This is a genomic window from Arthrobacter castelli DSM 16402 (assembly GCF_000430705.1).
GTDB classification, from domain to species: Bacteria; Actinomycetota; Actinomycetes; order Actinomycetales; family Micrococcaceae; genus Arthrobacter_C; species Arthrobacter_C castelli.
Genome location: NZ_AUMN01000003.1, coordinates 1 through 230,686, shown reverse-complemented (window position 1 = coordinate 230,686; position 230,686 = coordinate 1). Strand labels below are relative to the sequence as shown.

The following is a 230,686-nucleotide window of genomic DNA, read 5'->3' as shown; positions in this document are numbered from 1 at the left end:
CAGGTCGCAGGAACCCGGGGAAGTTATCGCCGGCATGCGTGATGCAGCCGATGCCTACGCCACTGCACTCTCAGCCGTCCACGGTGACCAGTGGGAGCGGCGCGGCCACCGCGACGACGGACGGATCTTCACGGTCACAACTCTCACCCAATACGGCCTGCACGAGTTGCGCCACCACCTGCACGACGTCGACGGCTGAACCCGGCGGATGATGAGGAGCATGCTAAGCGGCGTGGAATCGTCCCAACGGGTTGCCAAGTGGCGGATGTGGCTGTTGGTCGGCAGCCACCTGGTCGACGACCTCTACCAAGGTGCAGTACCAGCCATGGTCCCCTTCTTCGTGGCCGAACGTCACTACGGCTACGTCGCGGCAGCCGGCATCACGCTGGCGGCCACATTGTTCTCGTCCGTCGTCCAACCGCTGTTCGGCATCCTGACAGACAAGCGTCCGATGCCCTGGCTGGTGCCCGCCGGACTGAGCGTGGCCGGCATCGGGATCGGCCTGTCCGGCCTGGGCGATTCGTACCTGTGGACGTGGCTGGCCATCGCCTTATCCGGTATCGGTGTAGCGGCATACCACCCGGAATCGGCCCGCCTCGCCCGGTCGGCTGCGGCCGGCAGCCATGTCGGAATGAGTTGGTTTTCGCTCGGGGGCAACATCGGATTCGCCCTGGGACCGATCGTCGTCGCTCCTGTCATGGCGGCAATGGGCCTCGGCGGCAGTCCCCTGCTGATGATCCCCGCGGTACTCGTCGGACTCCTGTTGTCGGTCCTGCTGCGCCGGTTGACCCCACCGGCGGCATCCGCGGCTGCATCCGTGCGGGCCGCACTGGTTGACCGCTGGGGACAGTTCAGCCTGCTCACCACGGTGGTCATCATGCGGTCAATCACCATGTTCTCCCTGCATACATTCCTGGCGCTGTGGGTCATCGATCGCCTCGACGCCGACGGACAACTGGCAGGCCAGGCGGCCCTCGTGCTGCTCTTCGGGGCCGGCGCAGCCGGGACCTTGCTGGGTGGCATCCTGGCCGGTCGGTGGACGCGGGTGCGGCTTATTCGCGCCGCTTACCTGCTTACAATCCCCATGCTGGCCGGCGTCGCGCTGGTTCCCGGTCCTGCAGTGTTCGTATTCGTCGCAGCCACCGGGTTATGCCTGAATATCCCGTTCTCGCTGACCGTCACGCTCGGCCAGGATTACCTGCCGACCCGGGTCGGCACCGCCAGCGGGGTGACATTGGGGCTGGCGATGAGCATCGGTGGCCTGGCCGCACCTCTGGTCGGGCTGCTGGCTGAAGCGTTCGGCCTGCAGGTTGCACTCATGAGCTTGCTGGTGGCTCCAATCGTGTCCTGGCTCGCGGCGCTGCGACTGGATGAACCGGTGCAGCTAATCGCGAAGTCGCATTGACTCCGACCCATCGAATACCAGTGAATTACGAAGGAGCAAAGAAACATAAAGTTCATCTGACTTAGGTGGAGCTACGGGGATTCGAACCCCGGACCTTCTCATTGCGAACGAGACGCGCTACCAACTGCGCCATAGCCCCTCGGCTTCTCTAGGCTACAACGTCCGCCCTGCTCTACGCCAAACGACGCTACACGACATCAGTCGACACCAAACGGTACCGTTTGCGTTTCAATCGACCGTCGCCTTCCGGCAGACCTAGCGACGTTCGATGCTGAAGTTGTCGGTGAAATCTCCGCCGCTGGCAGGCAGGAACCGGCCGGTTAGCGCCTCGTCGGTCACCCGGATGTGCAGATTGCCATGCGTCGGGTTCTTGTTGGCCCCTGCGGAGGCGGCAAAATATGGCGCCTCCGGGTCACCCAGGTGCACATCCCGCAGGTCCCGGCCTCCGGTGCCGGCTGTGACAAAGACGGTGCCGCCGCCGGCAGCCAGGTTCGCATCGTCGTCGGCCACGCATGCGGGAGAGTAAGTTTCCGGACGGAGCCGGGGGCACTCCTGTGTCAGGGCCAGTTGCTTTGTCCGCTGGTACAGGTGTTCGTCGCCGTGCAACACCAAGTCAACATCCTTCTTGAGCATCAGATTGGTGATGTCCGCGCCCGGGGTGCAGCCGTATTCCCCCATCGACAGGCAGGGAGCGTGCATCCCCACCACCACCCAGGGGATGGATTCTTCACGCGCGCCGGCTATAGCCTCGGCGGTCCACTGGTAACGCTGCGAACCTGCCTGGTACGACGCCGGCCCGGAACCGAAGTCGAGGCCCGGCGAAATCATCACTAACCGCACCAGCGGATCCTCCCGGGGTACGTCCGCGTACCACTGACGGCCGTAGTTGCCTTCCAGGCCTGGCAACTGGTTCGGCAGGCAATCGGTGAATGTGTCGAGATCGCCGTCTTCGCCATTGAGTTCGTGGTCGCCGGCGATCAGCTGAAACGGGAAGGTTTGCCCGACGACGTCAGTGACCATAGAGCACCACTGCTGTTCCGTGTCGGTTTCGCCGTAGGAAAAATCTCCCAGCGCCAAATGCAGGGCGGGATCGACGGTGCCAATCTGTTCGAACACCGATTGGGCCGACTCCCCCGCCCCAAAGTCTCCCGAGGCGGTGAAGGTGATTTGACCGGGCTCCTTGGGCAGCGGCTCAATGTTGTCCCGGGTAAACGACGGTGGGATAACACTGCTCCAGAACACGGCCAGCGCCGTGGCGCCAAGAGCGAGGATCAGAGCCAAAATGAAGGAGCTACGGAGCCTGGACTTTCTCACATTCATCTCATTTTCGGTCTCCACAATAGAAGTATGGAACATCCCCGCCGCCGTAAGCTAACCGTCGCCGGAGTACTGACGACCGGAGCGCTGGCGGCTGCCTTTTTTGTCGCCGGCGCGCTGCAAAGTCCCGGCCCCGTGGATTTGGGAAAAGCGGTAACCGTTACCCCTTCCCCATCGCCGACAAAGACCTCTTCCCCGTCCCCGGAGCCCACAAAGACCGGGGACAAACCGACTCCGTCAGAAACCGGCGAAAAACCCGGCCCGTCAAAGACCGACAAGCCCAAGCCCGATCCGAAGCCGGACCCGAAACCGACCAACAGTGGACCGCCGTCGTCGCCGGTCTATGTGCCACCCCCTGCTCCGCAGCCGCAGGATGACGACAACGATGACGATGTTGGCGGCGACGTCGACGATGGCGGCGAAGATGGCGATAGCGGCGAAGGTGGCGACGGTGGCGACGACTTGGGTGATGACTGATGCTGCAGCGAATCAAAGAGCGATGGGCCCGCCCGCTCACCGTCCGGGCGCGTGTGCTGGCGGCCGTCCTGGCCCTGACCTTCCTCGGACTGGTCGTAGCGGGCGGTACTGCCTATCTGCTGCAGCGGAACCACGTGGATGAGACCATCAACGATTCCCTCGGCCGCTCCGTCGCCGAATTCCGCACCTTGGCCAAAAAGGGGCTCGATCCCACCACGGGCGAACCATTCACCACCGCCAACGGGCTGGTGTCTGTGGCCATGCAGCGGACGGTTCCGGCCCGCAATGAAGGCATGCTCGGATTCAGCGACGGGAAACTGCAGTACCTGGCCCACCCCAGTGTCCCGGTGCGGCTGGAGGACGATCAGGAACTGGTGAACTGGATCAAGTCCTACGAACAACGGGACTCGATCCGCATCCAGACAGTGGAAACTTCCACCACCGAGTACCGGATCGCCGTCATCCCGGTCCAGCTCTCAACCGACCCCAAACCGGGCCTGTTTGTACTCGCCTATGACCGCAATGCCGAACTCGCCCAGGTCAACGGCACTTTCCTGACCTATTCGCTGGTGGCCTTGGGCTCACTGCTGCTGATCGGCGTCGTGGGCTGGTTACTCGCCGGCCGCCTGCTGCAACCCATCCGGCTGGTGCGGGAAACAGCACAACGTATTGGCGAGTCCGACCTCGAAAAGCGCATCCCGGTCACCGGCAATGACGACTTGTCGGAGCTGACGCGGACGGTCAACGACATGCTGGACCGGTTGCAGAATTCCTTCGGCTCCCAGCGCCAACTGCTCGACGACGTCGGCCATGAGATGCGTACCCCCATTACCATCGTTCGTGGCCATTTGGAGCTATTGGACGTCAACGACCCCGCCGACGTCGACTCCACCCGGACGATCACCTTGGACGAATTGGACCGCATGCACCTGCTGGTCGATGACCTGGTGACCCTGGCCAATGTGGACCGTCCCGATTTTGTTCGTACTCAGGACGTCGACGCCGGCCAGCTCACCGATGAAGTGCTGGACAAGGCGAGCCAGCTGGGCGAACGCCGCTGGACGATCGACGCCCGGGCCGCTCATACGTGTCCGCTGGATCCACACCGCATCACCCAGGCCTGGCTGCAATTGGCCGCCAACGCGGTGAAGTTCTCCGACCCTGGGTCCACCATCGCCTTTGGCTCCAGGGTCGATGGTGACCGGCTGAAGTTGTGGGTGCGAGATGAGGGCGCCGGCATCGATACCGCCGACCGCGAGCGCATCTTTGAACGGTTTAACCGGGGCAGCGGGGCGGGGCGAAGTGGAGGCTCGGGCCTGGGACTGACGATCGTCAGCGCCATCGCCAAGGCCCACGGCGGCCGGGTGGACGTGGTGTCAAAGCCCGGTCGTGGATCGACATTCACTCTCGACCTTCCGGCACGAAGGGAGCAGGATGGTGACGGGGCCGAGGCAACGGTAACGAAGCCGGTTCCCGTTGCTCCTCCGGCGCCGGAAACACCGGGGACACCCGGGACGCCGGGAACACCGGATGCACCGCACTCGCCGGGGCCATCGGAGGGGCAGCAGCGACAGCATCCACCCGCCGTCGAACACCTGCCCGTTACTCCCCCACTGCCCGACCATCCACCGCATACCCCGCACGAAGAGAGGGCCAGATGAGCCAAATCCTGCTGATCGAAGATGAAGACCGCATCAATTCCTTTGTCTCCAAAGGTCTGCGCGCAGCGGGGTATACGCCCACCGTGGCCACCACCGGACGCGAGGGCTATCACCTGGCCCAAACCGGCGATTTTGAGCTGATCGTGCTCGATCTGGGACTGCCGGACCAGGATGGCTTCACCGTGCTGAGGAGACTGCGGGAGAACAAGAACTACAGCCCGGTCATTATCCTCACCGCACGGAACACCGTTGACGACACGGTCGCCGGGCTGGAAGGCGGCGCGGACGACTACATGGCCAAGCCATTCCGCTTCGAGGAACTGCTGGCCCGGATCCGGCTGCGGCTGCGGCCGGAAGGCAACGGCGGAGATACCACCACCCTGACTCATGGCAAGCTCCGACTGGACCTGCGCACGCGGCGCGCCGCCGTCGATGGCAAGGAGGTGGACCTCTCCGCCCGGGAATTCGCCCTCGCCGAAGCGTTCCTCCGCAACCCGGGCCAGGTGCTCAGCCGCGAGCAGCTGTTATCGCGGGTGTGGGGCTACGACTTCGACCCTGGTTCCAATGTGGTGGACGTATACATCCGATACCTGCGCAACAAGTTGGGGGCCGGACACTTCGTCACCGTGCGGGGCATGGGGTACCGGCTGGTCGAGGGCGAATAAGCTGCCTGGGGCCTGTCGCTTCCACCCATGGCGAACCAGGCGCCCCGAACGCTCAGATATGGGCAGCAGGCGGGCCGGCCGCTGAAGAAGCGGCCGGCCCGAGTGACGGCTGTTGCGATAGCCGTCGTGAGTCGGCACTGGGAGACCGACTGGCTGGATCAGTCAGCGCTGCTGGCCGATGGGGCGCTCTGTGCCGACTGGGCGCTGACTGGTGATGGCGCGGACGGGGCGGAAGCAGCCGATTGAGGCTCCGGAGCTTGCACCTTGGCCGGTGCCTGCTGCGGCGCTACTGCACGGGACGTCTGCGTGGCCGCTGAATCAGCCGTCTGGGCCGACGGTGCGGACGTGGCAGTGTTGGCTGTGTTAGCCGTCTGGGCAGTCTTCGCTGACTTTGCCGATGCGGCGGTATTGGCCGAAGCATTCTCCAGCGCCCTCGTATTGGATTCCTCTGCCGAAGCTGACTGCTGGCTGCTGCCGGCCTGCTGGCTGTCCTGGGTGCCGAGCACAACAGCCGGCCCGAGATCGGTGTCGTTCTGGACGGTGCCGGCCGAGGCCGCGGTGGCGCCGAGTGCGACAACACCCAGAGAGCCGGTGACAATCCAGAAATTCCGCTTGTTCATGATTCTTCCTCCCATTGCCCCTTTGTGCTGATACTTCTAGCTTGCCGGGCCAATATGAGACGTCCTTGAGCCAGGAATGAGAGAGTTCTCAGATTCACTGATCCGACTTGTCCCGGCGGCGGATGCGGCCATTCGCTCCGCGGCTTCCAGTCGGCCCCTGGCATCTGAGAACCAGTCGACGCTCCCTGTCCGCTTGGCGCCGGCGACCAGTGAGAGCGCGACGCCGGCAGCCCGGATCCTCAGGCCGACCGGGTCGACTTCGGTGTCAAAAGCAGCCAGGAAGCGCTGCAGGGCTGCCGGAACGTGGACATACCGCGCATCGACAGCGGGCAACACAGCCAGGTGGCCGATGAAGCACGCCAGCTCGTCAACCAGCAATCCCGGTCCCACCGCGTCCACGTCCAGCAGACCGGTGACGATACCGCCGTCGACCACCAGGTTTGCTTCGTAGAAATCCCCGTGACTGGGAACCACAGGACCCGGATCGGTATCCGGAAGCAGCCGGTTGATCTGCCCAGCGAGGTTCGAGATCCTGTCCTGCTCAGCAGGCAGCGCCGCACTGGCGGCCTGGGCGTAATCGTCCGCCCTCGTGGCCCATGCGGACCGCGCGGGCAGGGTCATCGCTTCGGCCGGGAACCGGCGGAGCAGGGTGATCAGTGCCGCGGGGTCAAGTTCCGCCGCCCCGTTGGCCATTAATTCGTTGGCGAGCGGCGTTCCCGGCAACCGATGCAGGGCCAGGACATCATGCACAGGCTCGCCATACGGTTCCGGAACCGGGACTGACGCGTCGGCCAGCATCCGGTGCCGGCGGTACATCGGCCCCGCATGGCCGCCGCGGACGACCTTCAGAAAGGCTTCTTCGTTGCCGCATACTGCCGAGATGACAGCGCGGCGCATCGGGCGGTAGCTGACCGTCCGCAGTCGGACGTCCGCATCGGGTTGGCCGAAGACCCCTGCCGCCACGGCCGCCGGGTCGCACGCCCAGCCCAGTCCGGGAAGCAACGGATCCTGCGGATGATGCCACACGGTCAGCGCAGCCGCATCCTGGGCCGGGGCATCGAGGCGGACCGCCGGTGTCGTCGTGTGCGGCACCGTCGCCGTCGTCGCACACAGGTGCCCACTGCCCGGCGCCCCGGCGGGATCGACGTACGTCGTCTCGTATATCCCGGTCACGCCGGCGTTGGGCCGGTGATGGGTCGCCAGCAGTTTCCAATCCGTCAGGTCCAGCCCGGACGTGTCCAGCGCGAGCTGCAAAGGAACGCCCATCTCCGCGCTTTCCAGCAGGGCAATTTCAACCTCCTCGCGGGAGCCTGCCTGCAGGTGCGCATTGTTCATGGAACCAGTTGATCATGTCCGGCTGGACGACGGATGAGGCGAAGATGAGAGTCCTCTCATTTCGAATAAATCATATAACTTGGAGCGGCTGTCCAAGACTTCTAAAGTTCTAAGGTAAGGAAGCATGCTGGTTCCAGCTCTGGTCCCGGCAACTCAAAACCACGGGCCCGTTCGCCCGCACTCGCAATGAGGATTAATGCCGATTCTGCCCAGATCTCTTTCTGCCCGCTTTTCGACGGCGGTGGCGGCGGCTGCTGCAACGGCGCTGCTGGCGTCGGGCTGCAGCCCGGCGGAACCGGAAACCAGCCAATCCCCTGTTTCCGGTGGCCATCTGGTGTATGCCACCGGCGACGCGGAGCCAACCTGCCTGGATCCACATGTGGGCGGCAACTATCCGCAAGCTTTGGTGTCCACGCAGTATCTCGAGCCGCTGGTCTCCCTCAATAAGGAAGGCGAGATCATCCCTTGGCTGGCCACCGATTGGAAGGAAAGCAAGGACGGCCTGAGCTGGACCATCACGGTGCGGGACGACGTCCACTTCACCGACGGTGTAAAGCTGAATGCCAAGGCCGTCCAGGCCAACATTGAACACCTCAAGGACCCCGCCACGGGATCGTCCACCGGATACCTGGCCTTGGAGAAAGTCACCGGAACGGAAATCGTCGACGAAGACACCATCCGGATCAACCTCAGCGAACCGGACAGCGCGCTGTTGGAGTCGCTGTCCCAACCGTGGCTGGCGATCCAGTCACCGAAGGCGCTCAAGCGGTCCAAGGAAAAGAACTGCCAGTCGCCGGTCGGCACCGGACCGTTCAAGGTCGCCGACTGGGACAAGCAGAATTCCATCACCCTGGTCCGTAACGAGGACTACAACTCCCCGCCGGCCGATGCCGCCCACCAGGGGCCCGCGTATCTGGAGAAAATCACCTGGCGTTTCATTCCGGATTCGGCTTCCCGGTACGCCGCCTTGCAGTCGGGCGAAGTGGACGTGATCGACAACGTGCAGCCGGACACCATTAACGCCGCCCGGGACAACGAGTCCATCGAGCACCTCAACGCGCCCCGGCCCGGCGCCTCGAACCGGATTGAGTTGAACTCGGGAAAGCCGCCGTTCAATGACCCGCTGGTGCGTGAGGCGTTCGTCCATTCCGCCAACGTCAACGCCGCGATATCCAGCCTCTTTTTCGACACCGCCGAACGCTCCTATTCCCCGTTATCCAGCGTCGAAGAGCTCGGTTATTCCGCTCCCGATTTGTTTACGTACAACCCCGAAAAGGCCAACAAGCTGCTGGACAAGGCCGGATGGGATCAGCGGGACGAACAGGGTTACCGGGTGAAGAACGGCAAGCGGTTGAGCCTGAAGTTCCCGGTCAGCACCAACCAGTCTATTCCGGCGGAGATCTCGCTGTTCGAGCAGATCCAGGCCACCGCGAAGAAGGTGGGTTTCGACGTCAATCTCGAACTGATGGACTTGTCCAGCTGGTACGGCGCGCTGGCAGCGAATGAATACAACCTGGTCAGCGCTCCCTACACCAAGGTCGGCCCGGATGTGCTCAGGATCCTCTACCATTCGGACGGCATCAAACCGGCGCCCAGCGGCTACTTTGCCAATCTGTCGCAACTTGACGATCCGAAGCTGGACAAGCTGCTCACCGAAGCGGGACGGGAAACCGACCCGAAGCGGCGGGCGGAGCTCTATGAGAAGGCCCAGAAGATCATTCTGAACGGCTACTACATCCTGCCGCTCTATGACCAGCAGAACCACTTCCTCCACCGTTCGAACGTGGAAGGGTTCCGGGCGCTGCCCACCGTGTCCACCCCGACGTTCTACGATACGTGGCTGAGCCAGTAGGCACCGGCGCTGAATCCGCTGTCGGGACGGCTCCCCGTCCCGACAATCCTGAACGTTCAGGCATAACGGCCAGGCTGGTGGCTGCGGCCCGTTGGTTGCTGTTCAAGGCACTCGGAGCGGTATTCGTGCTGTGGGCGGTGACAACGCTGATTTTCTTCGGCATCCGGATGATTCCCGGCGACCCGGCCGAAGCGATCCTCGGCGGTCCCGGTTCACAGGCTTCGGCCGAAGCCCTGGCGCAGGTGCGTGCCGACTACGGCCTGGATGAGCCGCTGCTGGTCCAGTACTTCATGCAACTTGGCCGGCTGCTGCAGGGGGACCTGGGCGATTCGTATTCGATGCAGGTCCCGGTGTCCTCGCTGCTGGCCGAACAGCTGCCCCCGACCCTGGTGCTGGCCTTCCTGGCACTGGTGCTGGCTTGGGTGGTGGCGCTGGCACTGGCTTCCTGGTCGATGTTGTCCGGCCGGGGTGCGGCGGTGATCTCCTCCGGCCTCGAAATCGCCGGCGCCGCCGTCCCGCACTTCTGGCTGGCCACCGTGCTGATTGTGGTGTTCAGCGTCAATCTGGGATGGCTGCCGCCGGTGAACACCGGCGGCGTGGATGGACTCGTCCTTCCGGTGGTGACGCTGGCGCTGCCACTGGCCGGATTCCTGGGCCAGGTGATGCGCGAGTCGATGCTCAACGCCGCCACATCCCCGTTCGCTTTGTCGGCCCGTTTCCGCGGCGAGACCGAACGCGGCGTGCTGTTCCGGCACTCCCTGCGCCACGCGGCCATCCCCGGTATCGCCTTGTCCGGATGGGCGTTCGGATCGCTGATCAGCGGCGCCGTCGTCGTCGAAACCATCTTTGCCCGCCCGGGCCTGGGCAGGACGCTGTTGCGCGCGGTCACCGACCGTGACATCCCGCTGGTCACAGGAGTCGCCCTGGTGGCCGCGCTGGCGTACGTAGTGGTGATGGCCCTCAGCGATATCGCTGAACGGCTCGCCGATCCGCGGGTGGCTAAACGATGACGTTGTTGGACAGCACCCGCAGCCGGATCCGGAACCGCGGCGCGCACAACGGCAACCGCAGGGTGGGCGCCGTCGAATTCATCGCCGCGGCAGTAGCGCTGTTCCTGCTCGCCGCCGCTCTCTTCCCCTCCTGGTTGGCCCCGTACCAGCCGCTGGCGATCAACCCGGCCGATGCCTTCCAGGCACCGTCGCCTGACCACTGGTTCGGCACCGACGAATCCGGCCGCGACATCTACTCCAGGGTGATTTTCGGCGCCCGGGAGTCGCTGCTGATCGGCGCGGCGGCGACCGCGATCGGCGTCGGGCTGGCCCTGGTCCTCGGCGCGCTGGCCGGTCTGGGCGGCAGGCTGCTCGACTTCGGCGTTGGACGGCTGCTGGAAGTGCTGTTTGCCCTGCCCGGGCTGCTGCTGGCGCTGGTGTTCATCGCCATAGCCGGCCCGGGAGTGGTCACCACCACCGTGGCGGTGGGACTGTCCACAGCACCCGGCTATGCCCGGATCATCCGCGGCCAGATCATCCAGGTCCGCAGCTCTGCCATGGTGGAGGCCGCCGTCGTACTGGGCCGGTCCCGCGCACAGGTGCTGCGCCGGCACCTGCTGCCCAACGCGCTGGCTCCGGTGTTTGTGATCGGCACCCTGGGGGTGGGCCAGGCGGTGGTCTGGGCAGCGTCGCTGAGCTTTCTGGGACTGGGCGAACCGCCGCCGGCCGCGGAATGGGGAGCGATGCTTTCGGCAGGGCGCACCTACCTCACCACTGCCTGGTGGATGACCTTCTTCCCCGGCCTGTTCATCGTGCTGACAGCGGCGGCCAGCACCGTGCTCGGCCGTGGCCTGCAGCGCAGGGCGGTGAGCTGATGGTCAACAACGACGACGGCGGGTTGCTGCAGGTCGATGGCCTCACCGTGGGCTTTGGCGGCGGTGAGGTGGTGCAGGACGTCTCATTCTCCATTGCCGCCGGCCAGTGCCTGGCCCTGGTGGGCGAATCCGGCTCCGGCAAGAGCGTCACGGCGCGGACTTTGATGGGGCTCGCCGGCGAGGGCGCCGGGGTCGCGGCCTCGGCCCTGCGCCTCTCTCGCACTGATCTGCTTCGCATGCGCGGCCGGCAATGGCGCAAGGTGCGCGGCTCGCAGATCGGATTCGTGCTGCAGGATGCGCTGGGCTCGCTGGACCCGCTGCGCCCGGTGGGACGGGAGATCGACGATGCCTTGCGACTGCGGACGAATCTCAGCCGGGCCGAACGGTCACAACGGGTGCTGCGATTGCTCACCGACGTCGGAATGGATGACCCTGCGCTGCGCGCCGGACAGCGTTCGGGCGAACTGTCCGGCGGCCTGAGGCAGCGGGCGCTGATCGCCTCTGCCGTCGCCCTCGACCCGCCGCTGCTGATCGCCGACGAACCGACCACCGCGCTGGACGCCACAGTGCAGGCGCAGATCCTGGCCCTGCTGGAATCGCTGCGCGACGCCGGCACCGGCATCCTGCTGATCAGCCACGACCTGGCCGTGGTCAGCACCATAGCGGACAACGTCGCCGTAATGTCCCAGGGCCGGATTGTGGAGCAGGGACCCAGCAGGCAGATCCTGGGCGACCCGCAACACGACTACACCCGCAGGCTGCTGCAGGCGGTCCCTTCGGGCCATCCCCGCCACACCCGGCTGTCCACCGGAACACTGCAGATCAGCGACAGGCTGCCGGCGATGGACAGCGGCGAAAGCACAAGCATGGACAGCGGCACCGGCCCGGACGGCGAATCGACGCGCCGGCGGGGCGGGCCGCTTCCGGCACCGTCCCGCGATGAACCGGTATTGGAGGCCTCGCGGCTGACCAAGCGCTTCCCCACCGGATCCGGCAGCTTCACCGCCGTCGACGACGCCTCCTTCAGCCTGGCGGCAGGCAGCACCTTCGGGCTGGTGGGCGAATCGGGCTCGGGAAAGACGACGACGGCGCGCCTCGCCTTGGGATTGACGGCGCCGGACTCCGGGCACGTGCGGCTGTTCGGCGAACCGTGGAGTGCAGTGCCCGAACAGCAGCGACGTCCGCGGCGGCCGCAGATCGGGGCCGTCTACCAGGATCCGATGAGTTCCTTCGATCCGAGACTGACCGTGGAGCAGATCCTCACGGACGCTGTCACGGCCGGACGCAGCCTGCGGCCGGCCCGGCACCGTGCTCAGGTCAAGCAACTGCTGGATCTGGTGGGGTTGCCGTCGTCGCTTGCCGCGCGCGGGCCGCGCAATCTCTCCGGCGGGCAACGCCAGCGGGTCGCAATCGCCCGGGCCTTGGCGCCGCGGCCCCGGATCGTGGTGTGTGACGAGCCGGCATCCTCCCTCGATGTTTCGATCCAGGCCCAGGTGCTGGACCTGCTGGATGAGCTGCAGCGCGAGTTCGGGCTGAGCTACCTGTTCATCTCCCACGACCTGGCGGTGGTGCGGCACATGAGCGATCAGGTGGTGGTGATGCAGGGTGGGCGGATCGTGGAACAGGACACCGCGGAGCGGATCTTCCAAGCCCCGGAGCATGACTACACTCGGCGGCTGCTCGATGCATCCCCGCGTTTAGCCCGTTGAATCCACCAGCCACTGCGCGAAGGTTTCGGTCCCGTACGCGCGGCCCGGCACCAGATTCCGGCCCTGCTGGAAATACCGGCCGACGGATCCGGGCAGCGGCAGCGTCAACACCCGGCCGGTCCCGCCGCGGGAGTATCCGACGGCGTGGGCCAGCTGTTCCATGGGCAGCACCTCCGGTCCACCCACGCTGATCATGCCGTCGTCGGGCAGCTGCGGGCCGACTGCAGCGTCCACCAGCGCCCGCGCCGTATCCGGCACTGAAATCGGTTGGAAGGATACCCCGCGGGCGGCCAGGTACAGACCGGCCCGGCCTGCGACCGAGACCATCATGGCCACCAGATTATGGAACTGAGCGGCGCGGACGATCACGGTTTCCAGCGACGAGCCGCGATAGACCTGCTCCTGTGCGGTCTTCACCCGGTAGTACCCCAGTCTGCTCTGGTCCACGTTCACAATGGACAACAGCACCGCCCGTCGCACGCCGGCATGGGCAGCCGCCGATGTCAGATTGTGTGCTCCGGTGGACAACGTCTGCCGTGACTTTCCCGTCTTGGCATCCAAGGCATCGACGACGACGTCGACACCGTCCATCGCCTGCTGCAAACCGGCGGTGGATACCACATCCGCGGTGACGTATTCGGCTCCAGGGACGAACGCCGGCGATTGGCGCGCAGGCTGATGGCGGCTCAACACCCGCACATCGAGTCCGCGTTCGAGCGCTTCGGCTGCCACCGCCCGTCCGGCCAGCCCCGTTCCGCCTGCCACCAGTATGCGTGTCATAACCGCAGTCTAGTCCGATGAGGAGCAAATGTGTCCGGTCGGCGATATTCAGCCGTACCCAACCCGGGAAGGCGGCCGTGGCCATGCGGTGGCCCCGACCGTGGCTATGCGCGGCGGCGCTGCAGCACGTTATCGAGGTCGTGCAGTCCGCCGGCCAGCTTGGCCTGTCCGGCCGAATCCTGCGGCGCGGCACCGTCGCCGGCATCACCGACAGTTGTTGCCGGCTGGCCCTTGTGCGCCGTCTGCTCCACAGCTTCCTGGTCAAGTTTCATCTCGACCTTCGGGGCCACGGCCCCGGCCTTGATGGAAGGCTTACCTTCGGGCTTCGGCTCGGCCGGCAGCTCCAGCGGCTCCGGCGCGGGGCGGTCAGCTTTGGCGGACTCAACGTATTTTGGCTTCGGCACGTGCACCGGCTCCCACGTCTGCGTGGACTCGCCGGCAGCGCCATTCGCGCCATTCGCGCCGTCCGCGTTGGATTCGCTGTCATCGCCCACCTGATCGGCCGGGTTGTCCGACTCGGCTGCCACAGCAAGTGCGGCCTGGCGCAGATCGTCGGCCGTCAGCTGTTGTCCCGGCGTCGTTCCTGCGGTCGCAGTTGAGGCCTGCGGCGCCTCCGGGGGCACCGATGCCGCTGCTTCGTCATCAGTGCCGTCATGTTCGGGGTTTTCGGCATCGAACAATTTCGTTTCCCGCTTCGGCCCCTGCGCACCCGGAGATCCGGGCGCGGTCGACTCCTCCGGGCCCTGCCCGGAGTCCTCGGTGCCGGCACCGGAACCGGCCGGCGCGGCGCCGGAGGTGCCGGGGTTCATTGCCTCTCGAAACGCCGCTTCGATCCGCTGCTCGGAGCGCTTGGTCCGATCCCGCACGGCCAGGGCGCGGAGCGCCGCCACGCTGCCCACAGCCACCAGCAGCGATACGACGGGAATGTAGGCGGGGATCAAGCCGGCAATGCTGATGATCGCGCACACCACGCCGACCAGCAGCGCGGCAGCGCCAAGCCCGGCGAGCGCCGTGCGACCGTACCGGATCTTGAACGGCCCGGGAGCGCGGCCGGGTCCGGCAGCGGACCGGGGCTGCTCTGCCCGGGTCCGGCTGTCCGCAGCTGCAGGCTGGGCCGCCGCTGTCGATCGGGCGCTGGACGAGGATGAGGGCGTCGATGTGTTTTCCAAGATGTTCCCCTGAGAACGTGAGTCCTCTGTTTGAGAGGGTGAGGTGACTGCGGGCAGGTTACGGGCCATGGCCAGTTGGTGCGCTGGCATCCGGTCCGGCCGGCGCAGAAAATACGGGACGACCCACACCAGCCAGAGCCCCACAATGATCACCAGGATCGCTGAGCTGTTCAGTGAGATGTCCACATCTAAAACCGTAGAAGCAAAAACATGCCTGGTGCGGCATTAGTGGTGGTGTGTCGTGATTGTGGCGGTTCAATCGGCATGTGTCGTTGGCATTTTTGCTACCCCACGGCACCGGTGGACAGCCAACGTTGCAGCAGGCCTCCGGATGGTATTTCCTCGGCCGTCAGGGCGAAACTGCGATGGTCGGCCCATTGACCATTGATGTGCAGGTAGTTCAGCCGCACCCCTTCATCCCGGAAGCCGAGCTTCTGGACCACCCGCAGGCTCGCGGTGTTCTCCGGACGGATGTTCACTTCAATCCGGTGCAGTCCGAGGGAATTGATGCAGTGGTCTGTCGCCATCGCCACTGCGGTGGGCGCCACTCCGCGTCCGGCATGCTGCTGATCGACCCAATATCCCAGCGTGGCCGACATCGCCGATCCCCACACAATGGTGGAGACGGTGAGCTGGCCGATCAGTGCCGGCTTATCCTCGGGAGGCTGCCGTTCGGTGATCACGAACGGAAGCGCAACCCCCATGCGGGCCTGCTGGCGCAGGTAGCGCACCATTTCCATGAAGCTGGGCAGGTAACCACCCGGGGCGGGATTGGACGCTTCCCACGGGCCCAGCCAGCTCGCGTTGCGGCGGCGAACCGACTCCCACTGCCTCCGGTCACGGTAGCGGACTGGCCTGAGCGACAGTGCACCCCACGTCAGCGTGACGGGCCAGCGGGTTCCGCCCACGCCACTACACTCCGGACTGGACGAAGTCCTTGAGCCACGCGCGCAGGTCAGGGCCCAGGTCGTCACGTTCGGAGGCCAGTTTCACTACCGCCTTCAGGTAGCTGAGCTTGTCACCGGTGTCGTAGCGGTTGCCGCGGAAGACGACACCGTAGACCCCGCCGCCCTCGGCATCGGAATTGGCAAGGGTCTGCAGGGCATCGGTGAGCTGGATTTCCCCGCCGCGGCCGGGACCCGTTTCCTCCAGCACATCGAACACTGCCGGATGCAGCACATAGCGGCCAATAATGGCCAGGTTCGAGGGGGCGTCCGCCGGCTGCGGCTTTTCCACCAGTTCATTGATCTTGACGTAGTCTTCGCCCTCGACCGCCTGGATATCCGCGCACCCGTAGGAGCTGACTTCCGAGGGATCGACCTCGATCAATGCGACAACGGAACCACCGGTCGCCGCCTGCACCTCGATCATCCGGCTGAGCAGTTCGTCCTGCTCGTCGATCAGGTCGTCACCGAGCAGCACCGCGAAGGGCTCGCCGCCGACATAGAGCTTGCCGCGCAGCACGGCGTGGCCCAGACCCTTGGCATCGCCCTGGCGCAGATAATGGATGTCGGCCAGTTCCGAAGCCCGGCGCACATCGGCGAGACGTTCATGGTCGCCTTTCTTCTCCAAGGTCTGCTCCAGCAGCGGCACGCCGTCGAAATGATCCTCCAGCGGCCGCTTGTTGCGGCCGGTGATCATCAGCACGTTTTCCAGCCCCGCACGCACCGCTTCTTCGACCACGTATTGGATGGCGGGTTTGTCGACCACGGGAAGCATTTCCTTGGGCATGGCCTTGGTGGCGGGAATGAACCGTGTTCCGAGTCCGGCCGCCGGTATCACGGCCTTGCGGACCGAATGCTTAGTCGCCGAGGACGCCGTGTTGGCTGATGAGTCTGTGCGCATTTGTCTAGGCTAACCCAAGGAGATTCGAACCAACTAAGCCACCTGAGAGAATGGAAAAACATGACGGTCCCAGGCAGGTCGAAGACAAGCGTACGCAGCCGCCACCGTGCGCAGCGTCGTTCCGCCTCGGTCACACAGCGCCGCACTGCTGCCGCTTCGCTGGCAGACACGGTGCTGGAATGGTTGCAACAGCAGCACGACGGCGGCCCGGTCGCCGTGGCGGCCTATCTGGGGATCGGCGCGGAGCCCGCGACGGATGTGCTGCTGGACCGGTTGCACGAATCCGGGCACCGGATATTCCTGCCGGCCTGCGAACCGCAATTCCAGCTCGGCTGGGTGCGCTGGCGTCCGGATACTCCACTGGTCGCCAGCGCGCTGGCACCGGTTATGGAGCCGGTTGGTGTTCATGAAACCGTCCAGGTGATGGAGGATGTGGACTTGGTGCTGCTGCCTGCGCTGGCCGCCGACACGGCAGGAAACCGGCTGGGCCAGGGAGGCGGCTACTACGACAGGTTCCTTGCCTCGCTGTCCCAGGTTCAGCAGCGCCCCCGCACTGCCGCCGTCGTCTACGCAGACGAGCTACTGGATGCCGGTTCCTTTGCACACACGCCGCTGGACCTTCCCGTTGATGGAGTCTTTACGCCACGGTCGTGGCATTCAACTGTCCAATGAAAGTGTAGAATTAGCACTCGGAAGCCGTGAGTGCCAAAGCGCTCCCGGCAACCTCCACTGTTTGTTCGTGCGGCCAACGACCGGACGGGCCGCGCAAAGATGAAGGAAGTACAGTGCCCACCTACGCATACGCCTGCAAGGACTGCACCCACGCGTTCGACATTCACCAGTCCTTTACCGACGATTCCCTCACGGTCTGCCCGGAGTGTGAGGGTACGCTGCGGAAGAAGTTCAACAGCGTCGGAGTCGTCTTCAAGGGATCCGGCTTTTATCGGAACGATTCCCGCGACGCCACGGCCTCGTCCGGTGCCAGGAAGGAGTCCGGATCCTCAAACGGTTCGGGCGGCTCCTCCGGTTCCACGGACGGCGGATCGGGTGACTCCTCTTCCTCGTCCAACGGATCGTCGGAGTCGTCGGGTTCGTCGGAGTCGTCCGCCGGCTCCTCCAACGGCTCCGGTTCAACAGGTTCATCGGGCGGCTCCGCCGCAACGGCGCCTGCCGGCGCAGGAAGCTCCGCCGGCAGGGCAGCCGACTGACCCGTCGCTGCGACGCCCCTGACCTGCCGCCGGTGTGACGGCGGGCTGCAACGCCGACCTCCGGGCTCCCCTGCAGCCACATCTCCGGTCTCCCTGCAGCCACGCTGGCCGCCGCTCTTCCTCCACACCAGGATCGGCCCCGCCGGCCGTCCACATAGACGGCGGCACAGCTGTCCCGGCCGCAACCGTGCTGCCTAGCGTGGTGGCATGTTCCAGCGATCCAGACAACCGCCTGCACGGACCGCCAATGTCCGCCACAACCATGCCGTGCCCCGATGGTTCTTCCGTCACCGCCGATTACTGGCTGCCCTGCTCCTTTGCTGCGCCGCCGGACTCACGGTCCACCAGCTAACGCCTGCCCAGGCGGCAACAACGAGTGTGGTGACTGCCGCGCAGGACTTACCGGCCGGCGCGGTGTTGACTGCTTCTGCCCTGTCCGTGGTCCGGATCGAGCCGGATCTGGCGCCCCGGGGTGCCTATGCCTCCGTCGGCCAGCTCGTTGGGAAGCAATTGGCGGCGCCACAGCGCCAAGGGGAATTTCTGACCGACGCGGCGCTGCTGGGACCCGGGCTGCTGATCGGCGCACCGCCGGGCACAGTTGCCGTGCCGTTGCGGATCACGGACTCCTCCACCGTCCAGCTGGTCAGAACCGGCGAACGGGTCGATGTGGTGGTCAGCTCGGGCAACGGCTACGAGCGGACCGTGGAAAGCCGTACCGCGGCGGAAGACGTGGTGGTGTTGTGGACTTCCGCCGCGGGCGCGTCCGGCTCTGTTAGCAGCGGTGGCAGCGGAGATGCCGGTTGGCTCGGATCCAGCGGCGCCGAAGGCCTGGTGGTGGTGGCAGCTGAAGCCACGCAGGCCCAGTCATTGGCCTCAGCTGCTTCGAAGGGGAAAGTGTCGTTGGTGATGGTCAGCCCCCGCCGCGGATCCGGATAGCCGGTGAGCCTTGGGACACCTAGTTCCAGTGCGGCGGCTGCTGCTCCCGCAGCCATTCGTCCCGGTCCTGCTCATCCCTGTCGCCCCAGGAGATGTCCTCATCCTCTGCCGCCTTGTTGGGCAGCAGCGGCGCACCGGTCGAAGCACCTTCGCCGGCCGGGAGTGTTTGACCGGGCGCTGCCGCCGTGCCTTCATCGTTGCTCTGCACATCGCTCCTATCGTCCAAGCCCAGATATCCGCCTACGAGGTCCGTGCACGAGACGGGGTCGGTGAAGACTTCGATGGTCCACAGCGAGACATGTCTCCAGCCCATTGCCTCCAGCATCTGCGGGCGCAGGCGGCTGCGTTCCCGCACGCTCATCCGCCGGTACTTTTCGGTCCCGTCGGACTCGACGGCCACCGGCGCAGGCAGCTCGAGTTGCTGACCGGGGGTGGCGGGGGCAGGGACTTCGAACGGATCGGCGGCGGCGACTACGTCAATCTCTCCGTCGTAGTTGCGCCACACTCGCGCCCCGCGTTCCTGCAAGCGCCCCACCAGGTCCGTGACCAGCGGATCGTCAACGATTCCGCCGTCGCTGTCCGTTCCGGCCGCGGCAAGCAGATCGCCGGAGCTAACGGTGCCGGCGGATGGTGCTGTCCCTCCCCCGAGTTCGCGATTGATCAAGTCGTAGAAATCCGAAGCGCCGTGCGTGAGCCGGGTCGGATCGAGATCATCGGGTTTGAAGCAGGTGAGCACGTGCAACGAGGAACGGGCGCGGGTCATCGCCACGACGAATTTGCCGCTACCTGCAGGCCCGGACAAGGAACCGAAACTGTGCAGCGCCCGCCCGTGCGGCGTCCGGCCAAATCCGAGCGAGAAGATCACGCTGTCCCGGACCAGGCCGGCGGCACGCTCCAGCGGTACAACCCGGAATGGTTCCGGCCCGGAGCTGAAGAATTCTGCAGCGTCCGGATAGTTAGGCAATTGCATCCCGACGGCCTCGGCCACCCTGCCGGCGTGCCGGCCGCTGGCCGTGATCACCGCCAGGGACTGGCCGGGCCGATTCCGGGCATGGTCGAAAACCAGGTCCACGACCCGGTTGACTTCGGCCACCACGCTTTCGACCGCATCCTGGCCGGATGTGGGCATCCCGGTGCCGTCCGGCAGGTATTCCACGGCGAAGGAACGCCGCGCTCCCGCAGCCGCGTGTCCTGCCGGAAGCCGGATCAGTTTGCCGTCGTAGAAGTTGGTGCTCAGGTGCTGCGCCAGGGTGGCGTCAACGCACCGGTAGACCACGGACAGGGACCGCTGGGGCAGGATGCGGGACAGCGCCGACATCGCACTGGTCAGCTGCGGGCCGTCGTCGTCCTGGGCCGAATCCGATTCTATTCCCACCGAGAACGGGCGGGCAGCGCCCAGCTGGGGATCGCCGAAAGCGATGACTTGCGCGGCACGCCCGATGGAGGGCAGCACCGACTGCAGTGAGGTTGCTTCGGCGTCGAGGATGACCACCGCATCGAACTCGTGGCCGCTGTCCAGCAGGGAGGGCACCATCAACGGGCTGGCGGTGAAGACCGGCAGCAGCGCTTGGACCAGCAGAGGCGACTCCCCGGACAGTGCGCCAAGGCCGGGCGTGCCATCCTTGATCAATTGCCGCAGTGAATGTGCCTCGGCCGCGTGGCTGGCAACCCCGTCCCGCCAACGCCGGGACAGCTCCCACCGCAGCCGCGAGGCGCCGGAGGAGATGTGCGCGTTGTCGGCCAGCCTGTAGTCGGCTTCCAACCTGCGCAGGCTCTCGCCGTCGGACATCGCCAGGTAGTCGTCGCCGCTGATCATGGCTTCAAGTGCGGACTGCCACCAGGCCAGTTCCAGTTCGGCACCGACTTCCTCGGTCCCGACTTCCCTTTCGGCAAGGTCGTCGAGCAGTTCCGAGAGGCCATGCTCGCGCATGTTCTCCAGCAGCAAGGTCCGCTCCGGCAGCGAGACAAGCGTCTGCCTGTCCTCTGCCAGCGCCTGCAAACGCTCAAGCGCCGCCTGGTGGCTGATGCCGGAGAGCCCGCCGCCGGCCTTGGCTTCGACCAGAACGGCCGACAATTTCTCCAGCTTTTGCTCCACCTGGTGGTGGAAATTATGCACGTCCGCCAGCCCGGACGGGATCGACGGGTGTCGCTGGCTGGTGGCATATTCCGACCATGCGGTGTGTTGCTGCTGTACCTCCAGCAGGGACCCGTGGAGATCCGAAATATGAACGCCCGGGCGAATGTATTCCTTCGCCACCCGGCGCAGCCGGGAGCGGGTCATCGACGTCATGTCCACCTTGTGCGCACGGCGCCAGGACGCCGGAGCCGTGGCCGAGATGAGATCGGTGACCGGACGGTCGAAGATGTCAGGGGTGAACTTGTCGAGGCTGCCGCGGATGGCAACCAGCAAGTCGAGTTGGCGGCCCCATTCGGCGACCGACTCTCCGATGGAGATCTGCGAATAGCCGGCCACCTCGTCCATCTTCTCGCGCAGTTGCGGCAGTTCGCGGGCCAGCTCCACGGCCAGGGCGTGCGCTTCCTCGGTCTCCTTACGGTTGACCAGACGCGCTCCGTACCAGGGGCTCTGCCACCGGGCCTTGCTGAAGCCCCCGAGTTCGGCGGCCCTGCGCAGGCGATGGGCCAGTTCGGCCCGATCCGTGATGTTGTCCAGCACGCTGCGCTTTAGCCGAACAGTGGTGGCCGGAGGGTGCTGCAGCGCGGTCAGCTTCGCCAGTGACTGCATCGCCTGATACGGCGAGCATCCCCACCGCTGCCGGACGTTGTGCAGCGACCGGACGTGGTCCTGCAAGGCATGGCGGTTCTCCACCAGGGTCTGGTGCAGGTGCCCCAGTTGCGGTTCGGCGGACCTCTCGTTGCGCATGATGGCCCGAACCAGTTTGTCTTTCAGCTCGGCGCTGTCGACGCCGGCGTGCAACTGCAGCACCAGGGTACCCAGCTGCAGTTCATCGAGCTGATTGACCAACTGGTTGAGGGTTGCCCGGCGTTCGGCAACCACGAGGACACGCTTGCCGGCCGCCGTCAGCGCGGCCAGCGAGTTGAGTGCCGTCTGGGTCTGTCCGGTTCCCGGCGGCGCCTCCACCGCCAGGGACGCGCCGGAACCGATGAGGTCGAGAACCTCCTGCTGCGTCGAATCAGCGTCCTTGAGCAGCAGTTCGTCCTCAGGATCCCGCTCATCGATCGGCGGGAGGTCCGCGGCGATGGCCTGGAACGGCTGCACTTGCCCGGACACCGAGTCTTCCAGCAGGGCACCGATCACCGGGTGGGCCGACGAGATGGCGCCGTCGTAAATATGCTCTTCAAGATCGGCGAAGGTGGACGCCAGCAGGTGGTGGGAGACCTGCATGCCGTTGATTCCCGCGGTGGCCGAACGCAACCTGTCCAACACCGGATGCGGATCGAACCGCGCCGTGCCGTAGGCCATGCCTTCCATGGTGGGAACGTCGAGGCCGACGTCGTATTCGGCTTTCAGGAACCGGACCAGCGACGGATTCAATCGGGCCTGGCCGGTCACCTGCAGCTCATAGTCGTCCTGCCCTGAACGCATTGACACAGTCACCGGCGTCAATAGCACGGGAGCGCTGAGCTGTTCAGCAACCCCGGCAAACGGGGAGCGCCAGGAGGCAGTGCCGGCGGCGAGATAACCGACGTCGATCCCCCGCTCGGAACTGAGCTCGTGGATCTTCGAGCGCAGCCGCCGGGCAGCGTCCATCGCCGCGGCATACTGGTCCTGGTCGCGGATCAGCGTGGATAACCGGGTGCGCCGGCCGGCAAGCAACTGCGCCAGGCCCGAGGGGTGGGCGTGGGTCAGATCGATGGTGCCGCCGGGAGCCGGCTTGAAATGCAGCAATGTATCGGGGCCGGCAAAGGAACCGAGCTCCTCCAGCCACGTATACAACGCATCCGAATCCGCCTCGGGCACCGCATCATCCGCCTCGGGCACCGCATCGTCCTCGAAGGTCACCGATGCACTCTCTTCCGCACTCGTGCGCTGCGCTTTCGACCATAATGGCATGTTCTTGAGGTTATCGGCTGCGCCGCGTGATTTGGGGCAACGCAACACGTCCAGCCCCTAAAAAGGCCACTTTGACACCGGCGCGCAACGTGCACTTCATTATTCCCATTCAATAGTGCCCGGCGGCTTGCTCGTGACGTCGAGAACCACCCGGTTGACGCCGTCGACTTCGTTGGTGATGCGGTTGGATATCCGGGCCATCAGGTCGTAGGGCAGCCGCGACCAGTCCGCGGTCATCGCATCCTCGCTGGAGACCGGCCGCAGCACGATCGGGTGGCCGTAGGTGCGCCCGTCGCCTTGCACCCCGACGCTGCGCACGTCCGCCAGCAGCACCACCGGCATTTGCCACACGGCGCCGTCGAGGCCGGCGGCCGTCAGCTCGGCGCGGGCGATGGCGTCGGCCTGCCGCAACAGGTCCAGCCGCTCGGAGGTCACCTCGCCGATGATGCGGATGCCCAGGCCGGGGCCGGGGAATGGTTGCCGGCCGACGATCTCGTGCGGCAGGCCCAGCTCGGCGCCAACCGCCCGGACTTCGTCCTTAAAGAGGGCACGCAACGGCTCGACCAATTCGAACTGCAGGTCCTCCGGCAGTCCTCCAACATTGTGATGGCTCTTGATATTTGCCGCGCCTTCACCGCCGCCGGATTCGACGACGTCAGGATAGAGGGTTCCCTGAACCAGGAATTTGATCGGCTTTCCTTCGGCTCCGGCTTCGGCGGCCAGCTTCCGCTCGGCCTCCTCGAACGCACGGATGAATTCGCGGCCGATGATTTTGCGTTTTTGCTCGGGATCGGAGACCCCTTCCAAGGCGCCGACGAACCGTTCAGTCTCATGGGCCACGTACAGCTTGACGCCGGTGGCTGCCACGAAATCGCGCTCCACCTGCTCGGCTTCGCCTTGGCGGAGCAGCCCGTGGTCGACGAAGACACACGTGAGCTGCTCGCCCACGGCTTTCTGCACCAATGCCCCGGCCACGGCGGAGTCAACGCCGCCGGACAAACCGCAGATCACCCGGGCATCGCCTACTTGTTCACGGATGACGGCGACCTGCTCGTCAATCACGTTGCCGGTATCCCAGTTGGGCTCCAGCCCGGCTCCCCGGAAGAGGAAATTTTCCAGCACCTGCTGACCGAAGTCGGAATGCTTCACCTCGGGATGCCACTGCACCCCGAACAGGCCCTTGGCCTCGTTGGCAAAAGCTGCGACGGGTGTGCTGACCGTGCTGGCGAGCACCTCGAAGCCGTCCGGGGCCTGCTGGACCGTGTCGCCGTGGCTCATCCAGACCTTCTGGTGGTCAGGCGTCCCGTCCAGAATCGAGCGGCTATTGCCGACGCTGCTGACATCGGTTGAACCGTATTCACGCAGTCCGGTCTGGGCCACGGTTCCGCCCAATGAATTGGCCATTGCCTGGAAGCCGTAGCAAATACCAAGGATGGGCACGCCGGCGTCGAACAAGTCCTGTTGCACACCCGGTGCCTCCGGTGCGTAGACGCTGGAGGGGCCGCCGGAGAGGATGATGGCCAGCGGGTTCTTCGCCAGCATCTGCTCGGTCGAGCAGGTGTGCGGAACGATCTCCGAATAGACGTTGGCTTCGCGGACTCTGCGGGCGATCAGCTGGGCGTACTGGGCGCCGTTATCGACGACGAGGACGGGCCGGTGGGCGGGAGCGAGTTCAGTCACCATACAAGCCTAATCGTCCGCGCCGGGAGCCGCACATTCGACACCTTCGGGACGCTCGAGACACTCGAGACACGGCCCGCGTGCTGCTCACGGGCGCTAATACCGTGCGGCCGCCTCCGGGTGGGCGGCGAGTTCGGCTTCAGTCTGCCGGTGGATGCGTGTTTCCACAATGAAAGACAGGAACGGAACCACGCCGCCGAGCGCTATCAGGATGAACCTGGAGAACGGCCAGCGCATCAGCGACCACAGCCGGAAATCGGCAATCAGGTAGACCACATACATCCAGCCGTGGACAATCAACACGGCGGTGGAGAGATTGAAGCCACCGGTGATGGTCTGTTCGGCGACATTGTTGAACCCGAGAATCATCGTCTCGCCGGTCGCTGCGCTGGTGCCGCCGGCGATGATGTCCGATCCGAAGCCGTATTTGGCGATCATTTCGACCACCACCAGCAGCAGCATCACGCCGGTCGCGTAAGCCAGCACCTTGTAGAAGCTCAGCGCCGAACGTATTTGCTGTGCGGTGCCGCCGAACCTGCGTTTCTGCGGTTTCTTCTGCGTCTGCCCCTGTTGGCCCTGCGGGGAGTCACTCACTGGGTTACCTCACTGTTGGATCGTTCAGTACTGTCGGTACTGTCGGTGCTATCGGTACTGTCGGTGGTCGTCATTTCATATTCGTCGTCGACGTAGTCCTCGTCGTCCTCCAGGCTGCGCCGGTAGTCGTCGGCCACCAGACGCCACCAGAGGAAGAAGGCGAACCCGGCGAACACGAACCACTCGATGGCGTAGAAGATATTGAGCCAGTTGACGGGTGTTTCCTGCGGCTGGGGCGAAACCTGGATCTCCTCCAGCGGGGTGCCCGATGCCGCTCCCACCGGGGTGCCGCCCGCCAGTGTCTGGTCGGCCACCACAAATCCGGAATAGCTGGCCACATCCCAGCGGTTGATCAGCTGCGCCACCGAGAGGCTGGAGACATACGGGTCGCCTTCCCGGTCCACGACCGGCGCTTCGGTGGGCAGCAGACGACCGGATAACTTGAGTTGACCATCCGGCGCCTGGCCGGCGGCGGACGGGTCCTCGACCCAGCCGCGGGCCACCGGGATCACCGGTTCTCCGCCTCCGCGGCCCTCCAGCGTCGGGGCGCCGTCGACCGCGAACGCGGTCACCACCCAGTATCCGGGCTGGTCATCCTGCAGCCGTCCTTCCACCAGCACTTGCTTATCCGCCAGGAAGCGACCGCTGGCTGAGACCATCTGGTCGGCGGTGCCGGCAGTCATTGGTGTGCCTGGTTTATGGACCGTGGTCAGGGGCTTGACCTCTTCGGTCGACGACGGCGGCGCAGGCGCGGGTGCGTCCTGTGCACTGGAGAACTGCCACTGACTGAGCAGCACGAACACCGTGGACAGCACCAGCGCAAGGATGAGCGCGGCAATCCAGCGGGGTTTGAGAGCGGTTTTGAGCACACCTTAACGGTACTTCGTCCGCTTGTAGAAATCCCAATACAGCCTGGTGTGAGCCACGCTACGGTAGGCTCAGGCACCATGTCGTTGGGGCGGGAATACCGGAAGCTGTGGGCCGGCAGTGCTGCCTCGAATTTCGGCGACGGCATCAGTTTCGTTGCCATACCGCTTCTTGCGACAACGCTGACGTCTGACCCATTGCTGATCGCCGGCCTGTCATTGGTCTACTCAGCGGCCAGGTTCGCCGTGGTTCTTCCCGTCGGTGCACTCGTCGACCGCTTGGACCGCAAAACGATCCTGTGGGCCGCCAATCTTGGCAGAGGCCTGCTGCTGGCGTGCCTCGCACTGTTCGTGGCCACGGGTACGGCGTCCCTCCCCGCGCTGTACGTGGTCTTCGCGCTGGTTGGCATGCTGGAAACGGCGGCTGACAACTCGGCCCTGTCGATCCTGCCTTCGATCGTTGAAAGCGGCGCCTTGGACAGGGCCAACAGCCAAATATCAGCCACACAGCTCGTCGCCGATGAATTCGTCGGTCCGCCGCTTGGCGGACTGATGTTCGCGGCGGCGATCGCCTTGCCTATTGGCATAACCGGCGGCGCGTACGCTGCCGCGGCCTTGTTCTTTTTCACGCTTGCCGGAAGCTTCCGCCCGGAACGGTCCACCCGCCATCGGCCGTCACTGCCCCGGGAGGTGGTTGAAGGCGCTTCCTGGCTGGCGCGCCACCGGCTGCTTCGCATTCTCTCAGTCGTGACTGGGCTGTCCAGCATCGCTTATATGATGCCCTTCTCCATTCTGGTCCTCTTCTCCCAGGATGTGCTGGGACTTGAGCCGGCGGGCTACGGAATATTGCTGTCCGTGTCAGCTCTTGGCGGGCTGGCCGGAACCGCCATCGCGGGACCGCTTCGCCGCAGGACCGGGTATGCCGCCACAGCTGCAGGAAGCTTGGCCCTTGGTTCTGTGACGTTGTTCGCCACATCATCCACCACAAGTCCCTGGGTGGCCGGCGTGTGTCTGGCGGCTTATATTCTCCATGCCGTGGTGTATGGAGTGTGTGTCGCTTCCATACGGCAACGGCTGGTCCCGGAAGGCTTCCGCGGTCGGGTGAACTCCGTATCGAAATTGTTCGGGCTCGCTGGTCTTGCGATAGGTGCGGGGCTGGGCGGCGTGCTCGTCGACACGTCCAGCCTTCAGATCCCGTTTTTAGCCGGCGGGACAGTCTTCGCCCTCTGCGCACTTATCGCCTGGCCGGCCCTTCGGAGCTGGGAGCAAGCAGGGCCCGCTTAAACTGCCTCATGCCGGCCGGGAAGCTCCCGGCTTACGGCCGTTTTGGGGAATATTCGTCATCGAACCTGGCCTGCAGACCCGCCAGGCAGCGTTGAGCATACTCCGGTTCCTTGACCCAGCATGTTGCCGTCTCCCAGGCGAGGCCGGCGGTTGTCAGGCCGGGGCATCGCATTGAAATCAACGTCGCCTCCGCGACGTTCAGTCAGCAGGGTCCGGGCGGAGGCGAAGCCTGGGCGCTGCGGCCACTGCCCTGTTACGCCGTGCACCTGCTCAAGTGTCTGCACCACACGGTTCCAGTCGGTACGGTCGCGGGGAGCGTTGCCCGGAATCAGCCGCTGGACCAGGACACCCTCGTCGTGACGTCGCCCATCCTCCGTCTCAAGAGTCGTCGGCACCGTCAGCCCGTGGGCGGCGAGATGCTCGAGCAGGTCCAGTTCCCACGCCAGCGATGCCTCGGAGCGGCCCGATACCCTGACGACCAGGTCGGCGCCGCGGCGGCTGGCCCTGAAGACGGGATTGCGCGCGCCACCACCCATCCGGGCCCCCAATTCGACGTCCCGCCACGCCGTCAAACGTGGCCGCCGGTCGGGGAAATTCTTCATGTCCACTTCACCCATACGCTTCCGCCGCTGCACTGACTGCAACTGTAATACTGGTGGCATGGAACCACTCCGCTACTCTGACTCCATCATCATCGATGCTTCGCCGGAGGCCGTCTACGACCTGGTCTCGGACGTCACCCGAACCGGCGAATGGAGCCCCATCTGCACGGCGTGCTGGTGGCACGACGACGGCGGCCCCACCGAAGGTGCCTGGTTCAGTGGCCGCAATGAATCCAACGGCCGGGTGTGGGAAACGAAGTCGCAAGTCGTGGTCGCGCGGCGGCCCCGCGAATTCACCTGGATGGTCGGTGGCTCGTTTGTACGGTGGAGTTACACGCTCCTGCCAGTCGAGGGCGGCACGCGGCTGACCGAATCATGGGAATTCCGCGATGAAGGCATTGCCATGTTCCACGAGAAGTACGGGGCGGAGGCGCAAGACCAGATCGATGAGCGCAGCCAGGCAGCCCGCACGGGCATCCCGGCGACGCTGCAGGCCATCAAGAGAATCGCCGAGTCCCGCTGAATATGGAGTGGCCTGGGCCACGCCGGAGCGTCCAGCCAGGGTCATCAGAACCGCCTCCGCCTCTTCGTGTGCTTCGGGCCCTCTGCCGCGGGCCCAATCAAGATCGGTGGCGACCAAACGGACGCCGCGTGGTTCGAGGTGGGTACGCAGGAAGTCGGCCAGATCGGCGCGCTCTTCCCGGGCCATGGCCATGACATCCACGCCCATGCGGAAATCCTACATGGTGGTCCACACCAGCTCTTGACATTATGCAGGCTATTACCTGCATAATTGAATATGAGTACCACTTCGAGCGCAATGGAACTGGTTTTCAAGGCGCTGGCCGATCCGACCCGACGACTGCTGCTGGACCGGCTTCGCGAGCAGAATGGCCAGACACTTCGTGAGCTGTGCGAACGGCTGGACATGGCGCGCCAGTCGGCGACACAGCACCTCGACATCCTCAAGCAAGCCAATCTCGTGTCCGTCGTCCGGCGCGGCCGGGAACGTCTCCACTACCTCAACCCGGGGCCAATCCACGAAATCGAGGAGCGCTGGATATCGGGGTTCGACATGCCCCGCCTGCAGACCATCAGTGCGATCAAACATCAAGCAGAGGAATATGCCATGAGCAATCAACAAACCGTGCCAAGCTATGTCTATGTCACCTACATCCGCGCCAGCGCCGAGCAGGTATGGCAAGCGCTGACCGACGCAGACCTGACAGCCCGCTATTGGGGGCACGCCAACATTTCGGACTGGCAACCAGGCTCGACCTGGGAACACCGGCGGGTCGACGGCTCAGGTGTCATTGATGTCACCGGGCAAGTCGTCGAGGCCGAGCCCCCGACTCGCTTGGTTATCACTTTCGACGATGCCCCCGATCCGGAATCCCCGCGGGAACCGTCTGTTGTCACATTCCTGGTCGAACCGCACCAAGACATCATCCGCCTCACCGTGACCCACGAGAACCTGCCCACCCAGGAGATGCTCAACGGCATCTCCGACGGATGGCCTGCCGTGCTGGCGAACCTGAAGTCGCTGCTGGAAACCGGCCAGGTCCTCCCCCAAGCTCCCTGGGAGATGTCACCCGCCCGGGAAGAAGAAGGCTAATGGACGCCAGCACACTCAAGCGGTCCTGCGGTCCGCCGTGGGTTGGATATTGCGGGCTGCCTGACAACCGCCACAAGGGTGCCCAATAAGTCATTGGATTTTCCCAATTACTTCCAGCGAAACCCCCAATTCGCGCCACATAAGTAATAGGATTTATCCTTGTGCGCACCTTCCCCTACCCCGACGCCGGCCCGGTCGAGCTACGCTCACCCAACCGGTATTTGCTCTGGCTGGCGCGGCTGCAAAAGCCCACGCTGGCACTGAGCACTGCCCTGGAATCGGTCTGGATGCTCTCGCAGGCGATGATCCCTTTCGCCGTCGGACGGGCCATCGATACGGGAATCGTCGCGGGCAATTTCAGCCAGCTGACCTGGTGGGTTGGCCTCCTGGTGACGCTAACCATCATCCAGGCCGCCGCATCCGTGCTCGGCCACCGGGCCCATGTCAGCAGTTGGCTCCAGGCCGCTTTCCGCTCAGCCCAGTTGGTGGGCTATAAAGTCAGTCGCACCGGCAATGCCATCCCCCGGAAATTCTCCACGGGCGAGGTGGTTTCCACCGGTGCCTCCGACTCCATCCGGCTGGGTGAGGTATATGTCGTCGCCACCCGGTTGTTCGGCGCCATCATCGGCTATTTTGCGGTTTCGATACTGATCTTCCGGATCTCGTGGCTGCTCGGGCTGCTGGTCTTGGTGGGAGTTCCGCTGGCCTGCGTGGTGTTGTTGTTCGTCATCCGGCCGCTGCAGGTCCGGCAAGCTGCCCAGCGGGAGGAAGCGGGCAGGATGACAGCGGTCGGCGCGGACACCGTGGCGGGGCTGCGGGTGCTGCGGGGGATCGGCGGCGAGCACATCTTCGTTGACCGCTATCGGGCCCGCTCGGCATCCACCCGGGACACCGGCATCCGGGTGGCCTGGTCGTTGTCCGATTTGGCGGCCGCGCAGGTCTTCATTGCCGGAGCCTTCGGGGTGCTCTTCATCTGGCTGGGCGCCAATATGGTGCTGTCCGAGACTATCGAGCCCGGCGAGCTGGTGTCGCTGTTTGGTTATTCGGTCTTCCTGATCGGGCCGATCCGCACTGCCGCCGATGGCGTGTCCCGTTTCATCCGGGCGAGGGTGGGCGCACGCCGGATCATCAAGGTGCTGGCCACCGAGCCGGACGTCGCCGACCATGAGGAGCCGCAGCCCGCCCCTGGCCCGCAGAGTCCGTTGATCGATACCCGCACCGCCATCACGATCGCACCCGGAATCATGACCGCGATCGTCTCTTCCGACCCGGCGGCATCGGCGAGCCTGGCCCACCGGCTGGGCCGGTTCGACGACGCCGTGCTGAATGAAGCGGAAGTGCGGTGGGGATCAGCTGCCCTGCACCGTGTGCCGTTGCACCAGGTACGACGGCGGATTGTGGTCAGCGGCGCGGATCCGGAGTTGTTCACCGGTCCACTGCGCGACGAACTGGATCCGCACCGACGGCATTCGGACGAGGAGATATTGTCGGCACTGCAGGCGGCCAGCGCCACGGATATTCTGGACGGGCTCGACGGCGGCCTTAGCCACGAAGTGGCCGAGAAGGGCCGCAGCTTCTCCGGCGGACAACGCCAGCGTCTCGCTCTGGCCCGGGCCTTGCTGACCGATGCGGAGACGTTGGTGCTGGTGGAGCCGACCAGTGCGGTCGATGCCCACACCGAAGCGCGGATCGCCGGGCGGCTGCACCAGGCACGCAACGGCCGGGCGGGGACAACCGACGGGCCAGCCGGCGCCGGAGAAACGGGCGGACCCGCCGGCGGAGAGCCATCCCGGACCACCGTCGTCGTCACCGCCAGTCCGCTGATGCTGGGCTGCATGGACAAAGTCATCTTCCTGGACGGCGATCGGTTCCAGGCCGAAGGCACCCATCAACAGCTGCTGGCATCGCAGTCGGCATACCGGAAGGTGGTGATCCGCAGTGAGTGAGAACCAGACCATGACCGCCCCGGCGTCGGGCGCCGTCGTCGATGGCAAGCTTCCGGTGGCCGACGGCGCGGAGGTGAAGGCCGAAACACTGCGGCTGATGCGGCAGCACCGGGGCGGACTGGGCCGCGTGATCGGACTGTACATGCTCGCCGCCATTGCCGGGCTGGCCGGGCCGTTCCTGCTCGGCCGGATGATTGACGCCGTCGTCGCGGGCACCACGTCCGCCTACATTATGTGGGTGGCGCTGATCCTGCTCGGTTTTGTCACCCTCCAGGCGCTGCTGACCCGGTCCGCCACCAAATCCGGCATGGTCCTCGGCGAGCATGTCTTCGCCCAGCTGCGCGAGGAGTTCATGGAGCGGGTGACCTCGCTGCCGCTATCCACGGTGGAAAAGGCGGGCACCGGCGACCTGGTCACCCGCACCACCAACGACATCGAATCCGTCTCCCACACCGTGCGGTTCGGTGTTCCGCAGGTGCTGGTCTCGGTGGCCCAGATCGTGTTCACGGTGCTGGCCGCCGTGATCACCTCGCCGGTGCTGGCGCTGGCACTGCTGATCGGGTTGCCGCTGTTGATCCCGGCCACTCGCTGGTACCTGAAGCGAGCGACGGCAGGCTACCTTCGCGAGCGGGAGAGTTACGCCGCCGTCAATGGCGCTGTCACTGAAACTGTCGAAGGCGCGGGCACGGTGGATGCGCTCAGCCTCGGCGCCCGGCGCCGGAAGCGGCTGGACGATTCACTCAAGGGCAGCTTCGCGGCCGAGCGGTACACGCTGCGGCTGCGCACAGTGCTGTTCCCGTTTGCCGATTTTTCCTTCTGGATCCCGGTGGCCGGTGTGCTGCTGTGGGGCGGATGGCTCGCCGGGCAGGGATTGGTGACACCGGGCGTCATCGCCACCGTGGCACTGTACGCGGTGCGGCTCATCGATCCCATCGACCTGCTGATCATGTGGGTGGATGAAATCCAGGTCGGGGCCTCCTCGTTGGCACGGATCATCGGTATCAAGGACGTGCCCGGCGACCGGATTGCCACCGAGGCGGAACCGGTCAACGAGGATATCCACGTCAACGACGTCCGCTACGCCTACCGGCCCGGGCACGACGTGCTGCACGGGGTCGACCTGCAGCTGCGCCGCGGCGAACGGCTGGCCATGGTCGGCCCCTCGGGTGCCGGGAAGTCGACGCTGGGGCGGCTGATCGCCGGCATCCATCCCCCTTCCCATGGCTCCGTCACCGTGGGCGGCGTGCCCCTGGTGGACCGGCCACTGGATGCCCTGCGCCGGGAGGTGGCTCTGGTCTCCCAGGAGCATCATGTGTTTGTGGGCTCGCTGATCGACAACGTCCGGCTGGGCAAGGACGACGCCACGGCCGGTGAAATCGAGGCGGCGCTTGACGACGTCGGCGCACTCGAGTGGGCGCGTGCTCTGCCTGATGGCCTGGAGACCGAGGTGGGATCCGGCGCCTTCAACCTGAAGCCGGCACAGGCCCAGGAGCTGGCGCTGGCCCGGTTGATCCTGGCCGATCCGCACACCCTGGTGCTGGATGAAGCGACATCGTTGATCGACCCCCAGGCGGCCCGGGACCTGGAGCGGTCGCTGAGCGCAGTACTGTCCGGGCGCACCGTCGTCGCCATTGCCCACCGCCTGCACACCGCCCACGATGCCGATCGGATCGCCGTCGTCGAGGATGGAAACATCTCCGAGCTAGGTTCCCACGACGAATTGCTGGCAGCGGGTGGTTCCTATGCCGCGCTGTGGGCGTCCTGGCGCACGGACGCGTAGCGCAACCGTCCAACCCTGCAGGCTTTAACACCACCGAACTGATTGGCCGGCGCCTCGCCGCACGGCGGTCGGCGTGTCGGCAGAATTTCCACTTGTTGGTGCTAATTCGTGCGGCCGTACCCGACCCACAAGTTGAAAACCGCGCCCGACTCAGTGGTTGAAGAACACCAGCGACGAGTTGATCAATTCGGCGATCACTTCGGCATCATTGGCCCGGCGCAGCGACTCGCGGAAGTTCTCCTTGAACAGCGAACGGGCCAGGGTGGACAGCACTTCCAGGTGGACGGAAAATGACTCCGCAGGTGTCGCGACCAGCAGCACCAGATCCGCCTTGCCGTCGATAGCGCCGAAGTCCAGGTTGTGCCCGAACTTCGTCACCCCGACGGCGATGCTGGTCTGGTTCACGTACTGGCTGCGGGCGTGCGGCATCCCCACGCCGCCTGGCAGCCCGGTGGCCATCTGGTGTTCACGGGAGTTGACCTGGGCGAGGAAACCTTCCAGCCCGAAGATCCTGCCCTGCTCGTACAGCTTAAAGGCCAGCTGGCCGGCAGCGTCCTCTTTGTCCCCGGCCACCATCCCCAGAATGACCAGTTCGGGCGTGGTCAGTCCCGCATCGGACAGCTCCAGCGATTCCTCCGACATCGGCTACCGCAGCGGAACGATGTCTTCAACACCCATCCGGGCGCTGTCTGCGGAGATGTCGTCGGGCTGTTCCTGGCTCAGCCGCTCGGCTTCCACCCGGGCGTTGTAGTGGGTGACTTCCCGCTCCATCTGCTCCTCGCTCCAGTTCAGCACCTCCCCGATCAGACGGGCGACCACGGGAGCGGCCGAAACACCACGGTCCCAGGCTTCGATCGAAATCCGGGTCCGGCGGGTCAGCACGTCATGGACGTGACGGGCGCCTTCGTGACTCGCCGCATACACCGCCTCGGCCTGCAGGTAATCGTCAGCACCGGGCAGTGGTTCGGCCAGTTCCGGGCGTTGTTCGATCAGGGCCAGCACCTCGTCGGTCATGGATCCGTAGCGCTCCAGCAAGTGCTCAATCCGGGCAACGTGCACGCCTGTCTCTTCGGCCGTGCGGGCACGGCGGTTCCAGGAGGCGCGGTACCCAACGGCGCCGGCCAGTGGGATGCTGTCCGTGCAGCTTGGCGCCACGCGGAAGTCCAGCGCCCGTCCGGCCTCGTCCACGGCATCCTTGGCCATCACCCGGTAGGTGGTGTACTTGCCGCCGGCGACCACAACCAGGCCCGGCACCGGATGCGCCACCACGTGTTCGCGGGACAGTTTGGCCGTCGAATCGTTCTCCCCGGCCAGCAGCGGCCGCAGCCCCGCGTAGACACCCTCGACGTCTTCACGGGTCAATGGCCGTTTCAATACCTGGTTGACGTGGTCGAGCACATAATCGATGTCCTTGGAGGAGGCGGCAGGATGGGCCTTGTCCAACTGCCAGTCCGTGTCGGTGGTGCCGATGATCCAATGCCGGCCCCAGGGGATGACGAACAGCACGGATTTCTCGGTGCGCAGGATCAGCCCGACAGTCGATTGGAACCGGTCCTTGGGCACGACGAGGTGGATCCCCTTCGATGCGCGGACCTTCAGCTGGCCACGTTCGGTGACCATGGCCTGGGTCTCGTCAGTCCAGACTCCGGTGGCGTTGATGACCTGCTTGGCGCGGATCTCGAACTCGCCGCCGTCCTCCTGGTTCTTCACCCGGGCGCCGACCACGCGTTCGCCCTCGCGGAGGAAGTCGACCACCCGCAGCCGGTTGGCAGCGTGGGCGCCATATTGCACGGACGTGCGGACGGCGTCGACCACCAGCCGCGCGTCGTCCACCTGCGCGTCGTAGTAGCGGATGGAGCCGACGAAGGCGTCGTCCTTCAGGCTGGGCGCGGTGCGCAATGTGCTGCGGCGGGACAGGTGCTTGTGCATCGGCACGCCGCGGCTGTTGCCCGAGGTGATACCCAGGGTGTCATAGAGCATGATGCCGGCACCGACGTACGGCCGCTCCACGAAGCGTTTTGTCAGCGGATACAGGAAGGGCACCGGCCTCACCAGGTGCGGGGCGATGTGCTGCAGCAGCAGGCCGCGCTCCTGCAGAGCCTCCTGCACCAGGGCGAAGTCGAGCATCTCCAGGTAGCGCAGCCCGCCGTGGATCAGTTTGGACGAGCGCGACGACGTGCCGGAGGCCCAGTCGCGCGCCTCCACGATTCCCACATTCAGCCCGCGGGTCACGGCATCCAGCGCCGCCCCGGCCCCGACAACGCCGCCGCCGACGATCAGCACGTCGAGTTCTTTACCGCGTTCGGCCGAAGCTTTCAGAGCTGCCAGCGATTCCTCGCGGTTTTCCGGACTCAGTGCCCCTGAAGTTTGCGATGTAGACATTAAATAGTCCTCCTAAATCCGCTGGCAAGTACTCCCACGATACTGGCTTCGCCATTGGTTAGACAGGCTGAACCGGATCAGCACGGCCGTACCGTTGGTCACAGCCGTCCCGTCAACCGCCGCATGGAGCACGCGTCGTCCCCGTTGGCCCGTTGGACGCCACCGATGCTATCCGTTGGAGCTGTAGGGCGACACGACGACTTCGATGCGTTGGAACTCCTTCAAGTCGGAGTAACCGGTCGTGGCCATGGTCCGCCGTAGCGCTCCCACGATATTGGACGTGCCGTTGGTGTGGTGCGATGGCCCGAAGAGGACTTCCGACAATGGGCCGACGGTGTCCATCCGGACCCGGTCTCCGCGGGGAAGCTGATCGTGGTGGGCCTCCTGGCCCCAGTGCCATCCTTGGCCCGGTGCTTCCTCCGCCCGCGCCAGCGCGGATCCAAGCATCACGGCGTCGGCTCCCATGGCGAAGGCTTTGACTATCTCGCCGCTGGTTCCCAGTCCGCCGTCGGCGATGACATGCACATAGCGTCCGCCTGACTCGTCCATGTAGTCCCGGCGGGCCGCCGAGACGTCGGAAATAGCGCTGGCCATCGGCGAGTGGATGCCCAGGGCACGCCGGGTGGTCGAGGACGCTCCCCCGCCGAACCCGACCAGCACGCCGGCCGCACCGGTCCGCATCAAATGCAGCGCCGGGGTGTAGCTGGCCGCCCCGCCGACGATCACCGGAACATCGAGTTCGTAGATGAACTGCTTGAGGTTCAGCGGCTCGCTTTCCTTGGATACGTGCTCTGCGGAGACGGTGGTGCCGCGGATGACGAAAATGTCCACTCCGGCGTCCACCACCGTCTGGTAGTGCTCCTGGGTGCGCTGCGGCGTGAGCGACCCGGCAACGGTGACGCCGGCGTCGCGTATCTCGGCGAGTCGCGAGGTGATCAGCTCCGGCTGGATCGGCGCCTGGTAGAGCTCCTGCATGCGTTTGGTCGCCGACGGGCTGAAGGTGTCAGCACTCAGTTCGGCGATTTCGTCCAGGACGGGGTCGGGGTCCTCGTAGCGGGTCCACAGGCCCTCGAGATTCAGCACCCCCAGTCCCCCGAGCCTGCCGAAGGCAATGGCCGTTTCCGGCGACATCACCGAGTCCATCGGTGCCGCCAGGGCTGGAACATCGAACTGGTATGCGTCGATCTGCCAGGAGACGGACACATCCTGCGGATCCCGGGTGCGGCGGGAAGGAACCACCGCCACGTCGTCCAGGGAGTAGGCTCGGTGTCCCCGCTTGCCACGGCCAATTTCAATCTCGTAAGTCACGAGGCAAGGTTACCAGCGGTCCCGGCTGCGCCCGGTCTCGGTGCGCTCGTCCCTCGCTTACTCGACCACCGCCGGTGGTCGAGTAGGGCGCCTCGCGCCGCACCGAGACCCTACCGCGTGCCGTAGTTCGGCGCCTCCACCGTCATCTGGATGTCATGCGGGTGGGATTCCTTCAGCCCGGACGCGGTGATCCTGACGAATTTTCCCTTGCTCTTCAGATCCGGGATCGTCGCGCCGCCGGTGTAGAACATGGTCTGGCGCAGGCCGCCGATCAGCTGGTGGGCCACCGCGGACAGCGGCCCGCGGTACGGAACCTGCCCCTCGATGCCCTCGGGAATCAGCTTGTCGTCGCCGCTGACGTCGGCTTGGAAGTACCGGTCCTTGGAGAAGGAGGCGTTCTTCCCGCGGGTCTGCATGGCCCCGAGCGAACCCATCCCGCGATAGGTCTTGTACTGCTTGCCGTTGACGAACACCAGTTCGCCGGGGCTTTCGTCACAACCGGCCAGCAGCGACCCGAGCATCACCGTGTCGGCCCCGGAGACCATGGCCTTGCCGATGTCGCCGGAATACTGCAGCCCGCCGTCGGCAATCAGCGGAACACCGGCCGGGATGGCTGCCTTGGCTGACTCGTAGATGGCCGTCACCTGGGGGACGCCGACGCCGGCAACCACCCGGGTGGTGCAAATGGAACCTGGCCCGACGCCGACCTTAATGCCGTCCGCGCCAGCGTCGATGAGCGCCTGCGCTCCTTCGCGGGTGGCCGCCTGGCCGCCGATGATATCCACATGGGCGGCGGATTCCTCGGCCTTGAGCTTGGCAATCATCTCCAGCACCCCGGAGCTGTGCCCGTTGGCGGTGTCGATGAACAGGGCGTCGACCCCGGCGTCGATCAGCGCCATGGCCCGCTCCCAGCCGTCACCGAAGAAACCGATGGCGGCTCCGCAGCGCAGCCGGCCCTCGTCGTCCTTGGTGGCCAGCGGATACTGCTCGGCCTTGGTGAAGTCTTTGACGGTGATCAGCCCGCGCAACACACCGTCGCCATCGACCAGGGGAAGTTTTTCGATCTTGTTGGTGGCCAGCAGGTCGCTCGCCTCCTCGCGGCTGATCCCGACCTTGCCGGTGATCAGCGGCATCTTGGTCATCACCTCGTGCACCGTGCGGGAGGGGAATTCCTCCTCGGCGACAAAGCGGATGTCGCGGTTGGTGACAATGCCCAGCAGCTTGCCGCCGTCGTCGACCACGGGCAGTCCGGAGACGCGGTAGTGGGCGCACAGCTCATCGAGTTCGGCCAGGGTGGCATCCGGGCCGATGGTGACCGGATTGGTAATCATCCCGGATTCGCTGCGCTTGACGCGGTCCACTTGCTCGACCTGGTCGGCGATGGAGAGGTTGCGGTGTATAACGCCGAGGCCGCCCTGCCGTGCCATGGCAATTGCCATCCGGGCCTCTGTCACGGTGTCCATGGCGGCCGACAGCAGCGGAGTCTGCACGCTGATGCGCTTGGAGATGCGCGAAGTGGTGTCCGCCTCGCTCGGGATGACGTCGGTGTGGCCGGGCAGCAACAACACGTCGTCATAGGTCAAACCAACCAGCGCAAACGGGTCATGTCCTTCGGTTTCGGGCTGGGAGAACTGGCTCACTGCTGCGCCTCTTTCGCGGGTCTTGCCGGTGGATTCTGATGGTCGGCCGTTGACGGCCATGCAAAGCCTCGGTGGAGTGTCTCTATCCTAAAACCATTCGGGGCCCTCGCCCTATTCCAACCGGCGGGACCAGCTCACACCCGGGAGTCGGCCAATGTATCCGCAGCCGCATCGGCGTCCGCCGGAGTTCCCTCCACCCCGGCGGTGCCGGCAGCATGACGCCGCACTGCGAGGAAGGCAGCGATCCTCCGGACCGCCTCTTCAATGTCGGTGGTTGAGGGCAAAATCACAAAGCGGAAATGGTCCGGGTCCGGCCAGTTAAAGGCCGTGCCGTGGGAGACGAGGATCTTTTGCTCCTCCAACAGGTCAAGCACGAACTTCTCGTCGCTGCTGAACGGGTACAGCTTCCTGTCCAGTTTGGGGAACAGGTAGAGGGCGCCATCGGCGCGGGTGCAGCTGACGCCGGGGATTTCGTTGAGCAGCCGGTGTGCCAGGTCGCGCTGTTCGCGGAGCCGGCCGCCGGGGCGTATCAGCTCATCGATACTTTGGTGGCCCCCCAGCGAGGTCTGGATGGCGTGCTGGGACGGGACATTCGCGCACAACCGCAGCGACGCCAGCAGCTCCAGCGTTTCCCGGTAAGCGGCGGTCGCGGCCCTGGGCCCGGTCAGTGCCACCCATCCTGCGCGATAGCCGGGCATCCGGTAGGCCTTGGACAAGCCGCTGAACGTCAGGCAGCAGATGTCCTTCGCGATGGAGGCGGTATGGATGTGCTCGACGTCGCCGTAGAGGATCTTTTCGTAGATTTCGTCGGAAAACAGCACCAGTGAGTGCTTGCGGGCCAACCGGGCGAACTGCTCCAGGATGTGGCGGGGGTAGACGGCGCCGGTGGGATTGTTCGGGTTGATGATGACGATCGCCCGGGTACGGTCCGTGATCTTCGCTTCCACGTCGGCCATATCCGGCCACCACTGGTTGTCCTCGTCGCAGAGGTAATGCACCGGCTTGCCGCCACTGAGTGTGACCGATGCTGTCCACAACGGGTAATCCGGAGCCGGAATCAGCACCTCGTCGTCGTTCTCCAGGAAGGCCTGCAGCGTCATCGAAATCAGTTCGCTGACCCCGTTGCCGACAAAAATGTCGTCGACGCCGATCTGCATCAGCCCGCGGGTCTGGTAGTACTGCGAGATAGCTGTGCGGGCCGAAGGTATGCCCTTGGAATCGCTGTATCCCTGGGCGCCGCGGATGTGGTGGATCATGTCCTTGACGATTGACTCGGGCGCCTGCAGTCCGAAGGGCGCGGTGTCGCCCAGATTCATCTTCAGGATCCGCTGGCCCTCGGCTTCCATCTTCTTGGCTGCCTGCAGGATCGGGCCGCGGAGTTCGTAGCGGACATTGTGGATTTTGCTGGAATGCTGCATCGGACGCATGGTTTATATTTTCACACTGCGGCACCAACGGCTGAAATCGGCACGCTTAAAGACAAAACTGCAGCAAATCCTTTTGACCCTTGCGGGCGGACTTGCTGCAGTTTCGCGTATTACGGCCCTGCCGGCGCGGCGCGTCATGTGGACCGCGCCGCGCCTGTGTGCCGTTGGGAGCGGGCGTCCCCTTTTACTGGGCGTCCTCGTCCTCTTCCGGCTTCTCAGTCACCAAGGTTTCGGTGGTGAGCACCAGAGCGGCGATGGAGGCTGCGTTCTGCAATGCCGAACGGGTGACCTTCACCGGGTCGATGACGCCGGCAGCAACCAGGTCCTCGTACCCGCCGGTCAGGGCGTTGAAGCCGTGGCCCGTTTCCTGGTTGCGCACCCGGTCGACGACGACGTAGCCCTCGTGGCCGGCGTTCTCGGCAATCCAGCGCAGCGGCTGGGCCAGTGCACGGTAGACGAGTCCGACGGCGGTCTTGGCGTCGCCCGTGAGGCCGAGGTCCGTACCGTCCAGGGCCTTGGCCGCGTGCACCAGTGCGGTGCCGCCACCTGCCACAATGCCTTCCTCGAGGGCAGCACGGGTGGAGGACACGGCGTCCTCGATGCGGTGCTTCTTTTCCTTCAGCTCCACCTCGGTGGCGGCGCCGACCTTGATCACTCCGATGCCGCCGGCCAGCTTGGCCAGACGTTCCTGGAGCTTCTCGCGATCCCAATCGGAATCGGTGCGATCGATTTCGGAGCGGATCTGCGAAACGCGGGCGGCGACGTCCTCTTCGGAGCCGGCGCCGTCAACGATCGTGGTCTGGTCCTTGGTGACGGTGATCCGGCGCGCGGAACCCAGCACCTCGAGGCCAACCTGGTCCAGCTTCAGGCCCAGGTCCGGGGACACAACTTCGCCGCCGGTGAGGGTGGCGATGTCCTGCAGCATGGCCTTGCGGCGGTCGCCGAAACCGGGAGCCTTGACGGCAACCACGTTCAGCGTGCCACGGATCTTGTTGACCACCAGCGTGGACAGCGCTTCGCCCTCGACGTCCTCACCGATGATGAACAGCGGCTTTCCGGCCTGGACAGCCTTCTCCAGCAGCGGCAGGAACTCCTGCATGTTGGAGATCTTTCCGCTGTTGATCAGGATCAGCGCGTCTTCGAGGACGGCTTCCTGGCGCTCGTTATCGGTGACGAAGTAGGGGCTGAGGTAGCCCTTGTCGAACTGCATGCCCTCGGTGAGCACCAGTTCGGTCTGCGTGGTGGAGGATTCCTCCACGGTGATCACGCCGTCCTTGCCGACCTTCTCGAACGCTTCGGCGAGCAACTCGCCGATGTAGCGGTCCTGGGCGGAGATAGCGGCGACGTCGGCCACCTGCTGGCCTTCAACTTCGCGTGCGTTCTGCAGCAGGCGCTCGGCAACGGCGTTAACCGCAACCTCGATACCGTGCTTCAGGCCACCGGGGGCAGCACCGGCTGCGACGTTGCGCAGACCTTCCTTCACCAGCGCCTGGGCCAGCACCGTCGCCGTCGTCGTTCCGTCGCCGGCAACGTCGTTGGTCTTGGTGGCCACTTCCTTGGCCAGCTGTGCGCCCAGGTCTTCGTAGGGGTCATCCAGCTCAACTTCGCGGGCAATGGTGACGCCGTCGTTGGTGATGGTAGGTGCGCCCCACTGCTTGTCCAGGACCACGTTGCGGCCGCGGGGGCCGAGGGTGACCTTGACGGTGTCAGCAAGCTTGTCGACTCCGGCCTCCAGCGCACTGCGGGCGGCGTCGTCGAACTGCAACTGCTTTGCCATGAATTCAGTTCCTTTCGTCGAACAACTTGAGAAAACCCCGGCCGCAGCAGCGTCCGGGGTTCAACCCAATTAGTTCTACTTAACGACGACGGCGAGGACGTCGCGGGAAGACAGCACGAGGTACTCCTCGCCGCCTGCCTTGACCTCGGTTCCGCCGTACTTGGAGTAGATGACGACATCGCCTTCGTTGACATCGATCGGGACGCGGTTGCCGTTGTCGTCGACACGGCCCGGGCCGATGGCTACGACCTTGCCCTCCTGGGGCTTCTCCTTGGCAGTATCCGGAATCACCAGGCCGGAAGCAGTTGTCTGCTCGGCTTCCAGGGTCTGGACGACAATACGATCCTCAAGAGGCTTAATAGAGACCGACACTCGGACCTCTCCTTTACATGAGATTTACAGTGAACTGTTGCTCACCTTCGACATTAGGGCCGTTCCGTGCGCTAACCGTCGTCGCGGTGCCGGTAACGCCACGTCCTGGCATTAGCACCCTCGTGTGGAGAGTGCTAAGACAGACTGTATGCGGACTATTAGCACTCGGTCAAGGCGAGTGCCAGTGAGGGTGTCGGCCCCGAAGGTCTCCCCGTGGAAGTGCCGATGGCGTTGGCCCCGCGTCGGTGACCCTGCGGGTGGCGCAGCTCGTGGGTGGCCGGGGAGTAAGTCCGCCGCTTTCAGGTACAAAGTGGCCGATTTCGGCGAAACTTACTCCCCGGCGAAACACCGCCGCCGATGAAGCGCCCCGCGAGGCTTACGGGCGCGCCGCTCCTGAGGCTTCGCGTTCCCGGTCGCCGCTCAGGCTCGGAATCGCGTTGGACGGCGTCGACTCGTCCCGCCAACGCAGCAGCGCACCGATCCCATCGGGCATCGACAGGGCGCCGCTGTCCAGGGACTGGACTGCCGCGTCGGTGCGCAAAGCCTGGAACAGCAGGTCTTCAATATCCCCCGGGGCCTGGCCGCGGGTGACCAGAAGCTCGTCGACCTGACCGCGCTGCAGTGCCTGCCGGACTTCGTCCGCCCCGGCCAGCGAATCGCCGTCCCGGGATTGTTCGGCGACAAAGCGGTCGACGGCGGCCTTCTCCCGGAAGGCGATGAAGTTGTCCACCGCTTCCTCAACGTGGACACGGAACTCGTCCCGGTCCACGCCGTCATTCCGCCCGCCACCGGGAACTTCGACCAGGCGCTGCCGGCACTCCTGCCCCACCGCCTCCTTGAGCAAGTGGGAAGCCCGAACATCGCCGGAGACCAGCACCAGATCAGGACGATATAACCGCACCAGTTTGTCCAGCCGTTGCGCCACGGCCGCCGCATTGCGCTCCCAGGAATCCTCCACCCTGGCTTCAAAATTCTGTCCGCGCCACCCTTCGCCGGTCTTGTGCAGCTCGTCATGGCCGCCCTCAACGGACGCATCCTCTCCCAAGGCTTTGGCGCTGCCGGCGACGTGGGGGTCGTCGGGTGCACGCAGGCTGATGTCCGCGCCGGAGCGGTCCACCTGGACCAGCAAATGCGACACCGCCCGGGCAGCGACCCGCATCAACGGCAACAGATGCGGGCGGTGGTTGTGCGCCACGAAGTTCTCAGGCGGCGAAGGCAGCACCCGGTTAATGAACAATTGCCCGCCGGCGGCCAGGAAGGCCCTGCCGTGCGGGCCGCCGATACCGGCGGGTTCCAGGACTGCGCGCTCAATCTGCTGCAACAGGCTCTTCGGTGCGCCTTCCGCCTCAGCTTTTTCCCTGAGGTGTTCCCACCGGTTTTCGATTTCCGCGGCAGCCGAAGGTTCGGTCCGGGTGGTATCCACATATATGGAGAGAAAGGGCGGTTCAGCTTCCAGCACATCCTTGAGCCATGGGTATCGCATCAGGCGCCTCCAGTATTCACGAGTCAGCATCAAATGATCCAGCGCCCGAATTCCGGACGCCGAGGATTCGTAGCCCTCCTAACTCTTCCACTAACCCGGTGCGGAGACAATAGCCGCAAGCGGAACCGGCGTGGCGGCGGCATCCGCTGCAATAACCTGCCGAAAATAAGCACGGATAGCTTCTTTGCCCGGTGCGTGCCTAGCATGGACCAATGTACGCACCACCAGCGGTGAAGCGACTCTAAGAGGAGGTCGGCATGGGACAGAACGTTGCGCAGAAAATCATCAGCGAGCACCTCGTCAGCGGGGAGATGACGTACGGCACCGAAGTGGGCTTACATATCGACCAGACCCTGACCCAAGATGCTACAGGCACCATGGTGATGCTGGAACTCGAGGCAATGGGACTGGACCGGATCGCCACTGACGTATCCGTACAGTACGTCGACCACAACCTGCTGCAGACCGACGAGAAGAACCCGGAAGACCACCTCTTCCTGCAGTCGGCGGCCCAAAGGTACGGTCTGTGGTTTTCCAAACCGGGCAACGGCGTCTCCCACCCGGTCCATCAGGCTCGCTTCGGCCGTCCAGGCGCGACAATGCTCGGTTCCGACTCGCACACGTGCGCGGCCGGCGCCATCGGCATGCTCGCCATCGGCGTCGGCGGCCTTGAAGTGGCCATGGCCATGGCCGGTGACCCACTCTACGTTTCCATGCCGGAGATCTGGGGTGTTGAACTGACCGGCGAGCTGCCCGACTGGGTGTCCGCCAAGGATGTGATCCTGGAAATGCTGCGGCGGCACGGAGTCAACGGCGGCGTCGGACGGATCATTGAGTACCACGGTCCCGGCCTGAAGAACCTCAGTGCCATGGACCGGCACGTGATCGCCAACATGGGTGCCGAACTCGGCGCGACCACCAGCATCTTCCCGGCCGACGAGGAGGTCCGCAGGTACATGGCCTCCAACGGCCGCGAAGACGAGTTCCGCGAGATACTTGCCGACGACGACGCCGGTTACGACGTCACCGATTCCATCGACCTGTCCTCCCTCGAGCCGCTCATCGCCAAGCCCTCCTCCCCCGCCAATGTGGTCCCCGTGCGGGAGGTCGCCGGCGAAGAAGTGTTCCAGATCGTCGTCGGTTCCTCCGCCAACCCGGGGCTGCGGGACTTTGCCATCGTCGCCGAAATCCTGGCTGGACGGCAGACCAGCGACAGGGTCTCGGCCGATGTGAACCCGACATCGCGGGAAATTTTCGAGGACATGGCCAAGGGCGGCTGGCTGTTCGATCTGATCTCCGCCGGGGCCCGCATCCACCAGTCCGGCTGCATGGGATGCATTGGCATGGGTCAGGCGCCGGCGACCGGCCGCAACAGCCTGCGCACCGTCCCGCGGAACTTCCCGGGCCGTTCGGGCACCGATGAAGACTCGGTGTGGCTGTGCTCGCCGGAGACCGCCGCAGCCGCGGCCCTGACCGGCAAAATCACCGATCCCCGGAATCTCGACATGGACTATCCCCAGCTGGCTCTGCCGGAAAAGGCCAGCGTCAATACCGCCATGCTGCTGCCACCGCTCCCCGTTGACGAGGCCCGGCAGGTGGAGTTGGTCAAGGGCTCCAACATCGAGTCGTTGCCTCAGTTCGATCCGCTGCCCGATTCGCTCGAGTTGCCAGTGTTGCTCAAGGTCGGCGACAACATTTCCACCGACGAGATTCTGCCCGCCGGCGCCCGAGTCTTGCCCTACCGGAGCAACATCCCCAAGATCTCCGAGTTCGTCTACACCCAGGTCGACGACACATACGCCACCCGCGCTGCGGAGAATCAGGGCGGCCACACCATCGTCGGCGGCGGCAACTATGGGCAGGGCTCCTCGCGCGAACACGCCGTCATCGCACCGCGCTACCTGGGACTGCGGATCGTTGTCGCCAAGTCGTTTGCCCGCATCCACTGGCAGAACCTGGCCAACTTCGGAGTGCTGGCGCTCGAATTCGATGATCCGGCCGACTACGACAAGATCCAATCCGGCGACACCCTGAAATTCGAAGACCTCCGCACCCGTTTGCCGGACACCGATGAAGTGTCCGCCCAACTCGGTGACAGCAGCATCACACTGCGCCACCGGCTATCACCGCGCCAGGCGGAGATGGTGGTCAAGGGCGGTCGCGTGGCGATGGCCGCGGAGAAGCAGGGAGAACCTGGCAAAGTGGCGGATTCGATGTCCTGAGCAGACCACCGGCCCGGCCCCGTGCCTGTTCTGCGGCCTCGGCCGGATCCCGGACCGGATACTGCTGCCATCGGGGACTTTGCTTCCGCGGCGCCCCGGATGCAAAGTCCCCGGGCGGAGCATTTCCGGAGATGGTCCGGGTGCAAGCGTGTCTGGGTCGCATCACGCTAGTCTGGGGCCATGCCGGATTCATCTGTGGACGCCATCGCGCCGCTGCTCACCGCCGAAGGTTGGGAGCTGCTGAATTCGCTCGGACCCTATCTCGATTCCGAAGCGATGAACCTGAACATAGAGCTGCGCAAGGCCGGCCACCCTCCGGAACTGGTCGCCGCGGTGCTGTCACAGGCGCGGCTGCGCATGCGCGCCCGCTCCAAGTTCGGCCCGTTCGCGGACAACATGCTCTTCACCCAGGCGGGACTGGAACAGGCAACGCGGCTCAACATTGCAGCCCGGCATGCCCAGCGCTTTGTCTCGGCCGGGTTGGAAAACATTGCCGACCTGGGCTGCGGAATCGGCGCCGACTCGATGGCGCTGGCCACGCTCGACTGCCAGGTCACCGCCGTCGAAATCGATGAGACGACGGCGGCGGTGGCCACGATGAACCTGATGCCGTGGCGGTCGGTCTCGGTGGTCAACGCGGATGCCGCCGAGGTGGATCTGGACGGGTTCGACGGCGTGTGGCTGGATCCCGCTCGGCGGACGACGACGTCGTCGGGCACCAACCGGATCTTCGATCCGGAAGGCTTCTCGCCGCCGCTGTCATTCGTCGAGCGTCTGGCCGACACCGGTAAGGCCGTCGGCGTCAAGCTGGGCCCCGGTATTCCGCATGAATCGATCCCGGCCGGCTGCGAAGCGCAATGGGTTTCCTCGAACGGTGAAGTGGCCGAAGCTGCGCTCTGGTTCAATGCCCTGGCGCGGGAGGGTGTCCGCCGTTCGGCGCTGGTGCTCTACGCGGACGGCGCGGCAGAACTGAGCAGCGGCGTGGATTACCATCCGGGGGCGGAGGACGTGGAAGTCGGCGTCGCCGGCAAGTACCTCTACGAGCCCGACGGCGCCGTGATCCGTGCCGGCCTGGTCGCGGACCTCTCCCGGCAGATCGGCGGCAGGCTGATGAACGACCAAATCGCCTATATCACCGCCGACACCCTGGAAGACACCCCCTTCGCCCGCGCCTACAAGGTCAAGGAAGTGCTGCCCTATAACGTCAAGCAACTGCGTGCCTGGGTGAAGGCGAACGACGTCGGCACCCTCGAGATCAAGAAGCGCGGCACCTCCGTTACGCCCGAAGAGCTGCGCAAACAGTTGCTGTCAGGCAAGCCGAAGTCAGCGACTTCCAGGGCCACGCTCGTGCTGACCCGTATCGGCGAAGACCGGGTGGCGATCGTGGTGGAGACCATCGCCGGCTGAGCAGCCCTCCGGGCCGAAGACGGCCTCCACCGTCGACATCGGTGGTGGCCAAAACCGTTCTCGACGCCGCACACCGTCCTCGACGCCGGCAGCCCCGACCGGAGACTGCGCAGACAGGCGCGGGGTGGGCGAAACCGGCTCAGTTGCATCCGGTCCCGGCCGGAAGGTTCCCCACCTCAACCGGCAACTGTCCCGGAGCCGGCGCATTTGAGGTGAGGAAGTCGAACAACGCGTCGAAGGCACCCGGGGTGCGGCCGTACAAGGCAATCCGGGAGGTCGAGGCCTGGGAGGCAGCCAGCGGCCACGGACCACCGAGGGAGACGACGATATCACCGCTTCCGCTCGCTCCCGGCGCCAGCAGCACCACCAGCGGGCCCGAACCGGTTGATACGTCGTGCCGTGCCGCCGCCGCCCGGAACCGTGCCCGGTCTTGGGCGGTCCCGCCGGCGACCCGCACCGAACCGCCGACGATGGCCCCTTCGCAGGGCCCTTCCAATACCGTCAGACCGGCCGCGCTGGCACCCTGGGAGACATCCTGGTGTGAACCTATGGCACCCATCCCCGGGGCCGCGTCGCCGGCCAGGGACTGCTGGTACTTCATCATCGCCACTACGCGGGTCGCCGCTTCGTCCAGCCGCTGGCTGGGGATTGACCCGTCCCGCACCCCGGCCACGATGGCCGCGTGGGCCGCCTCGACGTCCGCCGGCATCAGGATCAGGTCGGCGCCGGCCGCGAGCGCCAGCGCCGATGCCTCGCCGGGAGCATACTGGTCCTGGATGGCGCCCATGTTCATCGCATCCGTCACCGCGACCCCCTCGAAGCCGAGGCCGCGCAACGCGTCGTAGCCGTCCGGCGACACCGATGCCGGCACGCCCGGGTCCAGGGCCTCGACGGCGATGTGCCCCATCATGATCATCGGCGCTCCCTGCTCGATGGCCGCCTTAAACGGTCTCCAGTCCCGCTGTTTGAGCTTCGCCACCGATGCCTGCTGCACGGGAAGCCCGAGATGGGAGTTGGTTGTCACCGATCCATGCCCGGGAAAATGCTTGACGACCGGCAGCACCCCTGTCGTCAGTGCGCCTTCCACAGCCCCGACCGTCATCGAGGCCGCCAGCCTCGGGACGCTGCCGAAGGAACGCGACCGGATGGTCGGATCGGCCGCGCCAATAGTCACATCCGCATCCGGCGCGAAATTGACGGTGAATCCCAGCGCGGCCAGTTCCTCGTTAATGGACTGCTGCGCCCGCCGGGCCACATCCGGATCACGGGAGGCGCCGTACGTCATCGGAGTCGGCCACAGGGTCAGCGGCGCGCCCAGTCGGGCCACCAGCCCGCCCTCCTGGTCGATGGCAATCACGGCCGGCCAGTCCCGTCCCTGCCCGGCGGCTTTGGCCAGGCGTTCGGTGATTGCGGCCATGGATTCAACGTCGACGACGCCGGAGGCGGTCCGCGGCACGTTGTCGCCCATGATGATGGAACCGGCCAGATGGAGCCGACGGGAGCGCTCGACGGCGACGTCCGGGTTGGTGCCGGAGTAGAACTGGATCAACACCTGCCCGGCCTTCTCCTCAAGGCTCATGTTGGCAACTGCCGTCCTGGCGTCGTCGTACTGTTCTTCAGTGGGGCCCCAGGAAAGCGACACGGGCTCGGTGGACTGCGGCGACTTCCGCTTCGCCGACCCGGATGCTTTTGGCGCGGAGCTGGTCGTGGCGCCCGCGGATTGTCCCGGGCTCGAAGGGGACTCCTCGGGCGCGCCGAAACACGCCGTCGTCATCAGCACCAGTGAGGCGACGGCGGGCAGGAAACCCATGCGGATGGGGGCCCGGTTCCGAATCACTCTGCTGATGCTACTGGACTAGACTTTTCCCTGTAACCGCCCCGCTGGCACCGCCGCCGGGCGTCCGGCAACGACTGCGTGAGGTTCAGAACGCACAGGAGACTGCATGAAAATTGATTTCGCCCCGTCCGCCCAGTCGACCCTCGGAGTTGAATGGGAACTGGCGCTGGTGGACGGCGAATCAAGCGAGCTCATCTCCGCGGCCGACGCGGTGCTGGACGGAGTGCGCCGGCAGCATCCGGAGCTCCAGGCCGACGACGAGCACCCGTATATCAAGCAGGAACTGCTGGCCAATACCATCGAACTCGTGACCGGTGTCTGCGGCACCGTCACAGAGGCCAAGGCCGATTTGTCCCGTTCCATGGCAGCGGTCCGGGAAGTCACCGGTCCGCTCGGGGTGGAACTGTTCTGCGCCGGCACTCACCCCTTCAGCGCGGTCAAGACCCAAGCCATTACCGACAAGGAACGCTATGCCACGCTGATCGACCGGACCCAGTGGTGGGGCCGGCAGATGGTGATCTACGGAGTGCACGTGCACGTCGGGCTGGACAAGAGGTCGAAGGCCCTGCCGGTGCTCGACGGGCTGGTCAATTTCTTCCCGCACTTCCAAGCCCTCTCGGCGTCGTCCCCGTTTTGGGATGGCGAGGACACGGGGTATGCGTCGCAGCGGGCACTGATGTTCCAGCAGCTTCCGACGGCGGGGCTGCCCTTCCAGTTCTCCACCTGGACCGAGTACGAGCGGTATGTGGCTGACATGTTCACCACCGGCGTGATCGATGTGGCAAACGAAATCCGCTGGGATGTGCGGCCCGTGCCGAATCTGGGCACCATCGAAATGCGGATCTGCGACGGACTGTCCACGCTCGAGGAAATCGGAGCCATTGCGGCGTTGACCCAATGCCTGGTGGATGACTTCTCCACCCGGCTGGACCGCGGCGGCACCATTGAAACCATGCCGCCATGGCACGTGCAGGAAAACAAGTGGCGCGCCGCCAGATATGGTCTGGATGCCATCATCATCCTCGACGCGGCCGGCAATGAGCGGCTGGTCACCGAGGACCTGACCGAGGAGCTCAACCGGCTCGAACCGGTCGCCGCGAAGCTGGGCTGCACCGCCGAACTCGCCGACGTGGAGAAAATCATGAAGCACGGGGCCGGGTATCAGCGTCAACGGGAGGTCGCCCGGGCAAACGGTGGAGACTTGCGAGCCGTGGTGCGTGACCTGGTGGAGCGGATGAAATCGGATTCCATCGCCTGACCGGATGGCTCGGCTCCGCTGTTGCCATTGCAGTTGCCGTGGCCGATGAGACGTTCCCAACGTTCGGCGTTGACATTCCCGGCTGCCATGCGGTTAGGTAAGCCTAAGTGGATTTCGCAACGGAAGACTTGCGTAATTCCGCCGAGCCGGCTGAGCCGACTGAGTACAGCCTGACCGTAGAGGAGATGTCCGTGGCGCAACCGTTCTCCACCGAACTGAAGGAAGCCACGGATGCCGCCCACCGTGAGGCCGAAGGTGCAGGATTCGTCACCGACCTGCTGGCCGGCTCGTTGGACCGGACGGCGATGGCCAGCCTGCTGGCACAGCAGTTGCACATCTACCGCGCACTCGAATCCGCCCTGGCCCGCTATCGTGACCATCCGCTGCTGGCCGGGTTTGTCGACCCGGCGCTGGACCGGACCGAATCATTGAAACACGACATGGAGTACCACTTCGGCCCGCAGTGGGAGCAGGACTTGGCGACCGGGCGGATCTTCACCGCACACGCAACAACTTCCTACGCCGCGGCGATTGCGGCTGCGCCGGGCCCCGGGTTCCTGCTCGCCAACCACTATGTGCGCTACCTGGGCGACCTGTCGGGCGGACAAATCATCCACCGGATGGCCCAGCGGCACTACGGCATTCCGGACGACGGCCTGAACTTCTACGTGTTCGGCGCTATCGCCAAGCTCAAGACCTACAAGGACCAGTACCGGGCCCGGCTGGACGCGCTGGATCCGGACCCGGCCACCCGCAGGAACGTGCTGTCTCACGCCGTGGAATCCTTCGACTTCAACCGCCGGATCTTCCTGGAGATGGGCGAACGGCATCCGGTGCACCCGCTGGAACCGGCGCGCTGAGATGGAGTACATCACCAGTCTCCCGTTCGGGCTCGCGGTCAGCGCGCTCTTTGTGATCGTGATGCTGCGCGCCAACGCCACCTACTGGACGGGCCGGGGCATTGCGGCCGGAGGACGCCGGACCCGGCTGGAGCGGAAACTTGATTCACCCGGGATGCGCCGTGCCGAGGCCATCATCGCCCGCTGGGGCGCACCGGCGGTCAGCCTCTGTTTCCTCACCGTGGGCATCCAGACGGCGATCAATGCGACGGCGGGCATCGGGCGGATGCCCCTGCGCCGATATCTGCCCGCGGTCATTGTCGGTTCGGTGTTGTGGGCGGTGCTGTATGCGACCGTCGGCCTCGCGGTCTTGAATGCCTGGCTGGCCGCAGCCGCCGGGTCGCCGGCCGGGATCGCCGTCGTCGTGGTGCTGGCGGCCGCCATCGTGACGGCCGTGGTGATCTCCCGCCGCCGCCGAGGTGCTGCCCGCGGCCGGCGTGCCGTCGATAGCGACTCTGCCGGGGCCGAGCTGGCCAGGGCCGGCGGCAGCTCCCCTGGCAACGAGCACGACGCCGGCTAATCCAGCCCCGCCCGCGCGTCACAGGTGGCTGCTCGTCACCGGCATCGAGGTGTCGGGGGCAAAATCCAGGTCCGACGCGGCAGCGCCGCTGACCATCACCTGGGCGCCGAGCGCTGCCACCATGGCACCGTTGTCAGTGCACAGTGACGGCTTGGGCACCCGCAGTTCGACGCCCGCTTCTGCACACCGCTGAGCCGCCAGGGCCCTCAGCCGGGAATTGGCCGCCACTCCACCGCCGAGCAACAGCGTGGTGATCCCGTGCTCGCGGCAGGCCATCACGGTCTTGGAGGTAATCACGTCCACCACCGCTTCCTGGAACGAGGCGGCGATGTCGGCAACCGGCACGGTTTCGCCGCGGGCCTCGAATTGTTCCACGCACCGCGCCACGGCAGTCTTCAACCCGCTGAACGAGAAGTCGTAGCGGTGCCCGCCGTCGGCCTTGGACTTCATATACTTCGGCGCGCTCAGCCCGCGGGGAAATCGGAAGGCGGTCCGGTCGCCGTCGGCGGCGATGGTGTCGATTGCAGGACCGCCGGGATAGCCCAGGGACAGGATTCGGGCGACCTTGTCATAGGCCTCGCCGGCCGCGTCATCAATCGTCGCACCCAACAGTTCGACGTCGTCGGCCAGGTTCCGCACCCGCAGAATCTCGGTGTGCCCGCCCGAGACCAGCAGGGCGCCAAGATTGTCCGGCAGCTGCCCGCCGTCGAACAGCGAGGTATCCAGCAGCGCGACGCCGACGTGGGCCACCAGGTGATTGACGGCGTAGAGCGGTTTGCCGGTGGCCACCGCGAGCGCCTTGGCGGCACAGACTCCCACCATCAGCGCTCCGGCCAGTCCGGGCCCGGATGTGACGGCGATGGCGTCGACGTCGTCCAGCTCCACTCCGGCCTCCGCCAGCGCCTGCCCCAGGGTGGGAATAATGGCGTCCAGATGCGCGCGGGAGGCGATTTCGGGGATCACTCCCCCGAACCTGACGTGCTCGTCCATGGAGGAGGAGACGGTGTTGGTCAGCAGTCGGGTGCCGCGGACAATGCCAACGCCGGTCTCGTCGCAGGAGGATTCGATCCCGAGCACCAGCGGCTCCCGCGGCACCGGCGGCTCTGGCGGCTCTGGCACCGGCGGCACAGAAGCGGTTGCCCGGCTCACCATGGCGACTTCTTTCCTGCGGACAGCTGCAGCCGCATCACCAGCGCGTCGGCCCCGTCGCGATAATAGCGGGGCCGGACGTGGATCTGCTCAAAGCCGTAGCGTTCATACAGCTCCTGCGCGCGGGGATTGTCGGACCGCACCTCGAGCATCAAGTCGTCCATCTGCCGTTCCCTCGCTTCGGCGATCATCATGGTCAGCAGCTGGGAGCCGATCCCCTGTCCTTCGCGCCCGGGGACGACGGCGATGGTCTGGATATCGGCGATCGGCGCCACGGCCATTAGCCCGGCGTAGGCGATGATCGTCCCTGTTGCGTCCTCGGCGACGAAGTAATGCCGCGTGCTGCCCTGGCGCAACTCCTCATGGAACATCTGCTCCGGCCAGGCATCAGTGGGAAACAGGGCCTGCTCGAGGGCATGCACCGCAGGCACGTCAGATTCCGTCATGGGCCTGATCCGGCCAAGTTTCGGCGCCGTCATGACCTGCCAGCTCCCGTCGCACGCTTCCGTGGTCCGGGGACTTTGGCATCTGATTCGCGTAGATACAGCGGCGTGGTATCCACCGGCCGGGCCCCTGCGGCGAGCCGCAGCAGCGCCAACTCGCCCAGCGCCCCCGCTTCCGGTTGGATCATCGCGTAGCCGGGAACTGCGTCGACGACGTCGGCATACAGTCCTGCCCCGGCGCCGTAGACCGGCAGCTGAGGCAGGCCGGCGGCGGGCCCGACATGGGGGCCGTCGTGAAGTTCAGGCATTCCGTCCGCGAGGCGGTAGCGGGCCCAGTAGACTTCCTTGCGGCGGGCGTCGGTGGCCACCAGGAAGTCACTGCCGGCGTCGTCATGGACACCGTCCACCGCGACCCGCCAAGCCACGGAATCGAGGCTCATCATCCCATGCAGGGGACGATTCCAGACAAAACTCAGCGTGCGCGCCGTGACAATGCCGGACCGCAATCCGGTAAACGGTCCCGGCCCCACGCCTGCCACCACCGCGTCCAGGTCGCCCGGGCCCGTTCCGGCGTCGTCGAGCATCTGACGGATTCCGGGGGCAAGCACTTCGGCGTGGCTGCGGGTGTCCTCGGTGACGAACTCCGCCCGCACGCGCGGAAGGGCTGTGGGCGGTCCGTGATCGGTCACCAGCGCTGCGCTGGCGACGGCGGATGTTTCGATGGCGAGAATCAGCACGCCTCCAGCCTAATCGACCGGAAGCACCGGTTTCTGTCCGGCCCAGCGCGGCCCGTAGGCGGTGATCCGGATCAGCCGTGCTTCATCGTCGTCGTCCTGGTCAAAATCCGTGACCACTCCGTCCTGTCCCCCGGCATCCTGCGCTCCGTTGTGGTGGAAATCGCCATCCGGTGCCGCGGCGGCCCCTTCGGAACGGCCGAGGGCGATGTCCAGGCGGCTGTCGGTCAAATGCTCCACCCGGTCCTCGCCCCATTCGACGACGGTGACAGAACTGTCCAGGGTGTTCTCCAGGTCAATGTCATCGATTTCAGCCGCCGACCCCAGCCGGTAGGCGTCCACATGCACCAAGGCCGGACCACCCGGCCGTGGCCCGTCGGTAAGATTGGGGTGGATCCTCACCAGCACGAAGGTCGGCGAAATGATGCCTGCACGCACCCCCAGGCCCGCGCCCAGCCCCTGGGTGAAGACGGTCTTGCCCGCGCCCAGCTCACCACTGAGGACGATCAGGTCCCCCGCCCGCAGCTGTGCGCCAAGCCGGGCGGCGAATGCTTGAGTGTGGCCGACGTCGAACGTTGCCGCTTCGAGTTCCCAGACCGGGGTATCGCCGTCACTCATACGCCGTCCACGTACCGGCGCGGCACCCGCGGGCTGATCCGGGTGACGATTTCGTAATTGATGGTCCCGGCCGCAGCTGCCCATTCGTCAACCGAGGCTTCACCTTCATCGCCTGGACCAAACAGCACGGCAGGCCGCCCGAGAACGGATTCGTCCGTTGCCGCTATTCCTTCCCGTTCCAGATCGATGACCATTTGGTCCATCGCGATCCGTCCGACCACCGGATACCTGCGGCCGTCCACGGCGACCGGCCCGCCGGTGGCAATCCGCGGGATGCCGTCGCCGTACCCCAGCGGAACCAGCCCCAGTGTGGTGGCCGCCGCCGTGCGGTATTTGAACCCATACGAGACCCCGTGCGCGGCGGGCACGTCCTTGCAATGGGCAATCATGGTCCGCAGTGTCATCGCGGGCCGCAGTCCCAGGTCGGTGGAAGTCTGGTCGTCGAACGGCGACAGGCCGTACATGCTCACCCCGGCGCGCACCACGTCAAAGTGCGTGTCGGGCCGGGAGAGGATTCCCGGGCTGTTGGCCAGGTGCCGCACTTCGACGTCCACTCCGGCGTCCTCGGCCACGGCCACCGCCTCCCGGAAGCGGTCGACCTGATCGTCGGTCTCGGGACGTTCGGTCTCGTCAGCCACTGCCAGGTGGGAGAATATGCCGACCACCCGCATCAGCCCCTCCTCCTGGTAGGCGACTGCCTGCCCGATGAAGTTTTCCCACAGCTGGGGCGGGCACCCGTTGCGGCCCAGCCCGGTGTCGATTTTCAGATGCACCCGCGCCGGACGCGCCAGCTTCCGCGCCGCCTCTGCGATCTGGTCCAGCTCCCAGCCGGAGACTCCAAGGTCCAGTCCGGCGTCAACAGCGGACTCGAAATCGCTGGCCGGCGTGTGCAGCCATGCCACAACCGGCGCGTCGATACCGGCCGCACGCAGCTCCAGGCCCTCGTCGATATGGGCGACACCAAGCCACGTGGCACCGGCGTCGAGGGCGGCCCGTGCCACCGGGACAGCCCCGTGCCCATAGCCGTTCGCCTTCACCACCGCCATCACCTTGGCCGGTGCCGCCACCTGGCGGAGACGGTGGACATTGTGCCGGATCGCGGCAAGGTCGATCACGGCTTCCCGTTCTGAATTCACCCGCCTATTGTTTCATTTCCCCGGGCCTATCACATCGGATCTGCGTCTTGCACACAGGGTGTTGCCGACCGATAGCCGGCAGACAACAATGAGGACATGACAATCTTCCGGGCTGGACCCGAGCACGCCGCGATTGCAGGGCGACTGCTCTACGACTTCAACTCCGAGTTCGAAACTCCGACTCCGGAAGCCGCCGAGTTCACGACCCGCTTCACGCAACTCCTGGAACGCGACGACATCCTGGTACTTCTGTCCGGCACCGTGCAGGACCCTACGGGGTTCGCCTTCCTGACCCTGCGCCCGACCCCGTATTCCGACGGTCCGCTCGCGCAACTCGAGGAGCTCTATGTCAGACCTGAACTGCGCAACTCAGGCATCGGCACCGCCCTGTTGCAGGAGATTGACTCACGGGTGCGCTATGTCGGCTGCGAGGAGATCCACATCAACGTTGACGAGATCGACCACGACACCCGCCGTTTCTACGAGCGGCACGGCTTCGTCAATATCCAGCCGGGTGAGGACTATCGAATGCTCTGCTATCTCCGCGAGCTCTAACCGGCTTCGGCGAGAGCTATAGGCGACCGATAGCGAATCTCGGTCAGTCTTGTTCCACCCATGGTCTGCTCTTTGCTGGTGCCATCGACTGCGAGGCCCATGCGTTCGTAGAACTGCCGTCCGCGTTGGTTCGTCTCCAGCACCCACACTGTGACGGCGGTGTGGCCGGTTTCACGCAACTAAGCCAAGGCCGCCTCCCATAAACAATGCCCCAACCCTGTGCCCACACACTCCGGGTGCAAGTACAGCGCGGTGACTTCGCCAATCTCGTGATCGGCACCCTCATCGCGGGTGCTGTTTGCGTGGACAAAACCTACGAGCCGGGAATCAACGGTGGCCACATGCGGGGCAGGCACCCGCTGCTCGCTCAGCATGCGGTACCAGCTGTTTGCCCTGCGCTCGACGTCCAAGGAATCCAGCACTTCATCCGGCATCAGGCCGCGATAAGCCCATTGCCATGCTTGGACATGAATTGAGGCGAGTTCCTCAATGTCGTCTCCGGTGGCACGGTGAATTTCGACGGCGGACATAGTTCAGTAAACAATATCGTGCGTGGGCGGCGCCAGTACGTATCCGTTCGAACCACTCTCGATCGGGAACGCGGAAAGTGCCCGATTATGGATCGTCACGGGCGGCGCGCCACGTTTGGGCAAGCCACTTGCCTGTCGGTTGCCATCGCAGCGCCTAACCTTGATCCTATGAATCTTCTCTTTTGGTTCGGAGTGCCGTTCCTGACGATGTTCGCTGCCACTTGGTTCCCCCTCAGGGCATTCGTGCGACGCCAACAGCAGCAGACGGAACATGTCCGCTGAGGTATAAGCCATCGGGCGCCAGCAGCGTCAATTCCCGGGTTGCAGCGAAAGTTGCAGGAGATCGACGTCGGTGGAGCGCCCGCGCTTGAACCCCACTCGCTGGAGCCGGCCCGCCGTTTGAAAGCCCGCTGCCCGATGAAGCGCTCGCGACGCCCGGCCGTGGTCATCGGCGTCGGCCACCAGGGCTATGACCTCCCGAATCCCGCAATCACGCGCAGCATCGACGAGCCGGGCCAGCAGTTGGCGGCCGAGCCCGGCGCCGACGGCGTGCGGGTCCAGGTAGATCGAGCTCTCGGCGGTATGGGCGAAGGCGGGTTTGTCCAGCCAGGGTGCGAGCAGCGCGTAGCCCACGATAGTCCCGTCTTCGACGGCGACCAGGGCCGGGTAGCCCGTCGCGGCAAGTTGCTCCAGTCGCTGCTCCCAGTCCCGCGCGGTCGGCGGGTCGTCGGTATCGGCAGTGAGCACGGAACGCCGGACGTAGTGTTCATAGATCGCCGCGATGCCGGCTGCGTCCGTCGCACGCGCCGGTCTGATGTGCATTGTCACTTCCTCGTCCCTGCGACCGTATGGCAAGTCCGGCACTTTAGGATGGGCCGGCGTCGGACTGGTGCGCAATCGTGGCCGAGGCGCGCCGCACAGCTTCGGGCGGCACATCCCGGACGATGTCTTCGAGGAAGGCATACCGCCGCAGCCATTGCTTGCGGATCCCCGTCCGCTCGGTGTTGGCGGTGTGCCACCAGTCAGCAATGTCTCCCCAGCCCGGGGCGGCCAGCGATCCGCCGACCTGCTGGACAGACAGCGCTGCACACAGGTTCGCGAAACCCAGCCGGTCGGCCAGGTTCCACCCCGCCAGCGTGCCGGTGACGAAGGCGGCACTGAAGCAGTCGCCGGCGCCGGTGGGGTCCCAGGCCTTCACCGGCAAGGCCGGCACCCATTCTTCCTCCCCGGTGATGGAATCGACCGCCAGCGCTCCCTGCGCTCCCGCCGTGACGATGGCGATCGGGACGCGGTCGGCGAGCTCATACAACGCCGCCCACGGATCCTCGGTGCGGGTGTACCGCATCGCCTCTTCACTGTTGGGCATAAAGGCGTGGAAGTCCCCCAGCCCGTCCAGCAGTTCCTCTGACCATTGCCCGGACGGGTCCCACCCGACGTCGCCAAACAATCGCGTACCGTTCTGCTGCGCGGCGCGCGCCCATGGTTCCAGCTCAGGTTCCAGGCCGACGATGGCGGCCCGTGCCGGCGGCGGCGTTCCTATCAGATCCGACGCGGACAGCGGTGAGGGATGTCCGTGGGTGACCATGGACCGGTCCCGGTTCACGGACAGCGACACGGTGACCGGAGAGTGCCAGTTCGCGAACCGCCGCGACCGGGACAAATCGACGTGTTCCTGGTCCTGCAGGATGGACCAGTTGAAATCGCCGTAGCCATCGTCGCCAAAAGCGGCGGACATCGAGGTGTGCAGGCCCAGCCTGCTGGCGGCGATTGCCTGGTTGGCCACGCCCCCGGGGCTGGATCCCATGCCTTCTGCCCACATTTCCGTCCCCGGTGACGGCAACGCCTCCAGTCCGGTAAAGATGATGTCGAAGAAGACGCTGCCACTGAGCAACAGGTCGACCGTGCCATCTTCAGGGTCCCGGTTGCCCGCCAACGGGTCGAATCTGTGTACGCTGTCCATGTACTGCAGAATACTAGCCAGCACACGCACTATTGGAGAGCGCGCGGCGCCAGCTAGCATGGAATCATCATGCGACTGACGATTCTTGGCGGCGGAGGATTCCGCGTACCGCTTGTCCACCGCGCGTTGAGCCATGGCCGGTATGCCGGACTCATCACCGAATTGACTCTGCACGACACAGACCCGGACCGGCTGCAGGCCATTGCCAACGTGCTCAGGGCCATGGAGGCCAAGGACCCGCAGGCCGCCCACCCTCAGTTGTCCACGACCACTGACCTGGACCAGGCTCTCACCGGGGCGGATGTCGTTTTCGCCGCGATCCGCACCGACGGCGTCGAGGGCCGGGTCAAGGACGAGCGTGTTGCACTGGACCACGGTCTGATCGGCCAGGAAACCGTCGGTGCCGGCGGGGTCTCCTACGCGCTTCGCTCTATTCCTCAGATGCTGCACATCGCCAGACGGCTGAAGGAATTGAACCCGCACGCCTGGCTGATCAATTTCACCAACCCTGCCGGGATGGTCACCGAAGCGCTGCAGCAGGTCCTCGGCAGCGGGGTGATAGGTATCTGCGACTCCCCCATCGGGCTGGTCCGACGCGCGGCCCGCGCCGCCCGGATTCCCGCTTCCGCGTCACTGCGCGGTGTCGACTATGTTGGCCTCAATCATCTGGGCTGGCTGCGGGGGCTGGAGCACGACGGCGTCAACCAGCTGCCTGCCCTGCTCGCCGATGAACGTAAACTGTCCACGTTCGAAGAGGGGCGCCTCTTCGGCCCCCGGCTGCTGCGCGTGCTCGGCACCGTGCCGAATGAATACCTCTTCTACTATTACTTCCGCTCCGAAGCCACCAGGGCACTGACCGGGGCCTCCCAAACCCGGGGCGAATACATCGCCCGCCAGCAGGACGAGCTGTACAAACAGCTGGCCGCCGCCGGTGACGGATCCGGCAGCGGATCGGATTCCGACGCCTACCGGCTGTGGGACGAGGCACGGCGTTCCCGCGAGGATGGCTATCTGGCCGAGGCCCGCCCGGAGGACGAGCAGCGCGATGAATCCGATCTGGACGGCGGCGGATACGAGGAAGTCGCGCTGTCAGTGATGAATGCGGTGCTGACAGATACCCGTACCTCGCTGATCCTCAACGTCCGCAACGGCAGCACTATTGCCTGCCTGCCGACGTCGGCCGTCATTGAAGCGCCCAGCACCGTGGACGCCTCCGGCGCCGGCCCACTGCCGGTGGGCCCGCTGACGCTGCATCAACGCGGACTGATGACCCAGCTCAAGGACGTGGAAGCGTCGACCATCCGTGCCGTCACCAATGCAGACCGCGATGCGGCGCTGTACGCCTTCGCCTTCCACCCGCTGGTCGATTCCGCCAATCTGGCCGAAAAGCTGCTGTCCGCGTACGAGCAGGAGTTCCCCGAGCTGGAAGACCTCTGGCGCAGCTGAGCGCCTGCGCGTACCCGAAAGTGTGTGCAGGCCCCCGGAGCCATCCCGCACCCGGACAAGCGTGCGGCGTCAGTTCTTCAGCGCCGCCGCCCAGAGGTTGATCTCCGATTCCACCGCATATTCGTCGATGGCACGCAGCTCGTCAGCGCTGAACTCGAGGTTCTTCACCGCCGCCAGGCTGTCCTCAAGCTGGCGGACGCTGGATGCGCCGACCAGCGCCGAGGTGACCGGCGCTCCCTTGGCCTGGGTGCGCAGCACCCAGGCGATCGCCATCCGGGCAAGGGTTTGGCCGCGCGACTCGGCGATGTCGTTGAGACCGCGGACACGGCGCATGTTCTCCGCGGAGAGGAAGTCCGTCGACAGGGACTTTTGTTCCGCCGCCCGGGAGTCCGAGGGGATGCCATCGAGGTACTTGTCCGTCAGCATGCCCTGCGCCAATGGTGAAAACGCGATCGAGCCGGCGCCTTCGTCTTCGAGCACCTGCAGCAGGTTCGGGCCGCCGCTTTCCACCCAGCGGTTCAGCATGGAGTACGACGGCTGGTGGATCAGCAGCGGCGTTCCCATTTCCCGGAGGATCCGGGCCGCCTCCACCGTTTTCTCCGGCGAGTAGGACGAGATTCCGGCGTACAAGGCTCGGCCGGAGCGGACCGCCGTATCCAGCGCACCCATCGTCTCTTCCAGCGGAGTGTCCGGATCGGGGCGGTGGCTGTAGAAGATGTCGACGTAGTCGAGGCCCATCCGGTTCAGTGACTGATCCAGGCTGGACAGCAGGTACTTACGTGATCCCCAGTTCCCGTAGGGACCCGGCCACATGTCGTAGCCGGCTTTCGAGGAGATGACCAGTTCATCCCGGAAGGGCCTGAAGTCGGCCGCCATGTGGCGGCCGAAATTGGTTTCCGCGCTTCCGTACGGAGGTCCATAGTTGTTGGCCAAGTCGAAGTGCGTGACGCCGAGGTCGAACGCACGGCGCAGGGTGTCCCGCTGCGTCTCGAATGGTTTGTCGTCCCCGAAATTGTGCCACAGCCCCAATGAAACGGCCGGCAATTGCAGCCCGCTGCGGCCAAGGCGGCGGTACGGCATGGATTCATAACGGTCTTCTGCTGGTTGATACGTCATAGCTTCATCCTGCCACTTATTCACGGCCTCACGCGTCACGGTTCCTCTGCACGATGGCGGCGCTGAAGGCCGGCAGCGTGACCTCCTCGTCCGCCACCTGGGCCCCGGGGTCGGTGGTAAGCAATGTGCGCTCCGGGGGCCCGCCGGCCAACCGGACGCTCTGTTCCCGACCGGCGAAGTTCAGCACCACCCGCACACTGCCGCGGCGCATCACCAGCCAGCGGGCGCCGTCGTCGTACTCCACTGCCGGGCCGCCCACCGTGCTGCCACGCAGGTCGCCCACCTCGTGACGCAGCCCGATCAACTGCCGGTACAGGGCCAGCAGCCGGGCGGAATCGCCTGACTCGGCTTCAGCCCAATCAAGTTTCGACCGGCGGAACGTTTCAGGATCCTGCGGGTTCGGAACCACGTCGGGATCCCACCCCATCTGCTCGAACTCCCTGAGCCGGCCTTCCGCCGTCGCCTCGTCCAGTTCCGGCTCCGGATGGGAAGTGAAGAACTGCCACGGGGTGGTCGCCGCGTACTCCTCGCCCATGAACAGCATCGGTGTGAACGGCGAGGTCAGGTTCAGCACCGCGGCGAGCGCCAGCTGCCCGTGGGACAGGGTGGCCGTGAGGCGGTCTCCGGCGGCTCGGTTGCCGATCTGGTCGTGGTTCTGCGTGCAGACCACCAGCCGCCAGGCAGGGGTCGCGGGATCCAGCGGCCGCCCATGGTGCCGGCCGCGGAAGCTGGAGTAGGTCCCGTTATGGAAGAAGCCGTCGGTCAGCACCTTCGCCAGGGCGCCGAGGGAGTCGAAATCGGCATAGTAGCCGCCGGTTTCGCCCGTGAGGTTGACGTGGACGGCGTGGTGGAAGTCGTCGCTCCACTGCCCGTCCATCCCCAGCCCGTGCGCGGCGCGGGAGGTGATCATCCGCGGGTCGTTGAGGTCGGATTCGGCGATCAGGAACAGCGGTTTGCCGACGACGGCGGCGGTCGCCTCGGTGCGTGCAGCCATCTCCTCGAGGATGTGCAGCGCCCGGGTGTCCTTCAGGGCGTGCACCGCATCCACGCGCAGACCATCGACATGGTAATCGGTGAACCACATCTGCGAGTTGTCCAGGATGTACTCGCGGACCTCGTCGGAGCCCGGTCCATCCAGGTTCAGGAATTCACCCCAGGTGTTGGAGGCGCCCTCGGTGAGATAGGGGCCGAACCGCGGCAGGTAGTTGCCGCTGGGACCAAGGTGGTTGTAGACGACATCCTGGATGACGCCGATGCCGTGCCGGTGGGCTACGTCTACGAAGCGCTGGTACCCCGCCGGACCGCCGTATGCTTCGTGGATCGCGTACCAGAGGACGCCGTCGTAGCCCCAGTTGTGGGTGCCGTTGAAGGCGTTGACGGGCAGCACCTCGATGAAGTCGATCCCGAGGTCTGCCAGGTATGGAAGGCGGTCGATGGCAGCGTCAAACGTGCCGTCCGGGGTGAAGCTTCCGATGTGCAGTTCGTAGATCACCCCGTCGGCCAGCTCCCGGCCGGTCCAGCCGCGGTCGTTCCAGCGGTGGGCCTTGGCGTCGAAAGTCCGCGACAGGCCGTGGACGCCGTGTGGCTGGCGCCTCGAGCGTGGATCCGGAAGCGGCGTTGATGAGCCGTTGACCAGGTACCCGTAGTCGGATTCGGACGGGCCAGGCTCTGCGGCGGCACCCTCGGGAAGGTGCCACCACCCGCCGCTGCCTTGCTCCATGGCGTACCGGTGCCGTCCCAGCTGCAGCTCGAGCCGGGCGGCGCGCGGGGCCCACACGCTGAACGGCCGGCCGGCGTCCGGATCCCGCTCCGGCTCGGGGTAGCGGCTGAACGCAACGGGGCTGCCGTCCGTCCCGCAGTCCTGCCGGTGCTTACTCATGGGGAATCCGGCTCCGGGACAAGTAGTGCGACCGGATAATCCGCCAACAGGTCGGCCAGCAGGGTTTGTCCGGCTTCGTACCGCCGTCCGCTCAGTTCGTCGCGCATCGCAGCGGGAAGTCCGACGGCGGTGTCGCCCCATCCGCCGCGCTGCTGCAGGCCTGCGGGGAGCCGGGTGGCCAGCGTGATGGCACCGCCGCGGTCGAATCCAACGAATTGGTCGGCCGCCTCACCAGTGGCCGTGACGGCCGAGTAGCCGGTGAACAGCTCCGGGCGATCGCGCCGCAGCCTCATGGCACGGCTGGTGACCAGGAGTTTAGCCATTCCGGTTGGGTCCCGGTTTGCTGTGGCATCGGCACCGGCGGCATCTGCGGCTTCCCGGCTGCCGACACTTGCACCTGGACCTGGACCAACGTCCAGCTTCGCCAACAGCCGCCGTCGTTGTTCAAAGTCCACCGGCCGCCGGTTGTCGGGATCGACCAGCGAGCCCTCCCACAATTCGGTGCCCTGGTAAACGTCCGGAACACCGGGCATGGTCAGCTGGACCAGCTTGGCGGACAGTGAGTTGGACCGGCCCCACGGCCCGATATCGTCGACCAGCTCCGTGACGATCCGGTTCGCCTCCGGATGATCGAAAGCGGCGTCGATCAACGCATGCATCTGAGCCTCGAACTGCTCATCCGGGGCGGTCCACAGCGTCGAATTGCCTGCTTCCCGGGCGGCCTTTTCGGCGTAGGCGTGCAGCCGGTCGCGGGATGCGGGCCAGGCGCCGACGACGGCCTGCCAGAGCAGATTGGCCAGCGGGCCGTCGGACAGCGGCGCTACTTCCTGCAGCCGGCCGATGGTTTCCGCCCATCGCTCGGCGATCTCGGACAACACGCTGATCCGCGCCCGGACGTCCTCGCCGCGCTTGGTGTCGTGGGTGGACAGCGTGGTCATCGAATGCGGCAGCGACGTCAGCCGCTCGGTATTCTGCCGGTGGAATTCGTCGGCGGTGATGGAGAATTCCGACGGGTCGCCGCCGACTTCCGTCAGGGAGGTCAGCCGAGTGTACCTGTAGAAGGCGGTGTCCTCCACGCCCTTGGCCATCACCATGCCCGAGGTCTGCTGGAACCGGATTGCGAGGGTCCCGACCGGTGATCGACCAAGGCGCCCCGCGCCGCGCGGAGATCCGGTCTCCACGCGCTCGCTGGCGCTCGCTTGGTCGACCACCGAGAGCAACGGCAGCAGGGCGTCGATGGTCTCTGCCAGGTCCGGGCGGTAGTGCTTGGCCTGCCGGACGGCCTCGGCCAGGTACTGCCGGTGCTCGGGGAGGTAGCTGCGATAGACCGGGAAGCAGGCGAGCAGTTCGGCCAGCGCGTCGGCCGCATTCTCCGTTTCCAGTTCGGCGCCGGCTCCCTGCGTGGCGTCTGCGGGAACCGTTCGGGCCAGCCGCAGCACTTCGGAACGCAGGATACCGTCGGCAATCATCCGCTTGGTGCCGTGCGTCATGTCCTGCCAGGACACCGGGCCCGGGTTGGCCCGCAGTTGGCTGTCCAGGGCGTCGAGCACCCACTGGCCCTGCGGATCCACCCACAACCGGTCAACCAGGGCCAGTGCATCGTAGCCGCTAGTGCCTTCGCATTCCCACCCGCCGGGCAGCCGTTCGCCGGGCTCGAGGATCTTCTCCACCACGGTGTAGGCACCGCCGGTTCCGGTGCGCAGCTTCTCCAGATAGCCGCCGGGGTCGGCCAACCCGTCCGGGTGGTCGACCCTGAGTCCGTCGACCAGCCCCTGGCGGATCCAGCGCAGGATTTCGGCGTGGGAGCCGTCGAAGACCCAGGGAACTTCGACCCGCACCCCGGCCAGGGTGTTGACAGCGAAGAAGCGCCGGTAGTTCAGTTCGTCGTCCGCTCTGCGCCAGTCAACCAGTTCATAGTGCTGCCGCGCGTGGACCTGCTGCGCATCGGCGTTACGCTCATAGGTTCCCGGCGCCACCGGGTAGCGGTTCTCGTAGTAATGCAGTTCCGGCTCTCCAGAGCCGGATTCAGAGGCCGGTACCAGGACCAGCCGGTCCAGTTCGCCCGGCCCGCCCAGCACCGGAATCCGGATCCGGTCGCCGCCAAAGTCCCAGTCGACGTCGAACGCCTCAGCGTACATCGAGCTGCGGCCCTCCTTCAGCAGGGACCACCACCATCGGTTCTGCGGCGGTGAAGCCACGCCCATATGATTGGGCACGATGTCGGCCAGCACGCCCATCCCGACCGAATGCGCCGCGTCGGCGAGCGCCTCCAAACCTGCCGGTCCACCACGGGCGGGGTCGACGGCGGATGGGTCGGTGACATCGTAGCCGTGATCCGATCCCGCTTCGGCGGTGAGCAGCGGCGAGACATAGACCCAGTCCGCCCCGAGGTCTTTCAGGTAGTCGACCAGGGATGCCGCGTCGTGCAGGGTCATACCGGATCGGATCTGCAGTCTGTAGGTCGAAGCGGGGATATTCATGAGTTCATCGACTTCAACACCACGACTGCTTTGCCTGCAACCGGAATGGTGTCGTCGGGTTCCACCGCGGCCTGATCCGGCTCGTCGTCGTCGGCCGCGGTGTCGATCACGGTTTCCCACTCGGTGGCGTACTCCTCCGATGGAATGGTGAACGTGACGACGTCGTCATGGGCATTGAACAGCATCAGGAAGCTGTCATCGTAGATGTATTGGCCCCGTTCGTCGCGGCCGTGGATGCCATTGCCGTTCAAATAGACCGCGATGGAACGGGCAAACGCGGTGTCCCAGTCCTCCTGGCTCAAGGTCGAGCTCTCCGGTTCCAGCCAGACGATGTCCGGCAGCTTCTCCCCCTCGCCCCGGCGAACCGGGCGGCCGTCGAAGAACCGCCGCCGGCGGAAGGTCGGATGCTCCGAACGCAGATTGGTCAGTTTCGCCGTAAACTCCAGCAAGGCCTCGTCAATGTTGTCCCAGTGCATCCAGCTCAATGGCGAATCCTGGCAGTAGGCGTTGTTGTTGCCGTTCTGGCTGCGCCCGATCTCGTCGCCGTGGGCGATCATCGGCACGCCTTGGGACAGCAGCAGCGTGGTCAAGAAGTTCCGCTGCTGCCGGGACCGGAGGGCAAGCACGGATTTCTTCCTCGTGTATCCCTCGACCCCGCAGTTCCAGGAGCGGTTGTGGGACTCGCCGTCGTTGTTGCCCTCCCCATTGGCCTGATTGTGCTTCTCGTTGTAGGAGACCAGGTCCCGCATAGTGAAGCCATCATGGGCGGTGACGAAGTTGATCGAAGCAACGGGGCGTCGTCCGGAGTGTTCATACAGGTCGGCCGAGCCGGTGATCCGTGAAGCGAATTCGCCGAGCGTGGCCGGTTCACCGCGCCAGAAGTCCCGCACGGTGTCCCGGTACATCCCGTTCCATTCGGTCCACAACGACGGGAAGTTCCCCACCTGGTAACCGCCGGGACCCACGTCCCAGGGCTCGGCGATCAGCTTGCACTGGGAGACGATCGGGTCCTGCTGCACCATGTCGAAAAAGGTGGAGAGCCGGTCGACGTCGTAGAACTCCCGAGCCAGTGTGGAGGCCAGGTCGAACCGGAACCCGTCAACGTGCATTTCGGTGGCCCAGTAGCGCAGCGAATCCATCATCAGCTGCAGCGAATGCGGATTGCGCACGTTGAGCGAATTACCGGTGCCGGTGTAGTCCATGTAGTACTTCGGATCGTCTTCGACCAGCCGGTAATAGGCGGTGTTGTCGATGCCCCGGAACGAGATGGTGGGCCCCAACTGGTTGCCCTCGGCCGTGTGGTTATAGACGACATCGAGGATCACCTCGATGCCGGCACGGTGCAGCTCCTTGACCATCGCCTTGAATTCCTGGCACTGGCCGCCCAAGTCCCCCACGGAACAGTAGGTGTTCTGCGGGGCGAAGAAACCGATGGTGTTGTAGCCCCAGTAGTTGGAAAGGCCCCTGTCCTGCAGGGCGCTGTCGTTGACGAACTGGTGCACCGGCATCAGTTCAATGGCGGTGACGCCCAGTTTTTGCAGGTGCGCGACGACGGACGGGTGGGAGACGCCGGCATAGGTGCCGCGCTGCTCCTCGGGCACGTCCGGGTGGAGGGCTGTCAACCCCTTGACGTGGGCCTCGTAAATCACCGAGTCGTGATACGGCGTCTTCGGTTTCCGGTCGCCGTCCCAATCGAAAAACGGATTGACGACGACGCCAAGCATCATGTGCTGTGCGGAATCCTCGTCGTTGCGCGAGTCTTCATCGCCGAAGTTGTACGAAAACAGCGCCTGGTCCCAGTCCACTTGGCCGTGCACCGCCTTGGCGTAAGGATCCAGCAGCAGCTTGTTCGGATTGCAGCGGTGGCCTTGATCCGGCTCATAGGGCCCGTGCACGCGGTAACCGTATTTCTGGCCCGGCTGCACCTGCGGGACATAGCAGTGCCAGACAAAACCATCCAGTTCGGTGACGGTGAGGCGCTGTTCATTGCCGTCGTCGTCGAACAGGCACAGTTGCACCTTTTCGGCGGCGTCGCTGTACAGCGCAAAGTTGGTGCCGGTGCCATCGAACGTGGCTCCCAGCGGGTAGGCGGATCCGGGCCAAACGTCCATACGCTCTCCTCGTTCGGTGCGGCCGGCAGTGGTGCCGCCAGGCCGCGTGCTTATTCATCCCCATGGTGAACCGAGATGAACACCTGGCCAATAAGTTTACTGATGTCCGAGGCTGCTATCGGACCGCCGCGAGAGGCAAGCGCCGCGGCCCGCCCGTGAATGCTTGCGGCCATCGCGGCAAGCACCGCGAACCGGTCCGATCCGTCCGTCTCCAGCGACGTCCCGCCCGCCTCCAGCGGCGACGCGCCCGTCTCCAGCGGCGACGTTGCCTGCGGCGCTTCGGCGAAGGTCGCTGCCAGCGCGCCAAGGATACCGGCCAGCGTGTCGCCGCTGCCCGCCGTCGAAAGCCAGCTGGTGGACTCGCCCTGGCTGAACAGGGACCCCGACGGCGAAGACACGATCGTGGTGGCGCCCTTGAGCAGCACCGTCGCGCCGGTCAGGCCGGCGGCCAACCGGGCATGCTCTGCCGCGGAGGATTCGATGTCGGTGCGGTCGGCATCCACGCCGTGGGCGGCCAGCACGCCGGCCAGTTCGCCCGCATGCGGGGTAAGGACGACATGCGGGCCAGGATTGTCCGGCAGCAGCGGCAACGCGCTGGCATCGACCACCGTGGGCAGACCCGAGGCAATGGCGTCGCGGGCCCGCTGAAGCTGCCCGTCGTCGTCGCCGATTCCCGGGCCGACCAGCCAGGCCTGCACGTGCGACTCGGCGACGCTGTGCTGGCTGCACACCACTTCGGGAAGCCGGGCGTTGATCAGGCGGGCGACGGGTTCGGGGCCAAGGTAACGGATCATTCCGACGCCGGTGTCCTGCGCGCCTTGTGCCGTGAGCAGGGCCGCACCGGGATATTGTGCAGAACCGGCGACTACGCCCAGCACGCCGCGGGAGTATTTGTGCGCGGAGGCCGCCGGTGCCCCCCACAGTCTTGCCAGATCCGGGGACTCCAGGCGCCGCACGTCAGGTGCGGGCAGTTGGCCTTCGATGCCGATCGGCACGGTGTGGATCCGCCCTGCATGGTGCGCGCCGTCGCCAATCAAGAGACCGGACTTCGCCGCCCCGAAAGTAACGGTCAGGTCGGCTGCAAGCACAATGCCGTCAATCCGGCCGGTGTCGGCATCCATTCCGCTGGGCAGGTCGCACGCCACCACCAGCGGCGGGGAGGCCAAGGCTTCCACCAGCGATGCCGCCGGCTCCCTCAACCCGCCATATCCCCCGGTGCCCAATATGCCGTCGACGACGACGTCGGCGGCGGCGCACAGCCGGGCGGCTTCTTCGGAGGTGATGGCATTGCCGGCACGGGTGTCGCCAAGCGTCCTGACCCGTCCGCCGGCATGCTCAAAGCTGCGCAGCGCCTCCGGGTGGGCGCGGCTGGACGTGAGGACCGCCGTCGTGCCCATCCCCCGCCGGCTCAGCCGTGCGGCAGCAAAGAGTGCATCGCCGCCGTTGTTGCCACTGCCGGCCAGGACCACCAGCCGGCCACCGTAGACGGGTTTGCCAGTCCGGATCAGCTCCCGGGCGACGGCAACCGACAACCCGTGCGCCGCGCGCTGCATTAGGGCACCGCCGACGGTCTCCAGCAACGGCGCTTCCGCATCCCGGACCTGGGGGCCGGTGTAGGCGCGGATCATGTCCGCCGCCTACTTCTCTTCGCCGGCGATCACATCGCCCTTGGCGCCTTCGGCAACCACCATGGCGGTGGCAATATTGCCGTCATGGCTGATGGATAAATGCCAGCGCCTCACGCCCTTGGCATCGGCGGCGGCAAGTACCGTTCCCTTGACCTCGACCAATGGGCTTCCGGCCTCGTCCACACCGATCCAGCAGTCCTGCCAGTTCATCCCGGCGGGGGCGTCGAGGGCCTTGGCCACTGCTTCCTTCGCCGCGAACCGTGCCGCCAGCGAGCGCAACGACAAGTCGCGCTCTGCCGGGACAAACAGCCGGTCCTTCAGGCCCGGGGTGCGCTCGAGCTGACGGCCAAACCGGGGCAGGTCAACAACATCTACGCCGATACCTACGATCATGGCTCAATGGTACGTGTTGACCGCCCCGGTCGTTGGCGCGTTACAGATTAATGGATACCTTGGCGTCCTTGCGCAGGTCCTTCACCAGCGCCTGAGTTGCCTTGGCTTCCTTCTGGCTCTTGACCTGGTCGGCCAGCTGGCCCTTGACCTTTTCGAAGGACGGGAGCTTGCCTTGGCCACTGCCGCCGCCCATTTGGGCCTGCTGCGCCTTGACCTTCTTGTAGGCGTCCTTCAGCTCTTTCTCGGTGGGATCGAGGTTGCCGGTTTCCTTGCCGATGAGCTCTTCGACTTCCACCTGAGTCTCGATCTGCGAGGTGACCTGCTTCTCGCTCATGCCCTGCTTCTCGAGGGCGGCCAGCAATTTGTCGGTCGACCCAACCTGGTTCGATTTGGCCAACTCCTTGAGTTTGCCCTGGACATCCTTCTCGGACGCCTCGATACCCCGGTCTGCCGCTTCCTGGATGAGCAGCTCGGTGCCGACCATTCCGTCGGCGACCTGGTCCTTCAGCTTGTCCTGGTCGACCTTCTGCCCGGACATCTGGGACTGCATGGCCATCCGCTGGAACTGACTCTCGTACATCTTCACGAATTCCTTCTTGGGAATCTTCTCACCGTTCACGGTGGCGACGACGGAGGGTATGCCGGACAGATCAGGCTTGGGCATCTTGGGTTTACCCGACTGGCTCGACTGGCCTGACTGGCTCGACTGGCCTGACTGGCTCGATTGATTCGACTGGCCCTCTGCGCTCGGCGCCGGGACGCTCTGCGATGTCTCGGGCTTGGACTCTTCGGCTCCGGTCGATCCATTGCCGCATGCGGCCAGGACTGACACGGACGCTGCGAGCGAAACGCTCAGCAACCACTTCTTACTCAATACATGCTCCTTGCGGGTGCGATTTCGACTCACGCCCCACGGTAGTGGCCGAGTTTGATAGTTCCACCCTCAAAGACTGGGTAAACACTGGAAAGTATATCCTGCTCAGGGCCATCGACGCCGAGGTAGCGTCCGGCCCGCCAGGTAGCGGTTTGCAACGGGCTACCTCACGGCTAACACGCTACCTCGGCGCGGAAACGGCCCGAAACGGTGCGGGCCGGGGCCGGAAACCCGCGCGACCCGACGGGTACGGACCCGCCCCGCCGTCGCCGCCGTTACTCGACGGTGACGGACTTGGCCAGGTTGCGCGGCTGGTCGACGTCGTACCCCTTGGCCGAGGCCAGCTCGCACGCGAAGATCTGCAGCGGCACGGTCGAGAGCAACGGCGCCATCAGCGTCGGCGTCTGCGGAATGTAAATCACATGGTTCGCGAACTCCCGCACCGCCTCGTCGCCCTCTTCGGCAATCACAATGGTCGATGCCCCACGGGCGCGGATCTCCTGGATGTTCGACACCACTTTGGCGTGCAGCGAGTCGCGGCCGCGCGGCGACGGCACGACGACGAACACCGGCTGGCCTTCCTCGATCAGCGCGATCGGCCCATGCTTGAGTTCGCCGGCAGCGAAACCCTCGGCATGGATGTACGCCAGTTCCTTGAGCTTGAGGGCTCCTTCCATGGCCACCGGGTAGCCGACGTGGCGCCCCAGGAACAGCACGGACTTCGCCTCCGACATCGAACGGGCCAGCTCCCGCACGTCGTCGACTCCGTCCAGCACGTGCTGGACCTTGTCCGGCATCTCGCCCAGGTCGCGCATGATCTCGGAGATTTCGTCCTTGTACTTATTCCCGCGCAGCTGCGCCAGGTACAGCCCGAGCAGGTAGGTGGCGGTGATCTGGGCGAGGAATGCCTTGGTGGAGGCGACGGCGATTTCCGGCCCGGCGTGGGTGTAGAGCACGGCGTCGGATTCCCGGGGAATAGTGGAGCCATTGGTGTTGCAGATCGCCACGACTTTGGCGCCCTGCTCGCGCGCATGGCGCACGGCCATCAGCGTGTCCATGGTCTCTCCGGACTGCGAAATGGCCACCACCAGCGTCTTCTCGTTCACAATCGGGTCCCGGTAGCGGAACTCGTGTGCCAGTTCCACCTCGGTGGGAATCCGGCACCAGTGCTCGATCGCGTATTTCGCCACCGACCCGGCGTAGGCCGCCGTGCCACAGGCGATCACCACGATCTTGTCGATGGAACGCAGCACCGACTCGTCGATCCGCAGCTCATCGAGGATCAGCCGTCCGCTCTCGTCCGTGCGGCCCAGCAGGGTCTGCCCGACGGCGCCGGGCTGCTCGTTGATTTCCTTGGCCATGAAGGAGGGATAGCCATCTTTCTCGGCCGCGGCGGCGTCCCAATCGACCCAAAACTCCCGGCCCTGGCCCTCGGCGCCGAAGAAATCGGTGATGGTCACGTCTTCGGGCGTGATGGTGACAATCTGGTCCTGGTCGAGCTCAACGGCCCGGCGGGTGAAGTCGATGAAGCCGGACACGTCGGAGCCCAGGAAGTTCTCCCCTTCTCCCAGGCCAACCACCAAAGGTGAGTTACGGCGGGCGGCGACGACGACGTCGGGCTGGTCTGCGTGCACGGCCAGCAGGGTGAACGCACCCTCCAAACGCTGGCAGGCCACCTGCATGGCCTTGGTCAGGTCGGAGACCTGGTTGGCATAGATGTCGCCGAGCAGCACCGCTGCCACTTCGGTGTCCGTCTCGGAGCTGAACTGGTAGCCCTTGTCCAGCAGCTCGTGCTTCAGTACGGAGAAGTTCTCGATAATTCCGTTGTGGATCACGGCCAGCCGGTCGGAGTCGGCCAGATGCGGGTGGGCGTTCTGGTCAGTCGGTCCGCCGTGGGTGGCCCAGCGGGTATGCCCGATGCTGGTGGCCGCGCTGGGCAAGGGGGCGCTCTGCAGTTCGCTCAGAAGGTTGTTGAGTTTGCCGGACTTTTTCCTCGCCTCGACTCCGGAACCGGCGACGACGGCGACACCGGCCGAGTCATAGCCGCGGTACTCCAGGCGGCGCAGCCCCTCAAGCACTACATCCAGCCCGTCCTGGCCGGATCCGCTGGTTCCGTCAATCGCATTTGCGCCGGCCCGGCCGACGTAACCCACAATTCCACACATGGGTTCAAGAGTACCTGCGACAGGGCCACTACGCGTGCCGGCAGGCAGGCATGCTGTCATCCGGCGTTGGAGTTTGGTCCTTCAAGACGGCAGAATGCCTTAAGTGAGACCCGAGTCCAGGAACAACAGCAATGGCGGTGAGAGCAATTTCACCCCGTTTGTGGAATTGGACCGGCAGACATGGTCGCGCTTGTCGACAGAGATTGAATCGCCGCTGAACCAGGCCGACGTCGACCGGTTGCGCGGCCTGGGAGACCCTCTGGACCTCGATGAGGTGCGTGAGGTCTACCTGCCACTGTCCCGGTTGCTGAACTTGTATGTCGGCGCCGCCGGCCAACTCCATGCGGCCACCACCACGTTCCTGGGCGAACAAACCACCCGCACGCCGTTCGTCATCGCCGTGGCCGGTTCTGTCGCCGTCGGCAAGTCCACCACAGCGCGCGTGCTGCAGCAGCTGCTGCGCCGGTGGCCGGACACTCCCAACGTCGAGCTGGTCACCACCGACGGCTTCCTCTACCCCAACGCGGAGCTGAAACGCCGCGGACTGATGGAGCGCAAAGGATTTCCGGAGTCGTATGACCGCCGGCGGCTGCTCCGTTTCGTCAGCGAGGTGAAATCCGGCGCCGAAGAAGTCCGCGCGCCCTGGTACTCGCACGTCACCTACGACATCGTCCCCGGCAAGGAAGTCGTGGTCCGCCGCCCCGACGTGCTGATCGTGGAGGGGCTGAACGTGCTGGCGCCGGCCCGGATGCGCCCGGACGGGGTGTCGGGACTGGCCCTGAGCGATTTCTTCGATTTCTCGGTCTACGTGGACGCGAAGACGTCGTACATTGAGCAGTGGTATATCGAACGGTTCCAGTCGCTGCGGTACTCGTCCTTCTCATCGCCCGAGTCCTACTTTCACCGGTACGCCAATCTATCCGACACGGAAGCGGAGCAGACCGCCCGGGGGATTTGGAAATCCATCAACGAGCCGAACCTGCGGGAAAATGTGCTACCGACCCGCGGCCGCGCCCAGCTGGTGTTGACCAAGGACTCCGACCATTCCATCCGACGAATGCTGCTGCGGAAGACATGATGCGTTCGACCGGTTATTTTCTGCGGGCAGCTGCCGCTTGGACGACGACGGCGGCACTTGCCCTCTCATTGGCCGCCTGTTCCGGGCAACCGGAGGACGAGGCGTCCCCCGAAGCGACGACGGCCGCGGGAACCACCCGCCTGGCTTCCCCCACGCCAACAAGCACCGGCCCGGCTTCCGCCACCGACGCTGCTTCAGCCCAATCCGGTGCCGGTGGCGACTCAGGCCATTCCGGTGCCGGTGCTGGTCCAGGCCAGGGTCCGGATCCAGGCCGCAGCTCGAAACCCGCCCCCACCGGCTCCGCTTCTGCTTCGGGCTCCACGTCACCGCCCGGCAAGCCGGAATCAGGCTCCGCGGCCGGATCCACCGGTCCACCAGTGAGGAACGCCGAGGCGAACGCCCGGTTCGTGACGGTCAACAATCCCTCCAGCCTGTCCGTCGTCGTCAATAAGCAGCGCCCGCTGCGTCCTCTGGACTATGCGCCTTCCGCACTGGTGGTCCCGAAGGTGAGCCGGGCGGTCAGCGGCGAAGGCGCGCAGCTACGCGACGATGCGGCCAAGGCGCTCCAAAAGTTGTTTGCGGCCGCCGCTAAAGACGGCATCAACCTGACGATGCTGAGCGGATACCGTTCATACGAGACGCAGGTCGCCACCTACAACAGCTGGGTGGGGAGGCTCGGAACCGTGGCGGAAGCCGACCGGGTCTCGGCCCGTCCCGGTTATTCGGAGCACCAGACCGGGCTGGCCGTCGATATTGGCGTGGCCAGCGGCGCATGTTCGTTGCAGTACTGTTTCAACAACCTTCCGGCGGCGTCCTGGGCGGCTGACAACGCATACAAATTCGGATACATCGTTCGATACCAGCTGGGGTACCACAAGGTCACCGGGTTCTACGCAGAGCCATGGCATCTCCGCTTCATCGGCAAACAGGCCTCGAAGGCCATGCACCGGCAGGATATCCATACCCTGGAGAAGTACTTCGGGCTGCCTGCTGCGCCGTCGTACTAACCCCGGGCTGCTGCGCGGTGCGAAGGTCGGGCGAATGTGCCGTTTGCGATTAACCATCGTCGTCACGCGATGATTCAGCGAAGCCCTGCTTTGGCATGAAGTACTCTATTGCCATGATTCAGGGATTCAAAGCATTCATTATGAAAGGCAACGTCGTCGACCTTGCCGTCGCCGTGGTGATCGCCGGGGCTTTCTCACTGGTAGTGAATGCCGTGGTGGAACGCGTCATCATGCCACTCATCGCCGGGATCTTCGGCGCACCCGATTTCGATAACGTCCTGGCATTCCAGGTGGGGTCCAACCCGGAAAATATCGTCTCTATCGGCGCCGTCCTCACCGCCGTGGTGAATTTCATGCTTGTGGCCGCGGCCATTTACTTCATCATTGTGGTCCCGATGAACAAGATGATCGAACGCCGCAACGCACGCCTTGGGGTCACCAATGAGGACGAAGCAGTCGACCAGCAGGTCGCACTCCTCACGGAGATCCGCGACGAACTCCGCGCACGCCAACCGTGAGTTGAACCTGGAGAAGCGAACCACAGGCCGGACGCCACAAGCCGGACGACTTTGCTCCGGTTTGGGACATTTGACCGTGCGCGCCGGGTGCAAAATGTCCCATAGCGGAGCATTTACGATTCTGTAGGTGCCTCACCCGGGCCCAGCCGGTATGTGAGCGCCTCATGTCGCCCGCGGGGTGCCCTGCCGGCGGGGTGCCCTGCGGCGGGGTGCCCTGCCGGCGGGGTGCCGCTGTCAGGCCAGGGCCAGGTGCGTCTGCACCGCCGACGCCAAGTCGTTCGCCACGCTCTCGGCCGTGGACAGTTCCGCGGCCTCCACCATGACGCGCACCAGCGGCTCCGTCCCGGAGGGGCGCAACAGCACACGCCCGGTGGCCCCCAACTGCTCCTCGGCGGCCTGAACGACGTCGCGCAGTCCGTCGTGGGAGGAGACCCGGGTCTTGTCCACGTCGGTGACGTTGATGAGGACCTGCGGCAGCTTTGTCATCCGCTGGGCAAGCTCGGCCAGCGGCTTGCCCGTCGCCGCAACCTGGGCGGCCAACTGCAGGCCGGTCAGCACGCCGTCACCGGTGGTTGCGTACTCGTTGAAGATCAGGTGGCCGGACTGCTCGCCGCCGAGGGAATATCCGCCCTTGCGCATCGCTTCGAGCACGTAGCGGTCCCCCACCGCGGTTTCCTCCACGCGGATGCCGGCGTCGGACATCGCCAGCTTCAACCCGAGGTTGCTCATCACCGTTGCCACCAGGACTTCGTCCTTGAGGGTGCCGGCATCGTGCAGGGCGACGGCGAGGATGGCCATGATCTGGTCACCGTCCACCTCGTTGCCAAGATGGTCGACGGCCAGGCACCGGTCGGCATCGCCGTCGTGGGCAATACCGAAGTCCGCGCCGTGGCCCACGACCGCCTTCTGCAGCTGGTCCAGGTGTGTCGACCCGACCTCGTCGTTAATGTTCAGCCCGTCCGGCTCGCCGCCGATCACTAACACCTCGGCGCCGGCGTCCTTGAACACCTGCGGCGAGCAGCCACTCGCGGCGCCATGTGCGCAGTCGATGACGACCCTCAGACCGTCCAGGCGCGACGGCATGGTGGAGAGCAAGTGGACAATGTAGCGATCTTCGGCATCGGCGAACCGGGAGATGCGCCCGACGTCGCCGCCGAGCGGCCGTGGTTTCTCTTTGCTCAGCTGCGCTTCGATGGCGTCTTCGACGGCGTCGTCCAGTTTCTGCCCACCGCGGGCGAAGAATTTGATCCCGTTGTCCGGCGCCGCGTTGTGGGAGGCGGAAATCATCACGCCGAAGTCTGCCTTGAGGTCCGCGATCAGGTAGGCCGCAGCGGGAGTGGGAAGCACGCCTGCGTCGTACACATCCACACCGGCGCTGGCCAAGCCGGCGCCGACGGCCGCACCGAGGAATTCCCCGCTGGCCCGTGGGTCCCTGGCGATGACGGCTGTCGGCCGTCGTCCATCCGTCACGTTCTGGTGCCCCAGGACAGCAGCCGCAGCCTGTGCCAGTTCGAGAGCCAACTCAGCTGTGAGCAGGCCGTTGGCCAATCCTCGGACCCCATCGGTCCCAAACAATCTAGACATCGAACCCCATCATATTGGAATGCTCCGGCGGTGCATTCTCTTCGAACCTATGCCGAGCCACCTGCCGGATCCAGTCTCTTTACCGAACCGGTATCGTTCGGTCCCGCCACCGGAATGCCGGCACCACCGCACCCGGGCGGGTGCGGCCAAGGCAAAAGCCCGCCCGGAGCGGATCCAGACGGGCTTTGCAGCAGCACTTCCGCCGTATTTAGCGCTTCGAGTACTGAGGTGCCTTGCGGGCCTTCTTCAGGCCGGCCTTCTTACGCTCGATGACGCGGGCATCGCGGGACAGGAAGCCGGCCTTCTTCAGGGTCGGCCGGTTGTTCTCCCGGTCAATCTCGTTCAGTGCACGGGCGATGCCGAGCCGCATGGCTCCGGCCTGGCCGGACGGGCCGCCGCCATCGATGAGGGCGATGACGTCGTAGGCGCCTTCCAGTTCCAGCACGCGTAACGGGTCGTTGACTTCCTGCTGGTGCAGCTTGTTCGGGAAGTAATCTGACAGCTCACGGCCGTTGACCTTCCAGTTGCCGGAACCGGGAAGCAACCGCACGCGGGCAACAGCCTGCTTGCGGCGCCCGACAGCTCCACCGGGAACGGTCAGCGCGGGACGCTCAGCGGCCGGTGCCGCTTCGGCTTCCGCGGCGCTCTCGGACGTGTAGCTGGTGGGTACTTCTTCGGAAGTCGGTTCAGTCGTCTGCTCTTCAGTATTCTGAGCCACGATTCTCCTTAGTTAAAAGTTTGTGTTGGTGGCCAGGACTACTGGGCGACCTGGTTGATCTCGAACGTCTTCGGCTGCTGCGCGGCGTGCGGGTGCTCCGCGCCGGCGTAGACCTTCAGCTTGCTCAGCTGGTCTGCGGCCAGCTTGTTCTTCGGCAGCATGCCGCGGATAGCCTTCTCCACAGCGCGGACCGGGTTCCGGTCGAGCAGCTCTTCATAGTTCATGGAGGTGAGACCGCCCGGGTAGCCGGAGTGGCGGTAGGCCCGCTTCTTCTCCAGCTTGGAGCCGGTGAGGGCCACCTTCTCGGCGTTGATGATGATGACGAAGTCGCCCATGTCCATATGGGGTGCAAAGGTCGGCTTGTGCTTTCCGCGCAGCAGTGTTGCGGTCTGGCTGGCAAGACGGCCTAGGACAACGTCGGTGGCGTCAATGACGTGCCACTGGCGGTTAATGTCGCCTGGCTTCGGGGTGTACGTACGCACGGTAATTGCCTTCGTTTGGTGTTCTTCGATGGCGCAGCATACAAAATACCTATGCAGCGCCCGTTACTTATGCGCTACCGGAACTTCAGGTGAGGGCTGAAATACAACCGGCGATCCCTTGCTTGGTTCCGGCTGGTTTCCGGTGGATTCGCGGTTCTGCAACTAAACCTCCACGGAGCGCAGCGTATCGAAACAGGACACGCACAACGACAATAAATCGTAGCGCGGAGCATGGTTGAAGGGCAAACCGGCCCGCATGCAGGCGGGCCAATCGGCACGACGGCGGCCACCGCCCGTGGCGGCCGGCAGAGTCATTTTCCCGGTTCGACGAATCCTGATTCATACGCGGCGATAACCGCCTGCGTACGGTCCCGCACTCCCAGCTTGTTCAAAATGGCGCCAATGTGAGTTTTGACCGTTTCGGCTCCAAGGAACATCAACCCGGCGATCTCCTGATTATTGCAGCCCTGCGCCAGCAGCCGCAGCACCTCCGCTTCCCTGCTGCTCAATCCCGTGGTCGACAGGGCATCGGAGGTGTTGCGCCGGGCAGCCACCATTTGCCGCAGCTTGGCCGGGAACACGATGGAATCGCCGGCAGCGACCGCACGCACCGCCTGGATCAGCTCGTCGGGCTCGGCACGCTTGAGCAGGAACCCGTCCGCGCCGGCCTTCAACGCCGCGTACACGTAGTCGTCACTTTCGAACGTGGTCAGCACCAGGATCCGCGGCACCGGGTCCAGCCGGTGGGCGTTGTCCACCAGTTGCGAAGTGGTTTCGATACCGTCCATCCGCGGCATTCGCACGTCCATCATCACCAGATGGGGTCGCCGCGCCCGCACTTGTGACCACACTTCGGTGCCATCGGCCGCTTCACCCGTCACGGAGAAGTCCTCGACTCCGTCCAGGATGGCCGCCAGCCCTGAACGGACCAGCGGTTCATCATCGACCAGCAATATGCGAATCGGTTCGTTCATTCTTCCTCCTGCCGACTGTCCGTGAGCGGGAACCCGGCGCGCAGCTTCCACCCGCCATCGTCCATTCCCACCTGCGTTGTCCCGCCGGCCAGCCGCGCCCGCTCTCTCATACCTTCCAGCCCACGTCCTCCCGACGGACGGGCGGCCGCCGTGGCGTCGACCGGATTTGCCAGTTCGATCCGCAGCCAGGTTTCGTCGAGGCCGATGCTTAGCTCAGCGTCCTGCGGCCGGGCGTACTTGAGGGCATTGGTCAGGCCCTCCTGCAGCACCTTGAAAGCGGGGCCGGAGGCACCTGCCGGTACGGAAGCCAGCACAGCTTCGTCGTAGCGGCGGGTGATCTGCAGCCCTTGTTCGTCCAACCGGTCCAAAAAGCCTGGTAAGTCCTCCAAAGTTTCCGCCGGGCCAACCGGACGGCTTCCGCCGTCGTCGCCGGTTGAGCCGGTGCTACCGCCGCTGCCCTCGCCGGCCCCGCCGCCCTCGCCCTCGCTCTCGCTCTCAGAGCGCAGGATTCCAATCACATGATCCAACTCAGCCAGTGCCGCACGCCCCGTATCGGCGACCGCCTGCATCGCCCGTGCCGCGGCGTCCCGGTCCCGGTCGAGCATGTCGTGGGCGGCCGTCGCCTGCAAGGTCGTCACCGTCAGCGCGTGCCCCACTGAGTCGTGCAGTTCGCGGGCGAGTTGGTTACGCCGCGCCTCCGCCTCGGCTTGCTGTGCCGCGAGCGCGGCCCGCTCGGCCGACGTCGGCCCCAACATGATCTGCGCCCAGTGCGGCAGCGCGATACCGGCCAGGATATTGAAAATTGTCAGGCCCAACCCCAGCCCCAGCGACCACAGCACCGCCGTCGTTGTGTCCGCCGAAGGTACGACGACGGCAGTCACTTCGGTGACCGTCTCCAGATCACCGGCCAGGGTAAGCAACGCCACGGTAATGATGATCGGAATGGCGAAGGCCACCGTCACGATAGTCAGCGCGCCGGATATCAAATGCACCACGTACCAGGCCGCGCCCCGCCACCGCCTGCCGCCGGCCATACCGTTCACAGGAGCTGCCAGCTGTACGCCCAGTAACTCGGCCACCGCCGTCCGTTCCAGCGCCCGTGTCGCGGAGAGCAACGCCGGCACCACCAGCAACAGCACGAGAACGGCGAAGGCCACCACCCCGCTTGCCGGGTCGAACGCCGAGACTTGCGTGGCCCAGACGAAAACGACGATGTACGGCACGGAGAGCAACGCGCCAATCATCAGGAAGACAAAGTGCCTGAAGATCCGCGTCGCCCGCTGCGCCGGGTTTTCCCTGCGAGCCCCTCGCCGCACTGTGTTTTCCCTGCCGAACCTTCGCCGGTGAGCCATGACCTTATTGTCACCTATCGGGTGGCCGGCGTCAGCTATTGAGCCCACACCTGGCGCAGCCACCCCGCCGCTTCAGGTAATAGGCCAACGCTGCTGCCGCGAGCAGCGGACCCCACGCCGGCCACAGCAGAGCCGGGGCGAGCGTGCCCCAATTGTTCCAATCGAACGGGATGGCCCCTGTCATTCCGGCTGCTGCAGCACTCACCATTTCAGCGCCCGCCGGAACCACGATGAGCGCCACGAAACACGCGGGAATGACGGCCAGCATGACCGGGACGCTGCGGCCGCCGATGGCCGGGACCCAGCGGGGAAACACCGCTCCCCATTGCTGGTTCAGGCCGAACGTCAGCACTGTCCCCAGCGCCGCCATTGAGGCAAGTCCCAGTGCTGCGTAGTTGCCGCCGCTCTGATGCAGCGAGTCCAGGAATTTCTGCTCAATTCCCAGCGGAATCCCTGCCGCCCAGGCGAAGCGGAAGATCGCGTACAGCGCGGGGATGACCGCCGCGGCAATCGTCACCGGGGTGCCCCAGCGCCAGGCTTTGGCGGCCGAAAACCATCCGACGCCGTCGTGCCTGCGCCCGCACCTGATGCACGCTCCGGCAGCCTTCCGGACAGCGGCAGCGGCGGTCAGGACCCACAGTCCGGTCCCCAGCAGCAGCACCAGTTGATGCCCCACGACCGGCCACCCCGCTTGAAGGCCTTGCAGGGCTGCGGGATCGAAGATCGCCTTGAAGATCACAAAGGGGATGTAGCCAGCCAGCGCCAGAATCTTGCTGTCCACGATCACCAGCAGCACGAGAGCGGCATAGGCCGCTGCGAAACTAATTGCCGCAGCGGCCAGTGGACGACGTCCACGACTGGTGTGGACGGCGGCCGCCAGCACCGCTCCGACCACCGCCAACGACGGCAGCAGGTAGGTCAGGATGTCACCCCACACGCCACTGAGCGGCTCCGGGCCCGATATAACGGCCGCGCTGGTCAGCGGTATTCGCCCGCCGGTCGACGGCGGCCGCGTAGCCGAATGCCGCCAGTGCAGTAACCAGCGGAACCGAGGACATAAGGCGGTCGGTGGTGGATGATTTCATGTTCAAGGTAGTCATGGAACCAGTCTTGCCAGCGCCGGGCGGCGGCAACTCCCCCGCCAGTGCCCGCCCGCTCCCCTGTTTGGGGGAATTTGCTGGTTTTCCCGTCTGCCACGCGGCTCCGTATACGAGCACCCTGAACGCTGCTTGGGCTCCCGGGCCGGCCTGTTGGCTAACCGGACCTGCGTGCCTCGATGAGGTGGCGAGTGGAGTGGGCGACAAACGGGCCTTCGTTCTCGATGAGGTCGTGAAGGTCCCGCAGACGTTCCCGATATGCCTCAACAGAGAAGCCGGGAACCCACCACACCACTTTGCGCAGGAGAAAGACAACCGCGCCCACATCGTGGATCTCGATGCGCAGCCGTGCTTTCCTCAGGTCCACGATGTCAAGGCCGGCTTCCCCCGCTGCGGCTGCTTCGTCCTCCGGGTCCCGGCCGCGCCGCGCCTCCGGCTGCGGACCGAGGAAGTACTCGATGAGTTCGAAGGCGCTGGCAGGGCCCACATGCTGGGCAAAATAGCTGCCGCCAGGGCGTAGTACACGGCGAATCTCATCCCACCAGACGGTGGCGGGGTGACGGCTCGTCACGAGATCGAAGGCGCCGTCCGCGAAGGGCAGCGGCGGCTCATCCGGATCCGCCACCACCGCGACCCCGCGGGGGTGAAGGAGTTCAGTTGCCTTCGCAATGTTGGGCGGAAACGATTCGGTGGCCACCGCCATCCGGGGAACAACCGGGGCCCGGGCGAGGACCTCGCCTCCTCCGGTCTGAATGTCCAGGGAAGCCTCGGCTCCGGAGAGTCTTTGCCCCAATAGTCGCGCGTACCCCCAGGGCGGGCGTTCCTCAGTTGCGTGCCCCTTCAGCCAGGAGAAATCCCAGCCGGAGACATCCACTGCCTCTGCCTCGGCTATCAGCTCCTGGAAGGACGCGCTCATATACTCAGTATTCCAACGGTCCCGGCACGCCCTCTACGGAGCCACCTTATGCACCAGCTGGATGGGATGCTGGCCGCGGCAGCATCCGGTTCAGCGAGGCCGAGACCAAACTGCCCGAGCGACATTTCGATTTTCACCGGCACATGATCGCTTGTCCGGAAGGTCTCCGTGAACCCGAAGTGTGCGTAGAACTCTGCAGACCGCTCACAATCCCTGACGAAAAGAATCACCTGTGGATCGCTGAATTGCATCCTACGAGATTACTGCGGCGCTCCGGAGGGCACAACGATGACGGACCGATTGGCGCCTGCGCTTTTGAACTCGAGGCCTTGTGCGGCCGAGGCGGCAGGACAGACAATGATGTGATGCAGATCTCTAGAACGATTATTGTCCTGGACGCGGCCGAACTGGGGCCCGTGAGCTCCTTTTGGTCTCAACTGGTCGGAGGAACCGTCGAAGCCGATGACGACGACTGGCACACGGTTTTCGTCGATAGCCAGCCGTGGATGGGCGTCCAGCTCGCTCCGAACCATATCCGGCCGCAATGGCCGGACGGGACGCCGCAGCAGATTCACCTCGACCTGTACATCAAGGATCTCGCCGCCGCCCACGAAGAGACTATGGACCTTGGCGCCACACTGCTGCAGGAGGCGGACGACCCGGCAGCGGATGAGGGGTTCCAGGTCTACGCGGACCCGGCCGGACATCCCTTCTGCCTCTGCTGGTAATGGCCGGCGTCGCCCTTGGAAATCGACGACGTCGTCCATGGAAACCGGCGGGCACGGACGGTTTACCCGTGGCTGGCAGACATTCCTCCTGCTGTAATGGAACCATGATCCGCGCTGCCAATGAGGAAGACGTCGTCCTCGTCCACGAAATTGAACGGGCAGCTGGTGCCGCCTTCCGGGAGATTGGAATGGCGCCTATCGCCGATGACGAGACACCGCCGGCCCGCATCCTGCACAAGTATCAACGCGCCGGGCGGATGTGGGTTGCCACAAATGCTGTCGGACGGGTCGTCGCCTATCTTCTTGCCGACATCATTGACGGCAATGCGCACATCGAACAGGTCTCGGTACATCCGCATTTCGGCCGGCGGGGCTTCGGCCGGGCCCTCATTGAAGCCGTCGCTGCGTGGGCACGGCAGAAAGGCATGTCTGCGCTGACGTTGACGACCTTCACCCACGTGCCGTGGAATGCACCGTATTACGAACGCCTTGGCTTCAGCGTCATTCCGGGCGCCGATTTAGGCCCGGGGCTGCGGGATATCCGTGGGCGTGAAGCCACGGTCGGCCTCGATGCCTGGCCGCGGGTGGCAATGTGCCGCCCCGTGAAGTCTATCGTCGCGGTCGGGTTTCAAGGGTAGCTTGAATCATTCGCCAGCCGGGCGGCCCGCCTGTTGAGATACTTCTGCTGCTGGAGGTTGGTGGTGCGCCGTGCCGCAGCACGGTAGCTTTCCCGGGCGGCAGAGGGGTCGCCGGTCATCTCCAACAGGTGCGTGCGGACAGCGTGGAGCCGATGATCTTCGGCAATCAACGTGTCGCTGACCAGTTCCTCAAGCAGCGCAAGCCCGGCGTCCGGGCCCCGGTGCATGGCCACGGCGTGATCCAACGCCCGCAGTGCTGCCATCGTGATTCAACGGGCAAGCCCCGGCCAGGAAAATGAGCTGCGCATCGCCGCGAATAGACGCTGCATAGGTATACTTCGCCGCATCGCCGAGGGCATCCGAATGAATCGGGGCAACTGCTCGGGGCATAAGGGGCCTTTGTCTGATCGGAATTGAATTATCGACACCTCTACCGAGCGCAGGCAAGAGCTTGAGCCCTATGCCCGGCCTATTCGAGCGGGAACTCCAGATCATCGTCAACAAGCCGTTCCAGCACATCGGCCAGGTCGTCGGCGGGAGCACAGCCATCCAGCTCAATCGTGGCACTGCTGCGCAGCAGCGGCTCCACCGTATAGAAGTATTCCGTGATCTTCCGCTGCTGCTCGCCGGTCTGGCCGTATGAATTGTTGGTTCGGTTCTTCACCCTCTCGAGCGCCACCTCCAGCGGCACGCTGAGCAGCACGACGTCGTCGAACTTGTCGTAGAACCTGCCCTGGTTCTCCACTGTGCCCGAAACAAAGAGATCGGCGTGCCGCCGCAGCAGTTCATCGATACGTATTTCGTCCCAGGTTTCATCCGGAAGCTTCCACGTGCCTTCATCTGTTTCCACTACATGATGACCGCGTTGCCGGAGTGTCTCGAGCACCGTGCTCTTGCCCGTCCCGGACATTCCAGTGATGAGAACACGTGCCACTGCCGCCTCCCGCGATGATTAAAGTGAATCCTTGTAGCGTACGTTGTTGCCCATGACGATACTGACAGAACTCGACCTCCGGAGCGGAGCGAGAATCATTTTGCGTCGCGCCGAAACCGGCGACGTACCCGCCATCGTGCATCTTTTGGCAGACGATGAGCTCGGAGCCGGACGCGACGGGATTAATGACGACGACGACCTCACGCCCTACCTGTCGGCGTTCAGCGCGATCGATTCCGACCCGGCGCACTTGCTCGTGGCGGCCGACGACGGCGCAAGACTCGCCGGCACCATGCAGCTGTCGTTCCTGCCCGGCCTGTCGCGCCGGGGTGCAATGCGTACTCAGGTCGAAGCGGTCCGTGTGGCCTCCGCCTATCGGGGCACGGGCCTGGGCACCGCCATGATGACATGGGCGATAGCAGAGGCCCGACGGCGGCACTGCTCGTTCGTCCAGCTCACCTCCGATAAATCCCGGACTGATGCTCATCGGTTCTACGCGAGGTTGGGGTTCGTCGCCTCCCACGAGGGGATGAAGCTGGCGCTCTGAATGAATTACCGATGAATTTCCCCATCCGCCGCCGTCCAACATTGAGAGGCACCACAACCAGGATCAATCGCTGAACTAAAGGATCATCATCATGATTGACACCACCGCCGCCCATCCCGACGTCGTCTCCCGCGAAGAGTGGGAGGCCCGCCGCAGTGACGTGCTGGCTGCCGAGAAGGCCCAGACCAAAGCACTCGACCGGCTGAACGCCTTGCGCCGCCGGCTGCCCATGACCCCTATGGACAATTACAGGTTCGACGGCGCCAACGGTCCGGTCACTTTGTTGGATCTGTTCAACGGGCGCTCGCAATTAATCGTGCAGAACTTCATGTTCGATCCGGAATGGGATGCCGGTTGCCCCAGCTGCTCAAATCTTGCCGACAGCGCACCGCATCTGTCCCACTTTGGCCCCTACGACGTCGCCATCGCCCGGATCAGCCGGGCACCGATCGACAAAATCACCGCCTACAACGCGCGCATGGGATGGGATGCCCCGTGGGTATCCTCGCTGAACTCCACCTACAACCAGGACTGGGGATGGACGGCCGACGACGGCGAAGTCCCCGGCGTCAGCTGCTACCTGCAGCTGGATGGACAGCCCTACCTGACCTACTCAACCAGCGGCCGCGGCGTCGAACCGCTGAGCTCACAGGTGGGCTACCTCGATTCCACAGTCTATGGACGGCAGGAATCCTGGGAGGACTCCCCTGCGGGCTGGCCGCAGACTAATCCCTACCAAAAGACGCGCCGGCACGACGAGTACTGAGGCGCCACGAACACGCCATTTGTCGTTATGCTCCGTGCTGCAGGGGACGGCTTCAACCGACCACACCTTTGGTTCGTCGTGTCCTGCACGGGATATGCGGGTACACGCTCCCGGCATCCCAGTCGCAATCTGTTTCGCTCCTCCTCCACATGGCCGGTCGGGTCTGTTGTTGTCCACATAGGGTGGTTGAGCCATTGAGGGGCTGGTGAGAGGCCCGTAGTGTCGAATACATGTTCGATAAACCAGCATCCGATACGAGCGGGGAGCCCGCCCAGAGCCAGGGGCCACCCACCGCTCGGGTCACCCCTGCCGCCCCGACGGGCGGCCAGGTGGTGGAGCCGCAACGGGGCGCTGTCGGGGCGGACGCGTCCGGCTCGTGTCCGATAGCGGATTTCGCGGCACTGCTGGCGGAGCTTCCCGGCGACGTGCCGGATACGGACCTGGTGGATCGAATCCGGAAACTGGAGGACCTGAAAGCCGCCGCCGCGGCCGCTCAGGCCCGGGCCACGGCCGTCTTCGACGCCTCCCAACGCGCCGCCCAAGCCGACGCCGGGGTGGCCAAGGACAAGCTCGGCGAAGGCATCGCCTCCCAGATCGGCCTGGCCCGGCGGGACAGTCCCACCCGCGGCAGCCGCCACCTGGGCCTGGCCGGCGCCTTGGTCAAGGAAATGCCCCACACCCTGGCCGCCCTGACCACCGGGGTACTCAGCGAATGGCGCGCCACCGTGCTGGTCCGCGAAACCGCCTGCCTCGAGGCCGCGGACCGGGCCCGGGTCGACGAGGCCCTCGCCGCCGACCCCGCCAACCTGGAAGGCCTCGGCGATAAACGCCTGATCGCCGCCGCGAAAAAGGAGGCCTACCGCCTCGACCCGCACTCAGTGGTCCGCCGGGCCGCGAAAGCCGCCACCGAACGGACCGTGACCACCCGACCGGCGCCGGACACCATGACCTACGTGACCGGGCTGCTGCCCGTCGCCCACGGCATCGCCGTCCAAGCAGCCCTCGAACGAGCCGCCGACCGGCTCCGCGCCACCGGCGACGACCGCTGCCGCGGCCAAATCATGGCCGACACCCTCGTCGACCGCGTCACCAGAGCCGAACACCCCAAGGATAAGAAGCCGGGCACCACCGCCGGCGCCGACATCGAAATCCAACTCGTCATCACCGACCGCACCCTGCTGACCGGAGACCACGAACCAGCCCACCTGACCGGCTACGGCACCGTACCCGCCGGCTGGGCCCACGACCTCATCCTCGGCCCACGGACCACCGCCGAGCCGAATCCACAGCACAGCCCACAGAAAACCGCGAACGAGACGGCCCACGACCAGCATGGCCCCGGCAGCGGGAACAGCGAGCAGGCCCACCACCACACCGGCCAGACGACCGGGGCCGGGAAGACCGACCGCCACACCGGCCAAGCTCCCGGACTGCTGGACCGGCTGATCGCAGCCGGTCCGCAGCACAGCGAACCAGCCAGCGAGCCCGCCGCAGACGAGGCCCGGGTATGGATCCGCCGCCTCTACACCGCCCCCGGCACCGGCCAACTCATCGCCATGGATTCGACCGCCCGGACCTTCCCCAAAAACCTACGGAAGATGATCATCGCCCGCGACCAAACCTGCCGCACCCCCTACTGCGACGCCCCCATCCGACAGATCGACCACATCCTCTCCCACCACGCAGGCGGGAACACCAACGAAACCAACGGCGAAGGCCTCTGCGAACGATGCAACCTCGCCAAAACAGCCGTCGGATACCAAGCCACACCAATATCGGGATCGGAGCGTCGGCACACCATCGAAATCACCACCCCCACCGGACACCTCCACCACTCCACAGCACCACCACTACCCGGAACAGGCGTGCCACCACCAGCGGCCGGACCGACAACACCACCGCTGCCACCGGAACAACCACCAGGCACCGGACAGGAGGGAATCGATAACCGCGGCGCCGGTTAGCTCGAGCCTGCTTCGTCATAGGCAGGCCAGGAAGACAACGGATTACCTGGGGATAATCGGTCGCCCACTATTCACGATGTCCTGCAGGTCATCAAAGCCGGCCAGGTCCTTCAGCAGCGTATACGTAGGTCGCAGCAGCTGCAGGTTGCCGGCCGCGGCCTCGTCCAGCACTTTCCGCACCGGCCACCAATGCGAAGCGTCCGCCTCGGTGGTTTGGTGGCGCGGATTAACGGAAGGTCCGATGATCGCCAGATAGAAGTACGTATCGAAGCGTTTGGGACCGCCCGGCGGAGTCACCCAGTTGGCCCATGGGAGCAGTTCGGATGCCGTTAGTGCTGCTCCAGTCTCCTCGCGGACTTCGCGGATGGCCGCTGCAAGGAGGACTACAGATAGCTCCTGCAGCGTCTCGTCCCCATTGGCAGCAACGGCAGTCTGATGCCAGGCATCGGCATGGCGTTCGAGGACAGTTTCCTCGGGAGCCGCGGCCGCTCCGGCTACATAATCGGCGTCGTCCACCCTTCCGCCGGGGAACACTACTGCGCCGGCCGCGAAGTCCATTGTCGTTGCCCGATGTTGGATAAAGATCTCCAGCTCCGGAGCATCACGGCGAAGCATCAACACGCTGACGGCCAGCTTCGGAACGGCAGTCTCCGGATCAGGCACCGGCATGGTTGCTCCGGTGCGCTGGGTGAATGTCTTTACGAGTGGCCACAGGGCAAGAGTATCCAACCAGCGAACACTCCGCCCGGTTTACCATCTTCGAGGTGCCTTACGGATTACGCTTCCCGTAGCAGACCCGTCAAAGAGGAGGGCTCATGCCTGAACAGACGAGCACCCGCAACAATCCGCCTGGACCGGAGCAGACGTCTCTGATCAGGGCGCTGGGCCACTGGGACACGCTGGCCATCGGCTTCGGCGCGATGATCGGATTCGGCTGGGTGGTGCTGACCGGAGGTTGGCTGGAATCAGCCGGAACACTCGGCACCGTTGCCGCCTTCGCCGCTGGCGGGGTCATTATGGCCCTCGTTGGGCTTGCCTATGCCGAGTTGGTGGCGGCAATGCCACGCGCGGGCGGTGAACACAACTACGTGATGCGTGCGATGGGTCCCCGGTGGGCGTTCATCTGTTCGTGGGCGATCACTGGTGGCTACATCACCATTGTGGCCTTCGAAGCCGTCGCCCTGCCCCGGACGGCGCTCTATCTCTTCCCCGGATTGCAGCAAATCAAGCTCTGGGAAGTCGCCGGCTCGGAAGTCTTCCTGAGCTGGGCCCTGGTCGGCGCGGGAGCGGCCCTCATCCTCACCGTGCTCAATATCCTCGGTATCAAACTCGCCGGTGCTGCGCAGACATTCGCGGTGATTTTCCTGCTGGTGATTGGGTTGCTGCTGGTGACCGGTTCCCTGGTCGGTGGCGAAACCGGGAACCTGGACCCGCTCTTCACCGGAGGGGCCGCCGGGTTCATCGCTGTGCTGGTGGCGGTGCCGTTCCTATTTGTCGGCTTCGATGTGATCCCGCAATCGGCCGAAGAAGTCCGGATCCCCTCCCGCCTGGTGGGCAAGCTGGTTGTCGTCTCTGTGATTCTGGCGGCGATCTGGTACATCATGGTCGTCATCACCACCGCCTCATCCATGGGTGTACAGGAACTGGCCTCGGCCGATCTTGCGACGGCGGATGGCATGGCTGCTCTCTGGGGAACCGATTTCATGGCCAAGGTGCTGGTGGCCGGCGGCCTGGCCGGCATCCTGACCTCATGGAATTCCTTCCTCATCGGCGCTTCCCGGCTGGTCTATGCCATGGCTCGTTCCCAGATGCTGCCGCGGTGGTTCGGTACGGTGCATCCGCGGTTCCACACCCCCGTCAACGCCCTGATTTTCATTGGCGGCCTGTCGGTCCTCGCGCCGTTCTTTGGCGAAGCAATGCTGGGCTGGCTGGTCGATTCCGGCTCTCCCAGTATTGTGATTGCCTACTTCCTGGTCGCTGTTGGTTTCCTGACCCTGCGCCGCCGGGAACCGCATATGGCCCGTCCGCTGCGCGTCGGCGGTCGCGGCAATGGCGGCGTCGTGATCGGTGTGCTGACCGCACTGCTCTGCCTCGGGCTGACGGCGCTCTACCTGCCCGGGATGCCGGCTTCACTGGATCCTGCACCGTGGCTGTTGTTCGGCCTGTGGTGGGTTTTGGGGGCGGCCTTCTTCTTCCGCATACCCACCGGAATCGGTGCCGGGCACGACGCCGAGGAGAAGCTGGCCGCCGGTCTGGCACGTCGGCGGGGAGGCGCCCGGTCGTAGGTCCCCGGGCCATTGGTCCACCCCTCATCATGGGCTCACCGCGCCCGGGGCTCTGCGCTAGAGTCGATGATGTGATTCAACCACCACCATGCAGGCGGCCGCTGTGATGGCAACAGCGGGCACATCGGGAAGACGGCCGCCGACGGCGCAGGCGTTCGTCCTCGAGCAGCTGCGCCAGGCTATTGTGGCCGGCGAGCTGCTGCCCGGCCAGGCGCTGCGCCAGGATGCGCTGGCCGAACGGTTTGGCGTCAGCAGGGTTCCGCTGCGTGAAGCGTTGAAGACACTCGAGGGCGAGGGCCAGGTGGTGTACGAACCACACCGCGGCTACAAGGTCGCCCGCTTGTCGATGGACGACCTGCTGGAGGTCTATCGGATCCGGGAGTTGCTTGAAGCGGAAGCGGCCCGGATCGCGGTTAAGCGCGCGGACGACGGCGTCGTGGACGAGTTGCGGCAGACGGCGGACGAGATCAACGCAGCGAGCGATGCCGGTGATCTGCTGACCATGACCGAAGCAAATAGAAGGTTTCACTTCATCATGGTGAAGGCAGCGAATATGCCCCGGCTCGAACGACTGGTTCAGGTGCTGTGGGACGCAACTGACACCTACCGGTATGTCTATTACGGCACCCCGGCGAACCGGGCAGTGGTCCGGCGGGAGCACGATCAGATGATCGATGCGTTCGCCCGACGGGACGCGGAGGAACTGATCACGATGCTCGATCTGCACCGCAAGCACGCCATCGCATCCCTGCGGAATTTCCTCGAGGCCGGCTAGCGGCCATCCCCGGCAATTTCCACGCAGATTTTGGCCGCGCCTTCTCCCTGTGCCCGGGCCACCGCGAGCGCGTCTGCGATGTGGTCCAGCGGATATACCTCCTCGAGGCAGTAGTCCACCTCGATGTCCCCACGGCCGATGAGACCAAGGGCAGCGCGGAAAGACTCAAGTCCCGGCTCACTCTGCGTACCGCTGAACCACTCCATCGTTACTGCCTTGCGAAAGGCCCGATCCACCGGGAAGGGCGAGGACCCCGGATGCTCCGGGAAGCCGAACATCCCAATCGTGCCGCGTGAACGCACGACGTCGACTGCCTCGGCGCGGCATTCGTCCTAACCTGCGGCCTCGATGACCACGTCGACCCCGTCGTCGGAAAACGCCTCCGATACCACCTCGCGGAGCGACTCCTCGGCCCCCGGCACGGTACGGGTGGCCCCAAGCCGGGCTGCGTGCTTCAAGCGTTGGGGATTGAGGTCGGAGACAACGATGTCCGCGACGCCCATACGCCGCAGTTGCTGCACGAAGAACAGCCCCGCTGACCCGGCACCGATGATTGCCGCGGAACGCATGGTCGCCAGCCGCTCGGGAGTAATGAACTTCTTGAGCGCATAGACGGTGGTGCCCAGTTGCTGGGCCATCAGCAGCCGCAACATGTCGCCGTCGGCCGGCAAAGCGAGGAGATGCTGCTCGTTGACCCGTTGCAACTCGCCGAAACACCCGCCGGCTTCCCCGGGAGGGGTGGTCAGGACCGGAGTGCCGGCCGGGAATTGGTCCGTCCGGCTCTCGACGACGGTCCCTACTCCCTCGTGCCCCGGATAACCCGGCCGTCCCAGCAGCTCAGGGTTATGGAACCCGTCGTAGATGGTGTGCACGTCCGAGCCGCAAATGGAGGCATAGTGCATCCTGACCACGGCGTCACCCGGTCCGGGCCTGGGCTCGTCGAAGTCCCTCACTTCAACGACTCCGGAGCGAGTCAGACATGCAGCCCGCATGGTCCCTCTTTCCGACGGGCCTGAAAGCAGCGCAATTTCCCGTCTCTTCGTCTGGGCATTGATGGTGTGGGTCATCTTAGCTGCAATCCGGGAGCCTGCCGGGCGGGGCGGCACGGCCGGACTGCCTGCCGGGCGCGGGTCATTTTTGTGATGACCCTTACATCTTGGAGTGACATTGGATACAGTATCCAAATGACCTCGACTCGTGGGCCGGCCGGCGCCGTGGACAATGCCGCCGCCTCCACCCAGGCCGATAGCTCCAGCCGGGCCAGTGCCTCCACGGTGGACGGGCAGGATTGGCTGGGTCTGGCGGGTCAGCGCGTGCTGGTGGCCGGCGCCGGTGGTATCGGCAGTGCGTGCGCCACGGCCTTCGCCGACGCCGGTGCCCGCGTGGCAGCCGCGGATATTTCACCGGATCGCTTGTCCGAACTGGATGACCGGATCACTGGCCTGGCCGCCGACCTGACGACACCGGCGGGCTGCGATACCGCCGTCGACGATGCCGTCAATCAACTGGGCGGACTGGATGTGCTGGTCCACGCCGTCGGGACCAACCACCGTGTGCCGGTGCTGGAGGTCGACGACGGCGACTGGCACCGGATGGTCGATGTGAACCTGACCAGCGCTTTCCGGCTGGGCCGGGCCGCCGGCCGCCATATGGTCGACGCCGGCCATGGGCGGCAGGTGTTTTGCTCGTCGGTGTCCAGCACGCTCGCCCACCCGGACCATGCGCCGTACGCGGCCACCAAGGGCGGGCTCGACCAGTTGCTGCGGGTGATGGCCCGCGAGTGGGCTCCCAACGGGGTGACGGTGAACGCCATCGGCCCCGGCTACACGGACACGGTCCTTACCCGCGCGCACTTGGACAAGCCCGGCGTCCGCGACCATTACACCTCGCTGGTGCCGGCCGGACGGCTCGGAACGGTGAACGATCTGACCGGCGCGGTGTTGTTCCTCGCCTCGAGGCAGGCGGCTTTCATCACCGGGCAGGTGCTGTACGTGGATGGAGGCCGCACCCTTGTCTGAGCAGCGTGAGTACGCCCGGGGTGGTCGTTTCCCGCTGCTGTCCCCGGCACAGCTCGATGACCGGCAACGGGCGGTGCACGACGCCGTCGCCGGTCCCCCGCGCGCCGACGGCCCCTTCCTGATAGCCGACGACGACGGCCACCTCGCCGGTCCGTTCAACGCAATGCTGTATTCACCGGCGATTGGCCACGCGCTGCAGGCCCTCGGCTCGGCGCTGCGGTTCGGCGGATCGCTGGCGGACCGCACCCGGGAACTGGTGATCTGTGCCGTGGCGGCCGCGCTCGATTCCGATTACGAATGGTATTCGCACAGCAGGGTGGCCGCCGCAGCCGGCGTGAGTAAGGAAGAGCTGCACAGCCTGGCCCGTTCCGAATTGCCGGGCACGATTTCGCCGGCCGAGGAGGCCGCCCTACGGCTGGCGGAGGCCGTGCTGGCCGGCAACAGGGTCGACGACGATGTGCATGCGGAGGCGCTGCGCCACCACGGGCATGCGGGGATCACCGAATTGTCAGTGCTGGTGGGTTATTACCAGACCCTGGCGGGACTGCTCGCCGCGGGAGATGTGCCGGCACCATCAGACCAACGATGAAATCACAACCACCATCAAGGGAGATCACTATGTCAATGCGAATATCACGTCGAGGCCGCCGTACCCGCATGGCTGCGGCTGCGCTGGCCGTGCCGGCGCTGTTCCTCACCGCCTGTGGCGGAGGAGGCGGCGGTGGCGAAGCCGGCGGCAACGGCGGTGGCGGAGGCGGCGGGGGCAACTCGCTGTCCATTGCCACCGGCGGCACCGGCGGGGTCTATTATCCGCTCGGCGGCGGCATCGCCACCGTCATTTCCAAGAATGTGAAGGGCACCCAGGCCACGGTGCAGGAAACCAACGCCTCAGTGGACAACATGCTGCTCGTCCAAGACGGGGCGGCCGACCTGGCGCTCGGCGTCGGCGACGTTGTCGCTGCCGCAACGGCGGGCACCAATTCCTTCGAGGGGAAGCCGCTGGACATTTGCGCGGTCGGGGCGATGTACCACAACTACATGCAGCCGGTCACTGCCAAGGGCTCCGGCATCGACAGCGTCGAAGACATGAAGGGCAAGACCATCTCGGTCGGCGCGCCCGGTTCGGCGACGGAAGTCGGTGCAAAGCGGGTGCTCAAGGCCGCCGGCATCGACCCCAAGACCGATATTGACCGGCGCCAGCTCGGCGTGGCCGAAACGGTTGCCGCCTTGCGGGACGGCACCATTGACGCCGGCTTCTGGTCCGGTGGCCTGCCGACCGGTGCCTTGGTGGACCTGGCCAGCACCGGTGATATGAAGATGGTCGAAATTGGCGAGTACGCTGATGAGCTGGCTAAGGAGTACGGCAAGTACTACGTCAAGCGCGATGTCCCGGCCAACACCTATAAGGGCCAGTCCGAGCCGAAGACGGTCATCGCTTCGCCGAACATTCTGGTGGCCAACAAGTCAATGGACAAGCAACTCCAGCAGGACATCACCAAGGCGATCTTCGAGCACAAGGACGCCCTGGTCAAGGTGCACTCGGCTGCGAAGGAGCTGGACGCTTCGACGGCAGGTGACGTTCCGTTCGCCGACATCTGCCCGGGTTCGCAGGCCTACTACGAGTCGGCAGGTTAGTCCGCCATGTTCAAGCCGGCTATCGCCGTCGTCGCCCTTGCCTGCGCTGTGCTTTTCGCCGGTCTTGGATTCGCTGTTGCCAGTGGGCAGGGCGGATCCGCCGGCCGGAGCATTGTGGTGGCGGACGACGACGGCGGTGTGCTGGCCACGGTGCCGCTGGCCGGGGATTCGTTCGCGGTCAGCTACCGGAATTCGATTTACCAGACGCTGGCCGAGGAACGCTACGAAGTGCAGGCCGACGGCAGCTACCGGCTGGTGCAGATCGCCGCAGACCAGCTCGCGGTGCTGGAGGAGTACTACGGCGTTCCCGGAGCTCCCCAAGAAGCCCCGAAGGACGACCGTCGCAACTGGGTGGTGCCGCCGGATCCGGAGCATCCGGCAGTGTTCACCAAACTCTCCATCGCCGCCACCGACCTGGGCGAACGCACGCTGCATGTGCCCGGCGCCGAACCTGTCCAACTGTGGCAGCTGGTCGAGGACGGCGACCCCTACATAACGATTGAAATCAAGGAGAACCAATGAGCGATCGACGCGACGCACCGGACGGGAACCAGCACGCTCCGGCTGCGGACCGCGACGACCGGCAGGACCGCGACGGCGGACAGGGCCTCCCGGACCCGATGCGGGACGCCGAGGCGGCGGACGAGTCCGATCCGGATGAGGCCATCGACGAAGATGCGCTGGTAGCCGAATACGAGTCGGAAAAGCCGGCCCGGCAGCTCAGCGGCATCCCCCTGTTCATCACCAAGATTATCGGCGTCGGGCTCTCGGCCTTCGGGCTGTTCTGGGTCTTCAATCCGATGGCCACCCAGCTGTACCTGCCCGCGTTCCTGATGGTCGGACTGCCGCTGACCTTCCTCGTCTACCGGGGGTGGAAACGCTCTTCGAAGGCCACGAAGACTGAGCGCACCGCACGTCCCGACAACCCGCACTTGTTCGACTGGCTGCTGGCCGCCATCGCCGTCGTGCCGTTCGCCTACATCATTTCCGACTGGGATGCGTTCTTCCGGCGGGCAATCATCCCCACCGAGCTGGACATCATCATGGGCACCATCGCCATCCTGGTCACCCTGGAGGCGGCGCGGCGCACGGTGGGGATCCTGGTCCCGCTGGTGGTGATTTTCTTCCTCGCCTACGCGCATTGGGGCCCCTATTTCCCGCCGCCGTTCGGCACTGCGGCCTACGACTGGCCTCGGCTGGTGGGCCACAACGTGATGGGAACCCAGGGTCTGTTCGGCGTGCCCACCGACGTCGCCGCGACCTACATCATCCTGTTCACCATTTATGGTGCGGTGCTCAGCGCCTCGGGGGCCACCCGGTTCTTCATCGATCTGTCCTTCTCCGCCTTCGGCCAGAGCGCTTCCGGGCCGGGGCGGACCGTGACGATGGCCGGTTTCCTGCTGGGCACGGTGTCCGGTTCCGGCGTGGCGACGACGGTGACTCTCGGCGGCATCTCCTGGCCGCTGCTGCGCCGGGCCGGGTACCCGCGGGAACACGGCGGCGCGGTGCTGGCCGCTGCCGGCATCGGCGCCATCATGTCCCCGCCCACCCTGGGCGCGGCGGCGTTCATCATCGCCGCGCTGCTGGGCGTGTCCTACCTGCAGGTGCTGATCTGGGCCGTCATCCCCACGCTGCTGTACTACCTGGGCATCATCCTTGCCATCGAGATGGACGCCCGCCGGTTCAAGACCCGCAGCGTGGCGATCGACACCCAGCCGGTGGGCAAGCTGCTGCTGAGGTTCGGCTACCACTTCAGCTCGCTGGTGGCGATTGTGGTGTTCATGGTGATGGGGATGACGCCGTTCCGCGCCGTCGTCTTCGCCACCGTGCTGGCTTTCCTGCTCAGTTTCCTGGAGAAGCAGTCCTGGATGACGCCCAAGCGGATCTGGGACGCACTCGCCAATGGTGCCATGGGGGCCTTGTCGGTCATTCCGGTGATGGCCGCGGCCGGGCTGATTGTCGGCGTGATGACGCTGACCGGCCTGGGGCTGAAGCTGGCCAACATTATTGTGATGGTCGCCGGCGGCAGCCTGATCCTGACGGCGATGCTCTCTGCCGTGTCGGTGATCCTGCTGGGCCTGGCGGTTCCGGTGACGGCCAGCTTCATCATCTCCTGGGTGATCATTGGCCCGGCGCTGCAGAATGTCGGCGTCGAACCATTCGCCGCGGCCATGTTCATCTTCTACTACTCGGTGCTCAGCGAGGTCTCGCCGCCGACGGCGCTATCCCCGTTCGCGGCGTCGGCCATTACCGGCGGCAAGCCGATCAAGACGATGTGGCTGACCTGGCGTTACACCCTCTCGGCGTTCCTGGTCCCGTTCATCTTTGTGCTGTCCGACGCCGGGATCGGCCTGCTGATGTCCGGCGGCTGGCAGGCAGTACTGCTGTCGCTGGTGACCTCCGTCGTCGCCGTGGCCGCCCTCGCGGTGGCAACCGGCGCCTGGCTGATCGGTCCGGCCAAGTGGCCTGAACGGGTGCTGCTCGGCGTCGGTGCCCTGACGCTGCTGGCGATGGAGCCGATCGCGATGGCTGTTGGTGCAGGCCTGATTGTGGTTGGTTTGCTCATCCACCTTGCCGGTCACCGGCGTGACCGCGGCAGGCCCGACCCCTCGCCGGCGCTGTCCACAGATGCGTCGTGACGGGCACGCCCGCCGGTCCCTGGGCAACCGGGGATTCGGGCCCTGGCGCTGCCCGGCGAACCGGGACGGCGTCGGCGGTGCTGCAGGCCGTGCTGGTCACCACCACCGGCGTGCTGCCTGCGTTTCTGGTCGGCGCGCTGGCGGTGCAGATCCGCGACGATCTGCAGATCGGTCCGGCCGAGATCGGGATCGCCGCAGCGACGCTGTTCACGGTCAGCGGGGTGCTGGCCCGGCCGCTGGGACGGCTGGTGCAGCGGATCGGCGCCGGCACCGGGATCGCCATCTCCGCGACCTGCGCTGTGCTGGCCTTGGGCGGGATCGCCGCCACCGGATCCTTCGCCCTGCTGATCGCCGCCATGGTGGCAGGTGGACTGGCCAACGCCATGGCGCAGCCCTCGGCCAACCTGCGGATCTCGCGGGCGGTCAGCTCCTCCCGGCTGGGGCTCGCCTTCGGCATCAAGCAGTCCGCCATCCCGGCGGCCACCTTGCTGGGCGGGCTGGCCGTGCCCGGCATTGCGCTGGTGTTCGGCTGGCGGTGGGCCTTCATCATCGGGGCATCGCTGGCCGCCGTCATCGCGGTATGGTCGGCGGTGAATGGGCGCGGCCCGCGGGTGGACCGGCTGACCAGCGGCGGCAACGACGACGGCGGGCAGAAGGACCGCGGCACTCCGCTGGGCGGGCTGCTGATGGTGACAATCGGCGGCGGGCTCGCCGCGGCGGCGGCCACATCGCTGGGCGTGTTCCTGGTCGACTCGGCCGTGCAGACCGGCATCGAGCCCGGCACCGCCGGACTGCTCTTTGCCGCGGCGGCCGGCAGCGGTCTGCTGATCCGCATCGGGCTGGGCGCGGCCATGGACCGGCATCCCACTCGAAGCCCCTACGTGCTGATTGCCAACCTGCTGTTCGGCGGCACGGCCGGATTCCTGCTGCTGACCATCGGCACGCCACTGTCCGTGGCGGCCGGCGCCTGGCTGGCCTACGCCGCCGGCTGGACCTGGACCGGGCTGTTGCATTTCGCCGTCGTGCGGGACAACCGGGCGTCAGCGGCGTCGGCCACCGGCATCCTGCAGACCGGGCTGTCCTTCGGATCCGCCGCCGGACCGCTGCTGTTCGGTTTGCTGGTCGAAGCCACCTCCTACCGCACGGGGTGGTTCACCGCAGCCGGCACCGCGCTGGCCGCCGGCATTATCTTCCGGATCGGCCGGATCATGATCCGCCGTTCGCGCGGCCAGCCCACCGGATACAAAGCCAACGCCAGAGCTAAGGAGAATAGATGAACCAGCCCAGCTACGCCGTCGTCGGCGGCGGGATCCTCGGGGCGGCGACCGCCCGTCAGTTGCTGCAGCTGAAGCCCGGCGCGCGTGTGACCCTGCTGGAGAAGGAACCGGTGCTGGCCGAACATCAAACCGGCCACAACAGCGGCGTCGTCCATGCCGGCCTGTACTACACGCCGGGCTCCTTGAAGGCGAAGCTGTGCCGGCGCGGGGTGGGCCTGCTGCAGGATTTCTGCGCCGAGCATGAGCTGACCTACGACGAATGCGGCAAGGTTCTGGTGGCCCTCAATGGGACCGAAAAGGCCCGGCTGGCCGACATTGCCGGACGGGCGCGAGCCAATGGCGTCCCCGGCGTGCGGGAACTGGACCAGGCGGAACTGGCCGACATTGAGCCACACGTGACCGGGGTGGCGGGACTGCATTCGCCGCACACCGCCATCGTCGACTACGCCGCGGTGACCCGGGCGATGGCGCAGGACATCGTCGACGCCGGTGGAACCGTCCGCACATCCTTCGAAGTCACCGGGCTGCGCCAGGACGGGCAGCAAACGGTGATCCAGGGCAGCGACGGGCAGGAGGAACGCGCCGACCGGGTGGTGCTCTGCGCGGGGCTGCAGTCCGACCGGGTCGCAGCGCTGGCCGGGGATGAGGCGGATCCGCGCATTGTGCCCTTCCGCGGCGAGTACTACCTGCTCCGCCCGGAGCGCCGGGACCTGGTCCGCGGACTGATCTACCCGGTCCCCGACCCGCGGTACCCCTTCCTCGGAGTGCACATGACGCCGCGGGTCGACGGCGAGGTCATGGTCGGACCCAACGCCGTGCTGGCGCTGGCGCGTGAAGGCTACGGCTGGTCGAGGATCTCGGGTCGGGACCTGCGCGACGCCGTCGGCTGGCCCGGATTCCGCCGCTTCGCGGCCAAGCACTGGCGTACCGGGGCGACCGAAATGCTCGGGTCATTGAGCAAGCAAAGGTTCATCGGAGCGGCCCGGCGCTACGTTCCGGAATTGACGACGGCGGATGTGGTCCCCGGGCCGCGCGGAGTGCGCGCGCAGGCGCTCGACGCCGATGGGTCGCTGGTCGATGACTTCCGGATTAACCGCCGCGGCTCGGTGCTCAGCGTCCGCAACGCCCCGTCCCCCGCTGCGACGTCGTCGTTGGCCATTGCCGAACATATTGTCGATACTCTGCTGGATCGAAAGGAAGCTGCTGCATGAATACGCTCACGCCGGGATTATGGGGTGTGCTCGCCACTCCCTTCAGGTCCCCGGATTTCACCCTGGATACCGAATCGCTGCGGGCCGAGGTCCGGTTGTTCGCGCGGGTTCCCGCGACCGGGTTGGTGGCCCTCGGGGTCTTCGGAGAAGGCATGGCGCTGAATACCGAAGAACAGGCCGACGTGGTCCGCTCCGTGGTCGATGAGGCCGCAGACACCCCGGTGGTGGTGGGCTTGTCGGCGCGGACGACGGCGGTCGCCGTCGAGCAGGCGCGCACCGCGGTGGACGCGTCCGGGCCGTCCCTGGCGGCGTTGATGGTGCAGGTCAACAGCGGCAATCCGGACGTGCTGGTCCCCCACCTGACGGCCATCCATGAGGCGACCGGGGCACCGATTGTGATCCAGGATTATCCGGTGGCCTCGGGCGTGCACATCAGCGGCGCGCAGTTGCTCGCCGCGGTCGAGCAGTGCCCGTTCACCGCTGCGGTGAAGTCCGAGGCGCCGCCGACGGCACTGGCCATTGCGGAGTTGACCGGCTCCACGGACGTGCCGGTCTTCGGCGGGCTCGGCGGCGTCGGGCTGTTGGACGAGCTGGCCGCCGGTGCCGCCGGAGCGATGACCGGCTTCTCCCACCCCGAAGGTTTGCGGGCGGCCCTCGATGCCTGGGCCGATGGCGGCTATCCGGCCGCCCGCGATGCCTTCGCTCCGTGGCTGCCGATGGCGAACTTCGAGGCGCAGCCAGGGGTCGGGCTGGCGCTGCGCAAGGAGGTATTGCGCCGCCGCGGGGTGATCGCCGAGTCGATTGTCCGGCCGCCGGCGAAGGTCCTTCCTCAGCGGCTGGCCGCCCTGATCGACGCACACCTGTCAGCGATACCAGTGGAGGTTAAGTAGTGGATACGGGATTAGAGGGAAAGAATGTGCTGGTGCCCGGCTCCAGCTCGGGAATCGGGCTGGCCATTGCCACCGCGCTGGCCGCCGAGGGCGCCAATGTGGTGCTCGCCGCTCGCCGCGGCGAGCTGGTCGCCGCCGAAGCGGCGAAGCTGCCGTCGGCCGTCGGGGTTGAAATCGACATGAGCGACGACGGCGCCCCGGCCACCTTGGTGGCCGAGGCTCAGAAGGCGTTCGGTCCGGTCGACGTACTTGTCCTCAACAGCGGCGGCCCGCCGCCGGGCACCGCCGCCGGCGTCGACGACGAACAGGTGATGGCGGCCGTGCACCAGTTGCTGGTCCAGCACCAGCGGCTGACCTCGCTGGTGTTGCCCGGCATGCGGGAGCGCGGCTGGGGCCGGATTGTCGCGGTGGGGTCCAGCGGGATTCAGTCGCCGCTGCCCAACCTGGCGCTGTCCAACATCGGCCGCGCCGGACTGGCCGGCTACCTCAAGACCCTCGCGGCGGAAGTCGCGGCCGACGGCGTCACGGTCAACATGGTGCTGCCCGGCCGGATCGACACCGACCGGGTGGGAACGATCGACGCCAACGCGGCCAAACGGACCGGGCGCAGCGCCGAAGAGGTCCGCGCCGAGTCCATGGCCTCCATTCCCGCCGGCCGGTACGGCAGCCCGGACGAGTTTGCCGCCGCCGTCACCTTCCTGGCCAGCGCGCCGGCGTCGTACATCACCGGCGAGCAGCTGCGCTGCGATGGCGGAATGGTCCGCGCCTACTAAGGCCAAAGCCACGGTTATACGAAAGGACATCAGATGCAGCTTGCCTCCATCCGCGAGTCTCCTAACAGCACCGCCGGCGCGGGCGCCGCCGTCATCGTCGATCCACAACGCGGGGCCGCGCTGGCGGCCGACCTGCTGCCCGGCTTCACCGGTGACGCGCTCGAGGTGCTGGCCGCCGGACGGTGGAACGAACTCGAAACAGCCGCCGCGGCTGCCGGTGACGACCTGTTCCGCCGGGACGTCACCTTCACCGCTCCATACCGGCATCCGCGGATGATCTGGGGCATCGGGCTGAACTACGCCGAGCACGCTTCCGACCTGACCGAAGGTGTCCCGGAGGAACCGGCGTCGTTCATTAAGGCCGACCACACCGTGATCGGGCCCGGCGAGGAGATTCCGCTTCCGGAGCAGAGCGAGCGCACCACCACCGAGGCCGAGCTGGGGCTGGTGATCGGCCGCTACTGCCGGAACGTGGAACCGGAGGACGCGGTGTCGTACCTGGCCGGGGTGGTGCCGGTGCTGGACCAGACCGCCGAGGACATCCTGCAGCGCAATCCGCGCTTTTTGACCCGGTCCAAGAACTTCCCCGGGTTCTTTTCTTTTGGGCCGCGGATTGTGCCGGTCGATGAGGTGATGCAGGACGGTTCGCTGGCCGATATCGAGGTCTCAACCGTGGTCAACGGCGAAGTGCACCGGCACAATACAGTGTCCAACATGCGCTACGACCCGGCCTACCTGATCAGCTTCCACAGCAAGGTGATGCCGCTGTATCCGGGCGACATCATCTCCAGCGGCACCCCCGGCGCCGTCCACATCCGACCAGGCGACGTAGCCGAATGCCGGATCCCCGGCATCGGCGTACTGACCAACCCGGTGACCGGCCCGGCCTCGGTTGGCCTTGGCACCAGACCGGCGTCGGACCGCAGCGGGACACAAGACGAGGAGGCACGATGACGGGCGCACTGGATGGACTGAAGGTGGCCGATTTCTCCCGGGTGCTTGCCGGGCCCTTCGCCACCATGATGCTGGCGGACTTCGGCGCCGACGTGATCAAGGTCGAACGGCCCTCCGGCGACGACACCCGCAGCTGGGTCCCGCCGGTGGATGATTACGGCGTGGGCACCTACTTCTCCAGCGTGAACCGGAACAAGCGCTCCATCACCTGCGACCTGGGCACCGACGACGGCCTGGCTGAAGCCACCGCCGTCGCCATGGAAGCCGACGTGATTATCGAAAACTTCCGCCCCGGGGTGATGGAACGTTACGGGCTGGACTACGAAACCCTGCACGCCAAGCGCCCGGAGACGATCTACTGTTCCATCACCGGGTTCGGCAGCACCGGCGGAGCCAACCTCCCGGGCTACGACCTGCTGGTCCAGGCCGTCGGCGGGCTGATGAGCGTCACCGGCTCGCCCGATTCGGAGCCGAGCAAAGTCGGAGTGGCGCTGGTCGACGTCGTCACCGGACAGAACGCCGTCGTCGGCATCCTCACCGCGCTGCGTGCCCTCGACCAAACCGGCGCCGGGCAGCGGGTGGAGGTCAACCTGCTCTCCTCGCTGCTGTCCGGGCTCGTGAACCAGGCCTCCAGCACCCTGGCCACCGGGCAGGCGCCGCAGCGGATGGGCAACGCGCATCCTTCCATCGCCCCCTACGAGACACTGCAGACCTCCGACGGCCCGCTGGCTGTCGCCGTCGGCACCGACAAGCAGTTCCAGGCGCTGACCCGGATGCTGTCCGTGCCCGAGCTGGGCACGGATCCGCGGTTCGCGGACAACTCGTGCCGGGTGGCCAACCGTGATGAATTAAAGTCGCTGTTGGAGGAGCAGTTGCGGAACAACTCCGCCGCGAATTGGGCTTCGGTGCTGACCGACGAAGGCGTGCCAGCCGGGAAAGTGAACTCCATCGTCGAAGCGCTGGGACTGGCCGAAACACTGGGCTTGGCCCCGGTGGTCGAAATCGACGCCGGAGACGGCTCCCGGGCCAGCCAGCAGGTGGCCAACCCGATCCGCCTCTCCGGCACGCCCGCCGAGTACCGGAAAGTACCGCCGCTGCTCGGCGAACACACCGGTGCATCGTTCTCCGGCCCCGGCTGACTGTCTCGTCCTCCCCTGCCCCGCAACTCCCACGACCGCTCCCCTGACCCGAAAGAATCACCATGACTGAACCCGCAGACCTGACCGGCATCGACACCCTGCTCACCGACGACGAAAAGGCAGTCCGCAGCCGGGTCCGCTCCTTCGTGGACACCGCCATCCGGCCCAACATCGCCGACTGGTATGAGAACGCCGTCTTCCCGCTGGACATCGTGCCGCAAATGGGCGAACTCGGGCTGCTCGGCATGCACCTGAACGGGTACGGCTGCCCGGGACGCACCGCCGTCGAATACGGGCTGGCCGCGATGGAACTGGAGGCCGGCGATTCCGGGCTGCGGACCTTCGTCAGTGTGCAAGGGTCGCTGGCGATGAGCGCGATCCACAAACACGGCTCCGAAGAGCAGAAGAACGACTGGCTGCCGAAAATGGCGTCCGGCGAGGCGATCGGCTGCTTTGGACTGACGGAGCCGACGGCGGGGTCCGACCCGGGGAGCATGGAAACCTTCGCCGCCCGCGACGGCGCCGGCGATGACGCCGACTGGGTGATTAACGGCCGCAAGCGGTGGATCGGTTTGGCCTCCGTGGCGCAGGTGGCGGTGATCTGGGCGATGACCGACGACGGCGTCCGCGGCTTTGTGGTGCCAACGGATACCCCGGGGTTCAAAGCCACCGCTATTGAGCAGAAGCTCTCCATGCGCGCCTCCGTCCAATGCGACATCGAACTGACCGATGTGCGGCTCCCGGCGAGCGCGATGCTGCCCAAGGCCAAGGGGCTGCGCGGGCCGTTCGAGTGCCTGAACGAGGCCCGGTACGGAATCATCTGGGGTGCCATGGGTGCCGCACGGGACAGCTACCTGAGCGCGCTCGACTACTCCAGGCAACGGTTGCAGTTCGACAAGCCGCTGTCCGGATACCAGCTGACCCAGGAAAAGCTGGTGAACATGGCCCTGGAGATCAACAAGGGGTCGCTGCTGGCAGTGCAGCTCGGCCGGCTCAAGGACGCCGGGCAGCTGCAGCCCCACCAGATTTCCGTCGGCAAGCTGAACAACTGCCGCGAAGCCATCGGGATCTGCCGCGAAGCCCGCGCCATGCTCGGCGGCAACGGGGTCACCCTGGATTATCCGCCGCTGCGCCACGCCAACAACCTGGAGAGCGTACGCACCTACGAAGGCACCGACGAGGTGCACACCCTGATCCTGGGCAACCACATCACCGGCACCCCCGCCTTCCGGTAAGCCGGTGATATTTATCCGCCAGATCGTCGACGGACTTCCCTATTTCGCGGATCCATCGAATGCATAATTATTCGCCCGGGCGCCGTCTCCCTGGGAAGTGCAAATAGCCTCGGCATCACTCCCACTGCCATACCTACTTCCAGCTGGCAACGTGTGTCACTTGAGGATCCCTCTGCGGGCCGTGAGGTACGTCGCAGAAGTAGACTGGCAGATTCAGCTCGATGGTGAGCTCCGGTTGCTCAGCCAACCACCTGCCTCGATCCCATGTCAGGGAAGCCGTTGCTCGGCCTGCAGCTCGCGGAAGCTTGACGTTAGGGCCGCCCGAACAACGTCAGCCTTGATGCCGTCAGTTCGCCTCTTGACGGACGTCCGTGCCGTGCTCGGCGAACGCCTTAAAGTCCTGCATCTGCTGTCGCGACTGCTTGCGGAAGGAGCCGGGCATCAGAAGCCCCACCAGCCGCATCAGCAACCCGTCGAACCGAAACTCGCTCTCGCTCTCCCACAACGTAGTGTCCGGACCGGCTTCGATTAGCCGGTCGCGCTGGGCCTGCCACATGCTCTCGGCGGCAATCTCGCGTTCGTAGTGCACGACGACCGAGCTGTGTACTCCGTGCAGGTCCGCGGGCTCCAGGCGCGTGATGGTCTCGGTGGCCTCCATCCGCTGCTTGCCCATCTGAAACACGACGCGCGAGGTGGTGCCGACCTGGCCGTGTGCCCCGTTCACCGGCTCGTGCAGCACTAGGCCCCGCAGCCACTTCGGCATCAGCGAGGGGTCGGCGATCAGCTGGAGCACCTCGTCGCGAGGCAGCGCGATCTCGATCGAGGTGGTGTACTTCATCGCGCGTCCCCGGTGGGCAGGTAGAACGCGGTAGTGGCCTCAATCGCGGCCGCGACGTGGTCCGGTTCGCCGCCGCCGGCCAGGTGGGCCTCGCCCCAGGCGGCGGCGCTGCGCCGACTGAACTCGTGTCCGGCGGGCGATGCCCGGAACTCCTCGTGGTCGAGAACCTCGCCGTCGCCCAGGAACTTGGCGAGGGTGAGAAGGTGCAGGTCCCAGCCAACGCCGCCGGCACCGGGGCCGTAGGTGGGAAACATGGGCTCTCCGACGGCCGCGGCGTGGACGAGCTCGAACTCGGTGTCCCCGGCCGAGCCAGGAGACAGGCGCACCTCGACCTCGCTCGTGCCTGGCCACTCGTCTGCCCCGGGCCCGAACATCCAGGACACCCGCAGCAGGCGCGGTGGCTCGCAACGGAGTATCTCGCCGTGCTCGCCGCCTTCAAGCTCGAATGTCCCGCCGAGGCGGAGGTCGCCGGTGACCGGCTTCATCCAACGGCTCAGTCGCTCGGGGCTGGTGATGGCGTCCCATACGTCGTTGACGTGCGCGTCGTAGCGACGCCTCAGCTCCATGGTGTACGCGTCGCCGGCAGGCAGGCTCGCCTTGCCCATCTTCCGGCGCGCAGCGGCCAGTTCGTCCAGTACGTCCTTCATGTCATGCTCCTTTCGCTGGCGAATCGGCCTCGCCAACACTTGGGGTGCGGGATGCACGCCTGCCGCGGGCCAGCTCAGTCCCCAGGGCATCGAGCCGCTGATCCCAGAACCCGCGAAACCGGTCCAACCACTCGTCAACCTCACTCAGCGATGTGGGGTCGACGGCGTAGAACCGGCGAGCCCCCTCAGCCCGGACCGAGGCGAACCCGTTCTCACGCAGAACGCGCAGATGCTGCGAGACAGCCGGCTGAGACAGTGTGAACTCGACCCGGATCACGTCCGTGACCGCGCCAGAGGTCTGCTCACCGTCGGCGAGCAGTTCCAGAATGCGTCGGCGCACCGGGTCGCCGAGGATGTCGAACGCGTGCACGAGGCAAAATATACCGGTCTTAACTTATATAAGCAAGTACTGGTATTTCGCCCTTGCCCCTCGGCGTCGACGCCCGTTGACACCCGGCATGCCCAGTCAATGCTGGTGTCGGACGAGACCTGCATCCGGTGCCAGGTGAAGCCGACATAGCTAAGCGAGGAAATAGCGGCCGAGTACTTCGACGCATTCAAGCCTCCGACCGCAGAAGGCACGCTGTACGTCATCCGTTAGTAGGGAGGGTCCCGTAAGACCAACCTCCACCGGACACACCCGACCCTGACCAGCACCGTTGAAGTGTCGCGACCGAGACCGTCCCAGTTACCCCGTCCGGTGATCTGTCCGGTGACGGGGCCTTATGTGACACACATGTTGGGACCCCACGAGATGTCGGTTTCGCCCACCTCGCCGTGCCGGGCCAGTCCTGTCGACAACCGAACACCCATGCGTTAACCAACGGATGTCTAATCAACATGCCGCATATTTATACAAATTCAATCGCACCATCAGAGGCCGCCCTGCTGAGGTGAAATCCGGAAATTGGCGGGGGTTTACAAAATACGCCCGCACCGGAAAGATGTGCGACGCCTGACTGACAGTGCATCCAGTTTCCGCCGGTACAGTCGTGGCCATGGGACCACGTGAAGGCGGTGACACCGGCAATCGGCGACTGCCCCGGCGGATCACGCCAATGGGGCGGTTCCTGCTCAGGTCCGCCGGAAGGCTGGCCGAATGGATCGGCCCGCGGTGGACGGTGCTGCTCATCCTCGCGGTCGGCGCCACCGTCGTCACCATGATGACGGCGGCCTCGGCCGAAATCTACGACGCCGTGTCGGAGTCCGACGACATCGCGTCCCTCGACCGGCCGGTGCTGCACGCTGCGGTCGAAATGAGGACGCCGTGGCTCAACGACGCGGTGACCGCCTTCACCAATCTGGGCGGGAAAATCATCATGCCCGTGCTGGCCGCGATCGCCACCGGCATTCTGGTCTACCTGCGCCAGTCCGTCGCCCCGCTGATCCTGATGGTGGCCGCCGCGGCAGGATCCTTGTTGATGACGATCGTGGGAAAAGACGCCATCGGCCGGATGCGCCCGCCGCTGGAGGCGGCCGTTCCACCGTTCTCCACCTCGCCCTCGTTCCCCAGCGGCCACACCTTGAACGCCACGGTGATTGCCGGCGTCGTCGCCTACATTCTGGTGCTGCACCTGCGCACCAACCGTTCCCGGATCCTCGCCATCGTGCTCGCCGGCCTGTTCGCTGTCGCCATGGGGCTCAGCCGTGTCTACCTCGGGCACCACTGGCTGACCGACGTCGCCGTCGCCTGGACGCTTGGCCTGGCGTGGCTGGCCGTGTTGATTACCGCCCACCGCCTGCTGTTCACGTTGAAAAAGCGGCGGAAGCACAGGGCCTGAACGCCTCCGACGCTGCGGGATCCGCCGTCAACCTCTGGCCCATGTGTGCGGGGCCGGTCGCCTGGTGCTGGGCAGCGAATTGTCCAGCCGCCACTGGTGGATCCATTCGGGGAGCACCAGATCCGCCGGGGGCTGGCCGAGTTCGGCGAAGATCTGCTCATTCGTCACTGGCCCGTCCGGCGAAACCAGGCGCGTGGCGATGTAGGCACGAGCGTAGATCTCGCCGTTGGCCACCATCCGTTGCTCGAAATAAATGGCACGTTCGTCGAAGCCAATGATCTTCGTCCCGATGGAGTACCGCTGGCCCAAGGTGAGGGACTTGCGAAAACTGATCGTCTCCCCCGCCACCACCGGGCTCCACCCTTGGCGCCGCATGCCGTCCCAGATTCCGCTGCGCACCATCAGGTCGAACCGGCCCAGATCCATCAACGACAGGTACATGCCGTTGTTGATGTGCATCGCGATGTCGATATCGGTCGGCAGCACCCGCAGCGGCATGGCCGAGGCATCCCAGATGCTCAATTTCGGCCGGCGCCGGGCGAGGAACAGTTGCAGCAGCGTGCGGAGGAGTAAATGCATACCCTCAATGTTACTGAACGGTAACTTAGTGTGCGAGCCGGGTGCCAGGCGGAATAGAGAAGCCTGTTCTTCGGTTGCACGCGGCGTACCCGAAGACAACAGGAAGGTCTCACCGTGGCCACCAGCACCGGCATTCAACTCACCTCCCGACCCAACGGCTGGCCGGATCCGTCCGATTTCCGAACGGTGCGCACCGAGCTGCCGGCGCTTCAAGCCGGTGAAGTACGGGTGGCCAACGAGTTCATCTCCGTCGACCCTTATATGCGGGGCCGGATGAACGACGCGAAATCCTACGTGCCGCCATTCGAACTGGGCGAGACCATGGAAGGCGGGGCAGTTGGCCGCGTCACGGAATCGACCAGCGACGAGCTCTCCGCGGGGGACCTGGTGCTGCACAGCTTCGGCTGGCGTGATGTTGCGCAGGGACCGGCCGGCAAGTTCCGGAAAGTCGAGCCGGTGGAGGGCCTTCCGTCGTCGGTCTATCTGTCGGCTTTGGGCATGACCGGGCTGACGGCCTACGCGGGGCTGACGCGCATCGCCGGCATGCAGGAGAACGACGTCGTTTTCGTCTCGGGTGCCGCAGGAGCCGTGGGAAGCACGGCCGGCCAGATGGCACGGCTACTGGGGGCCAAACAGGTGATCGGGTCGGCCGGTTCGGCTGAGAAGGTCTCATTGCTCACCGGCAAGTACGGCTTCACCGACGCGTTCAACTACAAGGACGCCCCGGTCCGCGAGCAGTTGCCGGCGGCTGCGCCGGATGGCATCGACGTCTACTTCGACAACGTCGGCGGCGACCACCTCGAAGCCGCGATCGACGTCTTCAACACCCACGGCCGTGCCGCATTGTGCGGTGCGATCTCGCAGTACAACGAAACTGAGAAGTCGCCGGGGCCGGACAATATGTTCCAGCTGGTCGGCAAGAACCTGACGCTGCGGGGCTTTATCGTGCGCTGGCACGAGGACCTGCAGCCGGAATTCGTCGAGCGCATGTCCGGCTGGCTCCGCTCCGGCGACGTGGTTTTCGAAGAGACCGTGGTGGACGGTATCGATAATTCCGTGCAGGCCTTCCTGGACATGATGGCCGGCGCCAACACCGGCAAGATGGTGGTTAAGATCTAGGGAATTCGGGATGGCCAGAATGTGCGTATGCCCAATCCCGCCTCCCCAAACGTGTGCACGACCGTATTGTGAGGCCGGGCCCATAACGGGATAGTGGTTCATGATGACTCCAACCACCCCACAGACAACGACTGCCGAATTGCTGGAGCAACTCCAGAACGTGGAACTGCCGACCCTTGGGCATTTCCTCGAGGAAGGCTTCTGCCCACCTGAAATCAAAACGGTGGTCCCTGGAACCCGGATGACCGGGGTGGCTTGGTGCGGTGACCACCGCCGCGGCGCGTTCCAGGAATTGCGCCGGGGTGCTGGTCGATGGTCCGGTGACGGACGTGCCGGAGCTTGCGGCCGGAGAACTGCCGGTATTCTCCCGGGAAAGCACCAGTCTCACGACCAAGCGCCACGCTTCCGGGCAGGCAGAATTCGGGGTTCCTGTGACCATTGGCGGCGTGCGCGTCCGGCCCGACGATATCGTGCTGGGCGATGACAATGGTGTGCTCGTGCTGGATCCCGATGTGGATCCGGGGATCATCCGCCAGGCACACGCGTCCGACGAGGCGGAACCGGAGATCCTGTACCTGGGATAAGCGCCCGCCCATCCGCGGATTTTCGAAAAGGAGCAAACGTGACAACTGCCCAGCACAGAGACCGGATCCTTGCCGCCGTCGACGCCGCCTTTGACCAGCAGATTGCCTTCACCCGGGAGCTGATTTCCTGTCCGTCGACCCGGGCCCGTGAGGCTGGCATCCAAGACCTGATGTACCGGGCGCTGGAAAGCCGCGGGCTTGAGATGGACCGGTGGGAACTCGACTCAGCCGAACTCCGAAATCACCCCGGATATGGCCCGTCCACCGTGACCTACGACGGCATGGACAACGTCGTCGGCACTTATCGTCCCGCGGCGGACCGGGGACGGTCGCTGATCCTGAACGGCCATGTCGACGTCGTTCCCACCGGACCCGAGGAAACCTGGAGCCGCGGACCGTGGGACGCCGCGGTCATCGATGGCTGGCTGTACGGGCGTGGCAGCGGTGACATGAAGGCAGGGGTGGCCGCCAACCTGTTCGCCCTGGACGCGATCCGCGCGGCCGGACTGGACCCCACCGCACCTATCCATGTGCAGTCCGTGCCGGAAGAGGAATGCACCGGAAACGGCTCATTGGCTGCCCTCCTGCGTGGCTATAGCGCCGATGCCGTGGTCATTCCCGAGCCCGAGGAAAACATGCTCGTGAGGGCCAACGTAGGTGTGCTCTGGTTCAAGGTCCGCGTTTCCGGCCGGCCCACCCATCCCCGGGAAATGGGCGAAGGCTTCAACGCCATCGACGCCGCATACACCGTGATGGGCGAGCTTCGGCAGCTGGAGGACCGCTGGAACTCGGAGAAGTCCTCACACCCATATTTCGGGGACCTGGACCATCCGATCAACTTCAATTTCGGGGGTATCCGCGGCGGCGACTGGCCGTCCAGCGTTCCCGCCTGGTGCGACATCGACGTCCGCGCCGCGATCTATCCCGGGGTCTCCGCTGACGAGGCCTGGGAGCAGGTCCAGGAATGCCTGCACGCCACCCGGCTGCCGCTGACTGCCGAGAGGACCGGCTTCTATGCAGAAGGCTATGTCCTCGAGGAAGGCTCCGACGCCGAGGAGACGTTGGCGGCAGCGCACCGTCACAGCTTCGGCTCGGATTTGCAGAGCTTCACGACGCCGGGATACCTGGACGGGCGTGTGTTTACGCTCTACGGAGGCATTCCAAGTCTGGTGTACGGTCCGGTCTCAGAAGCCATCCATGGTTTCGACGAGCGGGTGGAGCTGGAGTCGGTCCGCAAAGTCACCAAGACGATTGCCCTCTTCATTGCCGATTGGTGCGGCGTCGAGGACAGGTAGCGCCGCCGGGTCTCTCTACAGGTGTGGCAGCACCAGAGTCCGGTAACGGTCGGCGACCGTCTGCACCACCTCGGCCGGGGAACTGTCCCAAATCTGCTGGTTGAAAATTTCCACTTCGACCGGCCCGGAGTAGCCCGTCTGCGATATCCAGTTGCTGATAGTGGCGAAGTCGATGTACCCGTCGCCCATGTACCCACGTGAAAGCAGCGCGTCGGAGGCGATGGGCAGGTTCCAGTCGCAGACCTGGTACGAGGCGAGCCGGCCCTGCTCCCCTGCCGCGCGGATCTGCTGCTCCAGCTGCGGGTCCCACCAGACGTGGAACGTGTCGACGACGACGCCAACCGTCCGGCTTGGGAAGGGAGCGGCAAGGTCCAGGGCTTGTCCCAGGGTGGACAGTACCGCCCGGTCGGCCGCATACATCGGATGCAGCGCCTCAAGCACCAGCCGCACGCCGTGCTCTTGGGCCACCGGCGCCAACTCGGCGAGACGATCGGCCACCCGCCCGCGGGCGGCGGCGATATCCCGCTCGCCATCGGCCAGGCCTCCAACCACCATGATCAGTTCGCTGGTGCCCAGGGTGGCAGCCTCGATGATGGCCTGCACGTTGTCCTCGTAGGCACGCCGCTGCCCGCCGTCGTCGGCCGCCGTCAGGAAACCGCCCCGGCAGAGACTGGAAACCTGCAACCCCGCATCGGCCACCAGCTTGGCCGATTTTTCCAGCCCGGCCTCGGCGACACGGTCCCGCCACAGGCCGATATGCCCCAGCCCTGCCGCAGCAGACAGCTCGACTGCCTCGGCCAGGGTGGACTTCTTGATGGTGGCTGTATTCAGCGACAGCCTCTCAAATGCGTTCATCGAACCACTCCATGGGTAGTCAGCAGTGCGTTAAACCGGTGCGCTGCCAGTTCAGGATCTTCAATCAGCCCGGCTGCGTCCGCCAGTTCCAACGTCCGTCCGAGGTGGACAATAGACCGGCCGGAGTGCAGCCCGCCGGCCATCTGGAATCCGGGCTGCTTGCCATTGATCCAGGACAGAAACGCGATACCGGTCTTGTAATAGAACGTCGGTGCGCTGAAGATATGCAGACCGAGCTCGCGGGTGGTATCGAAGATTTCCCGGCCGCGCGACGGCTGTCCGGCGTCGTATTCCTGCAGCGCGGCGGAAGCCGCAGGATAAATTGCCGCGAAGATGCCCAGCAGCGCGTCCGAGTAATGCTCGCCGTCGCCATGGATGAGTTCAGGGTAGTTGAAGTCGTCCCCGGTATAGAGCCGCACTCCTGATGGCAGCACGGCGCGGAGCGAAACCTCGTGCGCGGCGTCCAGCAGGGACACCTTGACGCCGTCGACCTTTCCGGCGTGTGCCTCAATGACGGCACGGAAAGATTTGGTGGCGACATCGATGTCGGCACTCCCCCAGTAGCCTTCCAAAGCCGGATCGAACATCGGCCCAAGCCAGTGCAGAATCACCGGATGGTCCGCCTCGGCCAGCAAGGTCCCGTAGACGTACTGGTAGTCCTCCGGGCCTTCGGCCACTGCGGCGAGCGCGCGGGAGGCCATCAGGATGACCTTCGCCCCGGCGGTGCTGACTACTTCAATCTGCTCGCGGTACGCGTCCACGACGGCGTCGAGACCGGCCTTGCCGGATGGCAGCGAATCCAGGTCCAGATGATCTGTGCCTGCCCCGCACGCGAGCAGGTCCCGCACGGATTTACCGGCGGTGGCCGGAGCCTGGGAGGCGACGACGGCGGCCGCTTCCTTTCCGGATTGGCGGATCAGCTCATGGGTCGCGGCCCAGTCGAGCCCCATCCCCCGCTGGGCGGTGTCCATCGCATCGGCTACCCCGAGACCGTAGGACCACAACTCATGCCGATAGCCCAGCGTGGCGTCCCAGTCGAGAACCGCCGGTGCCCCGGGAACGTTATTGGCCGTCACTTCCGGCACCACGTGTGAAGCGGCATAGGTGAAGCGCGATGTCAGCGGCGCGGTTGGTTTTTCCCACCGGCCGGCGTTCTTCAGCTCATACGTCTTGAATCCGCCGTCGTCCGTTGGCAGCTGCAGCCGGCTCACAGCGTGATCCCCGGGATGTCGACGGTGCGGCGCTCGGCCGAAGACTGCAGACCAAGTTCGGCCAATTGCACGCCCCGTGCGGCGGAAAGAAGCCCGAAGCGGTGCGGACGCTCGTTGATGACGTCGTGCAGGAATTCCTCCCATTGCAGCTTGAACCCGTTGTCCAGCTCCGCATTGGCGGGCACCTCCAACCACTGGTCGCGGAACGACTCGGTCACCGGCAAGTCAGGATTCCACACGGGCTTGGGCGTATGGGCGCGTTGCTGCGCTACACACTTCTGCAGACCGGCCACGGCCGAGCCGTGTGTGCCGTCGACCTGGAACTCCACCAGTTCATCCCGGAAGACGCGCACCGCCCACGACGAATTGATCTGCCCGACAACCTCATCCCCTTCCGGGGTTTCCAAGTCGAAAATTCCGTAGGATGCATCGTCTGCGGTGGCTTCGTAGCGGTCGCCGCGCTCATCCCAACGTTCGGGGATATGGGTCACGGCGCGGGCATTTACGCTCTTGACGGAGCCGACGATGCCCTCCAGGACATAATTCCAGTGGCAGAACATGTCGGTCGTCATACCGCCGCCGTCTTCCTTGCGGTAATTCCAGGAAGGACGCTGCGCGGCTTGATGCTCCCCTTCGAACACCCAGTATCCGAATTCGCCACGGAGGGACAGGATGCGGCCGAAGAACCCTTCGTCAACCAGGCGCCGCAGCTTCACTAACCCGGGCAGGTACAGCTTGTCGTGTACGACGCCGGCCGTGATGCCAGCTTCGTCGGCCAGCTTCGCCAGCTCCACAGCCTCCGGCAGCGTCTCGGCCGTCGGCTTCTCGGTGAAGATACTCTTGCCCGCGGCTATTGCCTGTTTGAGCGTCGCAGGACGCAGTGACGTCATCGATGCGTCAAAGACAATGTCCACTGTGGGATCTGCAATAGTGCCCTCCAGATCCGTAGTCCAACTGTCCACCTTGTGCTTCTCAGCCAGGTCCCTGAGTTTCGCTTCATTCCGGCCAATCAGGATCGGCTCCACCTGAACCTTCTGCCCGTCGGGCAAGGTCAATCCACCGGCATCCCGGATGGGCAGGATGGATCTAAGCAGGTGCTGCCTGTATCCCATGCGGCCGGTAATACCGTTCATCGCAATGCGAAGGGTCTGTTCGTGAGTCATTAGTTCTCCTACTCGAAGGGAAAGCGCTTTCCAGTTTACGGTCACAACGTTTAAGGATCAACCCAGAATCGGCGGCGTTACGGCACACGCTGCCAAGTCTGCAGACGTCCGCACATACCGAACAGCCGTGACCCAGGCCGTTGCTCTGTCCTGGCCACTTCCCCGCCCGCAAGATGGTGATAGTTGCCGTCGGCCAGGGCCTTCAGCTGATGACGGGTCCGTTCGGTTTCAGCGGCAACGGTGTCATGCCATATCTCGTGCCAACGGGCAATCCGCGGTTGAACCAGCGCGGCGGCGAGTTGGTGGAATTCGCCCAGGGCAGCGACACCGTCCTGTTCCACGGCGGCCAGAAGTTGCTCGTAGCCGTCCATAGCGAGATCGCGGCGCGCCCTGGCGGCATCCGCCCGCTCATGATCCGCAGCCTCATTGGGGAGTGCGGCCGCCTTCGCGTAGGCATCAGGATCCCGGAGAGTTTCTATCGGAAAGGTCATCACTGCGTCTCCAGCTTCAGGCAGTCCGGCGTTTTGCATCACGACGACTATTTCCAGGCCGCCGGTGTTGACAAGACGATGAATGGTGCCCGGACTGAACCAGAGCACGCTGCCGGCGTTGAGCGCCTCGACTTGGAAACCGCCCGAACTGATCGTATGGGCTTCCCCGCTGCCGGCGACAACAACGTATGCCTCGGTGGAAACACAGTGCATGTGCGGGGAACCACCGTGCAGCCCGTCAGGAGCCTCCCAATCGTACACCTGCAGATTGCTGACGGCCGTACCGCCTGGAAATAGTGGTTGATTCATGGCGTAAACTCCATTGCAAGTCGAGTCAGGTCGCTGTCGTCGCAGTAACTGTCAATAAACACGTAACGGTGACGCAACTGCAGCGTGTCGTGATGGGACAGCACGACCTCTTCATCAAATGAGGGTGAGGGGCTGATGGCGGCAAATGGTTCATTCCGCACGAACCATTTGATCGGCGCCTGCGCGCTCGAACTACCAGCGTAGACCAGCACTGTTCCGCCGCCGTCGAAGTCGTCATGCTCGCCTGAGAGAGCAAGCCAGTCGGCCTTGGAACCCATAAACCCTCCATCCGCGGGAGATGCCGACGAACGCACACGGCCGCCCGTCCACGCCCTGGGTCCGCGCCAGAAGAACCCGGCATATCCGGCAGCCTCCCGTCCATGGGTCGTGGGGCTGCCTAGCTCGATCTCTTTCCCACTCACATTCTGAAGCGTTGAGGAGAAGTCGAGCGCCCAGATTCCCCGTCCAGAATCGACACTATTGAACGAATGTGTTCTGGTCTCGTCCATCCATTGGTCTCCCGATGGACTCACCCATTGCAGCCGCTCGGCGAAGGAAACCTCCGGTCCGGTGTCAGTGACGGAAGTGAACGTTTCGTGCCTGATGCTGCCCAGATTGTCGCGCCATTGGTAACCACCGTCTCGGGAGTAGGTAGGCCCGCCCCAGAAGTTAGCGTCGGAAACGTGGGACCACGTCATCTGCAGACCCTTGTGCCAGCGGTGATCCCACGGTCGATGCACGCTCAATGGAGCGCCCCGCAATGTTCTCAAGGGATGAAGGAAGGGTTTCGGCGCCTCCGCCGTTGGCGCCGTGGGCTCGAAGACATACCGCGCTATGTCCACACCGGCGGTCTTGACTATTAATGAATCATCAGTTCGACGCAGGCTAAGGGACTCAGGCATGTAGCGCTCCTTCCACGCTTGCGTACTCAAAAGGTGCATCGGGTGTCATCGTGCCGCCTTTCATCGAACGGTAGAAGGGATCGATGCGGTTTATATCGGTGCGCTTGACTGTCCGGCGGGTGATGGCGGACTTGTACATCCCGGCGATCAACTCCAGCACCCGGCGTCCGTCCCGGCCACTTGCCAGAGGGCGTTCGCCACGTTCCATAGAATCCAACAGCGAGCTCAGTTGCGCCCGATGGGAGCTGGCCAAATCTTGCTCCGGTTGCCAGGCAGGGGACTGGTCTGGATCGAGACGGTGCGGTGCGGCCGTCCATTTCCAGCAGGAGTTATCGTAGCCATAGAGATGCTCGAGTTCGACAGTTGCATCGTCAAAGTCGAACCGAAGGTAGCTTGTCTCCCGGGGTGAGAGCAGGCTGTTGGTAACAGAGACCACGGCGCCCGATTCAAACCGGACAATCGCGCATGACACATCCTCGGTTTCCACGTCCCGCGCCGCCGTCGACATCTCCGCTGTAACCTCGCGCCAATCACCGAGCACAGACACCAGCAGATCCATCTGATGGATCCCATGCCCCATAGTCGGGCCGCCGCCTTCGGTGTCCCAACGCCCACGCCACGGGACCTCAAAATATTTCCCGTCGCGATACCAGAGGGTGTTGCAAATACCTATCAACGGCCGACCAAGAGTTCCCTCGGTCACATGCCTGCGTAGCCGTTGCGCCCCGGAGCCAAAACGTTGCTGGAACACATAACAGGCATATGGCCCGTCCGCCCGCTCGTGGGAGGACATCTCATCGTATTCCGCTAACGACAGTGCCGGGGGCTTCTCGCACCAGACCCAGGCCCCGGCATCCAGGCTGGCGACTACCGCGTCCCTGTGGGCTACCGGCGGAGTACACACCACTACCATATCCGGGGCCTCAGCTTGGAGCATCTGATACAGATCCGTATAGCGACCCGGAACGCCGAACTGCTCGGCCGCCGCTGAAAGCAACTCTGTGTTGATATCGACAAGCGCCACAACTTCGACCCGATCGCCCTCGGCTCTCAGCGCCGGCAGATGGTTTCCACGGGCTATGCCACCCGCGCCCACAACGGCGGCGCGAAATGGTTGTTTGACTTCGGACATGCATTCTCCTTTGGCGTAACTGACTAACAGACATGGATTACATTCGCCCAACCAAACAAAAACGCACTGTTTTTGCTTAGACTTCAGGGACTCTATAGCTTCATACCTGTCGTCGAGACGCCCTTGACAAGGTATTTTTGGAAAAATAGGAAGATTACTATTACCGGGATAATGGACAGAATCGACATCGCAAACAGCGCGCCCCACTGGCTATTCCCGGCATTACTGAGGAACAGGTTCAACCCGGTAGAAACTGTGAATTTACTCGGATCACTGAGATATACCAGTTGACTAAAGAAGTCATCCCAGGTCCAGTAAAACGCAAATATCGAAATCGTAATCAAGGCAGGCTTAGATAACGGGAGTATGACCCGCCAAAACACTTGAAATGTTGAACAACCATCAATAATGGCGGCTTCATCAAGCTCCTTTGGAAGCCCGCGAATGAACTGAACCATGAGGAAAATGAAGAAGGGCGTAATACTGACGCCCAAAAAGCTTGGCACGATCAATGGTAGGAACGTGTTGACCCACCCAAGTTCGTGGAAAATTATGTACTGTGGGATCAATGTTACTTGAATCGGCAACATAATTGACATCAGCATCAGGGCAAACATAATTTTCCTGAGTTTGAACTTTAAACGCGCGAAAGCGAATCCTGTAAGGCTGGCTATGAAAATGCTTCCAACCACAACAGCACCGGCTATGAGGAACGAGTTCAGAAAAAAAGTTCCAAACCCTACCCCGCCAGCGCCTTGCCAACCTACGACATAGTTCTGCAAGGTCCAGTTCTCGGGGATAAGCCCCGGCGAGGAAAATATCTCCGATGTTGGCTTAAAGGAGGAGAACAACATCCACAATACCGGATAAATCATTATTACGCTCAGTATAATGAGTACCGCGTGGGTACCCAGCAGCCGTACGTGGCGCTTCTTCGTACGCATAATCTAATTGTCCTCCGTGTCTTCGTAATGGACCCAGTACTTGGAGGTCAGGAATATGAAACCGGCAACGACAGCTACAACGATAAGAAAAACTACAGCCATAGCAGCGGCATACCCCATATGGAAATACTGGAACCCCTGGCGATACAGATACAGAACATAAAACAACGTTGAATTGATCGGCCCGCCATGCGTGATGATATAGCCTTGGGTAAACACCATAAACGCATTGATCGTTCCCATAACCAAGTTAAAAAAGATGACTGGCGATAACATCGGCAAAGTTATATGGAAAAACTGGCCAACCTTCGAGGCGCCGTCGATTGCCGCCGCCTCATAAAGTGGGTCTGGAATCTGCTTCAGGCCGGCGAGGAATATAACCATTTCAGAACCAAACTGCCATATGCTCAGGAGGACAATCACGTAAATCGCATACTGTGGCGAGGAAACCCATGCTGGTGGATCGTCAACCCCAATATTCATCAACACCATGTTAATGAGTCCCCGGTCACTGAATATGTTCTGCCACATGATTGCGACGCCAACACTTGTCCCAATCAGCGATGGTATGTAGAGCAATGTCCGGTAGATACCGATACCCTTGATATCTTGGCTGAGAAGCACCGCAAACAGAAGCGAAACGACTAGCCGAACCGGAACGGCGACCACGACGTACAACAGCGTGACCATCAAGGATGTGATGAACAGGTCGTCCGTGAGCATGGTGGCGTAATTATCGAGGCCCACCCATTCAGGTGGCGACAACAGATCATACTCAGTAAAGGACAGGTAGACTGATAACAGGAATGAACCGAGGGTCAGAGTAAGGAGCCCGATCAACCACGGCGTCAAGAACCCATAAGCGGTCAGGCTTCTTCTGATACCGTCATTCGGTCTACGTGCTGGGCGCGACGCGCGTGGGCGTCCAGCCTCCGAGGGACCAGCCTCGGACTCGTGAACTACTTCCGTAGATTTCGTTGTTGACACTGCGAGTCGCCTCTCCGGAATTTAGCTGGTGCTGAGAATCGAGCTTGCCTGATCCACAAACTTCGCTGCAGCCTCATCAGGTGTCAACTTCTTAAACTGAACCTGTTGCGCGATCTTAGTGAACAAGTCGATGATGCGACTCGTCGATGTCGGATCGACTGGCGGCGCTTCGCCCGCAACACTGGAGACCTTGCTAACGAAGTCGATCACTTTCTCATCCATTTTTGTTGCCCTGGACTTGACTTGAGCCCGGATGTCCTCGTTAATCGGCACGCCGCGTTCTGTCCCGAGAAGTTTGCTTGCTTCCGCGCTGTTGATCAAATAGTCCACGAGCTTTGTGGCATCACTCTTCTGAGAAGTTTCCTTTGAAATCGACCAATACATGCTGGGCTTGAGAAAGTATGGATGGTTACCACTGTCAAGATGTGGAAACATCGTCATGCCCAGCGGGCGGTTCATCAGTCCCTTCAAGGCCGTGTACTGACTGCTCCATGCGAAGCCGAACGCGGCCTGCTGCTTCACCAGCGGGTAGTCTTGGATCTCGCCGTGCCCGACGGATGCACTCACCTGAGCGGGTGGTGTAACTCCCTGTTCTTGAAGTTTTAACCAGTAGCGAAACCAATCTGCCACGGTTTCGGTCGATACGGCCATGGACTTCATGTCCTCGCTATAGAGCTGTTCACCCTTGTCGCGCGCGTAATACTTGAGATAAGATAGCTCGTCCATGATGTTTTGCGCACCGTACGTATCTGGAAGCTCTTTTGACACTTTCTTTGCTATATCAGCAAACTTGCTCCAGGTCAGTCGCTGAGTCGGATCGAACTTTATACCTGCCTCTTTTAAGATTGCCGGGTCGTAGAACATAGCTATTGCATTTACACCTGTCGGTATTGCATACAACTCATCATTGACTTCCCCTGTGGCCAGGCTTTCTTCATCAAGCTTGCTCAAGTCGAGATTTGTCTCATCAAAATTCATCAATGCGCCGCGTTCAGCATAGCTACGCAGATACTTTCTATCCATTTGGAGGACGTCAGGGGCGGAACCCCCAGCAAACTGGGTGGACATCTTCGCCCAGTACCCATCCCATCCAGTGAATTGCGGCGTCACTTTGATCTTGGAATTTTTCTTCTCAAACTGCTTCAACAAGTCGACTGTGTAATTGTTTCTGTCCTGAGATCCCCACCAAGCTACCGATAGTGCACCAGCGTCTTTAGAGCTCGTATCGCTACCACCTGAGCACGCAGTAATGGACAGGAGCGCTGTCGATACTACCGCTGCGATTATCGGCTTTGTATACTTCGTCATCATTAATCCTCTCCTCGTGATTTTGTCTCGACGCCAGTGTGGTCTCGTATTTTGCTTCATTTATTACGTCGCTATCGGGCCATTGGCCAAGTCCGGGACGTTTGGTTTACACACGTGGATGTAGTGGAAACCGAGTAGTGACTTGGATATGCCTTATTTATCAGTGCGTGGATGTGAAATTGTCTATTTGCTGGTCATTACAACCGTGAGACGCGTCTGGTGATCTCAATGACTAAGCTGAGAAGCTTATTCTGTTGTTTCCAGCTTCTCCTTCGGCACTTATACTCTCGTCCGGGAATGCGCTTTCCCTATATAGTTGCATGGCGGCTGGGTGATGTCAATCACGAATTTTGGGCGCCACCATGCCGAGGCCGACCCACTGTTTGCCGCATGACGCGATGCGGGCGGCAGATACGTTGCTGCGCAGGCTCCATGCGGAACATCCGGCGCGGTATACCGCCGCCTGGCACCACGGTGGACATATCTTCGATAGCAAGTTCCTGACCGAGGCGATCGCCTTTCTCACAGGGGCCACGATGCCGGAAAGCGCTTTCTACGGTAAGGTGTGCTGATCACAGGTGAAAAACACGTGCGCCGAGTCAACAATACTTCCGAGGACAAGAGGCATGACGCTCAATTCCGCAGACCAGCAGCATCGACAGACGTCCGCTTCCGGCGCAAGCGCGGCATCATCCACGCCGCTGCCCCGGATCGCCCTGGTGGGGGTCCATGGCTATGGAAGCCAGCACCTGGTCAATCTGCGCCGCTTGCAGCAGCAGGGACGGCTGGAGTTAGTGGCCGCAGCCGACCCGCATGCACCGGAACACCTGGACTTCCCCGCCCCGGTGGCGATCTTTGCTTCGTTGGAAGAACTGCTGGGGGCCACCCCGGCGGTCGACGTTGTCATCATCGCTACTCCCATCCAAACGCACGCTCCCTTGGCGCTGACCGCAATGGCGGCCGAAGCGGATGTTTACCTGGAGAAGCCGCCGGTGACTTCGCTGGAACAGTATGAACAGTTGCTCCAGGCAGCCGCCCACAACAGCAGCTCCGTCCAGATCGGGTTCCAGAGCCTGGGTTCCCACGCCCTTACAGCGATTGCCGACCTTATTGCCAGCGGCCGCATTGGAGAGGTCCGCAGCATCTCAGCCACCGGGCAGTGGGTGCGGACACGTGCTTACTACCAGCGCTCCCCCTGGGCCGGAAAACGGCGGATCCAAGGCACCGACGTCGTCGACGGCGTGGCCACCAATCCATTAGCACATGCCGTCGCCACCGCTCTGCATATCGCGGGCGCCCGCGAGACAAGTGACATCGCCGGCGTCGACACAGACCTGTACCACGCACACGACATCGAAAGCGATGACACATCCGTCATCCGGATACGCACCACCAACGGCCCAACGGTCACTTGCGCGCTCACGTTGTGCGCCGCCGAATCCGAAGAACCCTATGTCACCATCGATGGCACGGCAGGACAGGCAGTCTTCTATTACACTGCGGACCTCTGCAGGTAAACACCGCCGACGGCCAGTTCCAGGAAACTTTCCGCCGATCCAACCTGTTGGAGAACCTCCTGGAGCATCGGACCGGCCATGCCTCCTTGCTCATGCCGCTGGAACACGGCGGCGCGTTCATGCGCGTGCTGGACCAAGTCCGCACTGCCGCGCCGCCGGAATCGGTGGATCCCGCTTACGTACGCTGGGAGGGCGAGGACGAGGAGGCGCATCCGGTGTTAGCCGGCCTCACAGAGATGATCCACCGCGCCACTGAAGCGGAAGCAACCTTCGCCGATCTCGGCGCGCCATGGGCGCAACAACTCCCGGCCGGGGCAACCGCCCGGATTGCGGGACGAGCTGTCGCCCATTATCAGACCGGGGAACACATCAGGACGTCTTCGTCGCCGCGGCCATATCTGCATCCCGTCGCCACGCTGGGCGGCACGGTGGTATCCGATCATATGCCGCTGGACCATGTCTGGCATCTTGGTGCCGGCGTTGCCATCCAGGACGTCAACGACATTAATTTCTGGGGTGGGCGAAGCTACCGCCGTGCGGCGGGGCGGTACATTTGGCGTCGGGACCACGGCCACATCCGTCAGGCGGATGGTCTTGAACAAGCGCCGGACCGGATGTCCGAGGCCCTGGAATGGGTTGGCCCCAATGGCGCCATAGTATTGAACGAACGCCGCAACTGGTCGTTCAGCCAACTCGACGACGATGCGTGGCAGCTCGGCCTTGAATTCACCCTTTCCCCGGCTGCAGCCGAACCAGTGAGCCTGGGCAGCCCGGGATCCCATGGACGCGAGCAGGGCGGTTACGGGGGGTTCTTCTGGAGGCTTCCGCCTTGCACCGCCGTTAACGTGCGGACCGCCAGCGCCACTGGCGAAGATGAGGTGCATGGTGCTGTGGCTCCTTGGATGGCCTGGACAGCGGAGTTCGAGGGCCGGCCTGCAACGCTCATCTTCCTGGCCGGACCGGAGGCATCTGATCCCTGGTTCGTGCGGGTCAGCGGCTATCCCGGGGTCGGGCTGTCCCTTGCCTGGGATGCGCCCGTTGAGGCGACACGCGAGAACCCGCTGGTCCGCTCGGTCTCAGTGATTGTGGCTGATGGGTCGCTGAGTGATCCGGAGGTGGAGGCTGCCATCGACAAGGCGGGGAACCAAAGATGAACAACGCGGCCGACGCCATCGGCAAAATGGACGTTCAGTCGACCACTGCCGGGCCCGCCAGTACCGACAGGGACATCAAGCGCAGGCGGGTGCTGGATATCCTCGACGTCAGCGGGCGGGATTCCCTGCTGCTGACGTCCCAAACCGCGTTGTCCTGGTATTTGGAGGGCAGCCGGATCCATGTCGGTTGGGCCGCCGATCCGGTTGCCGCTATGTTGGTGGACCGCGAAGGGGACCATCTCATCACTTTCTCCAATGAAGCAGAGCGGTTACGCCATGAGGAAGTCCCGGACGACGTCGCAGTTCACGAGGTGCCATGGTTTGGCAGTCCCCGGGACGCTGCCGCCCGGATGGGCTCCGGCACGAGTCCGCTGGAGGAAAGAGACGTCGCCCGGCAGTTGCGCGATGCCCGGCAGCCGCTGCTCGCCGGGGAAGCTGAACGCTATGCCCGCCTCAACGCGGATGCCGCCGCAGCCCTGACTGACGTATTGACCGGCGTGGCCCCGGAGACGACCGAATTTGAAGTGGCTGGGCGGCTGGCCGGACGAATAGTGGACGCCGGTGCGGAGCCGATGGTCTTGTTGTGCAATGGCGCTTCCCGCGCCCAATACCGCCATCCACTTCCGACCTCCGCTCCGCTGGGGCGACGTGCTATGGCGGTTGTCTGCGCGCGGCGTCACGGCATGGTGGCGAACATGAGCCGTTGGGTCCGTTTCGACGACGGATCGCCGCGTGAGCTTGATGCCGAGACCCGCATCGCAGCAGTCGAGGCGGATATCTTTGCCGCCACGGTACCTGGCGCCCGGCTGAATGACATTCTCCGCCAGGCCGCCGCGGCGTACGAGCGGCACGGATTCGGGCCGGATGAGTGGCGACTGCATCACCAAGGGGGTCCGGCCGGCTACGCCGGACGCGATCCACGTGCCACTGAGATGACCGACGAGGAGGTTTTCCTTAACGGTGCTTTCACGTGGAATCCGTCGGGTCCGGGCGTCAAAATCGAGGATACAGTGATGCTGACCGAGACGGGCATCCGTGTTCTCAGCGTTGATGGGCGCTGGCCGGTGGCCGACGTCGGCGGGCTGTCCCGGCCAATCACGCTGCAGCTTTGAAGATGAAGCCCAATCCGGGCGCACCAGTGGACCGCAGGTGACTGCCTTCGATCGTCACCGGTGATTCGTCGGTGAGCACCCCGAGCTGACCGAATGAGGCGTCCTCGAGGTCCTCCACCCAGGCGGGATCAGCCAGCGTTAAGGCCAGTTGGCCGGACAGTTCCGGCAACAGGTGCGGGGCAACCCGGATGCTATGCATCCGCGCCAGCTCGGCGATGCGGCGGAATGGCGTAATCCCACCGACCCGGACGATGTTCGGCTGGATAATATCAACCGCCTCCGCAGCGATGAAGTCGCGGAACCGGTAGGTGGTATGGACGTTCTCCCCCAGCGCAATCGGCACGGGTAAGTGCCGGCCTAACTGACTGTAGGCCCACAGGTCGTCCGCGCGGATCGGCTCTTCGAGCCATTCGAGCCCGTATGGGGCAAGGAGATCCAGCGCCCGCCGCGTGGTGGGCAGGTCCCACCGTTGGTTGGCATCGATCATGAGCTTGCGGCCCGGGCCGATCACCTCGCGCACGGCCGCCACACGCTCCACGTCTTCTGCTATGTCGGGCTTGCCGACCTTGATCTTCACCGCACGTTTTCCGGCTGAAACCCAGCGTTCAGCCTGTGCCACGAGCTCGGCCAGCGAATAGTGCAGATTCACCCCCGAACCGTAAACCTCCACCGAGTCCTGCCGTGATCCGAGCAGCTTCGCCACGGATTGGCCGGCCCTGCGGGCTTTGGCGTCCCACAGCGCCAGATCCAGTCCGGCCATTGCAATTGTTGTCACCCCGGCGCCGCCCGCTTCATGCAGGTGGGCCCAGAGCTGGTCCCACAGCACTTCCGGCTCCGCGGAACGTCCCACCGCGAACTGGCTGATGTCATGGTCCAGCAGGGCCTGGACCGCCTGGGCTCCAATAGTGGGAGTCCACGCGAATCCGTACCCCTCGCCGCCGTCGTCGGTGTAAACCGTGGTGGCAATAATGTGGTTTTCCGGCACTCCCGCTCCCCACGGCCGCCGCAGCGGCACCGTGAGGAGGCGGGTCTGGAGCCCGGTCACGGAAGCTGTCATTTACCCGAAACCAACTCTTCGCCGCCAGCGAGAATATTCTTCAGCTGTGCCAATTGCTCCTCGGTTGGGTCCGTCAGCGGCGGGCGCACCGGGCCCACCGGCAATCCCGACAACCGAAGACCGGCCTTCACCAAGGAGACCCCGAAGCCCGGGGTCTGGTCCCTCAGCCGCACCAACGGGATGTAGAAGCTGTCGAGCAGCGCTTGCCGCCGTCGTTCATCTGAGGCGATGTATGCGTCATAGTAGGCGGTGGCAATCGCCGGCGCCATGGCGAATGCAGCCGAAGAGTACAAGGGCATGCCAATACCCCGGTAGGCCCCCTGGGTCAGCTCGGCGGTCAGCAATCCGTTGAAGAACTGGAAGTCGTCCCTTCCGGTGTTCCGCACGGCGGACACTATTTCCTGAGCAGTGCCGACGTCGCCAACGCCGTCTTTGAAGCCAATCACCTTCGGATTCGCGGCCAACCTCTCCATGGCCGGCGCCGTGAACCGTGCGTTGGCGCGGTGGTACACAATAACCGGCAGGCTGCTGGCAGCGGCGATGGCCTCCACGTAGGCAATCGTCCCCTCCAGCGGCGCGTTAACCAGATAAGGCGGCAGTACCAGCAGCGCATCTGCTCCCGCTGCCTCGGCCGAACGGGCCGCCGCCCGAGCATGCCCCAACGGTCCGCCGGCTCCGGCGATCACCGGGGCGGCTCCCGACGCAGCTTCCACCGCGGACGAGACCACCGTGTGCAGCTCATCGGCACCCAATGCGTGGAATTCTCCCGTGCCGCATGCGGCGAAAACCCCGCCGGGATTATAGGGGAGCCTCGAGGTGATGTGCTCTTTCAATAGACCGACGTCCACTTCATCAGCACTGGTGAACGGCGTCACCGGAAAGAATAGTAATCCATCAAACTTCATTGGGCTTCCTCCTGATTGGACCCGGCAGGAGCGAACCCGCCGGACGTTTGGGCAACACTGCCGGCAGCGGCGACGCCATCGTCGGATTCTGGACTGAGTTCGGTGCGCCAGCTTCGCTTCGGATGCCATCCGAGCATCTGCCTGGCCTTATCGATTGAGAAAGCCGGGCTGTCCCCGGTCAACGGCGCTGCAAGCCGGGCCGAACCTGGCACAAACTGCGGGATCAATTCCGCCAACGGTTCCCGCGCCAGCGCATCAGCTGCTCCGACGAAGAATGTCTGCGCATTGGGAATGCTGTCCATCTTCTCCAGCAGCAGGATCAGGAATTCCGCCGCGTCCCGGGCATCCACGTAGTTGAACAGGGCCGGGGCTGACAATCGTGGATCGTCCAGCCGCTCGCGCACCGTATGCCCTTGCTGGGTCGGCGCTCCCCTCCACTCTTCCGGCGAAACCACGAAACAGGGGCGGAATGCGGCGTACTGGACATGGTTCCCGTTGGCCGCAGCGAGCATGTGCATAGTCTCTTCCGCGACCATTTTTGACAGCCCATAGGCGTTCCACGGACGCCGTGCGCATCCTTCGTCGATGGGGAAACGGCCCGGCAGCCACCCTTGAGGGTTGCCATAACCCATCACGGTAGGGCTGCTGGCCGTAATGACACGGGAGACACCGGCACCGGAAGCTGCGCTCATCACTGCGTAGGCGAGCCGGGTATTGGTGGACAATATGACGTCTTCAGGCGCGCTGAACGGCACAGCGATGGCCGCCAAGTGGATGACAGCGTCGGGGACGTGTTTGGACATTACCCGCTCGGCCTCGCCGGGTGCCAGCAGATCGATGACCTCCTGGACGATGTCGCCACGCAGTTCACCGGCCGGCACCGATTCGCGGTCCAAGGAGACGACGTCGTAGCCAGTTTCCGCGAGGCTGGCCACAACACTGCGGCCCAGCCGCCCGGAGCCGCCAGTCACAAGTACTCTAGTCATTGCTTTCTTCCTCCGGTTGAAGATCGACCCCCAGGTCCAAATCCCTGATGCGGACCGGAAGCGAACTCTGCAGGGACTCATTTCCGGCGATGCCCACAGCGACCGAACGGATGCCGTCCAGATATCCGGACGGTCGCCCGAGCGGATCGTCACCCGGACCGTGGAAGAGGTCCGATAGCAACAGCGCATCTCCGCCGCCATGGCTGCCTGCACCGTTGACAATAGGAACCTCGTATGCCGGCTCCCAGTGGCGCTGGACCACCAGATGCTCGCCGTTGCGCCGGACCGCGTCCTCTTCATCGGTTGGAGTGGCGCTGGGGTCAACCACCGGCTTCTTGTCGTTGCTGGTATGGACCGCCGCACGCTCGACCACCTCCAGTTCGGCCCTTCCTTCCGTGCCGTTGACGGTCACCCGGTACCCTTCCCACGGGCTGTGTGCATTCAGCGAGTAACTCAAGGTGGCGCCACCGTGGTATTCGACAACGAGGGCCAGATTGTCTTCAATGGTGATCCCGGAACCGAATACGTCCTGATCGCGCCGGTAGCCGTCGAAGTGCTCATTGTCGTAATACAGCGCTCGCAGCTTTTCATCGTCGCGAAGATCCAAGGCGAATGGATCCTTCACACTGGCATCGGAGGTTCCACGATCAGGGCGCGGACCCAAGCCCCTGGAGGCTGCGTTGGCTTCCCCGTAGAACCGCAGCCCGCCGGAGGCGAATACCCTCTCGGGCACATCGCCGATCCACCAATTGACCAAGTCGAAATGGTGTGACGCCTTGTGGACCAGCAGGCCGCCGGAATTCTTCTTCTCCCGATGCCATCGGCGAAAATAGTCCGCCCCATGGACAGTGTCGAGCACCCAGCTGAAGTCGATGGACGTGACCGCGCCTATCGCGCCGTCCTGAATCACTTCCTTGAGCGCGCTGTTCCGGGGCGAATACCGGTAATTGAAGGTCACCACTACGTTCCGGCCGGTTTCGGCCACCGCCTGGTTAATCCGGCGGCATCCTGCTGCATCTATGGTCAAGGGCTTTTCAACTACGACGTCGGCACCGGCCCGCAACGCCTCGACAATGTAGCCGGCGTGCGTGTAGTCCGGAGTTGTAATGATGACCCGGTGCACGTTGTTTGTGGTGACGAATGCGGTAAGTTCGGCCGGTTCGAATGCCTTTGGTTCCGGGGTGGCCCCCGCGGCCAACCCGCTCGCAAGATCCCGGTAGTACTGCGTACGCCCGGGATTCACATCCCCGATACCAACGAGTGTGGCGCTATCGGCATGGTCGCCGAGAATAGCGCGAATATACATCTCGGAACGGGAACCGGCGCCAATTAGGGCAATCCGCCGCCGACCTGTATCAAATGCGGACGAGGGCTGAGCCTGGGTGGGATCAGTAGTGACGTGATCAGCAATTTCCATGGTGGTGGGATAACCCCTCAAGTCGAAACATGAACAGCGAGCCGGTTCAAATGGACTAAACTACAGTGAGAAAACGCTTTCCCAAATCGTTGTATGATTTGTATCAAGACCCAGTCGGTCCCGTCAACGCGCAGCGGGACCACGCACCTTCAACCGCTTCCACCAGGCGGCGAAGAAGACAGGAGGACTGCGCAGGGAATGGAGTCCATGAACAGGAAAGAGGCCGGGCGGATCGGAATTGCCGACGTCGCTGCCAAAGCGGGTGTCTCGCACGCCACAGTCTCACGCGTGATGAACGGAAATTTCACCGTTGATCAGAAGATTGCTGCGCGGGTCCGGTCGGCGGCCGACGAGCTCAGGTATCACCCAAGCCCGGTAGGCCGCAGCCTCGCACGGGGCAAGACCGAAACCATCGGCATTCTGGTTCCAGATCTGGCCAACCCCTCGTTTCAGGCACTATTGAAGTCCGTCAGCAATACTGCTGCCAGGGATGGCTACCGCGTGCTGATCGCAGACTCTTCCGAGACCCCGAGCGAGGAATCGATCCTGGCCGGCGAAGCGCGCCGGCGCGGTGACGGCGTCGTACTCTGCGCGCCACGGATGGGCCGGGGCGAACTCGAGGAGCTTGCCCCCTCCCTGCAACCGATGGTGCTGATCAACCGGACCACCGCCGACGGCGCCCCCAGCCTTTCAATCGATTACCGCCAAGGTATCCAGGAACTGGCGGAGCATCTGTATGGGCTGGGGCACCGCAAAATCGCTTTCCTCGCCGGGCCGGATAGCAGCGCCTCCAACGCTCACCGGGTTCGCGGGCTGGAAGAATTCTGCTCTCGCCATCCGGATGTCCAGCTCACGACGGTGCCCGGCGGATCCAGTTTTGACGCCGGCCACCGGGCGGCCGGCGATGTACTGGGGCTGGACATTACGGCTGTTCTGGCCTTTAACGATCTCGTCGCCATGGGACTCCTCAGCAGCATCCACGAACACGGTGCCCAGGTGCCGGGCGAGCTATCGGTCGCGGGCTTCGACGACATTCCCTTTGCTGCCTATACAACACCATCGTTGACGACAGCCGCGGTGCCGATCCACGAAGTCGGCGAACAGGCCTGGCTCTGGCTCCGTGACCTCATACAGGGCGTCCCGGCGGAAAGGCGACAGCCTTCCAAAGCCATATTCAAACCGCAGCTGCAGATACGGGGCAGCACCGGTCCTGCACCCCACCGCCCCACGGATGCGCCCGTGGCAGCCACTGGAACCAACTCCCCCGAATAACAACAGTTAGGAGCACTAATGAGCGTCGCTGCACCCTCAGCAGTCTTGGGGAAATCGATCATTGCCGGCCTCCGCACGGATGGCGGCGACGGAACCGTCATGGCCGTCAACCCTGCCACAGGCACGCAACTTGACCCGTCGTTCGGTCTGGTCAGCATGGGGCAGTTGGAGACGGCGACCAAGGCCGCGGAGGCGGCTTTCGACACGTTCCGCTCCACGTCGCCCGAAGCGCGGGCCGCCTTCCTGGAGCGCGTCGCGGATAACATCGATACCCTGGGCGGCGAACTGACCGAACGGGCTGTGGCGGAAACGGGCTTGCCCGCAGCCCGCATTGAAGGCGAGCGCGGCCGCACCGTGGGGCAATTGCGCTTGTTCGCCTCGGTCGTCCGCCAGGGCGACCATGTGCAGGCCCGGGTCGATCCGGCCCAGCCGGACCGGGCTCCGGCGCCGCGGCTGGACATCAGGCAACGGCACATTGGCCTCGGCCCGGTCGCCGTCTTTGGGGCCAGCAATTTCCCGCTGGCATTTTCGACGGCGGGTGGAGACACTGCGTCGGCGCTGGCCGCTGGCTGCCCGGTCATTGTCAAGGCCCATAATGCCCATCCAGGCACGGCCGAATTGGTCGGACAAGCCATTACCCGGGCGCTCGATGAATCCGGCTTGCCCGCAGGAGTGTTCTCGCTCTTGTTCGGCACTGGGCGGAAAATCGGCCAAGCGCTGGTGGCTGACCCGCGGGTCAAGGCCGTGGGGTTCACCGGGTCCCGCACCGGCGGGCTGGCGCTGATGAAGGCCGCGTCCGAGCGAGATGAACCAATTCCGGTCTACGCCGAAATGTCCTCCATCAATCCTGTTTTCGTCCTCCCCGGGATTCTGGAAGGCGACCAGAGCCAACTGACCGATGGCTTCATCGGATCGATGACCATGGGGTCGGGCCAGTTCTGCACCAATCCCGGACTCGTCTTTGTACCCGAAGGCACGGATGGAGACCGGTTTGTGGACTCGGCTGCTGCGGCATTGTCCGAAACCGCCGGCACCACCATGCTCACCTCCGGAATTTCCGAAGCGTGCGCCGCCGGAATCGAGGGCATGGAACAGGCGCCGGGCGTTTCCCGGGTCGCAACGGGCAAGCCGGGCGGAACGGAGAATGCCCCGGCCCCGGCACTATTCAGCACATCGGCGGCCAAATTCGCCGATGCACCGGCCCTGCAGGACGAGGTGTTTGGCGCCGCCGGACTGATCGTCCGCTATCGCAGCACAGCAGAGATGGTGGAAGTCGCCGCGAAGCTGCAGGGCCAGCTCACCGCCACCGTGCACTGCACCCACGACGACGGGAGCGATGTCCAGGTGCTGCTGCCGGTGCTGGAGCGGAAAGTGGGCCGCATCCTGTTCAACAGCTGGCCCACAGGTGTCGAAGTCGGTCACGCCATGGTTCACGGCGGCCCATTCCCCGCCACCTCTGATCCCCGTTCGACGTCGGTGGGATCGCTGGCCATCCATCGATTCCAGCGGCCCGTCAGCTACCAGAACATTCCGGACGAGTTCCTGCCGTCCCCGATCCAGGATTCCAATCCCTGGAAGCTGAACCGTCGCGTGGACGGAGCAGTCGAGCCCGCCTAGCTAGGTTCATCGGGCTATGTCAGACAGGCCCCCGCCGGCTCGGCCGGCGGGGCCACCAACAGCACGAAAGGATCAGCCACAAGGCTGCAGCGGAATGAAGAAGCTCAGCAGTGTAAGTGTTCTCGGCTACGGCGCGGCAGATACCGCCAACAGCATGACGATCAGCACTGCGAATCTGTTCCTGCTGTTGTATTACACCGACGTCGCGGGCATCGGCGCCGCTGCGGCGGGTACGCTCCTGCTGGTGGTACGGATTTTCCACGCCTTCGCGGACATCGCCGCCGGTCGGATCGTCGACCACAGTTTCAGCCGCAGGTGGGGCAAATTCCGGCCCTTCCTGCTCTTCGGCTTTGTTCCGCTGGTACTCATGGCAGCAGCATTCAACGTTCCGGATATCGGCGAAACCAGCAAACTGATCTACGCCTACGTCACCTATGCAGCATTCTCCATGGGCTACAGCCTGGTGAACATTCCCTACGGGTGCCTGATCGGGGCAATGACCCAGAACCCGCGGGACCGTGCGAGGCTGGCCGGAGCTCGCACTATCGGAGGCTTGCTGTGCTCCTCCGCGCTGGGCATATTCGTCGCACCGCTGATGGTGCCCGGCAACGACTTGCAGAGAATCTTCACCGTCCTGACGGTAATCTTCGTCGTCGCAGGATCAGGCCTGTATTTCTTCACCGCCGCCGTCACCCGCGAACGGGTCCAGCGTGACGTGGTAAAAATTTCGCTCGCACAGAGTATGACGGCGTTGCGGGGCAACAAACCGCTGCTGGTGCTGTGCACCAGCTCGGTGCTGTTCAACACCGGAGCTGTCGCCCTTAATACCTCGCAGATCTTCTACCTGCGCGACGTATTGGACCTGTTGTATCTGTACCCGGCGGTCGCAGCCGGGCATGTGGCCATGACCCTGACCTTGGCCGTGGCGGCTCCGCGGCTGGTGCACCGCTGGGGCAAAAGGAACATGTACTTCTCGGGCGGGATCCTTGGTATTGCCGGAGGCCTCGCCGTCTTCCTGGCTCCAACCGCGGCTCCCATCGTTGGCGTCATCGGAATATTCGTCTGCCTCATCGGCTCCGCCCTGGTGAACATTCTGGTTTGGGCGCTGGTGGCGGATACCGTCGAATTTGGCCAGTGGAACACCGGTGTACGCGCTGAGGGCGTCAACTATTCGGTGCTGTCGTCGACCAGGAAACTGGGGATGGGCCTCGGCGGCGCCCTTGCAGCTTTCGCCCTGGCGGCGGGCAGCTACGCTCCCGACGCCGTCGAACAGTCCCAATCTGCGATGCTCGGCATCAGGGCTGCCGCAGGGCTATTTCCCGCCGTCCTGATCCTGGCCGCTGTCGCCGTCATGTTCTGGTACCGGCTGACGGACAAGCGGCATGCGGAGCTCATCGTGGAAATTGAGCGGAGCAGGTCCCTGGATTAGGAGGCTGCCGAATAATTCGGCGGGCCTGCATGACCAGCAATGAAGGCAAACCCGAAGGGCCCGAGATGGACTTTGTCCACTGCTTCGCCGGCCAGCAGGTCGGTGCCGGACATGTCGATCGCAGCGGGCACATCGTCATGATTGATGACCGTCAGTACATTTCCCCGTTGGATCGCTTCAACGGATTCGGGAAGGTTACTCAACACGGGCTTCACCCCGGCCGCGTCGAGAACCTGACCGATGAGCAGTCCGAGACCGCTGGAGTCCGGCACCGTAGCCAGGTACCAAGCTTGCCCGGCGCCGGCATGATTGCGCGTGAGGGCAGGCGCCCCCTCGTTGTATCCGCTGGTGAACCTCGCCAACACCTCCGCCCCTGCTGTCTGTATTTGTTCCGCAAAGTAGGTGCCGTTGAAGGCCTCCTCCTCGAATCGCACCCGGGCACTCTTCCGGCCGGGTCCCGAACTGCCAGGAGGGACCAGTGCCCCAAAATCCTCCAATGCCACACCGAGCACGGAACCAAGTTGAGTCAGGTAGCCGCCAGGACGAAACTGGTCGTTCTCGTCCACCACGTCGCTGAAGGCAGTGACCAGAAGATGCCCGCCGTCGTCGACGAAGCCAGCCAGGTTTGCCGCGTCCGCGCTGCGGAGCAGGTATAGATGTGGTGCCACCACAAGTTGGTAATGATCCAGCGCAGCTGAGGGGTGGACGAAGTCGACTTGAATGTTCTGCCGGTGGAACACGCCATACCACCGCTGCACTTGTGCCAAATAGTCGAACTCGACGGGGTGGTCGGGGTTTTCGACGGCCCACCAGTTTTCCCAATCGACGACTATCGCCACCCTGGCGTCCATCGCGCCAGCCGGTAATTGCGGCAAGGAGCCAAGATCAGCACCCAGCTGCACCACTTCGGACCACGTTCTTGTTCCTGTGCCGGCATGGGGAAGCATCGCCGAATGGAACTTTTCCGCCCCGGCTCGTGATTGGCGCCATTGGAAGAACATGACGCCGTCTGCACCGCGGGCCACCGCCTGTATGCTCAAAGCGGCCATCTGACCGGGTGCTTTTGGCGCGTTACTGGGTCGCCAATTCAAGGCACTGGTCGATTGTTCCATCAGGACCCACGGGGTGTCCGGCTTGAGCGAACGCATCAGATCGCGGGCAAACGCGCTGGTCCGGAAGCTTTCGGGATCGTTGGGATCGGGATAGCAGTCGTCGGAAATCACATCCAGTTCAGATGCCCATTGCCAGTAGTTCGCCGGCTTGAACGGTCCCATGAAATTCGTCGTCACCGGCTGGGTGGCTCCGGCCGCCCGGATGATTGACTTCTCCATCCGGAAGCAATCCAGCATGGCGTCGGAGGTGAAGCGCCTGAAGTCCAGCAGCTGACAGGGGTTGTGGCTGTAGGGCGCGCGCCGGGGAGGATAGATTTCCTCGAAAGACGTATACCGCTGGGACCAAAACCATGTGCCCCACGCCTCGTTCAAGGCATCAACGCTCTCATACCGTTCCCGCAGCCATTTCCTGAAGGCGTCCCGTGCGGAATCGGAGAAATCCTGCGGCAGATGGCATCCATATTCGTTATTCACGTGCCACATCACGACGGCGGGATGCTTCGCATAGCGTTCGACGAGCCGGGTGACGAGCCGGGAAGCCAGACGCCTGTAGGCGGGTGAGGATGGCGAGTAATGCTGCCGGCTTCCAGGCCAGTACGCCGCTCCGTTTTCGTCGGCCGGGAGAATCTCCGGGTACTTCGCAGTTGCCCAAGGTGGCGGGGAAGCAGTGGCGGTGGCCAGGTCAACTGCTATGCCGGCGTCGTGCAACAGTTCAATAATGCGGTCCAACCACTCAAAATCAAAGGTGTCTTCATCGGGCTGGATCCGCGACCATGCGAACACTCCGAGGGTCACCATGTTCACCCCGGCCTCGCGCATCCGGACAATATCCTCCGGCCACACGCTCTCCGGCCATTGTTCGGGGTTGTAATCGGCACCGTAATACATCGATTCTCCTTACCAGCAGCGCAGTGAAGACCACAAATGCCATTCCGGAAGACAAGGGCCGATAAGTCCACTGGAAGGCGCCGTCCGTCGTTGAATCGTATCAAAGTATGCGATGTAATGTGATTCAACATACAACCAGCTTCATTTCAATATTGGAAAGTACGACATGCCTCGATTCGATCTCCCTCTTCATGAGCTCCGGAACTACCTGCCACAGCGCGACGAACCAATGGACTTTGACGACTTTTGGAAGACCACACTGGCCGGCGCCTCCAGCTATCCATTGGATGCCACCTTCGACGAGGTGGATGCCGGCTATTCGCAGCTGGTGACTGAGGACGTGACGTTCGCCGGGCACGGTGGTGACCCCGTGCGAGGCTGGATGCTGCGGCCGCGGCACGTAAAGGGACCAATGCCGGTAGTGGTGACGTTTATTGGCTACGGCGGCGGCAGGAGCCTGCCGGGAGAGTGGACGGCCATCCCGTCCGCCGGCGTCGCCCACTTTGTGATGGATCTGCGCGGACAAGGAGCCGGACACCGCCCAGGCGATACACCCGATGGAGCAGTAGGCGGACCGCACGTGGGCGGACACCTCACGCAGGGAATCGAGTCCGAGGAAAACTACTACTATCGCCGACTCTTCACCGACAGCGTCCGCGCAGTCCAGGCCGCTCAATCCCACCCGGCGGTGGACCCAGAACAGGTCCTGCTGTCCGGCGGCAGCCAGGGCGGAGGCATTTGCCTGGCAGCCTCTGCGCTGGCTCCGGTTATCCTTGACCATCCGCCGATGGCCGCCATCATCGACGTTCCGTTTTTGGCCCATATCCGCCGGGCCACAGAGATCGTCGATACACAGCCGTACAGCGAGTTGGTCCGATATCTGGGGATGCGCCGCGGACAGGAAGAGCGGGTATTCCGTACGCTGAGCTACTTCGACGGCGTCAACTTCGCGGCACGGAGCACCTTGCCTGCCCTATTCTCGGTGGGCCTGCTCGACGCCGTCTGCCCGCCGTCGTGCGTGTATGCGGCTTACAACCACTATGCCGGACCCAAAGAGATGAACGTTTTCAGCTACAACGGACATGAAAACGGTGGCCCCTTTCAACAGGCAGAGCACATCCGCTTCATCCGCGAGACTTTCAGAATGCCATGACCGCCATTACGCGTCATCCCAAGCGCGCACGAGATGGCAGGAGGGTTGTGCCTTGAATCGATTCATGTTTTACTGGAAAGCGCTTACTTGATGTGTCTCAACACACAAACTGAGACGATATTTGGAGGACCAGATGCACGATGAAGTGACAGCAGCGGAGCACTCGCGCACGCAATCCCGCCGGGCCGCCGCGAGTGGCTGGATCGGGAGCACCCTCGAGTACTACGATTTCGCAATCTACGGGACGGCCGCTGCGCTGATCTTCCCCCAGATATTCTTCCCCGAGGGAGACCCGGCGATTGCAGTGATCGCGTCTCTGGCGACCTACGGCGTCGGCTATGTCGCCCGCCCGCTCGGTGCCTTCATCCTCGGCAACCTGGGCGACCGTCACGGGCGTAAGAACGTCCTGGTTATGGCGATGCTGCTCATGGGCGTCTCGACGTTCGTCGTCGGGCTCCTCCCCACGTACGGGCAAGTCGGCTTGCTGGCACCGCTCCTCCTCGTGGTTCTGCGGCTCGTCCAAGGCTTCGCTGTTGCCGGCGAACTGAGCGGCGCGAGCGCCATGATCGTCGAGCACGCACCCGATAACAAGCGCGGCTTCTATGCAAGCTTCAGTCTGCAGGGAACCCAAGTCGGCAGCATCCTTGGAACCGCCGCTTTCATCCCTTTGTCCACCTTGCTCAGCGACGAGGCTTTCCAGGCGTGGGGATGGCGCGTGCCCTTCCTCCTCAGCGCAGTCGTTATAGCCGCCGCGATGATTATCCGCATGAAGGTCCGTGAATCGGAAGTCTTTATCGAGCACTCGAAGAAGCAACCCGAGCAGACCTCAGTATGGCGGGTCTTCCGCGAAAATGGTGGCACTGTTGTACGGGCAGTGTGCATGGGCCTGGCCAATGTCATCGGAACCACTGTCGTCATCTTCGGCACCGCTTACGCCACGCAGGAGTCCTACGGCATTGGCATGAGCGAAGAGACTTACCTGTGGATGCCTGTTGTCGCGAACATCGTCGCGATCATTCTCATCCCGTTCTTCGGACAGCTGTCCGACCGGATCGGCCGTCGACCGCTGATGATCTTCGGCCCGCTCAGTGCCGGTGTTCTCACATTTCCCTATCTGTGGGCTGTGAGTGAGCGCAATGTGGTGCTAACCGTCGTCCTCGCTGTGCTCATGTTTGGAATTCTTTACCAGATGTGGAACGCGACCTTCGCGAGCTTCTTCCAGGAGATGTTCCCGACCCGCAACCGCATGGCCGGCTTCGCGCTGTCGCAGAATATCGCCTTGTTCCTGGTGGCGATGCTGCCGAGCCTCTTCGCGTTCATTGCGCCGCCTGGATCTGACTCAGTTCCGTTGGTCATCGGCGGCATCACGCTCGGCATCTCAATGATCTCCGCGGTGGCGGCATGGTTGTCAAAGGAAACCTTCGACGTCACTACGCAGTCCCTCGACGGCGAACAGGCGCCTCAGGATCAGGCTCAGGATCGGGGCCGGACACAGAATCACGCTCAAGCTCAGCGCCACTAAGCACACACAGAAGAAAAAGGCGCCGCCCGGTACGCATCATCTGCGTCCGGGCGGCGCTTCGACGTAGTCGAGCCTGATACGGCCATCGGGAATCCAGCCGAGTTTCTTCACAGCCACGTGGTTCATGACCCCGGGGGCTTCCCAGTCGTACCGGTTGTTTCTGCGCCTGAGATCGGATCTGTTCAACGGCGACCGGATCAAGCTGCCACACAGAGGGGTCATAACCCTGCCCTTCGGTGCCACCAGAGTCTTCCTACCGGCGGCAGCCAAACGGGCATGACGAGGGGACACGAAGACCTCCTGAGTTCGGATCGGTGTCGTTACCGCCAGCTCAGGAGGTCTTCATCCTTACGTCTGTAAACAGCCCCCGTCCCAGTACGCCTAGCGGAGCATCGACAGTACCGTTTTCGTCCGGTGCAGCAGAGTGCGCTTGGCGGCATCGGAAACGTCGTCGGGCTTCTTTAGGCGCTCCAGGCGCGTCAACGCGCGCTCGAGGAACATGACCGCCTGATTCCATTTGGATTGCCCCGCAGCGCGTTCCGCCTGACCAATGGCAGCATCCAGTTGATGGGCGATAGGCCCGGTGACGTCGCCGGCGTCGACCAACTGATCCAATCGTTCGTTCAAACCAGCCACGGCACCCGGTGTCCACAGATCAGGTACCGGAACGTCCCTGAAGTCCATGTCAGAGGCCAGGTAGTAGCTGGTGTAGGAAGGCTGATTGTATGCGGTGTTCTGGCGGGCAACCTCGGCGCGGTATTGCGGGTCATGCATCAGCGTGGTGAGTTTATGATCCGTCACCTCCGTACTGAGGTAGACGCGGATGGCGGAGCTGTCGGCAGTCCGGACAAACATCTCCTCGCGCCAGTCGCCGAATGCGTCAGCCACCAGGGCTGGATTTCCCTTGGTGCCGTTGTTGGTTCGGGTGCCATCGGCGGTCAGCACCGTCCCTTCCTGCCAGTTCTCAATGCTGGGAGGGGTATCACCGGATCCGGTAATGATCTGCGTGGTCATGTCCGCCGACCATTTGATGCTCATATTCGTTCCCGGCATCTGTTCACCAAGGTCTGCCCCGGTGGCTGACTGCATGCCCATGGCCCAGCTTTCAATCCCGCGGATATCCTTGCGGACATCGCCGACCATCCCCCGTCCGGTGTCCGCACCCGAGTACTCGCCAAATACCACTTCCCCGGTGGCCGCGTCGCGCATCACGTAGCCGTATGGCGCGGAACTCGCCCCTTCATGCACGGTGAAAATTTCCAGACCCTTACGGTCGGGATTGATGTCGGTGACATGCATCGCGTCACCGTGTCCCAGCCGGGCCCGGGCACCGGGATCGGCGCTGCCGGGTGGCAGTTCGTCGAAGGAGCTGTACAGCAGCGACCCGTCCTGGTCGATGGTGGCGCCGCCGTAGACGATCTCCTGTTTGCCGTCGCCGTCGACGTCGGCAGCAGTGAGCGAGTGGAAGCCCTGAGTGGTGATCGAGCCGAACTTCGTGTCGGTTCCATCCGTGCCGTGCGGGGTGGCGTTGAAAGGGTTGTCCATCGGCGTCCAGCCGCTGTCCACTGTCCACTCCTTGCTCAGGTTCTCACCGTTGAAGTTGTAGGCAACGATGGCGGCGCGGGTGTAGTAGCCGCGGGCAATGATGGCGGTGGGGTGCTTGCCGTCGAGGTATGCCACTCCGGAGAGGAACCGGTCGACCCGGTTGCCGGGCTCAATCCGGGGGTAGGCGTAGTCGCCCCACATCAGCCCGTCATCGGTGCGGCCCGGTTCGTACCGGACGGTGTCCAGCTCCTCGCCGGTGGCCCCGTCGAAGACGGTGAGGTATTCAGGTCCGGTGAGGACGAACCCTTCGAACTGCCGCAGTTTGTTGCGGTCACTGCGCGATGGCGCGTAGACATCCATGAAGTAGTCGGCCAGCGACTGCGCATCGGCCTTGGACAACGGATATTCGTACCGCGGTTCGATTCCGAAGGCCTCCTCCAGCGTCGCAGGCCAGTTTCCCGCCTTCACCTGGGGATGCTCGTGCCAGCCGCGGAACATGTCCACCACGTGGTCGTAGTAGTCGGCCGCACTCATCCGGTAGTCATCCTGGTGGTTGTACCCGGCTTTCACATCCTTCTTCGGCATGGTGATGTACTGCTGCCCGGCGACATTGCCGTCGTCGTCATAGCTGATGGTTTTGGTGCCCGGGGCCGTCTTGACCATGATCTCGGACCGGCCATCGCCGTCGAAATCGTAGACGTTCAGCTGAGTGTAGTGCGCGCCGGAACGGATGTTGACGCCCAGATCGATCCGGTAGAGCAACTCCCCTTCCATGGTGTAGGTATCCACGTAGGTCGGGCCGGTATAGCCAACCTGGGACACGTCCTTGGAATTGGACGGTTCCCACTTCACCACGTACTCGTAGTCGCCGTCGCCGTCCATGTCACCGATACTCATGTCGTTCGCCGAGTAAGTGTAGGACTCACCGTCCGGCGTCACGCCGGGCTCGGGTTTCTGCAGCGGAATCTCCGTGTAGTTCTGTTCCCACGGTGTCACGGACTCGCTCCGGTGCAGTTGATGGCCGTCGACGACGGCGGCAACTGAGTAATGAGCCTTCCGGCCGCCTCGTGGGTCGAGATAGTTGGTGCTGTCCGTAACGGTGGCGATCTTTTCACCATTGCGGTACACGGCGAAGTTCGCTCCGGTGAGGCCTTCTTTGGTGGCGCCGGTGACCTCCGTGGCCAGCAGCCGCCAGCTCAAGAAGTTCCCTTCAGAGGTAGTGGCCGCGACCAGGCCCCTGTCCAGCTGCTCGAGTTGGATACCCGGCGACTGGGACTCCGATTCCTGAACGGCGTTGGCCGGGAGGCTAAACCCTCCAACGGCGACGACGGCACATGTAAGTGCGCCTGCGACCGGCCGTGCAACGCTTTTCTTCCGCGGAAGCATATTGAATCCTTTCAATGGAAAACGCTTCCCAAGTAACGTATAGGTGGTTTACGTCACGGTCAAGGACAACCTGCACGACCCGCGGGCAAAACTGCCCCGTGGACCGCGCCCCTGCAGCAATCGCTTTCCCTGGAAGCTGAAATATGCCCCTCTAAAGCTCACAACATGGAACAATTGTGTTACTGAATCAGTATTGGAAACCGAACTTGCCAGCGGAAACCCCGACGGCGAAAGGACACATACGTCTATGGACACGGCACCCGAGAAGACAGCTGCCACCCTCAGCGACGTTGCCCGCGAAGCGGGAGTGTCACTCGCCACCGCCTCGAGGTCGCTCAATGGAAGCGATCGAAAGGTAAACGAATCCTACCGCCGGCGCGTGCTGGAAGCGGCTGAACGACTTGGTTACATTCCCAATCTGTTCGCCCAGGCTGTGGCCAAGGGCAGCACAATGACCGTCGCCCTGCTGGTCGCCGATATTGCAGACCCCTACTTTTCGCAAATTGCTTCCGGGGTGATCAACGCAGCGGAGGAAGCATCGTTGGTGACGACGATCGCCGTGACCGGACGTAATCCCCAGCGGGAGCTGGCGACCGTGCGTGAGCTGCGCGGACAACGTCCCCGTGTGATGATCCTGGCCGGTTCCCGTTCATCCGATTCAGAGTATGAACAGCAGCTTCTTGGGGAATTGTCGGCGTTCGAGGAGAACGGCGGACACGTAGCCTTCATCAGCCAGAATCAACCCGCGTTCACTACTGTGCAACTGGAGAATCAGGCGGGAGCCAAGGCGCTGGCGGAGGCACTGGTGCCCCTTGGGTATAAGAAGTTCGCTGTTATCACCGGCCCCGGCAACATCCGCACCGGCAGCGAGCGGCTTCGTGGTTTTACCGAAGGTCTGGCCACACATGGGGTCGAGCTGGACGAGGAATCCATCATCCATGCCAGTTTCACCAGGGACGGTGGATACGAAGGTGCCAAAGAACTCGTCAGGAACGGCCTGGATTCAGTAGACCTCGTGTTCGCAGTCAACGATGTTATGGCCGTCGGTGCCATGTCTGCCATACGCGAGGCAGGCTTCGATCCGGGCGTGGACATCGGGGTGGCCGGCTACGACGATATTCCAACTGTCCGGGACGTTACACCGCCATTGACCACGGTCCGCGTTCCCTTGGAAGAGGTCGGTCGTCGGGCACTCCAACTGTCCTTCGGCAGCGAATCCGTGCAGCAGTTGGCAACAGCTGCGCCCGTCGAGACAAAGGTGGTGCTGCGCGACAGCACTCCGTCGCGCGTTCGCTAGCCGAGTTGGTCTTCCAGATGGAAAACTTCAGTCAGCCGGCTGAAGCCCTCATCCGGTCTGCCGTCGAGCTCCACGAAGAACTCGCCCATTTCCTGCTGCCACCGGGCATTGACGTCCGTAGCAGCCATTGCTTGTTGTGCCGCTGAAAAGTCGTCGCTCTCCAGATAGCCAATCAGCAACCCGTCTTCGCGCAGGAACAGTGAGTAGTTGTTCCATCCGCTCTCCTTGAGCGCGGCGCACATTTCCGGCCAGACGCGGCGGTGCCTTTCCTTATACTCCTCCAAGCGCTCGGGCCTAACCTGTAATTGAAAGCAAACCCGCTCCATCTGGTTCTCCTGTCTGTCGTAGGTGGCGGTCAATTGGCCGTCATGCCCGTCCCGTACTGTCCCGGGCAATCAGTTCGGGCTGAAAAACGATCTGCCTGTACTCACCGTCTTCACCGTCGATACTTTCCAAAAGCAATTCGATAGCGGTCCGCCCTATCTGCGAGGTCGGCCGACGCACCGTCGAAAGCGGAACCACAGCTGATTGGGCAAAGTCGATGTCGTCGTAGCCGATCAGCGCGACATCATCTGGTATCCGCCATCCGCGCATCAACAGAACTGCCTGCATCACTCCGATGGCAAGCAAATCATTGGCGCAGAATATGCCGTCCGGAAGTTCTGCTCGTGGACGTTCAGCCATCAACTCCCCCGCTGCCCTTCCCGAGAGCACTGTCATCGACTCTGCTTCAACGATCTCCAGTTCAGCTTCCGGACGTTCGGCCATGGCCTTGCGCGCACCGGCAAGCCGGTCGGCAACCTGCTGGATCTCGGGGCTGGCCCCGACAAACACAATCCGCCGGCGTCCCTCGTCGAGCAAGTGTTTAACGGCGGCATACCCTCCCGCCACGTCATCGACCGAAACCGAGGAAGTCTTCTTGTGCGGATCCACCCTGTCCACCAGAACAACTGGAATACCGTGCCGTCGCAGCGACTCCATCCGCTCGCTGATGTCGCCGACCGGTGAAATGAGCATGCCTTTAACCCGTTGCTGCTCAAATACGTCAATATAGCGGGCTTCGCGGGCGGAGTCATGACCGCTGTCGCCCAGCACTACGGTGCTGGCAGATTCCGCCGCCGCTTCCTCAGCTGAACGCGCCAGCGACGAGAAGAACGGGTTGCTGACGTCCAGCACTATTAGTCCGATGGCCCTGCTCAGGCCCGCACGTAGTTGCCGGGCAGCGTCGTTGCGGACGAAGCCGAGTTCGGCAATGGCCTGGTGGACACGATCCAGCGTGCCAGTCGAGACCCGCTCAGGATAATTCAGCACGTTGGATACCGTGCCCACTGCGACGCCTGCCCGGTCCGCGACATCCTTAATACTTACCGCTCGTGTGTCCACGCGCCTGATCCGCCCTCTCCTGGCCAAAAAGGAACCTTCAATTTTCCTTGACACTACAGCGTCGGCATCGATAACTTTGAAACGTCAGCATGAAACGATTCAACCACGGCAGGAGTGCATATGAGCCGGATTGAGGCCATCGCCTCCGAACTCGAACGTCTGACTATTGAGGTGCCCTCCTGGGCCTATGGCAATTCGGGCACCCGTTTCCGGGTCTTCGGCACTTCCGGCACTCCCCGTTCCGCCGAAGAGAAAATCGCGGATGCGGCAAAGGTTAACGAGATGACCGGACTGGCCTCCAGCGTTGCCCTGCACATTCCATGGGACAAGGTGGACGACTACGGGAAGCTCGGCCGGTACGCCAGCGACGTCGGCATCGAGCTGGGGACCATCAACAGCAACACGTTCCAGGATGAAGACTATAAGTTCGGCAGCCTGGCCCACAGTGATGCCGCCGTGCGCCGCAAGGCCATCGACCACATGTACGAATGCATAGAGGTCATGAATATAACCGGCTCCCGGGATCTGAAGATCTGGTTGGCCGACGGCAGCAACTATCCTGGGCAGACCGATATTCGCTCCCGTCAGGATCGGCTGCAGGATTCCTTGCGCGAGGTATATGACCGGCTGGGAGATGACCAGCGCATGGTCCTCGAATACAAGTTCTTCGAACCGGCGTTTTACCACACGGACGTTCCGGACTGGGGAACATCCTTTGCCCATTGCCTGGAGTTAGGACCCAAGGCAAAGGTCTGCCTGGATACCGGCCATCATGCGCCGGGCACCAACATTGAATTCATCGTGGCGCAGCTGATCCGGCTGGGCAAACTCGGATCATTCGACTTCAATTCCCGATTCTACGCCGACGACGATTTGATAGTGGGTGCGGCAGATCCGTTCCAGCTCTTCCGTATTATGTACGAGGTCGTCCGCGGAAACGGACTCGATCCGGCGAACAATATTGCCTTCATGCTGGACCAGTGCCACAACCTGGAAGAGAAAATTCCCGGTCAGATCCGGTCTGTCCTCAATGTCCAGGAGATGACGGCACGGGCACTGCTGGTGGACTGGGACGCTCTCAAGCTGGCCCAGGACGCGAATGACGTGCTGGGCGCGAATGCCGTGCTCATGGACGCCTTCTACACAGACGTGAGGCAGGATCTGGCTGAGTGGCGCGAATCCCGCGGACTGCCGGCTGACCCCATCGCGGCCTACCAGGACAGCGGATATCAGGAGAAGATCAATGCCGACCGCCAGGGCGGCCAACAAGCAGGATGGGGAGCTTAATGACGCCCAACGAAGAGAATCAGACAGTTGCGGAGCTCGTTTCCCGGTCGAATCGGTTGGGTGCTGATAAGCGGTATACGAATTTTGCCGGTGGTAATACCTCCGCGAAGGGACCGGATACAGATCCGGTCACGGGTGAGCCGGTGGAATTGTTATGGGTCAAGGGATCGGGAGGCGATCTGGGGACCCTGACATCGCAGGGGCTGGCGGTGCTGCGGATGGATCGGTTGCGGGCGCTGACCGGGGTTTATCCGGGGGTGGAACGCGAAGATGAGATGGTCGCTGCCTTCGATTACACCTTGCATGGTAAGGGCGGGGCCGCCCCATCGATCGATACGGCCATGCATGGGCTGGTCGATGCCGCCCACGTGGATCACCTGCACCCGGACTCGGGCATCGCGATAGCGACCGCCGCTGACGGCGAAGAACTCACCGCCAAGATCTTCGGTGACCGGGTAGTGTGGGTGCCCTGGCGCCGGCCCGGCTTCCAACTCGGCTTGGATATCGCCGCGATCAAAGAGGCGAACCCGCAGGCGGTGGGCACCGTCCTCGGCGGGCACGGAATCACCGCGTGGGGCGATACCTCCGCCGAGGTTGAAGCGAACTCGACATGGATCATCGACACGGCCGAACAATACATCGCCGATCACGGCCGACCTGATCCCTTCGGCCCGGTGCTGGACGGCTACGGGCCCCTCGACGAGACCGCCCGCCGGACCAAGGCCGCCGCCCTGGCGCCGGTGATCCGCGGACTGGCATCAACTGACCAGGCGCGTGTCGGCCACTTCAGCGATGACGAGGCTGTACTGGAATTCCTGGTCGGTAGTGAACACCCCCGGCTGGCCGAGTTGGGCACCTCCTGCCCCGATCATTTCCTGCGCACCAAGGTCAAACCCCTGGTCCTCGACCTGCCCTCCGACGCCCCCATCGACGAGTGCGTGGCCCGGCTCAAGGAACTCCACGCCCAGTACCGCGATGACTACCGTGCCTACTACGACCGCCACGCCACCGGCGATTCACCGGCCATGCGCGGCGCCGACCCGGCTATCGTGCTCATCCCCGGAGTGGGGATGTTCTCCTACGGCGCCAACAAGCAAACCGCCCGGGTGGCGGGAGAGTTCTACCTCAACGCCATCAACGTCATGGCCGGAGCCGAAGCCCTCTCCACCTACACTCCCATCAACGAAGCCGAAAAATTCCGGATCGAATACTGGGCACTCGAAGAAGCCAAACTCGCCCGTATGCCCACACCGAAGTCACATGCCGGCCGCATCGCACTGGTCACCGGCGCCGCCTCCGGCATCGGCAAAGCCACCGCCACCCGGTTGGCCGCCGAAGGCGCCTGCGTCGCGATCGCCGACCTCAACGCCGACAACGCCGCCGCAGCCGCAGCCGAACTCGGCGGAGAAGACACCGCCATCGGCCTCGCCGCCGATGTCACCGATCCTGGGCAAATACAGGCAGCTATCGACCAGGCCGTGCTGGCCTTCGGAGGTCTCGACCTGATTGTCAACAACGCCGGGCTGTCCATCTCCAAACCCCTGTTGGAAACGTCCGAAAGAGACTGGGACCTGCAACACGAGGTGATGGCCAAAGGCTCCTTCCTCGTCTCGAAGGCCGCCGCGAAAGTGCTCATCGACCAGGACATGGGAGGCGACATCATCTACATCTCCTCCAAGAACTCCGTCGTCGCCGGCCCCAACAACATTGCCTACTCAGCAACCAAAGCCGACCAAGCCCACCAAGTACGGCTCCTCGCCGCCGAACTGGGCGAATACGGCATCCGCGTCAACGGCATCAACCCCGACGGCGTCGTGCGCGGGTCCGGCATCTTCTCCGGCGGCTGGGGAGCCAAACGAGCCGCCGTCTACGGCGTCGAAGAAGACAAGCTCGGCGAATACTACGCCCAACGCACCCTGCTCAAACGCGAGGTACTGCCCGAAAACGTCGCCAACGCCGCCACCGTACTGACCACCAACGAACTGTCCCACACCACCGGACTACACATCCCCGTCGACGCCGGCGTACCCGCCGCATTCCTCCGATGAAACCAGCACGGCCAAAGGCCTACGCCGCCATCGATATTGGGGCTTCGTCGGGCAGGGTGATGCTGGGACGACTGCAGGCAGGCTCCCCACACCTGGAGACTGTCCACCGCTTCGATAACGCACCGCTGGAATTGGACTCAGGTCTGCACTGGGATATCGATGGCCTGTTCCGCCAGATAGTCCACGGTCTCGGGTGCATCGCGGACCAAGCCGAGAGGGACGGACTGCAGGTCGTCAGTATCGGCATTGATACTTGGGCGGTGGATTATGGTCTGGTAGACGACGACGGCGGTTTGATCGGCACGCCTTTCAGCTACCGGGACGGCCGAACCGCCGAGGCTGTCAACCGGGTGCACGACAAGCTCCCGTTTAAGAGCTTGTACGAGACGACCGGGCTGCAGTTCCTGCCGTTCAACACCATCTACCAACTCGCCTCCGAGGGCTCGTTGCGGGGTGTCCAGGCTCTGCTGATCCCGGATCTGATCGGCTTCAAGCTCACAGGTCGGCGGGTCTGCGAGGCGACGAACGCATCCACGACGGGACTCCTCAACGCCTCCAGCGGAATCTTCGACCCACAGCTGCTGAGCGCAGTCGATTTGCCCGAAGGAATATTCCCGCCGCTGATTCAACCCGGAGAAACTGTAGGCCATCTGCTTCCCCAGGTACTCGAGCAGACGGGCCTTCCGGAATCCACGAGGGTCGTGGCCGTCGGATCACACGATACCGCTTCGGCAGTGGCAGCCGTGCCGGCATCGTCATCCAATTTTGCCTACATTTCGTCCGGCACCTGGTCGCTCGTAGGCCTGGAGTTACCCCGCCCCGTCCTGTCCGACGCCGGCCTGGCAGCGAACTTCACCAACGAACGCGGTATCGAGGGGACCATCCGATACCTGCGTAACTGCGGCGGGCTCTGGCTTCTTCAGGAATGCTTGAGAACCTGGGGTCCGTCGGGACGGTTGGAAGACCTGCTCACAATGGCCGCCGCCTTGCCATCCGGTGGACCCGTCATTGACGCCGACGACGACTCGTTCATTCATCCCGGCAGCATGCCCGAACGCATCCAAGCCGCAGCGGCACCGTCACCTCTGCTCTCCAAAGCAGCAGTGGTCCGTTGCATCATGGATAGCCTCGCCCGGCTCTACGCCCGCACCCTCCGACAAGCCGCCGAACTGGCAGACCGCAGCATCGACGTCGTGCATATAGTCGGAGGCGGCTCACAGAACGAGTTGCTCTGCCAGCTGACCGCAAACTCCACCGGCCTGCCCGTGGTCGCCGGGCCGGTGGAGGCTACGGCATATGGCAACATGCTGCTCCAGGCCCGCGCCGCTGGCGAGCTCAGTGCTGACGATGGGATGAAAGGCATCCGTGCGGCTGCTCGCCAAGCGGCCAGCACCAAACGGTTCGAACCGACAAGGCCCTTCGCCGAGGCGTACCAGCCGGTGCCCTGATACCTCGTCTACGCTGCCTGATCCCATGGGTTGTGGCAGTGGACGCCGAGGGGCTCGAAGTGTTTGGTGTTTCGCGTCGCGACGGTCATCTCGGCGGCCTGTGCGATGGCGGCGATCAGGGGGTCGTCTAATGGCGCGTGCTCGGGGACCCGGAAGGTGGCAAGGATCCGCGCGGCCGGAAGGTCGAATGGCAGCACGCGCCCTGCGAAGGCCGGCAGGACGCGATCCTCGAACCATCGGCGCAGGACCTCGCCCTGTGCCACGTCGGTTCGTTCCATTGCGACGATACCGAGTTCGATCTCTGCGATCGTCGTGGCGGTTACGAATTGATCAGTTACCGGGATCGACGCCGCCCAAGCCTCGACCGGTGGATTTCGGCCGCGGACCCGCAGTGCAGATACCACATTGGAGTCCAGGACGTACCTCACAGTTCAGGGGTTCGTGCGGTAAGACCGAGCCGCTGGGGCTCAAACTCAATGTCGGCGCCCTCGTCCATGCTCAACAGGTCGACGATCGTGACGGGGTCGCGCTTGAGTGCCTCGGCGAAGATCTCGCGTGCCTCTGCCTCGACGGATCGGCGATGGTGCTGGGCTCGGGCGCGCAACACTGCCTTGGTACCCGCTGGCAGGCTGCGGATCAGGATCTGTTCCACGATATTTCACCTCCGATATCACATCAATGATATCAAATCGTGCATCTGTCGCAACCGACGTCACCCACCTGCGCCCCGCTGGACATTCAGGAATGCGTCAATAACCGACCAATTTGAGGTGTTACTGGGCGGCTTCCCGCGGAGGGATACCGGCCTCCCGGTAGTAACCCTCGATATGCGCGGCGACCAGCTCCGAGGCGAGTCTTGCCTCCCCTGCCATCACGGCGTCGTAGATACCGTGATGTTCAGCCCGGAGCCTGGTGGCGGTGGCGGACCAGTCGGGCAGGTTGACGATCAGGTCGAGTGTGTACTGGTTGATGGCGTCGCGCAGTGATCCCATCATGGTGCTGATCAGCACGTTTCCCGCCGCCTGGGACAGGGCAACGTGGAATTCGGCGTCGAGCTGGTGGAACCGTTCTGCATCGACGTTCGGCTCGTCCATAGCCTCCAGCAGGGCATGCGCGGATTCCAAAGAGGCCGACGCGGGGTCGGCGTGTTCCACGGCCCAGGATTCCAGCAGCAGGCGGGTTTGGACAATGTCGCCTGCAGGCAAATGCGAGGTGGCGAAGTGCAGCCGCATGGCCGAGGTGAAGGGGGCCGACGGGTCGGCAATGACCAGCGTCCCGGCGTCGGGCCCTGATCCCACCCCGGATCGCACGATTCCCATGGCCTCGAGCACGCGGATGGCTTCCCGTACGGAGGTTCGCGATACCTGCAGTTGTTCTGCGATGGTGCGCTCCGCGGGCAGGCGCTGACCGATCCGGAGCCGGTCTTCGGCGATTTCCTGTTCCACCCAGCCAAGGACCATCTGGTGTGCTTTCATGGTTGCAACCATACTTGATGTGGTCCAACCACATGGCATATGGTCTAGGCAACACTTGTGGTCCAACCATGGATTTCCTGCGTCAGAAGAGGATCGTCATGACCGAGCAGACATCAGCCGACCAGCAGCCCCAGCCCGCCCGGACAGGTGCGGCGCCGACGTCGTCGTCCGCCGCCGCTAAAGTGCCCGATGCGCTGCGCCGCAGGATCCCCAAGGCCGCCGACCTGGCGCCGCTGATGCAGTTCAAGGCGCCAAAGCTGCCCACGGCGCGCAACCGGGTGGCCAAGGCGAACACCATTGCGGACCTGCGCGCGATCGCCAAGCGCCGCACCCCGAAGGCCGCCTTCGACTACACCGATGGCGCCGCCGAAGAAGAGATCACGCTGACCCGGGCGCGGGATTCGTTCAAGGATCTGGAGTTCCGCCCGGGCGTGCTGCGGGACGTGTCAACGGTGAACCTGGGCACTGACGTGCTGGGGGCTTCATCGGCGTTGCCGTTCGGGATCGCCCCGACCGGCTTCACCAGAATGATGCAGTCCGAAGGTGAATACGCCGGATCGCAGGCGGCCCAGGAAGCGGGCATTCCGTACACCCTCTCCACTATGGGCACGGCGTCCATCGAGGATGTGGCCGCGGCCGCCCCGAACGGCCGCAACTGGTTCCAGCTCTACCTGTGGACCGACCGGGATAAGTCCATCGAGCTGATCAACCGGGCGGCCGTGGCCGGCTACGATACCTTGATGGTCACGGTGGATACGTCCGTGGCCGGCGCCCGGCTGCGCGATGTCCGCAATGGGATGACGATCCCGCCGGCGCTGACGGCCAAGACCGTTCTGGACGCCTCGTACCGGCCGGCGTGGTGGTTCAATTTCCTCACCCACGAACCGCTGGCCTTCGCCTCGCTGTCCCGTTACTCCGGCACCGTGGCCGATCTGATCAACTCGATGTTCGACCCTACGCTCACCTACCAGGACCTGGACTGGCTGCGGGAAGTCTGGAAGGGCAAGCTGGTGGTCAAGGGCATTCAAACGGTCGACGACGCCAGGAAAGCGGTCGAGCACGGCGCCGACGGCATCGTGCTGTCCAACCATGGGGGTCGGCAGCTGGATCGGGCGCCGATTCCGCTGCATCTGCTGCCCGAGGTCGCCGCGGAGTTGAAGGGCAAGACCGACATCATCCTGGACACCGGCATCATGAGCGGCGGGGATGTCGTCGCCGCCCTGGCGCTCGGAGCGGACTTCACCCTCGTCGGCCGGGCGTACCTGTACGGGCTGATGGCCGGCGGACGCACCGGCGTCGACCGGACCATCGAACTGCTGGCGACCCAGGCCGCCCGCACCATGCAGCTGCTGGGCGTGAAGAACGTTGCCGAGCTGAATCCGGAGCACGTGCGGCTACTGGGCTGAATGGCCGCCACTCATTGTCGGGATCTAACCGGGTAGCGGAGCACGGTGCGCCATTTGGCGGCGGGGGTCCGCCTGATGTCGGTCAGGTAGATCTCGTGATGGTCGCCGTTGTACTCGAGCCCCCGGTTCGCCATGAACTCATTCATTGCCGCAACCGTCTGCGGTTCATCTTCGAACGGGCCGTGATGCATCATTTGCACGCAATCGCCCTCGTCCAGTTCCTTGAAGTAGACCTGCTCGATGGATTCCAGCTCTGGCTTCTTCGACGCGGCGGCCGCCGTCGCACGGCTTAAGGCTGCCGCATCGATATAGTCCGGAACCCGGATCAGCAGCGTCCAGTTCCATTGTTCGCGTGGGACCTGCGCGGCTGGCCGCTTCTCGCCGGCGTCGAACCACCATAAGCCTTCTTGCTTGGCGACGACGAAGTCACGCCCTTGCGCCTTGGCGGCAAATTTCGCGGCGTAGGCAACCGGGTATTGAGCACCGATTGCGGCGTTGTGGGCGGGCCCGCCGGGTGCACCCCGCCCATCGATCGCAATGTATGGCACCGGTCCGAAGTTTTTCAGGACAGGCGAGGCGGGCGGGCTGTAGTAGGCGCGATGCAGCTTCGCGAGGTCAATCTTTTCCATACCGGTTCACGATAGACCGCGCAGCGGCGTCCAGCCCATGGGAAGAGCGCCCTGAATGTCGGCGCGGGCCCGGTCAGCCTCGGCCGACCATCCAGCCACCTCCACGGAGGCTTCGATAATCGGCGTAGCGTGCGATGTCGGCGTAGTCCCAGCACCATTCCCACTCCGCCTCGGTGGGCAGCCGGAAGCCGTCCGAACTGACGTCCCAGGTCACTTCCCGTCCGCGGATCCGGTAGGCCGGGGCGATTCCGGATGCTACTGAGGCAGCATTGCACCATTGCACCGCGTCGAACCAGGTCACAGCATGAACCGGGATTTCCGGTTCCCGGTGCGCGGCTCCGGTGGATTCGGCGGGTTGGCCGGGGGCGCCGGACGCCACCGCGGCCCAGTCGCCTTGCGTCACTTGGGTTTGTCCGATCCGGAAGGGGCGCAGCGTGACGTGGCGGGCTGTCCCGGACCGCGCATCACGCAGCTCAATGGCGCCAGCGGGAATCGGGACCGGGAGCATGTTTTCAGTATGACGGAGAGGCATACACTGATAACCGAGCGGCTTCGGGAATGAAGGGGACGATATGGGCACCGTATCTTTCCGGACGGTGGGCCGTGTCGCACTGCTGAGCCTTCCGGCGCTGGTGGCCTTCAGCATTCCACTGCTGGGGTTCGTCGCCTCGCTGATCCTGGTGCCGCTGGCCGCCTACCGGGTCCGGCCGACGCTGTGGCCCCGGACGTCCCGACTGGCGGCCGCGAGCTGGTCGGCACTGGCGCTGGCCGGTCTGTGGTTTCCGGCATTATTGGCCCTCTTGTCCCAAGGTGCGGTTCTGCTGGGCGGTTCCGTGGTCTGGCTGCTGATCCCGTTGTGCACGCCGGTGGGGTTGACCGCCGTAATGGTCCCTGCCGCTGCCGCCACCGCCGTCGGTCTCGCCGGGGCGATGGCCAGTCTCCGCACGCCCCGCCCATGGCCGTGGGTGGTGGGCCTGTGGGTCTCCCCTTTCGCGTATATCGCTGCCAGTCTTTGGCTGGTGGATGCTTCATTCCACTGTTGAGTAAAGCCCTGCTTCCCCTCCGGCCATCGGCGCGATAGATTCCACGTAGCGGTCTTTGTCCCACCGGCCGCCACCCGAGCAGGACGGAGCGGTTTATGTCGGCACCTCTTCAACCGAAAGGCCAGCCAGCTGCAACCCTGGTTCCCGCAGACCTGTTATGCGATCGGCACGACCCGGCGGCGAGCGCCTTCACCATCGTCGACGCCGACCTCAACGCCACGGAGCTGTCCTACGCCTGGCTGCAGGACCGGTCGGAGCAGGCAGCGGCGGCGTTCGAAGCGTTGGGGGTGAAACCCGGCGACCGGGTGGCCACGTTGATGGGCAAGAGCGCCAATCTGGTCGTGGTGCTGATGGGGCTGTGGCGCCTGGGCGCCGTGCACGTTCCGCTCTTCACCGCCTTCGCCAGCGAGGCCATCAGGGTGCGGGTCGAGCGCAGCGGGGCCGCCGTCGTCGTCGTCGATGCCGGCCAGCGGAACAAGCTGATCGATGACGGGCTGGCCGAAGAGCTGGACCTGCAGCTGATTATTGCAGGTGGGGAGGCCGAACCGTCGGATAGTGAACTGTCCCTGGATCCGCTGCTCGATTCGCATGCGCCGGGCTTCCCGCCGGCTTCGTTGACGCTTGCCGATCCGCTGGTGGAAATCTTCACCTCCGGCACCACCGGCAGCCCCAAAGGCGTCCCGGTTCCGGTCAGCGCATTGGTCGCCTTCGAGGCATATATGCACTACGGGCTCGACGTGGCCGCCGACGATATCTTCTGGAACGCGGCCGACCCGGGCTGGGCGTACGGTCTCTACTACGGCATCCTCGGACCGCTCTACGCCGGCCGCACCAGCCTGCTGCTGACGACCGGTTTCGACCCGGAACTGGCGTGGCGGGTGCTGGAAAAGTTCCGGATCACCAACTTCGCCGCCGCCCCCACTATCTTCCGCACCATGCGTGCGGCGAGGCCCGACGGCGGCAAGGGGCTGGCGCTGCGGCGCGCCTCCAGTGCGGGTGAACCGCTCGATGCCGACACGATTGAATGGTCGCGGCGGCACCTTGGCACCGAAATCCGCGACCACTATGGCCAGACCGAGATGGGCATGTGCATCGTCAACGGCTGGCACGACGAGATCCGCACGGAACTGCGGCCCGGTTCCATGGGCCAGCCGATGCCCGGTTACACCACCGCGGTGCTGGAGATGGAGTCGGACAAACCTGCCGAACCCGGCACCACCGGCCGGGTCGCCATCGACGTGCCCTCCAGCACGCTGATGTGGTTTGCCGGCTACACCGGAGAACCGGAGAAGACCGCCGACCGGTACAGTGCCGACGGCCGTTGGTACATCACCGGAGACAGCGGCCGGGTGGACGAGGACGGTTTCTTTTTCTTCTCCTCCCGCGACGACGACGTCGTGATCATGGCCGGGTACCGGATCGGCCCGTTCGAGGTCGAGTCGGTGATGTCCACCCACCCCGCGGTGGCGGAGGTGGCCGTGATCGGCGTGCCCGATGAATTGCGCGGCGAGCGGCTGGAAGCCTGCGTGGTGCTGGCCAGCGCCGCGGCGCAAGGCGGGCAGCAGAACACCGAACTGGAGACGGATCTGCAGCAACTGGTCAAGAAGCAATACGCCGCGCACGCCTACCCGCGCACCGTGCATTTTGTCAGCGAGCTGCCCAAGACGCCGAGCGGCAAGATCCAGCGGTTCCTGCTCCGGCAGCAGTTCGGCGGCTGAGCGGCGCGTCCAAGGGGCATCCCGGCGGAACCTCCCGCTGGCGCTCCGACCCCTCGTCTTTCCGGTTACCCGCGAGTAGCATATGGATTAAGCGTAGGGTCTGACGGACCGCGACGGGCCCGCCACAAGGGGGTTGCCATGAGCGCCGAGACCGCACACCAAACCGACGGCCACGTCAGCGAGCGCGCTGCCCGGGAAACGGCGGAGGCGGCGAGGGAAACCGAATGGAGCAAGCCCAGTTTCGCCAAGGGGCTGTACCTGGGCGACTTCGATCTGTCCCTGATCCATCCGCATCCGACGCCAACGGCGGACGAGCGGGCCGAAGGTGAGGAGTTCCTGGCTCAGCTGGACACGTATTGCCGGACCTTGGACAGCGCACGGATTGAACGTGAAGCGAAGATCCCGGACGAGTACCTTAACGGCCTGGCGGAACTCGGCGTATTCGGGATGAAGATCCCCAAGGAGTACGGCGGCCTGGGGCTGTCGCTGACCTACTACGGTCGGGCGCTGATGCTGCTCAGTTCCGTCCATCCCAGCTTCGGGGCGCTGGCCTCGGCCCACCAGTCCATTGGGGTGCCGGAGCCGGTGAAGGTCTTCGGCACCGAAGCCCAGAAGCGCGAGTACCTGCCCCGGTGCGCCGCCGGGTCGGTCACCGCATTCCTGCTCACCGAGCCTGACGTCGGCTCGGACCCGGCGCGGATGAACGCGACGGCGACGCCGACCGAGGACGGCTCGGCCTACCTGATTAACGGCTCCAAGCTGTGGACCACCAACGGCGTCATAGCCGAACTGGTGGTGGTGATGGCAAAGGTTCCACCGCACGACGGCGGCAAGGGCGGGATCTCCGCCTTCGTCGTCGAGGCCGACGCGGACGGCATGACGGTGGAGAACCGGAACACCTTTATGGGGCTCAAGGGCATCGAGAACGGCGTGACCCGGTTCCACGATGTCCGCGTCCCGGTCGACAATCGGCTGGGCGCCGAAGGGCACGGGCTGAAAATCGCGCTGACCACGCTGAACACCGGGCGGCTGTCCATCCCCGCCATCTGCGCCGCCGGCGGCAAGTGGTCGCTGAAGATCGCCCGGGAATGGTCCAACGCCCGGGTGCAGTGGGGCAAGCCGGTGGGCAAGCACGAGGCGGTGGCGCAGAAGATCTCCTTCATCGGCGCGACGGCGTTCGCCCTGGAGGCTGTCTTCGAACTGTCCGCGGCGCTGGCCGACAGCGGGATGAAGGACGTGCGGATCGAGGCGGCGCTGGCCAAGCTGTGGTCCAGCGAGATGTCCTATCGAGTGGCCGACGAGCTGGTGCAGATCCGCGGCGGACGCGGCTACGAGACGGCCGCGTCGCTGGCGGCCCGGGGAGAACGGGCGGTGCCGGCCGAACAACTGTTGCGGGACCTGCGGATCAACCGGATCTTCGAAGGTTCCTCCGAGATCATGCATCTGCTCATCGCCCGTGAAGCGGTGGACGCGCACCTGAAGGCGGCCGGTGACCTCGCCTCCCCCGACGCCGAGCTGTCGGCCAAGTTGAAGGCGGCCGCCGGGGCTTCGGGATTCTACGGGCGCTGGCTGCCCCAGCTGCTCACCGGCGAGGGCATGGACCCCCGCAGCTACGGCGACTTTGGCCGGCTGGCCCGGCACCTGAGGTTCGTCGAACGCGCCTCCCGCCGCCTGGCGCGGAACACCTTCATGGGCATGGGCCGCTGGCAGGCCAAACTCGAACAGCGCCAGATCTTCCTGGGCCGCATCGTCGACATCGGTGCGGAGCTGTTCGCCATGTCGGCCTCCTGCACCCACGCCGACCTGATCAGCCGGCAGGACCCCGCCCGGGCCAAGAGCGCCTACGAATTGGCGGACACCTTCTGCGACCAGTCCCGGACGCGGATCCGCCAACTGTTCACCGAGCTGTGGCGCAACACCGACACCGCGGACCGTAAGCTGTCCAGCCGGATCCTGGAGGGGAACTACAGCTGGCTCGAAACGGGCATCGTGGATCCGTCAGAAGGCACCGGCCCCTGGATCACGGAACCGGTCTCCGGCCCGTCCGACAAGGAGAATCTGCACCGCAAATACCGTTAGGGAGGACCCGATGGCGGCGGTCATCGAAACCGACAAGCTGACCAAGACGTACGGCAAAAACCGGGGCATTGTCGACGTCGACCTCCAGGTGGACAGCGGCGAAATCTTCGGGTTCCTCGGCCCCAACGGCGCAGGTAAAACGACGACGATCCGCACCCTGCTGGGATTCCAACGGCCGGCGTCGGGCACGGCCAGCGTCTTCGGGCTCGACAGCCGACGGGACAGTGTGCAGATTCGCTCGAGGGTGGGCAATCTGCCCGGTGAGTTCACCCTCGAAGACCGGATGACAGGCGAGGCGATGCTGCGGTATTTCGCCCGGCTGCGCGGGGTGGAATCCCTCGATTACGCGCGCCATCTGGCCGGTCGGCTGGGCGCCGACCTGAAGCGGCCGATGCGCCGTTTATCCCGCGGAAACAAGCAGAAGGTGGGACTGGTGCTGGCCATGTTCCACCGTCCGGAGCTGCTGATTCTGGATGAGCCCACCGGAGGTCTCGACCCGCTGGTCCGGGAAGAGTTCCTGGCCCTCATCGCGGAGGTCCGCGATGAGGGGCGCACGGTCTTTTTCTCCTCCCATGTGCTCGGCGAGGTGGAGCGGATTTGCGACCGCATCGCGGTGATTCGTGGAGGGCGGCTGGCAGCGGTCGAGCCGACGTCGGAAATCATCAATAAGTCGTTCCGCCATGTCCGCATCGCCTTCGCCCGGCAGCTGAAGAACAAGGAGATGCGCAAATTTGCGGCCCTGGCCGGTGTCGACAACTTCGATCACGACTCAAACTCGCTGTCCTTCACCCTCTACGGAAATTACGACGACGTGGTGAAGCTGGCGGCCAGACACACAGTCGTTGATATCGACTTTGAGCGGCCGCCGCTGGAGGAAATCTTCATGACCTACTACGCCGATCCGCAGGAACGGGGCATGCCATGAGCACTGCGAACCGCGAAGCACCCGGCACCGGGGCCGCGCCCTTGGGACGCCAGGTACCGGCGGCGGCGAAGCTGGTGCACTTCATCGGCCACCAACTGCAACTGCAGGTCAGGGCGGTGATTGGCTGGTCGCTGGCACTGGGCCTCTACACGGCGGCCATGGTCGCGATTTTTCCCTCCTTCTCCGATCTGGAGAACCTGACAGCGGCTATTCCCGAAGGGATGCGCGAGGGTCTGGGCATCACCGACATTGGAACCATCGAGGGTTTCCTGTCGGCGGAGGCCTTCAGCATTGTCACACCACTGGCGCTGGCGTTCTTTCCCATGTTGTCGCTGTCTGCAGTGATCGCCGGGGCGGAGGAGCGCGGCACTATCGACGTGCTGTTCAGCAATCCGTTGCCGCGTTGGCTCGTGGTGGTCGGCAGCTTCCTGGCCGTTGCCATTTCGCTGCTGGCCGTCGTCGTCATCATCGGATTGCTGATGTGGTCAACGGCGCTGCTGGTCGGCGTCGACCTCGACTTCTCCGACGCCGCGGCCGCAGTGCTCAACCTGTGGCCCTTGTGCATGTTCTTCGGGTCGTTGGCGCTGCTCTGTTCCGCGATCTTCCACCGGCGGTTGTTCGGAATCGCCATTCCGGGCGTGCTGCTGCTGGGCATGTACCTGCTGGACGTGATTGGCAACCTCTCCGAAGACCTCGAAGATGCCCGGGTGCTGTCTGTCTTCCACCACTACGGCTCGGCCATTGAAGAAGGGATCGACGGCAGCGGCTTTGCCGGCATCACCTGCTTCGCCGTGCTGTTCGTGATTCTCGCCGTCGCGGCGTTCCACCGGCGGGACATCTATACGTAGCTGCCCCGCCGGTGAGGCTACTTATACAGGTTTTCGGCGATCTTCGGCTTATCCATGTTCTCCTTGTCGTACCAGTAGTAGCCGGTATCGATGGTTTGCTTGACGTCTTTCCCCTTCATGGCCTTCACCGCTGTTTCCACTGTCTTGTATCCGATGCCGATCGGGTTCTGGGTCACCGCCCCGGCCATCAGGCCGCTGCGAATTGCCTTGAGCTGAGCCTTGCCGGAGTCGAACCCAACCACCGTCACGTCCCCCTTCATGCCGAGTTCCTGGACGGCGTTGACGATACCGATGGCGGAACCTTCGTTGGTCCCATACAGCCCATCCAGCTTCGGGTTGGCCTGGATCATGGCCTTGGCCAGGTCGGTGGACTTGAGCTGGTCGCCGCCGCCGTATTGAATGTCGACGATCTCGATTCCGGGCGCGTTTTTCTTCATCCAGTTGACGAATCCGTCCCTGCGGTGTTTTCCGGATTTGGACGTCTGGTCATGGGCCACGATGGCTACCTGCCCTTCACCGCCGATGCGCTTGGCCATGTGCTTGGCCGCCTCGGCAGCCGCGGCTTTATTGTCGGTGGCCACCGTTGACACGGGGATTTCGCTGTCGACGCCCGAATCGAACGCGACGACGGGAATGTCTTTGCTCTTGGCCGTTTCGAGCAGCGGCGCGGCGGCCTTGCTGTCCAAGGCGGCCAGCGCCAGTGCGTCCGGGTTCTTGTTCAACGCCGACGTCAGCATTTCGATCTGCTGGGCCACATTGGACTCGGTGTCCGGGCCTTGGAAGGTGATCCTGACGTTGTAGTCTTTGGCCGCTTTCTCGGCGCCGTCTTTGACGGCCTGCCAGAACTGGTGCTGGAAGCCTTTGGACACAATGGCGACGTACGGCTTGCCGTCGCCGCCACCGGATTCGTTCCCCGTGGATCCACCGCCGCATGCCGACAGCGAAAGGGCAAGGGCTGCGGCACCGGCCGCGGCCATGATTTTCCTACGCATTGCTCGAACTCCTTTGTCGCGATTCAACTGGTTTCCTTCCGCCGCAGCATGTCGAGGTAGACGGCGAGCAGGATGACGGCCCCGACCGCCACGTTCTGCCATTCCTGGGGGATGGACATGATGCGCAGTCCGTTGGTCAATACGGACATGATCAGCGCACCGATGACCGTGCCGATGATCGACCCCTTGCCGCCCTGCAGGGACGTCCCGCCGATAATGACGGCGGCAATCGCCTCCAGTTCGTACCCCATTCCCAGGCCCGGTTGGGCCGAGCTCAGTCGGGACGCCATGACGACGCCGGCCAGGCCGGTGAAGGCTCCGGCGAAGGTGTAGATCAACACCTTCCACTTCTTCACGTTCACTCCGGACAGCGCTGTCGCATCTTCATTGGACCCGATGGAGAATGTGTAGCGGCCGATGATGGTCTTGCTCATCGTCACCCCGGCCAGCACGGCGGCAATGAAAATGATGAGCACGGCATTGGGAATGCTCAACCCTGGAATGACGGAGCCAAGGGCAAGATTGGTAAACCCCGGAGTGCTGCCGAAATAGATCGGCGAGGTCCCGGAAATCACCAGCGCCAGCCCCTCGGCGATCATCATCATCGCCAGCGTGGCGATGAACGGCGGGATCTTCAGCGCCGCGATCAATGTTCCGTTGACCAGTCCCATCACCGCACCGGTGAGGATCCCGCCAATGACACCGACTATCAGCGGCAGACCCAGATAGGTGAGGAAGACGCCGGTCATCACTGAGCAGAGCGTCATCCCGGTCCCGATCGACAAGTCAATACCGCCCGAGATAATCACGAAAGTGGTGCCCAGGGCCAGGATGCCGATCACCGATGTCGCCAGCAGAATGCCCGAAATGTTCGACAGCGTCATGAACTTGCCGCTGGCGATGCTGAAGAAGATCACCAGCGCAATCAGGCTGGCGAAGGCCAGGAACTGCTGCAGCGAGGAACGCAACCGGCCCGACAACGTTCGCCCGGCCGTATCGCCTGTGTGTGTTCGGGACTCCGACTTGGCGGCTTGAACTGTACTCACTGTGTTCCTCCTGCCGGTTCCGCGCCGGCAGGCACGACGTCGTCGGCCCCGAAGCGGGTGGCCATTTCCATGATGTTTTCCTGATCAGCCTCGTCATTGGACAGCGAGCCGGCGACACGGCCCTCGCACATCACGACGATGCGGTGCGAGAGCCGGAGCACCTCGGGCAGCTCGGAGGAGATCATAATGATCGATTTGCCCTGCGAGGCCAGCTCGTTGAGCAGCGTATAGATTTCCTCCTTGGCCCCGACGTCGATGCCGCGGGTCGGTTCGTCGAAGATCAGAATGTCGCAGTCCTTGAGCAGCCACTTGGCAATGACGACCTTTTGCTGGTTGCCGCCGGAGAGGTTCCTGGCCGGTTGGTTAACGCTGGGGGTCTTGATCCGCAAGGTGCCAACCAGTTCCTGGGCCTTGGCGGCCATAGCCTTGCCTTTCATGAACCCGCCGCCGCTGAATCTGCCCAGCGAGCTCAGCGCGATGTTTTCCTTCACGTTCCGGTCCAGCAGCAGGCCCAGATGCTTGCGGTCTTCGGACAAATACCCGATGCCCAAGGAGGCCGCGGCCGCGGGATTGGGAATCTTCTGTTGCCGCCCGTGGACTTCGATGCTCCCGGCGGTGATCCTGTCGGCACCAACAATGGCACGGGCGACTTCGGTGCGACCGGCACCCATCAGCCCGGCGAAACCGAGGATCTCGCCGGCGCGCAGTTCGAAGCTGACACCGCTGAGCATGTCCCGGGTGGACACACCGTCGGCGGCAAGCACCACGTCAGTACCGGCGGGAGCGGGATCGGGCCGCTGCTCGGTCGACAGCCGGCGTCCGACCATCATGGAGATGACGTCGCGGATCGGGGTGGATCCGGCGTCGACGGTGTCCACGTACCCGCCGTCGCGCAGCACGGTGACCCGGTCGGCGATCTCGTTGATCTCGTCCATCCGGTGCGAGATGTAGATGACGCCTGTCGATTCGCTCTTGAAGTTGCGGATGATTTCGTGGAGCGCGGCCACCTCGGCCTCGTTGAGCGCCGCCGTCGGCTCGTCCATGATCAGCACTTTTGAGTCGTGGGACAGCGCCTTGGCGATCTCCACCATCTGCTGCTTCGCCACGGTGAGGTCGCCGACCTTGCTCTTCGGATCCAGGTCGATCCGGATCCGCGCGAAGAGCTCCGCCGCCCGGGCATTGAGTCTGCGGTCGTTGAGCAGGAAGTTTCCACTGCGCGGTTCACGGCCGATGTAGATGTTCTGGGCCACCGTCAGGTCCGGCATCAGGTTGAATTCCTGGTGGATGATGCTGATTCCCAGTTCCTGGGCCTGTTTGGGGCTCTGCACCTGGATCGGCCGGCCGTCGAGTTCGAACGATCCGCTGTCCGGGGCGTGGATGCCGGACAGCAGCTTCATCAACGTCGATTTTCCCGCCCCGTTTTCACCCACCAGGGCCAGCACTTCATTGTGGCGTACGTCCAGCCCCACATCCGCCAGCGCCTTGACCCCGGGGAAGCTCTTACTGACGTTGTGGACATTGAGCAGCAGATTGTCCATCAGGGTCCCTCCCGCTACAGGTTGACCTCGCCGCACAGATGAACGGTGATGCCCAGCTCATCCATCATGGCGGCCTTGGCGGTTAATGCCTTATCGGCGATGTCGGCGTCCGGCGCGTAGACGACCTGGACGTGGTTGGCCTTATGTCGGGCCATCAATTGGTTCCGGTCCACCCCGTTCAGCACCGCGTGCATGATGGGCCACTGAGGGTCGGTGGCATCCAGCCTGCGCCGGGTCTCTTCCTCGGGCAGTTCGACGACGTGCCCGCGCCCGATGTCGGCGTGCAGCGCCCCGTTCATGATGAAGATCCTGGACCAGACGATTTCACCGGGTTTCGATACACCGGACAGGGTGGATCCGCCCCTGGGGAAGAACATCGGTGGCTGGCGCATCCCGTAGGACTTACCGTAACCGCCGTTGTGGGAGGCCGGCACCGATCCGGAAATCTCGAAGACCCAGACGAATTCGCCGTCGTATTCCTCGCCCCAGCGGATGTCGTGGAGGGTGTTGGCCGGATCCAGCCCCATCGCGTTGAACAGGCGGGTGGTGATCAGGGTGTCAACGGCGACGCCCTCGTCGACCTCATTGAAGTGCGGCAGCGAGGTTCCGGCATAGAGCTCGCGGGAACCGTCCCGGGAGAACACCGCCGGTCGTTCCACGTTGTTCAGCAGCCCCTCGGGCAGATCGGAGGCCGGTGCCATGTCCTTGAGCCCTTGCTGGTATTGGATACCGATGGCATCGGCGCCGAAATCATCGGCGATGCGCACCGCCGCGATGTACATCTTCATTTGTGAGTGGACCTGCGCCTCGGTCAGGTCGCTGGTCTCGTCGGTGCCGAAATGGAAGGTGAATCCTGCCTCTTCCAGCCATCGCCGCGCCGCCACCGCTTCTTCATCCCGAACCCGGCCCATCTCGGCCAGCAGCGCCGCCTGGGAGAGCCGTTCCTTGTAGATGCCCAGCCGGTTGAGCATTTCGTCGTCGAAGATGGCGTTGTACATTCCCATGCAACCCTCATCAAAGATGCCGATGATGGCCTTTTCGTCCTTGAGCTGCTCGGCCAGCGCGGCACCCAGCCGCCTCTCCTCCGAGCGGGGCAGCGCCGGCAGGTCCCGCACATGGGACACGTCGTGCTCAATGGTGCCGGTGGCCAGCCATTCATCGAGCTTCTCCAGTGCCCATACGTCGGTGAAGTCCTTGCTCCACAGGATGGAGTGCCCCACTGCGGCCTTGGTCAGTGATGCCGTCAGGTTCAGCAGACCCACCAGGCCGGGAAAGTCACCGGCAAAGTTGCCGACGATGAGGACAGGTCCCCGGTGCGAGCGCAGACCTGCCAGCAGGTGGTGGCTGTACTGCCAGATGGCGTTCACCACCACCAGCGGTGCGTCGGCCGGAATGTTCTTGAACACCTCCATACCGGCCCGCTGGCTGGTGGTGAACCCGTGCCCGGTCACCAGGTCAATGCCGTGGGCGCGTTCGACGCCGTAGCCGCGGTGTTCGACGGCGGCGCCAAAGTCTTTCTCCAGTTTTTCCTGGGTGGGCCAGCCCTCTTCATTGGCACTGGGCCGCAGATCACCGCTGGCCACGGTGTAGATAGTGTTTTCCAACCGGTGCGGGCGTTCGAGCCGTTCGGGGAAGACGTAGCGTTTCATGCATTACTCCTGGTGTCTGTCGCGTTGGATAATCTGTGCTGGCGGTCGGCCAGGGCGTGCTGCACCGCCTGGGTGCTTGGATAAAGCTGCCGGTAGAGGTCGTACAGTTCGTCGTAGTCCTGCCGCAGCCCGAGGTTGGGGGTGACGGTGTGCGACGGCGGGTTCCATGCGGCAATGTCGACGCCGGATCCCGTCGGTGCACCTGCCGAGCGGCCCGCCAGATAGGCGGCACCGTAGCTGGCGCCGATGGTTTTCGCCGGCACCAGTTGTTCCCGGCCGGTGACATCGGAGACGATCTGCGTCCACAGCTCGCCTTGGGTACCGCCGCCGACGGCCACGATCCGCTCGATGGACCCGCCGGCCGCTTCCATGGATTCGATATTGTGCCGCACTCCCAGGGCTGTCGCTTCCAAAGCCGCCCGGTAGATGTCGCCGCGGCCATGGGACAGCGTCAGCCCGGCCACAACCCCGCGGGCGTCCGGATCCGCGATGGGCGTGCGTTCGCCCGCGAAGTAGGGCAGCATCAGCAGCCCCCGCGCGCCGGGACCGGATTGGTCGGATTCGGAGAGCAATTGCGGATAGTCGGGGGACCCGAACAGCTCCTTCAGCCAGCCGGTGATCCCTCCTGAGGTGGCCATGCCGCCGGCCAGGCTGCGGGTTCCTTCGAGCGCCCCGATCGTGCCCCACAGATTGGGAGTGCTCACCCGCTGCTCAACGGTGTGCACCAGGAACATGGTCGTGCCGTACATCAGCATCAGATCGCCCGGGTTCTGCGCATCCACGCTGACCGCTTCGCTCCAGGCATCAATGGTCCCGGCGACCACCGGGATGCCTTCTGGCAAGCCGGTTTCTTTGGCCGCCTCCGCGGTCACGGTGCCGGCGATATCGGTTGGCCACACCAGCGGCGGTAAGTCCAGGTGCGGGGCGATGTCGCCTGCCCACGGTTCATACCAATCAAGGGCCTCGGTGTCATAGAGCGGTGTGGACTGGCTGGCCGAATGGTGGTCAAGCACGTAGCTGCCGGTGAGCCGGTGGACCAGCCAGGACGACGGCATGAACAGCCTGCGCGCCCTGGCCATCACATCCGGTTCGTGCGCATCCATCCAGGCCAGCTTCGGACCCACCGCCTGCGTGGACAGCGCAGAACCGCACCGGTTGATAATCGCTTCATCGCCGCCGAACCGCTCGGTCAGTTCAGCGATTTCGACGGTGGCCCGGGTATCCACCCCGTAGAGAATCGCCGGACGCAACGGCCGGCCGCCGTCGTCGGTCAACAACACGCACGGCCCCATCCCGCTGACCCCCACGGCGGTGACATTGTCGCCGTCGTGCACTAAAGCGCGGCTGATAGCGGCGAATTCGTCCCACCAGATGCCGCCGTCCATTTCCACCCAGCCCGGATGGGGACGGTCCACATGATGTTCACGGGTCTCGCTGGCCAGCACATTGCCCGCCACATCGACCAGCACACCCTTGCTGCTGCTGGTGCCGATGTCGACACCCAGCACGACGTCGGTCATGTCACTCCCTTTTTGCGCTTATTTGATGCCGCTGGTCTTGATGGAGGCGACGATCTGCTTCTGGAAGAAGAAGAACATCAGCAGCGTCGGGGCAGCTGCCACTGTCGCCGCCGCCAGCACGTAGTTCCAATTCGCCGCGTATTGCTGCTGGAAGGTGGCGATGCCGACTTGGACCACCCGCAAGTCCGGGTTGGCTGTAATGGTCAGCGGCCAGATGAACGAATTCCAGTTGGCGAGGAAGAAGAACACGGCCAGCGCCGACAAGATCGGCTTGGACAGCGGCAGCACCACATTCCAGAAAATCCTCCAGTAGCCGGCTCCATCGATCATGGCGGCTTCCTCCAATTCGTCAGGCAGTCCCAGGTAGAACTGGCGCAGCAGGAAGATGCCGAAGGCATTGAAGATCATCGGGATGATCAGGCCGGCGTAGCTGTCGAGCAGCCCCAGCGTGCGGACGACGACGAAGGTGGGGATCAGCACCACCGGCAGGCTCACCAGCAGGGTGGAGAAGATGACCATGAATATGGTCTCCCGGCCGCGGAATTTGAGCCGCGCCAGCGCGTAGGCCGCCATCGAATGAAACAGCAGTGCCGCGACGGTGACCACGGCCGATACGAAGAAGCTGTTGAACATGTAACGCAGGAACGGCACTTCGGTGAAGACGTATATGAAGTTGTCCAGCGTCGGCGAGGAAGGCAGCAGCGACATGTTCCAGATTTCGTCCTCGGGCTTGAACGCGCCGGAGACCATCCATAACAACGGAAAGATGGTGAGTAGGCCAAGGACAGTGCCCACCGTGAGCAGCACAATGTTCCGCCGGGTCCACTTCCTGTCGGCACGGGGACGCCGGCGCGCGCTGCCTGTGGTTGAATTTGTTGCACGTGTATCAAGAGCCATCGTTAACCCGGCCTCCGCGTGTCAGTTTGAAGAGCAACAGGGACCAGAGCATCAGCACCACGATCAGGGTTGATCCGATGGCCGCGGCGTATCCGTACTCTCCAAACAAGAACGCTTGCTCGTAGATGTAGAAGATCAGCAGTGATGTTGCTCCGGCCGGCCCTCCCCCGGTCATGATGTAGATGAGGTCGAAGCCGCCGGTGATCACCGCAATCGTTGCCGTGATCAGCACGAAGAAACTCGTCGGTCCCAGCAGCGGCAGGGTGATCCGCGTCAGCCGTTGCCACGCGGTTGTTCCATCGATCCGCGCCGCCTCGTAGTATTCGGCCGGAATGTCCTGCAGTCCGGCCAGGAAAATGATCATGTAGTAGCCCATTTGGAACCACACGCAGATGAAGATGATGGTGCCCAGCGTCAGCTGCGGATTGCCCAGCCACGAGACATCCTGCAACCCGAACGGCGCCAGCATGCGACTGATGACTCCCACCCGGTCGGAGAGCATGAACTGCCAGATCAAGCCGACGACGACCAAACTGATCACGTAGGGGGCGAACAGGGCGCTGCGGACCGCGCCGACCCCGGGGAATTTCTGCTGCACCAGCAGCGCCAGCGCCAGCGCGACCACGAAGATGGCCGGGACCAGCACGAACAGGTAGACCAGCGTCACCCGCACGCTTTGCCAGAACTGCGGGTCGTTGGCCATCCGGATGAAATTGTCGACGCCGATGAATGACAGGTTTCCGAAACCATCCATACTGAAGAATCCCAGGGCGATAGCCAGCACCATGGGGATGAAGACAAAGGTGAACAGCCCCAGCGAGTCCGGCAGCAGGAACAGCAGTGCAGCCCGCCGCTCGCGCTTTTCCCGGGAGCGGGCGTTGCTGGATTTTCCTCTGGGTGGTGCGGCACGCGTGCCGCCTCCCCTGGGGGACTGCGGTGGTCCGCGCCGGACGGTGGTCCCCTGTCCGGCCAGGTCTTGTTGGGTCCGCTCACTCATATCAGCGACCCTCCCTCGTACGTTGTCAGGAAGCTCTCGATGGCCTGGTGGGCGACGTCGGCCTGATCGGTTGCTTTACCGCCTGCCTGCTGCACGCCCTGAATGGCGTTGGAAACGCTCTTGTAGAGCATCGGTGGGTAGCGTGGTTCCGGCCTGCCGTCCGGCAGGATGTCCTCGTGGAAGGTACGCATCACCGGGTCGTCGAAGACGCCCATCTGCGCCATCCGCCGCTCAACCGATTTCCGCGGTGGCATGTCCGTTTTGGCCACCGAGCACCATTTGGTCAGGCGCTTGATGCTTTTTTCACTCATGCTGGCCAGGGTTTCGACGACGAAGCGTGCGGCCGCATCCGGGTTCCGGCCCTGTGAGTTGACGCAGAACGACCACCCGCCCAGACAGGTCCTGGGGCGCCCGCCCTCGGGGGTCGGCAGCGGAAAGACACCGTAATCGAAATCCGGGGCGCGTCCGTTGAACGCCGATACCTCATAAATGCCCGATTCCCACATGGCGGCGAAACCCTGCTGGAATGCTGCCGGGATGTCCCCTCCGGCGGGAACTGTCCTGGGCGCCACACCACGGGAAATGGCGTCGCCAAACAGGTTCAATGCCTGCACCGTCGCGTCGCTGCTGAATGCCGCCTGCTGGGATTGAGGATCGACGACGTTGCCGCCTCCCTGCCACAGCCACGGGTACCAAAGGAAGTTCTGGTAGTAGCCCGGCGTCGTTTCGAAGACCACGCCAGTTTGTTTCGGGGTGACCAGCTTTTCGGCCACGTTGAGCATCTCTTCCCAGGTCTTGGGGATGTCGCCTTCGGACAACCCCGCTTTTTCCCATGCCGGCCGGGAGTAGAACATGGCCAGTGGTTCCACTTCCATCGGGATCGCGTAGATTCCGCCGTCGGCAGCCCGGGTGCTCAAGGTGGCGTCCGGGAAATCGTCGACAGCCTCCTGGCTCATGTACGGGCGGAGGTCCTGAAGCGCCCCGCCGTTGTAGTACCGGAGGAAATCGCCAGGGCTGATCAGGAAGATATCGGGGCCGGCCCCGGAAGCGAATGACGTCGCCAGGCGGGTATTGGTCGGTTCAGTGTAGGCGGGGATGAACACCGGCCTGATCTGCTGGGCGTTCGCTTTGTTCCAGTCCCCGATGGCGTCCATGAACCAGTCATTCTGGGCTTTCAGATCCGGTTCCGACTGCGTCGTGGGCGCATAGAAGTTCCAGAATTCCAACGGATCGTTTCGGGACGCCGGGCTGCCGCACCCGCCCAGAGCGGACGCGGCGGCCAGCGCTCCGGCACCGGCCAGGCCGCCGCGCAACACTGATCTGCGGCTCGGCAAGGTTAGCCCGCCGTTCATACACTCTCACTCCTTGATCCGGGGCGAATGACGTTGTGAAGCGGTCCGTGGCGCCGCGAGGAGACTGCTCAACGGAACTCATGTGACCGAGACCACGGCCCAGTATTCACGAAATCGATTTCATAAACAAGAGTGTGGGAACGAAAAATCCGACGATCGACCCTTGGGCGGTCCTTTGGCCCCTGACGCAGGGGGCGACGGAGTGCGGTGGCTGCAAGGGCCCGCGTGGCTGCGTGGCTGCGCCTGCCACATTCGGCAAGCCGCGTGACTCCGCCTGGCACATTCGGCAGGCGGCGAGGGCGGCCCCTACGCGCCGGCGGGGTGCGGGTAAGCCGCCGGACGGGTCTCGTGGCGCAGCACGACCGTCCGCACCGGCTGGGGGTCCCCTTGGATCCGCTCAATCAGCAATTGCGCAGCGGTGACCCCCATATGGCGGGCGGGTAAGTGCACCACGGTGACGCTCTTCGGCGAGATGGTGGTGAATGGCAGGTCGCCGATCGTGGCGACTCCGAAGTGCGGTGGCCTCATCCCCGCCTCCGCCAACACCTGCAGCGCCCCGATGGACATCACATTGTTGGCTGCCACCACAGCATCTGGAGGAGACGGCGACTCCAGCAGGCTCGCCATTGCGGTCCGGCCGCCATCCACCCGGAAGGTGGAGAAGCGGGTGAAGGCGCCCGGGTCGGCAAACATCTGCCTCCGGTCCACGACGGATTTCCATCCCCGCGCCCGCTCAACGGCAGTCTCGACATCGTCCGGTCCGGTGATGCATGCGATGCGGCGGTAACCTCCCTGATACAGCGCAGTGACGGCATCTTTCCCCGCTGCGAAGTTATCCATCATCACAGCATCCACCGGCAGCCCGGTCGTCCGATCGACGGAGATGAGTGGCCTGCCGGGAAGCTCGAGCAGTTGCTCGTCCGCGTGGCGGGCCACGGGCGCCAGGACGACTCCGGCCATATGCTCGGAGGCCGCAATATCCAGGTACTGGGATTCCTTGCCCGGATCATCGTCGGTGTTGCACAGCACCAGGGAGTAACCGGCGGCCTGGGCCACATCCTCAACGCCCCTGGCCATGGACGTGAAGTAGGGATTTTCGATGTCCGGCAGGATCAGCGCGATCATCTCGGAGTTCTTGCGACGCAGGGTGCGGGCGGTGCGGTTCGGCACGAAATTCAGGTCGGCGGCCGCCTTGCGGACATGCCGCGTCTTCTCCGCCGAAACCGGTGACCCGTTGAAAACCCGCGACACCGTTGCAGGCGAAACGCCGGCACGTTCGGCCACTTCGTATATTGTCGTCACGCATCCCACCGCAAGAAGTCTCGTCCACCAATCGGGAAGCGGAGCGCCCGCTCAATCACCGATCGGCGCTTTCGGCGCCACCACTGCTTGAAGCCTAGCACTGCCGCCACCCCTCATTGACATCATCCTTGACCCGACCTAGATTAGTGAAATCGATTGCACACAATGACCCAAAATGCCGGCTTCCGCGCACCTCCTCGACATGCGCCGGGCCACTGAACCAACCACCCTTCGGAGAAGAAGTGACGCATCCAAGTCTGAGCAGCATCGCCGCACTCAGGTCGGTTACGACCCGTTCCATCAGCCCGGAAAACTTCGACGGTTCGGCCGGCGGTGGCGGCCGGGCCACCGCCGGCACTGGCAAGGACTGCGCCAGGGACCTTGGCACGGGGTGGAAGGTCTCGCCCAGTGTGAAGATCGGCCCGGGCGAAACATTTACGCTGGCCAGTATCGACGGTCCCGCGAAGATCTCGCATATCTGGATGACAACTCATCGTGATCACTGGCGTACGCTGCTGTTCCGCGCCTATTGGGACGGAGCGAACGAGCCCGCCATCGAGGTTCCGTACGGCGATTTTTTCTGCAGCGGCTGGGGCAGCTTCACCCAAGTAAACTCCGAGCCGATCGCTGCCAACCCCAATGGTGGGTTCAATTCCTATTGGCCGATGCCTTTCCGCGACGGGGCGGAATTGACGATCGAGAATACATCAGAGATGGAAGTCGTGCTCTACTACCAGATCTCCTACGAGGTGGGAGGCGATCACTCGTCCGATGCCTATCTGCACGCACAGTGGCGCCGGAGCAACCCGTTGCCTTACAAGGAGACCCACACCATTGTGGACGGGGTGGAAGGCAAGGGCCACTACGCCGGCACGTATATGGCCTGGGGCGTGAACAGCAATGGCTGGTGGGGCGAAGGCGAGATCAAGTTCTACATGGACAGCGACGTCGAGTACCCAACCATCTGCGGCACCGGCACCGAAGACTATTTCGGCGGCGCCTGGAACTTCGACGTCCCAGGTGAAGGGTACACGGAGTTCTCCACCCCTTACCTGGGAATGCCGCAGGTGCTCCGTGGCGACGGGTTGTATGTGAGCCAGCAGCGCTTCGGCATGTACCGGTGGCATCTTCCGGATCCCATCCATTTCGCCGAACGGCTCCGGGTCGACATCCAGGCTCTCGGATGGCGCAGCGGATGGCGATACCTGCCGCTGCAGGACGATATCGCCTCAACCGCCTTCTTCTACCTGGACCGGCCAACGACATCCCGTCCGGCGGCACCCACCGCCGACGACATGGAAGTCCATATTGGTTCCGGCCCATCGCCGGAACTTGGCCGCGGAGCCTGACCGCTACAGCTGCTGCGAAACACCGGACACCAACAGCCCGAGGGCAACCGCAATGATGGCCACGCGTCCGTAGTGCAGCCGGTCCCAGCGGCGCACCTGCTGCTTCCATTCCGCAGGCACACCGGCCGTGGCCCAATTGGCGACCCGCTTGTTGATGGGGACCAGCAGCACAATCGACATGGCCACGCTGATCGCCAGCAGCACGGCCGAGGCGCCTCCCAGCCATGCGCCGGGCTGCCCCCACGATAGTGCCGTCCATACCGCTGCGGCGGCCAGGGATCCGGCATACCAGAACGGCATCATCCGGCCGAGCGAACCGGCCGCCGTGCTGCGCGACTGCACGGCGGCTTCGTCAGCCAGCCTGTCGGCGGTTGGATTAACCACCAGGCCCACCGCCAGTTCGACGCCGACCATCGGCCCCACGAGCAGAAGGGCGACGACGCTCACCAACTGTTCCATGATTTTTCCTATCGTTGACATGTTTTCTAGCGCTGCTAGTCAGATTGTTCCACTCAACGGCTAGCGGCGCTAGGCTTTCTTTATGGCGACAACGACGGCGGCCGCACGGAAGACCCGGGACAAAGCAGCCCGGCGGGCGGACATCATCAACCACGCACGTGCCCTGGCCGAGGCAGACGGCTGGGAGGCCGTCACCACCCGGCGGCTGGCCGATGCCATCGAGTACAGCCAGCCTGTGCTCTACAGCCACTTCCCCGGCGGGATGGCGGAGATTATGAACTCAGTCGCACTCGAAGGGTTTTCCGAGCTTGCCTCGGTTGCCGGATCCGCAACCAACCGACATAACACCGACCGCACCAGGCTCCGCGCCGTCGTCGACGGTTACCTGGATTTCGCCGCCGCGCACCCGGCCGTCTATGCGGCCATGTTCACATTGCCTATCCGGTCCCGCTTCGCCGCCGAGGAGACCGACCAGGAACTACTTGCCGCTTTTGACCAGCTGGCCGCTATACTGCGGGACCGGGCGAATCCGCCGCGCGATATCGACACCAGCACGGAACTGCTGTGGAGCGCGCTGCATGGGCTCGCCACCTTGGACCGGGACGGGCGGCTCAGGGACACCGCCCGCCGGGCACGGGCTGAGCTGCTCGTCGAAATATTCCTGCAGGCACCCTGATCGACCCCGACGCCACTAGCGCCGGGCGGACTTCGGCCGGCCCCGCGACCATAGACTGAACCCATGAAGACACTTGGCCCCTGGTATCCCGCCATTGGACTGGCCGTGGCCGCTGTTGTCTGCATGGTCGTCTACGGCATGGATGGCAACTGGACGTCTGCGTTCATCGCCGCAATCGCCCTGCTGGCCGCCGCGTGGTTCGTCTCCCCGGCACTTGGCGGCAGCGGCCAACCCTGGGACATCTTGAAGGACGCTGGCCCTCAGCAGCGGCCGGTGGTGATTTTCTGGCGGCCCGGCTGCATCTATTGCCTCCGATTGCGGATGGTGTTGGACACGGCGGGCAACCGGGCCGAGTGGATCAATATCTGGCACGACGACGCCGGCAGGGCCTACGTGCGGGACAACAACAACGGCAATGAGACAGTGCCGACGGTGCTCTTGGCCGAAGAGGTGCTCACCAACCCCTCCCCGGGCCGTATCCGGAGGGCGCTGTCGAAGTTCTAGGCGGGGATTCTCCGGATGCGGGAATAATTGCGCGACTCGGCTGGTTTACATAACGAAAGCACTGACGAACTGGAGGAACCCATTTCCATAGCCGAGAATATTTCCGAAGAACCTTCCACCATCCGTTTCAAGAGGATCCGCAGCCTGCGCAATGTAAGCCGCGGAGACGAGATCGAAGCCCGCAGGGGCAACACCATTTACTATCAAGGGCAGGTTCAAGAAACCGCCCCGGGACTGGGGACGGTCTGGATCAAGCAGGCGGCCGATGGAGCCCGCCGCGCACTGAGCCAGGACGATTACACCTTCTGGAAGACCGCCCGGTAACGATGAATTCAACCCACAGTGGGTAGTGATCCGGGACGCGCCAGGATAATTCCCTCCTCGTCAGCCCAACAAAGACGTGCGGGAGGAAATCGAAATATCCGGCGCGGCCGGTGAACTCCATTGACTGCAGCAGTTGGTTCCATCCGGCTGAGAGAACCACGCAATCTGCTCGTAGAAGTGGTGTGAGCCCGGGTCCTCGAATATGGTTCGGGGAACACTGTTCAGTGCCGTCGGCGGCCACAGGCCGGTGGAGACGAAAGCTTCGTACAGCGGGTCGCCGGTTCGATCCAGGTTAAAGTCGCCCAACACCAGTAGATTATCGTTCCATCCTCCGGAGCGGTCAGCCCACTCACGCATCCACCACGCGAAGGATGTAATCTCAGGGAGCCGCTCGGCAGGATCGCTGCCCCACAGCACGTGCACGGTGGTCAACATCAATTCGGGGACACCCGAACCAACCCGACCCCAGCAGGTCCGCCAGCAGGCGCAGCGCCGTGACGTTACGGCGCACCTCCTGCACGGCAACGACGTCGAAATGCGAGACGATCTCGGCGATGCAGCACACCGCGTGCCAGTCGCGGTTGGGGGAATCTTCGGGTCCGGCGTGCCACTGTTGCGTTACATCGCTGAAGGCACGCACATTCCACGTTGCCACCAGCAGGTTCGCATCCGTCCGTGACGGGACCTGTTCGTCCAGGGCGGCGCGAACGGACTGCAATTCCCGGATCACATCCGGCGGGGCCTCGCCAGCGCACACCACGCCGTCCACACCGGCTTTCGATAGTTACGGGCGTCGATACCGTTTGGTGGAGCGCAGCCTATACCGCAATGCGTTACACCGGCGTTACTGGGCGCCGGCCCGGTCACGGCCAGAGCAGGTCTTTGTCCCACCGCCGCCCCGCACGGCTGTACCGCAGCCGTGTGTGGCGGCGGTTTGTGTCTGCCTGCCAGAACTCAACAGTTTCGGCGGCGACCGTGAATACCGTCCAGTCCGCTGACACGATCTCATCATCGGCGTCGAGACGCGCGAGTTGCTCCTGGACCCCGTCGTCACCGCTGCCCATCATCACCTCACTTTGCCGCCCGGCCAGCACCAGTGCCCGCGCCACCGGGTTACGGCGTCGGAAATCCTGCGCATTCTCCGCGGTTTGACCTTCGCTCACGCTGCCCCTGATCCGGATTTGCCGCCCCATTGCCGGCCAGAAGAACGTCAGCGCGGCCGACGGCGAGTCCTGCAGTTGGCGGCCTTTCGGGCTTGCGCTGCTGCTGGCAAAGGAGAAGCCCCGCTGCCCCACGTCCTTCAGGATGACGATACGGGCATCCGGCATTCCGTCGAGTCCGATCGTTGCCAGATTGACGGCATGCGGGGCCAGGACCCCGGCGTCGACGGCCTGGCTCAGCCAGGCCAGGAACAGCTCCAGCGGGTTGTCCGGCGTCGCCTCCGGGTCGAAGCCGGCCAGTGTCGGTGGAAACACCGGCATGTTGCGCAACAGGTCCCGGGCGGTTTCGGATTCGCTCATGCTCACACGCTACCGTTGACGGCAAAATGTCGGCGGCTACATACTCCGCTACCGGTGGAATGCCTGGCGATAGTCCCGGGGCGGGCAACCTGCATGCTCGCTGACGTCCCTGCGCAGGTTGGCAGCGGTACCGAACCCCACTATCCGATGCGACGCGCTCGATGGGAAGGCTGGTGCTTTCGAGCAGGCGACAGGCACGGTGGATTCTCTCGTGCTGAAGCCAACGCATAGGCGGTAGCTCGACGGCCTCTTCGAACCGGCGGGCGAATGTCCGCTCACTGATGTGGGTCAGAGCTGAACCGGGGCCGCGCCCGTCTCGGACGCGACCCCGTTCAGAGCCGACGGACTATTCGCGCTTGCGGCGACCGAAAGCTCCCCGCCCCCGGGGCTGATCCTGCTGGCCTTCGGAGTGCCGGCTGAAAGCTCCCGTCGTGCGGGTGAGGCGGTAGTCGATCCGGTCGTCGATGCGCGAATCGACCTGGTTGCCGAGCGTATCGTCGAAGTCCTCGGCCAGCTGCTCACTGAACCACTCGTAACGGGCACGCCGATCCGCCTCTTCCCGACGTGCCTGGTCCGCCTTCAGGCTCCGGAACGTGGCCCAGCACATCAACAGCAGGATCACGCTGAACGGAAGCGCAGTGGCCAGCGACCCGGCCTGCAGCGCGGTCAGTCCGCCGGAGAGCAGCAGACCGATCGCCAGCAGACCCTCGAGCAGCGCAAACAGGACACGCGACCATGTCGGCGGATTCGGGTGGCCGCCGGAGGCCAGCATATCCACGACCAGAGAGCCCGAGTCCGATGAGGTGATGAAAAAGATCGCCACCAGGATGATCGCGATCACCGACAGGATATTGCCCAGGGGCAGTCCGCCGAGCATATCGAAGAGGGCAGCTTCGGGAACGACACCCTCCTCCCCGACCAGACCGCCGGAGCCGAACAGCTGACGATACAGACCAGTTCCCCCCATCACGGCGAACCACAGGAACCCGACTGCGGTAGGCACCAGCAACACGCCGGCGATGAACTGACGAACCGTGCGGCCGCGGGAAATGCGCGCGATGAAGACGCCGACGAACGGCGCCCAGGCCATCCACCAGCCCCAGTAGAAGATGGTCCAACTCGATGCCCACTCGGCACCGGCTTCACCGGTATAAGCGCCCGAGTTGAAAGTCATACCGAGCACCTCGGCGAGGTAGACGCCGATGGACTGCGCGAAATTCTGGAACAGGAACAGTGTCGGCCCCAGCAGCAGCACCGAAATCAGCAGCAGGCCGGCCATCGACAGGTTGATGTTCGACAGCCATTTAATGCCCTTGCCCAGACCGGTGACAACGGACGCCGTTGCGAGGAAGGTGATGACCACGACGAGGACGACCAGCAGCGTATTGCTCGCCGATTCGACGACACCCATCGCCATCAGGCCGGACGAGATCTGTTGGACTCCCAAGCCCAGTGACGTGGCAATGCCGAACAGGGTGCCAAAGACGGCGAGCACGTCGATGACATCTCCGATCCAGCCCTTGACGCGCTCTCCAAAGATGGGCTCAAGTGCCCAGCGGATGGAGACCGGACGGCCGCGGCGATGGATCGCATACGCCAACGCCAAACCGATGATGGCGTAGGTCGCCCACGGGTGCAGGCCCCAGTGCACGAACGTCTGTGCCATGGCCAGCTGCGCGACTTCACTCTGCATGCCCGGGACCACCGAGGTTACGCCCTCCGCGTTGGTCTCGGTGCCGGGCCAACCGGGCTTCGGGCCGCTCGTGGCGAAGGTCAGCGGCTCGCCGACGCTGTAGAATACCAACCCGATGCCCATGCCTGCGGCGAAGAGCATGGCGAACCATGAGAACACCCCGAACTCGGGCTCCTCGTCATCCTTGCCCAGCCGGATCTTGCCGAACTTGGAGAACGCGATGGCCACTGCCACAACGATGAAGACGGCGATAACGATCTGGTAGAACCAGCCCAGGTTCTGCACGATCCAGTCCTGTGTTCCCGTAAGCGCCGTGTCGGCGGCCCCCGGGAAGGCGATGGCGAAGAGCGCGAACCCGAGGACGGCGATCAGGGACGGCCAGAACACGGCCGGAGCGATATTGCCTTTGCCCAGACGCACCCCCTGGTGCTTGAGCTTCGCCGTGATTTCCTCGTCCGTATCGGTGTCCTTAATCGGCGACGGTGCCGGATCTGCCGTCTCGGCTACGCTCTCCGTCCCAGGGTCAGTCGGAGCATCCGGAATGCCGGATGCTCCGGAGGATCCCCCGGACTCGGGCGGATCCTCATCTCCCGTCGCGATGTGCTCACTATCCGGTCTGGACAAGATTTCCTCCCATCGCCCGACGATCCGACACCAGCTTCCGCCCTGTCTCGACAGGGGCGGCAGTACTGGAAGAATCGGGCATCTCCATCGTTCTTTGCACCTGCTCCAGTGAAACAAGAATCCGCGCTGCTGTCACACAATTAAGTAGAATTCCCGGCGGACAGTGGCTGTAATTCCTGTTCAAAACAGGCAAAGTGCGCAGTTTCCGCGGCGCTTGGATACTAATGTCGCATCCGTCGACTCCACCCCCGTAGCGCTGCGAGCCCTCCGTCATCCAGCCTCCAACTCTCATTCTCACGAGGCGAGAACCACCCTTGGCATTCCTTGTGATCGGCGACACACTCATCAGGAGAGTGCTTCGCAAAGGAGGATCATGAAAGCCGTCAGGGTGCACAACTATCATGAGGATCCGCGGATCGATGATGTCGCGGAGCCGGGCATCGAGGGTCCGTGGGACGTGATCGTGCAGATTGGCGCCGCCGGTCTCTGCCGCACTGACCTGCACGTCATCGAAGGCCAGTGGGACCCCATCCAAAATCCATCTCTGCCCTACATCATCGGCCATGAGAACGCCGGATGGGTCAAAGAGGTTGGCAGCGCCGTCAGCAATGTGGCTCCCGGCGACACGGTGATCATGCATCCGCTGGTCACCTGCGGTCTGTGCCTGCCGTGCCGCTCCGGGCAGGACTCGCATTGTGAAAACTCCACTTTCCCCGGCCTTAATGTCGACGGCGGCATGGCCGAATTGATGAAGACGAACGCACGGTCGGTGGTCAAGCTGGACCCCAGCCTGGAACCGGTGGACATCGCGGCCCTCGCCGACGCCGGGCTGACGGCTTACCACGCCGTCCGCAAAGCTGTACCGCTGCTTGCTCCGGGAACCCACGCCGTCGTCATCGGCAGCGGGGGCCTGGGGCACATCGGCGTCCAATCCCTGAAGGCGCTCACCGCAGCGGAAATCACGGTGGTGGACAAGTCACCGGAGGCACTTGAACTGGCTTCTTCGCTTGGCGCCGACCATACGGTCAATTCCGCAGACGGTGCCGGCAAGCTCCTCGAGATAACCGACGGCGGCGCCCATGTGGTCTTCGACTTCGTGGGCGAAGACGGGACCGAGTCCAGTGGCATCACGGCCCTGCGCAACCAGGGCAGCTATTTCAGCATTGGCTACGGTGGCGCCGTCAATGTCGACACCATCGAAATCATTTCGCGGGAAATCAACGTCATCGGCAACCTCGTGGGCACCTACCTCGACCTGGTGGAGCTGATGACCCTGACCGCACAGCAGGAAGTCACGCTGCACACCCAGACCTACGATCTCGCCGACGCCATCCAGGCGATGCAGGACCTGGACAACGGTCGGTTGGTCGGCCGGGGCATCCTCGTGCCGAACCTCAATAAATAGACAGAAAGCAAAGGTGAACAAGCATGGCGTTCCCGGCCAAATTTGCCGCGCTGAATGCGTTGGAGCTGACCGATGAAGCGAGGCGGACGCTCACCCGGATGATCAGGGTGGCGTTTCCGCATCCGCAGATCCCCGACGGGCCCTACGAGCGGATGGCGCAGAAGATCGTCACCGAGGCCGATGAGTCGACCTGGTTCCGTGTGGCGCTCACCCAAGGCCTCATCACCATCGATTCGATGACTGACGAACATTTCCTTGAACTGTCCGATGACCGCGCGCTGGCAGTGCTCAAGCGCATCACCGACCTGGAATTCTTCGGCTTTATCCGCAGGACGACGGTGCTGAGCTTCTACGACGATCCCGAAGTCTGGGATGTGCTGGGCTACGAGGGAGAGTCCTTCTCCAAGGGCGGGTACATCAACCGGGGCTTCAACGACTTGAGGTGGCTGCCCGAACCTCGCATTGAAGAGAGCGACGACCCCCTGCCGGAAACGGGGCCGCTGCCCTACAAGATCGCCCGGACGGCGCCCACCCGCGTCAAGGAATCAAGCGAAGAAACCGATGAGGAACCGGTAGACGACCTGTTCAAAGGCCAGGACAAAGTTAGAGGAGCTCAGAGGCTATGACCGAGGAACAATCAGCCACTTTTGACTACGACGACGATTCGGTCGCTGTCATCATTGGTTCCGGAGCAGGCGGCGGCACCTTGGCCCACGAACTCACCTCAAAGGGCATCAAGGTCGTGGTCCTCGAGGCGGGCCACCACCTCACCAGTGATGACTATGTGAACAATGAATGGGAAGCTTTCAACCAGATGGCCTGGCTGGATCCGCGGACCACCTCCGGCAGCTGGCGCCTCGCCCGCGACTTCCCGAACCTGCCGGCATGGATCGTCAAGGCCGTTGGCGGCACCACCACCCACTGGTCGGGAGCGACGCCACGGTTCAAGGCGCACGAATTCAAGGCGCGCAGCACCTACGGGCGCATCGAAGGGGCGAACCTGGCGGACTGGCCCATCAGCCTGGAGGACCTCGCCCCCTACTATGACAAGGCAGAAAAGAAGATCGGCAGCACGCACCGGCACGGCCGTCCGCCGCTGCCCGCCAACAACAACTACAAGGTCCTCGCCGCCGGCGCAGAGAAACTCGGCTACCGGCACTACGCCACCGGGCCCTACGGCACCAACGCCGAACCGTACGACGAGCGGCCTGCGTCGATCCAGGATGGGTTCAATTTCCAGGGCGACAAGAACAAGTCCAAGTGGTCCACACTCGTCTCGGAGATCCCCAAGGCATTGCGGACCGGCAAGCTGGACCTGCGTCCGAACAGCCAGGCGGTCCAGATCACCCACACCCCAGAGGGACTCGTCGACAGCGTGCTCTATGTCGATGCTGACGGCGAATTGCAGCGCCAGCGGGCCCGCGTGGTGGCGGTGGCGGGCAACTCCATTGAAACGCCGCGGCTGATGATGCTGTCAGGGTCGCCGCTGTTCCCGGACGGGCTGGCCAATTCGTCGGGACAGCTGGGCCGGAACTACATGCGCCACACCACCGGTTCCGTCTTTGCCAAGTTCGACCAGCCGGTGAATATGTACCGGGGCGAGACGATGGCCGGCGTCGTGTCGGATGAATCGCGCCACGATCGGGACCGCGGCTTCGCAGGCGGCTACTACCTGCAGACGATCGCCCTGGGGCCCGCCTTCCTGGCAAGCTTCGTCGATCCGGGAGCGTGGGGTCCTGAATTCGCCGCGCTGCTGGACGATTATGCCAACACCGCAGGGCTGTGGATTGTGGGCGAGGATATGCCGCAGGAGTCCAACCGGGTCACGCTGAACACCAGCGCCCAGGATCATTTGGGGATCCCGGTGCCTAACGTCCACTTCGGCGACCATCCCAATGATGCCGCGATGCGGGACCATGCCTATCAGCAGGGTTCGCTGCTCTACGAAGCGGTCGGTGCGGCGTCTTCCCATCACACCCCGCCGTACCCTTCGACGCACAATCTGGGAACTGCCCGGATGAGTGAACGGCCCGAAGATGGTGTGGTCAACGCCTTCGGACAGACACACGATGTGAAGAATCTGTTTGTCTCCGACGGTTCGCAGTTCACCACCGGCGGAGCGGCGAATCCGACGCTGACCATCGTGGCCTTGGCAATACGCCAGGCGGAGTACATTGCCGGCCAGATGGCGGCATCGGAGCTGTAGGGCGGGGACCCCCGCAGGATCACGCCCGCAGGACCACGCCGGTACATGGAAGTCCGGAGTCAGGTTGTCACTGGCGGCGGTTGGGCAGGACCGACGTCGCGCGCAGGGTCCTGCTGACCTTGTCTGCGGTGTCGCGCAGCAGCACCGCCAACCTCGCCGAACGCTCATTGAATTCGGCGGCGTCGATGGAAACGGCGACGGAGCCGACAATCCTGCCGGCGGCATTGGTGACCGGCGCACCCAGGCACGAGGAACCGGAAATGAATTCTTCGCGCTCAACGGCGATGCCGCTGTTGAGCACGCGTTCCAGTTCGCTGTCCAGCCCCGCCTCGGTGTTGATGGTTTGATCAGTCATCGCCGGCATCCCGTGCCTGCCCAGGTACCTGCGCCGCTCGTCGTCGTCCATTCCCGCCAGCAGGATCTTTCCGAAGGCAGTTGCGTGGGCGGCGTCATTAAATCCAAAGCCCATGGGGGTAATCCGGGGCCGCTTCGGCGAATCCACCACATGGGCGACGATGATGTCGTCACCGCGGTGAACGGCGTAATAAGCAGCGGCATCGCCTCGTGAAAAAAGCTCCAGGATGAGCCGGGCCACCGCGGCCGGCGTTCCCACTTGCCGACGCAACGAAGTATCAAGCGCGTGGAGTTTGTAACCCAGCGCGTAGCGGCTCTGATCCTTCAGATGCACCACATGCTCCGACGCGACGAGGGTCTTCAGCAGCCGATAGACGGAGGGAAGCGGCATCTCCAAGGCGGCCGCGATTTCCTTGGCCGGCAGGCCGCGCTCATCGGACGCGACCACGTCGAGCAAGGCGAAGGCGTTCTGCACCGAGGCCATACCCGTGAGGGCATCGTTACGTCCCATGCCTCAATCTTGGACGTTGGGTTCGCCAAACCAAAAACCAATGTCGGGGCCCTTATTCGACGGTGAGCTCACCCATCCGGCCCCAGCCATCGGCGTCGATCTGTTCGCTGATGATCTGCGGCGTTTCGACAAGTGCCTGCGGCATGTCCTTCATCGCCTGGGCGAAGTGCCCGCTGTTGACGTGGTCCGCTGCGGCGTCTTCTTCAAAGGCTTCCACCAGGACGAACTGATTGGGGTCTTCCACGTTGCGGGACCAGTCGAACCACAGGTTCCCCGGTTCCTGGCGGGTGGCTTCGGTGAATGAACGGGTCAGGTCAATCCAGCGGTCGGACCAGTCCGGCTTAACGTTGAACTTAACGACGATGAAAATCATGAAGCTTCTGCCTTTCAACAACAGTGGAACGATCTATCGCAGTCTGTCCCAGGATTGCTTCTCCCCTCAAGAGCGGTTATCGCCTCGTGAGAACCCCGTTTGAGAGTGGCCTGCATAGTGCTATTTACTGGTCATTACCGATTCGAACAGGGGCTTTTACGGACAATGACGACGAACATGCTCGGTGCGTTGCGCTCCGCGGTGGCGGATCCGGACCGCATCAAGACCCGCGCCATTGATCTGCACGCCAACGCCCACGACGCCTCGCACTTCCTGCTGATTCCGGCGGCGGTCGCGATTCCAACCGACGCCGCAGAGGTCGGACGGCTGCTGCGTGCCAGCGCCGCCGAGCAGGTGCCGCTGATGCTGCGTTCGGGCGGGACGAGCCTGAGCGGGCAGGCTGTCACCGACGGGGTGCTGGTCGATGTCCGGAAGCGCTTCAAGAGAATGGAAGTGCTCGACGACGGGTCCCGGGTACGGGTCCAGCCCGGCGTCACGGTGCGGATGCTCAATGCCCGTTTGGCCCGGTACGGGCGGAAATTCGGCCCGGATCCGGCCAGTGAGACGGCCTGCACTGTGGGCGGCGTGGTGGCAAACAATTCCTCCGGCATGCATTGCGGCACCCTCGACAATGCCTATCGGACGATCGAATCGATGACCGTGGTGCTGCCCTCGGGCACGGTGCTCGACACCGGCGCACCGGATGCGGACGAACGGCTGCGCACCCTGGAACCGGAGCTGTACGAGGGTCTGGTCGAGCTGTCGCGACGGCTACGCTCCAACCCGGAGTCGGCCGAAACGGTGCGGCGGCAGTTCACCCGTAAGAACACCATGGGCTATGGACTCAACGCGCTGCTCGACTTCGACGCCCCGGTGGACATGCTCGCCCATCTGATGGTGGGCAGCGAAGGCACCCTCGGATTCGTTGCCGAAGCGGTGTTCCGGACGGTGGAGAAGCTGGCCCACACCGCCACCGCGCTGCTGGTGTTCGACAACCTCGACGCCGCCGCCAAAGCCCTGCCTGCCCTGGTGGAAACGGGAGCCGCCACCCTGGAACTGATGGATGCCACCTCGCTGAAGGTGGGCCAGGCACTTCCCGGCGCCCCCGACGTCGTCACCGGACTGGAGGTGCAGGACCATGCCGCGCTGCTGGTCGAATACTCCGCCCCCGACGAAGCGAACCTGGCGACGCTGCAGCAGGACGGCCTGGCGGCCACCGCTTCGCTGCCGCTGAGCGCACCGGCGGAGTTCAGCACCGATCCGGCCATCCGCGCGGCGCTGTGGAAGCTGCGCAAGGGCCTGTACGCCGCGGTCTCCGGCGCCCGGCCGCAGGGCACGACGGCGCTGCTCGAAGACATCGTCGTCCCGGTTCCCGCGCTGGCGGCCACCTGCAAGGAACTGAGGCGGTTGTTCGATACCTACGGGTACCGGGACAGCGTGATCTTCGGGCACGCCAAGGACGGCAACGTTCACTTCATGCTCACCGACCGGTTCGCCAGCGCCGAGGAACAGGACCGCTACAGTGCCTTCACCGAGGACATGGTGGACCTGGTGCTGTCCGAAGGCGGATCCTTGAAGGCCGAACACGGCACCGGACGGGTGATGGCGCCCTACGTGCGCCGACAGTACGGCGACGAACTGTACGACATCATGCGCAGCCTGAAGCGGCTGTTCGATCCCGACGGCATGCTCAATCCCGGCGTGATCCTCGACGACGACCCGCAAGCGCACCTGCGCCACATCAAGACTGCGCCCGCCGTCGCCGAAGAAGTGGACCGCTGCGTCTCCTGCGGCTACTGCGAACCCGTCTGCCCCAGCAAGGACCTCACCCTCACCCCGCGGCAGCGGATCGTCACCCTGCGGGCCATCGAACAGGCACGGCTCGACGGCGATACAGCCCTGGTGGCCGAACTGCAGCGCGACTACGACTACGAATCGGTCCAGACCTGCGCCGCGGACGGAATGTGCCAGACAGCCTGCCCGGTCGATATCAACACCGGCGATCTGGTGAAGCGGCTGCGCAGCGAAGCGAACGGCCGGGTCGAAAACGGGTTCTGGAATGCCGCCGCGAAGAACTGGAGCGCCGTTACGCGTGGTGCGGCGGTGGCGCTCGACGCTATCGCGAAGCTGCCCGCCGGTGCCGTTGTTGCGCCGAATCGGCTGGCGCGGGCAATGCTGGGAGCGGACAATGTGCCGCTCTACTCATCGGAGTTGCCGTCGGGAGGGACCGGACGGAAGCGGGCTTCGGCTGCGGGTTCGAATATCGCCGCGGTGGGTTCCGCGACCGGCACGGCGCCGGCGTTCACAACCGCCGTTTCGGAGACACCGATTGAGGCGGTCTATTTTCCGGCCTGCGTGGGCACCATGTTCGGGCCGGCCGGAAGCGGGCGCGGCGCGGACGGGTTCCGGAGGTCCGACGCCGGCGCGTCCGGTTCCGGCGACGCGGCGGCAAGCACCGGCGTGCAATACAGCTTCGAGCAGCTCTGCGAGCGCGCCGGCGTCACCCTGCACGTTCCCGGCGGAATCGACGGTTTGTGCTGCGGCACGCCCTGGTCATCGAAGGGACTTGCCGAGGGCCAGGCCACCATGCGCAGCAGGACCCTTGCCGCACTGCGGAACGCCACCCGGGACGGGGCATTGCCGATCATCTGCGACGCGACCTCCTGCACCGAAGGACTGCTCGCCGTCGTCGAAAGCGACCAACCCGCACCCGGGCAGCGGCCACTGACCGTCGTCGACGCCGTGCAGTTCGCGGCCGAGCAGATCCTGCCCAGACTGCCGGAGACAGAGAAGCTGGAATCACTTGCCCTGCACCCCACCTGCTCGTCCACCAAGCTCGACCTCAACCCGGCGCTCGACGCCGTCGCAGGTGCCGTCGCCGAACGAGTGGACGTGCCGGAGAACTGGGGCTGCTGCGCCTTCGCCGGCGATCGGGGCATGCTCCACCCCGAACTGACTGCCTCGGCCACCGACGCCCAGGCCGCCGACGTCGTCGCCTTGGATGCCGCAGCGCATGCCTCCAGCAACCGCACCTGCGAACTCGGCATGACGCGGGCCACCGGCAAGGACTACCACCACGTGCTGGAACTTCTTGAGGAACGAACCCGCTCCCGCGCCTGATTGGCTGCGCAATGCCTCCCCGGGCACCGCTGAAGGTCGCCCGCCCAGGCCCGTCAGCGGGTGCCACCGTCACCCGATAGGCTCGACAGTATGACTGAGGACACACAGAAGGACGACGCCACCGGCAGCGACCAGGCACAGACCAGCGACCAGACGGCCACCGAGGTCACAGACGACTTCGTCACCCGGCAGCACACCCACAACCCCTCCGGGCTGAAGTACACCACTACGACGGGCCGACTGGTATTCCGCCGGGAGTCGGTCGACAAGGACGGCAAGGCCGAAGGGTTCAAGCCGAAGGCGGAGATCTTCGTCGTCGCGTACACCGCCGACGACGCCGAACCGGGCAGCCGGCCAGTGACGTTCGCGTTCAACGGAGGCCCGGGGTCGTCATCGGTGTGGCTGCACATGGGCCTGCTCGGGCCGCGGCTGGTGGATTCCGGTGACGTCAACGAGCTCACTCCCCCGCCCTATGGCATTGTCGACAGCCCGGAAACCCTGCTCGAGCACAGCGACCTGGTGCTGATCGACCCGGTCAACACCGGCTACTCGCGCGTGGTGGAAGGCGGCAAGGAAGACGAATTCCACGCCTTCATCGAGGACCGCGATCTGGTCGCCGAGGTGATCCGGCTCTGGGTCACCCGCAACGGCCGCTGGCTCTCCCCGAAGTACATCGCCGGCGAATCGTATGGAACGTTGCGGGCCGTCGCCGTCGCCGGGCGGTTGTTCGACGCCTATGGGATGGCGGTCAACGGCCTCGGGCTGATTTCCACCGTGCTGAACATGGCGACGCTGCGGTTCTTCGATGGCAGCGACCAGCCGTACGCCTTGCACATCCCCACGTATGCCGCCATCGCGCATTATCACGGCCGCCATCCGGGCCGGGAGCTGACCGACGTGGTGGCCGAGGCCGAAGAGTTCGCGGCCCGCGACTTTGGGTACGCGCTGACCCAGGGCAGCCGGCTCACCGATGGGGAGTACGACGACGTCGTCGGCCGGTTGGCTGCCATCACCACCCTGGACGAGGGGTTCATCAGGCGGACCAACCTGCGCTGGAACTACTTTGAATTCGCCGCCGAGCTGTTGCGGGAGGCGAACCTGGTGGTGGGACGCATCGACGGGCGGTTCACGGCCCAGCCGGCGAACCAGCAGGATTCGCAGAACATGGATGATCCGAGCCTGCGGGCGATTAACGCGCCATACGCCGCGGCGATCAACCACTATGTGCGGATGGAGCTGGGATACGAGAACGACCTGCCGTACGAAATCCTCACCGGACGGGTGCAGCCGTGGAGCTACAAGACGTTCGAGGGTGCACCGGTGGACGTGTCCAAAGTGCTGGAACGGCTGATGGTGCACAATCCAAGTATGCGGGTGCACGTGGACTACGGGTACCAGGATGGCGCGACCCCGCACTTCGCCGCGGAGTACGTCTTCGCGCATATGAACCTGAGTCCGCAGGCGCGCGAGCGCTTCACGCACCACTACCACGAGGCCGGGCACATGATGTACCTGAAACCGGAAGCCCGGCTGGCGCAGCTCGCGGCCCTGAAGGATTTCGTCACCGCCTAATCACGGGCACCGGTGTCTTCAAAAAGGTGCAGTGTCGCTATCCGGTCCGAATTCCTCCGATCGCCCGTATTCCCTCCGCTTTGGGACATTTTGCACCCGGCGCCGCCGGCAATTTGTCCCAAAGCGGAGCAAAATCCATAGGGTCGGCGGGGCGCGCCTGAGACGTCGCCCCTACCCGATCCGGGTCGCCTACGCGGGGGCCTCCCCGGTGGTGATCGCCTGGGCGGTGCGGCGGCCCATCCGGATGGCGCCATCGACGTGCTGGAACCCGGCGCCGGCGATGTCGCTGCAGGAGAAGTGGATCCTGCCCACCGGCTCGCGCAGGCTGTCGCCGTACCGGGACAGTCCGCCGAGGTCGAAGCTCGCCGCGTACGCTCCCCGGGTCCATTCCTCGGTGCCCCAGTCGCTCTCGTAGTACACCTCGGGAGTCAGCGCCTCGTCCCCGTAGTACGCGGCCAGCGACTGGAGGATCTTCCGCTTGCGGTCCTCGGCCGGCAGCGCGAACACGCCGTCGGCGGTCTCGTCCGAGACGAAGCCGACCAGCGTTCCCCGACTATCCCCGTGGTTGGTGTTGTCGTAGGCCTCGTGCACCACCTGGTAGGGACTGAAGCAGGTGCCGGACAGACCGTCGTCGCGCCAGAACGGCGTCGGGTAGACCGCGTGGACCTTGATCACCAACCCCAGCGAGAGGTGCTGGTGCATCTGCTGCTGCCGACGCGGCAACGGCGGATCGAAATTCACCCGCGGAATCAGATTCGGCGGCACCGCCATCACCGCATACTTGGCACGGACCGTGACGTCGTCCGCAACAGCCGTGACGCCGTCGTCGTCCCATGTCAGCGTGCGCACCGGCGCGGACAGCTGCACGTCTTCGCCCAGCTGCTCCGCGAGTTGCAACGGCACCTGCTGGAGACCGCCGACCACGCGCTTGTCCAGGATGAAATCCTCGTCCACCAGATTGCTGAAGCAGCCGGCGCTGGCGGACATCAGCACCGCCTGCAGCAGCGAAAACGCGTGCGCCGGTTTGGTCAGCATCGCCCCGGCGACGAACATGGCGATGTTGTCCCGCGCCTCCTGGTCATCGGTTCGCTGCTCGAGCCAACTCTTGAAAGAGAGCCTGTCCAATTCGGCCGCGGAAGGATGCTTCCACGGTTCCTCCGCACCCACTTGGGCCGACAGCGCATCGAGCTGGCTGATCAGGTCCTCCATGACCGAGGCCGTCGACGGGGCCACCGGGAAGATGTCGCCGGTGTAGCGGGTCTTCTTCCCGTCGGCGTTGATATAGATGCTCTCGCCGTCGCGGTAGCGGGAGTAGGTCTGCAGCCCGAGCTCGTCGAGCATGCTGATCAGCCCGTCCTGGTCCGGCGACACCCACTGGCCGCCCAGCTCCAGCATGGCGCCGTCGATGGTCTCGGTCCAGAGCCGCCCGCCGACCCGGTCGCGGGCTTCCAGCACGGCCACGCTGAGACCCGTCTTCCTCAGTTCGTGCGCGGCGGTCAGCCCCGATGCTCCCGCGCCGATGATGACGACGTCGCGGTCTATGGTGTTCATGATGTGTTCCTTATGATGTTGCAGTTGTTTCATTACTCGGGCACCACCAGCGCGGGGGTGTCTTTCTTCAGCGTTTCACCCCGGAAGAAGCCGGGCATCCGGCGCCGCATGAAGAGCATCACCACCACGCCGAGGGCGATGATCCCGACGCCGATGACGAAGACCAGGCCAATGCCGAAGACCGACGAGCCGCTGCCGAACGCAGGGTCCCAGCTGTCGACGGCGGTCTGCAGGAAGACGATCAGCAAGCCGATTCCGCCGAGCAATGGGCAGAGCAGCCGGAAGACGAAATTCCGCACGCTGGCGAACAGGGTCTGGCGGAAGTACCAGACGCAGGCGATGGCGGTGAGCCCGTAGTAGAAGCAGATCATCAGTCCCAGGGCCATGATGGTGTCGTTCAGCACGTTGTTGCTCAGCACTCGCATTACCGTGTAGAAACCGGCCGAAATGCCACCGGCCACGATGGTGGAATACACGGGCGAGTGGAACCGCTTGCTGACCTTCGCGTACTTCGCCGGCAACGCCTTGTAGTAGCCCATCGCCAGCAGCGATCGGGCGGGGGCAACCATCGTGGTCTGCAGCGACGATGCGCAGCTCGACAGCACGGCCAGCGACAGCAGGATCGCGAACGGCCCCATCACCGGAGCTGCCAGCACGGTGAAGACATTGCCCGCGTTCTCCGGGTTGTTCAGTCCCAGTCCGGTGGTTCCGACGCCGGCAAACATCACCGTGGCAATGGAACCGAGCAGGTAGATGCCCAGGATGACGACGGCGGTCCAGGTCGCCCCGGCGCCGGCGGTGCGACGGCCGTTGGTGGTTTCTTCGCTGACGGTCAGGCAGACGTCCCAGCCCCAGAAGGCGAAGATGGACAGCGACAGCCCGAGCGCGAACGCGGAGAAGCTTTCAATCTGCAGCGGGTTGAACCAGCTCCAGCTGAAGGCAAGGTCGGAGTCGGTGATACCGCGGGAGATGCCGGAGAACGCGCCGATCACGAACCAGGCCAGCACCGCCAGCTGGAATCCGACCAGGATGTACTGCACGGTCTTGGTGGTCTTCACACCGCGGCAGGAAACCAGGACGGCCAGCCCGACGAAAACCAGGCAGGTGGCGACGTTGATGAAGGTGTTGCTGGAAAGGGCCGCAAGCTCCTCCCGCCCGGTGAGCTGGGACAGGAACAGGTAAAAGAAGTCGACGGCGACGCCGGCCAGGTTGGACAGCACGATGATGTTCGCCGCGAGCAGCCCCCAGCCGCCAATCCAGCCGATATACGGCCCGAACGCCTTGGTCACCCAGGTGAATGTGGTGCCGCTGTCGGGTGAATCCGCGTTGAGTTCGCGGTATCCCAGCGCCACCAGGAACATCGGGATGAAGCCGACGATAAAGATGGCGGGAAGGTGCACGCCGATCGCCTGCACGGTTGGACCGAGCGAGCTGGTCAGCACGTACGCCGGCGCGATCGTGGAGATGCCAATGACGACGACGGCGAGCAGGCCGAGTTGCCCCTTGGCCAGTCCCTTTTCGGACGTTCCTCCTGCGTCGCCGTTGTCACCGGGTGCCGGGGAGCGGGTTGTTTGGCTCATCATTGGGCCTTTCGAGGTTGCTGTTGCGTGATGCAGTGAATGCCGCCGCCACGGGCAAAGAGTTCACGCGCATCGACGCTGACCACGCGGCGGCCGGGATAGGCATCGGCGAGGATCGAGACGGCCTGCTCATCGTTCGGGTCGTCGAAGGTGCAGGCGATCACGCCGTCGTTGACCACGAGGTGGTTGATGTAGCTGTAGTCCACATACCCCTGGCCGTCAGTAAGTGTGGCCGGCGCCGGAACCTCGATAATGTTCCAGGACCGGCCTGCGGCATCCGTGGTGGAGCCGAGGAAATCCATAAGTTCGCGGCTGATCCGGTAGTCCGGGTGAGCCGGGTCCTGCTGGGAGTGGACCAGCAGCGTCCCTGGTTCGGGAATGGCCGCGACGATGTCCACGTGGCCTCGCGTTCCGTACTTCTGCGAGTCGCGGGTGAGCCCGCGGGGCAGCCAGATCACCTTGGTCGCGCCGATGGTCCGGGCCAGTTCGGCCTCCACAGCGGCCCTGTCCAGCCCCGGGTTGCGGCCGGGGTCAAGCTGGACCGTTTCGGTGACCAGCACGGTTCCTTCGCCGTCGACCTGGAGGCCGCCGCCTTCGTTGACCACGGGCGAATCGATGCGTTCGACGCCGGCCCACCCGGCAACGGTGGCACCGATCTTCTCGTCCTTGTCCCAGGCGGCCCACTCCTGCCGGCCCCAGCCATTGAAGACCCAGTCGACCGCCCCCAGCCCGCCGTCGTCGTTCATCACGAAGGTGGGGCCAATGTCCCGCATCCAGGCGTCATTCAGCGGCGCGGTCTTGATGTCGACGTCGGGCTTGAGGTGGCTGCGGACGATTGCGACGTCCTCCGCGGTGGCGACGACGGTGACCGGTTCGAAGTCGACGGCGGCGTTGGCGACGGCGGCCCAGGCCGAGCGGGCGGCGTGGGCCTCTGCCTCGGTGTCGCCCAGCGAGTACCCTCCGGGCGGGAACGCCATCCAGATCTTTTCCTGCGCGGCGGTTTCGGCCGGCATCTCCCACCCCATCGTCAGTCTGCCTTTCCTGCGGTTGCCGGTTCGACGGTGCTATCGCCATATGGCGCATCACGGCGCACCGGCTCAACCAGCCGGCCATAGGTGTCGGGGCGGCGAGTGGACAGGAACGGGAAGAGTTCCAGCCAGTCCGAGCGCTGGGCCAGGTCCAGATCGGCAACCAACACAGCCGATTCGTCCCGGGGAGCCTGTACCAGGATCCGCCCGTACGGGTCGGAGATGAAGGAGGACCCGTAGAACTGGACGTTACCTTCGTCCCCCCAGCGGTTGGGCACCACCATGAACAGTCCATTGGCGATGCCGTTGCCGACGATCACCTGCTGCCACAGCGGCTGCGTGTCGAAGTCCGGGTGGCCTGGCTCGGAGCCGATGGCGGTGGGATAAGCCAGCACTTCGGCTCCACCGAGCGAATACAACCGCGCGACTTCCGGGAACCATTCGTCCCAGCACGTGGGCATGCCCAGCCGGGCGCCATTAAGCTCCCCCGGGGTGTGGACCTGGTAGGCGTCACCGGTCGCGGGGCCGTGCCGGAAATACTTGTCCTCGTAATACCCCTCGGTAACGGGGATGTGCAGCTTGCGGGTGCGCGCCAGCAGTTGTCCGGACGGGGACACCAGGATGGCCGTGTTCAGGCCCAGACCGTCGGAGCCGGAGCCGGAAGCGGCGTCGGCCGCGCCGCCGCCGTCTACATTGGAACCGCCGTCATCGCCGTCGCCGACGTCGGCACGTTCGTACAAGGAAGCGTGCACGCAGACGTTGTTGGCCGACGCCGCCGCGGCCGCGAAGGTGAACGTGGGGCCGGTCATCAAATCCTCGGCCTGCGCCGCGGGGACGCCCTCCGGGAGCGTGTCGGCCGGATAGCGGGACAGCGTGAGCTCGGGGAGGAACACGACAGCCGCACCGAGGGCAGCCGCCCGGGCGATGCCTTCGTTGAGCTCGGCCAGAAGCTGATCCTGGTCGGCCTCCCAGCGGTGCTGGACCAGTCCGACGCGCAGTGTGGGGCGGACTGCATCTGCGGTCCGGGCAGCATCGGCCGGACGGGCGGGCGACTCCGGCGGATGGAGCCGGGTTAGTTCAAGCATGACTCTCCAAGAGACGACGATCACATAAACGAATTGCGTTCGTTTAGTATGAACTGCGCCACCCGCCCCTGACAAGAGGGGAAACGAACTTAATTCGTTAGACTGTTGCCACTGGCGATCCTGGAGGAGAATATGGCACGGCCCCTGACCCCGAAACTCTCCGCCGACATGATCGCCACCTCGGCGCTGGCATTGGTGGACCGGGACGGCGAATTCACCATTCCCGCCCTGGCTAAACAGCTGCGGGTGAGCGCTTCATCGTTGTATAACCACGTGAATGGCAAGGCCGAGATCGTTGACCTGATGCGTGGCCACGCGATTTCCCGGGTACAGTTCCCCGGTCGTGAGGCACACTGGGCGGAGACCATCCGCGCTATTGCGGTCGAATACCGGAACACCTTCGCCCGCCATCCGCGGTTGATCCCGCTGATCACGGCGTACTCAGTCTCCGACGAGACCACCATCCGGATGTACAACGCGATGGCGGATGCATTCCACGAAGCCGGCTTCACCCCGAAGCGCACCCTGGAAGCGATCACCGTGGTGGACAGTTTCGTTCTTGGCTCGGCCCTCGACGTCGCCGCCCCTGAGCAGGTCTGGGACCCGGGCGAGGACGCCAACGGGAACCTGCAGTTGGCCGTCGATGCCGGCCTGGGCTACCCCACGCGTGCGGATGAGGCATTCCACTACGGTCTGAACCTGCTGATTGAAGGATTCAGCCGGGAGGCAGCTCAGCGGTCAGCAGGCGGTTGACCGCCCGGAGCGCCCGGACGGCCGGAGCCGGCATTCGACGTCGCCTGACCCTTGAGCATCTGCACCACTTCAAGCAGCCCCTCGACCGACTCCTGTTTGCCCATCCCGGCATCTTCAGGCCAGATCCCGGCGAGGATGGCGTTGTAGTACAACCCATCGCCGAGCAGCATGATGGCGCGCGCGATGGAACGGTCCCCCACTTCGCCGACGATCAGTTCGAACCACTGCTGGTGGATCCGCTGCAGTTCCGCACGGGCGTCGATCTCTGACGATTGCGCCAGCCGCATGGCAGCTATCAGTGTGTGGTCGAAGCCGCTGCCCGCGTAAACCGATTCGCGGACGAAGTACATGGATGGACCATCGGGATCGGCAACCATGGCTTCGATATCGGCGTCGGCTTGAGTGCGCAGCTTCTGCAGCAGCGCCAGCTCCATCGCTTCCTTGTTGCGGAAGTGGTAGAGCAACCCGCCCTTGGACACCCCGGCCTGAGCCGCCACGGCGTCCATGGTGGCGCCACGTTCACCTTCGTCAATGAGCAGCGCCTCGAAGGCTGTGAGGATCTTGTCCCGTGCGGACGGCTTTGCAGGCATATCCAGTACCGTACTAGGTATTTACTGTACCGTCTAGACGGTATAGTATGTATCAGGCGACGAGGCCGCCGGAAATCCCGTTTTCGCTCCGGTATGGGACTTCCTGCCGTGCGCGCCGCCGGCAATTTGTCCCATAGCGGAGCAAAACCATAGCGGAGCGGAATCGCCATCCCAGGAACGCTCCGGCACAACCTCGCCGCGGCACCACTCCAACCAGCCCGAACCACCCCAATACACCTAACACGACCACCAGGAGGTGCCACCATGTTCAGAACCGACGCCCCGCCACGCCCCCAGCAGGCCGGACGCCGTGCCTGGGCCGGACTGGCCGTCCTGATGCTTCCGGTGGTGCTCATCGCGGCGGACAACACCGTGTTGAGCTTCGCCATCCCGGAAATTTCACGCGCGATGAATCCCAGCGGCACCGCCGTGCTGTGGATCGTGGATGTCTATTCGTTGGTGCTCGCCGGCCTGCTCGTGCCGATGGGCAGCCTGGGCGACCGGATTGGACGCCGCCGGCTGCTGATGATCGGCAGCACCGGATTCGGCGTCGTCTCCATCCTCGCCGCCTTCGCCCCGGACGCGGGAACGCTCATCGCCGCCCGCGCCATCCTCGGATTCTTCGGCGCCATGCTGATGCCGGCCACACTCTCGCTGATCCGCAATATGTTCACCGACCCCACGCAGCGCCGCACCGCCATCGCTGTCTGGGCCGCGGGCTTTTCCGGCGGCGCCGCCCTCGGCCCGATCGCGGGCGGATTCCTGCTCGAACACTTCTGGTGGGGCTCGGTCTTCCTGATGGCCGTGCCGGTGCTGGTTCCGCTGCTGCTCCTTGCTCCGGTCTTCGTCCCCGAGTCGAAGGACCCGACTCCCGGACCGGTCGACGTCGTCAGCATCCTGCTGGCCCTGCTGACCATGACACCTGTCGTCTACGGCATTAAGTCCGCCGCCGTCGACGGGTTCGGCCTGCTCCCGCTGATCGCAATGGCCGCGGGGCTGTTCTTCGGCGTGCTGTTTGTCCGCCGCCAACTGCACCAGCGCACCCCGATGCTGCAGGTGCGGCTGTTCCGCAATCCGGTGTTCAGCGGTGCTTTGGTCGCGAACCTGCTCAGCATCCTGTCGCTGGTCGGCTTCATCTTCTTCCTGTCCCAGCACCTGCAGTTGGTCGCAGGAATGTCCCCAATGGACGCCGGCCTGGCCATGCTCCCCGGACTGGCGATGACGATCGTGGCCGGCCTTGCGGTGGTACCGGTGGTGCGGCGGATCCGCCCGGCGTACGTGGTGGCCGGCGGGCTGATGCTCAACGCCGCCGGATACGCCGTCGTCGCACTGGTCGGGCACACCGGCGACGTCGTCGGCATCCTGGCCGGTTTCGTGCTGCTTGGAGCCGGGGTCGGATCAGCGGAAACGATCTCCAATGACCTGATCCTCTCCAGCGTCCCGGCCGAGAAAGCGGGGGCCGCGTCTGCGATTTCCGAGACCGCCTACGAGCTGGGCGCAGTCCTCGGCACGGCAATTCTGGGCAGCATCGTCACCGCTGCCTACCAGGCTAATGTCGTGCTGCCCAATGCGTTGACCGGCCCGGACCGCACTGCAGCAGCCGAAACGCTGGGCGGCGCCACCCAGGCGGCCGGCTCATTGCCTCCACAGGCTGCGCAGTCGCTGCTGGAGTCCGCGAAGGCAGCCTTCGATTCGGGAATTACGACGACGGCGGGAATCGCCCTGGTCTTGATGCTCGCCGCGGCTGGAATCGCCCTGGCGACGCTGGGCAGGACTGGCACCAGCGCCGGACACTGAAGCGCCAGCCAGTCAGTCGATCGTGAGGCGCGCCTCGGGCCGGCGCGGCTCGAAGAGCTCGACGGGGTTGCCGGAGGGGTCCTCGATGATCGCCTGCCGCACGCCGGTGCCCTCGATCACCTCGCCCCGGAACGCCACGCCGGCGCCGCGCAACCGCTCGACGGTGCCGTCGAGGTCGTCGGTCTCGATGCCGAACCGGTTCCAGCCGCCGGGCTCGGGGATGCTGCCGTCGGAGAGGACCGATCCGCCACCGACGCCCTCGGGACTGGATGCGTTGAGCACGAGCCGCAACGGTCCGCGGGAGAGCATCGCGAAGGCCGGTGCGGGGTGCATGTCCTCGTGGAAACCAAGGTGGGTGGTGTAGAAGGCAAGCCCCTCGTCCACGTCGCGGACGATGTAGCGGACTTGGACTGAAGCCATATGCGTATGGTCCCACGCACTGCCGGGCGAGTCCATGCTCGGAGCTGCCTGCCTGCGGCCATTAGGCTGGAGGGGCCGCAATGTTTCGAATGCCTACCCCGTGAGAACCGCGGGAGTTCAGGAGCAGTTCATGACAGATGCCATCGCCCCCACCGTCCAGCTCAAGCACGGCGCCTCCATCCCCGTCCTCGGTTATGGCACCTGGCCGCTTGATGACGCCGAGGCGGCCGACGCCGTCGAAACCGCCGTCGGTGCCGGATACCGGTTGTTCGATACGGCCGAAAACTACCGCAATGAAGCCGGTGTTGGCGAAGGGATCCGCCGCTCCGGCGTCGACCGTTCCGACGTTTTCATCACCACCAAGTTCAACAGTGAATGGCACAGCTACGACGGCGCCCAGCGCGCGTTCGAGAACAGCGCCAAGCTGCTCGACGTCGACTACATCGACCTGCTGCTGATCCACTGGCCGAACCCGGGCCAGGACCGGTACGTGGACGCCTTCAAGGGGCTGGCCGCACTGCTCGAGGACAAGCGGGTGCGGGCCATCGGCACTTCGAACTTCAAGCCGGCGCACCTGCAGCGACTGCTCGACGAGGGCCTGGCTCCGGAGGTGAACCAGATCCAGCTCGACCCACGCCACACCCGCCCGGATTCCCGTCAGTTCCATGCGCAGCACGGGATCGTGACCGAGTCGTGGAGTCCGCTGGGCAAGGGCGGTGACCTGCTGGCCGAGCAGACCCTCACCTCGCTGGCCGACAAGTATGGCAAGACACCGGGCCAGATCGTGCTCCGCTGGCACCATCAGCTCGGCGCCGTCGTGATTCCCAAGTCGGCTCGGCCCGAACGCATCCGCCAGAACATTGACGTCTTCGACTTCGAGCTGGCCGCCGACGACATGGACAGCATCTCGGCGATGGACACCGGCACCGCCGACATCCAGGACTCCAACAGCTTCGGCCACTAAGCGCCCACAGCGGCGACCGCCACAAATACCACAACCACACTCCGTGAGGGCCTAGAGTGTCTGCTGACACCGTCGTCGCACCTCGAGGAGAAGTTGAGCCATGCCCAGCCCAAGCGGAGAACCGAAGCAGAGAGCATCCGGCGTCTCAGCGGTGATGCGGCCGGTCAACTCGGTCGTCGAACGCTACATCCCCAGCGCGCTGGTGTTCGCCGTCGTGCTGACGCTGGTGGTGGGCATCCTCGCGCTGCTGCTGACCGATTCCGGCTTTGTCGACGTCATGAATGGCTGGGGCGATGGCCTCTCCGGCCTGCTGGCGTTCATGACCCAGATGGCATTGATCCTGATGCTGGGCCACACACTCGCCAACACCGGACCCGTGCGCAAACTGCTCGGGTTCCTCGGCGGACTGCCGAAGAGTCCCGTCCAGGCCTACGTCTTCGTGTTCGTTGTCGCCGCGATCGCCTCCCTGATCACCTGGGGGCTTGGGCTCGTCGTCGGCGGCCTGCTGGCCAAGGAAGTCGCCGCCCAGGGCCGCGAAAAGGGCATCGCCCTGCACTTCCCCATGCTGGTCGCCGCCGGGTTCTCCGGTTTCGTGGTCTGGCACATGGGGTATTCCGGGTCCGGGCCGCTGGCGGCTGCCACCGAGGACTCTTTCGTCACCGAACAACTCGGCCGCACCATCCCGGTCGGCGAGACCACCTTCGCCTGGTGGAACATCACCGCCGCTATCGCCACTATCATCCTGGTCGCACTGGCCCTGGCGCTGGTCGCTCCTCGCGCAGGGGACAACGTCACCGAACTGAAGGTCGATGCCCGGGGCACTGACGACGTCGACATCGAAGACGAGGTGGCCACCCCCGCGGACAAGGTGGATGCCAGCCGCATCCTCACCCTGATCACCGGGCTCGCGCTGGCCACCTACCTGGTGATCCACTACGCGCAGGGCGGCACCGCGACCCTGGACATCGTGAACTGGACTTTCCTGGCGCTGATCTTCCTGCTGGTGCGCAACCCGTTCGAACTGATCGGGCTGGTGAAGAATGCCGCGTCCAATGTGGGCGAGATCCTGCTGCAGTTCCCCTTGTACGCCGGGATTATGGGGATCATGACGACGACGGGACTGATCACCGTCTTCTCCGACTTCCTGGTCGGCATCGCCAACCCGGCCACCTTCGGAGTGCTCGCACTGGTATCGGCCGGGCTGGTCAACTTCTTCGTCCCCTCCGGCGGCGGACAGTTCGCGGTGCAGGCCCCGATTATGCTCGACGCCGCGAACCGGCTGGGCGTGGATCCATCAGTGGCGATCATGGCAGTGTCCTACGGAGACCAATGGACCAACATGATCCAGCCGTTCTGGGCGCTGCCGCTGCTGGCCATAGCCGGGCTGAAGATGCGCGACATCCTCGGGTACACCATGGTGACGCTCATCGCTTCCGGCATTGTTTTCGCCGCGACCTTGCTGCTCGTCGGCGCCGGGGCTTAGCCGGCACTGCAACGCAGCGCCTGCCGGATCCTGCCTAAGCCATCGCGAAGTGGATCCACACCCCGATGACCCACACGCTGGCGGCCAGGCAGGCCAGCCCACATTCGACGAGAATGCCGATTCCGGCCGCCTTCAGCGCTTCCCAGCTGGAGTCGACGGCTGCCCGGAAGTCCCGCTGCCGCCTGTATTCGGCCAGCAGCAGGCCCAGCGCGAAACCGACAAACAGCCCGACGACGGGGATCATGAACAGCCCGACAACGGCAAAGCCGGCGCCCACCAGCAGGGAGCGGTTCGGCACCTGGCGCCGTTTCATCCGGCGGCCGGTCAGTACGGCGCTCGATGTCATCCCGGCAGTGACCAGGACCGCGCCCGTGGCGAATATCACCCACCCGGTGGCGCTCTGGACCGTTATCGCCCAGATCAGCAGGGACACCCCCACCAGCACAGACCCGGGAAGTACCGGAACGATCACCCCGATAATGCCGACCAGGATCAGCGCGGCGCAGACGATTGCAACAATCACAGACACGGCCATCGTGATTCCTCTCGGTGCTGAAGGGGTACTGACGGGTAACCGCCACATCGTAGCTGTCCACGACGCGCGGACGGCGGTGCGGTCAAACGCGGACGTCGGCGCCGCCATTTGCCCGGCCCGGGAACTGGCGCATACGCTCGAACCCATGGATCAAAAAGCTGCTGAACAAGCTGTGCAAAATGCCGGTGACGCAGCCAACGGCATCTGGCAGTTCCTCCTCGACAAGCCGCTGAAGATCGCCATCATCATTGTCGCAGGAATCATCCTGAACGTGATTTTGAGGCTGATCATCCGGCGCGTGATGAATCACATAGCCGAAGGGGACGCCGCCAAGCTGGACAACGAGGTGGGTCCCGACGAATCGGAGCCCCACCAAGCCGAGGAAACCAAGCGTTGGCTGATCCAGGATTCCCCGATTGCCAGGGCCCGCCGCGCGCAACGGGCCAAGACGGTGGGTTCGGTGCTGCGATCGGTCTCCACCATCGTGATCACCGCCATCGTCGCACTCACGGTGCTGTCCGAGCTGGGCATCAACATGGCGCCGATCATTGCCAGCGCCGGCGTGGTGGGCGTCGCCCTCGGCTTTGGCGCGCAGGCGCTGGTGAAGGATTACCTCTCCGGCATATTCATGGTGGCCGAAGACCAGTACGGCATCGGCGACTACGTGGATCTGGGAGATGCCTCCGGCGAAGTGGAGAACGTTGGATTGCGCGTCACACAATTGCGTGACCTGGATGGCACGCTGTGGCACGTGCGCAACGGCGAAGTCCTTCGTGTGGGGAATTTCTCACAAGGCTGGGCGCGGTCGGTGCTCGACATCCCGGTCCCCTACAACTCCGATATCAGCGAAGTCAGCGACCTGCTCCTGCAGACGGCCAAGGCCATGCGCAAGGAACGGCAGTGGCGCCGCCTGATCCTCGACGAGCCGGAGGTCTGGGGCATCCAGGCACTGACCGGCGAATCCATTACGATACGGTTGGTGCTGCGGACCAAGCCGCTCGAACAGTGGGGTATCGCACGCGAGATGCGGGCCCGGCTGAAGACACAACTCGACAACGCCGGTATCGTCATCCCGCTGATGAACCAGACCGTGATCAAGAACGGACGGACCGCCGCTGTCGCCGGCGGAGACGGGGAAAACGAGGATCCCGGAGACGCTCCGCTGGGCCCCACGTCCTAGTCGCCCAAAGGTCAACATCGGGTAACGCAGAAAAAAATTTGGTCTCGGTTTTGCAACGATTTGGATGTTGCCGTATTGTTACATGAGATCCCAATCGGGATGGGCTGTGCCAGGTCGCTTGGACAGCCGGAAATGCTCGGTACTGCAACACGCTGTACGCCGCCATGGCAGATACCGTAAGAGACCTCAATCAGTCAGGGGTGGGCGGCGCTGCGTTGAAGCCTGGGGACAGGTGGAGCGGAAGTGGACCCCGGAGCATCGCAACCCTCATGACTAAGACTACTTTCAATCGCATTGCCCGGCGCGGACTCGCCGTCGCCGCAATTTCGACTGCTGCAGCCGGACTGACCGCCACCTCCGCTTCGGCGGCGAACTGGGAAGCAATGGCCCAGTGCGAGAGCGGCGGAAACTGGAACATCAACACCGGAAACGGCTACTACGGTGGCCTGCAGTTCAGCCAGAGCAGCTGGAACGCTGCCGGCGGCTCCGGCAACCCGGCCAACGCCAGCAAGGCTGAGCAGATCCGCGTCGCCGAGAACCTGCTGGCCATGCAGGGCCCGAGCGCCTGGCCGAACTGCTTCGTGGGCGGATCCGGTGGATCGGCCAGCACGGCTGGCGGCACCACCAGTGTCCAGAGCAACCAGACCACTCCGGTCCAGCAGCCGCAGCAGGCCCCGGTCCAGCAGCCGGCTCCCCAGCCTGCACCGGCTCCCGCTCCGGCACCTGAGCCTGCACCGGCACCTCAGCCGGCTCCGGCACCGGCCCCTGAGCCTGCACCGGCTCCCGCACCTGCCCCGGCAGTCAGCGGCGAGACCTACACCATCCAGCAGGGGGACACCCTCAGCAAGATCGCCCAGAAGCTGGGCATCGAAGGTGGATGGCAGGCTCTGTACCAGGCCAACGCCGACAGCCTGATCGATCCGAACCTCATCTTCACCGGAGAGGTTCTGCAGCTGCCTGCCTAAGCAGTAACAGCTTGCAGGTTCTGATCTGCACGCACGTGGTCCGGTAATTGCGAACTGCCGGTCCGCACTGCGGTAAATGCGCCCCGCATCGGGTTTCCCTGGTGCGGGGCGCATTTCGCGTTTAACTTGTCCTCGGCCCGGCCCCTCGCCGTCACATATTCCGCCCCCTGCCGGGCACTGTGCAGCACGGCTATGCTGGCAGGGACACCGACCGGGAGGTAGCCATGAGCAGCATTGCCGTCTACGCAGGATGCGCGGCGGGCACATCGATCGACATCTTCGAGCTTGATCTGGAGACTGGAGATCTGAAGCCGCAAGACCAGCACCGTACCGATGGCCAGGTGCAGTGGCTGGCCACGAACCCGGGCTCGGGCTCAGCCTCGGGCGCAGATTCAGACGTGCTGTATGCCGCGGTGCGCACCGATCCGGCGACGGTCGCCACCTTCCGCGCCGGAAACCGCCTGGATCCGGCCGGGACGGGAACGCTCGCCGCACCGATGGCATATTTGAGCACCGATGGCACCGGGCGGCATCTGCTCGCTGCTTCCTACAACGACGATCTGGTCACCGTCAGCGGCATCGACGACGGTGTCGCCGCCGGGCCGTTGACCAGCAGGGTGGTGCCGGGCCGCCACGCGCACACGGTGGTCGCCTCACCGGATAACCAACAGGTGTATGCGACCGCCCTGGGCGACGACGTCGTCGTCTGGTGGACGTTCGACGAGGCCACCGGAACCCTGAGCGACGGCGGCAGAGTCCACACCTCCGCCGGTAGCGGACCGCGCCACCTGCGCTTCTCCGCATCCGGCGAGCACGTCTATGTGCTCAACGAGATGGCCGGCACGGTGGTGGTGTATGCGCGCGATTCCTCCGACGGCTCGCTGACCGAGGTGCAGGTAAGTTCCAGCATCGACCACCGGTTGCAACTGGTTCCCGGGCGGGTCCGCGATGGGTCGGGCCCCGCCCCCGGTCCCGACGCCATCTGGTGCGCCGAGCTGCGGCTGACCCCGGACAACCGCTTCCTGTACACCACCGAACGGTCCAGCAGCACGATCGCAGTATTCGCCGTCGACCAGAACACCGGTCAACTGTCCTATCTGCACGCTGTCGAGACCGAAACACAGCCACGGGGGATGAATATCACACCCGACGGGCGCTTCCTGCTGGCCTGCGGGGAAGTCTCCAACGCTTTGTCCGTCTACCGGATCGAGCCCGACGGCGGACTCCGGTTCCTGAACAGCTACGCCTGCTCCGAGGGGCCGCGGTGCATCGAGTTCTCCTAACTGCGGCGACGGCTGCGCGAGCCTCCTGCCGGGACGGCTGCGGGCTGATGCGTCGCCTGCCGGCGGGAAGGCAGGCTGACCTCCGCGCGCCTTGACCGGAACCTCAGGCGGGAATCACGGTGGCGATCAGCACCATCGGCAGGATGGACAGCGCCGTCGTTATCAATGCTGCCTGCCGCGCCACGCCCACCGCGCGGTTGTAGCGAATCGCAGCGATCAGCACATTCTGCGCGGTCGGCAGCGCCGCGAACAGGCACACCGCAAACAGCACCGTGCCCGTGAGCCCGAAAACAAAGTGACCCACCACAAACGTCAGCACCGGATGGACCACCAGCTTCAGCACCGTAATCAGCGTCAGGTCCACCGCAGGCGACGGCGCACTGGTCCGCCATCCGGTGGACAGCGACAGGCCGAAGGCAATCAGGGCCCCGGGCACCGCCAGCCCGGCGACGAGCTCGATCGGCTGGTGGATCAAGTCCGGCAGCTGGATGCCCAGCCCGGAGACGAGCAGGCCCACCCCGCTGCCGACGGTGATCGGGTTCCGCAACGGCACCAACAATTGTTTCCAGACCGGCCCCGACACCTTCTTCGCATCCAGGTCCAGCACGGCGTAGGCCACCGGGGCCATAAACACGACCTGGTACAGCATCACCGGCGCCACGTATGCAGCGTCGCCCAGCACGAAGACGGTCAGTGGAATGCCCAGGTTTCCGGCGTTGACGTAGGAGGACGCGAGCGCACCGATGACCATGTCGCCGGTGCGGCGGCGAAGCCACCAGCGGGCCACGGCCGCATAGAAGAGACCGATGGCGGTGGTGCAGATGACCGTCACAGCCAGTGACGGCGAGATCACGTCGTCCAGGTCGGCTTCAGTCAGCGTGACGAACAGCAAGGCGGGAGTGCCGGCCGAGAACACCAGCCGGGAAATCACCTGCTGAGCGTCGGGGCCCAGCACCTTTAACCGGCCCAGCACGAAACCTACGGCCACGACCAGGAAAATGACGGCGAAGCCCTCCAGGACTCCCTCCATCATCACCTCCGGTAAATCGTTGAGCCGGGACCAGCAGCAGAGTCCCCCACCGTGGAGATAATACCCGCCCCGGCCGGTCCGGCCGCCTTCGCCACACGTAACACAAGCACCCCGCGGCGCAGTGGTCGGCCGTAGTCTGGATAGGCAGCGGCCCGACGCGAGTCCAACGACGGAAGGGGAGCCAACAGTGATCGAGCACGAAGCATCGGCATCCGAGGTGGTGCTGCTCCATGGCTGGGGTTGCCCCACCGGGTACTGGGCGCCGCTGCAATTCGAGCTGCATCGCCACGGCCTGCACACTGCCGCTCCCCCGCTGCCCGGTTACGGCCCGGAAGCACCGCTGCCGGCCGGATTCGACTGGAACGTTGAGTCCATCGCCGAAGTCATTGCCCGCGGCGCCGCCAGGAGGCCATCGGCGGTCCATTGGGTGGGACATTCGCTGGGCGGCAGCATCGCCGCCACCCTTGCCGCCCGTTATCCGGAGGTGACGGCCTCGGTCACGCTGCTCGGCATGGTACCCACTGCCCCGTCGCAGACGACGCGTGAGCGGCTCAGTGCACTGTTTCTGGACGGCCCGATCAGCGACGAAGCCATCCGAATGTGCCTAAACGGCTGGTACGGTGATCCGCTCCCCGCCGACGACGAAATGCTGCGGGCGCCGTTCGACATCCGTCGGGCCGTGCTGGACGCCAGCCTGCTGGCCGCCCTCGACGGGGTGGCGCCCGACGTACCACAGAAAATCACCGCACCGGTGCAGGTGATCGTCGGCGCCGGAGACCAGACCCGGCCGCTGTCAGAGGTCGAAGGGTATGTCCAAGCCCACCCGGCGACGGGGCTGACGGTCGTGCCCGGTTCCGGACACATGGTGCACTGGAACGCCCCGGCCGCCTGCGCCGGCCGGATCCGAAGCCTGGCAGCGGGCCGATAGTTACCCGGCGTTCCGCTGAGGAGTATTCCAGCGCCATTTCCGGCACTTTGTACGCGGCAGGCGCCGAACTACTCCCGGGAGGAACACCGACGGAATATCCGGGCAGGATCCATCGCTGTTGACGGTACGGGTCGGCCCCTGACAGTAAGGAGCGCAGCATGCTGGACGCCGTCGTCATCGGTGCCGGCCAGGCCGGCCTGTCGGCTGCCTACCACCTCAAACGCCGCGGCCTCGCGCCGGAGGACGACTTCATCGTCCTCGACGCGAACGAAGGACCCGGCGGGGCATGGCGGCACCGCTGGCCGTCGCTCACCCTCGGCGCCGCGCACAACATCCACGATCTGCCCGGCATGCCGCTGGGTACGCCGGACCCGGAAGAACCAGCGTCGCGGGTGGTCTGCCGCTACTACGACCAGTACGAGCGCGAATTCGAGCTGCCCGTGCACCGCCCCGTGCCGGTTCAGCGCGTCATCTCCGACGACAGCGTCGAGGCCGCGCTGACCGTCGAGACCGGCGCCGGAACCTGGCAAACACGCACGCTGGTCAACGCGACCGGCACCTGGGACCGCCCCTACTGGCCGTACTATCCCGGCCGCGAGCGGTTCAAGGGACGCCAGCTGCACACCCGCGACTTCTGGTCCGCCGACGAATTCAGCGGCCAGCACGTCGTCGTCGTGGGTGCCGGCACCTCCGCTGTGCAGTTCCTGCTGCAGCTGTCCAAGGTCGCCACCACCACGTGGGTCACCCGTCGCCCGCCCGACTTCACCGACCGCCCCTTCGACGCCGAATGGGGCCGGGACGTGGAACGACGCGTCCGGGAACGCACCGAGGCCGGCCTGCCACCGCTAAGCGTCGTCGCCACCACCGGCCTGCCGCTGACTCCGGAGTGCCAGCAGGGAATCGACGACGGCGTCCTCGTCTCGCGCCGCATGTTCACCTCGATCACTGAGAACGGGGTGATGTTCGACGACGGCACCGAGGTCGCCGCCGACGCGATTCTGTGGGCCACCGGGTTCCGAGCCTCACTGGACCACCTCACACCGCTGCACCTGCGCGAGACCGGCGGCGGCATCAGGACCGACGGCGTCGCGGTGGCCGCCGACCCGCGTGTCTTCCTCACCGGTTACGGCGCCTCGGCTTCAACCCTCGGCGCCAACCGGGCCGGTCGCGCCGCGGCCACCGCAGTCCTCAAGCACTTGGACGACAGGCATTCGGCTGCCCCGGTGCCAGCTGGCGATTAGCAGATTCCCGGCCCAGGCTGGAGCCGGCGATCTGTGGAGCTAGCGATCCCGGCCACGAGGGGTGACCAGATCGACCGTGGGAAAGTAGGTTCGGCATCGCGCGGCATCCCTGGTGATCAGCGTCAGGCCTGAGATCGCAGCATGGGCGCCGATGAAGAAGTCCGGAAGCGGAGCACTCTTGCCGCCTCCGCGGGCTTTATATTGCGCAAATGCCTTTCCAGCGAGGAACCCGGCTTCGTATGGAAGCGGCAATCGCATATACAGGTGCTGTGGAAGTGCATCGTCGAGCGCTTCGATCCTGTCATAACCGACTGAGACCTCAGAATAAATCAGCGGGTTAATGGCCACCGTTCCGCGTCGCATCGCCTGCGCCAGCGCCTCCGTCGACCACCCCTGCCACTCCTGGTCCTCGCTGGCTATGTCGAGCAATATATTCGAATCGACGAGGTACCGCCTGGTCCCGCCTCCGGAATCAGTCACCACGGGTGAGGTCCATGATCTCATCGGTCGTCATGCTCGTCGTGGCGCTCCCCTTCAAGAGTCCGAGGGCACGGGCGCCGCGATCCGGCTTGCCCGACGTGCTCTTCACGATCCGCACACCGTCTCCGTCCTCGACGAAATCGACGTCGGTATCCGGAAGCAGCGCGAACTTTTCCCGCAGTGGCCCCGGGATGGTCACCTGGCCCTTCGACGTAATCCTCATGACCCTAATCTTACTCTTACTTCAGAGCGTAAGAAATATGCCCGAGCGGTCTGGCATCCTGATCGGAACCAGCCGCCGGTGGTCGAAGCAACTAGTCCGCGTTGATGATCCCGTCCAGCTTGATCTCGCCCTCGACGACCCCGTATTTCTGCATCAGACCGACCAAGGCCTGCAGCTTATCCCGTTTGACCTCGGCGTCGAACTTCTCCAACCGGAGGTTGGACGCGGTCTTTTCGGGCATGTTGAGGAACTCCGTCATCACCTCGCGCACCCGGTCCGGATTCTGCTCGGCGAATTCCAGCACTTCGGTCATCGCAGCGCGGTACTGCTTCATCACTTCCGGGTTCCCTTCGGCGAACTTCTGGCTGCTGAACGTCACCATGGTGCTCAATCCCGGGATGGTGTCCTGGTAGTTGTACCCGACCAGCTCCATGCCCTGTTTATTGGCCAGCTGGGTGAGGAACGGCTCCGGGAACCAAGCGGCGTCGATGTTTCCCGCTTCGAGCTGGCCCGGCATGTCAGAGAAGGCGAACTCCACAAAGTTCACCGCCTGCGGGTCCCCGCCGTCCTGGGCCACTGCTTCCATGATCGTCAGGTCGCCCTGGCCGTTGAGTGTGTTGACCGCGACGGTCTTGCCTTCGAGGTCGGCCCAGGAGTCAATGTTGTCATCGGCGTCGGCGATGACGCCGGTGATGTCATCGCCCTCGGACTTGGAATTGGTATAACCGGTGACAATATCCATGTTCAGGCCCTGAGCGTTGGCCAGGATCACCGACAGCGGGTTGCCGACCCCCACGTCCAGGTCTCCGGTGGAGACCGCCGGAAGCATGGCCGCCCCGCCTTGGGCTGTATCCAGCGAGATGTCGAGTCCGTGCTCCTTGAATATGCCCTCGTTGATGCCCAGCTGCACTGCCGCGGAGGGTGCAATTGGGATGACGCCAACGGTGAGTTTCGTCAGCGACCCTTCTCCGGAGCCGCCGGAGCCGGACGAGCCGGTCGACCCGGATGATTCTCCGGTTGCCGATGGTGAGCCGCCCCCGCAGCCGGTAAGTGCTAGTGCCAGAACCGATCCCGCGGCTGCTGCCTTGGCGAACATATGTTTCATGACGGACCCCATGTACTTTCGTTTTAGGTGGGTGATTCGAACGCGACCCGCCGAAGCAAGTCCCTGAGCAGCTCGCGCTCGGTTTCGGACAGTGGTGACAGTGACCTGTCCTCGGCGGTCCGGACCATCCGGGCCGCTTTCGTCTGCAAGGTACGCCCGGCACGAGTGCCCGTGACGACCTTCGATCGCCGGTCGCGGGAGTCCGGCTCCCGCGCCACCAGCTCGCGCCGCTCAAGCTCGTCGACCAGCGCCACAATCTGGCTCGGATCGAGTCGCAGGAACCCCGCCATCTCGCGCTGCGACGGCCCCAAACCGCTGCACGCCAGAGCCAGTACTGAGTAGGAGCGCACCTTCAGGCCAACGTCGGCCAGCCCCTGGTTGGCCCGCACGCTGCCCACCGCCCGCGCCCTCGCCAACAGGAATTCAATATCGCCCACAATGCCGGCCTCCATCAGCCGGCTCTCCCCGCGGACAACCGGTGTAGCTTCATCAGGTTCGGTGATCGGTGACATGCGCGCTCCTTCGTGTTAAACATCGCCACGACGATTGAGGTGGTCAACCGTTCGCATTCTCATTGTTCTACACGTTCCCGTACTGCTTGCGCAGATCCGCCTTGCGGATTTTTCCGCTGGCTGTGCGCGGGAGGTCGTCGGCCAACACGATCTGCCTGGGCAGTTTGTACCGGGCCAGCCGCCCGTCCAGGTGAGCCTGCACATCCTCGGCCGTCAGCGCTGCTCCCTCCACGGGCGTCACCACCGCGATCGGCACCTCGCCCCATTTCTCATCCGCGGCGCCGACGACGGCGGCACTTGCCACGTGCTCCAGCTCGAGGATGATCTGTTCGATTTCGACGGGGTAGATGTTCTCGCCGCCGGATATGATCATGTCCTTCATCCGGTCAGTGATGTAGATGAACCCCTCGTCGTCGAAATAGCCCATGTCCCCGGAACGGAACCACTGATCGTCGGCAAAGCTGTCGGCTGTCGCATCGGGCCGGTTCCAGTACTCGCGGATCACGTTGGGCCCGGAGATCTGGATCTCGCCGACGGCGTGCGGTCCGACGAGCTCGCCGGCCGGGTCCACGATCCGAATGTCGGTGAAGAACTGCGTCATGCCTGCCGATCCGGCCTTCTCCCGGGTCTTCTCCGGCGGCAGCACTGTGGCCCCCGGGGATGTCTCCGTCATGCCGTAGCACTGGGTGAACGGAAGACCCTTGCGTTCATACGCTTCCAGCGTGCGCAGCGGCACGGCCGACCCGCCACAGGTGAGTTTCTCCAACGAGCTGATATCCGTCTTGTCCCAGTCGGGGTGCTCGGCGATCATCTGGTAGGTGGTCGGAACACCGCTGATATACGTGGCGCGGTGTTTCTCGATCAGCGCCAGTGCCCGACCCGGCTTGAAGCGGGGTTCCAGCACCACGGTGGCGCCCTTGAGCAAGGTGGGCAGCACCCCCATGTTGAGGGAAGCGACGTGGAACATGGGCGAGATCATCAGCGCCACATCCGTACTGCGCAGGTCAAAGTCGACCAGGGCGTTCATGCAGTTCCAGACCAGGTTGCCGTGCGTCAGTATGGCGCCCTTGGGTTTGCCCGTGGTCCCCGAGGTGTAGAGGATCATCGCCGGGTCATCGTGGGTGACCGGCAGGTCAAGGTGCTCCGGCGATCCTTCGGTCAGCAGTGCTGCAAAATCCACGGCACCCTCGACGCCGTCACCCCCGGATGTTGCCGCCGTGGCCTCGCTGCCGGGACCGGCAGAAGTGCCGCCGTCACCGGATGTTGGTCCAGCGGCATCAGGGCGGACGACGGCGGCGTGGACCACAGCCGTACCCTTCGCGCCACTGCCTGCCAGCGGCGCCAGCTCCTGGGAGTACACCAAGGCCGATGCCCCGGAATCCTGCAGCGCAAACTGGACCTCCGGCGGAGCCAAACGGGTGTTCAGGGGAACAAATGCGGCGCCCAGCGTTCCGGCAGCAAAGAACGTCTCCAGGAACGACGGATGGTTTTCGCCGAGATAGGCCACCCGGTCCCCACGCCCGATGCCCCACTGGCGAAAGGCATCAGCCAACCGGTCGATCCGCTCTGCCAGGCGGGCATAGGTCACTTCATGATCGTCAATGATCAGTGCCGTTTTCCCGCCCGACTTGATGCGCCGGCGATGAATCCACGACCCTGATCCTTGATTCTCCACAATGCGCTCCTCCGGTTGGTCGGTTCCTGATTCCACCGTCATGTGATGACGCTCACCCGTGAATACAACGCTAAGATCAATGGTTGTAAACGTCAACGGTTGTGCCGATTAATTTCCTGAATCTCCATGATGTTCTCATCTATTGACTTTTTCAATTATTTTTACTGTGATGGAGTCAGACCGGGGCCCGCCACGGGCCGCACCCCAACGTCAGGAGCAGTAATGAGTTTGGCAGGCAAAGTCGCCATCGTGACCGGCAGCGGACAAGGCCTCGGCCTGGCCTACGCGCAGGAACTGGCGCGACAGGGCGCCGCCGTCGTGATTAACGACGTCGACGAGCAGACCGCCAAGGATGCGGTCGCCGCCATTGAGAACGACGGCGGCAAGGCAGTCGCATCAGTCGCGCCCGTTGGATCGTCCGAGACCGCCCGCCAACTGGTGGCTGCCGCCGTCGACAATTTTGGCCGGTTGGACATCCTGGTCAATAACGCCGGCGTGCTGCGCGACAAGGTGTTGTGGAAGATGACCGATGAGGACTTCGACGCCGTCGTCAATGTGCACCTGCGCGGCACCTTCACCTGCGTCCGCGAAGCCGCGATGAAGTTCCGCGAGCAGGGCGAGGGCGGCCGGATCATCTGCATCGGCTCCCCCACCGGCCAGCGCGGCAACTTCGGCCAGACCAATTACGCCGCGGCAAAGGCCGGCATCGTGGGCATGGTCCGCACCTGGGCGATGGAACTGGCCAGGGCCGAAGTGACGGTCAACGCCGTCATCCCCGTCGCTGCCACAGCCATGACCGAAACCGTTCCCTTCTTTAAGGAATTCGTGGACGCCGCAGCCCGCGGCGAAGAGATGCCGCCCTTCGCCCGCCGCGCGCTCGGCTTCGGCAACCCGTCCGACGTCGCAGGGGTGGTCGCCTTCCTGGCCTCCGACGACGCGGCCAAGGTCTCGGGACAGGCCGTCGGCGCCGGCGGCGACCGGCTGGCCCTCTGGTCACATCCCGAAGAGGTATCGACGGCCTTCCAGAACGGCGGCTGGGACTACGAGACCCTCACCGAAGACTTCGACTCCCTCTTCGGGCCCAACCTGCAGAGCGTCGGGCAGCACATGCCAGAGCCGCCGCCAGAGCAGAAAGAGAAGAAGTAGTCATGGCCAACCGCTACGAACCCAACATCGATGTCGCCTCGCTCAACGCCATCGACACCCACGTCCATATCGAGGTCGACGACACCGGGCACAACGCCCTGCCGCCGACGCTGGTGGATGCGGCAAGCAAGTACTTCAAGTCGCAAACCACCCGGCCCGGGCTGGACGAGATCGCCGACTTCTACCGGCACCAGGGCATCGCCGCCGTCGTCTTCACAGTTGATGCCTCCACCCAGATGGGCCACAGCCCGAACAGTTCGGAGGCCATCGCCGAAGGGGCGGCGCGGAACAATGACGTGCTGATCCCCTTCGGCAGCGTGGACCCGCACCGCGGCGCGGACGCCGTCACCGGGATCAAGAAGCTGGCCGAAGACCACGGCGTGCAGGGCTTCAAGTTCCACCCCAGCGTGCAGGGCTTCGACCCGTCCGACCGGCAGTTCTACCCGCTCTATGAGACGCTGCAGGAGATCGGCCGGCCGGTCATCTTCCATACCGGCCAGACCGGCATCGGCTCGGGGCTGCCGGGCGGCTTCGGAATCAAGCTGGGTCTGTCCAACCCGATGCTGCTGGACTCGGTGGCCGCCGACTTCCCTGACCTGCCCATCATCATGGCCCATCCCTCCGTGCCATGGCAGGACGAGGCGCTGGCGGTGGCGACCCACAAGGCCAACGTGTATATCGACCTCTCCGGCTGGGCGCCGAAGTACTTCCCGGAAAATCTGGTCCGGCACGCCAACAGGATGCTGCAGGACAAGGTGCTGTTCGGGTCCGACTACCCGCTGATCACCCCGGAGCGGTGGCTGCGGGACTTCGGAAACCTGGACATCAAGGACGAGGTGCGGCCGAAGATCCTCAAGGACAACGCCGTGCGGCTGCTCGGCCTGGAGCGGAGCGGCAATGAGTGACGCGGCTTTAAGTGACACGGGCATGACCAACACCGGCTCACGGCTCTACGCTGCCTCGGATCTGTACGACTACGAGTCGCTGCTGAACCAGCCGGAGCTGGACGTACTGGGCCGGCTGCGCAAGGTACTGCACGACGACGTCAAGCCCCTGCTCACTGAGGCCTGGGAAAACGCCCAGTTCCCGACGGCGATTAAGGACCGGCTGACCGAGGCAGACCTGATGGCCCCGCCGGAGCTGGACGGCACCAAACCACGCTCGCTCTTCGAGGGGTTCCGGAACTTCGAGCTGGCCCGCACCGATGCCTCAGTGGCCACGTACTACAACGGCCAATCGGGCCTGTTCCGCACTACCGTCGCCCAGGGCGGGAGTGAGGAGCAGGTGGCCAAATGGGACCCGCTGATCACGACCTGCCGGATGAACGGCGTCTTCGCGCTGACCGAACCGGAGCACGGTTCCGACATCGCCGGCGGGCTGGCCACCAGCGCCCGGCGTGACGGGGACACCTGGATCCTCAACGGCGAGAAGCGGTGGATCGGAAGTGCCGGCTTCGCCGACTACCTCGCGGTGATGGCCCGGGACGAAGCCGACGGCAAGGTCAAGGGATTCCTCGTCGCCACCGACTCCGCCGGAGTGCGGATGGACAAGATCGGCAACAAGATCTCCATGCGCATCGTGCAGAACGCCCACATCGGCCTGACCGACGTCGAAGTTGATGAATCGATGCGGCTGGCGAAGATCAACTCCTTCGCCGACGTCGCCCGTCTGCTGCGGAGCATGCGCTCCGACGTCGCATGGATCGCCACCGGGGTCGCGGCCGGCGCCTATGAAGCAGCGCTGAAGTACGTCACCGAACGACAGCAGTTCGGGCGTCCCGTGGCCAGTTTCCAGCTGGTGCAGGAGAAGCTGGTGACCATGCTGGGCAACGTCACCGCGTCGCTGGGGATGGCCGTGCGGCTGGCCCAGCAACAGGACCGCGGCGTCTACCGTGACGAGGACTCCGCGCTGGCCAAGTCCTGGTGCGCCGCCCGCGCCCGTGAAACCGCCGCCCTCGCCCGCGAAGTGGCAGGCGGCAACGGCATCACCCTGGACGCCGACGTCGGACGCTTCTTCGCCGACGCCGAAGCCATCTATTCCTACGAAGGAACCCACGAAATCAACAGCCTCGTTGTGGGCCGGGCCATCACCGGCCACAGCGCCTTCGTGCGGTAACCAGCCACATCACACAACAAGAGGAGAGCCAATGACCACCACCGTTTCATTCGAGGAACTGCCATCACTCGCAGGCAAGGACCTGGGATACACCGACTATCGCGAGATCACCCAGGAGCAGGTCGACACCTTCGCCGACGCGGCCGACGACCACCAGTGGATCCACACCGACCCTCAGAAGGCCAAGGACGGCCCCTTCGGCGCGCCGATCGCGCACGGCTACCTCACGCTGTCGATGACCATCCCCTTCTGGACGGAATTACTGGACGTCACCGGGGTGAGCACCAAGGTCAACTACGGACTGAACAAGGCCCGCTTCCCGTCCCCGGTCAAGGTCGGCTCCAAGGTGCGGATGGGCGCCACCATCGCCGACGTGGAAGAGGTCAAAGGCGGCATGCAGATCACCGTCGACTGCTCGGTGGAGATCGAAGGCGAGACCAAGCCGGCCGTGGTGTCTCAGGCGGTGCACCGCTTCTACGCGTAACGTCGACCGCCGCATGATGGCATGACAGCGGGCCCGGGACTGGCGCCTGCCATGCTGCCGACCTCGAGATCGTCGATGGGCTTCCCTTCCACCTCGTCCGGCGCCGCGGCGGCGAACCGCTCCTGGTAGCCGCGTGAGGTGTAATTGTTGGCCGGCCGTCCGGTCCGTCCCGTCGAGAACGTGGGGCAGTTCATCGCCCCAGGTCCGCCGGGTGGTCGCCGAAGCGCACAATGCCCCATCCCATAGCGGAACCGTATCGATCGCGTCGCGGCAATTCGCTCGGGCTTGGCTGTCTCCGGGATCGCCGAGCGGCCTTGCTGCAGGTGCCAGCGCAGCATGGCCTGCGCGGGGGTCTTGCCGTGTGCGGCGGCGGCGAAGTCCTTTCCGAGGCCACCGCGCTCAAATGCGAAGGGCCACCCATCCTGCATCACCGTCCGAGGCCGTCTGCACACGGCGCGATACAGGATGCTTCAGTTGAGGACGCAAATGGCCCACAGGGATGTTGTGAACGCCTGGTTTCTGTCAGCCGTTGCGCTCCAGTTCCACCCGGACCGTGTGGTCAGAGTCGAGGGACGCGCTCAGCGACTCGATGGGACCGTCGTAGGAGGAATTCTCGAGTGTGTTCTCGGTTCCGACCACGATGGCCGTGCAGAGATAATTGTCATCGACCCCGACCTCGCGACAGTCATCCACCCGGATCTTCCCGAACGGCGACCCCGAGGCCGGATCGGTCCACGCGCTCCCGCGGAGCCACGCCTCGAGGTCCTCGCGGTCGAAGGACGCAGGCACCCGGTAGGACTGGGCGAACTCCTCGCCGACGCCGCTCGTCGCCGCCCCGGAGTCGTACCGGAACCACTCGGAGGGGACGGGGATCGCGTGCGCCCGGTCGACCGTCTCCTGGGAGACTTCCCAATCGGGCGCCTCGTACTTGTGGTACTCCAGGCGCACCTCCAGTTCCGCCCCAGAGTAACTGGATACCAGCCTGTCGAGGTCGGCGGCGACGAAGTACTCGGGCTCGCCTCCCGACCTCGGGACGAACCGTGCGGTGCAGCGGGTGCTCTGGCTGTTGCACTCCTCCAGCGTGAGGTCGCCAAACGGGCCGCCCTTGTCGGGGAAGCTGTCCCAGACCGGGTCCTGCAGCCACTGCTCGAGGTCGTCGAGGGTGTACGTTCCCGGGACCTCGAACGTCTGCTCCACGAAACCCTGCGGTTCGGATCCGTCGAACTGGGTTGAGAACGCGACCTCGGGAAACCCGGTCTGCGAGGCCCTGGTCCGGTCGAGCTGCCACTCGTCAGGGACCGGGATGGCCGCGGCCTGCTCGGGCAGGGCGTCGAGCTTCTCTGTTCCGGTCAGGTGCCACCACCGGGTGTTCGTCCACGTCATTATGAGAGGGAGGATGATGAGGCCGGCAGCGATGAGCTGCATGAAGAACCGCAGCCATCCGAGCGCGAGCCCGGTTCTGGGGGAGAACGTCTCCATATACTTCTCGCCCCCGCCGATCCCCATCGACGCCGCTGCCCCCCAGAACCCGAAGCGCCAGAAGAGCCCGAAATAGATGACGGCGCAATAGATGGACACGATGGCCACCGGGATCCAGCGCATGTCATTGAAGACCGGCAACAGCCCGAGCGCCCACAGGGGCACGGCCAGCAGCGGGCCCACCACGTGGGCCACTACGAGGATGAGGGCCGCAGGCAGTCCCCTGCGACCGGTCAGATCAGCTAGGTCCGCCGTCAGCCACTTCATGGGGCAAGACGTTACCAGCCCTTCGAAGGTAACCGGGCAGTGGTATGGGCTGAGCCCAGACCACTAACGGCACCCATCGCATCGTCGTGCATCCAGTTCTGCCGGGCTTCAACTGATGTTGCCCGCCGACCATAGCCTGGCGGACCGGGATGTGGTGTTGCTGCATGAGGTCGCCGATGAACCGGCGATCCTTCTCGACGTTCCGCCGACCATTGAACGAGTGGTCGGGATGATGCGATCCGCGGTAATGGAACCCAAGTTACAGTGGCAGAGCACAAACATGGAAACAATCCGTTCGCTGGTGGCGCGCGGACTGGGCTTCTCAGTGGTGAACTCCCCGCCCGAGTCCAACACCACTTTCGATAACCGAACGGTAACGTACGTCCCGCTCTCCGATCACTTGCCCAAGAACACCATCACGTGCGCATTACCGCCAAAGGTCCGCCCACCCAGGAAAGTGACAGAGGCAATCCGATTCTGCCAAACGCAGGCGGCCCACTGATGGATCACTCTGCTAGCGTCGATTCCATGACGACCCCAGCGCCTCCGCAACTGACGTTCCTTGGAACCATTAGCGTCGACGTCGGCGCTCCGGTTGAAGTCGGCGACACTGCGGATGGATATCGACGCATCATTCCCATCGTCGGCGGCACCGTGGAAGGGCCTGGACTCCGCGGGAAGGTGCTTCCTGCCGGGGCGGACTTCCAGACTTTGCGGACGGACACCCTGACGGAATTGCAGGCGGAGTACGCCATCGAGACCGACGACGGCGAGCGCATCTACATCTCGAACTTCGGCCTGCGCTCCGGGTCACCGGAGGATATCGCGAAGCTGGTCCGCGGCGAACAGGTCCCGCCCGAGCGCATCTACTTCCGCTGCCACCCCCGCATGACTACGACCGGCGAACGGTGGGGCTGGCTCAACTCCCGGATCCTCGTCGGCACCGGCGAGCGCCACCCGGATGCGGTCCGGTTGAACCTGTTCGTCGTGCAGTAACGCGTTGAGCTCCGGCGCCGGAGCACCTCACCGTGCGGCGGCGCGCCGGCGCATCCGCTATTCGGTGAGGCCGGACTGGCGGCCACCGAGCTGCTCGTCCAGGCGCAGCAGGCCGGGTCCGTCGTCGTGGACCATCCTGACCTGGCTGATGATCTCGCTGACCGTGGCCTCCTCCTCCAGCTGCTCATTGACGAACCAGTTCAATAGCGGGATGGAATCGATGTCACCCTCGGCCTGGCCCAGGCGGTATAGTTCCCGGATCGATTCGGAGACCCGCTGCTCATGTGCCAGTGCCGCTTCGAAAGCGGGCAGCGCCGAGCCGGCTGTGATTGCCGGGTCCTGGATGCCGCCGATCTTCGGGTGCCCGTCCCGGTCGGTCACATGGGTGATGAACTTCTCCGCATGGACAATCTCCTCCTCGGCCTGGGCCCGGAACCATGCGGCAATTCCAGGCAGGTCGATCACGTCCATCTCGATCGCCAACTGCCGGTAGATGATGGAAGCCTGGAACTCGAGGGTGATTTGGTCGTCGAATGCGTCTGCAAGGTTTTCTGTCAGTGCCATGACTCCAAGGTAGGGCAGGGCCGGGCGGACCGCCACCAATGCAAGGCATGCCGATACAAGGCAAGGCCGGGCATGCACTCGACGGGACAGGAGCCGGGTGCGCCTGCCGGCACTCACAGCGCCTTGAGCTGCTCCATCACGTCGCTGACCGACTTCTTCGCATCCCCGAACAGCATCGAGGTCTGCGGCTCGTAGAACAACTGGTTCTCGATCCCGGCAAAACCCGAACTCATCGAACGTTTCAGCACGATCACCGACTTGGCCTCATCGACGTTCAGCACCGGCATCCCGTGGATCGGCGAGTTTGGATCGGTGCGGGCGGCCGGATTGGTGACATCGTTGGCGCCGATCACCATGGCGACGTCGGTGCGGGCGAACTCGCCGTTGATGTCGTCCATATCCTTCATCGCGTCATAGGAGACATCCGCCTCGGCGAGGAGCACGTTCATATGTCCGGGCATCCGTCCGGCAACGGGATGAATCGCGTATTTCACCTCGACGCCGCGCGACTCCAGCAGTTTGGCCACGTCCTTGACCGCCAGCTGTGCCTGCGCCACGGCCAGTCCGTAGCCGGGCACCACGATCACCTGGTTCGCATAGGCCAGCTGGATGGCGACGTCGGCAGCTGACGTGGACCTGACCGTGCGGTCGCCCGTCGACTCCTGGGACGCAGCCGCTCCCCCGCCGAAGCCGCCGGCCACGATCGCCGGGATCGACCGGTTCATCGCGTTGGCCATCAGCTTGGTCAGGATGGAGCCGGATGCGCCCACGATCATCCCGGCCACCATCATGGCCACGTTATTCAGCGCCAGACCGGCCGCGGCCGCCGAAAGTCCGGTCAGCGCGTTGAGCAGCGAAATGACCACGGGCATGTCGGCGCCGCCGATCGGAAGCACCACCATCAGCCCGAGCACCCCGGACACGACGAGGATCACCGGGAACCACCACGGGTTCACGCCGGTCGAAGCGGCGCCCACGCCGATGACGACGGCAACAGCAACGGCCGCCAGCAGCACCAGGATATTGACCGGCTGCTGCAGCCGTCCCAGGCTGATCGGCCGGCCCGGCAGCAGCCCCTGCAGCTTGCTGAAGGCCACCACCGAGCCCCAGAACGATATCGAGCCGATAATCGAGGCCAGCAGGGAAGCGACGACGACGGGCACCACCAGACCATGGGCCGGATCGAGTCCGGTGAAACGGTCGGTCTCCAGGAATTCCGCCCACGCGATCAACGCGACGGTTCCGCCGCCGACGCCGTTGAAGAGCGCGACGAGCTGCGGTATGGCAGTCATCTTGGTGCGCAGGGCGGGCGGAATGCCCAGCGCCACCCCGACCACCAGGCCGGCAATAATCAGGGTCCAGTTCGAAGTCGCCCGGATTTCGATCAAGGTCGCGACGACGGCGAGCGCCATGCCGGCGGCGGCGATCTTGTTGCCCCGCACCGCCGTCCTGGGCTGGGTCAGGCCCATCAGCCCATAGATGAAGAGCGCGACGGCGATAATGTACAGGCCGTAGACCAGCTCATCCATCAACGGTCCTCCGCATCGCTCGAGCGGGCCGGCGTCTTCCGCTTGAACATCGACAGCATCCGGTCAGTGACGACGAATCCGCCAACCACGTTCACGGTCCCGAAGACGATGGCGACAAAACAGATAACCTGCATCAACAGGCCGGGATCGTCAACCGTTCCGAGCACAATCAGCGCACCGAGGAGCACAATGCCGTGGATGGCGTTGGTCCCCGACATCAGCGGCGTATGCAGCGTGTTGGGCACTTTGGAGATGACGGCGAAGCCGACGAATCCCGCCAACACCAGGATGGCAATGTTTGCGAGGAAGGACTCCATAAGAAACAGTCAGCTTTCGATCGGGGTTACTCGGGTGACGCAGGCTTGGGCGACGACCTCGTCGTCGTAGTCCGGCTCCAACCGGCCGTCGGCCACCAGCAGCTCGAGCAGCGAGGTGAGGTTTTTCGAATACAGCTCGCTGGCGTGCTCAGGCATCTCCGCGGGCAGATTGAGCGGCGATGCGATTGTCACATCGTGCTTGACCACCACCTGCCCCGGCTCCGTCAATTCGCAATTGCCGCCGGTCTCTCCCGCCAGGTCGACGACGACACTGCCCGGTTTCATCCCCTGCACGGCCGCTGCCGTGACCAGCCGCGGAGCCGGCCGACCGGGGACCAGCGCCGTGGTGATGACGACGTCGGAGGCTGCGATGGCGTCCTGCAGCGCCTGCTGTTGCTGAGCGCGTTCTTCGTCGGTCAGCTCGCGGGCGTATCCGCCCTCGCCCGCCGCGTCGATACCGAGGTCCAGCCAGTGCGCCCCGACCGAACGCACCTGGTCGGCCACTTCGGGGCGGACATCGTACCCAGTCGCCCGGCCGCCGAGCCGCTTGGCCGTGGCCAGCGCCTGCAATCCGGCGACGCCGACGCCGAGGACCAGCACACCCGCGGGTCGGACGGTACCCGCCGCCGTCGTCAGCATCGGGAAGAAACGCGTGGACAGCGACGCCGCCAGCAGCGCCGCCTTGTACCCGGACACATTGGCCTGCGACGAGAGCGCATCCATCACCTGCGCCCGCGAAATGCGGGGGATCGCCTCCACGGCATAGCCGGTGACGCCCGCTTCCCGCAGCGCCTCGATAGGGTTGTCCGCGTCCCGCGGTGCCAAAAAACCGATCAAGGTGGATCCGGGCGCCAGCGCCGCGACCTCGTCCTCAGTGGGTGGAGCCACCTTCAGCACCACATCCGCCGACCATGCGGCGCCGAGTTCCGCCCCGGCCTCGGAGTACAGTTCGTCGGGCATCAGCGCGCCGATCCCAGCTCCCGGTTCCACCACCACGCGCAGCCCCTGTGAGACAAGGGAAGCCACTGCCTTGGGAACCAGCGCCACCCGTCGCTCACCGGACCGGGACTCCTTGACGACCCCGATGGTCAGTGACGCTTCATCGCTGTGCATGCTTCGTCCTTCTTACGATGTGGAAAACCAGCCCGCCAATCCCGGCCGTCCCCCACGGTTCCAACACCGACACGTGTCCAACGTAGCTGCACGGTCGATCCACGGTCAGCATACAACGGCCCTGCCGGTGCCGGGCATCAACATCCCGGCAGCCTCGACGTCCAATCTCCTGCCAGTGTCAGTTCAATGACGGCGCCTCTCCCTCCGCATCGGACGTTCTCCGGAAGGAACAGCGCCGATGCCAGCGCTCCGATCGAGGCCGGCCCCACTCCGGACAGGCACCGACGCATCTTGACGCGGATCTCCATCGATTGGCCAGTTCGTGTCAGCATGGCAACACTTGGTCGGTTTGTACCGTATTCCCGCGCCTGAAGTGGCACTTAGTGACTTCCCAGCACGTGCTTCTTACGCAGAATGGCACATGGTGGCCACTCCGACACCTGTGAGCGAAACTTGGGCCGAACTTGGCACAGCGGACTCAGTCATCCGCCCTCAGCCTTCCCGGAAGCGGGAATAGTCACCCCTGGCCTGGGAGTATTCGGCGTCGACGTGGCTCACGTGCCCCGGTGTCCTGCCGGAGCGGAGGGCTTCGAGGAGCCGGGCAGTAGCATCCGGGTCGCCTTCGGCAATGACCGTGACGCTGCCGTCGGGCTCGTTGACCGCCGTGCCGGTCACGCCCAGCCGCTCGGCCTGCCGCCGCACCCAATACCGGAATCCCACTGCCTGCACCTGGCCGGTCACTGTCGCAGTCAGCCGTGTTTCGCTCATCGGTTCGAACATTCCAATCAGTTTGCGCGGTGGCCTATCAGCATACTGTGCACACTCGCCGACAGCCAGATCCGGCCGACTGCCCGGGCCTTACTCTAGACTCTGTCACGTGAGACACATCACTCACACCAGATGGTGGCGACCTGGCCACACAATAGCCGAGCGGCCGCCATTCGAGAATAGGAGGCACCGATGCGTTTCAACCGCATCCCCCAGGCAGTATCAACGGCGGCGATAGCCGCCCTCGCACTGACCGCATGTGCCAGCACCGAAGGTGGCGGCGGATCCACCGGAGGGAGTTCACCGGATCAGCAGAGCAGCTCCGTCAGCGTGGCCGAAGTCGGGTCGTTCACCTCGTTCAACGCAAACAGCGCCACGGGTAACGCGTCCATTAACGGCAAGATCAGTTACCTGACTCATTGGGGCTTCAACTACATCGACAACGAGCTCAATATCGTCAGGAACGAAGAGTTCGGCACCTACAAGGTGCTGTCGAAGGATCCGTTAAAGGTCAAGTACACCATCAACGAGGGCGTCACCTGGTCTGACGGAACACCGATCGACGCCGGCGACCTGATGCTGGCCTGGGCGGTCGAGTCCGGGTACTTCAACGACGCCACCACCAATAAGAAGGACAAGGTTGTCTCCGGAACGAAGTACTTTGCCTACGCCGGCAGCACGACGGGGCTGGGGCTGACCGATGTGCCCAGGATCGGCGACGATGGGCGTTCGATTACGATGACGTACTCGAAGCCGTATGCCGACTGGGAAATCGCCTTCAGCATGGACCAGCCGGCCCACGTGGTGGCCAAGGGTGGCGGCCTGGACAGTGAAGAGGCCCTGGTCGATCTGATCACCTCCGCCCCGGAGGGCGACCCGGACAATCCGAGGAAGCGCCCCAAGTTGAAGGCAGTTGCCGACTTCTGGAACACCGCCTTCGACACCACCTCGCTGCCGAAGGACCCCTCGATGTACCTGTCCAGCGGTCCCTACGTCGTCGAGAGCATGGTGGCGGACCGGTCGATGACGCTGGTGAAGAACGAGAAGTTCGATTTCGGTCCGGAGCCGAAAATTGATGAAATCACCATCCGATACATCACCAACGCCAATGCCCAGGTGCAGGCGCTGAAGAACGGCGAGGTCGACGTCGTCGCTCCCCAGGCCACCGCAGATACCGTGAGCTCGCTGCAGAAGATCAATGGCATCAACATCCGGCAGGGACAGGAACTGACTTTCAAGCATGTCGACCTGAATTATTCCGGGGTGTTTGCGGACGAGGACGTGCGCAAGGCCTTCATGCACACGGTTCCCCGGGAGCAGATCCTCAAGGCCACGGTGAAGCGCATCAACCCGGATTCCGAGCCACGCGACTCGCAGCTGTTCGTCCCGGGCACCGAAGGGTACAAGGCCGCCGTGAAGGTCAATGGGTCGGCGAAGTACCAGGACGTCGATATCGCCAAGGCCAAGGAACTGCTCGACGGCAGGACACCCAAGGTGAAGATCCACTACAGCAACGAGAGCCCCAATACCGTCGACACCTATACCCTGATCGCCGAAAGCGCGGAGAAGGCAGGTTTCCGGATCGTCGATGGCGGGCTGCCCAGCAACAAGTGGTCCGCGGCGTTGGGCAACGGCACCTATGACGCAACCATCTTCGCCTGGGTCAGCCCCGGCGTCGGCGTCACCGGCGTCCCGCAGCTCTACGGCTGCAACTCCTCCTCCAACTTCAGCGGATTCTGCAACAAGAAAGCCGAAAAGCTGATGGACCAGCTGATCCTCACCACGGATCCGCAGCGCCAGCAGGAGCTGATGGTCAAAATCGACACCATCCTGTTCGAAACCGGATACGGTCTGCCGCTGTTCCAGTCGGCAGGAGTCACCGCCGCCAGCGAGCGGGTCAAGGGAATGGAATACAACCCGGGCCTGTACGGGGTGTGGTGGAACGTCTGGGAGTGGTCGCTGGCGAAGTGACCGGCAGCGAATGACGGCGGCGTTCAAGCCCATCGGACCGGACGCCGCCGGCCCGTCAACTTGGTTCAGCTGCGCAGGTAGTCCAGCTGCGCTTCGACCGACTTGAGCGCCGCACCGCGGACGGATGCGTCGACGTCGTGATACACCACGTCGACGACGTCGCCGGCGGGCGCCTCTGCCCCGAGGGTCTGCAGCGCCTGCCGGATCTGGTCCAGCCGCTGCTGCCGGTGGTCGATGTACTCGGTGCACACCGCGGCCAGGTCGGGCAGCACCGGACCGTGCGCGGGCAGCACTGTCGCCTGCCCCAGCGCCTGGAGGCGGCGCAGGGAGTCCAGGTACGGGCCGAGCCGGCCGTCGGGATAGTCGAGGATGGTGGTGCCGCGGCCCAGAATGGTGTCGCCGGTGAGCACCGAGCCGGCCGCGCCGTCGTCGGGCAGCTGAAAGCACACCGAGTCGGAGGTGTGCCCGGGGGTGGCCAGCACCGTGATGTCGACGCCGCCGGCGTGGATCCGCTCGCCGTCGGCCAGCGGAGCCCCGCCATGGCAATGGGCCGGGTCGAGCGCGCGGACGGGCGCACCGGTGATCCGGTGGAATTCGGCGGCTGCCTCCGTGTGGTCGGCGTGCCGGTGGGTGATCAGCACCAGCTCCACCTGGCGGGCGGCCAGATGCTCCAGATGCTCCTGGTCCAGTGGCCCCGGATCGACGACGACGGCGGCAGCCGTCGTGCGTGCGGCCAGCACGTAGGAGTTGGTGCCGTCCAGGCTCATCGGTCCGGGGTTGGGGGCCAACCGGAACTCGGTCAGCGGGCTGCTTCGCGTCAATGCCGGATTCGTCATGATTCCACAGTATCGGTGCCGGCGGCGCCGGTATTGCCGCGCCGGTATGATCGGGGTGGTTCGTTGTCGGCCGGGCGGCCGAATCAGGCACAGGTGCTGCCGGCTCAGGCCACACGGAATCGGCGGTCAGCCCGGAAGGCCGACGCCGCGATCAGCCGGGCATTCTCCTGATCGCTGCCGTTGGTCCAGGCATGCGCTTCCTGCCTGGTCTTCCCATAGGCCACATGACGGTCGAGCAACCGCTCACGCCGCAGTTCGTCGTCGGTGTCGAGGTACCACGTCACGTCCATCGCACGGCGTGCTTCCGGCCAGGCGCCGCCGTCCTGCAGCAGGTAGTTGCCCTCGGTGATGACCAGTGGAGTATCGGCTTCCACCGGCAACGCCGAAGCGATGGACTCCTCCATGTCGCGACGGAAGAGCGGTGCGTAGATCGCCGCATCGCCCGCTTGCTGCCGGCGCACCCGGTGCAGCAACGCCGCGTAGCCGCCGTCGTCGAACGTTTCGATGGCGCCCTTCCGATGGCGGAGGCCGCGTACGGTAAGGATCTCATTGGAGAGGTGGAAACCATCCATGGCCACGCAGGTGGCTTCGCCCGGCGGGAGTGAGGATACCAAGAGACCGGCAAGCTGCGATTTACCGGCGCCCGGTGCACCCGTGATCCCCAGGATCCGCCGCTGTCCGGGGACGACCAGGGCTGCGGCCAGCTCCAGCAACTGCTCAAACGTCACGGCTTCGGCTGTCTCAGGCATCTGCGGCGGCTCTGCTGCACGCCTGGGAAGAGGCTCTGAAAGAGACCCCGGAAGAGAGCCTAGTAGAGGCCATGGATCTTCTCGATAATGCGCAGCACTTCCAGCGGGCCCTCCGGATCCACCGGGACGCTGCCGCCGTCGAGGATGGCCCGTCCCAATTGGGAATAGAACGCGGGGTAATCGCCTCGTTCGGCCTCGTACGGACGGGTGTCGCCGTCGCGGCCGAGCATGCCCCAAATGTTGTCCTTGCCGTAGTCCCCGTCGGTGGGAAGCGTCCCCGCCGCAAGCGCGGCTTCCTGGCCGTCGAGCCCCCATTTGGTGTAAGCCGCTTCCGACCCCAGCACCCTGAAGCGTGAGCCGACCTGTCCGGCGAACCGGTTCATCCACAGCCGCGACCGCACCCCGTTGCTGTGCAGCAGTGACACGAAAGTATCGTCGTCGGCGTCCGACGCGCTGGTGCTGCTGTGCCGGGACGTCTCGGCATGGATATCCTCGACCGGGCCGAAAAGCTGCAGCGCCTGGTCGATCACGTGGGTGCCCAGGTCAAAGAGGATTCCGCCGCCGCCTGCAGCACCGGTTTGTTCTTTCCACGGCGTGCGGCTGACCGGGCTCCACCGTTCAAAACGGGATTCGAACGTGTGGACCTCGCCCAACTCGCCGTCGTCGACGATCTTGCTCAGGGTGATGAAATCGCCGTCCCACCGCCGGTTCTGGAAGACCGTCAGTACGACGCCGGCGGCCGCGGCCCGGTCGATCAGCGCACCGGCCTCAGGGGAGCTGACGGCGAACGGTTTGTCCACCACCCCGTGCAATCCACACGTGATGGCTTCACCCGCCAGCTCCACATGAGTGTCCGGTGGGGTGGCGATGACCACCAGATCGAGGTTCTCCGCCTGCCGGAAGGCTTCCGCCGGGGTGGAGACGATCTGCGCGTCCGGGTGGCGGCGTGCGGCTTCGGCGGCGCGTTCGGTATCGCTGGTGACGATGACGTCGAGGGAGAACTGGTCATCGGCGGCGAGCAACGGGCTGTGGAAGACCCGTCCGGACAGTCCAAAGCCAATCAGCGCGGTGCGGATCGGAGCGTGGGTTTCGGTCACTTCGGGCCTTTCGACACGTAATTGCTGAGCTGCGACTTCCCCACGCTATACCGTATTCACGGTACGCCAGGGAGACGGATACAAGCGTATCGCGGGCCGCAAAGCCCGGCAGCGACCCCGGCCGCAATGGTCAGTCCGCGGCCCGGATGTCCTCCATGATGCGCAGCACTTCCAGCGGTCCGGCCGGATCCACCGGAACCGGGCCGTCGTCGAGCAGGCAATTGGAGAGCATGGAGTAGAAGTCCGGGTTCGAGTCCCGGGTGTCCACGACCGGTTCGACCAGACCATCCCGGCCGAGCCGGCCCCATGTGCCCTCGTCATACGGCGAGGTCCCTGGCTCCTCGGGCAACACGCCGGCTGCGAGTGCCCAGGACTGTCCGTCCCATCCCCACTTGGTGTAGGTGGATTCCGAGCCGAGCACGCGGAAGCGCGGGCCGGAACGGTTCATCCACAGCCGCGAACGGACGCCGCTGTCGTGCTCGAGGGAGACGTAGGTGTCCGGTTCCGCATCTGACGGTGCCGCCACGGTGGCCATGCTGTGCCGTTCCTTGTCGGCAGTCACATTCCGGACCGGGCCGAAGAGCTCTTTGGCCTGCTCCACCACGCGGGTGCCGAGATCGAAGAACAACCCTGATGCTTCGGCCGAGTCGCCGTCCTTGCCCGCCGATGCCGCGTTCTTGGATGCTCCGGCGGTCGCTTCTTCGGCCTGCCGGCAGGTTTCGCTCCATTCATCGACGCGCGACTCGAAGGTGTGCACCTTCCCGAAGTGGCCGTCGTCGATCATGCTGCGCAGTTCGAGGAAGTCCTCGTCCCAGCGGCGGTTCTGGAAGACGGTCAGCACCACGCCGGCCTGTTTGGCCTGTTCGATGAGTTCGGTGCCTTCGTCCGAATTCACCACGAACGGCTTGTCCACAGAGACGTGCAGTCCGTGGGAAATGCCATCAGCTGCCAGCCCGACGTGGGCAAACGGCGGGGTGGCAATGACCATTAAATCCAGATCATCGGCACTGGCGAATAATTCCTCCCGGCCCGGCACGATCGCCGCGTCAGGGTAGCGGTCCGCAGCGTCGGCGGCACGCTCCTCATTCGAGGTGACGATGAAGTCAAGGGAATACCGGGGGTCGGATGCAATGGCAGGGGCGTGGAACACGCGTCCGGACACGCCGAAACCGACCAGGGCGGTGCGAATTGGTGTCGATGTACTGTTCATGTATTTTCCTCCGGTGGGGCCAGCGCCGTTGCGGCGCCGGCCCGAGGGTTGCTTAGGCGTTCGAAGAAGCGCCAGCGGGAGTGAAGTCCGTCGAACCGGCAAACTCCGGCCGCGGCTTCCGGGCCGCGTACGGCTCTCCGATGGTGTTCTCCACCGAGTTGTAGACGATGAAGATATTGGATCGCGAGAACGGCGTGACATTGCCGTTCGAGGCGTGCATGCAGTTCGAGTCGAACATGATCGCACCGCCGGCCGGCCCTTCAAGCACGTCGATGCCGTACTTGTCGGCGAACTCGGTCAGGGTGGTCTTGTCCGGCGTGCCGGCCCCCTGCATCACCAGCGACTTTTTATAGTTGTCGTCAGGAGTCGCGGCGTCGCAGGAAACATATTCCTGGTGCGAACCCGGCATGATCATCAGCGGGCCGTTGAAGGAATAGTTGTCCGTCAGCGAGATGGAGATGGACACCGCACGCGTACCCGGCATTCCATCCTCGGCATGCCAGGTCTCGAAATCGGAATGCCACATGAAGTCCTTGCCCTCAAAACCGGGCTTGAAGTTCACGCGGGACTGGTGGATGTAAACGTCTGAACCGAGCAGCTGCTTGGCCCTGCCCACGACGCGCGGATCGTGCGCGATCTTCTTGAAGACCTCAGAGACCTTGTGCACATCGAAAACCGAGCGGACTTCCTGGCTCGTTGACTCAACGATGCAACGCTCGTCGGCGCGCACCGTCGGATCCTCGGACAGGCGCTTGAGTTCGGCACGGAATTCCTCAAGCTCCTCGCCGGTGACCAGCTGGTCGATCGCCAGGTAGCCCTTGGCATCGTAGTGGTCCAGGGTCGCCTGGTCCATGGGGCCGTCGGCCGCCGATCCGTAGACAACCTTGTCCTGGCGCGGCATTACCTGAACCTGCCCGGCACGGGTGGGGTATGCATCAACGCGACTTTCAACTGTCTCAGTCATGAGTTTCCTCCTCAGTTTCTGTCGGTGGTATGCGGCCGTGATGGCTCACGTCCGCACGGAACAAACAAGGCCCGGCGGAAGTGAGCTCCGGCTGGCTGCCCCATTCCGCCAGGCCCTGGCGTGATTATTCAGTTATAAGTGGATAAACACCGTTCTCGTCGTGCACCTCACGGCCGGTCACCGGCGGATTGAATGTGCACGCCATCCTCAGGTCGGTCTTGGCCCGCACGGTGTGTTTCTCATGCTTGTCCAGCAGGTAGAGGGTGCCGTCGGTGATCGGGAACGTCTCACCGGTTTCGTCATTGGTGAGTTCGCCCTCGCCACCGACGCAGTAGACAGCCTCGATGTGGTTGGCGTACCAGAAGGTGGACGTCGTTCCTGCGTAGATCACGGTGTCGTGGAAGGAGAATCCCACTCCCTCGCGGCCGAGCACGATGCGGCGGCTGCGCCAGGTCTCCGACTTAATGTCGCGCTCGGTGTCGTCCAGATCGTTCAGGTGTGTAACTCTCACTTCGTTCTTCCTATCAGGTCTCTATGTCAAAAGGTAGGGGCGGACCCATTCGCCGGGTCGACTCGCATAGTCCATCCGCCGTCGGTATCCCCCGTCCGGGCCGGCCGGAAGGCCTGACCCGGACAGCACGCTGGCCGGCACGGCGTGCGTGCCGGCCAGTGCACGGCAGTATGCTAGACGGCGGCCAGTTCCCGCTCGCCGACGACGGTCTTCGCAGCGTCGAGGAGGATGTCCAGGCCGCGAGCCAGGTCCTCGGGGCTGATGGTCAGGGCCGGCATCAGCTTCAGGACTTCGCTCTCGGGGCCGGAGGTCTCGACCAGCAGTCCGCGGTCGAATGCCTCGGAGGCGATCTTCTCGGCAGCCTCCAGGTCCTGGAAGACGACGCCGGCCAGCAGGCCGCGGCCGCGGACAGACGCGCCCTCAGCAAGGGCAGCAACCTTCTCCAGCCCGTCGTGCAGCTCCGCGGCACGGGCCGCAATCTGCTGCTCAAACTTTTCCCGGTCGGCCCAGAAGTTCTCCAAGGCAGCCGTGGCGGTGACGAACGCGGGGTTGGAACCACGGAACGTGCCGTTATGCTCGCCCGGCGTCCAGATATCCAGATCCCGGCGGAAGAGGGTCAGTGCCATCGGCAGCCCGTAGCCGGAAATGGACTTGGACAGGCACACGATGTCCGGCACGATACCGGCATCTTCGAAACTGAAGAACTTGCCCGTGCGTCCGCAACCGGCCTGGACGTCGTCGACAATCAGCAGAATGTCGTGACGCTTGCACACCTCGGAGAGCGACTTCAGCCAGGAGGCACGGGCGGAATTGAGGCCGCCCTCGCCCTGGACGGTTTCGACGATCACGGCGGCCGGCTTATCGACACCGGAACCGCTGTCTTCGAGCACCCGCTCCAACCAGCTGAGGTTGCTCGGCTCCCCGTCGAGGTAATCATCGTACGGAATCTTCGAACTGTTGGTCAGCGGCACGCCAGCGCCTTGACGCTTCATGGAGTTGCCGGTGACGGTGAGAGCACCCAGCGTCATGCCATGGAATGCATTGGTGAAGCTGAGCACGTGCTGGCGGCCAGTCACCTTGCGCGCCAGTTTCAGGGCCGCTTCAACGGTGTTCGTCCCGGTGGGGCCCGGGAACATGATCTTATAGTCCAGGTCGCGCGGCTTGAGGATCACGTCCTGGAAGGTCTCCAGGAACTTCCGCTTGGCCGGAGAATGCATGTCCATCGAATGAGTGATGGATCCGCTGCGCAGGTAGTCCAGCAGCGGCTCCAGCAGCTGCTGCGGGTTGTGCCCGTAGTTCAGCGCGCCGGCACCGGAGAAGAAATCCAGGTATTGCTGTCCGTCTTCAGTGAAGAGGGCGCTTCCGTCGGCACGGTCGAACGTGGCCGGCCATCCGCGGCAGTAGCTGCGCACCTGGGATTCAAGAGTTTCAAAAATGTCAGTCATAAAGTCCTTAGTCTCCTTAGTGCGGAAATTCAGCTGAGCGGGCCGATGCGGAAGAGGTACTCCGTATCGTGATCGTCGGGGAAGTGTTCACCTTCGAAGAGCGGATCCCGTTCGAGGGTGGCATCCCGACGCTCCGCGAAGCTCTGGAAGAGCCGCATGGAGGCTTCGTTATCTGCGGTAATTGTGGTTTCGAGCCACTTGGCGCCCTCGACCCGGTTGGCCAGAGCGTCGAGCATGGATGCGGCCAGCCGGCGGCCCCGGTATTCGGCGTCGACCGCTACCTGCCACACCAGCAAGGTCTCAGGGTCGTCGGGGCGGAAGTAGGCTGAGATAAAGCCCACCGGGTGGTCGTCGATGGTTGCCATGATGGTCGTTTCTGCGAAGTCCCGGCACCACAGCAAGTACGTGTACGAGGCGTTGAGATCCAGAGTCTTGGAGTCCCTGGCAATCCGCCACAAGTGCTGGCCATCGTCCACGGCCGGGCGGTGGAATTGCGTGTCGGAACTTATACGTAATTGCGGTTCTGCTTGTTGAACAACCATTTGTCCAAAGCTAGCGAACTGATGGCTAATATCAACCCCGGGAGAGCTCCACCGGCTCCAAAACGGGTCGATTTGACAAGATATCGGACAATCGCCGATTTCGATCTATCCACAAGCTGACAGGGATGCAGCCGATTTCCCCGAACGAAATGTCACGATTCGGTAACATTGCGTTATATGGCGTCCTTAACGGAGGCTTTGGATCGCGCTCCCCGGGCGGAAGAGGGACACAATTCATCCGCCCGGGGGTTCGAAAAACCGGCCTGCTGAACCACCCCTCGCCGGAGACTTTGAGGGGTGGGCGGGACCTCCAGACGCCCCCTTCAAGCATCGACGATCGTCCAACCTTGCCACCAGTTCCTTCGAATCTTTTTTCCCTCGTTTGACGGGCTTGATCCTATTTTGTCGGTGGGGCGTTCTAGTGTGTCAGTAGATGGATTCGACCGGCTGCGAAGGCCCTGGATTGAAGGAAGGGAAGGTGATGAGGATGCAAATCGACCGCGACAATCTACCCGGTGTGCTGGCTGCCTTGCCCGCATCCGACACCGCCGCCGGCGCCCCTTCCGCGGAACCGGGCCCGGCGTCCGCCTCACCTCGGCAGCCCGCATCATCATCAGCGTTGGACGATTTGGACCGGACCGTCACTGCCGTACTGGCATTGGATCCGGGCACGGTCACCGACACCGGGGCGCTGGAGACCATTGAACAGCTGGCGCGGCAGCGGCGGCGCCTGGAGGCCGCGTGGCTGCAAGCCATCGCCGTCGCCGACCAGATCGATGCCACCTCCGCTGCCGGGATCCCCGCCACCTTGCAGCAACACCTCAGTGCAGGCACCGGCTCGTCCCCCGGTCGGGCCAAGGCCGATCTCGAAGCCGCCCGCGCAGTCCACTGGTCGGTTTCCAATTTTCGGGACGGGTGGTTTAGCTGCTTTCTGCGGAGAGTTGGTTAGTTATGGGTTCAGCTCGGGTGAAGTTTACTGATGAGTATAAGAAGCACGCGGTAGAATTGGTGAACAATGATGGAGCAACGATTGCCGGTGTTGCTGAGGATCTCGGTATAGGGTCGACGACTCTTGGTAACTGGGTGAAGAAATGGAGGCAGAGTTTGCCTGAACCGGATGAAGACGAGCCGTTGAACGAAAGTGAGCGGCGGGAATTGATTCGTTTACGCGCAGAGGCTAAGGATAAAGACAAGCGGCTTTCCCATCAGGAGATGGAATTGCGGTTCGCAAAAAAAGTCGCAGCCTGGCTGGCGAAGGACGAA

Annotated in this window: 214 protein-coding genes, 1 tRNA gene and 2 pseudogenes (1 of these 217 cut by a window edge); 95 read left to right on the top strand and 122 right to left on the bottom strand. The window is 64.4% G+C overall.

Features of this window, described 5'->3' with window-relative positions:
* Positions 1-199 carry the 3' end of a DinB family protein gene (locus H535_RS0105570; protein WP_026818771.1) on the top strand. It extends 329 nt beyond the left edge of the window, so only the last 199 of its 528 coding nucleotides appear in the window; its start codon lies off the left edge, out of view; its stop codon occupies positions 197-199.
* A gap of 33 nt (positions 200-232) precedes the next feature.
* Complete coding sequence (locus H535_RS0105565; protein ID WP_211236529.1) at positions 233-1,405, top strand: MFS transporter; 1,173 nt, start codon at positions 233-235, stop codon at positions 1,403-1,405.
* Positions 1,406-1,471: 66 nt separating this feature from the next.
* Here H535_RS0105565 and H535_RS0105560 read toward each other — a convergent pair.
* Positions 1,472-1,544: transfer RNA gene (locus H535_RS0105560), tRNA-Ala, on the bottom strand.
* Positions 1,545-1,660: 116 nt separating this feature from the next.
* A complete protein-coding gene (locus H535_RS23680; protein WP_245580167.1) occupies positions 1,661-2,743 on the bottom strand; it encodes a metallophosphoesterase in 1,083 nt (360 codons plus the stop codon).
* Between the two features lie 9 nt (positions 2,744-2,752).
* Between H535_RS23680 and H535_RS0105550 the strand changes: the two genes are divergently transcribed.
* The 3 genes from H535_RS0105550 to H535_RS0105540 are packed head-to-tail and all read left to right on the top strand — an operon-like array spanning position 2,753 to position 5,525.
* Positions 2,753-3,199, top strand: coding sequence for a hypothetical protein (locus H535_RS0105550; protein WP_026818769.1), 447 nt, complete (start codon positions 2,753-2,755; stop codon positions 3,197-3,199).
* Positions 3,199-4,860, top strand: a complete 1,662-nt coding sequence (locus tag H535_RS23675) for a sensor histidine kinase (protein ID WP_081416463.1) — start codon at positions 3,199-3,201, stop codon at positions 4,858-4,860. Before H535_RS0105550 ends, H535_RS23675 begins: the two co-directional genes overlap by 1 nt.
* The gene (locus tag H535_RS0105540; protein WP_026818768.1) at positions 4,857-5,525 is read left to right on the top strand and encodes a response regulator transcription factor; all 669 of its coding nucleotides are present in this window, start codon (positions 4,857-4,859) and stop codon (positions 5,523-5,525) included. Before H535_RS23675 ends, H535_RS0105540 begins: the two co-directional genes overlap by 4 nt.
* 158 nt (positions 5,526-5,683) lie before the next feature.
* Here H535_RS0105540 and H535_RS0105535 read toward each other — a convergent pair whose 3' ends face one another.
* Positions 5,684-6,145 carry a hypothetical protein gene (locus H535_RS0105535; protein WP_026818767.1) on the bottom strand — a complete coding sequence of 154 codons (462 nt, stop codon included), beginning with the start codon at positions 6,143-6,145 and terminating at the stop codon, positions 5,684-5,686.
* A 36-nt stretch (positions 6,146-6,181) separates the two neighbouring features.
* Complete coding sequence (locus tag H535_RS23670; RefSeq protein WP_081416462.1) at positions 6,182-7,480, bottom strand: phosphotransferase; 1,299 nt, start codon at positions 7,478-7,480, stop codon at positions 6,182-6,184.
* 196 nt (positions 7,481-7,676) lie between these two features.
* Between H535_RS23670 and H535_RS0105525 the strand changes: the two genes are divergently transcribed.
* The 4 genes from H535_RS0105525 (at position 7,677) to H535_RS0105510 (ending at position 12,905) form a co-directional block, all read left to right on the top strand.
* Positions 7,677-9,332 (top strand): ABC transporter substrate-binding protein, encoded by a 1,656-nt coding sequence (locus tag H535_RS0105525; RefSeq protein ID WP_026818766.1) that lies wholly within the window; start codon positions 7,677-7,679, stop codon positions 9,330-9,332.
* A 62-nt stretch (positions 9,333-9,394) separates the two neighbouring features.
* Positions 9,395-10,342, top strand: coding sequence for an ABC transporter permease (locus H535_RS23665; protein WP_035768481.1), 948 nt, complete (start codon positions 9,395-9,397; stop codon positions 10,340-10,342).
* Entirely contained in the window at positions 10,339-11,196 is an 858-nt protein-coding gene (locus H535_RS29565) for an ABC transporter permease (protein ID WP_035768427.1), read from the top strand. Before H535_RS23665 ends, H535_RS29565 begins: the two co-directional genes overlap by 4 nt.
* Positions 11,196-12,905 carry a dipeptide ABC transporter ATP-binding protein gene (locus tag H535_RS0105510; protein ID WP_035768425.1) on the top strand — a complete coding sequence of 570 codons (1,710 nt, stop codon included), beginning with the start codon at positions 11,196-11,198 and terminating at the stop codon, positions 12,903-12,905. Before H535_RS29565 ends, H535_RS0105510 begins: the two co-directional genes overlap by 1 nt.
* Here H535_RS0105510 and H535_RS0105505 read toward each other — a convergent pair.
* From H535_RS0105505 to galU, 4 genes are all read right to left on the bottom strand, one after another.
* Positions 12,894-13,685 carry an SDR family oxidoreductase gene (locus H535_RS0105505; protein WP_026818763.1) on the bottom strand — a complete coding sequence of 264 codons (792 nt, stop codon included), beginning with the start codon at positions 13,683-13,685 and terminating at the stop codon, positions 12,894-12,896. The genes H535_RS0105510 and H535_RS0105505 overlap by 12 nt on opposite strands.
* A 104-nt stretch (positions 13,686-13,789) precedes the next feature.
* Positions 13,790-15,040, bottom strand: coding sequence for a hypothetical protein (locus H535_RS27600; protein ID WP_051298588.1), 1,251 nt, complete (start codon positions 15,038-15,040; stop codon positions 13,790-13,792).
* A 98-nt stretch (positions 15,041-15,138) separates the two neighbouring features.
* Positions 15,139-15,762, bottom strand: a complete 624-nt coding sequence (locus tag H535_RS0105495) for a GNAT family N-acetyltransferase (RefSeq protein ID WP_026818762.1) — start codon at positions 15,760-15,762, stop codon at positions 15,139-15,141.
* Between the two features lie 4 nt (positions 15,763-15,766).
* On the bottom strand, positions 15,767-16,699 hold the full coding sequence (gene galU, locus H535_RS23655) for a UTP--glucose-1-phosphate uridylyltransferase GalU (protein ID WP_051298586.1): 933 nt from the start codon (positions 16,697-16,699) through the stop codon (positions 15,767-15,769).
* Positions 16,700-16,759: 60 nt separating this feature from the next.
* Here galU and H535_RS23650 point away from each other — a divergent pair, with 60 nt between their 5' ends.
* The 3 genes from H535_RS23650 to cpaB all read left to right on the top strand — a co-directional run bounded on the left by H535_RS23650 (position 16,760) and on the right by cpaB (position 18,843).
* On the top strand, positions 16,760-17,371 hold the full coding sequence (locus H535_RS23650) for a 5-formyltetrahydrofolate cyclo-ligase (protein ID WP_051298584.1): 612 nt from the start codon (positions 16,760-16,762) through the stop codon (positions 17,369-17,371).
* Between the two features lie 113 nt (positions 17,372-17,484).
* The gene (locus H535_RS0105480) at positions 17,485-17,907 is read left to right on the top strand and encodes an FmdB family zinc ribbon protein (protein ID WP_026818761.1); all 423 of its coding nucleotides are present in this window, start codon (positions 17,485-17,487) and stop codon (positions 17,905-17,907) included.
* 207 nt (positions 17,908-18,114) lie between these two features.
* Positions 18,115-18,843, top strand: coding sequence for a Flp pilus assembly protein CpaB (gene cpaB, locus H535_RS0105475; RefSeq protein WP_081416460.1), 729 nt, complete (start codon positions 18,115-18,117; stop codon positions 18,841-18,843).
* A 19-nt stretch (positions 18,844-18,862) separates the two neighbouring features.
* On the opposite strand, the gene H535_RS0105470 is transcribed toward cpaB, so the two are convergent.
* The 4 genes from H535_RS0105470 to H535_RS0105455 form a co-directional block, all read right to left on the bottom strand.
* Positions 18,863-22,876 carry a DUF4011 domain-containing protein gene (locus tag H535_RS0105470; protein WP_026818759.1) on the bottom strand — a complete coding sequence of 1,338 codons (4,014 nt, stop codon included), beginning with the start codon at positions 22,874-22,876 and terminating at the stop codon, positions 18,863-18,865.
* Between the two features lie 99 nt (positions 22,877-22,975).
* A complete protein-coding gene (guaA, locus tag H535_RS0105465) occupies positions 22,976-24,556 on the bottom strand; it encodes a glutamine-hydrolyzing GMP synthase (protein WP_425387260.1) in 1,581 nt (526 codons plus the stop codon).
* A gap of 96 nt (positions 24,557-24,652) precedes the next feature.
* Positions 24,653-25,150, bottom strand: a complete 498-nt coding sequence (locus H535_RS0105460; protein WP_026818757.1) for a DUF3817 domain-containing protein — start codon at positions 25,148-25,150, stop codon at positions 24,653-24,655.
* On the bottom strand, positions 25,147-26,019 hold the full coding sequence (locus H535_RS0105455; RefSeq protein ID WP_026818756.1) for an SURF1 family protein: 873 nt from the start codon (positions 26,017-26,019) through the stop codon (positions 25,147-25,149). The genes H535_RS0105460 and H535_RS0105455 overlap by 4 nt, the downstream gene beginning before the upstream one ends.
* Positions 26,020-26,067: 48 nt before the next feature.
* Here H535_RS0105455 and H535_RS0105450 point away from each other — a divergent pair, with 48 nt between their 5' ends.
* Positions 26,068-27,300 carry an MFS transporter gene (locus tag H535_RS0105450; RefSeq protein ID WP_245580166.1) on the top strand — a complete coding sequence of 411 codons (1,233 nt, stop codon included), beginning with the start codon at positions 26,068-26,070 and terminating at the stop codon, positions 27,298-27,300.
* 56 nt (positions 27,301-27,356) lie between these two features.
* On the opposite strand, the gene H535_RS23645 is transcribed toward H535_RS0105450, so the two are convergent.
* The gene (locus H535_RS23645) at positions 27,357-27,962 is read right to left on the bottom strand and encodes a phosphotransferase (protein ID WP_155838550.1); all 606 of its coding nucleotides are present in this window, start codon (positions 27,960-27,962) and stop codon (positions 27,357-27,359) included.
* Between H535_RS23645 and H535_RS0105440 the strand changes: the two genes are divergently transcribed.
* The 4 genes from H535_RS0105440 to H535_RS0105425 all read left to right on the top strand — a co-directional run bounded on the left by H535_RS0105440 (position 27,961) and on the right by H535_RS0105425 (position 33,243).
* Entirely contained in the window at positions 27,961-28,425 is a 465-nt protein-coding gene (locus tag H535_RS0105440) for an SRPBCC family protein (RefSeq protein WP_026818754.1), read from the top strand. The genes H535_RS23645 and H535_RS0105440 overlap by 2 nt on opposite strands.
* Positions 28,426-28,701: 276 nt before the next feature.
* Positions 28,702-29,517: an ArsR/SmtB family transcription factor gene (locus H535_RS0105435; protein ID WP_245580165.1), complete on the top strand. Its 816-nt coding sequence runs from the start codon at positions 28,702-28,704 to the stop codon at positions 29,515-29,517.
* A 161-nt stretch (positions 29,518-29,678) separates the two neighbouring features.
* Positions 29,679-31,463: an ABC transporter ATP-binding protein gene (locus H535_RS0105430; RefSeq protein WP_026818752.1), complete on the top strand. Its 1,785-nt coding sequence runs from the start codon at positions 29,679-29,681 to the stop codon at positions 31,461-31,463.
* Positions 31,464-31,473: 10 nt separating this feature from the next.
* Positions 31,474-33,243, top strand: a complete 1,770-nt coding sequence (locus tag H535_RS0105425) for an ABC transporter ATP-binding protein (RefSeq protein WP_051298628.1) — start codon at positions 31,474-31,476, stop codon at positions 33,241-33,243.
* 150 nt (positions 33,244-33,393) lie between these two features.
* Here the strand turns inward: H535_RS0105425 and H535_RS0105420 are convergent, their stop codons facing one another.
* The 8 genes from H535_RS0105420 to H535_RS0105385 all read right to left on the bottom strand — a co-directional run bounded on the left by H535_RS0105420 (position 33,394) and on the right by H535_RS0105385 (position 43,632).
* The gene (locus H535_RS0105420; RefSeq protein WP_026818750.1) at positions 33,394-33,885 is read right to left on the bottom strand and encodes a PTS sugar transporter subunit IIA; all 492 of its coding nucleotides are present in this window, start codon (positions 33,883-33,885) and stop codon (positions 33,394-33,396) included.
* Between the two features lie 3 nt (positions 33,886-33,888).
* Positions 33,889-35,625, bottom strand: a complete 1,737-nt coding sequence (locus H535_RS0105415) for a glycerol-3-phosphate dehydrogenase/oxidase (protein WP_026818749.1) — start codon at positions 35,623-35,625, stop codon at positions 33,889-33,891.
* A gap of 168 nt (positions 35,626-35,793) precedes the next feature.
* A complete protein-coding gene (locus H535_RS0105410) occupies positions 35,794-36,933 on the bottom strand; it encodes a GuaB3 family IMP dehydrogenase-related protein (protein WP_026818748.1) in 1,140 nt (379 codons plus the stop codon).
* Positions 36,934-37,043: 110 nt separating this feature from the next.
* Positions 37,044-38,573, bottom strand: coding sequence for an IMP dehydrogenase (gene guaB / locus H535_RS0105405; RefSeq protein WP_026818747.1), 1,530 nt, complete (start codon positions 38,571-38,573; stop codon positions 37,044-37,046).
* A 134-nt stretch (positions 38,574-38,707) separates the two neighbouring features.
* Positions 38,708-40,000 (bottom strand): pyridoxal phosphate-dependent aminotransferase, encoded by a 1,293-nt coding sequence (locus tag H535_RS23635; protein WP_081416458.1) that lies wholly within the window; start codon positions 39,998-40,000, stop codon positions 38,708-38,710.
* A 184-nt stretch (positions 40,001-40,184) separates the two neighbouring features.
* On the bottom strand, positions 40,185-41,777 hold the full coding sequence (gene groL, locus H535_RS0105395; RefSeq protein WP_026818746.1) for a chaperonin GroEL: 1,593 nt from the start codon (positions 41,775-41,777) through the stop codon (positions 40,185-40,187).
* A 75-nt stretch (positions 41,778-41,852) separates the two neighbouring features.
* Positions 41,853-42,149 (bottom strand): co-chaperone GroES, encoded by a 297-nt coding sequence (gene groES, locus H535_RS0105390; RefSeq protein ID WP_026818745.1) that lies wholly within the window; start codon positions 42,147-42,149, stop codon positions 41,853-41,855.
* A 376-nt stretch (positions 42,150-42,525) separates the two neighbouring features.
* Positions 42,526-43,632, bottom strand: coding sequence for a baeRF2 domain-containing protein (locus H535_RS0105385; RefSeq protein WP_026818744.1), 1,107 nt, complete (start codon positions 43,630-43,632; stop codon positions 42,526-42,528).
* Positions 43,633-43,889: 257 nt separating this feature from the next.
* Here H535_RS0105385 and H535_RS0105380 point away from each other — a divergent pair, with 257 nt between their 5' ends.
* Both H535_RS0105380 and H535_RS0105375 read left to right on the top strand, forming a co-directional pair.
* Positions 43,890-45,854, top strand: coding sequence for an aconitate hydratase (locus H535_RS0105380; protein ID WP_026818743.1), 1,965 nt, complete (start codon positions 43,890-43,892; stop codon positions 45,852-45,854).
* Between the two features lie 180 nt (positions 45,855-46,034).
* A complete protein-coding gene (locus H535_RS0105375) occupies positions 46,035-47,261 on the top strand; it encodes a class I SAM-dependent methyltransferase (protein WP_026818742.1) in 1,227 nt (408 codons plus the stop codon).
* A gap of 139 nt (positions 47,262-47,400) precedes the next feature.
* On the opposite strand, the gene H535_RS0105370 is transcribed toward H535_RS0105375, so the two are convergent.
* Positions 47,401-49,098: a glycoside hydrolase family 3 protein gene (locus H535_RS0105370; protein ID WP_342667714.1), complete on the bottom strand. Its 1,698-nt coding sequence runs from the start codon at positions 49,096-49,098 to the stop codon at positions 47,401-47,403.
* Positions 49,099-49,204: 106 nt separating this feature from the next.
* Here H535_RS0105370 and H535_RS0105360 point away from each other — a divergent pair, with 106 nt between their 5' ends.
* The 3 genes from H535_RS0105360 (at position 49,205) to H535_RS23625 (ending at position 51,775) form a co-directional block, all read left to right on the top strand.
* The gene (locus tag H535_RS0105360) at positions 49,205-50,356 is read left to right on the top strand and encodes a glutamate--cysteine ligase (protein ID WP_026818739.1); all 1,152 of its coding nucleotides are present in this window, start codon (positions 49,205-49,207) and stop codon (positions 50,354-50,356) included.
* A 107-nt stretch (positions 50,357-50,463) separates the two neighbouring features.
* The gene (locus tag H535_RS0105355) at positions 50,464-51,216 is read left to right on the top strand and encodes a biliverdin-producing heme oxygenase (protein WP_051298579.1); all 753 of its coding nucleotides are present in this window, start codon (positions 50,464-50,466) and stop codon (positions 51,214-51,216) included.
* 1 nt (position 51,217) lies between these two features.
* Positions 51,218-51,775, top strand: a complete 558-nt coding sequence (locus H535_RS23625) for a DedA family protein (protein ID WP_081416457.1) — start codon at positions 51,218-51,220, stop codon at positions 51,773-51,775.
* Between the two features lie 18 nt (positions 51,776-51,793).
* Here H535_RS23625 and tsaD read toward each other — a convergent pair whose 3' ends face one another.
* Genes tsaD through alr form a run of 5 tightly spaced genes read right to left on the bottom strand, consistent with a single transcriptional unit; the run spans position 51,794 to position 55,855 of the window.
* Positions 51,794-52,894, bottom strand: coding sequence for a tRNA (adenosine(37)-N6)-threonylcarbamoyltransferase complex transferase subunit TsaD (tsaD, locus tag H535_RS0105345; protein ID WP_425387259.1), 1,101 nt, complete (start codon positions 52,892-52,894; stop codon positions 51,794-51,796).
* Positions 52,895-52,920: 26 nt separating this feature from the next.
* Complete coding sequence (gene rimI, locus H535_RS0105340; protein ID WP_245580164.1) at positions 52,921-53,370, bottom strand: ribosomal protein S18-alanine N-acetyltransferase; 450 nt, start codon at positions 53,368-53,370, stop codon at positions 52,921-52,923.
* Between the two features lie 29 nt (positions 53,371-53,399).
* On the bottom strand, positions 53,400-54,104 hold the full coding sequence (gene tsaB, locus H535_RS0105335) for a tRNA (adenosine(37)-N6)-threonylcarbamoyltransferase complex dimerization subunit type 1 TsaB (protein WP_026818735.1): 705 nt from the start codon (positions 54,102-54,104) through the stop codon (positions 53,400-53,402).
* A gap of 9 nt (positions 54,105-54,113) precedes the next feature.
* Positions 54,114-54,719 carry a tRNA (adenosine(37)-N6)-threonylcarbamoyltransferase complex ATPase subunit type 1 TsaE gene (gene tsaE, locus H535_RS0105330; protein WP_026818734.1) on the bottom strand — a complete coding sequence of 202 codons (606 nt, stop codon included), beginning with the start codon at positions 54,717-54,719 and terminating at the stop codon, positions 54,114-54,116.
* Positions 54,716-55,855 carry an alanine racemase gene (alr, locus tag H535_RS0105325; RefSeq protein WP_026818733.1) on the bottom strand — a complete coding sequence of 380 codons (1,140 nt, stop codon included), beginning with the start codon at positions 55,853-55,855 and terminating at the stop codon, positions 54,716-54,718. The genes tsaE and alr overlap by 4 nt, the downstream gene beginning before the upstream one ends.
* 96 nt (positions 55,856-55,951) lie before the next feature.
* On the opposite strand from alr, the gene H535_RS0105320 reads away from it, so the two are divergent.
* Positions 55,952-56,410 (top strand): GNAT family N-acetyltransferase, encoded by a 459-nt coding sequence (locus H535_RS0105320; RefSeq protein ID WP_026818732.1) that lies wholly within the window; start codon positions 55,952-55,954, stop codon positions 56,408-56,410.
* On the opposite strand, the gene H535_RS27595 is transcribed toward H535_RS0105320, so the two are convergent.
* The 4 genes from H535_RS27595 to H535_RS0105300 form a co-directional block, all read right to left on the bottom strand.
* Positions 56,407-56,589, bottom strand: coding sequence for an N-acetyltransferase (locus H535_RS27595; RefSeq protein ID WP_051298577.1), 183 nt, complete (start codon positions 56,587-56,589; stop codon positions 56,407-56,409). The genes H535_RS0105320 and H535_RS27595 overlap by 4 nt on opposite strands.
* Positions 56,590-56,940 (bottom strand): GNAT family N-acetyltransferase, encoded by a 351-nt coding sequence (locus tag H535_RS23620; protein ID WP_051298575.1) that lies wholly within the window; start codon positions 56,938-56,940, stop codon positions 56,590-56,592.
* Between the two features lie 309 nt (positions 56,941-57,249).
* Positions 57,250-57,762, bottom strand: coding sequence for a GNAT family N-acetyltransferase (locus tag H535_RS0105305; protein ID WP_035768417.1), 513 nt, complete (start codon positions 57,760-57,762; stop codon positions 57,250-57,252).
* Positions 57,763-57,805: 43 nt separating this feature from the next.
* Complete coding sequence (locus H535_RS0105300) at positions 57,806-58,900, bottom strand: PfkB family carbohydrate kinase (protein WP_035768415.1); 1,095 nt, start codon at positions 58,898-58,900, stop codon at positions 57,806-57,808.
* A gap of 69 nt (positions 58,901-58,969) precedes the next feature.
* Between H535_RS0105300 and H535_RS0105295 the strand changes: the two genes are divergently transcribed.
* Entirely contained in the window at positions 58,970-60,346 is a 1,377-nt protein-coding gene (locus H535_RS0105295; RefSeq protein ID WP_026818728.1) for a family 4 glycosyl hydrolase, read from the top strand.
* A gap of 69 nt (positions 60,347-60,415) precedes the next feature.
* Here the strand turns inward: H535_RS0105295 and mgrA are convergent, their stop codons facing one another.
* The 8 genes from mgrA to glmS form a co-directional block, all read right to left on the bottom strand.
* A complete protein-coding gene (gene mgrA, locus H535_RS0105290; RefSeq protein WP_026818727.1) occupies positions 60,416-61,462 on the bottom strand; it encodes an L-glyceraldehyde 3-phosphate reductase in 1,047 nt (348 codons plus the stop codon).
* 28 nt (positions 61,463-61,490) lie between these two features.
* Complete coding sequence (treZ, locus tag H535_RS23615) at positions 61,491-63,341, bottom strand: malto-oligosyltrehalose trehalohydrolase (protein WP_081416456.1); 1,851 nt, start codon at positions 63,339-63,341, stop codon at positions 61,491-61,493.
* Positions 63,338-65,821, bottom strand: coding sequence for a malto-oligosyltrehalose synthase (gene treY, locus H535_RS0105280; RefSeq protein ID WP_026818726.1), 2,484 nt, complete (start codon positions 65,819-65,821; stop codon positions 63,338-63,340). Before treY ends, treZ begins: the two co-directional genes overlap by 4 nt.
* Positions 65,818-67,932, bottom strand: a complete 2,115-nt coding sequence (gene glgX / locus H535_RS23610) for a glycogen debranching protein GlgX (protein ID WP_035768469.1) — start codon at positions 67,930-67,932, stop codon at positions 65,818-65,820. The genes treY and glgX overlap by 4 nt, the downstream gene beginning before the upstream one ends.
* A 50-nt stretch (positions 67,933-67,982) precedes the next feature.
* Positions 67,983-69,560 (bottom strand): NAD(P)H-hydrate epimerase, encoded by a 1,578-nt coding sequence (locus H535_RS0105270; RefSeq protein ID WP_026818725.1) that lies wholly within the window; start codon positions 69,558-69,560, stop codon positions 67,983-67,985.
* Between the two features lie 9 nt (positions 69,561-69,569).
* Complete coding sequence (locus H535_RS23605; RefSeq protein WP_051298572.1) at positions 69,570-69,953, bottom strand: holo-ACP synthase; 384 nt, start codon at positions 69,951-69,953, stop codon at positions 69,570-69,572.
* Between the two features lie 40 nt (positions 69,954-69,993).
* On the bottom strand, positions 69,994-70,827 hold the full coding sequence (locus H535_RS0105260; RefSeq protein ID WP_026818724.1) for a SurA N-terminal domain-containing protein: 834 nt from the start codon (positions 70,825-70,827) through the stop codon (positions 69,994-69,996).
* A 275-nt stretch (positions 70,828-71,102) separates the two neighbouring features.
* Positions 71,103-72,992, bottom strand: coding sequence for a glutamine--fructose-6-phosphate transaminase (isomerizing) (glmS, locus tag H535_RS0105255; RefSeq protein WP_026818723.1), 1,890 nt, complete (start codon positions 72,990-72,992; stop codon positions 71,103-71,105).
* A gap of 103 nt (positions 72,993-73,095) precedes the next feature.
* Between glmS and coaA the strand changes: the two genes are divergently transcribed.
* The 3 genes from coaA (at position 73,096) to mscL (ending at position 75,595) form a co-directional block, all read left to right on the top strand.
* Entirely contained in the window at positions 73,096-74,070 is a 975-nt protein-coding gene (coaA, locus tag H535_RS0105250) for a type I pantothenate kinase (RefSeq protein WP_026818722.1), read from the top strand.
* Positions 74,067-75,077, top strand: a complete 1,011-nt coding sequence (locus H535_RS28240) for a M15 family metallopeptidase (protein WP_155838548.1) — start codon at positions 74,067-74,069, stop codon at positions 75,075-75,077. Before coaA ends, H535_RS28240 begins: the two co-directional genes overlap by 4 nt.
* Positions 75,078-75,190: 113 nt before the next feature.
* Positions 75,191-75,595, top strand: coding sequence for a large conductance mechanosensitive channel protein MscL (gene mscL / locus H535_RS0105240; protein ID WP_026818720.1), 405 nt, complete (start codon positions 75,191-75,193; stop codon positions 75,593-75,595).
* Positions 75,596-75,829: 234 nt separating this feature from the next.
* Here the strand turns inward: mscL and glmM are convergent, their stop codons facing one another.
* The 8 genes from glmM to H535_RS0105200 form a co-directional block, all read right to left on the bottom strand.
* A complete protein-coding gene (gene glmM / locus H535_RS0105235; protein WP_026818719.1) occupies positions 75,830-77,179 on the bottom strand; it encodes a phosphoglucosamine mutase in 1,350 nt (449 codons plus the stop codon).
* Positions 77,180-77,387: 208 nt separating this feature from the next.
* A complete protein-coding gene (rpsI, locus tag H535_RS0105230; RefSeq protein WP_026818718.1) occupies positions 77,388-77,897 on the bottom strand; it encodes a 30S ribosomal protein S9 in 510 nt (169 codons plus the stop codon).
* A 38-nt stretch (positions 77,898-77,935) separates the two neighbouring features.
* Complete coding sequence (gene rplM, locus H535_RS0105225; protein WP_026818717.1) at positions 77,936-78,379, bottom strand: 50S ribosomal protein L13; 444 nt, start codon at positions 78,377-78,379, stop codon at positions 77,936-77,938.
* Between the two features lie 311 nt (positions 78,380-78,690).
* Complete coding sequence (locus tag H535_RS0105220; RefSeq protein WP_026818716.1) at positions 78,691-79,353, bottom strand: response regulator; 663 nt, start codon at positions 79,351-79,353, stop codon at positions 78,691-78,693.
* Positions 79,350-80,669 (bottom strand): sensor histidine kinase, encoded by a 1,320-nt coding sequence (locus H535_RS0105215; RefSeq protein ID WP_211236527.1) that lies wholly within the window; start codon positions 80,667-80,669, stop codon positions 79,350-79,352. Before H535_RS0105215 ends, H535_RS0105220 begins: the two co-directional genes overlap by 4 nt.
* Positions 80,670-80,736: 67 nt before the next feature.
* On the bottom strand, positions 80,737-81,642 hold the full coding sequence (locus H535_RS23600; RefSeq protein ID WP_051298570.1) for a hypothetical protein: 906 nt from the start codon (positions 81,640-81,642) through the stop codon (positions 80,737-80,739).
* Positions 81,632-81,805: a hypothetical protein gene (locus H535_RS28895; protein WP_155838546.1), complete on the bottom strand. Its 174-nt coding sequence runs from the start codon at positions 81,803-81,805 to the stop codon at positions 81,632-81,634. Before H535_RS28895 ends, H535_RS23600 begins: the two co-directional genes overlap by 11 nt.
* 154 nt (positions 81,806-81,959) lie before the next feature.
* Positions 81,960-82,718: a class I SAM-dependent methyltransferase gene (locus tag H535_RS0105200; protein WP_026818714.1), complete on the bottom strand. Its 759-nt coding sequence runs from the start codon at positions 82,716-82,718 to the stop codon at positions 81,960-81,962.
* Between the two features lie 365 nt (positions 82,719-83,083).
* Here H535_RS0105200 and H535_RS0105190 point away from each other — a divergent pair, with 365 nt between their 5' ends.
* Together H535_RS0105190 and H535_RS0105185 are read left to right on the top strand one after the other, a co-directional pair.
* A complete protein-coding gene (locus H535_RS0105190; RefSeq protein WP_026818712.1) occupies positions 83,084-83,446 on the top strand; it encodes a VOC family protein in 363 nt (120 codons plus the stop codon).
* Between the two features lie 104 nt (positions 83,447-83,550).
* Entirely contained in the window at positions 83,551-84,084 is a 534-nt protein-coding gene (locus H535_RS0105185; RefSeq protein ID WP_026818711.1) for a GNAT family N-acetyltransferase, read from the top strand.
* Here the strand turns inward: H535_RS0105185 and H535_RS0105180 are convergent.
* Together H535_RS0105180 and H535_RS0105175 are read right to left on the bottom strand one after the other, a co-directional pair.
* A complete protein-coding gene (locus tag H535_RS0105180; RefSeq protein ID WP_026818710.1) occupies positions 84,075-84,347 on the bottom strand; it encodes a hypothetical protein in 273 nt (90 codons plus the stop codon). The genes H535_RS0105185 and H535_RS0105180 overlap by 10 nt on opposite strands.
* A gap of 206 nt (positions 84,348-84,553) precedes the next feature.
* Positions 84,554-85,018 carry an AAA family ATPase gene (locus H535_RS0105175; RefSeq protein ID WP_026818709.1) on the bottom strand — a complete coding sequence of 155 codons (465 nt, stop codon included), beginning with the start codon at positions 85,016-85,018 and terminating at the stop codon, positions 84,554-84,556.
* A gap of 52 nt (positions 85,019-85,070) precedes the next feature.
* Between H535_RS0105175 and H535_RS0105170 the strand changes: the two genes are divergently transcribed.
* The 3 genes from H535_RS0105170 to H535_RS29820 all read left to right on the top strand — a co-directional run bounded on the left by H535_RS0105170 (position 85,071) and on the right by H535_RS29820 (position 88,295).
* Positions 85,071-85,565 (top strand): GNAT family N-acetyltransferase, encoded by a 495-nt coding sequence (locus H535_RS0105170; RefSeq protein WP_051298568.1) that lies wholly within the window; start codon positions 85,071-85,073, stop codon positions 85,563-85,565.
* 91 nt (positions 85,566-85,656) lie between these two features.
* Positions 85,657-86,331 carry a DUF899 domain-containing protein gene (locus H535_RS0105165; protein ID WP_035768411.1) on the top strand — a complete coding sequence of 225 codons (675 nt, stop codon included), beginning with the start codon at positions 85,657-85,659 and terminating at the stop codon, positions 86,329-86,331.
* A gap of 230 nt (positions 86,332-86,561) precedes the next feature.
* A complete protein-coding gene (locus tag H535_RS29820; protein WP_081416453.1) occupies positions 86,562-88,295 on the top strand; it encodes an HNH endonuclease in 1,734 nt (577 codons plus the stop codon).
* 42 nt (positions 88,296-88,337) lie between these two features.
* Here the strand turns inward: H535_RS29820 and H535_RS23590 are convergent, their stop codons facing one another.
* The gene (locus H535_RS23590; protein WP_245580163.1) at positions 88,338-89,024 is read right to left on the bottom strand and encodes an NUDIX hydrolase; all 687 of its coding nucleotides are present in this window, start codon (positions 89,022-89,024) and stop codon (positions 88,338-88,340) included.
* Between the two features lie 86 nt (positions 89,025-89,110).
* Here H535_RS23590 and H535_RS23585 point away from each other — a divergent pair, with 86 nt between their 5' ends.
* Both H535_RS23585 and H535_RS0105145 read left to right on the top strand, forming a co-directional pair.
* Entirely contained in the window at positions 89,111-90,580 is a 1,470-nt protein-coding gene (locus H535_RS23585) for an APC family permease (RefSeq protein WP_051298566.1), read from the top strand.
* Between the two features lie 106 nt (positions 90,581-90,686).
* On the top strand, positions 90,687-91,355 hold the full coding sequence (locus H535_RS0105145) for a GntR family transcriptional regulator (protein WP_035768461.1): 669 nt from the start codon (positions 90,687-90,689) through the stop codon (positions 91,353-91,355).
* Here H535_RS0105145 and H535_RS27590 read toward each other — a convergent pair.
* Positions 91,352-91,561: a hypothetical protein gene (locus H535_RS27590; RefSeq protein WP_155838543.1), complete on the bottom strand. Its 210-nt coding sequence runs from the start codon at positions 91,559-91,561 to the stop codon at positions 91,352-91,354. The genes H535_RS0105145 and H535_RS27590 overlap by 4 nt on opposite strands.
* Before the next feature lie 126 nt (positions 91,562-91,687).
* Complete coding sequence (locus H535_RS23580) at positions 91,688-92,347, bottom strand: alcohol dehydrogenase catalytic domain-containing protein (protein ID WP_211236526.1); 660 nt, start codon at positions 92,345-92,347, stop codon at positions 91,688-91,690.
* Positions 92,348-92,539: 192 nt separating this feature from the next.
* Between H535_RS23580 and H535_RS0105135 the strand changes: the two genes are divergently transcribed.
* The 12 genes from H535_RS0105135 (at position 92,540) to H535_RS0105080 (ending at position 105,126) form a co-directional block, all read left to right on the top strand.
* Positions 92,540-93,373: an SDR family NAD(P)-dependent oxidoreductase gene (locus H535_RS0105135; protein ID WP_211236525.1), complete on the top strand. Its 834-nt coding sequence runs from the start codon at positions 92,540-92,542 to the stop codon at positions 93,371-93,373.
* The gene (locus H535_RS0105130; protein ID WP_245580162.1) at positions 93,366-93,962 is read left to right on the top strand and encodes a carboxymuconolactone decarboxylase family protein; all 597 of its coding nucleotides are present in this window, start codon (positions 93,366-93,368) and stop codon (positions 93,960-93,962) included. Before H535_RS0105135 ends, H535_RS0105130 begins: the two co-directional genes overlap by 8 nt.
* Positions 93,963-94,030: 68 nt before the next feature.
* Positions 94,031-95,008: a TAXI family TRAP transporter solute-binding subunit gene (locus tag H535_RS0105125; protein ID WP_245580161.1), complete on the top strand. Its 978-nt coding sequence runs from the start codon at positions 94,031-94,033 to the stop codon at positions 95,006-95,008.
* A gap of 6 nt (positions 95,009-95,014) precedes the next feature.
* Positions 95,015-95,530, top strand: a complete 516-nt coding sequence (locus H535_RS0105120) for a hypothetical protein (RefSeq protein WP_026818702.1) — start codon at positions 95,015-95,017, stop codon at positions 95,528-95,530.
* A complete protein-coding gene (locus tag H535_RS0105115) occupies positions 95,527-97,647 on the top strand; it encodes a TRAP transporter permease (RefSeq protein ID WP_081416451.1) in 2,121 nt (706 codons plus the stop codon). The genes H535_RS0105120 and H535_RS0105115 overlap by 4 nt, the downstream gene beginning before the upstream one ends.
* Entirely contained in the window at positions 97,644-98,924 is a 1,281-nt protein-coding gene (locus H535_RS23575; RefSeq protein WP_081416450.1) for an MFS transporter, read from the top strand. The genes H535_RS0105115 and H535_RS23575 overlap by 4 nt, the downstream gene beginning before the upstream one ends.
* On the top strand, positions 98,921-100,135 hold the full coding sequence (gene lhgO, locus H535_RS0105105) for an L-2-hydroxyglutarate oxidase (protein WP_026818700.1): 1,215 nt from the start codon (positions 98,921-98,923) through the stop codon (positions 100,133-100,135). Before H535_RS23575 ends, lhgO begins: the two co-directional genes overlap by 4 nt.
* Positions 100,132-101,025: a dihydrodipicolinate synthase family protein gene (locus H535_RS0105100; protein ID WP_026818699.1), complete on the top strand. Its 894-nt coding sequence runs from the start codon at positions 100,132-100,134 to the stop codon at positions 101,023-101,025. Before lhgO ends, H535_RS0105100 begins: the two co-directional genes overlap by 4 nt.
* Positions 101,025-101,798 (top strand): SDR family oxidoreductase, encoded by a 774-nt coding sequence (locus H535_RS0105095; RefSeq protein ID WP_026818698.1) that lies wholly within the window; start codon positions 101,025-101,027, stop codon positions 101,796-101,798. The genes H535_RS0105100 and H535_RS0105095 overlap by 1 nt, the downstream gene beginning before the upstream one ends.
* A 33-nt stretch (positions 101,799-101,831) precedes the next feature.
* On the top strand, positions 101,832-102,752 hold the full coding sequence (locus H535_RS23570; protein WP_081416449.1) for a fumarylacetoacetate hydrolase family protein: 921 nt from the start codon (positions 101,832-101,834) through the stop codon (positions 102,750-102,752).
* Positions 102,749-103,891, top strand: coding sequence for a CaiB/BaiF CoA transferase family protein (locus H535_RS23565; protein ID WP_035768409.1), 1,143 nt, complete (start codon positions 102,749-102,751; stop codon positions 103,889-103,891). Before H535_RS23570 ends, H535_RS23565 begins: the two co-directional genes overlap by 4 nt.
* Positions 103,892-103,953: 62 nt before the next feature.
* Complete coding sequence (locus H535_RS0105080) at positions 103,954-105,126, top strand: acyl-CoA dehydrogenase family protein (protein WP_026818697.1); 1,173 nt, start codon at positions 103,954-103,956, stop codon at positions 105,124-105,126.
* Between the two features lie 346 nt (positions 105,127-105,472).
* Here H535_RS0105080 and H535_RS0105075 read toward each other — a convergent pair whose 3' ends face one another.
* The 3 genes from H535_RS0105075 to H535_RS23560 are packed head-to-tail and all read right to left on the bottom strand — an operon-like array spanning position 105,473 to position 106,981.
* Positions 105,473-105,964, bottom strand: coding sequence for an SRPBCC family protein (locus H535_RS0105075; RefSeq protein ID WP_026818696.1), 492 nt, complete (start codon positions 105,962-105,964; stop codon positions 105,473-105,475).
* Complete coding sequence (locus H535_RS0105070; RefSeq protein ID WP_035768407.1) at positions 105,961-106,611, bottom strand: SRPBCC domain-containing protein; 651 nt, start codon at positions 106,609-106,611, stop codon at positions 105,961-105,963. The genes H535_RS0105075 and H535_RS0105070 overlap by 4 nt, the downstream gene beginning before the upstream one ends.
* A 1-nt stretch (position 106,612) precedes the next feature.
* Positions 106,613-106,981: an ArsR/SmtB family transcription factor gene (locus tag H535_RS23560; RefSeq protein ID WP_035768405.1), complete on the bottom strand. Its 369-nt coding sequence runs from the start codon at positions 106,979-106,981 to the stop codon at positions 106,613-106,615.
* 628 nt (positions 106,982-107,609) lie between these two features.
* Between H535_RS23560 and H535_RS23555 the strand changes: the two genes are divergently transcribed.
* Complete coding sequence (locus tag H535_RS23555) at positions 107,610-108,392, top strand: phosphatase PAP2 family protein (protein WP_035768458.1); 783 nt, start codon at positions 107,610-107,612, stop codon at positions 108,390-108,392.
* A gap of 27 nt (positions 108,393-108,419) precedes the next feature.
* On the opposite strand, the gene H535_RS0105055 is transcribed toward H535_RS23555, so the two are convergent.
* Complete coding sequence (locus H535_RS0105055; RefSeq protein ID WP_026818694.1) at positions 108,420-108,971, bottom strand: acyl-CoA thioesterase; 552 nt, start codon at positions 108,969-108,971, stop codon at positions 108,420-108,422.
* 114 nt (positions 108,972-109,085) lie between these two features.
* On the opposite strand from H535_RS0105055, the gene H535_RS0105050 reads away from it, so the two are divergent.
* From H535_RS0105050 to H535_RS0105040, 3 genes are all read left to right on the top strand, one after another.
* Entirely contained in the window at positions 109,086-110,090 is a 1,005-nt protein-coding gene (locus H535_RS0105050; RefSeq protein ID WP_026818693.1) for an NADP-dependent oxidoreductase, read from the top strand.
* A 263-nt stretch (positions 110,091-110,353) separates the two neighbouring features.
* Entirely contained in the window at positions 110,354-110,674 is a 321-nt protein-coding gene (locus tag H535_RS28235) for an RraA family protein (protein WP_211236524.1), read from the top strand.
* 38 nt (positions 110,675-110,712) lie between these two features.
* Positions 110,713-111,969 (top strand): ArgE/DapE family deacylase, encoded by a 1,257-nt coding sequence (locus H535_RS0105040; RefSeq protein WP_026818691.1) that lies wholly within the window; start codon positions 110,713-110,715, stop codon positions 111,967-111,969.
* Positions 111,970-111,984: 15 nt separating this feature from the next.
* Here the strand turns inward: H535_RS0105040 and H535_RS0105035 are convergent, their stop codons facing one another.
* The 9 genes from H535_RS0105035 to H535_RS0104995 all read right to left on the bottom strand — a co-directional run bounded on the left by H535_RS0105035 (position 111,985) and on the right by H535_RS0104995 (position 121,274).
* On the bottom strand, positions 111,985-112,824 hold the full coding sequence (locus tag H535_RS0105035) for a sugar phosphate isomerase/epimerase family protein (RefSeq protein ID WP_026818690.1): 840 nt from the start codon (positions 112,822-112,824) through the stop codon (positions 111,985-111,987).
* Complete coding sequence (locus H535_RS0105030; protein WP_026818689.1) at positions 112,821-114,035, bottom strand: dihydrodipicolinate synthase family protein; 1,215 nt, start codon at positions 114,033-114,035, stop codon at positions 112,821-112,823. Before H535_RS0105030 ends, H535_RS0105035 begins: the two co-directional genes overlap by 4 nt.
* Positions 114,032-115,198: a Gfo/Idh/MocA family protein gene (locus H535_RS0105025; RefSeq protein ID WP_026818688.1), complete on the bottom strand. Its 1,167-nt coding sequence runs from the start codon at positions 115,196-115,198 to the stop codon at positions 114,032-114,034. The genes H535_RS0105030 and H535_RS0105025 overlap by 4 nt, the downstream gene beginning before the upstream one ends.
* 77 nt (positions 115,199-115,275) lie before the next feature.
* Positions 115,276-115,998: a cupin domain-containing protein gene (locus H535_RS0105020; RefSeq protein ID WP_026818687.1), complete on the bottom strand. Its 723-nt coding sequence runs from the start codon at positions 115,996-115,998 to the stop codon at positions 115,276-115,278.
* Positions 115,995-116,900 carry a DUF6807 domain-containing protein gene (locus tag H535_RS0105015; RefSeq protein WP_026818686.1) on the bottom strand — a complete coding sequence of 302 codons (906 nt, stop codon included), beginning with the start codon at positions 116,898-116,900 and terminating at the stop codon, positions 115,995-115,997. Before H535_RS0105015 ends, H535_RS0105020 begins: the two co-directional genes overlap by 4 nt.
* Positions 116,893-118,032, bottom strand: a complete 1,140-nt coding sequence (locus tag H535_RS23545; protein ID WP_051298558.1) for a Gfo/Idh/MocA family protein — start codon at positions 118,030-118,032, stop codon at positions 116,893-116,895. Before H535_RS23545 ends, H535_RS0105015 begins: the two co-directional genes overlap by 8 nt.
* Positions 118,033-118,124: 92 nt before the next feature.
* Positions 118,125-118,976, bottom strand: a complete 852-nt coding sequence (locus tag H535_RS0105005) for a carbohydrate ABC transporter permease (protein WP_026818685.1) — start codon at positions 118,974-118,976, stop codon at positions 118,125-118,127.
* Positions 118,977-118,979: 3 nt separating this feature from the next.
* On the bottom strand, positions 118,980-119,963 hold the full coding sequence (locus H535_RS0105000; RefSeq protein WP_081416448.1) for a carbohydrate ABC transporter permease: 984 nt from the start codon (positions 119,961-119,963) through the stop codon (positions 118,980-118,982).
* A 21-nt stretch (positions 119,964-119,984) separates the two neighbouring features.
* Entirely contained in the window at positions 119,985-121,274 is a 1,290-nt protein-coding gene (locus H535_RS0104995; RefSeq protein ID WP_162144852.1) for an ABC transporter substrate-binding protein, read from the bottom strand.
* A 623-nt stretch (positions 121,275-121,897) separates the two neighbouring features.
* On the opposite strand from H535_RS0104995, the gene H535_RS30260 reads away from it, so the two are divergent.
* The 3 genes from H535_RS30260 to H535_RS0104975 all read left to right on the top strand — a co-directional run bounded on the left by H535_RS30260 (position 121,898) and on the right by H535_RS0104975 (position 125,054).
* Positions 121,898-122,788 (top strand): Gfo/Idh/MocA family protein, encoded by an 891-nt coding sequence (locus tag H535_RS30260; RefSeq protein WP_342667713.1) that lies wholly within the window; start codon positions 121,898-121,900, stop codon positions 122,786-122,788.
* A gap of 92 nt (positions 122,789-122,880) precedes the next feature.
* Positions 122,881-123,942, top strand: a complete 1,062-nt coding sequence (locus tag H535_RS30255) for a DUF6807 domain-containing protein (RefSeq protein WP_342667712.1) — start codon at positions 122,881-122,883, stop codon at positions 123,940-123,942.
* On the top strand, positions 123,939-125,054 hold the full coding sequence (locus H535_RS0104975) for a M24 family metallopeptidase (RefSeq protein WP_081416446.1): 1,116 nt from the start codon (positions 123,939-123,941) through the stop codon (positions 125,052-125,054). Before H535_RS30255 ends, H535_RS0104975 begins: the two co-directional genes overlap by 4 nt.
* On the opposite strand, the gene H535_RS0104970 is transcribed toward H535_RS0104975, so the two are convergent.
* The 4 genes from H535_RS0104970 to H535_RS0104955 are packed head-to-tail and all read right to left on the bottom strand — an operon-like array spanning position 125,038 to position 129,419.
* On the bottom strand, positions 125,038-126,111 hold the full coding sequence (locus H535_RS0104970; protein ID WP_026818680.1) for a mandelate racemase/muconate lactonizing enzyme family protein: 1,074 nt from the start codon (positions 126,109-126,111) through the stop codon (positions 125,038-125,040). The genes H535_RS0104975 and H535_RS0104970 overlap by 17 nt on opposite strands.
* Positions 126,108-127,016 carry a 5-dehydro-4-deoxyglucarate dehydratase gene (locus H535_RS0104965; protein ID WP_026818679.1) on the bottom strand — a complete coding sequence of 303 codons (909 nt, stop codon included), beginning with the start codon at positions 127,014-127,016 and terminating at the stop codon, positions 126,108-126,110. Before H535_RS0104965 ends, H535_RS0104970 begins: the two co-directional genes overlap by 4 nt.
* Positions 127,013-128,002, bottom strand: coding sequence for an NAD-dependent epimerase/dehydratase family protein (locus tag H535_RS0104960; RefSeq protein ID WP_026818678.1), 990 nt, complete (start codon positions 128,000-128,002; stop codon positions 127,013-127,015). Before H535_RS0104960 ends, H535_RS0104965 begins: the two co-directional genes overlap by 4 nt.
* The gene (locus tag H535_RS0104955) at positions 127,995-129,419 is read right to left on the bottom strand and encodes a Gfo/Idh/MocA family protein (RefSeq protein ID WP_051298556.1); all 1,425 of its coding nucleotides are present in this window, start codon (positions 129,417-129,419) and stop codon (positions 127,995-127,997) included. The genes H535_RS0104960 and H535_RS0104955 overlap by 8 nt, the downstream gene beginning before the upstream one ends.
* A 207-nt stretch (positions 129,420-129,626) precedes the next feature.
* Between H535_RS0104955 and H535_RS23535 the strand changes: the two genes are divergently transcribed.
* The 3 genes from H535_RS23535 to H535_RS0104940 all read left to right on the top strand — a co-directional run bounded on the left by H535_RS23535 (position 129,627) and on the right by H535_RS0104940 (position 133,737).
* Positions 129,627-130,691: a LacI family DNA-binding transcriptional regulator gene (locus H535_RS23535; protein ID WP_051298622.1), complete on the top strand. Its 1,065-nt coding sequence runs from the start codon at positions 129,627-129,629 to the stop codon at positions 130,689-130,691.
* Between the two features lie 18 nt (positions 130,692-130,709).
* Entirely contained in the window at positions 130,710-132,308 is a 1,599-nt protein-coding gene (locus H535_RS0104945) for an aldehyde dehydrogenase (NADP(+)) (protein WP_051298554.1), read from the top strand.
* Between the two features lie 94 nt (positions 132,309-132,402).
* Entirely contained in the window at positions 132,403-133,737 is a 1,335-nt protein-coding gene (locus H535_RS0104940) for a glycoside-pentoside-hexuronide (GPH):cation symporter (protein WP_026818675.1), read from the top strand.
* Here H535_RS0104940 and H535_RS23530 read toward each other — a convergent pair.
* The gene (locus H535_RS23530) at positions 133,734-135,737 is read right to left on the bottom strand and encodes a beta-galactosidase (protein WP_035768402.1); all 2,004 of its coding nucleotides are present in this window, start codon (positions 135,735-135,737) and stop codon (positions 133,734-133,736) included. The two genes, H535_RS0104940 and H535_RS23530, sit on opposite strands and share 4 nt — an antisense overlap.
* Positions 135,738-135,903: 166 nt before the next feature.
* Here H535_RS23530 and H535_RS0104930 point away from each other — a divergent pair, with 166 nt between their 5' ends.
* Positions 135,904-136,890 (top strand): acetylxylan esterase, encoded by a 987-nt coding sequence (locus H535_RS0104930; RefSeq protein ID WP_026818674.1) that lies wholly within the window; start codon positions 135,904-135,906, stop codon positions 136,888-136,890.
* 133 nt (positions 136,891-137,023) lie between these two features.
* A complete protein-coding gene (locus H535_RS0104925) occupies positions 137,024-138,412 on the top strand; it encodes an MFS transporter (RefSeq protein ID WP_026818673.1) in 1,389 nt (462 codons plus the stop codon).
* A 381-nt stretch (positions 138,413-138,793) separates the two neighbouring features.
* Here the strand turns inward: H535_RS0104925 and H535_RS0104915 are convergent, their stop codons facing one another.
* A complete protein-coding gene (locus H535_RS0104915; RefSeq protein ID WP_026818671.1) occupies positions 138,794-141,343 on the bottom strand; it encodes a rhamnogalacturonan lyase in 2,550 nt (849 codons plus the stop codon).
* 247 nt (positions 141,344-141,590) lie between these two features.
* On the opposite strand from H535_RS0104915, the gene H535_RS0104910 reads away from it, so the two are divergent.
* Positions 141,591-142,640, top strand: a complete 1,050-nt coding sequence (locus tag H535_RS0104910) for a LacI family DNA-binding transcriptional regulator (RefSeq protein WP_026818670.1) — start codon at positions 141,591-141,593, stop codon at positions 142,638-142,640.
* Here H535_RS0104910 and H535_RS0104905 read toward each other — a convergent pair.
* Both H535_RS0104905 and H535_RS0104900 read right to left on the bottom strand, forming a co-directional pair.
* The gene (locus tag H535_RS0104905; protein ID WP_026818669.1) at positions 142,637-142,966 is read right to left on the bottom strand and encodes an L-rhamnose mutarotase; all 330 of its coding nucleotides are present in this window, start codon (positions 142,964-142,966) and stop codon (positions 142,637-142,639) included. The genes H535_RS0104910 and H535_RS0104905 overlap by 4 nt on opposite strands.
* A gap of 40 nt (positions 142,967-143,006) precedes the next feature.
* A complete protein-coding gene (locus tag H535_RS0104900) occupies positions 143,007-144,023 on the bottom strand; it encodes a LacI family DNA-binding transcriptional regulator (protein WP_035768400.1) in 1,017 nt (338 codons plus the stop codon).
* Positions 144,024-144,143: 120 nt separating this feature from the next.
* On the opposite strand from H535_RS0104900, the gene rhaI reads away from it, so the two are divergent.
* From rhaI to H535_RS23525, 3 genes are read left to right on the top strand one after another with little or no spacing between them, the layout of a single operon-like run.
* Entirely contained in the window at positions 144,144-145,310 is a 1,167-nt protein-coding gene (gene rhaI, locus H535_RS0104895; protein ID WP_026818667.1) for an L-rhamnose isomerase, read from the top strand.
* Entirely contained in the window at positions 145,310-147,358 is a 2,049-nt protein-coding gene (locus H535_RS0104890) for a bifunctional aldolase/short-chain dehydrogenase (RefSeq protein WP_162144851.1), read from the top strand. Before rhaI ends, H535_RS0104890 begins: the two co-directional genes overlap by 1 nt.
* Positions 147,355-148,806, top strand: a complete 1,452-nt coding sequence (locus H535_RS23525) for a rhamnulokinase (RefSeq protein ID WP_051298552.1) — start codon at positions 147,355-147,357, stop codon at positions 148,804-148,806. The genes H535_RS0104890 and H535_RS23525 overlap by 4 nt, the downstream gene beginning before the upstream one ends.
* A gap of 8 nt (positions 148,807-148,814) precedes the next feature.
* On the opposite strand, the gene H535_RS0104880 is transcribed toward H535_RS23525, so the two are convergent.
* The 3 genes from H535_RS0104880 to H535_RS0104870 all read right to left on the bottom strand — a co-directional run bounded on the left by H535_RS0104880 (position 148,815) and on the right by H535_RS0104870 (position 150,281).
* The gene (locus H535_RS0104880; RefSeq protein ID WP_026818665.1) at positions 148,815-149,234 is read right to left on the bottom strand and encodes a type II toxin-antitoxin system VapC family toxin; all 420 of its coding nucleotides are present in this window, start codon (positions 149,232-149,234) and stop codon (positions 148,815-148,817) included.
* Entirely contained in the window at positions 149,231-149,458 is a 228-nt protein-coding gene (locus H535_RS0104875; RefSeq protein ID WP_026818664.1) for a FitA-like ribbon-helix-helix domain-containing protein, read from the bottom strand. Before H535_RS0104875 ends, H535_RS0104880 begins: the two co-directional genes overlap by 4 nt.
* Positions 149,459-149,579: 121 nt before the next feature.
* The gene (locus H535_RS0104870; RefSeq protein ID WP_026818663.1) at positions 149,580-150,281 is read right to left on the bottom strand and encodes a FadR/GntR family transcriptional regulator; all 702 of its coding nucleotides are present in this window, start codon (positions 150,279-150,281) and stop codon (positions 149,580-149,582) included.
* Between the two features lie 98 nt (positions 150,282-150,379).
* On the opposite strand from H535_RS0104870, the gene H535_RS0104865 reads away from it, so the two are divergent.
* Positions 150,380-151,687: an alpha-hydroxy acid oxidase gene (locus H535_RS0104865; RefSeq protein WP_026818662.1), complete on the top strand. Its 1,308-nt coding sequence runs from the start codon at positions 150,380-150,382 to the stop codon at positions 151,685-151,687.
* An 11-nt stretch (positions 151,688-151,698) separates the two neighbouring features.
* On the opposite strand, the gene H535_RS0104860 is transcribed toward H535_RS0104865, so the two are convergent.
* Both H535_RS0104860 and H535_RS0104855 read right to left on the bottom strand, forming a co-directional pair.
* The gene (locus tag H535_RS0104860; protein ID WP_026818661.1) at positions 151,699-152,316 is read right to left on the bottom strand and encodes a GyrI-like domain-containing protein; all 618 of its coding nucleotides are present in this window, start codon (positions 152,314-152,316) and stop codon (positions 151,699-151,701) included.
* Between the two features lie 73 nt (positions 152,317-152,389).
* A complete protein-coding gene (locus tag H535_RS0104855) occupies positions 152,390-152,824 on the bottom strand; it encodes a formylglycine-generating enzyme family protein (protein ID WP_026818660.1) in 435 nt (144 codons plus the stop codon).
* 64 nt (positions 152,825-152,888) lie between these two features.
* On the opposite strand from H535_RS0104855, the gene H535_RS0104850 reads away from it, so the two are divergent.
* The 5 genes from H535_RS0104850 (at position 152,889) to H535_RS0104830 (ending at position 158,929) form a co-directional block, all read left to right on the top strand.
* Positions 152,889-153,359, top strand: a complete 471-nt coding sequence (locus tag H535_RS0104850; protein ID WP_026818659.1) for a hypothetical protein — start codon at positions 152,889-152,891, stop codon at positions 153,357-153,359.
* A 95-nt stretch (positions 153,360-153,454) separates the two neighbouring features.
* Entirely contained in the window at positions 153,455-155,077 is a 1,623-nt protein-coding gene (locus tag H535_RS0104845) for an AMP-binding protein (RefSeq protein ID WP_026818658.1), read from the top strand.
* Positions 155,078-155,215: 138 nt separating this feature from the next.
* Positions 155,216-157,156, top strand: a complete 1,941-nt coding sequence (locus H535_RS0104840; RefSeq protein WP_026818657.1) for an acyl-CoA dehydrogenase family protein — start codon at positions 155,216-155,218, stop codon at positions 157,154-157,156.
* A 10-nt stretch (positions 157,157-157,166) separates the two neighbouring features.
* Positions 157,167-158,081, top strand: a complete 915-nt coding sequence (locus tag H535_RS0104835) for an ABC transporter ATP-binding protein (protein ID WP_026818656.1) — start codon at positions 157,167-157,169, stop codon at positions 158,079-158,081.
* Entirely contained in the window at positions 158,078-158,929 is an 852-nt protein-coding gene (locus H535_RS0104830) for an ABC transporter permease subunit (RefSeq protein WP_026818655.1), read from the top strand. Before H535_RS0104835 ends, H535_RS0104830 begins: the two co-directional genes overlap by 4 nt.
* Positions 158,930-158,946: 17 nt before the next feature.
* Here the strand turns inward: H535_RS0104830 and H535_RS0104825 are convergent, their stop codons facing one another.
* The 9 genes from H535_RS0104825 to H535_RS0104785 all read right to left on the bottom strand — a co-directional run bounded on the left by H535_RS0104825 (position 158,947) and on the right by H535_RS0104785 (position 170,222).
* Positions 158,947-159,921, bottom strand: a complete 975-nt coding sequence (locus H535_RS0104825; RefSeq protein ID WP_026818654.1) for an ABC transporter substrate-binding protein — start codon at positions 159,919-159,921, stop codon at positions 158,947-158,949.
* Between the two features lie 23 nt (positions 159,922-159,944).
* On the bottom strand, positions 159,945-160,967 hold the full coding sequence (locus H535_RS0104820) for an ABC transporter permease (RefSeq protein WP_026818653.1): 1,023 nt from the start codon (positions 160,965-160,967) through the stop codon (positions 159,945-159,947).
* Positions 160,964-162,505 carry a sugar ABC transporter ATP-binding protein gene (locus tag H535_RS23520; RefSeq protein WP_035768397.1) on the bottom strand — a complete coding sequence of 514 codons (1,542 nt, stop codon included), beginning with the start codon at positions 162,503-162,505 and terminating at the stop codon, positions 160,964-160,966. Before H535_RS23520 ends, H535_RS0104820 begins: the two co-directional genes overlap by 4 nt.
* A gap of 14 nt (positions 162,506-162,519) precedes the next feature.
* On the bottom strand, positions 162,520-164,154 hold the full coding sequence (locus H535_RS0104810) for a fucose isomerase (RefSeq protein WP_026818652.1): 1,635 nt from the start codon (positions 164,152-164,154) through the stop codon (positions 162,520-162,522).
* Positions 164,151-165,674, bottom strand: a complete 1,524-nt coding sequence (locus tag H535_RS0104805) for an FGGY-family carbohydrate kinase (protein ID WP_026818651.1) — start codon at positions 165,672-165,674, stop codon at positions 164,151-164,153. The genes H535_RS0104810 and H535_RS0104805 overlap by 4 nt, the downstream gene beginning before the upstream one ends.
* Positions 165,675-165,692: 18 nt before the next feature.
* A complete protein-coding gene (locus H535_RS0104800; protein WP_245580159.1) occupies positions 165,693-166,469 on the bottom strand; it encodes a carbohydrate ABC transporter permease in 777 nt (258 codons plus the stop codon).
* A 91-nt stretch (positions 166,470-166,560) separates the two neighbouring features.
* Complete coding sequence (locus tag H535_RS23515) at positions 166,561-167,568, bottom strand: carbohydrate ABC transporter permease (protein ID WP_081416445.1); 1,008 nt, start codon at positions 167,566-167,568, stop codon at positions 166,561-166,563.
* The gene (locus H535_RS0104790; protein ID WP_026818649.1) at positions 167,565-168,920 is read right to left on the bottom strand and encodes an ABC transporter substrate-binding protein; all 1,356 of its coding nucleotides are present in this window, start codon (positions 168,918-168,920) and stop codon (positions 167,565-167,567) included. The genes H535_RS23515 and H535_RS0104790 overlap by 4 nt, the downstream gene beginning before the upstream one ends.
* Positions 168,921-169,226: 306 nt before the next feature.
* On the bottom strand, positions 169,227-170,222 hold the full coding sequence (locus H535_RS0104785) for a LacI family DNA-binding transcriptional regulator (RefSeq protein ID WP_026818648.1): 996 nt from the start codon (positions 170,220-170,222) through the stop codon (positions 169,227-169,229).
* A 242-nt stretch (positions 170,223-170,464) separates the two neighbouring features.
* Between H535_RS0104785 and H535_RS0104780 the strand changes: the two genes are divergently transcribed.
* Positions 170,465-171,571: a glycoside hydrolase family 172 protein gene (locus H535_RS0104780; RefSeq protein ID WP_026818647.1), complete on the top strand. Its 1,107-nt coding sequence runs from the start codon at positions 170,465-170,467 to the stop codon at positions 171,569-171,571.
* 3 nt (positions 171,572-171,574) lie between these two features.
* Here H535_RS0104780 and H535_RS0104775 read toward each other — a convergent pair whose 3' ends face one another.
* Complete coding sequence (locus H535_RS0104775; protein WP_026818646.1) at positions 171,575-172,030, bottom strand: anthrone oxygenase family protein; 456 nt, start codon at positions 172,028-172,030, stop codon at positions 171,575-171,577.
* Positions 172,031-172,112: 82 nt separating this feature from the next.
* Here H535_RS0104775 and H535_RS0104770 point away from each other — a divergent pair, with 82 nt between their 5' ends.
* From H535_RS0104770 to H535_RS0104760, 3 genes are all read left to right on the top strand, one after another.
* Positions 172,113-172,706 carry a TetR/AcrR family transcriptional regulator gene (locus H535_RS0104770; RefSeq protein WP_026818645.1) on the top strand — a complete coding sequence of 198 codons (594 nt, stop codon included), beginning with the start codon at positions 172,113-172,115 and terminating at the stop codon, positions 172,704-172,706.
* Between the two features lie 63 nt (positions 172,707-172,769).
* Entirely contained in the window at positions 172,770-173,210 is a 441-nt protein-coding gene (locus H535_RS0104765) for a glutaredoxin domain-containing protein (RefSeq protein WP_051298550.1), read from the top strand.
* A 27-nt stretch (positions 173,211-173,237) separates the two neighbouring features.
* Positions 173,238-173,534, top strand: coding sequence for a hypothetical protein (locus H535_RS0104760; RefSeq protein ID WP_245580158.1), 297 nt, complete (start codon positions 173,238-173,240; stop codon positions 173,532-173,534).
* Between the two features lie 379 nt (positions 173,535-173,913).
* Here H535_RS0104760 and H535_RS29550 read toward each other — a convergent pair whose 3' ends face one another.
* The 4 genes and pseudogenes from H535_RS29550 to H535_RS23510 all read right to left on the bottom strand — a co-directional run bounded on the left by H535_RS29550 (position 173,914) and on the right by H535_RS23510 (position 177,371).
* A complete protein-coding gene (locus H535_RS29550) occupies positions 173,914-174,303 on the bottom strand; it encodes a hypothetical protein (RefSeq protein WP_026818641.1) in 390 nt (129 codons plus the stop codon).
* 94 nt (positions 174,304-174,397) lie between these two features.
* Positions 174,398-175,054, bottom strand: coding sequence for a pyridoxine/pyridoxamine 5'-phosphate oxidase (locus H535_RS0104745; RefSeq protein WP_026818640.1), 657 nt, complete (start codon positions 175,052-175,054; stop codon positions 174,398-174,400).
* Positions 175,055-175,202: 148 nt separating this feature from the next.
* A pseudogene (locus H535_RS30330) lies at positions 175,203-175,337 on the bottom strand (helix-turn-helix domain-containing protein); the annotation flags it as partial.
* Between the two features lie 63 nt (positions 175,338-175,400).
* Positions 175,401-177,371 carry a BCCT family transporter gene (locus H535_RS23510; RefSeq protein ID WP_425387258.1) on the bottom strand — a complete coding sequence of 657 codons (1,971 nt, stop codon included), beginning with the start codon at positions 177,369-177,371 and terminating at the stop codon, positions 175,401-175,403.
* A gap of 373 nt (positions 177,372-177,744) precedes the next feature.
* Here H535_RS23510 and H535_RS0104735 point away from each other — a divergent pair, with 373 nt between their 5' ends.
* The 3 genes from H535_RS0104735 to H535_RS0104725 are packed head-to-tail and all read left to right on the top strand — an operon-like array spanning position 177,745 to position 180,982.
* Positions 177,745-178,776 (top strand): NAD(P)-dependent alcohol dehydrogenase, encoded by a 1,032-nt coding sequence (locus H535_RS0104735; protein ID WP_026818639.1) that lies wholly within the window; start codon positions 177,745-177,747, stop codon positions 178,774-178,776.
* Positions 178,777-178,799: 23 nt separating this feature from the next.
* Complete coding sequence (locus H535_RS0104730) at positions 178,800-179,402, top strand: hypothetical protein (protein WP_026818638.1); 603 nt, start codon at positions 178,800-178,802, stop codon at positions 179,400-179,402.
* Complete coding sequence (locus H535_RS0104725; RefSeq protein WP_026818637.1) at positions 179,399-180,982, top strand: GMC family oxidoreductase; 1,584 nt, start codon at positions 179,399-179,401, stop codon at positions 180,980-180,982. Before H535_RS0104730 ends, H535_RS0104725 begins: the two co-directional genes overlap by 4 nt.
* 67 nt (positions 180,983-181,049) lie before the next feature.
* Here the strand turns inward: H535_RS0104725 and H535_RS0104720 are convergent, their stop codons facing one another.
* Together H535_RS0104720 and H535_RS0104715 are read right to left on the bottom strand one after the other, a co-directional pair.
* Complete coding sequence (locus tag H535_RS0104720; RefSeq protein ID WP_026818636.1) at positions 181,050-181,847, bottom strand: IclR family transcriptional regulator; 798 nt, start codon at positions 181,845-181,847, stop codon at positions 181,050-181,052.
* 52 nt (positions 181,848-181,899) lie between these two features.
* Positions 181,900-182,220, bottom strand: a complete 321-nt coding sequence (locus H535_RS0104715; protein ID WP_026818635.1) for a putative quinol monooxygenase — start codon at positions 182,218-182,220, stop codon at positions 181,900-181,902.
* Positions 182,221-182,385: 165 nt separating this feature from the next.
* On the opposite strand from H535_RS0104715, the gene H535_RS0104710 reads away from it, so the two are divergent.
* A complete protein-coding gene (locus H535_RS0104710) occupies positions 182,386-185,340 on the top strand; it encodes an FAD-binding and (Fe-S)-binding domain-containing protein (protein WP_026818634.1) in 2,955 nt (984 codons plus the stop codon).
* A 90-nt stretch (positions 185,341-185,430) separates the two neighbouring features.
* Entirely contained in the window at positions 185,431-186,912 is a 1,482-nt protein-coding gene (locus H535_RS0104705) for a S10 family peptidase (RefSeq protein WP_026818633.1), read from the top strand.
* 189 nt (positions 186,913-187,101) lie between these two features.
* Here the strand turns inward: H535_RS0104705 and H535_RS0104700 are convergent, their stop codons facing one another.
* From H535_RS0104700 to H535_RS0104685, 4 genes are read right to left on the bottom strand one after another with little or no spacing between them, the layout of a single operon-like run.
* Entirely contained in the window at positions 187,102-188,496 is a 1,395-nt protein-coding gene (locus H535_RS0104700) for a flavin monoamine oxidase family protein (RefSeq protein WP_281171225.1), read from the bottom strand.
* On the bottom strand, positions 188,496-190,043 hold the full coding sequence (locus H535_RS0104695; RefSeq protein ID WP_026818631.1) for an APC family permease: 1,548 nt from the start codon (positions 190,041-190,043) through the stop codon (positions 188,496-188,498). Before H535_RS0104695 ends, H535_RS0104700 begins: the two co-directional genes overlap by 1 nt.
* Positions 190,043-191,056: an agmatine deiminase family protein gene (locus H535_RS0104690; protein ID WP_211236523.1), complete on the bottom strand. Its 1,014-nt coding sequence runs from the start codon at positions 191,054-191,056 to the stop codon at positions 190,043-190,045. Before H535_RS0104690 ends, H535_RS0104695 begins: the two co-directional genes overlap by 1 nt.
* 14 nt (positions 191,057-191,070) lie before the next feature.
* Positions 191,071-192,156: a nitrilase-related carbon-nitrogen hydrolase gene (locus H535_RS0104685; protein WP_026818629.1), complete on the bottom strand. Its 1,086-nt coding sequence runs from the start codon at positions 192,154-192,156 to the stop codon at positions 191,071-191,073.
* Between the two features lie 132 nt (positions 192,157-192,288).
* Between H535_RS0104685 and H535_RS0104680 the strand changes: the two genes are divergently transcribed.
* Positions 192,289-192,909: a TetR/AcrR family transcriptional regulator gene (locus tag H535_RS0104680; RefSeq protein WP_026818628.1), complete on the top strand. Its 621-nt coding sequence runs from the start codon at positions 192,289-192,291 to the stop codon at positions 192,907-192,909.
* Here H535_RS0104680 and H535_RS23505 read toward each other — a convergent pair.
* On the bottom strand, positions 192,888-193,499 hold the full coding sequence (locus tag H535_RS23505; protein ID WP_051298548.1) for a TetR/AcrR family transcriptional regulator: 612 nt from the start codon (positions 193,497-193,499) through the stop codon (positions 192,888-192,890). The two genes, H535_RS0104680 and H535_RS23505, sit on opposite strands and share 22 nt — an antisense overlap.
* 264 nt (positions 193,500-193,763) lie before the next feature.
* Between H535_RS23505 and H535_RS0104670 the strand changes: the two genes are divergently transcribed.
* Entirely contained in the window at positions 193,764-195,296 is a 1,533-nt protein-coding gene (locus H535_RS0104670; RefSeq protein WP_026818627.1) for an MFS transporter, read from the top strand.
* A 12-nt stretch (positions 195,297-195,308) separates the two neighbouring features.
* Here H535_RS0104670 and H535_RS0104665 read toward each other — a convergent pair whose 3' ends face one another.
* Positions 195,309-195,716: a VOC family protein gene (locus H535_RS0104665; protein WP_026818626.1), complete on the bottom strand. Its 408-nt coding sequence runs from the start codon at positions 195,714-195,716 to the stop codon at positions 195,309-195,311.
* 130 nt (positions 195,717-195,846) lie between these two features.
* Here H535_RS0104665 and H535_RS0104660 point away from each other — a divergent pair, with 130 nt between their 5' ends.
* Entirely contained in the window at positions 195,847-196,680 is an 834-nt protein-coding gene (locus H535_RS0104660) for an aldo/keto reductase (protein ID WP_026818625.1), read from the top strand.
* 100 nt (positions 196,681-196,780) lie between these two features.
* On the top strand, positions 196,781-198,163 hold the full coding sequence (locus tag H535_RS0104655) for a short-chain fatty acid transporter (protein WP_026818624.1): 1,383 nt from the start codon (positions 196,781-196,783) through the stop codon (positions 198,161-198,163).
* 34 nt (positions 198,164-198,197) lie between these two features.
* Here the strand turns inward: H535_RS0104655 and H535_RS0104650 are convergent, their stop codons facing one another.
* A complete protein-coding gene (locus H535_RS0104650) occupies positions 198,198-198,698 on the bottom strand; it encodes a DUF456 domain-containing protein (RefSeq protein ID WP_026818623.1) in 501 nt (166 codons plus the stop codon).
* A gap of 145 nt (positions 198,699-198,843) precedes the next feature.
* On the opposite strand from H535_RS0104650, the gene H535_RS0104645 reads away from it, so the two are divergent.
* From H535_RS0104645 to H535_RS23500, 3 genes are all read left to right on the top strand, one after another.
* Entirely contained in the window at positions 198,844-199,878 is a 1,035-nt protein-coding gene (locus H535_RS0104645) for a mechanosensitive ion channel family protein (protein ID WP_051298613.1), read from the top strand.
* Positions 199,879-200,147: 269 nt separating this feature from the next.
* On the top strand, positions 200,148-200,843 hold the full coding sequence (locus H535_RS0104640; protein ID WP_026818621.1) for a LysM peptidoglycan-binding domain-containing protein: 696 nt from the start codon (positions 200,148-200,150) through the stop codon (positions 200,841-200,843).
* A 224-nt stretch (positions 200,844-201,067) separates the two neighbouring features.
* The gene (locus H535_RS23500; RefSeq protein ID WP_051298546.1) at positions 201,068-202,126 is read left to right on the top strand and encodes a lactonase family protein; all 1,059 of its coding nucleotides are present in this window, start codon (positions 201,068-201,070) and stop codon (positions 202,124-202,126) included.
* A gap of 103 nt (positions 202,127-202,229) precedes the next feature.
* Here the strand turns inward: H535_RS23500 and H535_RS0104630 are convergent, their stop codons facing one another.
* Positions 202,230-203,159 (bottom strand): AEC family transporter, encoded by a 930-nt coding sequence (locus H535_RS0104630; RefSeq protein ID WP_211236522.1) that lies wholly within the window; start codon positions 203,157-203,159, stop codon positions 202,230-202,232.
* Positions 203,160-203,343: 184 nt separating this feature from the next.
* On the opposite strand from H535_RS0104630, the gene H535_RS23495 reads away from it, so the two are divergent.
* Both H535_RS23495 and H535_RS0104620 read left to right on the top strand, forming a co-directional pair.
* Positions 203,344-204,084 (top strand): alpha/beta fold hydrolase, encoded by a 741-nt coding sequence (locus H535_RS23495; protein WP_051298544.1) that lies wholly within the window; start codon positions 203,344-203,346, stop codon positions 204,082-204,084.
* Positions 204,085-204,242: 158 nt separating this feature from the next.
* Positions 204,243-205,325 carry an FAD-dependent oxidoreductase gene (locus H535_RS0104620; RefSeq protein WP_035768394.1) on the top strand — a complete coding sequence of 361 codons (1,083 nt, stop codon included), beginning with the start codon at positions 204,243-204,245 and terminating at the stop codon, positions 205,323-205,325.
* A gap of 39 nt (positions 205,326-205,364) precedes the next feature.
* Here H535_RS0104620 and H535_RS0104615 read toward each other — a convergent pair whose 3' ends face one another.
* From H535_RS0104615 to H535_RS0104595, 5 genes are all read right to left on the bottom strand, one after another.
* On the bottom strand, positions 205,365-205,805 hold the full coding sequence (locus H535_RS0104615) for a type II toxin-antitoxin system VapC family toxin (RefSeq protein ID WP_026818618.1): 441 nt from the start codon (positions 205,803-205,805) through the stop codon (positions 205,365-205,367).
* A complete protein-coding gene (locus H535_RS0104610; RefSeq protein ID WP_026818617.1) occupies positions 205,798-206,028 on the bottom strand; it encodes an AbrB/MazE/SpoVT family DNA-binding domain-containing protein in 231 nt (76 codons plus the stop codon). The genes H535_RS0104615 and H535_RS0104610 overlap by 8 nt, the downstream gene beginning before the upstream one ends.
* Before the next feature lie 91 nt (positions 206,029-206,119).
* Positions 206,120-207,133, bottom strand: a complete 1,014-nt coding sequence (locus tag H535_RS0104605; protein ID WP_026818616.1) for an ABC transporter substrate-binding protein — start codon at positions 207,131-207,133, stop codon at positions 206,120-206,122.
* A 23-nt stretch (positions 207,134-207,156) separates the two neighbouring features.
* Entirely contained in the window at positions 207,157-207,645 is a 489-nt protein-coding gene (locus tag H535_RS0104600; protein ID WP_051298540.1) for a MarR family winged helix-turn-helix transcriptional regulator, read from the bottom strand.
* Between the two features lie 67 nt (positions 207,646-207,712).
* On the bottom strand, positions 207,713-209,320 hold the full coding sequence (locus H535_RS0104595) for an acyl-CoA synthetase (protein ID WP_026818614.1): 1,608 nt from the start codon (positions 209,318-209,320) through the stop codon (positions 207,713-207,715).
* Positions 209,321-209,542: 222 nt separating this feature from the next.
* Between H535_RS0104595 and H535_RS0104590 the strand changes: the two genes are divergently transcribed.
* The 4 genes from H535_RS0104590 to H535_RS0104575 are packed head-to-tail and all read left to right on the top strand — an operon-like array spanning position 209,543 to position 213,065.
* A complete protein-coding gene (locus tag H535_RS0104590; RefSeq protein ID WP_026818613.1) occupies positions 209,543-210,466 on the top strand; it encodes an SDR family NAD(P)-dependent oxidoreductase in 924 nt (307 codons plus the stop codon).
* A 2-nt stretch (positions 210,467-210,468) separates the two neighbouring features.
* On the top strand, positions 210,469-211,371 hold the full coding sequence (locus tag H535_RS0104585) for an amidohydrolase family protein (protein WP_026818612.1): 903 nt from the start codon (positions 210,469-210,471) through the stop codon (positions 211,369-211,371).
* Positions 211,364-212,581: an acyl-CoA dehydrogenase family protein gene (locus H535_RS0104580; RefSeq protein ID WP_026818611.1), complete on the top strand. Its 1,218-nt coding sequence runs from the start codon at positions 211,364-211,366 to the stop codon at positions 212,579-212,581. The genes H535_RS0104585 and H535_RS0104580 overlap by 8 nt, the downstream gene beginning before the upstream one ends.
* Positions 212,582-212,612: 31 nt before the next feature.
* On the top strand, positions 212,613-213,065 hold the full coding sequence (locus tag H535_RS0104575) for a MaoC family dehydratase (RefSeq protein ID WP_026818610.1): 453 nt from the start codon (positions 212,613-212,615) through the stop codon (positions 213,063-213,065).
* A gap of 269 nt (positions 213,066-213,334) precedes the next feature.
* Here H535_RS0104575 and H535_RS28890 read toward each other — a convergent pair.
* Both H535_RS28890 and H535_RS0104565 read right to left on the bottom strand, forming a co-directional pair.
* A pseudogene (locus H535_RS28890) lies at positions 213,335-213,436 on the bottom strand (aldo/keto reductase); the annotation flags it as partial.
* A gap of 151 nt (positions 213,437-213,587) precedes the next feature.
* Positions 213,588-214,811 (bottom strand): hypothetical protein, encoded by a 1,224-nt coding sequence (locus H535_RS0104565; protein WP_026818608.1) that lies wholly within the window; start codon positions 214,809-214,811, stop codon positions 213,588-213,590.
* Positions 214,812-214,926: 115 nt separating this feature from the next.
* Between H535_RS0104565 and H535_RS30325 the strand changes: the two genes are divergently transcribed.
* Together H535_RS30325 and H535_RS0104555 are read left to right on the top strand one after the other, a co-directional pair.
* Positions 214,927-215,313 carry a LysR substrate-binding domain-containing protein gene (locus H535_RS30325; RefSeq protein WP_051298538.1) on the top strand — a complete coding sequence of 129 codons (387 nt, stop codon included), beginning with the start codon at positions 214,927-214,929 and terminating at the stop codon, positions 215,311-215,313.
* A gap of 26 nt (positions 215,314-215,339) precedes the next feature.
* Entirely contained in the window at positions 215,340-215,807 is a 468-nt protein-coding gene (locus H535_RS0104555) for a DUF3237 domain-containing protein (RefSeq protein WP_026818606.1), read from the top strand.
* A 57-nt stretch (positions 215,808-215,864) separates the two neighbouring features.
* Here H535_RS0104555 and H535_RS0104550 read toward each other — a convergent pair whose 3' ends face one another.
* The 5 genes from H535_RS0104550 to H535_RS0104530 form a co-directional block, all read right to left on the bottom strand.
* On the bottom strand, positions 215,865-216,371 hold the full coding sequence (locus tag H535_RS0104550; RefSeq protein ID WP_026818605.1) for a ferritin: 507 nt from the start codon (positions 216,369-216,371) through the stop codon (positions 215,865-215,867).
* A 113-nt stretch (positions 216,372-216,484) separates the two neighbouring features.
* A complete protein-coding gene (locus tag H535_RS0104545; protein ID WP_026818604.1) occupies positions 216,485-217,900 on the bottom strand; it encodes an NAD(P)(+) transhydrogenase (Re/Si-specific) subunit beta in 1,416 nt (471 codons plus the stop codon).
* Positions 217,900-218,217, bottom strand: a complete 318-nt coding sequence (locus tag H535_RS0104540; RefSeq protein WP_035768391.1) for an NAD(P) transhydrogenase subunit alpha part 2 — start codon at positions 218,215-218,217, stop codon at positions 217,900-217,902. Before H535_RS0104540 ends, H535_RS0104545 begins: the two co-directional genes overlap by 1 nt.
* A 9-nt stretch (positions 218,218-218,226) precedes the next feature.
* Entirely contained in the window at positions 218,227-219,330 is a 1,104-nt protein-coding gene (locus H535_RS0104535) for a Re/Si-specific NAD(P)(+) transhydrogenase subunit alpha (protein ID WP_026818602.1), read from the bottom strand.
* Positions 219,331-219,822: 492 nt separating this feature from the next.
* Positions 219,823-220,098, bottom strand: coding sequence for an acylphosphatase (locus tag H535_RS0104530; protein WP_026818601.1), 276 nt, complete (start codon positions 220,096-220,098; stop codon positions 219,823-219,825).
* Between the two features lie 192 nt (positions 220,099-220,290).
* On the opposite strand from H535_RS0104530, the gene H535_RS0104525 reads away from it, so the two are divergent.
* On the top strand, positions 220,291-222,069 hold the full coding sequence (locus H535_RS0104525) for an ABC transporter family substrate-binding protein (RefSeq protein WP_026818600.1): 1,779 nt from the start codon (positions 220,291-220,293) through the stop codon (positions 222,067-222,069).
* 65 nt (positions 222,070-222,134) lie between these two features.
* On the opposite strand, the gene H535_RS0104520 is transcribed toward H535_RS0104525, so the two are convergent.
* From H535_RS0104520 to ectA, 8 genes are all read right to left on the bottom strand, one after another.
* Positions 222,135-222,905 (bottom strand): MBL fold metallo-hydrolase, encoded by a 771-nt coding sequence (locus tag H535_RS0104520; RefSeq protein WP_026818599.1) that lies wholly within the window; start codon positions 222,903-222,905, stop codon positions 222,135-222,137.
* 104 nt (positions 222,906-223,009) lie between these two features.
* On the bottom strand, positions 223,010-223,654 hold the full coding sequence (locus H535_RS0104515) for a nucleoside/nucleotide kinase family protein (RefSeq protein WP_026818598.1): 645 nt from the start codon (positions 223,652-223,654) through the stop codon (positions 223,010-223,012).
* 59 nt (positions 223,655-223,713) lie between these two features.
* On the bottom strand, positions 223,714-224,751 hold the full coding sequence (locus H535_RS0104510) for a Gfo/Idh/MocA family protein (RefSeq protein WP_026818597.1): 1,038 nt from the start codon (positions 224,749-224,751) through the stop codon (positions 223,714-223,716).
* A gap of 130 nt (positions 224,752-224,881) precedes the next feature.
* The gene (locus H535_RS0104505; RefSeq protein WP_026818596.1) at positions 224,882-225,961 is read right to left on the bottom strand and encodes a Gfo/Idh/MocA family oxidoreductase; all 1,080 of its coding nucleotides are present in this window, start codon (positions 225,959-225,961) and stop codon (positions 224,882-224,884) included.
* A gap of 52 nt (positions 225,962-226,013) precedes the next feature.
* Complete coding sequence (gene thpD / locus H535_RS0104500) at positions 226,014-226,925, bottom strand: ectoine hydroxylase (RefSeq protein WP_026818595.1); 912 nt, start codon at positions 226,923-226,925, stop codon at positions 226,014-226,016.
* A 124-nt stretch (positions 226,926-227,049) separates the two neighbouring features.
* A complete protein-coding gene (locus tag H535_RS0104495) occupies positions 227,050-227,436 on the bottom strand; it encodes an ectoine synthase (protein WP_026818594.1) in 387 nt (128 codons plus the stop codon).
* Between the two features lie 173 nt (positions 227,437-227,609).
* Positions 227,610-228,881, bottom strand: a complete 1,272-nt coding sequence (gene ectB / locus H535_RS23485; protein WP_035768389.1) for a diaminobutyrate--2-oxoglutarate transaminase — start codon at positions 228,879-228,881, stop codon at positions 227,610-227,612.
* 29 nt (positions 228,882-228,910) lie between these two features.
* A complete protein-coding gene (gene ectA, locus H535_RS0104485; RefSeq protein WP_035768387.1) occupies positions 228,911-229,423 on the bottom strand; it encodes a diaminobutyrate acetyltransferase in 513 nt (170 codons plus the stop codon).
* Between the two features lie 481 nt (positions 229,424-229,904).
* On the opposite strand from ectA, the gene H535_RS0104480 reads away from it, so the two are divergent.
* Positions 229,905-230,372 (top strand): hypothetical protein, encoded by a 468-nt coding sequence (locus H535_RS0104480; RefSeq protein ID WP_026818592.1) that lies wholly within the window; start codon positions 229,905-229,907, stop codon positions 230,370-230,372.
* A gap of 17 nt (positions 230,373-230,389) precedes the next feature.
* A partial coding sequence (locus H535_RS23480) for a transposase (protein WP_211236521.1) occupies positions 230,390-230,686 on the top strand: 297 nt, incomplete at its 3' end.

Excerpts from the sequence above, each read along its gene's own strand:
- H535_RS0105550 (WP_026818769.1), top strand. The coding sequence starts at position 2,753 with ATGGAACATCCCCGCCGCCGTAAGCTAACCGTCGCCGGAGTACTGACG.
- H535_RS23675 (WP_081416463.1), top strand. The coding sequence starts at position 3,199 with ATGCTGCAGCGAATCAAAGAGCGATGGGCCCGCCCGCTCACCGTCCGG.
- H535_RS0105540 (WP_026818768.1), top strand. The coding sequence starts at position 4,857 with ATGAGCCAAATCCTGCTGATCGAAGATGAAGACCGCATCAATTCCTTT.
- H535_RS0105535 (WP_026818767.1), bottom strand. The coding sequence starts at position 6,145 with ATGAACAAGCGGAATTTCTGGATTGTCACCGGCTCTCTGGGTGTTGTC.
- H535_RS23670 (WP_081416462.1), bottom strand. The coding sequence starts at position 7,480 with ATGAACAATGCGCACCTGCAGGCAGGCTCCCGCGAGGAGGTTGAAATT.
- H535_RS0105525 (WP_026818766.1), top strand. The coding sequence starts at position 7,677 with ATGCCGATTCTGCCCAGATCTCTTTCTGCCCGCTTTTCGACGGCGGTG.
- H535_RS29565 (WP_035768427.1), top strand. The coding sequence starts at position 10,339 with ATGACGTTGTTGGACAGCACCCGCAGCCGGATCCGGAACCGCGGCGCG.
- H535_RS0105510 (WP_035768425.1), top strand. The coding sequence starts at position 11,196 with ATGGTCAACAACGACGACGGCGGGTTGCTGCAGGTCGATGGCCTCACC.
- H535_RS0105505 (WP_026818763.1), bottom strand. The coding sequence starts at position 13,685 with ATGACACGCATACTGGTGGCAGGCGGAACGGGGCTGGCCGGACGGGCG.
- galU (WP_051298586.1), bottom strand. The coding sequence starts at position 16,699 with ATGCGCACAGACTCATCAGCCAACACGGCGTCCTCGGCGACTAAGCAT.
- H535_RS23650 (WP_051298584.1), top strand. The coding sequence starts at position 16,760 with ATGACGGTCCCAGGCAGGTCGAAGACAAGCGTACGCAGCCGCCACCGT.
- cpaB (WP_081416460.1), top strand. The coding sequence starts at position 18,115 with ATGTTCCAGCGATCCAGACAACCGCCTGCACGGACCGCCAATGTCCGC.
- H535_RS0105470 (WP_026818759.1), bottom strand. The coding sequence starts at position 22,876 with ATGCCATTATGGTCGAAAGCGCAGCGCACGAGTGCGGAAGAGAGTGCA.
- H535_RS0105440 (WP_026818754.1), top strand. The coding sequence starts at position 27,961 with ATGGAACCACTCCGCTACTCTGACTCCATCATCATCGATGCTTCGCCG.
- H535_RS23645 (WP_155838550.1), bottom strand. The coding sequence starts at position 27,962 with ATGCCACCAGTATTACAGTTGCAGTCAGTGCAGCGGCGGAAGCGTATG.
- H535_RS0105435 (WP_245580165.1), top strand. The coding sequence starts at position 28,702 with ATGAGTACCACTTCGAGCGCAATGGAACTGGTTTTCAAGGCGCTGGCC.
- H535_RS0105425 (WP_051298628.1), top strand. The coding sequence starts at position 31,474 with ATGACCGCCCCGGCGTCGGGCGCCGTCGTCGATGGCAAGCTTCCGGTG.
- H535_RS0105420 (WP_026818750.1), bottom strand. The coding sequence starts at position 33,885 with ATGTCGGAGGAATCGCTGGAGCTGTCCGATGCGGGACTGACCACGCCC.
- H535_RS0105415 (WP_026818749.1), bottom strand. The coding sequence starts at position 35,625 with ATGTCTACATCGCAAACTTCAGGGGCACTGAGTCCGGAAAACCGCGAG.
- H535_RS23635 (WP_081416458.1), bottom strand. The coding sequence starts at position 40,000 with ATGCGTCCGATGCAGCATTCCAGCAAAATCCACAATGTCCGCTACGAA.
- groL (WP_026818746.1), bottom strand. The coding sequence starts at position 41,777 with ATGGCAAAGCAGTTGCAGTTCGACGACGCCGCCCGCAGTGCGCTGGAG.
- H535_RS0105385 (WP_026818744.1), bottom strand. The coding sequence starts at position 43,632 with ATGCGATACCCATGGCTCAAGGATGTGCTGGAAGCTGAACCGCCCTTT.
- H535_RS0105380 (WP_026818743.1), top strand. The coding sequence starts at position 43,890 with ATGGGACAGAACGTTGCGCAGAAAATCATCAGCGAGCACCTCGTCAGC.
- H535_RS0105375 (WP_026818742.1), top strand. The coding sequence starts at position 46,035 with ATGCCGGATTCATCTGTGGACGCCATCGCGCCGCTGCTCACCGCCGAA.
- H535_RS0105360 (WP_026818739.1), top strand. The coding sequence starts at position 49,205 with ATGAAAATTGATTTCGCCCCGTCCGCCCAGTCGACCCTCGGAGTTGAA.
- H535_RS23625 (WP_081416457.1), top strand. The coding sequence starts at position 51,218 with ATGGAGTACATCACCAGTCTCCCGTTCGGGCTCGCGGTCAGCGCGCTC.
- rimI (WP_245580164.1), bottom strand. The coding sequence starts at position 53,370 with ATGACGGAATCTGACGTGCCTGCGGTGCATGCCCTCGAGCAGGCCCTG.
- tsaE (WP_026818734.1), bottom strand. The coding sequence starts at position 54,719 with ATGAGTGACGGCGATACCCCGGTCTGGGAACTCGAAGCGGCAACGTTC.
- H535_RS0105320 (WP_026818732.1), top strand. The coding sequence starts at position 55,952 with ATGACAATCTTCCGGGCTGGACCCGAGCACGCCGCGATTGCAGGGCGA.
- H535_RS23620 (WP_051298575.1), bottom strand. The coding sequence starts at position 56,940 with ATGTCCGCCGTCGAAATTCACCGTGCCACCGGAGACGACATTGAGGAA.
- H535_RS0105305 (WP_035768417.1), bottom strand. The coding sequence starts at position 57,762 with ATGCACATCAGACCGGCGCGTGCGACGGACGCAGCCGGCATCGCGGCG.
- H535_RS0105300 (WP_035768415.1), bottom strand. The coding sequence starts at position 58,900 with ATGGACAGCGTACACAGATTCGACCCGTTGGCGGGCAACCGGGACCCT.
- H535_RS0105295 (WP_026818728.1), top strand. The coding sequence starts at position 58,970 with ATGCGACTGACGATTCTTGGCGGCGGAGGATTCCGCGTACCGCTTGTC.
- mgrA (WP_026818727.1), bottom strand. The coding sequence starts at position 61,462 with ATGACGTATCAACCAGCAGAAGACCGTTATGAATCCATGCCGTACCGC.
- treZ (WP_081416456.1), bottom strand. The coding sequence starts at position 63,341 with ATGAGTAAGCACCGGCAGGACTGCGGGACGGACGGCAGCCCCGTTGCG.
- treY (WP_026818726.1), bottom strand. The coding sequence starts at position 65,821 with ATGAATATCCCCGCTTCGACCTACAGACTGCAGATCCGATCCGGTATG.
- glgX (WP_035768469.1), bottom strand. The coding sequence starts at position 67,932 with ATGGACGTTTGGCCCGGATCCGCCTACCCGCTGGGAGCCACGTTCGAT.
- H535_RS0105270 (WP_026818725.1), bottom strand. The coding sequence starts at position 69,560 with ATGATCCGCGCCTACACCGGCCCCCAGGTCCGGGATGCGGAAGCGCCG.
- H535_RS23605 (WP_051298572.1), bottom strand. The coding sequence starts at position 69,953 with ATGATCGTAGGTATCGGCGTAGATGTTGTTGACCTGCCCCGGTTTGGC.
- glmS (WP_026818723.1), bottom strand. The coding sequence starts at position 72,992 with ATGTGTGGAATTGTGGGTTACGTCGGCCGGGCCGGCGCAAATGCGATT.
- H535_RS28240 (WP_155838548.1), top strand. The coding sequence starts at position 74,067 with ATGATGCGTTCGACCGGTTATTTTCTGCGGGCAGCTGCCGCTTGGACG.
- mscL (WP_026818720.1), top strand. The coding sequence starts at position 75,191 with ATGATTCAGGGATTCAAAGCATTCATTATGAAAGGCAACGTCGTCGAC.
- glmM (WP_026818719.1), bottom strand. The coding sequence starts at position 77,179 with ATGTCTAGATTGTTTGGGACCGATGGGGTCCGAGGATTGGCCAACGGC.
- H535_RS0105220 (WP_026818716.1), bottom strand. The coding sequence starts at position 79,353 with ATGAACGAACCGATTCGCATATTGCTGGTCGATGATGAACCGCTGGTC.
- H535_RS28895 (WP_155838546.1), bottom strand. The coding sequence starts at position 81,805 with ATGACTACCTTGAACATGAAATCATCCACCACCGACCGCCTTATGTCC.
- H535_RS0105200 (WP_026818714.1), bottom strand. The coding sequence starts at position 82,718 with ATGAGCGCGTCCTTCCAGGAGCTGATAGCCGAGGCAGAGGCAGTGGAT.
- H535_RS0105190 (WP_026818712.1), top strand. The coding sequence starts at position 83,084 with ATGCAGATCTCTAGAACGATTATTGTCCTGGACGCGGCCGAACTGGGG.
- H535_RS0105185 (WP_026818711.1), top strand. The coding sequence starts at position 83,551 with ATGATCCGCGCTGCCAATGAGGAAGACGTCGTCCTCGTCCACGAAATT.
- H535_RS0105180 (WP_026818710.1), bottom strand. The coding sequence starts at position 84,347 with ATGGCAGCACTGCGGGCGTTGGATCACGCCGTGGCCATGCACCGGGGC.
- H535_RS0105170 (WP_051298568.1), top strand. The coding sequence starts at position 85,071 with ATGACGATACTGACAGAACTCGACCTCCGGAGCGGAGCGAGAATCATT.
- H535_RS0105165 (WP_035768411.1), top strand. The coding sequence starts at position 85,657 with ATGATTGACACCACCGCCGCCCATCCCGACGTCGTCTCCCGCGAAGAG.
- H535_RS29820 (WP_081416453.1), top strand. The coding sequence starts at position 86,562 with ATGTTCGATAAACCAGCATCCGATACGAGCGGGGAGCCCGCCCAGAGC.
- H535_RS23585 (WP_051298566.1), top strand. The coding sequence starts at position 89,111 with ATGCCTGAACAGACGAGCACCCGCAACAATCCGCCTGGACCGGAGCAG.
- H535_RS0105145 (WP_035768461.1), top strand. The coding sequence starts at position 90,687 with ATGGCAACAGCGGGCACATCGGGAAGACGGCCGCCGACGGCGCAGGCG.
- H535_RS27590 (WP_155838543.1), bottom strand. The coding sequence starts at position 91,561 with ATGGAGTGGTTCAGCGGTACGCAGAGTGAGCCGGGACTTGAGTCTTTC.
- H535_RS23580 (WP_211236526.1), bottom strand. The coding sequence starts at position 92,347 with ATGCGGGCTGCATGTCTGACTCGCTCCGGAGTCGTTGAAGTGAGGGAC.
- H535_RS0105135 (WP_211236525.1), top strand. The coding sequence starts at position 92,540 with ATGACCTCGACTCGTGGGCCGGCCGGCGCCGTGGACAATGCCGCCGCC.
- H535_RS0105125 (WP_245580161.1), top strand. The coding sequence starts at position 94,031 with ATGGCTGCGGCTGCGCTGGCCGTGCCGGCGCTGTTCCTCACCGCCTGT.
- H535_RS0105120 (WP_026818702.1), top strand. The coding sequence starts at position 95,015 with ATGTTCAAGCCGGCTATCGCCGTCGTCGCCCTTGCCTGCGCTGTGCTT.
- H535_RS0105115 (WP_081416451.1), top strand. The coding sequence starts at position 95,527 with ATGAGCGATCGACGCGACGCACCGGACGGGAACCAGCACGCTCCGGCT.
- lhgO (WP_026818700.1), top strand. The coding sequence starts at position 98,921 with ATGAACCAGCCCAGCTACGCCGTCGTCGGCGGCGGGATCCTCGGGGCG.
- H535_RS0105100 (WP_026818699.1), top strand. The coding sequence starts at position 100,132 with ATGAATACGCTCACGCCGGGATTATGGGGTGTGCTCGCCACTCCCTTC.
- H535_RS23570 (WP_081416449.1), top strand. The coding sequence starts at position 101,832 with ATGCAGCTTGCCTCCATCCGCGAGTCTCCTAACAGCACCGCCGGCGCG.
- H535_RS23565 (WP_035768409.1), top strand. The coding sequence starts at position 102,749 with ATGACGGGCGCACTGGATGGACTGAAGGTGGCCGATTTCTCCCGGGTG.
- H535_RS0105080 (WP_026818697.1), top strand. The coding sequence starts at position 103,954 with ATGACTGAACCCGCAGACCTGACCGGCATCGACACCCTGCTCACCGAC.
- H535_RS0105075 (WP_026818696.1), bottom strand. The coding sequence starts at position 105,964 with ATGAAGTACACCACCTCGATCGAGATCGCGCTGCCTCGCGACGAGGTG.
- H535_RS0105070 (WP_035768407.1), bottom strand. The coding sequence starts at position 106,611 with ATGAAGGACGTACTGGACGAACTGGCCGCTGCGCGCCGGAAGATGGGC.
- H535_RS23555 (WP_035768458.1), top strand. The coding sequence starts at position 107,610 with ATGGGACCACGTGAAGGCGGTGACACCGGCAATCGGCGACTGCCCCGG.
- H535_RS0105055 (WP_026818694.1), bottom strand. The coding sequence starts at position 108,971 with ATGCATTTACTCCTCCGCACGCTGCTGCAACTGTTCCTCGCCCGGCGC.
- H535_RS0105035 (WP_026818690.1), bottom strand. The coding sequence starts at position 112,824 with ATGAACGCATTTGAGAGGCTGTCGCTGAATACAGCCACCATCAAGAAG.
- H535_RS0105025 (WP_026818688.1), bottom strand. The coding sequence starts at position 115,198 with ATGACTCACGAACAGACCCTTCGCATTGCGATGAACGGTATTACCGGC.
- H535_RS0105020 (WP_026818687.1), bottom strand. The coding sequence starts at position 115,998 with ATGAATCAACCACTATTTCCAGGCGGTACGGCCGTCAGCAATCTGCAG.
- H535_RS0105015 (WP_026818686.1), bottom strand. The coding sequence starts at position 116,900 with ATGCCTGAGTCCCTTAGCCTGCGTCGAACTGATGATTCATTAATAGTC.
- H535_RS23545 (WP_051298558.1), bottom strand. The coding sequence starts at position 118,032 with ATGTCCGAAGTCAAACAACCATTTCGCGCCGCCGTTGTGGGCGCGGGT.
- H535_RS0105005 (WP_026818685.1), bottom strand. The coding sequence starts at position 118,976 with ATGCGTACGAAGAAGCGCCACGTACGGCTGCTGGGTACCCACGCGGTA.
- H535_RS0104995 (WP_162144852.1), bottom strand. The coding sequence starts at position 121,274 with ATGATGACGAAGTATACAAAGCCGATAATCGCAGCGGTAGTATCGACA.
- H535_RS30260 (WP_342667713.1), top strand. The coding sequence starts at position 121,898 with ATGACGCTCAATTCCGCAGACCAGCAGCATCGACAGACGTCCGCTTCC.
- H535_RS30255 (WP_342667712.1), top strand. The coding sequence starts at position 122,881 with ATGCCGCTGGAACACGGCGGCGCGTTCATGCGCGTGCTGGACCAAGTC.
- H535_RS0104975 (WP_081416446.1), top strand. The coding sequence starts at position 123,939 with ATGAACAACGCGGCCGACGCCATCGGCAAAATGGACGTTCAGTCGACC.
- H535_RS0104970 (WP_026818680.1), bottom strand. The coding sequence starts at position 126,111 with ATGACAGCTTCCGTGACCGGGCTCCAGACCCGCCTCCTCACGGTGCCG.
- H535_RS0104965 (WP_026818679.1), bottom strand. The coding sequence starts at position 127,016 with ATGAAGTTTGATGGATTACTATTCTTTCCGGTGACGCCGTTCACCAGT.
- H535_RS0104960 (WP_026818678.1), bottom strand. The coding sequence starts at position 128,002 with ATGACTAGAGTACTTGTGACTGGCGGCTCCGGGCGGCTGGGCCGCAGT.
- H535_RS0104955 (WP_051298556.1), bottom strand. The coding sequence starts at position 129,419 with ATGGAAATTGCTGATCACGTCACTACTGATCCCACCCAGGCTCAGCCC.
- H535_RS23535 (WP_051298622.1), top strand. The coding sequence starts at position 129,627 with ATGAACAGGAAAGAGGCCGGGCGGATCGGAATTGCCGACGTCGCTGCC.
- H535_RS0104945 (WP_051298554.1), top strand. The coding sequence starts at position 130,710 with ATGAGCGTCGCTGCACCCTCAGCAGTCTTGGGGAAATCGATCATTGCC.
- H535_RS0104940 (WP_026818675.1), top strand. The coding sequence starts at position 132,403 with ATGAAGAAGCTCAGCAGTGTAAGTGTTCTCGGCTACGGCGCGGCAGAT.
- H535_RS23530 (WP_035768402.1), bottom strand. The coding sequence starts at position 135,737 with ATGTATTACGGTGCCGATTACAACCCCGAACAATGGCCGGAGAGCGTG.
- H535_RS0104930 (WP_026818674.1), top strand. The coding sequence starts at position 135,904 with ATGCCTCGATTCGATCTCCCTCTTCATGAGCTCCGGAACTACCTGCCA.
- H535_RS0104925 (WP_026818673.1), top strand. The coding sequence starts at position 137,024 with ATGCACGATGAAGTGACAGCAGCGGAGCACTCGCGCACGCAATCCCGC.
- H535_RS0104915 (WP_026818671.1), bottom strand. The coding sequence starts at position 141,343 with ATGCTTCCGCGGAAGAAAAGCGTTGCACGGCCGGTCGCAGGCGCACTT.
- H535_RS0104910 (WP_026818670.1), top strand. The coding sequence starts at position 141,591 with ATGGACACGGCACCCGAGAAGACAGCTGCCACCCTCAGCGACGTTGCC.
- H535_RS0104905 (WP_026818669.1), bottom strand. The coding sequence starts at position 142,966 with ATGGAGCGGGTTTGCTTTCAATTACAGGTTAGGCCCGAGCGCTTGGAG.
- rhaI (WP_026818667.1), top strand. The coding sequence starts at position 144,144 with ATGAGCCGGATTGAGGCCATCGCCTCCGAACTCGAACGTCTGACTATT.
- H535_RS0104890 (WP_162144851.1), top strand. The coding sequence starts at position 145,310 with ATGACGCCCAACGAAGAGAATCAGACAGTTGCGGAGCTCGTTTCCCGG.
- H535_RS23525 (WP_051298552.1), top strand. The coding sequence starts at position 147,355 with ATGAAACCAGCACGGCCAAAGGCCTACGCCGCCATCGATATTGGGGCT.
- H535_RS0104870 (WP_026818663.1), bottom strand. The coding sequence starts at position 150,281 with ATGAAAGCACACCAGATGGTCCTTGGCTGGGTGGAACAGGAAATCGCC.
- H535_RS0104865 (WP_026818662.1), top strand. The coding sequence starts at position 150,380 with ATGACCGAGCAGACATCAGCCGACCAGCAGCCCCAGCCCGCCCGGACA.
- H535_RS0104860 (WP_026818661.1), bottom strand. The coding sequence starts at position 152,316 with ATGGAAAAGATTGACCTCGCGAAGCTGCATCGCGCCTACTACAGCCCG.
- H535_RS0104855 (WP_026818660.1), bottom strand. The coding sequence starts at position 152,824 with ATGCTCCCGGTCCCGATTCCCGCTGGCGCCATTGAGCTGCGTGATGCG.
- H535_RS0104850 (WP_026818659.1), top strand. The coding sequence starts at position 152,889 with ATGGGCACCGTATCTTTCCGGACGGTGGGCCGTGTCGCACTGCTGAGC.
- H535_RS0104845 (WP_026818658.1), top strand. The coding sequence starts at position 153,455 with ATGTCGGCACCTCTTCAACCGAAAGGCCAGCCAGCTGCAACCCTGGTT.
- H535_RS0104840 (WP_026818657.1), top strand. The coding sequence starts at position 155,216 with ATGAGCGCCGAGACCGCACACCAAACCGACGGCCACGTCAGCGAGCGC.
- H535_RS0104835 (WP_026818656.1), top strand. The coding sequence starts at position 157,167 with ATGGCGGCGGTCATCGAAACCGACAAGCTGACCAAGACGTACGGCAAA.
- H535_RS0104830 (WP_026818655.1), top strand. The coding sequence starts at position 158,078 with ATGAGCACTGCGAACCGCGAAGCACCCGGCACCGGGGCCGCGCCCTTG.
- H535_RS0104825 (WP_026818654.1), bottom strand. The coding sequence starts at position 159,921 with ATGCGTAGGAAAATCATGGCCGCGGCCGGTGCCGCAGCCCTTGCCCTT.
- H535_RS23520 (WP_035768397.1), bottom strand. The coding sequence starts at position 162,505 with ATGGACAATCTGCTGCTCAATGTCCACAACGTCAGTAAGAGCTTCCCC.
- H535_RS0104810 (WP_026818652.1), bottom strand. The coding sequence starts at position 164,154 with ATGAAACGCTACGTCTTCCCCGAACGGCTCGAACGCCCGCACCGGTTG.
- H535_RS0104805 (WP_026818651.1), bottom strand. The coding sequence starts at position 165,674 with ATGACCGACGTCGTGCTGGGTGTCGACATCGGCACCAGCAGCAGCAAG.
- H535_RS23515 (WP_081416445.1), bottom strand. The coding sequence starts at position 167,568 with ATGAGTGAGCGGACCCAACAAGACCTGGCCGGACAGGGGACCACCGTC.
- H535_RS0104790 (WP_026818649.1), bottom strand. The coding sequence starts at position 168,920 with ATGAACGGCGGGCTAACCTTGCCGAGCCGCAGATCAGTGTTGCGCGGC.
- H535_RS0104775 (WP_026818646.1), bottom strand. The coding sequence starts at position 172,030 with ATGGAACAGTTGGTGAGCGTCGTCGCCCTTCTGCTCGTGGGGCCGATG.
- H535_RS0104770 (WP_026818645.1), top strand. The coding sequence starts at position 172,113 with ATGGCGACAACGACGGCGGCCGCACGGAAGACCCGGGACAAAGCAGCC.
- H535_RS0104765 (WP_051298550.1), top strand. The coding sequence starts at position 172,770 with ATGAAGACACTTGGCCCCTGGTATCCCGCCATTGGACTGGCCGTGGCC.
- H535_RS0104745 (WP_026818640.1), bottom strand. The coding sequence starts at position 175,054 with ATGAGCGAATCCGAAACCGCCCGGGACCTGTTGCGCAACATGCCGGTG.
- H535_RS0104735 (WP_026818639.1), top strand. The coding sequence starts at position 177,745 with ATGAAAGCCGTCAGGGTGCACAACTATCATGAGGATCCGCGGATCGAT.
- H535_RS0104730 (WP_026818638.1), top strand. The coding sequence starts at position 178,800 with ATGGCGTTCCCGGCCAAATTTGCCGCGCTGAATGCGTTGGAGCTGACC.
- H535_RS0104725 (WP_026818637.1), top strand. The coding sequence starts at position 179,399 with ATGACCGAGGAACAATCAGCCACTTTTGACTACGACGACGATTCGGTC.
- H535_RS0104720 (WP_026818636.1), bottom strand. The coding sequence starts at position 181,847 with ATGGGACGTAACGATGCCCTCACGGGTATGGCCTCGGTGCAGAACGCC.
- H535_RS0104715 (WP_026818635.1), bottom strand. The coding sequence starts at position 182,220 with ATGATTTTCATCGTCGTTAAGTTCAACGTTAAGCCGGACTGGTCCGAC.
- H535_RS0104710 (WP_026818634.1), top strand. The coding sequence starts at position 182,386 with ATGACGACGAACATGCTCGGTGCGTTGCGCTCCGCGGTGGCGGATCCG.
- H535_RS0104705 (WP_026818633.1), top strand. The coding sequence starts at position 185,431 with ATGACTGAGGACACACAGAAGGACGACGCCACCGGCAGCGACCAGGCA.
- H535_RS0104700 (WP_281171225.1), bottom strand. The coding sequence starts at position 188,496 with ATGAAACAACTGCAACATCATAAGGAACACATCATGAACACCATAGAC.
- H535_RS0104695 (WP_026818631.1), bottom strand. The coding sequence starts at position 190,043 with ATGAGCCAAACAACCCGCTCCCCGGCACCCGGTGACAACGGCGACGCA.
- H535_RS0104690 (WP_211236523.1), bottom strand. The coding sequence starts at position 191,056 with ATGCCGGCCGAAACCGCCGCGCAGGAAAAGATCTGGATGGCGTTCCCG.
- H535_RS0104685 (WP_026818629.1), bottom strand. The coding sequence starts at position 192,156 with ATGCTTGAACTAACCCGGCTCCATCCGCCGGAGTCGCCCGCCCGTCCG.
- H535_RS0104680 (WP_026818628.1), top strand. The coding sequence starts at position 192,289 with ATGGCACGGCCCCTGACCCCGAAACTCTCCGCCGACATGATCGCCACC.
- H535_RS23505 (WP_051298548.1), bottom strand. The coding sequence starts at position 193,499 with ATGCCTGCAAAGCCGTCCGCACGGGACAAGATCCTCACAGCCTTCGAG.
- H535_RS0104670 (WP_026818627.1), top strand. The coding sequence starts at position 193,764 with ATGTTCAGAACCGACGCCCCGCCACGCCCCCAGCAGGCCGGACGCCGT.
- H535_RS0104665 (WP_026818626.1), bottom strand. The coding sequence starts at position 195,716 with ATGGCTTCAGTCCAAGTCCGCTACATCGTCCGCGACGTGGACGAGGGG.
- H535_RS0104660 (WP_026818625.1), top strand. The coding sequence starts at position 195,847 with ATGACAGATGCCATCGCCCCCACCGTCCAGCTCAAGCACGGCGCCTCC.
- H535_RS0104655 (WP_026818624.1), top strand. The coding sequence starts at position 196,781 with ATGCCCAGCCCAAGCGGAGAACCGAAGCAGAGAGCATCCGGCGTCTCA.
- H535_RS0104650 (WP_026818623.1), bottom strand. The coding sequence starts at position 198,698 with ATGGCCGTGTCTGTGATTGTTGCAATCGTCTGCGCCGCGCTGATCCTG.
- H535_RS0104645 (WP_051298613.1), top strand. The coding sequence starts at position 198,844 with ATGGATCAAAAAGCTGCTGAACAAGCTGTGCAAAATGCCGGTGACGCA.
- H535_RS0104640 (WP_026818621.1), top strand. The coding sequence starts at position 200,148 with ATGACTAAGACTACTTTCAATCGCATTGCCCGGCGCGGACTCGCCGTC.
- H535_RS23500 (WP_051298546.1), top strand. The coding sequence starts at position 201,068 with ATGAGCAGCATTGCCGTCTACGCAGGATGCGCGGCGGGCACATCGATC.
- H535_RS0104630 (WP_211236522.1), bottom strand. The coding sequence starts at position 203,159 with ATGATGGAGGGAGTCCTGGAGGGCTTCGCCGTCATTTTCCTGGTCGTG.
- H535_RS0104620 (WP_035768394.1), top strand. The coding sequence starts at position 204,243 with ATGCTGGACGCCGTCGTCATCGGTGCCGGCCAGGCCGGCCTGTCGGCT.
- H535_RS0104610 (WP_026818617.1), bottom strand. The coding sequence starts at position 206,028 with ATGAGGATTACGTCGAAGGGCCAGGTGACCATCCCGGGGCCACTGCGG.
- H535_RS0104605 (WP_026818616.1), bottom strand. The coding sequence starts at position 207,133 with ATGAAACATATGTTCGCCAAGGCAGCAGCCGCGGGATCGGTTCTGGCA.
- H535_RS0104600 (WP_051298540.1), bottom strand. The coding sequence starts at position 207,645 with ATGTCACCGATCACCGAACCTGATGAAGCTACACCGGTTGTCCGCGGG.
- H535_RS0104590 (WP_026818613.1), top strand. The coding sequence starts at position 209,543 with ATGAGTTTGGCAGGCAAAGTCGCCATCGTGACCGGCAGCGGACAAGGC.
- H535_RS0104585 (WP_026818612.1), top strand. The coding sequence starts at position 210,469 with ATGGCCAACCGCTACGAACCCAACATCGATGTCGCCTCGCTCAACGCC.
- H535_RS0104580 (WP_026818611.1), top strand. The coding sequence starts at position 211,364 with ATGAGTGACGCGGCTTTAAGTGACACGGGCATGACCAACACCGGCTCA.
- H535_RS0104575 (WP_026818610.1), top strand. The coding sequence starts at position 212,613 with ATGACCACCACCGTTTCATTCGAGGAACTGCCATCACTCGCAGGCAAG.
- H535_RS0104565 (WP_026818608.1), bottom strand. The coding sequence starts at position 214,811 with ATGAAGTGGCTGACGGCGGACCTAGCTGATCTGACCGGTCGCAGGGGA.
- H535_RS30325 (WP_051298538.1), top strand. The coding sequence starts at position 214,927 with ATGTTGCCCGCCGACCATAGCCTGGCGGACCGGGATGTGGTGTTGCTG.
- H535_RS0104555 (WP_026818606.1), top strand. The coding sequence starts at position 215,340 with ATGACGACCCCAGCGCCTCCGCAACTGACGTTCCTTGGAACCATTAGC.
- H535_RS0104550 (WP_026818605.1), bottom strand. The coding sequence starts at position 216,371 with ATGGCACTGACAGAAAACCTTGCAGACGCATTCGACGACCAAATCACC.
- H535_RS0104545 (WP_026818604.1), bottom strand. The coding sequence starts at position 217,900 with ATGGATGAGCTGGTCTACGGCCTGTACATTATCGCCGTCGCGCTCTTC.
- H535_RS0104540 (WP_035768391.1), bottom strand. The coding sequence starts at position 218,217 with ATGGAGTCCTTCCTCGCAAACATTGCCATCCTGGTGTTGGCGGGATTC.
- H535_RS0104535 (WP_026818602.1), bottom strand. The coding sequence starts at position 219,330 with ATGCACAGCGATGAAGCGTCACTGACCATCGGGGTCGTCAAGGAGTCC.
- H535_RS0104530 (WP_026818601.1), bottom strand. The coding sequence starts at position 220,098 with ATGAGCGAAACACGGCTGACTGCGACAGTGACCGGCCAGGTGCAGGCA.
- H535_RS0104525 (WP_026818600.1), top strand. The coding sequence starts at position 220,291 with ATGCGTTTCAACCGCATCCCCCAGGCAGTATCAACGGCGGCGATAGCC.
- H535_RS0104520 (WP_026818599.1), bottom strand. The coding sequence starts at position 222,905 with ATGACGAATCCGGCATTGACGCGAAGCAGCCCGCTGACCGAGTTCCGG.
- H535_RS0104515 (WP_026818598.1), bottom strand. The coding sequence starts at position 223,654 with ATGCCTGAGACAGCCGAAGCCGTGACGTTTGAGCAGTTGCTGGAGCTG.
- H535_RS0104505 (WP_026818596.1), bottom strand. The coding sequence starts at position 225,961 with ATGAACAGTACATCGACACCAATTCGCACCGCCCTGGTCGGTTTCGGC.
- thpD (WP_026818595.1), bottom strand. The coding sequence starts at position 226,925 with ATGACTGAGACAGTTGAAAGTCGCGTTGATGCATACCCCACCCGTGCC.
- ectB (WP_035768389.1), bottom strand. The coding sequence starts at position 228,881 with ATGACTGACATTTTTGAAACTCTTGAATCCCAGGTGCGCAGCTACTGC.
- ectA (WP_035768387.1), bottom strand. The coding sequence starts at position 229,423 with ATGGTTGTTCAACAAGCAGAACCGCAATTACGTATAAGTTCCGACACG.
- H535_RS0104480 (WP_026818592.1), top strand. The coding sequence starts at position 229,905 with ATGAGGATGCAAATCGACCGCGACAATCTACCCGGTGTGCTGGCTGCC.